Below are 230,686 nucleotides of genomic sequence, written 5' to 3' on the forward strand. Positions count from 1 at the left end.
AGAAAGCCGCCCTCGCCGCCAACGCCGCGCGGATTCCCCTGGCGAAAATGGCTGCTAGCGAAACCGGGATGGGCATCATTGAAGACAAAGTGATTAAAAACCATTTTGCCTCCGAAATCATTTACAACAAATACAAAGACGAGAAAACTGCCGGAATCGTCGAAGAAGACCCCTCCTTCGGCTATCAAAAAATCGCCGAACCCGTCGGAATTCTCGCCGGGATCGTCCCGACCACCAACCCGACCTCGACGGCCATTTTCAAAGCCCTACTCGCCTTAAAAACCCGCAACGGGATTATCTTTTCGCCGCACCCGCGCGCCAAAAAATGCACCTGCGAGGCGGCGAAAGTCGTGCGCGATGCCGCCGTCGCCGCCGGGGCGCCTGCGGACCTGATCGGCTGGATCGACGAACCGACAGTTCCCTTGTCCCAGCAATTAATGCAACACCCGCAGATCAACTTAATTCTGGCCACAGGCGGACCGGGAATGGTGAAAGCGGCGTATTCCTCCGGACACCCGTCCCTGGGAGTCGGCGCCGGAAACACCCCGGCGACCATCGACGAAACCGCTCATATTAAAATGGCCGTTTCCTCGATCTTGCTCAGTAAAACCTTCGATAACGGCATGATCTGCGCCAGCGAACAGTCGGCGGTGGTGGTCGATGCAGTTTACGAACAAGTCAAGCAAGAATTTATCGATCGCGGCGCCTATTTCCTCAATCCAGAAGAACGAGAAAAAGTCGGCAACATCATCATTGTCAACGGACGCTTAAATGCGGCGATCGTCGGACAGTCGGTGGAGAAACTCGCCGAACTCGCCGGAATCTCGGTTCCGCCGAATACGCGGGTCTTGATTGGCGAAGTCGAGGCGATCGACGAAAGCGAACCGTTCGCCTACGAAAAACTCTCCCCGATTTTGGCGATGTACCGCGCCAAGGACTTTTACGACGCCGTAGACAAAGCCGAAGCCCTGATTAAATTCGGCGGTCGCGGACATACCTCGGTTCTCTACACCTCGCCGTCGAACCTCGAACACCGCCATTACTTCGAGGCGCGCATGGAAACCGGACGGGTGTTGATCAATACCCCTTCTTCCCAAGGGGCGATCGGCGATTTGTACAACTTCCGCCTCGACCCGTCCCTGACCCTCGGATGCGGGACGTGGGGAGGAAACACGGTCAGCGAAAACGTCGGACCCCAGCACTTGCTCAACTTCAAAACTGTCTCGGAACGGCGCGAAAATATGCTCTGGTTCCGGATTCCGCCGAAAGTGTATTTCAAATACGGGGCCTTACCGATCGCCTTGCGGGAGTTAGCGGGGAAACAACGGGCGTTTATCATTACCGACAAGCCGCTTTACGAACTCGGGATTACCCGCAGCGTCCAAGAAACCCTCGATCGCATCGGCATCAAATACGATATCTTCTTCGATGTCGAACCGGATCCGTCCCTGGCGACGGTCAACCGGGGACTGGCCCAGATGAACGTCTTCAATCCGGACGTGATTATCGCCATTGGCGGCGGTTCGCCCATGGATGCGGCGAAAGTCATGTGGTTGATGTACGAGCATCCCGAAACCGACTTTGAAGGGTTGGCGATGCGGTTTATGGATATCCGCAAACGGGTTTACGACTTGCCGCCGTTGGGTAAGAAAGCGATGATGGTGGCGATTCCGACGACGTCGGGAACGGGTTCGGAAGTGACGCCGTTTGCGGTAGTGACCGACGATCGCACTGGAATTAAATATCCCCTGGCGGACTATGCGTTGACGCCGAATATGGCGATCGTCGATCCGGAACTGGTGTTAAATATGCCCAGAACCCTGACGGCGTATAGCGGAATCGACGCCCTGACCCACGCTTTGGAAGCTTACGTCTCGGTGTGCGCGTCGGAGTTTACGAATGGGTTGGCGTTAGAAGCGATTCGCCTGTTGTTTAAATATTTGCCGAGTGCGTATAAAAACGGAAGTAACGACCCGAAAGCGCGGGAAAAAGTTCATTATGCCGCGACGATGGCGGGGATGGCCTTTGCGAATGCGTTTTTGGGGGTGTGTCATTCCCTGGCGCACAAACTCGGGTCTACGTTCCACGTCCCCCACGGGTTGGCGAACGCGCTGATGATTTCTCACGTGATCCGCTACAACGCTACGGACGTTCCGTTCAAGCAAACGATTTTCCCGCAGTACAAGTATCCGAATGCGAAGTGGCGCTACGCGCGCATTGCGGACCACTTGCGCTTGGGTGGGGAGACCGACGAGGAGAAGGTCGAGAATTTGGTCGCGGCGATCGAAAATCTCAAAAGCGAGTTGGATATTCCGCTGACGATTAAGGAAGTGTTACCGGAAGAAGAACAAGGCTTTTACGAGGAGGTCGAGGAAATGGCCGATCGCGCCTTCGACGATCAATGTACGGGGGCGAATCCGCGCTATCCGTTGATTCAAGACCTCAAGGAGTTGTACGTTTTGGCGTTCCGAGGTTGTCGGGTCGGGTCGTCGATGTACCACCAGGCTTCTCAAGAGGAGGTTCTCAAAGGCGATCGCGAATTTGATTCGGAGACGGTAGAGACGGGCGATCGCCCTCTGGCGGAGTCGGCGTCGTAGCTGTTATCGCCGTCAATTGAGTCCCTTTGGGGCGAACAAGGCGATCGTTCCGAACTGGGGCGATCGCCTCTTTTTGTGCTGGCACGATTGACGCCGGATCGATGCTCGCACCTCGGCAATCTCACGGGCGCGATCTCCTCGATTCCCTCGAATTTAAACGAATTCAAACGCACTCTTTTCCCCGATCGCGCTCCTGTAGCTAAAATCACCAAAACTCATCATTTAGTGGTCTGACCCCCTACAGGCTTAACCCCCGATCGATTTCAATCGAGCGATCGCGACGATCGCTTTGCTAGAGAACCGAATAAAAACAGCACGACTATAGACGAAAAGAGGGGTCAGACCCCATTTTTAAAGTTTTCGTAAAGAATCGGGGGTGAACTGGAGAAAACGACCCCCTAGAGTTTAAACTTTTAGTAAAGTTTTGGCGATCGAATTTCGGGAAAAGTACGGTAGCCAAACCCAATTTAAAAAACATAAAATATAAAAATAGAGTATCAACTCGGAATCCATATGGCTGCCATAACAACGGGGTGTATCAAGCTAGAGAAGAAACTGATCGCGCTCGGCCAACAGAAGGCGACGGGAAGGCTCGTGCTGGCTCAAGGCGATCGCCAGTGGACCTTTTACTTCTTTCTCGGTCACTTGCTCTACGCTACCGGGGGGCCGCATCGAGTGCGACGGTGGGAAAGAGCGCTCAAACTCTACTGTCCCAACTTCTCCGTAGACGCGAATAAAGTCTCGAACACCAACCTGTGGGAATATCAGGTTTTACAAGAAGCGGTCTTGCAAGAACAACTGACCCTCAACCAAGCTAAAGCTCTGTTACGCAGCATCCTCAAAGAAGTTTTATTTAGCTTACGCAACGATCCGGACTTCAGCATTCGCTGGATCGCCTCGACGCGACCGCCGTCGATGCAAATTTCCTTAGAATTGCCGCTTTCGACGGGAGAAGTCCACCAAATCCTGCAAAAAGTGCGCGGGATGTGGCAACAATGGCAAGGGATGGGATTGGAAGACATTTGTCCCGATCGCGCTCCAGTATTCGCCGACATCAACCCCTATTCCAGCGCCAGCGAGTCCGATACCCTCTTAAAAATGACCCAACTGTTCAACGGTCACAACACCTGTTGGGACGTTGCGATCAAACGCAAGCAGCCGATCGCCGTCGTGGCGCGCAGTCTGAACCATTTCATCGAGCAAGGCAAAATGGAGCTGCGCGACGTACCGGATTTACTCTCTCCCGCCGAACAGTTGCGCCTGGTGTGTGCGGCGGTGAATCCTCCCGGGCCGCTTGTCGCCTGCATCGATCCGAGTCCGACGATGAAGCGCACCTTAGAAAGCATTCTCGTCCCCGCAGGTTATCGATTCGTCGCCATTCAAAGTCCCTTGAGAGAATTGAGCAATCTCGTCAAGCAAAGACCTGCATTTGTCTTTATGGAAACCGCACTTCCGGAAACCGACGGGTATTCCCTGTGCCGTTTTTTGCGGAAAACCGGGATCTTTCAAAAGACGCCGATCGTCATGATCGGCGATCGCGAAGGATTCAAAGAGCGAATTCGGGCGAAATTAAGCGGTGCTTGCGCATTCCAAGGAAAATCAGCAGATCGCAAGCAATGGCTGGAGGTGGTGCGGCGATACGTTCCCCTCAAACCACACCCCGCCGTCCAGGCGCCCAGTGAGGGCAAGATCTTATATCAGTATTAAAATAGGGGGCGATCGCCCCTTTCCCCCTATGCGATCGTCAAACAATGGTTAGAATGAGAACAGCATAGAGACATCGAAGCAATCGCAGCAAATCGAGGGTGCCCGTTGCGAAACGCTCGGGAGGGATCGGAACCACGCCGACGGGTTGCTCGACGCTGGTTTTTAGTTCGATCCCTTTGCACTTGGGGTGTTGGCGGACGATCGCGATCGCGCGGGCCGTTCGTTTTCTTGTAAGAGCCGCATGTAGGCATCGGAGCGGACGGCTTGGGGGTGAGCCTCGTCACGATCGACGCTTAAATCGCGACCGACCGCAACGATTGAGGCGATCTCACTCCTTGGTGGCAACGAACGAACTTACCCGAACAAGAGGCGATCGCCTATTTTGCTCTGAGACACGCTCTGGCTGGTAAAGGTTTTAAAGAATGACTGTAGATTTCATCGAACGGTTCGTGCGGTTGATTGCAGACTACACGGGTTTGCAAATTCGCCCCTCCGAATATCCACACTTATCTAAAAAACTGGAAACTCGCATTAACGCTTGCAAACAACCCTCGACTCAAGATTACTATCAGCTCCTAGAAGCCGCTACCAAAACGGGACGAAGCGACGGAGATCGCTATCCCTTCGAGCTGCACTCCCCCATAAGGACGGGCGATCGCCCGATCGATCTGTCCCGACAAGAGTGGAAAGAACTGATCGAGTTACTCACCACCGGAGAAACTTATTTTTTTCGAGATAAAGGCCAATTTTGGTTGCTCGAAAATATTATTTTTCCCGAATTAATTCAAAAACGCAAACAGGCTTATTTAAACGGTCAGAGCTACCGTCCTTCCCTGCGGGTATGGAGTGCGGGGTCGTCGAGTGGAGAAGAAGCCTATTCGATCGCGATCGTCCTCAAAGAACTCATCGATGATTTAAACGATTGGGACCTATTCATCTTAGGGACCGATCTCAACGCCGAAGCGATCGCCAAAGCCCGAAAAGGGGTGTACAGTCCCTGGTCCTTTCGCAGCATGGATCCGCGTTACCTGTCCACCTACTTTCACAAACGCGGCGATCGCTGGACGATCGATCCGTCCGTGCGCCAATTAGTCACCTTTCGCGAAGGCAACTTACTCGCCGACCCCTTCCCCAATCCCGGCAGCGACTTATACGATTTCGACTTAATTATCTGTCGTAACGTCTTCGTCTACTTCGAGCCGAGCGCGATCGCCACAACCGTCAAAAAATTCTCCCAAACCCTGAGAATCGGCGGCTATTTGATCGTCGCCCACGCCGAACTGCACGGTCAACCCCTACCCGGGTTGAACGCGAGAATTTTCCCCCAATCCGTCGTTTACCAACGCGGCGATCGCCCCACCAGTACCTTTCCCACGCCCCAACCCTTCAAACGTTCTGCCAGCCAACGATCCGCGCAGTTTACCCGACCTCCCGCGCCCCCGTTAACTGGAGTGCGAGCCAACGCGAACCCTCGTACACCCAACGAACTGAGTCAGAACCGCGCCCCCGATCCCGCATCGGATCCCTCCCCTAGCTCCCTGCCGATCGCCGTTCCCAACGCCTTTTCCTCCCCTTCCCCCAAAGCGCAGTGGGTCGCGACCCAACCCCCCGCCGATTTGACCGTCAAACCCGAGGCGATCGACCTGTTATTTGCCGAAGCGCAAACCTTGTTCGAGCGAAAAGCCTACGGCGACGCCCTCAAGCAAGCCGAACGCATCTTAAAACTCAACCCCCGTTATTTTGAAGCCCACTGCCTGATTGCTAGAATTGCCGCCAACTTAGGCCATTATTCCCGGGCCGAAGCCTCCGCGCAAAAAGCCAGCGATCTCAATCCCCTTTCCGTCGAACCCTACTATCTCCTCGCCCATATCGCCGAAGAAAAAGGGGATTTAGAACGGGCAAAATATTGGTTCGATCGCATTATCTACCTGGATAGTTCGTGCATTTACGCCTATTTAGAATTAGCGTCTATTTACGAAATGCAAAAAAATTTCGCTCGGGCGAAAAAGCTGCGTTTGATTGCCCTCAATATCGTTAAAAAACTTCACCCCGACACCCCAGTCAAACGCCGCGACCCGCTAACCGCACGAGATTTATTGCTGTATTTAGAAAATTTAGTCGGTCGAGAAGTCAACTAGAGTGCAGCATCTCACGGCATCGGGGTGTACTTTGGGTGCAGGCTCTGCGGCGATTCTCCTTTGGAGACGCTTTCGCCTTCGCCGCGCGACGGTCAACCTCGGTTTACAGCTATGAGCGACATTCAATCGTATCTGATTTTCACCTTAAACAATGCCCGTTACGGCGTCGAGACCCAATCCGTACAAGAGATTTTTTTCTTACCCGCCTTAAGCGCCATTCAAGAAGCGCCCCCGGATATCGTCGGCTTGATCGACTTACGCGGCGAAATTCTGCCCGTGATGGCCCTGGAACTGCGCTTGGGATATGGCCTCGGGGAATACGGGATCGCCGATAGTATTATCGTTTTGGAAAGCGAGGGAGATAAAGTCGGCTTAATCGTCAATCAAGTCCACGAAGTCCAGGCGATCGCCGCCGCCGAAATCGTCACCGAATTATCTTACGGACGACAAGCGACCCCCCAGTCCCATCGCCTCGTGCGCGGCGTCGCCAAAACCGGGGGCGAATTGGTCGCGATCCTCGATTGCCAGCGCTTGATTCATTCCGGGGAATCGGTGCAACCGCTTATCGACGAGGTTCTCGACGACAACGGGCAACTCCCCGAAAGTAGTTTAATTCTCGAAGAAGCGCCCCGAGGCCGTAAAAATCGCTGCCTTTATCCCCATGCCTCCGAGGAAGAATTGGCGATCTTGCGCGATCGCGCGGAAAACCTCAAAACCCGCACCGAAGGGGAAGACCTCGCCGGATTGATGCCGATCGCCGTCGTGGGACTCAATGGAGAATACTTTGGCTTGGACTTGAATTTAGTGCGCGAGTTTACCGATATTGACAAAATCGTGCCGATTCCCTGCTGTCCTTCGTATATTTTGGGGAATCTCAACCTGCGCGGCGAGATCGTCACCTTAGTCGATCTTCGCCATTTGCTCAATTTACCCCTCACCGATTTGGGGTCTAATTTGAAAGCGATGGTGGTTCACCTCGAAGATCTCGTCGTCGGCGTGGCGATCGAACAAGTCTGTGACGTGACTTACGTGCATTCCTCCCAAGTGATGCCCGTTCCGGCGGCGATCCATTCGAGTAAAGACGAATATTTGCGCGGTACGGTCGCCTATCGCGATCGGATGATGAGCCTGCTCGATTTGGCCAAAATCCTCACGGACGGATGTTTGGTCGTCGATGAAGAACCTTGACAGACTCCCCGGGGCGATCGCCCTGCGAGGGATCCTCCCGCAACCGATCGCCGCCTGTCGATCGCCCGAACCCCAATAACATTGTCGCCGATCGATTCTGGATTGCCTTGTCGGGGGGATGAATGGTGACAAGAGGTTTCGTATGCTTGATGCTGACTGAGGAATGTTAAACCCATTAAAAATAAGACAGCGTATTCTATGGGGCTACGGGGTTCCCGTCTTACTCTCGATCTCGATCGCCGCCATTGCATTCGGGCAAATGCAATCGGTATCGCGCCAAGTGAATCGAAGTGCAAAACAAGGCGATCTACTCGTCGTCTCCGAACGGATGAGCTTTGCGGTCGCACAAATGCACCAATCTGCAGCGAGTTTCATGCTCGATCCGGAAAGCCAATGGCTGGAGTCTTACGAGGAGGGAGTGAAATTATTCGAGAACTCGTCCCAGGTGGCGATCGCCGAACTGCAAGGGTCTCCCCATGCCGAAGCGGTGCGAGAGATCGTCGATTTGGGGACGCAAATCGATACCCTCAATCGCTACGCGATCGCCTTAATCCAGGGAAACGAGCAGGATCGCGCCATCCGCACGTTGACCGCCGCCGAAAGCCAAAAATTGATGCGCCAGTTAAATCAGCAAATCGCCGCTCTCGTGCGCACTCAGCATCAATTACTTTCGCAACAGAACCGACAGAGTGAAATGACGATCGCCAGTTTGTTGCGCTGGCAGTGGATCGCCACGTCGGTGTGGGTGGCGGTGGCGGTGGCGATCGCCGCCCAGGTGTCGCGCTACGTCACCCGTCGCCTGCGCGAAGCCCTTCGGGGTGTGGCCAAGTTTTCCGGGGAAGTCAAAACCATGCTCGACCTCCAGCAAGCGGCGATCGAGCGCCAGTCTAGGGGAGTCAGCGATACCCAAGCGCTGTTGGGACAGTTAAACGTTGCTTCTCATCAAATTAGCTCGCAAATTAAGGGAAGCCGCGATCGTCTCGAAGTGCTCGATCGCCACGTCGCCTTTTTGTGGGAACAAGTGAGCGAAATTCACCAAATTGCCAGCGTCGTTCAAGAGTTGGCCCACCAAACCAATTTACTCGCCCTCAACGCGGGAGTGGAAGCCTTACGCACGGGTTCGCCAACCGGGGGATTCGACCTGGTCGCCCTCAAAATGCGTGCTTTGGCGTATGAAAGCCAACAGTCCGCCAATCAGATTTCCCCCTTAGTGCGCGGGATGGAAACCGCCAATGGGGAAGTGTCTCCTGTCGATCGCGACGGCCAAGATTTTGACAGTCTCAAACAAGCGTTTGAACAGATCGATGGGGCGATCGCCCAAGTGGAAATTCACAGCCAGCAAGAAGCGATGACGGTGCAACAATTACTCGTCAGCGTCGAGCAGTTGGAAAGTGAGATCGCACAGATCGCCAGCATTAGCCAAGAAAGCCATCTCTCGCTGAAAGAACTCGACGAAGCCAGCGACGATCTCAAGAAGTTATTTTAAATGTCGCTTCCTCTCTTTCTCCATCTGGCGGGCAACAACGAACGCGCTCATCGTCTCCAAAAGAAAATCGCTTGTCCGCCAAAATTTTTTGTAAAAAGACAAATTTTATCGACGGGTAATTATTAAAAATTCTCTAAATTTTGTCATTCTTTTTGCTTCCTGTCCGGCGTTGGCGTAGCGTCTCTAAAGGAGAATTGCCACCCCGTAAAATTCGATAGAAATTGCCGCGATCGCGATGTTTCAAATACGATCGATCGTCGGATCTTTCCCTCGATCGATGCGTTCGCGCCCGACCGCTAGACCCGATCTCCGATTTTGTCTATGGGATTCGCCGTTCGATCCCGCGATCTCCCTTGTCGCTGCTTCCGAGGACGATGCGGCGGCAACCCCTGCCGGACGGGTCGATCTCGATCGTCGCCCGCGATCGACTCGGCAACATTTTTGTTGTTTTTTGTAATAAAAATATAGCCTTTTTTAGAAGTATCTAGGGCAAGATAGAGAAAGAGAGCATTCGGGTCTAGATAGAGTTAAAATTGTAGCCAACAAAAAATTACAAGTACGGCAAAATTGTTAACTTGCCATCTTCAAAACAGAAGCTCTCATATTTTTAATCGGGGTTCTCCATCTACAAGAAAGATTGAATTTTTATTTTTTGACAGAAAAGAGGAGTCAAAAATGTTCGATGTCAAACACTATCGGATCCGATCTTGGATTATTGCAGGATATGCTCTTCCGGTATTTTTATTTTTATTGACTTCAACGGCAGTTTTTGTGAACGTTCACACGGTCAGAGAAGAAGCAACGCTTTGGAAAGAATCCGATCGCATCGCCGATCTGATTTATAAACTCGGATTTAACGTCCAGCAATTATCGAGAGCCGCCCGGGGATACCTGCTGGAAAAAAGTGAGACTTCCCGTCAGACTTACGAAGAAGCGGATCGCAACTACGAGAATTACGCTGCCGAACTCGAAACCGTCATTTCTGACGAACAGCAACGACAAAACTATCAAAAAATGACCGAATTAGTCGAAAGTCTCGACCAGTTCGACCGCCAATTAATCGCCTTAGTCGATGCGGGCAAAACCCAAGAAGCGATTGCCTTGTGGAAAGCCGAAAAAGGTAGCGAACTCAGCGAAGAGATTACTGACGTTCTCGAAGCAATGCAACAACGGGAAAACAAAATCGTCCAAGAGCGACAAGCGGAACAAGAGAATGCCTTAGATTCCCTCTTATCCGTGACCTTGGGTGCGAGTGTCATGTCCTTGCTCGTCGCGATCGCCGTCGGCAGTTGGATTATCTCGCGCATCAACCAGCGCATGAACGAAGCCGCCAGCACCGTCGCTTCTTCCTCCCGACAAATTGCCACGGCGATCGAAGAACAAGAACGCACCGCCGTCCATCAAGCCTCCTCGGTCAATCAAACCACGACCACGATGGACGAACTGTCTGCCTCCTCGCGACAGTCGGCACAACAGGCACAAGATGCATCCAACAGTGCCAACGAAGCCTTAGATCTGGCGGATAAAGGTTCGCAAGCCGTCGTCACCACTCAAGATGGCATCGAAACCCTCAAAAGTAAAGTCGGCGAGATCGCCGAACAGATCGCCCAACTGAGCAACCAAACCAGCGAAATTCGCGATATTTCTCAATTAGTCGGCGATTTAGCCAATCAAACCAACATGCTCGCTCTCAATGCGGCAGTGGAAGCGGTACGGGCCGGAGAACACGGCAAAGGTTTTGCGGTAGTGGCGGCAGAAATCCGCAAATTAGCCGATCGCTCGCGCCAATCCGCCCAAAAAATTCATAGTATCGTCAGCGAGATTCAAAACTCGATTCACGCTACGGTGATGGTCACCGAGGAAGGGATCAAAACCGCCGACGAAGGGGTTCGCATTGCCGGAGAGACGGCTCTAGCGTTCAACGGCGTTCAGGAAGCGGTCAACAATATGGCCGTCAACAACCAGCAAATTTACTTAAATTTACAACAGCAAGCCAGCGCGATCGCCTTAGTCGTCGATGCGATGAATAATCTCAACACCGCCGCTCATGAAAGTGCCGAAGGGATTTCTCAAGTTAAACTCGGCACGCAACAATTAAATCAAGCTGCCGAACAGCTCAAAACGATCATTTAATCGGGATCGGCGATCGCACTTTCGCCGAGAGCCTTGCGCTCCAACGGGTGCAACGGATGGGGTGCCGAGCGATCGCTTCCCGGTTTGCCGGATTGAGGGAGTGGCTTGGCGATCGCCATCAGGCGATCGAAACGACAATCGATCGACTATCGAGGACAATCGACGATGAAACTCGGCCACATGCTTTATATCGGTTTCGCAATTCCCACAATTGCGTTAACGGGATTGGGAATTTATTCGCTCTATTCGTTCGCGAATATCGACCACCAAGTTGCTACCATTTACGACGATCGCGTCGTTCCCTTGCAGCAGCTCAAAAGTATTTCTGACGATTACGGACTGGCGATTATCGATGCGGTCAACAAAGCTCACGCCGGACTGTGGACGAGCGGTCGGGCTTTGGAGTCCGTCGATCGCGCGATCGCTCGAATTGAGAAGAATTGGCAAGCCTATCGACAGACGAACTTAACCCCCCGAGAAGCCCAAGTCGCGCGCGAAGTCGAGCAGTTATTTCAACAAGCCGAACCCGCGATCGCCAATTTGCGCGCCACCCTGCAAAGCGGAGATCCCAATCGCTTGAGTGCATTTGACGGGTCGCTCTATAATGTCATCGACCCGTTGACTTTCAAAATTCAAGAACTGAGCGATTTACAGTTAGAAATTGCCAAAGACGAACGGGAGAAAGCGGCACAGATTTATCGCCAAACTCTGATGGTGTTTATTCCGCTTTTGGCGATCGCCTTAATTATTGGTTCGCCTGTCGGTTTTGTCACCATTCGTCGGGCGATCGTCGCGACTTTACAGGATATTGTCAATGCGATCGCCACGTCTTCTAATGAAATTGCCAGCACTACCAACCAACACGAGCGCATTACCCAACAGCAAGCCTCTGCAGTCAATCAAACGACCTCTTCCGTGGACGAATTAAATGCGTCTTCTCGTCAAGCCGCCAACCAAGCCGATTTATCGGCGCAGGGCGCTCAAAAAGCCCTCAATCTGGCTGGAAAAGGCACGGATGCGGTCGAGAAAACCTTAGAGGAAATGACCTTACTCAAGGGAAAAGTTGAAGGAATGCGCCTGCAAATCGAAGAATTGAGCAATCGCGCCAATCAAATCGGCAACATTGCCACAATGGTGAGTGATTTTGCATCTCAAACGAACGTCCTCGCGCTCAATGCTGCGGTGGAAGCGGTGCGAGCGGGAGAAGAGGGCAAAGGTTTCGGGGTGGTCGCCAGTGAAATTCGCAAACTGGCCGATCGCAGTCATCATTCTGCCGAACAAATTAATACTCTAGTTAAGGAGTTGGAAGAGTCGTTGACGGCGACGGTGAGGGCTTCTAACGAAAGCAATAAGAGTGTGGAAATTGGCATGGAAATTACCCGAGATACTGCCACGGTTTTTGAAGGGGTTCGCGAGGCGATCGAAGAAGTTGTCGTCAGTGTCAAACAAATTTCTAGAAGTACCCGCGAACAATCGGCGGCGATCGAACAAATCCTCGACGCGATGCAGCATGTCAATATTTCGGCCAACGAAACCGCTCAAGGGATTAAAGTTACGAAACTGGGGATGGAAAACTTAAATATCAAGGCTAAAGAGCTTCAAGAACTCATTTAAAACCCATTTAGAACTCATTGAGTTAATTCGCGTCCAGCGCAGAAGATTATTTTTTTGAGGGCGATCGTACCCTAACTTACTTTCGCAAACACAATATTTTATAAGCTATTTCTCTTTTGAAATGCATCGGAGTAAAACCGTGGGTATCTTGCTCTCACTATCGAAAATCTTATCGATCCTCATGCTTTTAGAAACGATTCTCCTCCGGAGACGCTACGCGAAGATACTCTTTGAATCATGCAGTTTAAACGTCTAACAGCTTGCCATTTCTAGTACCCACCTATTCGATCTTGGAAAGACTCTTTACCTCTTTCCATTTTTTAGGGATTTAACCGGATTCAATGAAACAAAAATAATTGATTTTTAGCCTTCCTATCCATCGGTCAAGACCCCGAGTCAAGCGATCGCAATATTGAAAAAATAATCACTACGGGTTCGATAGTGTTCAAAAAAGTTCACAACTCAAATATAGCTATCCTCGATCGCTTGGAATTATAAGGAGATAAAATTTTAACCCAATTTGACCGTGGGTAAAGTTTGATTTGAGTGAATGAATTATTTTCACAGGAATGATAGCTTAGATCGATGAATCGAGATCGTAAATTTTATAGGAAATACGCATTGTCAATAAGTTTTACAAGTCAGATAAAATTGCTACAGATAGCATGTTTAATTCACAATGAAGTAGGCTCAAACAAGCTGTCATTCCGGTGACCACGGAAATCGAGGGAGATCTCCGTAGCTGAGTGAAGCCAGAATATAGAGATAATTTTGATCGCCCTATCAAAATTCATCTATTTGTTGAAGATAATCGAGGTAATACCCATGTTCGATCGCTTAAATCTTCGTACTCGTATTCTTTTGGGATACTCCATTCCCGTACTCCTATCGACGATCTCGGCTGGAGCTATGTTTTTTAGCGTCCAAAATGTCAAGGTTTCTTTAGATGAGTCCGAATTGGGTCAAGTCATTGTTAAAAATTCTGACTTGATAGCTTTAAATATCACCAGAATGCAGCGTGCATCCAGAGGATACTTGATTCAAAAAAATCCGGAAGTTATTGATGATTTTGAAACGAGTTTGTCTAAATTAAATGAATCTAAAGAAGTCTTGAAAAGTATTGATACGATGATTCCGGAACAACGAGCGAGGTTAGAGGGAATTCTTAAAATTTCCCAAGAAGTGATCGACTTTAATCAAGAATTGATCGACTTGGCTCAAAATGGACAAGAAAAAGAAGCTCTAGACCTGTATCGATCGCAATTTCGGCAAAGCTTGAATACTCAAATTGAAAACGCTCTCAATGAGTTTAATCGTGAAGAAGATAAACTTCAGAATCTTAAAAATGAGAACACTGTATCGAATTTAGAAGGGTTAAGTATTTTAGTGTTAGCCAGTACGGCAATTGTGTTGGGGTTGGCGTTTGTTTCAGCTTGGGCGATCGCCAATCGAATTACAGAAACGATTAAAACCACCGCCACGACGATCGCTAGTTCTTCTCAAGAAATTGCCAGTACGATCGAACAGCAAGAACGGGTCTTGCAAGAACAAGCAACCGCCGTTAGCGAAACGACGACGACGATGGACGAACTCAATGCATCTTCCCATCAATCTGCGGAGCGTTCGGAGACGATGCGCGATCGCGTCGAACAAATTTCCGATCGCATCGTCCATTTAACCGAACAGGTCAATCAAATCGAAAAAATTGCGACCTTAGTCAGCGATTTAGCGAATCAAACTAACATGCTCTCTCTTAATGCTGCTGTCGAAGCCGTTCGTGCGGGAGAACACGGAAAAGGCTTTTCTGTTGTCGCCACTGAAATTCGCAAACTCGCCGATCGCAGCAAGCAATCGGCAGAAAAAATTAGTGAATTGGTGGTCGATATTCGCAATGCAACGAATTCGGCGGTTGTCGTTAACGAAGATGGCGGACGCAGTGTAGAAAGTGTTGTTTCCGCCGTTAACTATATTGCGGTCAACGCCCAACAAATTTCTTTAAGTTCCCAACAACAAGCCCTGGCTACTCAACAAGTAGTTTCTGCAATGAATAAACTCAATCAATCGGCGCAAGAAACGGCTTCGGGAATTGCCCAAACCAAAATAGGTATTCAACAACTCAATCAAGCAGCCATACGCCTCAAAGAAGAAGTATAGCTGTAAGACCGGATCGACGATCGCCGATCGATTTGGTTAAGCTTCGATGGGTGCAACTAATGACAATCGAAAATGCGATCGCTTCCCGAGTCGATCCGCACGATTTTCCTCCGGAGGCGCTACCCGAACGCCCTCAATATGGATGTGCCAGCGCGGGATTTTCCTCTGAACATACTACGGGAACAGATCGAGAATACCGGACAAAAAGGGGGAATCTAGGCGTTAGAAATTCTCCCGATTCGATTGGCTTTTTCTTTATACGCAGTCAAATCCTTCCGAGTCAAGTATGTTAAACTCCATTCATTTAAGATCTTTTCAGACCGGATCGAAAATCGAAGAGATGAAGAAAAACATACATTAGTTTTAAGTCATTCAATGTGTACGGGAGATTGAAAATTGCTCGTTCTCCGATCGCGCGATCGAGTATATATGTATTCTAACTGAGTTCAACAGGGTTTAATCGTCAAATTCACATAACAACGAGTACGGATTGATGCTCAATTTAAAATTGAAAGGGCAAATTTTATCGGGATATGCAATTCCCATTTTGTTATTGAGCGCGATCGCGCCTCTAGTATTTGTCAATACCCGCAATGTCAATCAACTGACCGACGCGATCGAGATCTCTCATGGGGTATCGGACTCGATGTCGGAAGCCACCCTCAATGCAATCCGAATGGAGCGATCGTTACGGGGTTATTTGGTCAATCAGAAGCCGCGCCATCGAGAAGGATTTGAAATCGGACTCAACAGTTACAATCAAACGGTAAGAAACCTCGAAAATCAGATCGAAGCGCTTCGAGATCCCGAACAGAAACAGCGTTTTCAACGGTTCGTGCAACTCGGCGAACAACTCGCAGCGAGTCAGCGCCAAATGCTCGCTTTGGTTCAAAATGACAATTTAAACGCCGCTTTACAAGCATTTGCGACGGACGAGAGTAGCGAAATTATTCGCGAGATGCAGCAGGTTTACGACGAGTTTCTCGAACGGGAGCGCATTCGGCTCGCCGAGGGAAAAGAGCGCACCCACGACGCACTAGATTTTCTCAGTCTGCTGGCGATTTGGGGAACGCCGATCGCGATCGCGCTGTGTTTGTGGAGTGCGATTTATATTGCCGCTCGCGTGCGCGATCGCATCGAAGAGGCGGTGCGATCGATTTCCACTTCTTCTCACGAAATTGCAGCTACGGCACAACAGCAAGAACGCAATGCCTCCCAACAATCGAGTTTCGTGCGCGAAACGACCACGTCGATGAATGAGTTGGATGCGTCCTCTAAAACCACTGCCGAACGGGCCGAAGAAGCGGCGCAAGGGGTGTTTCACATTCTCAAATTAGTCAGTGGTAAAACCCTCGACGGCTTTCGCGAAGGGTCTTCGCAGGAGTATCGCGCCGGACTGGGAAATGAGGACTCGTTCGATCGCAACGGCAGCAATTTGGAAATGAAAGTCAGCCAAATTGCGCTACAAATGGAGATTTTGAGCGAACAGCTCGGTCAGATCGATAAAATTGCCAATTTAGTTAGTAATTTAGCGGAACAAACTAATATGCTCGCGCTCAATGCGGCAGTGGAAGCCGTGCGCGCGGGAGAGGGAGGCAAAGGATTTGGAATTGTGGCCAGTGAAATTCGCAAACTGGCCGATCGCTCCCGTAAATCGGCGGAGCAAATTAATACGTTAGTGCAGGATATTCAAAAAGCGACTCAAGCCACGGTGACGGCGACGAAAGAAGGGAATCAAACGGTAGAAGTTGTGGTCGGTGCGATCGATGAAATTGTCGGCAGTATTCAAGCGATTTCCGGTAACGCTCGCGAGCAGGCGATCGCTATTTCTCAAGTAGTGGAAGCCATGCACCGTTTGAATTTAGCTTCGGGAGAAACTGCGACTGGCATCGCTCAAGTGCGAACGGGGACGCAACAGCTCAACACGGCTATTCTTGAGTTAAGAAAGCTCGTTTAGTCTTACTTGATTTGCGATGTAATTAATTGTTTTGAACGATCGTATCGGCAACAATTCTAGTTATTTATTATTTTGAAATCCTCATGGCATCCAATACTAAAAAATTACGGACAAAACTTTACTTCGGTTTTTTTGTAATTCCGGCGACCATTTTAGTTGGAATTAGTATTTATTCACTTTTATCTTTTTTCCGGATCGATCGCGAAGTCGGTCTCATTTATGACGATCGTATCGTTCCTTTACTACTGCTCAAATCTGTCGAGCAAAGTTATGCGGTCGAGATTATCGATGCAGCCAATAAGGTGAATGAAGGAATCATGGGTCAGACCGAAGCTTTAGCGATTGTAGAAACTGCTCAAAATAATATTTCCCAAAAGTGGAGCGACTATACAGAGATCGAAGTAGAGGAGCGAGAACGGCAATTAATTAAAGAAGCCCGCGATCGCTTTGCGGTAGCCGACGTTCAAATCGAACAACTGAAAGAGAGTTTGAGACGGGGCGATCGCGATCGAATTGCCCAGTTAGATGGGGAACTATACCGGACGATCGATCCGGTCTCGCAAACCTTGAGAGAACTCAGTCAAATACAGTTAGAAATGGCGGCGATCGAGCGGGAAAAAGCAGGTAAAATCGTTAATGAAACGGTTTGGATTTACACGATTTTACTGGCGATCGCCGTCGTCGGCGCCTCTCCGTTCGGCTATGTTTTCAGTCAGTCGATCCTGTCCAAATTGCGAGAAACAGTCAATCGGGTCAGTCGCAGTTCTAGCGAGATCGCCGCCGCCGCCGAAGAACAGGAAAAAGTGGCCACCCAGCAAGCGAGTGCGGTCAATCAAACCACCAGCACGATTGAAGAGTTGAACGCTTCGTCACAACAATCGGCCCGTCAAGCTCAAGTCGCCCTCGATCGCGCCAAACAGGTACTCACCCTGGTCGATAGTGCCAGCGTACACTACGAGGGGGTTCGCGATCGCGGCGAAGGACTGCGCCAGAAAGTCGATCGGATCGCCGAACAAACCGTCACCTTGATGGACCAGGTTCAAACGATCGATAAAATTGCCGATATGGTCAGCACTCTGGCCAATCAAACGAACGTCCTGGCCCTCAATGCCTCCGTAGAAGCGGTGCGCGCCGGAGGGCAGGGAAAAGGGTTTGGCGTGGTCGCCAGCGAAATCCGCAAACTTGCCGACGAAAGCCGCAAAGCTGCGGAACGGATCAATCAACTGGTCTGCGAGATCGAAAGTGCCACCGATCGAACCGTTCGCATGAGTGTGGAAGGAAAACAAACCGTCGGTATTATTGTCGAAGCTATCAATGAGATTGTGGTCAATTCCCAGCAAATTTCCCTGACTTCCAAACAACAGGCGATCGCCCTCGATCAAGTGGTCACGGCGATGAGCAGTATCAATGCAGGGTCGAAGGAAACGGCAAGCGGGATCGCACAAACGAAAGAAAGCACGCACAAGCTCAACGAAGCGGCGCGGACGTTAAGTTCGATGGTTTGAAAACGCTTCCCCTGTAGCGATTCCCCGCACCCGCTTTCCGACTCTCCCCTGGGCTATTGAGAATTTGCACCGAATTGGGCATAGTAGAGGCACTGAGCGATTGACGACTCATCACCGGAAAGGCTCAGCGCCTCAAGTATCACGGAAGATTCATCAGCGTGAAGTTTATTCGTCCCCAGGGTCTCGTTCCCGACAAAAAAGCCAACCCCGAGCGATCGCAACCGACCGAGATCGAAACGAAAGGCTCGATCTGGCGCCGGGGTGCTGCCAGCGTGCTAGAAATTACCTTGCTCGTGGCGAGTACCCTCGGACCGTGGGGTGCGGGGGAATATCTGCGAACTCACGATGCGGGGGGCGATCGCGTGCCGCTCCATCCGGTATTGGCTCGAGCTCAAGATGCGATCGCGCCAATTTTGGCGTTGCCGCGTCCTTGCGACGATCGCACGGGACGGTCTTGCGTGGAGCGCGTTCCCCCGGCAACGAATTTACTGTGGATGGCGGCGATCGTCGCTCCGGTGACCCTGGGAGCGTGGCAACTGTACGCTTTGGGCAAAACGGGTCAAACTTTGCCGAAACGCTGGTTTCGGGTGAAGGTGCTGGCGGTGGACGGGCAAACGCCGGGTTGGTTCCGGGCATTGCTGCGCGAACTGGTGGGGCGTTGGGGGCTTGGTGTAGGTTTGGCCTATTGCCTTTGGCGTTACGGCGGTGCGGTGCCGGATTTGACGTTACTGGGGGTGTTGGCGGCGGGCAGTTTGGCGTTAGATAGTTTAAATGCCTGTTTCGATCGCGATCGCCGGGCCTTACACGATCGGGTAGCGGGAACGTTGGCGATCGATGCGGCGTTGGAGAGTTTCTACACCAGTCCCTTACAAAACTGCACGGGAACCCAGGGCGATCGCTTGGATAGGGTAAAAACTTCTCAAGCGCACCGATCGACCTTCATGGATAGTAAAACTAAGATTTCCCCGGTTCTCGCCCCTGCCGAACAGGTGCCCGCCGGGATGGACTGGATGCGGCGCCCGCTCGGTTGGGGCCTGGCTCTCGGGATCGGGCTGAGTACTTTTCTCGTCACTTGGATGGGCACTCAGATTTACATCGAGGGACAGCAAACGTTACGCGATCGCGCCGAACGCGAACGGGAAACGTTTCTCGCGCTCGTGGAAAAATTCGCCCCGGACGAACGCCAGGGCGCCATCCTCGCCCTCGGCAATCTCGACGCCCCCGATGCGGGGATTCAATTGCTCGCGGACTTACTCGGACTCGAAAATGATGGCGATCGCCTCGAAGCCATCCAACAAGCTCTCGTCAGTAGCGGTCCGCGCGCCCTTCCCTATCTCAAAACCGCCAACCAAGCGGTGAGAACCGATCTCGACGCTTTGCGCTACAGCGCCGATACCGCCCAACGGCAAATCGTCGAGCGGCGCCTGCAAGCGACCCAACGGGCGATCGCCAAACTGTTAAAAATTCATAGTGGCGATTTAGAGGAAATCGACCTCAATCGCACCCATCTCGGACGCCTCGATACCGATGCCGCGTTTGCTCTGGTTCTCGAAAAAACCGATTTATCGGGGATTCAACTGCGCGGCGCCCGACTCGACGGCGCCAGTTTTCGCGGCAGTCTCTTTTACGGGGCCGGGAGCGATCGCCGTTTCGGTACCTTCGACGATCGCAAGGCGGATTTGACCGCCAGCACCCTCACCGATGCGGACTTGCGCGGCGCTTTCCTCTCTCAGGCGATCTTAGAAAATACCGACTTGCAACGCGCCAATCTCAGCAGCGCCAACTTATCTCAAGCGAAGCTCAAACGCGCCAATCTCAGCAGCGTGCGGGCGATCGATACGGACTTCCAACAAGCGACCCTCGCCGAAGCGACTTTTACCGGAGCCAATCTCGGCGAGGCCAATTTTGCGGGAGCCCAACTCGACGGCGCCCGCCTGACGCGCGCCGAAGCCGTGGGATCGAACTGGCGCGCCGCCTCTGTGGTGCGAACGAATTGGCAAGACGCCGATTTAACCACTGCCGATTTTACCCAAGCGAACTTACAACAAGCCAATTTCAGCAGCGCCCAACTCAACGGCGCCGACTTCACCGGGGCGAATTTGCAACAGGTGAATTTTCAACGCGCCGATTTGAGTGCGGCAGTTTTGCGCGGGGCGACTCTCGACGGCGCCGATTTTCAAGGGGTCAATTTCACTGTTTCCTCGCCGTCCGAAGAACCGGATTTTATTAAACCTTCTTCGGAGTCCGAGGGGGTCGATTTGCTGACGGGGGTCAATTTTAATGGGGTTCGCAATTTGGACGATCGCCAGATCGAGTATATTTGTGCGCGAGGGGGGATTCACGATCGCTGTTCCCCCGGCGCCGAGTCGTGGTAGAGATGGCGGCGATCGCTTAAGCTAAAATCGAGCGGATCGGTTCGATATCGATGGCGTCTATTTAGGTGTATGGAGGAGTAAGGAGATGACCCGTTTTATCAGTTTCGGTTCGGCTTTGGCGGCGATCGCCCTGGGCACCTTCGCCAGTTTGGGGGCGATCGTCCCGCGCGCTAATGCTCAAGCGGCTTACGGCAGTTACATCGGCGTCGGCGGTTCGGTTTCGACCACTGAAAATCCGGACGGCGATCGTGAAGCCGCCGGGATTGTCGCCGCCCGTTATAAATTCTTGACTTTACCGATTTCTTTACGCGCTCAAGCCTTCTTCAATGGCGACGGCGCCGCCGTCGTTCCTACCCTCTCTTACGATATCCCGATCACCTGGCAAGCCGATGTCTACGTCGGTGCGGGTCCTTCTGTCGTCTTTTCGGGGGATACTCCCGTTGGCGATCGAACCAGTATTGCCATTCAACCGGGGATCGATTTTGCGATTCCCAATACCCGCATGGTCGTCTTCGGTAACGCGATTTTTGCTTTCGACGCTTACGAAGATGAGGACGATACCGCGATCTCCGTCCAAGGCGGTCTCGGTTTGAGATTTTAGAGTTTTTTAGATTGTCTGTTAGCGCGCGGGCCGGGAAAAGTAGGAAAAGGGCTTGCGCGACTGGTTTTTTCTTGGTATTATTTTTAATATAATCGAGGTGTTTGCATTTTTAAAAATCCTGTCAACACCCCCATTATAATATAAAAGTTTACCAGGAAACCTGCCTCGAAAGCAAGCCCTTTTTAGGGTTTTTCGCGTATCTTTTTGTAAAAAAAAATAATAAAGTCGAGAGAAAAGCTTTACAAAACGAGCGGCGTTCGCGCTCATCGTCTCCAAAGGAGAATCGCCCCTTACCAAATGCCGGGAATCAGTTTTTTACTAGACTGTGCGTATTGGGGATATTCCGGGTATTTTTCGAGGCGGGACTTCTCCGTTTTACTCATCAAAGAAAGATAGAGTGCGGCAATAAAAACAGTTAATCCATAAGCCCAAGGGGAACCTGCAAGGACGCTAAAACTGAGATAGCGCAATAAGTCGGCAAAATAATTGATATGCCGAGAAAAACGCCAAACGCCATCGGTCACTAACCCCGCGCCGTACTGTTTCGCCGTTAATTTCTGCACGTCTGCACTCGTATTAATTAACGAACCGAACGTGTAAAGAATTAAGGCGATCGCCCCCGTTAAATAGGCCAGAGGTTCGGGATTCGTAAACGCGAAATAACCCGGCATGGCATAAAAAACGCCGACAATTAACAAACAGAGAATCACCCCGATCGCCGAAATCGGTTCGGAAAAGATCGCCTTGCGGCGTTCGGGATACAGCCACTGTTCGAGTAACCACCAGACGCAATAACCGCCATGCAAACATAAATACAGGACCTGTCGCCAGTCCTGAATCCTGAAAATCAAAGCACAAGCGATTAACAAAACGAGGGTCAAGGTTTTGGCGAGATTAATCGCCGTCAATTCCGTCATTCGAGAGGATTGTACTGCACTATCTTGCATGGGCGACCTCTTGAAATATTGAGTATTGTCCAGTTTACCGATGTCGGTGAACGAGAGTGGCATTGGCTTGATCCACGGGAACCACCAACACTTCAGAAATGTTGACGTGAGGGGGACGAGTGGCGCAGTAGAGAACCACGTCGGCGATATCGTCCGGGGTCAAGGGGGTTAAATCTTGATAAACTGTGGTCGCGCGATCGCGATCGCCGTGGAAGCGAACGATACTAAATTCCGTTTCCACTAATCCCGGTTCCACCTCCGTAACGCGGACGGGAGTTCCGATTAAATCTTGCTTGAGACCGTCAGAAATGGCGCGGACGGCGGCTTTCGAGGCGCAGTAAACGTTCCCCCCCGGATAGGCGGCGCGTCCGGCGATCGAGCCGATATTGATGACGTGACCGCAGGCGCGATCGACCATTCCCGGAACGATCGCCCGAGTAACGTAGAGTAATCCCTTCACGTTAGCGTCGATCATCTCTTCCCAATCGTCGATATTGCCTTCGTGAAGCTTGTTCAACCCGCGACTCAATCCGGCATTATTAACGAGAATATCGATCGCCGCCCAAGAATCGGGCAGATTGGATAAAGTAGAAGCCACCGCAACGCGATCGCGCACGTCTAAGGCGAGTAAATGGGTTGAAGTGCCGAATTTTTCCTGTAATTGCGCGCCAAGCTGTTCGAGGCGATCGAAGCGTCGCGCGGCTAAAATGAGCTTGGCCCCCGCTTCGGCGAAAAAATGAGCGCAAGACGCCCCAATTCCACTGCTGGCGCCAGTAATGAAAACGATTTTATCTTTAACCGAAACCATAAGTGCTGTGATTCAACAACTGCGATCGACTGCCAGCTTAAACTTATCAGAGAAGCCGTGAGGTGGTACACCCACCATCAACGCCGACTCGCCACGCAAACGTACTTCGACATCGCGACGGCGAGAGTCGAACCACTGTTTTTCTGGTAGATGGCGGGAGGTCAAAAAATGCACCTGTTGGTTAGAAGACCCGCGTAAACCGCGATTGTCGTCGTATTCGGCGAGATATTGCCCGTCAATTAAAACATCGATCGCCGCGAGAAGGCTAGAAATCTGGGGATCTTGGCGCGATTTGAGCTGTTTTAAGGTAAAACCTGTAAAACAAATAATCGATAAATCCCGTCGTTGTCGCAAATAGAGACATAATTCGTTTAATGCGGCGACTTGCAACATCGGTTCCCCGCCAGAAACCGTCAGTCCGTCGAGATTGGGGGTATTTAAAATCAGGTCACCCAGTGTTTGAACTTCGACGAGATGGGCAGTTTTTTGGTCGATCCAATCGGGAGAGACGCATCCGGGACAGTTGAAGCAGCATCCTTGTACCCAAATCACAAACCGCCGTCCCGGACCGAGGGTACGAGTGGCGGGACAGAGTTCGGCGAGATTGAGTAAGGACATTGGAGATTGTATAGATTTTAGAGATTAGATGTTGGATTTTAGATGTTAGATTGTACAGTTGGAATTGTATAGAAATCTGATATCAGCTCAAATTTTCAAGCTGCCCAATCTTGGCAGAGGGTTTGAGCTTGGGCGATCGCAGTCTCAATCGCTTTCGGTTGTTTGTCCGGGGGATACCCGTGCTTTCGCAGCAACCGTTTGACAGTGGCTCGCATTTTGGCGCGAACCGTTTCCCGTTCCGTCCAGTCAATCGTTACGTTTTTGCGAATCGCTTCCACGAGGTCGCGAGCGATCGCCTTGAGGGTGGTATCTCCCAGTATTTTAACCGCACTATCATTCACCTCCAGCGCGTCATAAAAAGCGAGTTCGTCTTCAGTCAAACCCAGTTTTTCTCCCCGTTGGCTGGCTTCTCGGATTTCCCGGGCAAGGTCGATTAGTTCTTGGATGACTTGCGCCGATTCTATCGATCGGTTTTGGTAGCGTTTGATGGTATTCTCCAGCATCTCCGAAAACTGCCGAGACTGCACCACATTACGGCGCGATCGCGAGCGAATCTCATCCCTAAGCAGTTTTCTCAACAGTTCCAGCGCTAAGTTTCTCTGGGGGAGTCCGCGCACTTCTTCTAAAAAGCCATCGGACAGGATGGAAATTTCGGGTTTGTTGAGTCCGGCACTGGCAAAAATATCGATCACCTGGTCAGAGGCGATCGCCCGGGTGACAATTTGCCGCACTGCGGCATCGAGTTCGGCTTTCGTTTTGCCTCCTTCCACGGTGTTTTTGGCGAGGGTGGCTTTAATCGCCTGGAAAAAGCCCAGGTCTTCGCGAATGGCGATCGCCTCGTCTTCGGTAGCGCATAACGCGAAGGCTTTGGACAGTTCGGTAACGGCTTGGATGTAGCGTTGAATGCCGTTTTCTGCGACAAACTCTGGGCGTAAAATCCAGTCGGTGGCGTTGTTCAAAAGGGCGAGCCGTTGGGGTGGAGTAACCGTCTGGAAGCCAGAGTAATCAAAGCCGTGAAACATTGCCGCCACGATTTCGTATTTTTCCAGCATTACGGTAACTGCTTGTTCGATGGGGATGCCGGTTTCTATGCGATCGCCTTCGGTGTAATCTTTGAGCGCGTTTTTGAGGTCTTCGGCAATTCCCAGATAATCTACCACCAGCCCCCCGGGTTTGGAACCAAACACCCGATTAACCCGGGCGATCGCCTGCATCAAGTTATGACCGCGCATGGGCTTATCGATATACATGGTATGGAGGCAAGGCGCATCAAATCCCGTCAGCCACATATCCCGGACGATCACAAGTTTGAGCGGGTCGCTGGGGTCGCGCAACCGTTTAGCGATCGCATCTCGCGCTTTCTTAGACCGAATGTGGGGTTGGAAGTTCTGCGGGTCGGAGGCGCTGCCCGTCATAATTACCTTAATTGCCCCCGTCTTATCGTCCTCATCGTGCCAGTGGGGACGTATTGCAATCAATTGGTTGTAGAGGTCAACGCAGATGCGGCGGCTCATGCAGACAATCAACCCTTTGCCCTCCATCGCTGCGAGACGGTTCTCGAAGTGCCCGACGATATCCTGGGCAACTTGGGCGAGTCGTTTTTCCGCGCCCACCATCGCTTCCAACTGCGCCCACTTCCGCTTGAGTTGCTGTTTGGTGGATTGCTCCTCCCCTTCGGTGAGTTCTTCAAAGTCAGGGTCGATGGTGGGTCTCTCGCTCTCGTCTAAGTTGATTTTGGCGAGTCGGGCTTCATAGTAAAGTTTAACGGTGGCTTTGTCTTCGACGGCGCGGTGAATGTCGTAGATGTCGATATAGTCGCCGAAAATCTGTTTAGTGTTTTTGTCGGTGGCTTCGATGGGAGTCCCGGTAAACCCGATAAATGAAGCGTTGGGCAGGGCATCTCGTAAGTATTTCGCAAACCCGTAGGCGGTATAGGCTCCTGGTTCGCCGGTTTCTTTATCGGTGGTTTTGACGACTCGGGCGCTGAGGCCATACTGGGAGCGGTGGGCTTCGTCAGCGATGAATACGATATTTTGCCGATCGCTCAATCGTTCGTATTCTCCCCCCGGCGTGTCTGGGGCAAACTTCTGAATGGTGGTGAAGATGACCCCGCCAGAAGCCACCTGGAGTTTAGCTTTGAGGTCTTGGCGGTTGTCCGCTTGGGTGGGAGTTTGCCGGAGTAGTTTGCTGCATTTGGAGAAGGTGCCGAACAGTTGGTCGTCTAGGTCGTTGCGATCGGTGAGGACAACCAAGGTGGGGTTTGCCATTGCCGGATGCTGGATGATTTTTCCCCCGTAGAAAGCCATTGAGAGGCTTTTGCCGGAGCCTTGGGTGTGCCAGATAACCCCGACTTTGCGTTCGCCTTCGGGAGAGGTTGCCTTAATGGTTTCAGCAACGGCTTTATTGACAGCATGATATTGGTGGTAGGCGGCCATCTTTTTGATGAGGGTTTCGCCGTCTGTCTCGAAGACGATAAAGTAACGGATTAAATCCAGAAACCGGAATTTCTCAAACACTCCTTTAATAGTGATTTCTAGTTCCGGGATGCCTTTGGGTGCGAGGTTCTCTCCATCGATGGTACGCCAGGGCATGAAGCGATCGCGGTCTGCTGTCAAAGACCCAATCCGGGCGGTTCTGCCATCGGAGATAATCAGGGCTTCGTTATAGGTAAAGAGGCTGGGGATATCTTTTTTATAGGTTTGAAGCTGGTTAAAGGCTTTCTCGATATCGGCGTTTTCGTCGGCGGCATTTTTCAGTTCAAGGACGGCGAGGGGGAGTCCGTTGATGAAAACTACCACATCGGGGCGGCGGTTTTGGTGTTCGATGACGGTAAATTGATTGACGACTAACCAGTCGTTATTTTCCAGATTATCCCAGTCAATTAACCGGGCTTGGTCATTAACGGTGCGATCGCCTCGTTGGTAAGCGACGGGGACGCCTTCGATAATGAGTTCGTGAAAACGGCGGTTGTTTTCGATGAGGTTCTGGGTTTCACCGCGCAATACTTGGCGGATGACTTCATCTACAGCGTCATCGGGTAGCTGGGGGTTAATTTGGGCCACACCACCACGGAGGCGCTGGGTTAGGATAACTTCGCGAACGGTTTCGCGTTCGGCGTTCGGTTCCCCTGGGGCGATGTCAGGGCCATACAGGATACTGTAGCCCAGTTCCTCAAAGTAGTAGAGGGCGGCTTCCTCAACGTCAGATTCGGTAAACTTACTCATGGCTAGGGTTTTTAGAGTCTTTTATCTAGTTTGCCATTGGCGCATGGCGATCGTTTAGATAGTTTGAGGTAAAGGTTGATAATGAAGTTGGATTAACTGAGTGATGTTGAGCGTCTCCACCCCATAGGTTTTACCCTCAAGGTCCACAAATTCCACCTCAAAGACATTCGGTTCGTAAACTTCGACAATTGTCCCCACTTGGCCTTTGTAGAGGTTTTGTTCGGGTAAATCAGTATTTAAGGCGACTACATCTAAAATTTTCATAATTTTTTTCTCGCTTAGATCAGGTAGCAGGTAATGAGTCTGGGAAAATCTCGGATGATTTCACAGTCAAGCTGGTATTTTTGCCCGTAAGGATTGCGGTTTGTGGGAATCACTGCTTACTCTGGGTTGTTTAGTTTCACGTCACCTCCTCAACGACTTTTTCGGCATCTTTGACGCGGATTTCGCCGGATAGGAGTTTTGGCAGAAGGGTGTCACGAATAGAGATAATCGTCCGGGATTCAAGATGGGTAAGAATAAGATTTTCTAAAAGTGGTATCATTTTCTGGTTTGCCGCTTCTATAACGTTAGAAGGGGGTACAACTACTAAAGCTGCTGTTAGATGGTGACGTTGGATGTGTCCCATTGTAGTAGCTTTACTTGCTGCAATAGATCGAAACTCCGGCAAGTGAAATTTAACCCATTCATAATAAAAATATTTTGGGTATTTTTTAGAAGTAATTTTAAACAAATGTTGGTTTAATGCTCCTTTGCCACCACACCATATAACCGCTTCAAGGCTTCCCGACCATGAGAAAAGTACATCTCCATCTTGAATGATGTATTTTTCATCAATATTAGGGCTGGCCTTACCACTAGATTTTGTTATTCCTTTTCTCAGTTCAGCAATTTTGATTACTGGTAAATAATCGTCTTGATCTGGAGGATATTTTTGGAGAGCTAAACCATTTAAAAAATCAGCTATCTGATCTAAGGATGTTACTCTCCACCCCTTCGGAATCTTACCCAGGGGCGAATCCTCAAACTCATCTGGAAACAGCGCCGCCGTTTCCGCATCCATGCCTGCGGGTTGTCGTCCTTCCATCTTGGCGCGAACGGGGTCGAAGTCGATAAACCAGGATTTGAAGATGGTACGGGCGATCGCCTCTAGGGTCTGGTTCATCTGCTGGTTCAGTTCGATTTTGTCGTCTAGGGTGCCGAGAATATGCGCGATCGCTTTTTGCTCATCTAGTGGAGGAAGAGGTATTTTTACTGTTTCGGCAAAATTTGTATATTGAAACCTAGCAACTCCTGTATGTTGAATTTGATGCTTTTCCATTTCCCCTGTTTCATAGAGGTATTGAAGATACCAAAAAACATACTCAGGCTCTGCTAATTGTGAATCAACTCTTAAAAAACGACTAAAACTAGCACAAATTAAAGATAAGTTACTTTTTTTAAACAACCGTGACTTCAAAAATACAGTTCTGCCTGTAGGTTGATTTTTTGTTCCTCCTGCTGTTTCAATTAAAATATCATTTTCTTGAAGCTGTTTACGTGCAGCTAAACGACTTGGAATAAATCGAATAGGAACTTGAGATAAATCGCCATATCTTACTGAGGAAAAGTCGGTTCCTCGAATAACAGCCATTTTTACACTATCTTCTATAGGTTCACCTTTTCCCCATTCACCATCTCTAGTAAAAACCAATAAATCTTTTAATAAAGCAAAATTAATCACAGTACCCCAACCCCCACAAATTCTCCCGAATCACCTTCTCTAACCGCACCGACTCTTTAAACTGTGCGTACAACTTTTTACTCAACCTTTCCATTTTTTATTCCACCTCCCCCAACTCCTGCAATATCTTTTGTACCGTAACCTTCAACGGCGGTAAATTATTCTGCACGATCGCCCAAACCAAATTTAGGGACACCCGGAAATACTCATGCACTAATATCTTGCAGTCGTTCCGCCTCACGCCTCATAGCGCTATAGCCTCCCGCAGAATGCGCTCCCGAATGCCTTCTTTCAACATATCCACTGTGGCAATATCAACCTGGCGATCGAGTAGGCGTTCTAAATCCAACAACAGCTCACCGGGAAACCAGGGCGTGATTTTCTCTAAATCGTAATCAACCAAAAAATCAATATCACTATCTGCCCTCGCTTCTCCCCGCGCCACTGAACCAAACACCCGCACATTATAGGCGCCGTGCTTTTCGGCAATGGCTAGGATCTCCCCTCGGCGATCGTGTAATAATTCCTTGATACCTAAGCCAGTTCTAGCGGCGATCGTCATAACCTCAACCTCCTCAAATTCTCGCGAATCGTCGCCTCTAACCGTCCCAACGGCTTAAACTCTCCCTTCAACTTCTGCATCAATTCTCGTTTCAAAATACTTTGCTCTCCCTGCATCATTTCCTCAATCTTTGATCGCCACTCTTTTTAACTCAGCCAGCAACCCAGCTTTATTCAACTGCCCTTTAACCACCCGAAGCACCAATTCATACGCCTGCTCATCCGTCAGCGTGAGGCTATAACCATTGACCCGTAAAAACGTATCCATCACCGCAAATGCTGTTCGTTTATTGCCATCAATAAACGGATGATTCATTGCCAAATGATAAAGATAAGCGGCTGCTTGTTCGGGTATAGTAGAATGTAAAAACTCTCCGGCAAATGTAGCTTGAGGTTGTGCTAAAGCCGAGTCGAGTAACCCTTCATCGCGCAAACCTGGTGTGCCGCCAAAACTCTCGATTTGGTCGGCATGAAGTAGCAGAGCATCTGCACGAGTTAAAAAATTAGGAATTGGCAAGGCGACGGTACACCTCCTCTCGCTCTCGCTTTGATTCCAGATAGGCTTGCCATACAGGGTCAGACTCAGTGGAGCTAGATTTAAGCGATCGCACAAACTCCAGCACCTTACCTAACTCGGTTTCAGATATCTGCTCTAATGCTTGAATCAATTCTCCCTTAACTGTCATAAATCCAACCTCCCGTTTATCCCACTCAGAGCGTAACTGATTGACCCACTCCTGAGCATCCTGCCCCTTTAACAAATTGGGAGCAATGCCACGCAGTTCTTGCCAGCTTCGTTTAGGTTGGTGTTGGGTTAACGTCCGCCGCTTCACTTGTTCTGTAGCGTGGCTAATCACCTCTAACTGTTCTTCGATTGTAAGCTGCTCAATTTCCTGCAACACCTGCTTTAACAATGGACTCATAGCCCCAACCTCCTCAAATTTTCCCGAATCGCTGCTTCTAGTTTCCTACTTTGCTCAAACGGTGCATCCAACTGCTTTATCAATTATTGCCTTTTTGTATCATTGATGAATAATGAGAGTATTTCGGCTAATTTCAATATAACTGTGCCGTTCCAAAAGCTCTATAATTTGACCTAAGTTTTGTTGAAATAAATTTTCTAGGTCATCATTTTTAATATTTCCCGTAGAAACCAGCAAAAGTTTATAAGGCTCCGTTTTGAGCAAAAAAGATTCTACAAAATCAGCATCTTTCGTAATCAAAACCCTCTTTTCTTGCATTGATAAAGCATTCAGATCTGAGTCAGGGGTAGCATTCTCTTGGGGTAAATCTCTCGTGTGAATCGCATCATAACCCGCATTTTGGAGGAACCGAGCCAGCCGCAGGGGAAGTTGAGCATCGACTAGAAATTTCATGAGGCCAGGGTATAAACCCGCTTAACCTGACTTAAACGAGCTGCAAACAGCAACGCCGATAAAATATCCGCTTCCTCCAGGTCTTCATAATCCGCCAAAATCTCCCCATGAGTCATACCGGAACTGAGCAGTTCTAGCAAAAACTCTACTGGATAGCGCAACCCTCGGATGCAGGGTTTGCCATGACAGATTTCTGGATCGATCGTGATTCGTTCTAACAGAGAATTATCCATGATGACTCGCTTCTATACACTTTTCCAGTATATCGACACCGCTACATCCCCAATGCTTTGAGGTTTTCCCGAATCGCTGCTTCTAGTTTGGCGCTTTCCTCAAACTGTGCGTACAACTTTTTACTCAACCGTTCCATCTTCTCCTCAAACGGCTCGTCATCCTCCTCTAGTTCCTCCGCCCCCACATAGCGCCCTGGAGTCAGCACATAACCATGAGAGACGATTTCCTCCAGGGTCGCACTCTTGCAAAATCCCGGCACGTCCTCATACTTATCCGCCCCCGGTTCCCCGCGCCATGCCTGATAAGTTCCAGCAATCCGGGCTAATTCCTCATCGGTTAGTTCCCGGTGCGTCCGGTCAATCAACGTCCCCAACTTCCGGGCATCAATAAACAGAGTCTCGCCCTTGCGGTTGCGACAGGGTTTATGTCCGGCAGTGGGTTTGCCCGACTTATCCCGCGCCACAAACCACAGACACGCCGGAATCTGGGTGGTATAGAACAACTGCCCCGGTAAGGCAACCATACAATCCACCAAATCCGAAGTGATTAAGACTTTGCGGATATCCCCTTCCCCGGACTGGTTGGAACTCATGGAACCATTCGCCAACACAAACCCCGCCATCCCATTCGGTGCGAGATGGTGAATAATATGCTGAATCCAAGCATAGTTAGCGTTGCCCTTCGGTGGCGTCCCGTACCGCCAGCGCACGTCTTCTGCCAGCGTCTCATTCCACCAATCGCTGATATTAAACGGGGGATTCGCCAATATGTAATCTGCTTTTAAATCTTTGTGCAAATCGTTGGTGAAACTATCCGCTTGTCTATCGCCGATATTGCCATCTATCCCGCGAATGGCTAGATTCATCAAACACAGCCGCCGCGTCGTCGGGTTGGACTCCTGACCGTAAATGGAAATATCACCTTTCCGTCCGCCGTGTGCTTCCACGAATTTCTCAGACTGGACAAACATCCCACCCGAACCGCAGCAAGGGTCATATACCCGCCCCTTGTAAGGTTGAATCATCTCGACCAACAGTTTAACTACTGATTGTGGCGTGTAAAATTCACCGCCCCCCTTACCTTCTTTCTCGGCAAACTGTCCCAGAAAATACTCGTAAACTCGCCCCAAAATATCCTTGGCGCGGTTCTCAGCATCGCCCAATCCGATCGTACTAATCAGGTCGATCAGATCCCCCAGACGTTGCTTATCCAAATCAGGGCGATTGTAATTACTGGGTAAAACCCCCTTAAGTCGAGAGTTTTCCTTCTCGATCTCCTCCATCGCGACATCAATCCGCTTGCCGATATCCGGTTGCTTGGCGTTGGCTTGAATTTTTGACCACCGCGCATCTTTTGGCACCCAGAATATATTTTCCCCCAGATACTCATCGCGGTCTTCCGGGTCGGTGTAGTCTGTTTCTTGCCTTGCCGCCAGGTCATCGTAGAGTTCCTGGAAGGCATCAGAAATATACTTGAGGAAAATCAGCCCCAAGACGACGTGCTTGTATTCGGCAGCATCCATGTGGCCGCGCATCTTATCCGCAGCCGCCCACAAGGTTTGCTCGAAACCGAGATTGGCTCCATTGCCATTTTGCTTGTCGGTGGATTTAGTTTTAGCTTTCTTAGACCGGGGCATTCAATAACCTAATGACAAATAACCTAATAACCGAATGACAAATTGAACGATCTGGAATCTGTTTAGCTAATGAGAGGCTCGGGGACGCTCTCACAGTATTATCTCGTTCCCTACCCTAACTTTCAACTGGGTTGAGTGATGCGGTAGGGGAATCACGGGGTTGATGGATTCGGAGTTTCGATCGGCCAAGATTGAGGAACGCAGCGATCGCGCCACAGCTTACAATAAAGGCGAGTTGATTGCTATTGTGACTTTGACTTCCCCACAGTTTGCCCTTTCCCTTCATACCAGCAGCCCCGAACTCGGTCTGGCGATCGCCGACGCTTCCGGACAGACGCGCTGTCAAACCTGGGATCTCGGTCGGGATCTCTCGGTTCGGCTTCATTCCCAGTTAGTCGAATTTATCCGACCGCAAACTTGGCAAGATTTACAATATCTCGTCGTCGCTAAAGGTCCGGGAAGCTTTACCGGAACGCGCATCGGTGTAGTGACGGCGCGAACCTTAGCCCAACAACTCGACATCCCCTTATTTGCCGTATCGACCCTGGAGGCGATCGCCTGGGATCTCCTGACGCCGAAATCCGGTCTGGACTCCTCGGAAAGCGAACACGGCGCGATCGCGACCCATCCCCCCAAGAGAATCGCAGTTCAAATGCGCGCCCAACGGGGTCAACTCTACGTCGCCCTCTTTCTCCCCCCGGCGTCGCCCGATCTCGGTTTGAGCGCCGAACTGCCCGATACGGTGATGTCTCCGCAAGAGTGGGACCGTTACCTCGATCGCCTTCCCCATCCGTACCGACGGGCGATCGCCCCGGACGCCCTCGGATCCACGGCTAGCGCCATGTTGGGGATCGCCCGCCAACAATGGCTAGCAGGCAAGCGCCCCCACTGGTCGGCAGCTTTACCCTTTTACGGACAGCATCCGGTGGACTGATACGAAATCGAGTTCCCCCTGTGGTGGGGGCATCGGGTCGCTTTTCTCTTGCCTTACCACATTAATTGACTATTGTCAACCCTCGTTCCACATTCAAAGCTACAGTTAGGACTCGGAACTCCCTTCATCGCTGCTGCTGGGGGGAGTGGCGACCGCATCCTTTTGCTTTTGTTGTTGGGCGCGTTGTTCGCGTTTTTTGCGATCGGCGGCGATGATATCTTCCATGACGCTACGCGCCTGGGTCATTTTTTCGAGGTTACTTTGATAAAGTTCGACGTCTTTCTTAATTTTTTCTTCGGGTAAACTTAAAGCAGCCGCGATCGCGCTAAACAATTCTTCCCGTTGTTTGGCATCTTTGAGAGCATTGGCTTGGGTTTGTTCGAGTAAAGTAAACAAACCGATGCCGAACAGGCGGCTGTATTTAAACTTGGGATTGCTAGAAATTTCTGAGAGCAACTGTTGGAGTTCCTGGGTGCGATCGTTGCCCTCAGACCGCTTTAAAACGCCGAGGATTTCCGTATCGGACAGTTCCCGGGTCGAGTCGAGAATCCGTTGGGCGTCGCTGCGATACTGCTGGGGGTCGGCTTCGATCGAGTGACAGAGGGCGTTAAAAATCCCCTCGCGATCGCGTTCGGGACGGTAGCCTTGCATGAAGCGATCGAAGGACGTCACTACTCCCAGAGCATAGATCGGATCGTAGTGAAAATCTGTATTCACCGACAGCAGGTGCATTTCGACCATTAGCTCCTCCACCACTCGCCGATAAATCGAGTTAATGGGACGAGTGTGAGTCGAGTAGAAAGCTCGTTTGGTATCTGAGACGGTGCGGACGTTATTCACGGGCGGAATATTCAAAGGAGACGTAAAACCCATTGTCCCGCTTAAGCGGAAGTTTGCCAAGAGAGAATCTTGGGATCGCCCACTTGCGCTAGTTTTGAACAGCGATGCGCGATCGCGCATCGCTTTTAGGGATAACGGACACGAACAGCGATGAGCATTTCCCCAACACTGAGAACCCTCGCTACTTACCTGGCGGGAGAATTTGACAATCGAGAGCAGGCGATCGCCGATCCGGCGTGGTACGTCCACTTACGATTGTGGCAACGACCCGTACCGCAACCTCTTTTCGGCGAAAACAGTTTAGTGTTGTTTGCCGAACAAGCGAGCGTCGTCAACCTCGAACAGGCGTACCGACCGCGCCTGATGGAACTGAAAGCGATGACCGACCCGGGGGAGGCGGGCGATCGCCCACCCGAATTCGTCGTGCAGTATTACATGCTCGAAGACCCCGGAGCCTACCGAGGCGCCGGACGCCATCCGAAATTACTCGAAACACTCACCCCGACTGCCTTAGAACGGCTACCGGGGTGCAAGCTAACCGTCACCCGGCGATCGCGAGCGGATGGCAGCGATGAGTTTTCGGCAGTGTTGCCGGAGTCGTCGCGCTGTTGCTTCAGCTACGAAGGACAAACCCGCCAAGTCCATCTCGGATTTGACGTTTCTGCCGATCGATTGCTCAGTCACGACAAAGGCATAGACCCAGAGACAGGCAAACCCTTATGGGGTGCCTTGCTCGGTCCATTTGAGTTTCGCAAGCTCCAAGACTTTGCCAGAGAACTGACCCCTTGAAGCCGATGGCGGTGGAGAATTGAGATTTCCGATGCCGAGGTCAACGCAAACGCATTATCATTCGGCGATCGTCCATCTCGGTTCTCCATCAAGCACTCGGAATGCGCGGCACGCCTTCGAGTGCTTCTTCTTCCGTTTCAAAAATTTCAAAAACGGAATCCATCATCGTCACCTCAAACACCAATTTGGCTTCGGGGTGAACGTTACAAATGCGAAAACTGCCTTTCACTTTGTCGGCATCTCTCATGCCTGCCACTAGCGACGTCAGACCGGAGCTGTCGATAAAGTTAACTTGACCCAGGTTGACGACAATGTGACGGCTCAGTTTAGAGATGCACTCCTGCAATTTGAGGCGAAATTGCCATGCCGTCGTGATGTCGAGGCGTCCAGTTGGCGCCAAGACAATCACGGTCGTCCCGTCTTGGGTCGTGTGGGTTTTCTGCTCGATATGGATCACGGACCCTCCCTGTTACGCTAGTTAGCCTACCTCGCTTACGTAGTTTAGCTTAGACTTTCGAGGTACTAGCAGTCCACTCGGACCAATTTTGCGGTTTCAGGAAAGTTTCGTAAAGTTCGGCTTCCGGAGTATTCGCTTCGGGTTGATAGCCGTATTCCCAGCGTACCAGGGGAGGCAGGGACATCAGGATCGATTCCGTGCGTCCGTTGGTTTGCAATCCGAAAATGGTACCGCGATCGTAAACGAGATTAAATTCTACATAGCGACCCCGGCGGTAGAGTTGGAAATTGCGCTCGCGATCGCCGTACTCCACCGAGCGGCGGCGTTCGACAATGGGGCGGTAAGCGGGGAGGAAGGCGTCGCCGCAGTCGCGAACGAAGGCGAACAAGCTTTCCCAGTCGCGCGGCTCGATTTCGCCTAATTTCTGGCTGTATTGTGCCGCCAGACCGTCCGCGTCCGGACCGCGATAGAGTTGTCCGCGACCGTCTTGGTAGTCGAAGAAAATGCCGCCGATCCCGCGCCCTTCGTCTCGGTGTTTGAGATAGAAATATTCGTCGCACCAGCGCTTGAACACGGGATAATATTCGCGATCGTGTCCGTCGCAGGCGGCTTTGAGGGTTTGGTGAAAATGGGCCGCATCCTCGGCAAATGGATAGTAGGGGGTCAAGTCGGCGCCGCCGCCAAACCACCAGACCGGGCCGGCTTCAAAATAGCGATAGTTCAGGTGAACGGTGGGAATGTAGGGATTGCGCGGGTGCAGGACCATCGAGGTTCCGGTAGCGTAGAACCCGTGTCCTTCGGCTTCGGGCCGTTGTTTTAAGATCGAGGGGGGAAGCTGTTTGCCCCAGACTTCGGAGAAGTTGACGCCACCTTGCTCGAAGATGCCACCGTCGCGAATGACCCGAGAGCGACCGCCGCCGCCTTCGGGACGCTCCCAAGAATCTTCCTTGAAGGTGCTGACCCCGTCGAGTTGTTCTAAACCGTGACAAATTGAATCTTGCAGCGATCGCATGAATTGACTGATTCGTTCTCGCGAATCGGCAGGCGGTAAAAACTGGGTATCGATCGCTTCAGAAGTGGAAGAAACTGTCATAATCTCAACTAAATTCTCGTGAACGCGCGATAAAACAACTCATTGCGAGCGGATGAGACGAACACCGAGGCCGATCGCACGGCGATCGTCGCCTCCGCGCACGAGAGACTCCCTTGACACCGCGAGATCGCGTCAGCTTTAGGGAACCTCGAAAATCATATCTACCTTAAAGAATTCCGGGTCAACTATTTTCCGATTTACATATTACTATAAGAAAAGATACATTAATCAATAATTGTGAATCGGTGCAACAACGATGATAAAATAAATGCCTTTTTCCGAAAACTTTTGCTGTCAAAATCTCAAGAATTGAGAATAGTTCGCTATAAGAGAAGGTTTGATTTTTCAGTGTAGCGCAAAAGCGAAAACAAAGAACTGCCGGGGAAACTCGCAAGGAAAGACCCGCGCGGCGATCGCGCGAGTGTATCACCAAAATTTATCGTTTGCCCAGACCGTCGAGCTGTTGCCCAAAATCATCAAAAATGAAGGTATTCTAGGAAACCGAGCGAGGAAAGCCCCCCTGGATTTCCCGCTTTTCTACTACAAAATAATTCTTAAACCCCTTGCAGTCGATCTTGGAGAACACCGATGTCCGACCCGCTCGATTCCAAAGCCGTCCTCGACGTTTTACGACCCGTACAAGACCCGGAACTGCAAAAGAGTTTGGTGGAATTGAACATGATTCGTAACGTGGCGATCGACGGCGATCGCGTCAGTTTCACCCTCGTGCTGACCACCCCGGCGTGTCCCTTACGCGAATTCATCGTCGAAGACTGCGAAAAAGCCGTGCGTACCCTCCCGGGGGTCGAAACGGTCAACATCGAAGTCACCGCCGAAACCCCGCAACAGAAAGCCTTACCCGATCGCCAAGGCATCGACGGCGTTAAAAATATCCTCGCCATTTCTAGCGGCAAAGGGGGCGTGGGTAAAAGCACCGTCGCCGTCAACGTCGCCGTCGCCCTCGCCCAAACGGGGGCCAAAGTCGGCTTACTCGACGCGGACATTTACGGACCGAACGACCCGGCAATGTTAGGATTGGCCGATGCGGAAGTCATGGTCCGCCAAGGACAAAATGGAGATGTCCTCGAACCCGCCTTTAACTACGGCGTCAAACTGGTTTCGATGGCCTTTTTAATCGATAAAGACCAACCCGTGATTTGGCGCGGTCCGATGTTAAATGGAGTGATTCGTCAGTTTCTTTATCAAGTACAGTGGGGAGAGTTAGATTATCTGATCGTAGATATGCCCCCGGGAACGGGTGACGCGCAACTCACCGTCGCTCAAGCGGTACCGATGGCGGGAGCGGCGATCGTCACCACCCCCCAAACCGTCGCCCTTTTAGACGCGCGCAAAGGCTTGAGGATGTTCCAACAATTAAACGTCCCCGTCTTGGGAATCGTCGAAAATATGAGCTATTTCATCCCCCCGGACCTGCCGGACAAGCAATATGACATTTTTGGTTCGGGAGGCGGCGAAAAGACTGCAGAAGAATTGGGCGTCTCCTTACTCGGATGCATTCCCTTAGAAATCCACTTGCGAGAAGGCGGCGATTCGGGGGTTCCCATTGTCATCAGTCATCCGGAATCGGCTTCCGCTAAAGCCTTACAAAAAATTGCCCGCCAAATTGCAGGTAAAGTTTCTGTTGCCGCACTGGCTCAGAAGTAAACAGTGAAATCGGAAAAGGAGGTCGAAAACATCCGTCTTGTCCTTCGATTTCCTTTTCCTTTTGCCTTTTATTTAAACGGCTCGAAGATGTTTCAAAGGTCGCTCTGGAATCGCTGGAGATCCCTGTTCCACCCCTGGCAGGAAATGGATTGGGTGCTGTTTTTAACCACCGTCGTCCTGACTGTAGGGGCGGCAGTGGTCATTTACAGTACCGAAGTCAATCAAGACACTAATTTCGGTTGGCAACACGGCACGATCGGTGCGTTGGGGATCGCGATCGCCCTGGGGCTAGCCCGGTGGCGTTATGAAATCCTCATTCAATGGAAATGGTGGATTTACGGGATCACCAACCTGTCGCTGATTGCGGTGATGGCGATCGGAACGGTAGGAGGGGGGGCGCAACGCTGGATCTCCGTGGGAGGGTTTCACATTCAACCCTCAGAATTTGCCAAATTAGGCGTCATTATCACCCTAGCGGCCTTACTGCACGATAAAACGGCTTCGAGCATTCAAGCGGTCAGTAAAACCCTCGCGGTGGTTGCGGTTCCTTGGGCGTTAGTCTTTCTGCAACCGGATTTGGGAACCTCGTTGGTGTTTGGGGCGATTACCTTGGGAATGCTCTATTGGGGAAATGCCAATCCGGGATGGTTGATCTTGTTGGCGTCGCCGATCGTGTCGGGGGTTTTATTCGGGATTTACATGCCCGGATGGTTTTTGTGGGTGGCGCTGATGGGGGTTGTTGCTTGGCTGACGATTCCGACAACGCGCTACGCTTCTTTGGCGGCAGTCAGCGTTAACTTTTTGTCCGGAAAGCTGGGACAGTTTTTGTGGGAATCGGTCTTGCAAGACTATCAAAAAGACCGCTTGATCCTGTTCCTCAATCCGGAGAAAGATCCCCTCGGTGGCGGCTATCACTTGATTCAGTCGCGGATTGCGATCGGTGCGGGGGGGGTTTACGGCAAGGGATTGTTTAACGGAACCCAAACCCAACTTAATTTTATTCCGGAACAACATACGGACTTTATTTTTTCGGCGATCGGCGAAGAGTTGGGGTTTGTGGGTGCGATTTTCTTGTTGCTCGCGTTTTGGTTGATTTGCTTGCGTTTGGTGGCGATCGCGCAAACGGCGAAAGATAATTTTGGCTCGTTACTGGCGATCGGGGTATTGTCGATGCTGGTGTTCCAGGCGATCGTCAATATCGGGATGACCATCGGTTTAGCCCCGGTCACCGGGATTCCGCTTCCCTGGATCAGTTACGGGCGATCGGCACTCCTAACGAATTTTATGGCGATCGGCGTCGTCGAATCGGTCGCCAATCACCGACAGCGAAGGAAGTTTTAACCCCGGGCGGGCAAGTGCTTGTAAGCTGGAAAAGGAAAATCGCGAGAGTTGAATTTAGGAAGAAACTATGATTTTACCCGGCTCCGCAGTGCGAGTGATTAATCCTGGCGATACTTACTACCGATTTCAAGGACAAGTTCAGCGAGTGACCGACGGCAAAGCGGCGGTACTGTTTGAAGGGGGAAACTGGGATAAGTTGATCTCTTTCCACCTCTCGGAACTCGAACTCGTCGATGCGACGGCAGGTCGCAGCAAAGGAAAATAACGGGTCGAGGGTTGGGGACGACTGGCGAGACGCTCTGGCCGCCCGTGCTTCCCCAACCCTTTCTCCGTCGCGCTTTCAGCCGTTCGTACCTACGCGCCTACTGTCCTACCATGCGTTTATCTCTCCCGCAATTAGAGCGAGACTCGCGCCATCCCCACCACATCGCCGAGGTGATCGAAACGGCGACGACGGAATTTTTAGCCCAATGTCTCGAACCGGACGATCTGAGTTTTCCGATGATGCCCCCGTTTGGCAGTTGGGTGACGTCGTGGGATGAAGAATCCGGCAATCAAATTTATGCGGTGGTCTATTACGCGACGACGACGCCGATTGACTCGGTACATCGGGCTCGGGCGTTGGGATTGTCGATTGACGAGTTGCGCGAACAACAACCGCAAATTTTCGCGATGCTCAAAACTGAATTTCGGGCGGCGATCGCCGGATTTGCACCCCCGGACGACGGGGATAACGGAACGGGCCAAAAGTTCGCCACTGCCCCTCGCCAACCCTCTCGCATTTATCAATACATTCCCCCCCGTCCGCCGCAAATTCATCAAGGGGTTTATCGCTGCATCCCCGAACAAATCGTCCACTTTACCGAACGCTTCGACTTTTTAAGAACCTTACTGCAAGTCCCGGGCGCCCCGGTCGATGCCCTGACGGCGGCCACTATTCGCGAAATCTATCAATTGCGCCAGTACGATCGCGCCTGGTTAGTCGAAGCGGGACGCACGTTAAGTATTTTACTCAGAGACGATTACGATCGCCTCCGGCTGATTTTGAATCAAATTCACCCATAAGGGGATTTTAGATTGTAGATCTAAGATCGGGGATAGTGGCTCGTCCTCAACCTCCCTCGCGCAACGGTGAATTATACCGTTTTTCAACAATCATGAGAGAGATCGAGGGTTGAGAAAAATGGTATTACATTAAATCTCTCAGTCGTTTGGCCGATTGATTCAGTTGTTGGATGCTGACTTTGGTTTGACCCATCCCACTCGCCGTTTGACTCGTCCCTTGGTTGATGGAGTTCATTGCTTCAACAATTTGGCCGATCGCCAGATCTTGTTGCTTAATATTGGCTGTAATTTCCTGAAGGTTGACAATCATCGTATTATTTGAATCTGCTACTTTCTGGAAAGTCACGGCGGTTTTCCCTGCAAGTTCTACCGCTTGCTCTACAGTTTGAGAACCCTCTTCCGTGGAGATCGAGGTGGCACCGATCGAATTTTTAATATTATCGACGAGCTTGCCGATCTGGTTCGCTGATGTTTGACTGCGATCGGCTAGTTTGCGGATCTCCATCGCGACAACATTAAATCCTTTTCCATGTTCCCCCGCACGAACGGCTTCTACGGCTGCATTTAACGCCAGTATATTCGTTTGTGCGGCAAAGTTACTCAGTAAACCTGAAATATTACCAATTTCAACGGTGTGCTGATTCAATAAACGAGTCTGCTGAGTAATTTTGTCAACTTTAGCTTCCAGGATCGACATTGCATTTGCACTCTCTCGTGCCACCTCAGTTCCTTCTTCAATAAAAGAAAGCACTTCATTACCTTTCGTAACGGCGGCTTCCGTTTGCATTGTCATTTGTTTCGACGAAGCACCTAATTCATCGATTGAAGTGGTTGTTTGGTGAACCGAAGCCGCTTGTTCGTTGGCAATTCGTTCTTGTTCCACAATGGTCGTGGCGATCTGTTCCGAGGAAACGCTCAAATCAGAGGCAATTTGTTCGATCGGGTTGACAACCCCTTGACGAACGAACCAAACGATCGCGGCCACGATCGCCAAAATTCCACCCGTTCCGAAGAGACTCACGAACTGAGCGAGTTGCTGCGATCGTCGTACATCTTCTGTCCGACTGGTTAGCAGATCGTTTTCTTCGTTCTCCATAACAGCCAGTATTCGTCTAATTTCATCCATGATCTGCTGGCCTCGATCGCTGAGGACGATCGCCCTAGCCTCTTGTTCCCGATCCGCTTTTTTTAATTCTATAGTTTGTGATAATTCCCTGAATTTCTCTTGTATTTTATTTTCTAGTTCTGTCAATCTTTGTAGTTGAGAGGGATTATCTTGAATCTTTTGTCGTAATTCTACTAAAATTATTTTATGCTCCCGATCGGCTTGATAATAAGGATCTAAATAGCTTTCTTTCCCGGTAAAAAGAAAACCTCTTTGTCCCGTTTCAGCATCAACTATTTTCTTCTCTAATAACCGAAGGTCGGCTTTAACTTCATTAGTATGATTGACCCATTGGGTAGAATTTACTATACCTTCAGTGCTTATATAATAAATCGCCGCAATGACGAGATTGACAAACGTGATGATGCCCAAGGAAATCGGAACGACCTTGCCCAGTCTCCATTGGCGATCGATCCCTTGCTGGTGACCCGTTCTTATTTTTTGCATGATAAAATTTTCAACCAATTGCTCTCGATCGATTTTAAGAATATTGCTTCAATCCATAAATTGCACCCTTGCTCTATTATTGCGGCCTAACTACTTCTCGAACGACCACTTTCTGCTGGAGTCCATCGCTCCTTCTGTGGAAAACACGAGAATGTTGATGCGATCGCCGCTCTGCGTCACACAAGACTATAAATAAAAAATCCTCGAATTTCCAGAGTAGAATTACGAAGATCGAAGCAAAATACTTGTAATCTATTTTACATTTAAACGACCGGGAGATCGATGGTTTTTGGGCTTAAAACCTAGTTGTATTGAAGATCTCCTATGAAATGTTTACTATTATTTCATTCAGTCTCAACGATCGCACGATGGCTTATCCGCAATACGCTCCCCCTGCCTTGCTCAAAAATGGCCTATTCATGACCCTCTATGCGGCATTGTGGGCGAGCCGTTCTTGGCAAAAAACGATCGCCGACCCCCAACCGCCCTATCGCGAAACCGTATTTTCCGGAGCGGGTAACGTTCCTATTTTCGGCTGGGTCGCGATTCCCGAACGCCCTCGGGGAACCCTCGTCGCCACTTACGGAATTACCGGAGATTTACAACAACAGTGGTTCCTTCACTTGCTCGGACGCAAAGCCTTTGCGCGCGGCTATGCGGTGGTGTTGTTCGACTGGCGGGCCCACGGGAAAACCGGGGAATTGTCCCCGACCCTGACGTCGGACGGGTTGTACGAAGGGGAAGATTTCGTACGGATTGCGGCCCAAGCGAAGGCGATAGGTTGTCCCGGGCCATTTTGGTTTTCCGGCTTTTCCCTCGGCGGACAGTTGGCCCTGTGGGGGGTGAAAGCGGCGCAAACGATCGCCCATTGGGGCGACGATTTGGACTTGGAACCGGAAGAACTCGGCGGCGCTGCGGTGATTTGTCCGAATCTCGATTCCAATCGATCGCTGTCTTATTTAATCCAACATCCTTGGGGAAAATATTTAGAAAAAGCGATCGCCAAAGAATTAAAAAAATTGGCGTGGCACTTGCACGAAGTTCACGGAGAGGAGATCGACCCCGAGGCAATTTCGAGAGCGAACAGTATTGAAGGATTCGATCGCGAATTGGTGATTGCGCCCCTCGGTTTTCCCAGCGTCGAAGCCTACTATAGCGCCAGTAGTCCTTTACCTCTACTGCCGCATCTCGACAAACCGACGTTAATTTTATATGCCGCAGACGATCCGATGTTTCACCCGGCAATTGTCGGCGAGTTGGAACAGATTTGTTCTCAAAATCCGGCCCTGGAATTACTGATGACGAAATATGGCGGTCACGTCGGCTATATCAGCGATCGCCCCAGTCAAGAATTAGCGGGAGATCCGGATTGTTGGTGGGGGTGGAATCGAGTGTTGGACTGGTGCGATCGCGCTTGTTCCGTGGGGGTTTAACTAAATGGGGAAAGTCCCCATTTAGTTAAAACTGGGTTAGCGAACCGCTTGCATTCGGTCGAGCGCTCGCTGGCCGCCCCATTTCTCGACAATTTTATCGTCATATTCGTCCGCTACTTCTAAGACTGCATTCACCGAAGCTTGCAGTTCTTTTTTGTCGCAAGTCGAGCCGACGATTGTATGCTCGAAGACAATATCGCCATTGCCATCAATGCCAAAAGCTCCGAACAGCATTTTCGTGTTTTCTTCGAGTAAAAAACGCAGGAGTTCCGGCGACAGTTCGATTCCGGTAACGACGTAAGAGCGGGTGTTGATAATGGCATCGTCCCGCCAGGGGAACACCAAAACTTCGACTAAGGCGGATCCCATAAACAGACCCAATCCGGGAATGTCCTGTCGGGCGCAGGGGAATTTTCCGAATAATTCTTTTATCCACAATGCGATTTTGTCATAGCACGCTTCCTGAGCGGGGGTCTGAAATTGCATTTCGTTCGTTCTCCTTACTGATTTAAGCCCTAGAGTACAGTGCTTTTTCTCTTTTCTCTCGGAGGATAAACACGCCGATCGGATTTGGCAAGATCGGTCCGGCGGTGGGGGCGATCGCCCTCCTCCGAGGTATTTAATTTACTAATGCAATGTATTTAGTTTTGTTAAGCTCTATGGTTGGGAAACTTTCAGAAATTTTTTATACTATTTAAAAGGCATTATTTTTGTAATTCCTCTCTCGCCTTTAGCGATCGCCATAACGATCGAGTGCCATCGAAAGTGACTCTGCATTAATGAGGAATTTAGGCAGCGATCGCGATCGCAACCAGAGTTCAGTAAAATCACCGATTTCAACCCACTTCAAACACGATCGAAGGGGCTGAAATATTGGATTTTATTTAAGAAGCCAGCTTTTGATAAAAGAGTCGATTATCCTATGCTTTTACATCTGCCGCGCGAGCGCGAGGTTTATCCGATGAATGTCTTCACACCGACCCACAAACTCCGTGCGCCTGCAGGAGAAGAAATACCCGTGATGTTAGTCTCGCAACCGGGTCAGTTAAGATATCTAGTTGTCAGCGCCGTAGAACACGCAGAAGGCAGTGTACCCACTTACACTTGGCACCCTTCGGAAGGGGTCACCTACCAGGGATATCCCTTGGAAGGATTGGAAATGCTGCCCTTATCGGGACGCCAGGAACATGAATTGTCGCCGCGATTCCCCTCTGGGGAGGCTTCGCGATCGCACAGACAAGAGATCGGGTGCGATCGCTATCAAGAACCCATTTTATGGGCGTTATAGTCCCAATTATCTTAAGTTTCCCCACCGCTTCACCCATTGAATTCACGACTTCACGAATTCACTGTAGGGGTCGGCAATTATACTTAATTGAGAGTCAAACGAACTGGGAAATAAGAATCGGAAACCCAATTGCTTTGACCGTAGGATAGAAAAAACGACAGCAAAGCGCGATCGCCTCGAACGGTAAGTTATCTGGCGATCGCGAAGCGTCCCCAGAGGGGAATCGCGGCGTCACCGATGAGACTCGGCAATTATTGCGTCGGTGGCGAACTCATCGTGGGAATTGGGGGATCGGTACTGTCCGATCGATCCGATTTCGATTCATTTCCAGATTCATTTCCAGTTGACGACCCCTCGGGATTCGCACTAGAAGAATTCGATCCTTCCGTTGGAACTGGAGAACGATCGCCTTGAGAATTAGAAGCATTGGGGGAAGTGGTAGTCGATTGAGAATTACTCGCCTCATTCGGAGTAGAATTCGACGAATTACTAGCCCCATCTCTACGGGATTCCCCCGTATTCTCCGGCGTCGGTTGCGCCGAATCTGAAGGAGAACTCGATTCAGACGGCGCGGAATTACGGTCAGAATTCGACGATCCGGGAATGATAATATCTTGGTCGATCGTCGTGTTGCGATCGCCATTAGAATTCGGTGCAGGGGTCGGTTGAGATTCCGACTGATTTTGAGAAGAATTTTGTGATTCGGGCTGATTTTCCGAGGAATTAGAATCAGAACCCGGAACGGTAATATTAATCTCTGGATCCGGTGAAGGGCTGCTATTTTGAGGGGAGTTCTCTTCAGAGGAAGAATCTTGTGGAATCGGAATGAACCGTTCAATAATAGTCGTTTCTTCTTCTCGGGTTGTTGTAGAGGGAGTAGAATTCACCGAGGGTTCGGGAGATTGAGATCGCGCGTTGAGATAGTAAATTGTTCCTCCCACTAATGCAGCTAAAGCTGCAACTGAAAAGCCGAGAAATAAACCAGAAACGAGATTATTTTCTCGATCTTCCTGGCGATCGCCCCTGTCGTAATTCTGAGAATTGCGATTTCTTTTGTTCGCCGTTCCTTGAGTGTAGCCCCGATGGTAACTGGTGGCATGAGAATCATGATTCACCCGATTTTCCACGGGTTCGCTCGCTTGTATTTTAGTTTCCGTTTCCTTTTCTTTAACCTGTGGATGAGTTGAACCTTCCCGATGAATTTCGTGGGTATATTGTTTTTTATTTTCTTGAGCCATTATCAAACCTCCGATCGCAAAATTAACCACAATAACTTTAAAACATTGGGCTGAATTGTCCGGCGATCTGACATCGATCGCTCGAAAAGACGCCCGTTTTAAGCTATTCTCATTCTCTGCTACAGGCGATCGTCATTCACTCCATCTCAGGACAGATCCAGCCATCCACCTTGAGAATGATGTTTTAATCTTTTGACAGGTCGAGTGAAGTGACGGATTGAAAAATGGATTAAAAATTAATCCGATATTTCACTTCAAACTGCTCGAAGGTGTAATCGTAAGAAATTCCCACTGTTTCATTATCGCCCACTTCATAAAGGGCTTCGACCACCGGATAAACTTGTAAATCTTTTAACCCCATTTTTTGACCCACCCCACTCACGAACTCTTCCACCGTAAATAAAACATCGCGTATCACGGGTTGAATCACGTAACGATTAAACGCAAATTCCACTAACTCGCGCGGCGATTGTCCTTCCAAGTCCTCAATCGTAGCGAGGAATTGACCGCCGAGGAGGGCTAAAATTTGACTTTCCGTGCGCGAGGGAATACTGCTTAATTCCACCACGTCAATTAAATCCGAATCATTCTCCATTTCTGCGATAATTTCGCTCGATCGCCCGCGAACGGCGAGGGTAATTTTAATTTGATCCGGTCGGGGAGAAACGACAATATCCTCGCGAATTTCTGAATTCTCTCTTTGTAATTCGCGAATGCGGGGGGTTTCAAACGCAAGGGTACCAAATTGAATATCTAAAAACGGATCTAATCCCCAATTCGGATCGAACGTTACCCGATGGTCGTAGGCGCGGGTCAGGAAAAATTGACTGCTAAACACGTCAATTTCACCGCGTTTGAGGTAAATCGTTCCTTGGGGGCGCAGGTCATCTAATAACCCATTAATCAATAAATCCCCAGTAATTCTAAACTGGTAAAGCGGGGAACCGTCGATATTAAAATCATCACCGATCGCCACCCGAAAATCATCAAATCTCGGCACCACGGGCGGACTTTCAACTGCCGGACCGTCTTCGATCGCCCAAGTTTCCGCAACTGTGGTGGGTTCGGTCTGAGTTGCTTCGGCTTTAGGAACTAAAACTTTAGCATTAGCTAACTCAATATTACCGCCAATCACCGGAGCAAGTGCGGCACCAGAAATCACCACTTTTCCGCCGATTTCCCCTTCATATAATCCTTCTAATTTTAATTCGCCGCGATCGAGGGCGATCGTGAGGGGATTTTCGACGGGAAACGGCTGTAATAACGGTAAAACACCGGAGGCGGACAAGTGACTTTCGGCAAATTCGGCGGCGACTTGTTCTACTTGAATCCGGTCTTGAGTTAAGGCAATTTTGCCGTTAATTTTAACTTCTCCTTCCGGTAAAGCCGCCATATTGACGATCGCCTCATCCAGTAAAACATTGCCCGTCGCCACTAAATCATCGACCGTTCCCGCCTCTAAATTCAAATTTCCCCGCGCCTTCAATTCGACTTGTCCTTCCCCCGCCACCCATTCCAATTGACCGCCGCTAAAGGCACTAATTAAGGCGATCGCCTCCGTTCCCAAATTCGCATCGATCGCGATTTCCTCATTTTCTCCCGCCACGGGGGGAACCGGAAGACTCGCCTGCACGCTCATAAAAGAAGGTTCCACCGTCGCCAAGCGCGCCCGCTTGTCCGATAAACTAAAACTAGCCAACAATCGCTCCAACACTTCCCCATTTAACGTCCCTTCGCTAAACGAAACTTCCCCGCGAACTTGGGGATTTTCTACGGTTCCACTCAACTGCGCCGACGCATTCAAATTCCCGTGAACGTCGAGGGGAATTTCCGCAAAATTGCGAATTGTATCTAAGGCTAAATTCTCCAAACGAAACTGTCCCGAAAGAGTTTGCGGTTGCAACTGTCCGACAAACGAAACCACGGTCCCGGAAAACTCCAGGCGCATCGGTTGCACCGTGACCGTGCCATTATTAAAACCGCCTCGAATCACGACCAAATCGATCGGAATTACCCGATTTTCTTCGATCGCCAATCCCAGAGGTTCCGTAATCGTTGCAAACGCCCGTTTCGGTCGCCATTTCCAATCCGTCGCCTTTAATTCAAAATTCACCTGGGGATTTTCCAACGTTCCTCCCACCGTCACCGCCCCGGTATATTCTCCCTGTAGGTCTAATTCCGTAGGCGCACCCGGGGCGCGGCGAATTTGGGCAATTTGTTCGATAAACGCACTCATTTCCGAAAAACGGCGCAACTGCGCCATTAACGTTGCCTCAGATTCCCCGACGGCGGCGGTTTCGAGGGCGATCGCCGACCGATTCGGCGTCTGAATTCCCCGCGCCAGGTCGCTCAAACTCGACCATTTGAACGTGGCGAGTAAATCTTGGATATACCCGCGTTCGACGATCGCCTCCCCTTGCAATTCCCCGGTGTTGAGATCGACGCCGCCTTGAAAGCGATATCGAGTGTCGCCGAGGGCGACCGTCGCTTCCGAGACCCGCGCCACCCCATCGCGATAACTAAAATCGACTTGAAATAGTTCCCCTTGCAAATATCCGAGGGTGGGGCGATCGATCGCCAGATTTCCGGCGGTTTCAAAGGTAAATAAATTTGCCGAAATCTCGCCACTCACGGTTCCGGCGAGGTCTCCCGAAATGCCGAAATCCTCGCCGGGAGAGAGTTGTAGCAGTGCGAGGGGGAAATTTTCGATGGCTAAGTTGAAGCGATCGCCCCGTCGCCGTCCCGTCGCGATAACTGGGTTTTCCGTTCCTTCCCCCTGTCGCAGTTCCACAAAGGCGGGAAGATACGGCGCCGGACAGTCGGAACGAGTACACGGATCGAGTCGCGCCGCGATCGCATCGCGCGGTCCGCGTAAGGCGATCGCGACTTCCCGTCCCGGTTCTAGGGTCAGCGAACCCGACAGCGACGGGTCGAACACGATCTCATTTAAAGCAAAATTGTCTAAGTTGAGATCGCCGACGAGCTGGAAATTTCCCGGCGCTAGGGGATTCGAGAGCAAGTTCGTCCCACTTAAGCGTCCGTCAAAGGCGAGTTGTCCGCGAATGCGCACGTCCGGGGGCAGAACTACGGGTAAACGCCCTAAATTCGAGTGCGCCCTCACGTCGAGATCGACCCGCGCCAGTTCCGGCGTGGTTGTCAAATTGCTTAACATGAGGGTTCCGTCGGCGGCGATCGCCTGTTCTCCAAAGCGCAAGTCGATCGCCTCCGCGCGCAGGTTTAAGGTCGCACCGTCGAGGTCGAAGGGAGAGGGAAGGGCGCCACTGAGTTCGAGGCGTCCGTCGAGAGTATCGTCGGGGGCGATCGCCAGTCGATCGGTCGGAATGGCTAAATTAGCCACCACTTGGGCGAGTTCGATCCCGGACAGGGCGATCGTACTGTTCCAATTGCGATCGGCGATCGCGGCGCGGGCGTCGATCCGTCCGTCGGCGACCCCTAAATCCGCTTCGGCGCGGGCGCGAATCCCTTCTAAATTCCGGGTTTGCGCCGCATCGAGCCAGGTGGCGATCGCGGCGGACAGTTCCACCCGACCCCGATTTAAGCGGACGGGAACGGGTAAGGTCGAAACGAGGGTTGTGAGGTCAATACCGGATGCATCACTCGTGAGATTTAAGTTTCCCCGAGTTAAGGCGAACTGCGCCCGGGCGCTGCCGTCGGCGATGCCGAGATCGACGCTGCCATCGGCGCGAATTCCCGTAAAATCCTGGGTTTCTGCCAGTTGCAATAACTCGTTAACGGAGGTGTCTAGATTGAGGCGGCTACCGCGCACGGCGATCGCGCCCTCGGTCTCGGGAATAAGGTTAGTGAGATCGATCGCCGAACTGCGGGCGGAGGCTGTCACATTGTTCCCCTGCAAGCGGGCGATCGCCCGCGCCGTACCGTCGGCGATCGCGAAATTGCCCTCAACTTGAGCTTCAATTCCGCTCAAATCGCGGGTTTCGGCGGCGGCGAGCAGGTCGGCGATCGCCCCGGAAAACTGCACGGACGCGGTGGACAGACTCGCCTCGACGGGTAAATCGGGAACGAAAGGAGAGAGGGCGATCGCCGTCGCGTCGGCGTCGAGGCGCAATCTCCCGGCGTCCAGACGGGCGATCGCGTTCGCGGTCCCTCCCGCGACCCCCAAGCGCAGATTAGCCGTTGCCTCAATCCCTCTCAAGTCCTGGGTTTCGGCGGCGGCGAGCAGGTCGGCGATCGCGGCGGAAACGGTCGCTTGAGAGGCGAGTAAGGAAACGGGAACGGGTAAATCGGGGATCCATTCGGCGAGTTCCAACGGCGTACTGTTCGCGGACAGGCTCACGATTCCGCGATCGAGTCGTCCTCGCGCGCTGACGATCGCCTCGGCGACCCCCAAACGCAGATCGGTTTCGACGGCGATCGCCGTGGGGTCGAGATTCTGGATATTCCCCGAAATTCGAGCATTTCCGCCGAGGAGGGCGATCGCGATCGGGGCGCCGACTTGCTGCAACTGTAGGGACGACGCCGTCACCCAACCCGTTATTTCTCCCTCGTCCAAACGTCCGCGCAGGTCTACCCTTCCTCCCGCCACGGCGACCTCAAGATCGGCGGAAGCGGCGATCGCCCCCGGCGCCGGGTTTTTCAAAGAACCGGACGCCTCCACCCGACCGGAGGAAAGCTGCACCGGAAAGGGAACGAACGGATCGAGGGGAAATTGTTCGATTTGGGCAAAAGCCTGCCACTGACTGGTTTTGAGGTTGGCGTTGGCGCGCGCGACGATCGCCCCGTCCCCAATTTGAAGGCGCGTATCGCCCACAGTGAGGGTGTCTCCCTTCAAGACCACTTCGCCGCCACCGGACAGGGGAAAACGAGCGGCGGCGATCGCCGCTTCCGCGTTCGGTAACTCCCAAATGAGCCGCGCTTCTGGCGTTTCCGGCGTTCCGCGCACCGTGGCGGACGCGCGTAACGTCCCGACGGACAGATTCGGCGGTACGCCGTAGGCCCTGGCGATCTCATCTACAGGTAAATTCGCTTGCAGATCGAACGCCCATTGCATCGGCGCGCTTTCCCCGCCGTTTTCCGAGGGCAATTGCACCTGACCCGTCCCGGTCAGCACCCCTCCGCTACGGGGACGCAGGAGTAATTCATTGAGAATCAGTTGACGGCGATCGATCGCCACTCCCACGCGAATTTCGGCTAAACTGACGCGATCGATCGTCGTCGTTCCTTGGGTGCGAATTTGTCCGTTCATCTCGGGATTTTCTAACGCTCCCGCAATCTCGAAATTGCCCGTTAACATGGCTTGCGCCGCGACGGGTAATTCTATCTTGAATAGATCGAGAACTTCGGCAATTTGAAAGGGATTGACGCGGACGCCGACATCGAACCCCCGGTTTAAATCGATGCTTCCTCCCACTTCGACGGATACCGGACCGTAACTCGCCCGAACCTCCTCCAGGCGCACGATTTGCCCTTGAAAGCGGAGCAATCCACTGGCTTCGGCGACTTCGGTGAGGGAGTCGCTGGCAATTTGGGCGCGATCGAGGCGAAAGGTGCCGGAAAGTGACGGTAATTCTTTAAAAGAAGCCAGATCGATCGCCAGATTGGCGTTAATGTTTCCCCCGACTACATTAACAGGCGTTCCCGTCGGAACGACCGGATCGAGACGGGTGAGGGCTAAGTTTTGAATGCGAACATTGGCTTTGGTGCGTCCGCTTTCGATCGCCGTTTCGCCCATCAGATGAACTTGCCCTTGTTTAAACTCGACCTCGAAATCGTAAGTGGCAAATTTAAACTGTTGGGATAAGGTGGCAGTTCCGTTAACGGTCAGTTGAAGGGGAATTGTTTTTTGATAACTCAGTAGAATAATTTCGGCATTTTCTACGGCGATCGTCGTCGGCAATTCGATCGGTAAGGGTTCGCTTTCTTCTTGGGTTTCGAGTTCTAGATTTATCCATTCCCCGAGTTCGTTTTCTTCGAGGTAAATATTGGGACGAACCAGGGTGATTTGTAGGGGTAAAGAGCGGTTCCAAACTAAAGGAGATAAATCGAAACCGACATCGATCGCCTCAATAGAAATCCTATCGGGATCGGTGGCGGTGGCGGGAACGAGCGATCGCCCGAAGCGAATCCCATTGAAACTCAAGCCTTCCAGGTCGCCCACCCGTACCGGACGGTTGAGGATGTCGCTCAATTGTCGGCCAATTAAGGGCGCCAGTTGGCGATCGAGCCAAAAATAGCCCCAAATCCCGCCCGCCGTGGTTAGAACTAATACCCCACCGCCAATCATTAGGGTTGAAGGACGTTTCAGCCACCGTACAAACCGCTTCAAGGGATTGCGGGGGCGATCGGGTTCTGGGGTGGGGGGATGAGTCATTGTGGATTTGAGAGGGTAGGATTTGAGAGTTGAGAATTTTGTCGGGGGGCGATCGCCGACAACTTCAAATCGCGCTAGAAGTCACGGTAGGCGAACTTTCTCCTACTTCGGGAAGGTCATCTTTCCATTCCAAAATAACGGCAATCCCATCCAAGGGTCTGAAGGCTATCGACCGGATGAGTGTAGATGCTGAGGAGTTAAAAACAATGCGGGACAAACTGGCGGATGGGGATCGATCCCGAGGCTCGATGTAGATGCGTCGATCCCGACTCCATACTTTAGCACTGGTTTTTCCTTGCCCATTAGAGGAGGCGATCGCTTCTAAGGTTCCCCAATGGGACGGACGCCCCACGGTCCGCAACCCGGTTTTTTTTTAAAAGTGGGTTTCTTTTCCCTACCCACTCCCCTGTCTCGATTCCCGAGTTACCCTCCCACCGTGACAAGTTTCAAAAATTAAGTACGATCTAGATAGTGATAACCTATTGTCTGTGTCATGTTTGTCGGGACTTGAAGCAATGACCTCTTTTACGACGACGAAAGCGGATATGAACGAACTCCGGCGGTTAAAAGGGTTGCTCCCCCCGGAGTTGCAAAGCTGGGTAATGGTGGAAAAGTCGATCGATGTCAATCCACCGTTGATCCGCACTGAAGAAATTGGCGCCGATCAGGTGGAGATTCAAATCGACCTGGTGAAGTGGGAGCAGTTTGCCCTCGACCAGCGCAATTTGCTGTTTTGGCATGAAGTCGCCCGGATTCAAAACGATACGATTCCCAAGGAAGGTTGGGAAATGGCGGCGCTGGCGATCGGTTTAGGCGGCGCGGTGGGCGAACTGTGGGTGCAAGATGGTTTGTTGTTGATGTTGGCGTTAGCCTTGTGCGGCGTGGCGGGATACCGTTTATATCAAAAAAATAACGGCGAACGCACGATGAAAGAGGCGATCGAAGCGGACGAGAAGGCGATCGCGATCGCCACGCGCTTCGGGTATTCTCTCCCCAACGCTTACAAGAGTTTGGGAAGCGCGCTCAAAACGTCGATCGAAATTACGCCGAAAAAACGCCAGCGAGCTAAATACGAAACTCGCTTGCAAGCGCTCAAACGCAGCGCCTCGAAGGCGAAAGCGAAAATGAAAGCGGCCCGCGAAGCTTCTGGGAATGCGGAGACGATTTACTAAGTTCTCGATCGAGCGATCGACTGAATGAAAACCCCAGCAGGCGATCGCATCTCTGGAATCGACGAGAACGACCGGGACGTTCGATCTCCGTGCATCTCCCTTCCCATCGTCCCGATCGCGCCCTAAAGTTGTCCGAGCATTTTGTGGGTCTGGGGAACAACCCGAACCCGCTTGAGCGTTCGCTTCATCAGTCCCTGCCATGCGAGGACGCGATCGGGGGAAGGCGGCGACACGATCGCCCGTAACGGTTGCTTGGCAATCGCCCACTCCGTTTCCAGGCGTGCCCGTTCTTCTTTCCCCAGCAAGGTGACAGGTTGCAAAAACACCTCGATTTCCGGGTCGATCTCGGCGACGAGTTGCGCGGTTCGTTCCAGTTCCCGCGCGTCGGTTCTCTCGGAAATAATCACCTTGACAAAAACGGGTAACCGTGCATCTCGGCACAGTTGCAACGATCGCCCGTGTTCTTCCCAATGGGTTTCGCCACTGACACTCGGGAGTTTGATATCCATCCCGACTAAATCGAGATCGGAGGCGATCGCCGCCAACTGCGCCGGACGGTGACCCCCGGTTTCCAGATAGATCGGCAAACCCGTCAGCCGCTTAATCTCCGGGAGAATCCCAGCTAAAAAGGGCGAGTGCAACAACGGTTCGCCCCCGGTGAGGCTGATGCTGTCGTGCAACCCGGGGACATTTTGCCGTTCGATCCAGGCGAGCAAATCGTCGCCACCGACCGGATTGGGATGGCTTTCAAAATCGCGTCCTCCCGGGGTTTTCTCGATCTGACAAGTTGCGGGCGATCGCCACGTCCGGGCGCTGTCGCAGAACCAACAGCGTAAATCGCACGTCGCGAACCGGATAAATAACTGCCGGGTACCGACATTGAGCCCTTCCCCTTGAATGGCGGAGAACAGCTCGATCAAGCGGGCGTGACGGGGAGACGAAGAAGCTGGAGTCATTGATTTTCCGAAGGGGGCAGGCGATCGAGAGACTGTTTGAGCGCCACGATCACGGCGCTGAGGCTGTCGATTTGTTCCAATTCCGGGCGCGTTCTGAACTGTTCGGTCAGCGAGTCGAGTTGCGCTTGCATCGCATCCACGCAGCGATTTTGCAATTGCAATTGCGATCGCAGTTGTTTGAGCGCCGCCATCAGAGTGACCACATCTTGGGACGATTCTCCCGACTCCATCCCTTGCAATCGTCCTAAAGCATATTCGACTTTGAGCGCCAAATCATTCTCGACACTGTGAATGCTGGCGACTTGTTCTTGAAGCTGGTTCATCGTCCGTCGGTTCGCCCGTTTGCTGGCGGAACGATTGAGCAGATTGAGCGCCAAACATAAAGAAATCGGCGCGATCGCGTAAAGGGCCTGACCGTAAATCAAAGCCAACATCGACCCGACCACTGCCAACGCAACGGCAATATATTCAGCGCGTTCTAGCCAGACCCGATCCATGATAACTTCCTGCGGCGATCGCTCTACGGATTCGATTCTAAGCGCTTTTGCCGACAGGCGATCGCCCCGAACTCAATTGAGACCCCTTCACGAGGGCGATCCGGCAGATTCCGATGCTTTCACCGATAAGGCGATCGTCACCTGGGTTCCTCGTCCGACTTGCGAACTGATCTGAACCGTACCCCCGTGTTGTTCGATAATTCGATAACTCACCGCCAGTCCCAACCCCGTCCCGCGACCCACGGGTTTCGTCGTAAAAAAGGGGTCGAAAATTTTATCTTGAATCTCCACCGGAATTCCCGTCCCATTATCCTCGATTCTGACTTGCACGCGATCGCGATTTAACTGCCGAGTCGTAATCCCAATTTGCCTCTGATTTTCCGGGAGGTCGTCGCGATCGAGCACCGCATCGATCGCATTTTGAATGACATTGAGAAACACCTGATTCAATTGAGCCGGATAACACTCGATCTCGGGTAAATCGCCATAATCTTTCACGACTTCGATGCGATCGTCCAATTTACTATTAACCATCACTAAGGTACTTTCCAATCCCTCGTGAAGATCCACCATTTTGAGTTCCGACTCGTCCAGTCGCGAGAAATTTCGCAACGACTGCACGATTTTTTCGATCCGTTCCGTTCCGCGATGCATCGATCTCAACATATTCGGCAAATCTTCCCTCATAAAATCCAAGTCGAGATCTTGCTCTAACGCTTCGATTTCTTCGTTCGCACCTACCGATTGTGCTTGGTAGAGCGTCATGAGTTTGAATAAGTCCTGCAAACTTTCATCGAGGTAATTAATATTCCCCTGAATAAAAGTAATCGGGTTATTAATTTCGTGAGCCACTCCCGCCACCAATTGACCCAAACTCGACATTTTTTCCGTCTGAATCAGTTGGGCTTGGGCTTGTTGTAACTCTTGGGTATAGCGATCGACCCACTGAATTAATTGATTGAGAGATGTAGTTAAAATTCCCACTTCATCTTGAGTCGTCACCGGAGCTTGTAATTTAAAATTCCCTTCTTCCGTGACTTGACGAGCCACCTTGGTCGTCACTTCTAAAGGATGGGCGATCGCGTGACTGGTATAAATCGCCAAGACGGCTGCAATAGCAGCAGCTATCAGCAAACTCAAAAAAGAAATCGTCGTTCCGAGAGCTTCCGCTTCTTGATAATCTTGGAATTCTTCTTGTTCTTCATCTTGTAAAGCCGTGACCAAATTCGAGAGTTCGTGGGAGAGTTCCAAAAATTGAAGTGCCGTATCCGTTTTAACAAAGCTGGCGATCGTTTGTTGGGCGCGATTGGCTTCGGTGGGATTTAAAAGGCTAGAATGAATCGTATCGATAGTTTGATTGAACTGAGTCAAATAATTTTCAACAATTGGACGATACTTTCTCAATAAATCTCGCAGTTGATTGTAGTTTTGCTGGTGGTACGAATTATCGAGCTTGAGATGATTGTTTTCAACTACAATAATAGAAGAGTTGATAAATCCTTGGAGACGGAAAAGCTCTTGCTTGATGCGATGGAATTCATAGTCGGTGAGACGATTGGCATTGAGATCGATAATTAAGCGTTGTTGATAGGTCCGCACGAGCTGAATTGAATTTTGCAATTCACCAATCGTTGTGGCAGCTTCGTGAGCGAGATGAAGTTGTTCGCGGGCGCTCGTTTTGTGCAGTTCTTCAATCTGGTGTCCGGCGATCGCCCCACCAATTGCAATCGTCGCCGCCAGAGCATAACCGTAGCCAATTTTTTGACGAATTCCCAAACGCCCAAAGAAGCGTTTGAACCGAGAAGGGCGATCGCCTTTTTGTGCTTCAATCGTCGGGCGATCGCCCGTTAACGGTTGCGAAACGGGCAAAACCATTAAATCTTGAGATTTTAAATTTTGGGGTTGCATAGCCTCAATTTCCGGGTAAGTTTTCGCTCGCTCCTCAGTTTGACCCCCTCACCCCAAACTCAAATTCATTCTTAGGATTCGCAAACGACTGTGAGAAAATTGGAGTTTAAAAGAACAGTACGGGATCCCTCGGCTCGACCTCATCGAGACCTCGAATCGAGACGCGACCCGCTAACGACCTCACTTTCCCTCAGCTCAAGTGCAAAATACTACCGTGACCCTTCCATCTACTGAAATCAACTGGTCCGAACTGCTCCAACAACTGCTCGACCGAGAATCCCTGACAGGCGAGCAATCCAGTCAACTGATGCTCGGTTGGCTTCAAGAGCAAATCCCCCCAGTATTATCCGGTGCCATCCTCGCTGCCTTGCAAGCCAAAGGCGTTTGCGCCGACGAGTTGGCCGGGATGGCGCGGGTGCTACAAGCCCAGGCAACCCCCCTGTCCCATCCTAATGCGTCCGGCAGCATTCCGGCGATCGACACCTGCGGCACTGGGGGCGATGGCGCCTCGACCTTTAATATTTCCACGGCGGTCGCCTTCGTCGCTGCGGCGGCTGGGGTTCCCGTCGCCAAACACGGCAACCGTTCCGCGTCGAGCAAAGTGGGTTCCGCCGACGTTCTCGAAGGCTTGGGAGTTCCCTTAAATAGCCCCCCGGAGAAAGTGCGGGCCGCTCTCGATGAAGTCGGCGTTACCTTTTTATTCGCCCCCGGCTGGCATCCGGCGATGAAGAGCGTGGCGCCCCTGCGAAAAACCTTGAAGGTTCGCACGGTATTTAATCTGCTCGGGCCGTTAGTGAATCCCTTGCGCCCGAACGGTCAAGTGATTGGCGTTTTTGATAGTGGATTGCTCACAGAAATTGCCCGGGCGGCGGGTCTGTTAGGGCTCGATCGCGCGATCGTCCTTCACGGACGCGAAAAGCTCGACGAAGCCGGGTTAGCCGATTTAACCGACTTGGCCATCTGGGCCGACGGCGAAGTGCATAGCGCGACCCTCGATCCGAGGGCATTGGGCTTGCAGGGCGCCCCGACCGAGGCTTTACGCGGTGGCGATTTGAATGAAAATATGGAGATCCTGCGATCGCTCCTCCAAGGGAAGGGAACCCAGGCGCAGCAGGACGTGGTAGCGCTCAATGCCGCTCTCGCCTTGGAGGTGGCCGGAAAAATTTCTACCGAAGACCACCCGCGCGGGATCGAACTCGCTCGCGACATTCTCGCCAGTGGTGCCGCTTGGTCGAAGTTGGAACAATTGGCGGCGTTTTTGCAAAAATAACGGTTTTTACGGTTTTTATTGTTTTTGGGAATAACGTTGGCAAGTGGAAAAAGAGAGAATGGCAAGGGCGATCGCGGTTCTCTCTTTTTCCTTCAGTTCTCTCTTTTTTCTTTAACCTACGGACTTCCCGTTGAGGCGCTCTCCCGCATCCGAAATTCAATAATTTCTTCCTTAATCGTTACGTCGTACCCTCCGAAAAAGTCTTGTCCGAGCAATCCAATATCGAGAGTTGGAGAAATACCAACGGATAAATTGTCGGCGCGAATACCATTAATTTCAATGGAATTTAGTTGAGTGACCGATACTTCCAAATCATTTTGACTGGCGGTATTGACGCGAGCCGTTCCCGTTTCTTCTAAACCCAATTGCTCCGCCATGGCTTGGGTGATGACCGTGCCACTCGCTCCGGTATCGAACATCATTTCAAAGCTTTTATTGCCGTTGATTAAGACATCGACCACCGGAATGCCTGCATCTCGGCGTTTGATCGGAATTTCAATAAATCCGGGATTGGCGGCTCGCCCTTCGACGCTTGGCGGTGGCGGACAAACTTCGTCTAGCTGAATGACGTTTTCATCGTCGAAGATCAGGAAACAGCCCGGATATTCTTGGGCTAGGAGCGGCACCGACCAGAAACTCCCCCCCGCTAAAATCAGTAGGATGCCGAGTATTTTTTTCATGATTGTTGACTCCTAAAGTTGAATAGGGGCGCTGGCTCGATCCTGAGCGAGGCGATCGCCGTTGTTATCTAGGATGCCCAAATTGGGGTAATTTTCGAGCGATCGCCGCTCCCGGCCATAGCACGAGGGCGCGATCCCACCCCGGAAAAAGCGATCGCCTCTTTACATAAATCCACGTCGAATCCTCCCAGACCCGAACCCCTCGTGGGATAATGGCGAAGCTCGCCGAGGGGAAAGTCTTTGCACTCCCGATCGCGCGAGAATCCCCGTACCTTTAGGCCGGGGAGTGTTAAGAATCGATAACTCCGGGCGACTGGCTCGGAGCCGGAGGGCTTCAAATTTCGGTAGAGTCATTACGGGAACGAGAGGGTTCACTCGCACGCCGAAACCAGCCTCTCGATTTCGCTCAAGCCGGAGCACAAGCCCAGACAATTTATCGCTCGTACCCGATCGCTTATCGAGGTTCCTATGCCATTTTCCGATACTCAACCTGCTTTGCTCGTCCTCGCCGATGGAACGTCTTATCGGGGTTGGTCTTTTGGCGCCAGTGGCACGTCTATTGGTGAAGTGGTCTTCAATACAGGCATGACGGGCTATCAGGAGGTGCTGACCGATCCGAGTTACTGCGGCCAGATCGTCACGTTTACTTACCCCGAGTTGGGCAATACGGGCGTCAATGCAGAAGATGAAGAATCGGACCGTCCTCAAGTTAAAGGGGCGATCGCTCGCAACATCTGCCAGCGTCCGAGTAACTGGAGATCGAGTCAATCTTTACCGGACTATTTGAAAAAACATAACATTCCCGGCATCTACGGGATCGATACCCGCGCCCTGACCCGCAAAATTCGCATTGTCGGCGCCATGAATGGCGGCATTTCTACGGAAATTCTCGATCCGGCTGAATTACTCTCGATGGTTCAGTCCGCCCCTAATATGAAGGGCTTGAACTTGGTTCCGCAAGTGAGCACCCCCACCGCTTACGAGTGGTCCGAGATCACGGACGGTCACTGGGAATTCCGCGCCGAACCGGGGGCGACCCATGGCGATCGCCTCACCGTGGTCGCCCTCGATTTGGGGGTCAAACGCAATATCCTGCGCCGTTTGGCCAGTTACGGCTGTCGGGTCGTCGTGGTTCCCGCCAATACGCCGCCGGAAGACATTCTCAAGTACGATCCCGACGGGATTTTTCTCTCGAACGGTCCGGGAGACCCCGCCGCCGTCACGGAGGCGATCGCCACGACGAAAGCCCTCCTCGAAAGCCAAAAACCGATTTTCGGGATTTGTCTCGGTCACCAAATCCTCGGACTCTCCCTCGGCGGCGAAACCTTCAAACTCAAATTCGGCCATCGCGGTTTGAACCAACCCGCCGGATTGCAGCGTCAGGTCGAAATTACCAGCCAAAACCACAGTTTTGCTCTCGATCCCGACTCCTTGGGCCCGGAGATCGAAGTGACCCACCTCAATCTCAACGATCGCACCGTCGCCGGATTGCGTCATAAAACTTTACCGATCTTCTCGGTTCAATATCACCCGGAAGCGAGCCCGGGTCCCCACGATTCGGACTACATTTTCGAGCGTTTCGTGCAGACCATGCGCGAATCGCGGGCAGCCGTGAATTAGCTGAATCGGCGGGAAGCCCCGCACTCTACGCGAAGCTGTCGGGATGAAAGCCGAGGCGATGGAGTGGAACGGAGTCGCCAATCTGGTAAACTTGAACTGGCACGGCAGCAATGCCCTTGATGGCCAAGACTAGCGGCGGCTTTCTGTCCCGACACCAACGTACAGCCATGCAATTCGGCTGGTGAACAGTGCGGCGGATAGGAAATGCACCCTCAAAACGAAATCCTCCCAATCTGCGGCTGGACGGGTCGTGGATGTCAAACAAAATGCCTGTGGACGGGTTCGGTCGGGGGCGTTGCCTAGACCAGACCGGATGAAACAGGAACTTCCCAAGACGCCGGGGCAGATGGACTTCTGTCCGTGAGGTGGGAAGCCCGCGCTGTACCCTTGGCGAAGCCTGCGCGAAGCGCATAGGTCAGCGTCGGGAGAACGTCACGGAAGATCCCACGGTGTGGTGCGGGCATCTCGCCCGCTTCCCCCACAGCGCAGATCTGCTAAAATCCGGTCGAGAGTGGTGAAAAGCTTAAATTTTTATTGAGTTTTTTTCTCAAAAAACGGGGCGATCGCGCGAAGGTCAAAACTGGCGGATTTTCGGCGTTTTAGTCCAGTTCGATTCCCTAAAGCCCACGGAGAGTTCTCAAATTTCCGCTCGGGAGAGTGGACAAGATCTCAGAAAGCTTTTATACTTAAGCGTCGATTTGAGGAGTATTCAGCTAGGAGGGCGTTATTCCTGAGCCATTAACCCTGACCGTCAGCCTCAGAGGCACACGCGAAGTCGGGGATAACTACCAATTATTCCGCCTCACGGGGTTACTCGATGCTTTTTCAGAAGCAACTTTCCGCAAGGCGATCGGCAAGTGCATTGACGAAGGTCCGAAGAACGTGATTTTAGACCTGTCTACCATTGATTTTGTAGACAGTTCTGGCTTGGGTGCTCTAGTTCAGCTTGTTAAAAAAGCCCAAAGTTCTGAAGGGTCTTTACAAATCGTCACTAATGCGCGCGTCACTCAAACCGTCAAGCTGGTTCGTCTGGAGAAATTTTTATCTTTGCAACCTTCGGTTGACCAAGCTCTAGAGAATGTCAGCAAGGCTTGAGTGTCAAGTCTGAACGAGGGCTATCCAGGATTGGATCTGGATAGCTTGTTCTTTTTTCGACCAATTTCGACCGACGCCCGCGATCGCGAAGGCGTTGTCATGGGGGAAAGCGACTATCCGCGCTCTCGAAGGGAGGGCGCGACGATGCCGAGTCGGCGATCTGAGGTAGGCTCACCGCGAGCGATCGCCGCTTTCGGCATTGATGACGATCCCGATCGCCCGCTAGGGAATACGATCCCACCACTCCTACTGACCCGTTGGCGGTCGATTTCCACAGTGAAGATGAATTTTCTTTTTAACCCTCAACCTCAACCTGCTGTATGCTGTAACTCGACGGCAGGCGATCGCCCCCGGTACGAGCGGCCACAATTGGCGCCCCCGGGATGCAGTCCGCCGATCGCTCGTCCCGTGGGGACGTTCCAGCGCCGGGGAGGCAGCCGATGACGGGGAATCGAGATCGAGATCGAATGGTTTCCCCCAGCGACGGAGAATCGTCGTTCGATCGCCTCGGGACGGCAGCACGTTCGATCTCCGACCTCAACCAGCTTTCTCCGGCAGCTTTAGCCTATTTGGGCGATGCGGTTTACGAGTTGTATATTCGCAGCCATTACCTCTTCCCACCTAAACGCCAAAAGATTTATCATCATAAGGTAGTCGAGCAAGTGCGAGCGGAAGCTCAAGCTCGTCACCTGCAATCCCTCGAACCTTATCTGAGTTCGTCAGAACTCGAAATCGTCAGACGAGGACGAAATGCGACCTTTGGCAAGCCCAAACGAATTCACCCGACGATTTACCGACAAGCGACCAGCTTAGAAACCTTGGTGGGGTACTTGTACTTAAGCGATCCCCTCCGGTTGACAGAACTTTTAGGCAAATTAGATCTAGAACCTCTCGGGAGCGAAGCAGACGCCAAATCCCAAGATTGACGCGATCGCCCTGGAGTAAGCCGCGATCGCGCCCGTGATGACGATCGCGCCGTCCTCCAGAGGCCAAGCGAGCGACGAGCAAATGTTATGAAGGAATGACATGACCCCCAAAAAACCTTTTCCCAAATCCCCTCGGGGAAGCAAACGTACCGATCGCCCCATTTTTAAAGGTAAAAGCCGCAAACCCGCGAGAGGGGATCGCGATCGCCCCGATTCCGACGGCGACTCGGGGGATTTGATCTACGGTCGTCACAGCGTCTTGAGCGCCCTAGAAAATCAACATACCTTCCATCGCATTTGGATTACGCCGCAACTGCGCTACGATCCCCGCTTCCACTCGGCGATCGAACAAGCCAAAGCCAATGGCGCCACCGTCGATGAAGTCGATTTTCGACGGCTCGACCAAATGACCCAAGGACGCACCCATCAAGGCGTTGCCGCCCAATTATCCCCTTATCGCTATATTGAATTAGCCGAACTGATCGAGCGCGCCTTAGCGGCGAGTGAAAATCCAGTGATCGTCATCGGCGACGGGATTAACGATCCCCACAACTTAGGCGCCGTCGTCCGCACCGCAGAGGCGATCGGCGCTCAAGGCTTGGTCATCCCCCAACGGCGCGCCGTCGGGATCACCTCCACGGTGATGAAAGTCGCCGCCGGAGCCTTGGAAACCTTTCCCGTGGCTCGCGTCGTCAATTTGAGTCGCGCCCTAGAAGCCTTGAAAGAAGCCGGATTTTGGATTTACGGCACCGCAGCCAATGGCAAAGATTCCGTCCACCGCCTCGACTTTTCCGGTCCGATCGCCTTAGTAGTCGGTTCCGAAGGTGAAGGTCTGAGTTTGCTGACACAACGCCATTGCGATTTTCTGATTTCGATCCCCCTGCAAGGCAAAACCCCCAGCCTCAACGTCTCCGTGGCTACGGGAATGGTGCTTTACGAGATCTTCCGCCAGCGATGGGGACAGACCCTCCACCTCGATCGCGTCAAAAAAGCGGATTGAAAAAAATAATCCAAGCGAGTATAAAGAAATGTAAATAATTTCTCAAGCTCCTTTTGTTCACCTCAGACAACCTTCAGTAAATCGGCAAAGACAATGAATGAGATTAAAGAACTCTTAATTTCCTTGCTCAATTTCTTCGGTTTGGCGTGTTGGGCTGAAATCGTAACCGAAAAACCCGGGTGTACCTACTACTTCGGTCCGTTTTTAAGCAAGCAGGACGCCGAAACAGCCACCAAAGGCTATCTCGAAGACCTGCAACAAGAAAACGCCCAGGGTATCAACATCAGCATCAAACGCTGCAAACCGGGAGATCTGACCATTTACGACGAACTGGCGGATTTAAACCCTTACCATGGGTCTCCCGTGTTTAGCGGGCAGATGTAGGGGGCGAGGAGGATTCTGGATGGGCTCAAGAACTCGGCACGATCGCGTGCCAGTTTTCCTCAACCCAGCCTTCCACCACCGCGATCGCGCGATCGGGAATTTCCCAAGGGAATAAATGGGCGTTATTGGGGTAGCACTGCCATCGGGCGCCCGGTAAGAGGCTCGCCGTCTCCCAACTGGACTCTGCCGTAATATGACAGTCGGCTGCCCCCGCCATGACTAACGCCGGACAGTCAATCCGCCCTAAATCGGCACTGCGATCGTAGCGCGCCCGCAACGCCCGGTTTAACGCCCGCGTCGCCGCCGAACTGGTTCGCAAGTAAGCGTCCATTCCCTCCGATGCCAAATAGCGATAAGCCTCTGGGGTATGCTCTCCGAGTAAGTAGCGCAACAGCGATCGCTTGCCAAACGTTTCGATATTCCACGACCACGCCGGGACGACCCGGTTAATCAGTCCCGCGACTCCCGTATACAGTAAATCTTGCCAAGACACCGGGGGATGGTTGCCCCGAGGTCGCGCCGCACTCGCCACGAGAATTAAGCCCGTGACGCGCCCCGGATGGCGCAAAGCGAGTTCGATCGCCAAAATTCCCCCTAACGACCATCCTAAGACCGCAAACTGACCGATGCCGTAACGATCGAGGAGGGCGTCCAGGTCGCCGAGATGGTCGCTCATTTCAAAGTCTCCCGACGGGCGCGAGCGACCGTAACCGCGCAAGTCCGGCGACAACGTTTGAAACCGTCGCGACAGGCGGTCGGCAAACACCGACATCGATCGCCCGGAACCGGGATGTCCGTGCAAACACAACAACGGAAAGCCCGACCCGCGCACGCTGACATGGAGATTCATCGGGGAGGTGCGATCGCTTGAATCGACCATAATTTTGAGCATTGTTGATTGAGAATTGAGAAGTATCGATGGAGAATTCAGATCCCCCCCAACCCCCCTTAAGAAGGGGGGAGACTAGCTAAGTCCATTGTCTATTGAGAATTCAGATCCCCCCCAACCCCCCTTAAGAAGGGGGGAGACTAGCTAAGTCCATTGTCTATTGAGAATTCAGATCCCCCCCAACCCCCCTTAAGAAGGGGGGAGACTAGCTAAATCCATTGTCGATGGAGAATTCAGATCCCCCCCAACCCCCCTTAAGAAGGGGGGAGACTAGCCGAGTCCATTGTTTGAACGACGCTATAACTGCCCGCTTTGGAAAATATATTCCGCCACTTCCGAGATAAACTGGCGGATACTCGGCTCGCTGTAAAAACCATCGTCGATCACCGTGATGATATAGGTTTCGCCGAATAAATTCATCGCCAACGTGGTTCCCAACACTTTAGACGTCTGACCTGTTTTTTCTCCCAACCAGTTACCGAAAGCTCCCTTCAATCCTTCAAAACCGAGGGCGAGATCGTACTGCTTTTCTAAGGCATTGAGAATAATTTCATCGCCGAGATGTTCGCGATTGTACAGGCGCATCATCATGTCCGTGAGTTCGTCGCTGGTAATCGTGTTGCGACGGTTGCCGGGATTGCGCGGGTAAATGCGATCGCCGACGAATTTAGAGTGAACGCGCATGACTTCATAACCGCGATCGGCTAAGACTTGATTGATATAATCCCAGCCGAGATAGTCGATCAATTGGTTGGGGGCGATGTTGCTGCTGTGGGCGATCGTTTCCACCAACAGTTTTTGAATCGGATAAGTTTCCCCGGTGCGAATTTCCGAAGCATCTTCGGTAAAATTGCCGGGATCGACATAAATCGGCGTATCGAAGCGAATATTTTCCCGGGTGAGCTTGTCCATCAACGCCACGACGATCGGCACTTTCATCAAACTCGCGGCGGAGGCGGCGGGTTCGTTGCCGCGCAAGCGCCGACAAATGCCGCTATGGAGGTGACAAATCGTGATTTTGACGCGATCCGACAAGCCGCTATTGCGGGCGATCGGGACGAGAAAATCGGACTTGGCGACTTCTAAAGCGTAGACGATCTGCGCTAAATTTTGGCGATATTCCGGTAGTTTTTGACGGGCGCGATCGCGGTACGGCGTTTCCGGGGGAATTTTTTCGAGTAAGGCGATCGCCTCTTCCCAAAGGTCTTTAATTTCGTAAAGGAGATCGACTTCTTTCAAATCGGATTTGGCTAATTCGGTCGCCCGTTTTCCCCGTTCTAAAGCCCGTTCCCAATAGGGCCGACCCGTCAGTTTTCCCTCAAGTTCAAACTGTTTTTCTTGCAGGGTTTCTGACAATTGCTGATAGGTGACGATCGCGCGATCGCCGACGGGGGCAATTGGGGGTAACGGTGGTGTTTCCGGAACATCCGCAGTGCGATACGCCTTTGGCGTCGCTTCGCGATCGCCCGTTGCCGAAATCTCTGGGGGCTTGGGAGGGGCTTGTGCTTGCGGATCGGGCATCGACATCCCGACCGACAACGCCAAGATACTCGTCAAGGCGATACGTCTTTGGCGTCGCTTCGCGAACGCCACTCGTTTTTTAGGTTGTTTGCCTTCTTTTCTTCTATGTTTGTGCCTATGCACGAACCGCTACCTCACACCATCCACCAAATGTAGCACCGCCATTGTAATCAATCTTGGGGATCGACGACGATCGATTTTCAATCGATTACAGTGAAGGAAATTTGTTTTGAGAAAAGAAAATGAAACCGAAAATAGGGAAGTGGCGATCGCCGTTCCCCGATCGCCATTCTCACCTTTTCTATTGAATCGGGATCGAAGCTCGATCGTTCGATCTTTTCAAAACAACGATCTGCAGTTCCTTCAAAATTGACGATCGACGACCCGTCGAGATCGAGGTTTAAATCCGTCATCATCGACCGAAACCACCGATTCCAAATCCGTTCGTGTTCGGGACTGGCGATCGCGCGATTGACGAAAGCTTTCCACTGCGGATCCTCTGGCGGTAACAGCATCCCGTAAGTTTCGCAAGTCAGTGGAATGTTGGGAATCAGTTGATATTCGTTGGCGGACAACCCCCGGCGGGCCATTTCCCCGATCGCCACGATCCCATCGGTAGCGAAAGCGTCCAAACGTCCGGAAATGACCCCTTCAATGCCTCGACGAATCCCGTAGGATCCCTGAAATACCTTGAGATCCGCTAAAGGATATTCGGTTTGGAGATACGTTTGGGCCGTCGTTCCCCGAATCACCCCGATCGCCTTTCCTTCCAGGTCGGAATCCGGATCGATCGCCCCCTCCCCAGTTTTGACAAAAAACTGCACTCCCGTGACGAAAAAGGGAATCGATACCGCAACCGGACGATCGCGGGTCGCGGCGATCGCGTGAGGACCGCAATCGAGCTGAACGATGCGATCGACCGCTAACTCGAATTCCGGCTGAGAATCGGTGGGAAATAAGCGAACGCCGAGAGGGAGACGGCGATTGAGCGGATCGAGCAACTGACGGCGCAGCAAATCGACAAAATCAATGCAATATCCCGTCAGATCGCCGTCGCTATGACGATAGCCAAAGGGAACCAGATCCGATCGCACGCCGAGGTCGATAACTCCGGTTTCGGCGATCGTCTCTAAAACCGAGAGTCCTCGGACCGCCCGAACGCCGAAAACTGCCAACAGACAAGGGACGAGCAGACCCGCGACCGCCCACCTTCGTAGCAGCAGGCGGCTCATTGCGCCTCAACCGCCACCCCGGGGACGGGCGATCGTCTCGCTGGCGTATAGGATGCGCCGTTGACTCTCAAGATACTTGACTTTCTCCTACACTTTGTATGATTTAATGGGAGGATCGCCACTTTATCGAGCCATTGAGTCGGGTAGCCGATGACCTACAGCCTCAGAATAGCCGATTTACCCAAAAACGAGCGACCTCGGGAGCGACTGATCCACCACGGTCCCCAAAGCTTGAGTACCGCCGAGCTGATCGCCATTTTACTAGGGACGGGTCAAGGCCCGGGAAAGCTTTCGGCAGTCGGTTTAGGTCAGCATGTCTTACACAAACTTGGCGAAAACGAGCGCGACCCCTTAGCGGTTTTACGCGAGATCCCCATTCAGGAGTTAATGCAAATTCCCGGGATCGGTCCGGCGAAAGCGACAACCGTACTGGCGGCGATCGAATTAGGAAAACGGGTTTTTTACGCTCAAACGACAGAAAGCAAAGTGATTGACAGCCCCGACGCCGCCGCCGCCATCCTCAGTCACCAGTTAATGTGGCAATCTCAAGAAAAATTTGCCGTGTTGTTCCTCGATGTCAAGAATCGCTTACTCGGCAATAAAGTACTGACCGTGGGAACGGCGACGGAAACCTTAGCCCATCCGCGCGATATTTTTCGGGAAGTGCTGCGTCACGGCGCCACCCGGGCGATCGTTGCCCACAACCACCCCTCCGGCCATCTCGAACCGAGTCCCGAGGACATCGAACTCACCCGCCAGCTACTCAAAGCCGCACAATTGTTACAAGTTCCGTTATTAGATCATCTCATTCTCGGCAATGGTAACGCTCAGAGCCTGCGCCAACTGACCGAATTATGGCAAGACTATCCCCAAGCGGAGTAATATCGGGATTCGAGCCAAAATCTAAAATCTAAAATCCAAATGAACGGCAACCTTCTGGATTTTTCAACCTTCAAATTCCCTCAACTGTTCGGCGTTGCACTGATAGCGGCGTCCTGGATAGGGTCTCCCGCGCAAGCCGTCGATCCCAACCATCTCGATCGCTTATTAAAAGATAATGAATGTCGCGGTTGTGACTTGATTGGAGCCAAATTACAAGGAGCCGATCTCGAACGGGCCGATTTATTAGGGGCCGACTTGCGCGGGGCCGAACTGGCGGGGGCCAATCTCATGCACGCCGATTTGCGCGGCGCTAATTTGCGATGGGCCGATCTGTCCGGCGCCAATCTCTCGGAAGCGCGCATGGTTCAACCCCATCCGGAGGATGTCGGTCGCGATACCCTTGCTGGGGTCGAACCGGGTCAGGTCGTTTCTCATCTCAACGCGGCGGACTTGCGCGATGCGACCCTCAAGGGAACGGTGTTTTATCGTACCAATCTTTCCGGGGCCAATTTAGTGCGCGCCGATTTGTCGGAAGCGAATTTGACTCAGGCGAATTTATCCCTGGCGAATTTAACGGAAACGAATTTACAAAGTGCCAATTTGCGCGGGGCGAATTTAGTCCGCAGCAAGCTCAATCGGGCGATGATGGAGTTTGCGGATTTGAGTTTTACCGATTTGAGTGGGGCATTATTAATTGATGCGAATTTGCGGCGGGCCAATTTACGCGGGGCGGAGTTATTGCAGGTGGATCCTTTTCGCGGACAGTGCGATCGCCCGGGATGCGAAGCGATGCCGACCTATCTCGATGCTGCGGATTTGTCCGGGGCAGATTTACGCGGCGCCCGCTTAAAAGGGGCAGTGTTACGTCAAACCAATTTAAGCGGGGCCAATCTCTACGGGGCCGATTTGACCGATGCGATTTTGACCGAGGCTAATCTTCAAGAGGCGTATTTGAGAAATACAAAACTCGTGGATGCGGATTTAACGGGAACGATTATGCCGGATGGAATTACGAATCGGTAATGCGCTAAGTTTTCGCTGGGAAGCGCGCAAGAGGAGTACGCCACTGGGGGGTAAAACGGTTATTCATTCATATTGCGATAGGTCGCCACGGCGGAAGGTGAAATACGGTTGAGATATCGGAAAATCCAATACTTGAAGACCGTATCTAAAATAACGGGGAAGGTGGCAATAAATAAGAAGATAAATTCTCGACTTTCCGGTAAGCCTAAATGGCGAGAAATTCCTTCTAAAATCACTTCCCAACCGTGGGGGGAGTGAAATCCGACGAAGATATCGGTAAACAGAATAATAATGAAGGCTTTGGCGCTGTCGCTGAGTCCGTAAACCAGATCGTCGATGAAGGATTTGAGAATTTCAATTTCGCGTTTGCTGGTGTAAATCACCATCCCAAAAGCGACGAAGGAAAAAATATCGGCAAAAATGTTTTGAATGGCGTCAGCACTTCTTTTGCTATATTGTTCGGCAATTTCCAAAACTTTATGTTTGACCTTGTCCTCGATTTCCTCTTCCGATAAGGGATGTAAGGTATTTTTGAAGTTTAATTCTTCGTTGGTGTCTTCGGAGAGGTGTTCGAGTTCTTTGGCAATTAGATTTTTAAATTCTAATTTTTCTTTATACCGATGCAGTTCGACGAAGGCTTCCTCTTCCATATCGACGTTAATAAAAATTTCGCCGTTTCCGCCGACGACGCGATCGTAAATGGGGCCGACGATGAAGTTTTTAGAAACTTGTTGGGTGAGGAGGGGAATCAGAATAATGAGCAGAATAAACTTGAGGGAAATAACCGTTTTTGTTTTAGAACTGCGAAATTCTTGGACGACTTCTTCTTCTGCTTTCGGGTCTAATTCCCGTTTGACGCGATCGAGGGTTCTCAAGATCGATCGCGGTAAAAAGCTGGTTTGATTGGAAATAGGCCCTAGATCTTTGGTGGTATCTTCGGCAATTCGCGGGCGTGTTTTGTTGGGGAGATTGGTATTATTATTGGCATTAGTATTGGCCAACGATCGCCCTTCCGGCGAAGTATCGATCGCGTAGGGATTGCTCGTTCTCGCAAGACCCTGAGACGCCGACGGGGCGGACGAATCCGATGGTTTTACCGTCGGCGGTTTCGCGATCTTGGCGCCGGGTTTTTCCGCAGGACGGGCGCCTTCGTAGCGTTGGAGAACGCGATCGATAAAGTTCAGTTTATCTAAAATTAAAACGGCTTCTTCGCCGAGTTCTTCCGAATTGAGATAATAGCCGTCATGAGTTTCGCCAATTTTGGATTGCGGATCGATGGTTTGCTGTAAAATATCCAAAAAAGAACGGCTATTTCTAAATTCTGCGAGCCGAACTTTGATAATTCCTAAATTGCGCTGCAGTTCGGAAGTGAAATAGGAGGAAACACTTTCGCCTGTTTCGTTAACGTCGGGGACAATCGCATTACCGTGGAAATGTTTTTTTTCGATTTCCTCAATTTTGAGGGCGGCGCGATAGGCCAGATCTAGGGAGCGGTTGGGGGTTCCATAAAACCATTGACGGATTGATTTTAAGTATCCGGGCTTTTTACTTGCTTTGTGTTTTTTCATCGATCGAGTGTGTGGGATGAATCTACGAATTTCTACAAGATTCACTCGCGCGATCGCTCGGAAAAAAATAAAATCCGGGAAGATTTCAACGGCGCGATCGCCCCGTCTATCCCTCATCCCGATCGCAGGCTTTTACTTTATTTTCTTCCATTAGGGCGCGAATGGAAGCCCTCGACGATCGCGCCGACCGGGCGATCGTCACCCCCTCTATTTAACTCTAAACTCTAAACTAGATTAGAGAAAAGTCGCTGAAAAATAAACCCAGCATAATTCGTAATATCTTAGCAAAGTCGCTGAAAAATAGATGGTATTTTTAGACTCAGTTTGGATTGAGGGAGCCAGTCGCACGGGCAGAACGACGCGGTTGCTCGATCGCCTCTGCGAACAGATCGACGATCGCGAGGCGACCGACGACGGACGACGCCGCGATCGCCAAAGTGGATCCCCCGGATTGTTGGTCATGTCTGCCACCAGTAGCGATCGCCGCGACCTGCGCGATCGCCTCGGCGCCCGGATGAGAGCGCGCGGGGCCTATCCCGCCTACGCGATCGACACCACCACCCCCCTCGGCTTTTTCCGCCGCGAAGTCCTCTTATTTTGGCCCTTACTCGTCAAAACCCTCCACCTGTCCGCCCACTTCCCCTTACACGTCCGACCGGAAACCGAACAAGAGCTCGCCACGGCCCTGTGGCGCCGGGCCTTAGACGAAGGCAAATTGCGCCAAGAACGCACCAGCGAGTATCGCCTCGTGCGGCGGATCCTCGACTTATTCCAACTCGCCGCCGCCAGTGGTCTTCCCTACGAAGACATCCCCCAATTGCTGCAAGACGGCTTCGGTTTAGATGACGACTTACCCTTCTTGTGGGAATCGATGGGGGACTGTCTGCATCAATGGCGTCAGTGGTGCTTGGAACGGGGTTTGTTAACCTACGCTCTGATGACCGAACTCTACTGGCGGCATTTACTGCCCGATCCGGTGTATCGAGACCGCCTGACCCGGCGCTATCGGGCCGTCTTCGCCGACGATACCGACGAATACCCCGCCATTACCCGAGATTTATTCGAAATCCTGCTCGATGCGGGAGCAGTCGGCACCTTTACTTACAATCCCCAAGGGGGTATCCGCTCCGGGTTGGGCGCCGATCCCGAGGCCCTGCAGCGATTGGGCAGTAAATGCCGCCAGCACGAGCAATTGGATCGCCCCAGTGGCTTGCGCGAAAGCTTTGTCCCGAGTGCGTTGCAACTGCTCGACAATCCCGCCAGCTACGCCCGTCCCCCGGGCATGGAATTTCAAGCCCTGCCCTTTGCGGCGATCCAAACCTCCTCCCGCGCCCAACTGCTGCGCGCGACTGGAGAAGAAATCGCCGCCGCCGTCCGCCAGGGTCAAGTCAAACCCGGGGAGATCGCCATCATCGCCCCCGGTTTGGATGCGATCGCCCGTTACACCCTGATGGATCACCTCAGCAAACACGAGATCCCGGTCGATTCGCTCAACGAACAGCGTCCCCTGGTCAGTTCGCCCACGATCCGCGCCTTGCTGACCCTGCTCGCCTTGGTCTATCCCGGTTTGGGTCATTTTCTCGATCGCGATAGCGTCGCCGAAATGCTCGTGATTCTGTCGCGATCGCCCGAGAACGACATCGAGATCGTCGGCGCCCCCCGGTCCTGGCCGGGTCGCGAAGAATTGCCGATTCCCCCGGCTTCGGCGATCGACCTCGTGCGCGCCGGACTGATCGTAGATCACTGTTACGCCCCCGCCACGGAACGTCCGCGTCTGTTACCCGTCAACGTTTTTCCCCGGTGGGACCGCCTCGGCTATCGAGCCACCCAAGCTTACGAAAGGATCGTGGACTGGATCGAAGGGCAACGAAAGCAGGTTGAGGAGGAGCGAATCGACAGTGCCAGCATCTTGCTCGATCGCGCGATCGCCCAATTTATTTGGCACGGCAGCCAACTGCCCCATCGGGAAATCTCCGCCCTGCGCGAACTCCTCGAAACCGCCCGCCACTACTGGGATGTCGATCGCCGCTTACAGCAGTGCGATCGTCGCCAAGACCCGGAATACGTCACCGTCGGCGAATTGATCAAACTCCTGCGCCAGGGAACCATTTCCGCCAAGCCCTTTCCCGTCGATTCCCCGGATCCCGGGGAAGGAGCCGTCACCGTGGCTACAATTTTCCAATACCGCTCGGCGCGACTGCAGCATCGGTGGCATTTCTGGCTCGATATCGGTTCGCCCCTGTGGCTGCAAGGGGGTGCTGCCACCTTATTCGCCGCCCCCTTGTTTTTGCGCGATCGCCCCCGCCAACCGTGGAGCGAAACCGAGCAACTCGACACCGACGAAGAGCGCTTGCAACGCATTCTCAACGATTTACTCGCCCGAGTCGGCGATCGCCTGATCCTCTGTCACAGCGACCTCGCCACCAACGGTCAAGAACAAAATGGACCGCTTTTATCCTTACTCTCCGGTTGGGTAGAAAGCGATCGCGCCACCTGCAAACCGTATTTTTAAACCGGGCGAGATCACGGCGCGATCGCCCCTGCACCCCCCATTCATGTCGATCTAAGTTGAGGGTAAATTGGGTTCGTTACGCGGCGGTTCCACCGGAGTGCCGTCCCCGGGGATAAACGTCGGGTCGAAATCCCGGATGCGATCGCCCGCATCGATGCAAAACCCCATCGCCTGAGTCGAAACTAAATCCAACTCATTTTTTAACCCGACCACGCACTGCGAAAACTGTTGCGGTAAAAGACTGCGACGGCAAAAATCCAAAATTGCCGGGGCGTCTCCCTCCGGCGAACCGTCGGCAATATCCACCACGCAGGTCGCCAACTCAGCCGGACGACGCACCCGCACGCACGCTTCTAAAGCATCGGTCGCCACCACGTCGGTTTGCGTTTCGATCTCGGTCACGCAAGTTGCCAGATCTTCCGGATGCAGCACCCGCGCGCACGCCGTCGCCACCCGTTCCGGGGGAAGATTGGCATCGAGTAACGCCGTGGCGCAGTCTTGATAATCGTTCGTTTTTTCGCCGAAAGCGGCGGCTGGCGCGACCCAGGAGAGCCAAGAGACGCTCAACGGCAACAACCCAACCAGTAAAAGCGGGCGGTAGCGACGGTCTGCGCCAGTTAATCCTCGGGGAAAAGACCGCAAGAAACGGCGATCGCCCGAGTTGTTCAGATCTTGCATAAGTCCTCGCAAAAATTTCAGCCCATCCAATTTATTTAACCATTTGAAATTCAGTATATTAAAGATCTATACTGGAGAGTCTGGGTTTATTTTAGGAACGTAAACGAGGAAGCTACATGTCACGATATCGAGGCCCACGCCTGAGAATTGTACGACGTCTCGGCGAACTGCCGGGTTTGAGCCGCAAAAACCCCAAGCGCGCTTATCCCCCCGGTCAACACGGTCAAGGTCGTCGCAAGCGTTCGGAATATGCGATCCGCTTGGAAGAAAAACAAAAACTACGGTTTAACTACGGCCTCAACGAACGCCAACTGCTGCGCTACGTCCGCAAAGCTCGCCGGGTGACGGGTTCCACCGGACAAGTTCTGTTGCAGCTTCTCGAAATGCGTCTCGATAACACCGTATTTCGTTTGGGCATGGCGCCGACCATCCCCGCCGCGCGCCAATTGGTCAACCACGGTCACATCACCGTCAACGGTAAAGTGCTCAATATTGCCAGTTATAGCTGCCGTCCCGGGGATGTAATCGCCGCGCGCGATCGCGATGCCTCGCGCAACTTGGTCACCGCCAACCTGCAATCTCCCGGCTTGGCGCACCTCCCCAGCCACTTGGAATTTGATAAAAATACCCTCGTCGGTAAGGTGAACGGGATCGTCGAACGGGAATGGGTCGCCTTACAAATCAACGAACTGCTCGTGGTTGAATACTACTCCCGACAAGCTTAATCGGACGGGCGTTACCCGATGGGGTTTCGCTCTAAACTTGGGGTGGCGTCGAATTCGACGGTATGGATGAGTTCGCATTCGGCGATCGCTCTCCCAATTGAGGTTTACAACAACCGTGCTGCTTCTTACCGCGCAGCGCCAGAGCGCTAAATATCGAGCCTCCTGAATCCGTCAGTCAGGGGGCTTTTGATTTTTGGCTCCTTCACCCGCCAATTTGCGACATGGTACGGCGATAACGGCCCGCGTCGGTTCCGTCATCCCGTTGTTTGAAATTGATCTCCGGTTTGATCGCGAGCAGGTCGCCGACGCGATCGCGCAATTGCGATCCCGCCACCCCCTGACGCAACCCTGTTTTTAAATCGATCTGTCCGGTTTCGTTGAGCAGACAAGGACGCAGCCAACCGTCCGCACTCAATCGCATCCGGTTGCAGCGATCGCAAAAACATTCCGACATTTGCGAAATAAACCCCAGGGTACCCTTGGCCCCGGGAATTTGAAACACGTCCGCCGGACCGTTTCCCCGAACCCGACTCTCGACCAAGCCCCAGCGATCGCGAATTTGCTGGCGCAACTGGGCCGACGGAATCCACTGTCGGGTTTGAAATAAATCCGGATTGCCAATCGGCATAAACTCGATAAAACGGACGTGCCAGGCGCGATCGAGACTTAACGCCGCCAAATCCAAAATTTCGCGATCGTTGACCCCCGCAATCACCACCACGTTCAATTTGAGCGGGTCGAACCCCACCTCGTAGGCCGCTTGAATGCCGTCCCAGACCTGTTGCCAGCGCCCCCGTCCCCGATTTCCGGTTAAAAGATCGAAAGTCTCCGGATCGAGGGAATCCAGGCTGATATTGATGCGCCGCAGCCCCGCAGCGTAAAGGTCGCGGGCTTTGGATGCCAGTAAAAAAGCGTTGGTGGTCATCGAGAGGTCTTGGGTTTGCGGTAAGGCGGCGATCGCCCCCACGATCTCCGTCACGTCCGGACGCAAAAGTGGTTCCCCCCCGGTCAGGCGAAAGCGCGTAAATCCGAGGGGGATAAACACTTCGCGAATCAGGGTTAATAATTCGTCCGCCGTCAGTAAATCTTGTTGGAGAAGATAGTCGAGTTCCGCCCCTTCCGGCATACAGTATTGACAGCGAAAATTGCAGCGATCCACCAAACTGATTCGCAAATAATCGATTCGATTCACGAGATCCCCCGTTCAACCCACAACAGATCGCGGCGTCGATCGCCCGGCGACGGTTTTGCCGGATCGCGAGGCGATCGCGCGCCGAATACTGAACACTGTAGCGAATTCCAACACTCCCGGGGGGCGATCTGCGTTACGGGTTGACTTCCCGGACCGACCAGGTACGTTCCCCACGACACTCGTAAATCCAGCGATTTTGGGGATGACCGCGCAACTGGAGCAGATCCACCCGGATCGGTTCGAGCCATAACAAGCAAAAATGTTCTGCGGGAAGGTAGGGATCGGGAATCGGGCGATCGAACGCTTCCGCCTCGGCGAGATCGCCCCCCGGAAACGGCCACAGAAACTGTATCCTCGCACTATCGGACAGTTCTTGCCACGCCATCCGCCGCGCTTCGACCGACGGCGGATCGGTTTCGGTTCCATCGATGCAGTGCAGGTGACCCCTCAGACGAAATTGCTCCCGGGTGACGGGGAAATACCAGCACGCCTCGGCGCGCGGATCGAGCGCGATTTGGCCGATTTTGGCACTGCGATCGTCCGTGACAATTTTGAGGCGATCGCCCCCATCGACAAAGCCGCGAAACACCACCGTCCGATTCGCCGGAAAACCATCGGAACCCACCGTCGCCAACTGTAAAAACCGGGCGTCGGCGCGGCTGCGATTGCGATGTAAGGCGCGCAAAAGGGGCGATTTCCAAGGTGCGATCGCGTCACTCATGCTGTCGATATTGTTCAAACCCTAAAAACTGCAAACCCACTGTTTTTTCACTAAACAACCCCTTTCAAGCGACCTTTTGTAAGGCTTTCCCCTTGCGTTTGACCGGGGGCTCTTCCGCTTCTTGAAGTTTGAGCCGTTCTTGGCGATCGATTTCCGGTAATTTGAGAATGACACCCGCCAGAAACCAATAATACACCGCGACCGGATCCGTATCGAGGGGATACCAATAAGGGTTGTAGCCAATAAAGGCGACAAATACCCAAAAGGAAGCGGCGTAACCGCGCAGGTGAAAATCTTTCACCGAACGATAGTTTTTAAAACAAATCCAGGACAAGGTACTGGCGAAAAACAGAAACGAGCCCACTCCTAAAGGTCCGAGTTCGTACATTAATTTGGCATAATACGTCTCGATTAAGGTCGTTTTTCCTAACGGGCGTGCCGAGTTCGTCCCGCGTCCGAGTCCGTTGCCTAAAATACCGTCGTGACCTTTAGACGTAAATTCAGCTTGGTGGGCGATGAATTCAGTGGGTGGCGAAGCATTCCAGCGATCGATCAAACTTTGAACCCGTTCGTTAACCACATCGGGAAAGACGAACATCGAGCCGACGGCAAAGACAGCTAAGGCAATGACAATTGGAACAAATCGTTTGAGGTTTCTAAACTGTCCGGTGACAAACATTAAAATAACGAGCATGGCGGGGACGACTAACATCGCCGCCCGTTGACCGCAAATCACCGAATTAATAAAGACTAAAATTAGGGCAACTATGCTGGAAAGCTGCCAAATTAGGGCGGGATCGTTGAATGCGGAAGCAAAGGAAAAGAACGCGCCGGAAATTAAAAACCAAGCCCAATGCCACGGGGAAACAAAGGTGCCGGGTAAGCGAATAAAACCGACTTGAGGACTAAAAGCGAGGGAGCCACCTACGAGACATTTGGCATTGATATCGGCTTTATATAAAAGAACGCCTTCCATCTCGCGGGTGCCGACACATTGACCCGTTTGGAGTCGCCAATATTGGAGCAGTCCTAACGTACAGCAAATGAGGATAATGACGATATGCGATCGCGTGAAAAAGAGGAATTCTTTTTTGTTGCGAATTAAATAATAAGCACAAGGAATTAAGGGAGCGTAGCCCAACAGGATTTTTATTCCCAAAATTCCCATGAAAATCGGTTGTCCTTTGGGGTTGCCGCTAAATTGTTGGCCGCCGTTGACAAAAACAAGAGTTAACAAACATAAAATCCCGACAATACTTAAGGCGGGTAAAAGTTGTCGGGGAATCAGAATCGGTTTTTTCTGTTTTTTACAGGTCTGCCATAAGGCAATAAAAGCGGGGATAAAAAAGGCATCTTTAGCCACTTGAAACGGAGCCGATCCACCACCGAGCCAATAGGTGATCGTGCCGGAAAAGGGCATGTAAATGAGGAAAAACCAGAGGGCTTGACGGTAATATTTATAAGAGAGGGCGAGACTGAGGATGGCTCCAAAAGCACCGATCGCAGCTTTCGGACCGCCGACGGGGAGTAAGGCTAAACTGACGACGAGGGCGGCACCGGAAAGGGAGCTGCTAAACTGAATGAATTCTTTACGCTCGCGAGATTTCTTTTTTTTGAGGGCGGCGAGTTCTTTTTTACTGAGGGTTGGCGTTTGGGAATCGCTTGATTGGGATGATTTTTTTGATTTAGACTTTTTTTTAAACATGACCGGATTGCCAGTGTGCCGTTAACTCAGTCAGTCGAAAGGAAAAGTTGGAAAGCAAGAATTGAAAAGAACTTTTAGAATAAATCGAAGTCAAATCACTCGTGTGGATGAGTGTTGACCGAACAACGATCGCGATCGCCGGAGGTTGTAAGCGATGGATTGGCAAGAAGAACAAATGGAAGAACGGAAAGCCCCTGCGTTTGAGGAGGTCGAAGTTGCACCCTTACCCCCGTCCGAGCTCAAAGGTTCGCTTGAGTTAGACTCCACGGACGATCGCTATTTACCCGTTCCCGTGGGGGAAACGGGGGAAAATCTCGATTCGATCGCCGATTTATCCCTGCGAGAGTTAATCGCATTAGTGCGCTATGCCAATTTTAGCGATCGCGAACGCCAACCGTCGCGCATTTATGTGGGATTGACGTTTGTGGGAATTAGCGCGTTCCTATTAACTTTGCTGCTGTTAAGTATCGTCACCCTGCATCCAGAATGGGGAGGAGTTGGGGGCCTCAAACATTACTGGTATCAATATATTGCCTTTGTCAGCTTCGGGGTATCCGGAATGATGATGTTGGGACGGGAAGCCATGCGCCCCCCCTTCGAGGCGACGGAGTGCAACCCGGAGGAAAATCCCTAATCCCGACAGGCGGCGTGGCGATTCCCCTCTGAGGAGTTCACTCTAAACCCAATTCCCGTTTGAGCAAGTCGATCGAATCGGCGTGAATGTAGTTTTCCGAAGGAATGACGCGGGGGGGACGAATCAACTCTTCTCGGGCCATCGCGATCGCCGTTTTCACCTTTTCCACACTCGGCGGGTCGCAGACGATCGTGTTCGCGGTTCGCACGATCGCGTTAACTTTGTAGTCGTCTTCTCGCTGGGCCGCCATCACCAAAATTTCCTCGCCGCGCAAACTGTGAGAAATCACTTCGGCGACGCGCAAAATGCCCGCACTCAAGCCGACCAATCCCAAACAGCTATTTTGGGGCAAGCTTTTGACCACTTCAATTTCCTTGCCGTAGTCGTAAATGTCAATGGGTAGGACGCGCACCGATTTGGGAGCGGCGATCGCCTCGGCTTGGGCGATAAAATAACGACTGGTGACGATCGTCCCGGAGGGCGCTTTTTCGAGAACCCCCGCCAATTCTTCTAACGGGACTAACTGCACCGGAATCCCGAGGGCTTGTTCCAACTCTTGGGCCATCAACTGACCCGCGCCGATATCTTGAATCGGGGCCGTGACCAAGACCCGGGCGCTACAGCGCAGACGCCAGTCAATTTCCGTCAGAAAGAATTCGCGCGCCTGATTGAGAGAACATCCCTGTTGGAGGAGTTCGTCGAGACTGCGCTGCACGATTTTGTAAGCTTCGGGATATTTCTGAAAAATCGGCGACGAGAGTTTGCGCGAACTGTCCGGCGTTTGCGATCGCACGTAAATCCCCGAACCCGCTTGGGCCTCGACCAGTCCGAGATCTTCGAGTTGGCGGTAGACTTTACCGATCGTGTTGCGGTGTAACCCAGTTTGCATCGCCAAGGCGCGGGTACTCGGTAATTTATGTCCCGGCGGAAATTGCCGCGAGGCGATCGCAAAGCGCAACTGGTTAAATAACTGGGTAGATGCCGGAATTTCGCTATCTGGCTGGATGTGAAATTGAAGCATGACTCGGACTCCTCGATCGCGATCGTGACCTGCGATTGTTATTGTCCTCGATCCGATGTCTTGGCGCGATCGAGGTCGCTCCCCTGGAGGGTTTCGCCCAAACCCTTTTATAGCATTTTAGGGCGATCGCGGCGATCGAGATCCGGCGAGCTGCACGACGAGGCGATCGCCCTTATCTGTCTTATCTGTCGCCTCGATCCCCAGCGACCCCGTACCGCATCCGGCGCGCCCTGCTCTCACTTGCCATGCCACTCAACGCCCCAACACGGCGATCGGGCAAGAAAGCCCCTCCTCACACCGTCGATCTCCTTTGTGGGGTTGGCGTGCCAGAGGAATCTTCCCTAAAGCTGGTACAGTAATCGGACGAGCAGGCGATCGCTTTTCCGGGATTTGGCGCGTGCGTCGAAGGCGATCGAGCGCCGCCAGGGAAGCCAACGCCATGCTCTGGCTTTTGCCGATCGTGCAGAATCAATTGTTATTCCCAACTATCAACTATGCCGGCGAATTCCTGGCCCCAAAAAGATTCTTATCAAGAGTTCGAGCCCCTCGACTCAATTTTATCCGCCTTCGTCGATTCCGAAGAAGAACTATTTTATCGCGGCTATAAAGGTCGTCGCGCCAAAGCCGCACTCTTGCTCGCCGTTGTTTGGGGTGGCACCCTCACCCTCCATTTCTTATCCTGGGGGTCTTGGTTCGTTTTTGCACTGACTGGATTGATGGGGATTCACGCCCTTCGTATTATTTCCAGTCGTCCGTCCGACGCCCCCGAAGCCCTCGCCGAGGGCGATCGCGACCACTGGCCCGAGGTCTCCTTATTAGTCGCGGCGAAAAACGAAGAAGCGGTCATCGGCCACTTGATACACAATTTATGCAATTTAGATTATCCCGCTTCTCAATACGAAGTGTGGGCGATCGACGATTGCAGCAGTGACGGGACGGTGCAAGTTTTAGAGAGACTCCAACAAAAATATCCGAACTTAAAGATTTTAAGGCGATCGGTCGGCGGCAAAGGGGGTAAATCTGGAGCGCTCAACGAAGTTTTCCCCCTCACGCGGGGCGAAATTTTAGCCGTCTTCGACGCCGACGCCCAAGTTGACCGAGATATACTGCGACGGGTGCTTCCCGCCTTCGATCGCCCCCAAGTCGGCGCCGTCCAAGTTCGCAAGCAAATCGCCAACGAACAGGTCAATTTTCTGACGCGATCGCAAGCCGCAGAAATGGCCCTCGACAGCTACTTTCAAATGCAAAGAAAGGCGGTCGGCGGGATCGGCGAACTGCGCGGTAACGGCGAATTCATCCGCCGTCAAGCCTTAGAACGCTGCGGTTTATTTAACGAGCAAACGATCACCGACGACCTCGATTTAACCGTGCGCCTGCACCTCGATCGCTGGGATATCGACTTTCTCAACGATCCGGCAGTGCGCGAAGAAGGGGTCACCCGAACCGTGGCCCTGTGGAACCAACGCAATCGCTGGGGAGAAGGGGGTTATCAGCGCTATCTCGACTACTGGCGGCTGATTTTGAGCAACCGCATGGGGTTTAAAAAAACCTGGGATCTGTTCATGTTCTGGATTACCCAATATCTGTTACCCACCGCAGCCGTTCCCGATTTGTTAGTGGCGATCGCCCGCCATCGCCTACCCATTCTCACCCCCGTCACCACCTTAACCGTCGCCCTATCCCTGATCGGGATGTTTGTCGGCTTGCAGCGCATCCAACGCCAACAGGTCCTCGACGGCGAGCGATCGACGATATCCGTGGGGAGGCTCCTCGTCGAAACCGTACGCGGCACCCTGTACATGTTTCATTGGTTTGTCGTCGTCGCCAGCATCACCGCGCGCATGTCCGTGCGCCGCAAACGGCTCAAATGGGTGAAAACCGTTCACCAAGGAGATCGCGGCGTCGCCGCTTAAGCCGCCGGGTCGTTTAAAAATCGTATTCCCCAAATGGGTTGTCATCGAGTTCCGGATCCGGAATTCCAGGTTTCGGAACCGCATCCTCCTCCGCGACCGGGGGGGATGCTACCTCGGGAACCTCCTCATCCTCGGCGACGAGGGGCGATCGCCCCTCCCCAACCGTCTCGATCTCCCAATCCTCATCGAGATTGACTAATTCCCCCTGAAAGAACTCCGCCAATCGTTTCGCCGCCACGGTCACTTCATCTTCAAAGCCGTTGTGGGCGATCGCCCTCGCCGAAGACGTCGCCGCCGGGGTCGCCGGAGTTGCCGTGGGACGAGGGTTTCGGCGGTCGGACACGGGCGATCGCGTAGCCTCGACCGAGGAGAATCGCGGCGTCTCCATCGGCGGCGCAGGCGCGACGGGAGGCGCACTCGACGGGTTCGGCTGACGGGCGGCGGGAGAGGGGGGTGCGGGCGCCGAACCGCGAGCCTTCTGCTCTTTCGGTTTGCTCGGCTTACAAACTTCCAACTTCACCTTGACCCGTCGGTCGAGGATCTTCGCACAGAACGATTCGAGTAAATCGAGTTTGGTATTGACGATTTGCTGCAACGGGGAAGACGCAATCCCGACCCGGGCGACATTGCCCTCGAATTCCAACAGTTGGGAATGTTGGCGCAAGAGCGCTTGCAGGGACGGATTATCGATGCGATCGAGGATCGAGTGCCAAAACTCAGCCAAATCCCGATCGACGACGTTCGCTTCCGCCGACGCTGCCGGGGCTTCGGGAACCGGGGACGCCTTACCGTTGGGGGGACTGACGGCGGGTGGTGGCGGCGGCGGGGGAGACGGTCGCGCCGAGGGAGGGTTTTCCTCGGGGGGACGGGCCACCGGGGGCGGACTGGCGGGAGGGGCGACGGGAGCCACGTTCGGGGCGTTCGCGAAGGGGCGCCCTTGGAGCATCGCCGACGGTAACAACCCCAGTAAGGCGACTTCCAGCCAGAGGCGCGGTTGGGTCGTGTTTTTAATTTGCGCTTCGCTTTTGGCTAAATGTTGCTGTCCCGCCAAAATGAGGCCGACCTCCGTATGGCGGGCGGCAAACTCGCACAGGCGCTGCCAGGTATCGGCAGTCATGGCGACTAGATCTTGACGGTCGGGGGCCGTTTTGGCAACGAGCAAATCGCGATAAAAACGGGCTAAATTTTGGAGAACCACCAGGGGTTCGCGCCCGCGATCCATCAGTTCGCGCACGCTGTCGAGTACCGCGCGTCCGTCGTCGGCGGCGATCGCCTCTAACAATTGCAGCAAGTCGCGTTCGGGAACGGCGCCGACTAAATTCCAGACCCGTTCGACACTCACCTGTTCGTCGCTGAGGGAGAGTTGGTCGAGCAAGCTTTCCGCATCGCGCAGTCCCCCTTGAGAGAGTTGGGCGACGGTAACCACGGCGTCCTCGTCGATGGAGATGTTTTCCTGGCGGGCAATCTGCTGCAAGTGAGCGACCATTGCTTCGACGGGTATGCGTCGGAAATCGAAACGCTGACAGCGCGAGATAATCGTCGGTAAAACCCGTTGGGGGTCCGTGGTGGCGAGGACGAAAACGACGTGTTCCGGGGGTTCTTCGAGGGTTTTTAACAGGGAATTGAATGCCGCCGTACTCAGCATGTGGCATTCGTCGATGATATAGACTTTGTGGCGACATTGCACCGGGGCGAACTGGGCTCGCTCGATCAGGTCGCGAATGTTATCGACTCCGGTATTGCTCGCCGCGTCGATTTCGATCACGTCGAGGGCCGTACTGCGGGCGATCGTCCGGCACACTTCGCAGGTCCCGCAGGGGCGATCGGTCGGTCGGTCGGAATTGAGGCAGTTGAGAGATTTGGCGAGAATACGGGCGCTCGATGTCTTTCCGGTGCCCCTCGGTCCGGCAAATAAGTAAGCGGGGGCGATTTTTTGTTGGCGGATGGCATGAGTTAAGGTGGCGGCGATCGCCTCCTGACCGACCAGATCGGCAAAGGTCTGGGGGCGATACTTATGATGGAGCGGTTCGTAAGACATCGGTAGGGAGAGACGGTAGGGGGGCAGCGCGAGCGATCGATCCGATGCGATCCCCCGGACGGGCGGACCCTTCCCACTCTGGTTCGGTAGGGAGGACGAGGAGTGGGAATTGTTATTTTACCGAGTTCGAGGGCGGATGCAATGGGGTCGAACCGGATTGCGTTCGCACGGCGTCCGCAAAGCGGAATCGCTCGGAGCGTGGCAACATCGAGCCGGAATCGATCTTTATTGTATGAGTTAGTTCCCGGGTGACATGCTCCCGACACTGACGTTTCGTGTAGAGAAATCCTCAATGATTTGTAACCCCAGTAGGGAGCAAGATGCTCCCACTTCCAAGGGGTTCGGGGGGGTCATCCCGACTTCACTGATTGGGGAGTGCTATAGAATGCGGGGCTTCGCGCCGATCGACTAAAATCTAAAATCTAAAATCTAAAATTTAACTTTTGAGGGGTTCGGGGAGCTATAAGTCCCGCGCTGTATGCGAAGCATCAGTGTCGGGATACATGGACTCCCCTTGAAAAGTCTCATCCCCACCCTACGGGAAGGGCCAAGCCCTACGATGGGGATGAGACCAGCATTTACAGGCAGCTATAGCCTTTGGTAAACTCCGGCCATGCTGACCATGAACTACACCTACCGAATCTATCCAAATGTCGTACAGCAGACTGAACTGCGGTCGTGGCTTGAGACGTGCCCAGGCGTATATAACTACGCTTTGCGCGAACTCAAAGACTGGATTGCTTCGCGTAAGTGTTCGGTAGACCGATGCTCGCTGGAAAAGGAATACATCATTCCTGCCGATGAACCGTTTCCGTCTTACCATCGTCAGCAGAACAATCTGCCCAAAGCGAAGAAGCAATTCCCGCATCTGGGTAAGGTGCATTCTCAGGTGTTGCAGACCACGATTCGCAGACTGCACGATACCTGGGAAGCATTTGTGAAACGGGGATATGGATTCCCTCGTTTCAAAAAGTTCGGTCAATTCAAATCCTTTGTGTTTCCCCAGTTCAAGAACAATCCCATCAATGGCTTCACAATCAATTTGCCAAAAATTGGGGAAGTACCGATCGACCTGCATCGCCCCATCCCTGACGGGTTCAAGGTGAAACAGGTAAGGGTATTGTCGAGGGTGCGAGGAACACAATGGTATGTCGTCGTCACGATTGAATCCGATATATCGGTTCCCGATGTCCCGGTTCACGGTCGGGCGATTGGGATTGACCTGGGATTGGAACGATTCTTGACCACTTCCGAGCGCTCTTTCCAAGAGCGACCCCAGTTTTTCAAGTCGATGCAAAGCCAGCTGAAATTGCTGCAACGCAGAGCAGCACGAAAACAAAAGGGTTCTCAAAACTGGGAGAAGGCACAAATCGAAGTGGCTAGAATGCACCATCGGATTGCGAACCGTCGCAGAGATTTCCATCTGAAGACGGCTCATCAGCTTTGTGACCGGGTGCAAACCATCTTTGCAGAAGACCTCAACGTCAAAGGCTTGACGCGAGGGATGTTGCGAACAGATTGTGTAGATGCTGCTTTCGGGCAGTTCTTGTCTCTGACGGAATGGGTGTGCTGGAAACGGGGAGTGTACTTTGCCAAAGTCAATCCCAACGGCACCAGTCAAACCTGCCCATCCTGCCTTGCTACGGTGAGCAAAGGGTTGGAAGTCAGAGAGCATCATTGTCCTGAGTGTGGGTATCGAACGCATCGTGACCGTGCCGCAGCAGAGATGGTTTTGGATCGTGGACTAGAGAATGTAGTATCCCAGGGACTCTGGGGAACGGAAACCGCCTGTCAAGTCGGTCTGTCGGGGGTCGATGACCTAGATAAGTGGCGCGGGGCAGGAACACCCAATCGTGAGGCTGGGAAGCCCGCGCTGTAATCTTTGATTCAGCGTCGGGAGGATGTCACATATGCAAGGATTTTTCAAAATACTACGGCGGATCTGGCAGCGCTTGCGTCGCTGGCTCGGGTTTCCCTTCTGGGGACGCTTCGCACAGGGGAAGCGGCGCGACTCCGACGAGCCACGGCGAGGGGGTTTTAGCCCGAAACCGCCCTCGGTTCCCCTGGCCGATGCCGAATACGAATTTTTGTTTGCGGAATTATTGCAAGGAGTGCGTCGGGGGTGGAGTCGCGCGCAGGTTTTGCAATTTATCCGCGCGGTCGGCTCCGGCCCGATCGCGGCAGGTTGGGTGGCCTGGTTGCGCGGGTTCGGCGATCGCCTGCTGGCGGCCCCGGGAGGGAATCGAGAATTAGCACAACGGGCGATCGCCTTGGGTCGGATGGACTGTCCGCCCTTGGGAACGGTGGCGGCGGAAATCGGGCAGAAATTGCGCGAGGTCTCGGATCGTGCGCCCCGGACTCCCGAGCTATCGGAGCCCTCGGCGATCGCCGATTGCCTCGATAAGGGCCACTGGCAGTTAAATCGCCGTCAATATGCCTCGGCGCTGCTCAGTTTCCAACGGGCGGCCCAATGGGAACCGGATAACCCGGAGGTGGCTTATGGGTTGGGACTGGCGTCGTTGCGCTTGGGGCTGTTCCGACAGGCGATCGAGCAGTTCGATCGCGCCTTGGCAGTCGCTCCCGAAGACCTGGCGGCGATCGCCCATCGGGGATTGGCGTACGATGCCTTAGAGCGGGGGGCGGAGGCGATCGCCGAGTGCGAGCGGGTTCTCGACCTCGACGCGCGATCGGCTCGGGATTGGTGCGCCCGGGGGCGGGTCTTGCTGTACTTGCGCCGTCCCCACGAGGCGATCGCCGCTTACGACCGCGCCCTCGCCCTCGAACCGACCCACGCCCGAGCCTGGTACGAACGGGGCAACGTGCTTTACGACTTGCAAGATTACCCCGGGGCGATCGTCGCCTACGACGAAGCCCTACAGTACCAGCCGGACTACGCCCCCGCCTGGTTGAACCGAGGGGCGGCTTGCGGCAATCTCGGGCATTACCAAGAGGCGATCGCCGCCTTCGATCGCGTCCTCGACTTGCAACCCTACGACTATCACGGCTGGCTCCGTCGCGGTCAAACCTTGCAGCACTTACACAAGTATGCCGAGGCGATCGCCGCCTTCGATCGCGCCTTGCAAATCCGTCCCGACGATCCCCTGGCCTCGCGCTATCGCAACGAGGCCCAAAACCGAGGGCATTCGCGCTAACCCCCCGAGTCGAACCGCCTCAAGCCTCCCGAGTGCGAGCCAAATACTGGCCGACTTGAAAGCGAATATCCTTGAGTTCCGTAATCACCGACCGGGTGACCAACTTGCCCGCTTCGACGACCACTTCCCCCGTAATCGGGTGCAAAAGCGGCTGTTCCGTGCGCCGACCAATCAGCGCCTCCACATCTTCGATCGCGTCGAGATACATCCCCGCAGGCACTTCGACCACGATCCCTTCCCCGAGCACCCGAGACTGACAGGCGAGACGGGAACTCGGTTTCGCCGTCGTAATCAACTCCAACGTGCGCTGTTCCCGCCTGCCCATCTTAGACAAACTATCCATCCCCTGCTTGATATAAACGTGGCAAGTCGCGCACATGCCCCGACCGCCGCATTCTTTTAAAACATGCAGGTCTTCTGCCAATAATGCCGATAACAGATTGCTGTTCGTTTGAACTTCCGTATCTTGGGCGATCGGTTCTAATCTGACAATTTTAACCATGTCGAATTATTGCAACTGTGAATGAAAGCGCGGACAGACCGAGACGGTTCCCGCCATCCTATTTTGGCATTGGCGAGCGGTTCGTTCGGCCAGCGTCCCTCAAGGAGAAAGAAGGATCGCGCCACAACATCCCCAGCCGTCGCCTGGGGATTTAGCATGGAAGGGGGAACTCGCCGGATCGTTCTCCTCCGCCTATCCCCAATTCCCCTGTTAATGCCCATCCCTTCGATGAACGCCAAAACCCCCGACCGATCGCGCGCCGCCTTACAACCCCTGCAACGCCAACTTCCCAAATACCGCATTTTAGAACGAGTTGGCTCCGGTCAATTCGGTACGGTTTTTTGCGCGATCGAGCGCAAAACCGGGCGACTGGTCGCCCTCAAAGAACTCACCCACCGACGGCTTTCGACCAGCCAATTTTTACGAGAACTCGGGTTCCTCCTCACCCTGCAACACCCGCATATCGTCACCTGTCGCGCTTTAGAAAACACCCCGACCGCCCGCTATTTAGTCATGGACTATTGCGAAGGCGGCACCTTACGCAACCTGCTGCAGCGCGATCGCAGCTTGACCCTCGCCGAAGGACTCGATGCGATCCGCGCCGTACTCGACGGCTTGGATTTAGCCCACCGTCGCGGGATCGTCCACTGCGACCTCAAACCGGAAAATATCCTGCTCTCCCTGTCTCCCCAGGGATGGAAACCGAAACTGTCCGATTTCGGGATTGCCCGCCGCCTGTCGGAACTGAGCCGAGCCAAAAGTGCCAACGACGAAACCGCCGACGCGATCGGCGCCCCCGCCTATACCGCTCCCGAGGGCTTTTTGGGACTGTACGCCCCGGCGGCGGATATTTATTCCGTGGGCATTTTACTGTTTGAATTACTATTTGGCTGCCGTCCCTTCGGCGGTTCGCCGGGTCAGTTGATGTGGGCCCATTTAAACCGACCCCTGGAGATCCCCACCCCCGTGCCGGAACCTCTCGAAACCGTGGTGCGCAAAGCCCTCGCCAAACTGCCCGCCCGCCGCTACAACAGCGCCGCCGAGATGGCCGAGGCGATCGCCCGTTGCCAAGGGGATCCGACCGTGGCCCAGTGGCGCGATCGCCGCTTACCCCTCGCGGAACCGGAGACGGAGCGAGACCCTCGAAGCCCCGAGCCGACGGCATTCGTCGAACGGGTCAGCCGCCAACAGGCGATCGTCGTCCCCAGTTACCTCGTCGGTAGCGAAGGCTTTCTCTACGGCGCGGCGGGCGATCGCTTCTACGTGTGGGACGCCGACGGCGAGATCGACGCCCTCAAAGGGAATCGTCCGATTACGGGCTTATGTCCGCTTCCCGGCGGTTGCGCGATCGCCACCGGAGGGCAATTGAGCTGGTTCGATCGCGATCGCGACCTGCTCGACGTTCTAATCGACGGCGATCGCGATTTTCGGATGGCTGCCGACCCCACGGGCCAGACCCTGGCGATCGCCATTGGCGGAACCCTCAACTTTTATCCCGTCGCCGCTTTAACGGGGACTCGCCGACCCCCGGTCCCCCACCATCAAACCCCACTGCCGACCCAAAAACTGCCGCAGATCCTCGCCCTCGATCGCCGTCACTGGCTCTTGGTCTGGTGCAAATCGACCCCGGAGGCGTGCCAAACAGTTTTCCAGCTCTACAGCCGCAGTGCCAAACTCCTCGGCAGTTTCCGCGTTCCCCTCGCCTTCGAGCGGTTGTGGCCGACGGGGGAACCCGACCGCCAAGACCGAGGGGCCGCCCGTTTTCTGTTCGGCGGCGAACGCACCTTACTCGGGTTGAGTGCCCATCCGGGGGCTGCGTGGCGGTTGCAACTGATGCCCCCCCAACTCGAAATCCTGCCCCTGTGCGAACAGCCCCTCGCGGCGATCGGGGTGTCGGGGGGCTGGGTGGTGGCCCTAGGGGAGCGCGGCGAGATCGGTTGGCTCGACGATCGCGGCCATTTGCACCGACAATGCACCTGGGAACCTGCGACCGCGACCCCGAGCGAACGGTCGCGGGTACGAATGGCGCCTTGGGGCGATCGCGGCTTCGCCCTTTCGACCCCCACCCCTTCCGGCGCCGAGCTTTCTTTTTTCCAAACCCGTTTGAGCAATATCGAATGAGCGAAGTGCAAACTCCCTTGAATTGGACCGATTCTCGTCCCGATCTGGCGGCCATCGGTCAGGCGATTCTCAAGCTCGACCCTCGGGCGATCGAAACGCCGCCAACCGGGGCGAGTTCCGTTCCCGACATCGTTGTCGAACGGATGCACGGTCTGACCGATTGGGTGGCTCAGGTGCGATCGCCCGCACGGGGATGGCCCTCGGACGTACCGCCGACGCCGGAAAATTTAGCCCCTTACGCCCTCGAAGAAGCTTACGACGTTTTAGAAGCCCTCAAAACCGCCCCGTTCGGTCGCCCCGGGCCTTCCCCTAGCGTTGACCGTAGGGGCGGTGCGCGCACCGCCCCTACGATCGCCCCCGGCCCGATTGCCGTCCACGACTTACTTTCGCGCTTGTTGTGGCTCGTCTTGGGCAGTGCGGAACCCCTGGTCGCCTGGTTGGGGGGCGTTCCCGCCCGTCTGGCGGCGGATCCGCGTCGGGAAGCGGTCGGCACCGCCCGGGTGGTGGTGGGCTTGGAAGTGCGCAGCGAGGCGGGGACGTGCTATTGCGACTTGACGGGCGATCGCCCCTTTGCCTCCCAAACTACTCCCTGTACCTTGTCGGATTTGAGCGCGACCTTACACTCCGAGGGAATTGCAGGCGGACAGCGTCCGTTCGCCGTCGGCGACCTGCTCGATCGCCTCCGGCGGGCGATCGTCTCCCACGCGCGCGAACTCGCCCCGTTGTTCGAGCCGACGTCAGTGGAACTGTTCGCACCCGGGGGACGGTGGCACTCCGGACAGGTTCGACTTTACCTACAAGTCGAGTTTATCTCTCACGATCCGGTGGCAGAAAACGACGAGTGTCGGTCTCCCCTGCACGAACTGGCGATCGCCCCTGTATCTCCAGAGCAGATCGACACCGACCGCCCCCTCCGACAAGCGACTTTGCAACGGTTCTCACCGTTACTGCGCGAATTGGGACACAGCGCCACGACGGATCCCAACCCGTTCGATCCGGCCCCGGATTCGCCCCTGTGTCAGGTCGTCGCGATTGCCTCCCAACTGGCAGACTGTAGCGAAAATCAATTGCCCGGCGCCTTTTCGGTGTCGAAGGGGCAGCCGATTCCTCTGGACGATTTCGTGCGGCGCCTGTTTTGGCAGTGTCTCGCCGGAGCGTATGAAATGATGCAATTGCTCACGGGAATTCAAGGGCGGGTTTTGCAACCGGAGCGATCGTGGCAAACGGGTACTTTGCGGTTGGTGGGGCTGCTGCGGATCGAGGCGCCGGGTTCGTCTTGGGAGGTGGATTTGGCGACGGGGGAAGTGGTGGGAAGCGGCGATCGCCCGGCGTCTGGCCAGGACAATCGCGTGGCTCCGAAATCGGCTATTGACGCCGACGAGTGCGACTGGTGCCGTCAGCCGATTTTAACTGAGGTGTTGCTGTCGCGGGCGATCGCCCGGGTGCGCGCGCGATCGCTCCAGATGACCGTTCTCGAACGGGCTTTATTTGCGGGCGATCCTTTTCCCATTCACCTGCACCGACCGGACCGACAGCACGAATCGAGTGCGCTCGAATTGCGTTTCGTTTTGGAATTGTTGCCCTGATTGCCTCGAAGGCGATTCTGTTTGACCTTTACCGACCCCAGTTCAATGTACGTTTACGCTTTTGTCTACCATCGCGGTCTCGATTTAGAGTTTCCCGTAGGAATCGCGCGTCCGGTGCGTTTGGTGGTGGGCGATCGCCTCGCTGCGGTGGTCGAACCCGACGTGGCGATCGACGAATTGCAAGCCGACGACGAACGGCTGATGCACGCGGTTTTAGCTCACGATCGCGTCATTTGCGACATCAACCGCCAAACCGATGCTTTGTTACCCCTGCGGTTTGGTACTTTGTTTCCTTCGGAACGGACCTTGCGCGCTCATTTAAAGGGGCGCGATCGCGAATACGGCGCTAAACTAGACCGACTCGCCGGAAAAGCCGAATATACGCTCAAATTCACTCCCGGCGACCCTCCCGAGGAGTCGGCGACTTCTCGACTCAAGGGCAAAGATTATTTATTGGCGAAAAAGCAGCGCTATCGAGAACGACAATGGTTTCAAAGGGAACAAAAGCGGGAATGGGAGGAGATTCGAGCCACGATCTCGACCCTTTATCCCGAGGCGATCGTCGCCGAAGCGCAAGAGAACACCCAGCGTCTCCACTTGCTCGCCCCCTATCCCAACGAGACCTTGTACCAGATTCACTTCCCCGCATGGCAGCAGGCTTGTCCCCGATGGCAAATCCAGCTTGACGGTCCGTTACCCGTTTATCACTTTGCATAATTCCGCCGGAAACGAGGGAATCGGAGCCGTGCACCAGCCTGTGGGACGGGCAAGATGGCCGCCACTCCATAGACCCGAAGCCGATCGCCGTTCTCAAAAATCATGACGGCGATCGCGGCGAGATCGACGAGAGTCCCCTGTGCTTACAGGCGAAATTTCCCTCGCTTCATCTAAATATTAAAAATTACATCAATAACTTGCTAAGTTCTTAAAAAATCTATGAAAATAAAACTATAAAATTGTCCGTAGCTTTTCCAATCCCGATTCTATGGAAGCAATTAATTCCACACTTGCCGAACTGATTGTTGAAAGTGAAGGTCGCTATTTAACCAGCGCCGAATTGCAGCCGATCGAGCGATATTTGCAAACCTTCACCGAACGCTTTAAAACCTACGAGATTTTACAGGCCAAAGCCGAACCCCTCGTGCGTCATGCGTTGAAAAAATTTGCGACCTTGCACCCGGACGTCATGCAAAAGCACGCCAAGCGTTGTCATTACGACATGAGCCAGGTGCTGCGCTATATCGCCTTGGCGATTTTGCGTGACGATCCTCGATTCTTCAACGATTCGATGGTGTTGTGGGAAACGAATATCCTGACCGCCTACCACCGACAAAATTCGTGTTTGGTGGCTTATCGGTGTTTGAAAGAGACCGTAGAGACCTACTTACCGCCGCAAGCGTTAAAATACATCGAACCCTATTTAGAAATGATGTTCCAGGCGCTCGATTTGCCACCGAAGTTAATGGCGACGGTGCAGAAAAGTGCGGTGGGCTTGTAGAAAGAATTCCCCGTTGAAAGGTTTGATTTGAGTCAAGGGTGCAAATACGGAAATTTTAGAGATGGCCATGCGATCGCCACCGAATTTTTACTAGAGAGGAAACCCGACGATGACTTTACACCAACCCGTAACCATGACTGCGAAGACCTCGACGGAAGAACGCAGCTTAATCCTCAAACAAATTTACGAACAAGTGCTAGAACGGCAACCTTACGCTTCGGAACGCCGAGAACTAGCGGCCCTAGAAAAACCGTTCGTCAAAGGAAAAATGGGGATTCGGCATTTCCTCAAAAATTTGGGAGTGTCCCCAGTCTATTTGGCAGCCTTCTACGAAAAAAGCTCGAACGTCAAATTTATTGAAAACTGCTTCAAACATTTTCTAGGACGGGTTCCCCACAACGAGCGAGAAATTCGGGCGTGCGACGATTTGTTATTGCGTAAAGGGGTTGGCGCGATGGTCTCGGCCCTGATCGATTCCGACGAATACCGGAAAACCTTTGGGTCTTATACGGTTCCGTACTGGCATCCGCGCCATTACGAATCTCCCAACGACTATTTAGAAAATCAATTTGTAGAGAGCGAACGGGCGGGCGATCGCGGTTGGGCCTTACCGACCCTGTACTGGCACGAACTACATCTCGACTGTAGCGGGGGTCGTTGTCGTCCGGCGTGGGTGCCGTCGTCCCGAGTCAGGAATGCGTAGGAGCGATCGCCCTTGACGGTCACCTGGTTTGAGCGATCTGATAGCCCGCCCGTGCGGGCTTTGTTTGTTGGCGGGGGAGAGGGCGCTCCTCCTGTAGAGTCGCCGTGGGAACGCCGATGTTAAAGACATCTGGGGTCGAGAGCGAGGCAATCGAGTAGAGATTGGCTGTTTCTCCTGAAAGAGGCGGGCGAACCCCGGTAAAGTATCCAAAAAGTTCATCTACCCCCTTGAAACCATGCCCGAGCTTGTCCTGACTTCCCTAGCCCGATCCTTCTCCTCAGAGGGGAACGCGAGCGATCGCGCGAGCGGCTGCGGGTCATCTAGCCCGCCTCAACCCCTAGAGATCGAAAACAGGTCGTCTGCTGCGCTACAGCCATCCTCCCAAAGCGTGAAGCACAATAGTAATAGTCGGGCAGGGGGGTTTGACGGTCGAGAGACCCGGATCGCGGGTGCATCCCCTCCGACGGACGCCTCACCGGGGAGCGATCGCCGCCGTGTAGGCTCTGCGAACATAGGAACGGAGGCGATCGATCGGATGCGCCGACAGACGAGACCGCAGCGAACCGAACCGACGACCTGTCGTCATCGTCATTAAAGTCTCGATGTCACCGGGACAGAGCTTCGGCTAACAGAGCGCCGGGGAATGCTGACCGATGCTACCGCGATCGTGGATGATAAAACTATAGACTCTCGTCTTCGCGACCCGTATGGAAACATTCTCCGGGTGCAATACCAAAGATCGCGACCCCAGGACTGACACCGACCACCAATCCGGCGATTCCCATCTACAACAGGGTGTTTTGGCCAAGCTAACCGTAATACTAGCTTGACGTGATGGTCGGTGCGACGGACAGAATCACTCGACCCTCGCAAACAGGTCAACAAGCCAAAGCTTGGGACAAGCTGCGATCTTGAGGCGACGATACAAGCTAAGTTTTTCGACGAACTGGCGCGATGGCGAAAGCGTAGCAGCACGCCGCAATGTTGCGGTCGTTCGCGAAGCGTCTCTTCGGGAGAATCGCGGATATTCGCCCTGACGATTGACTTATTTTAGGAACAGATCAAGCCGATTATGATGACTCTTTCAGGCTATACCCTCATTGAAAAACTGCATGAGGGGGCAAATACAGTCGTCTACCGCGCTCGTCGGGAGCGCGATCGCACGAGCGCGATCTTAAAAATCCTCAAAGTCGAATATCCGAGTGCGAACGAGATCGAGCGGCTCGATCGCGAATTTGAAATTGCCCGTCAGTTAAACATCCCGGGCATCGTATCCACTTACGGCATCGAGCGATTTGAAAACAATAAAGTCGCCTTAGTGCTCGAAGACTTCGGCGGTCAATCCCTGGGAAGTTACCTCGAAACCCATTCCCTCACTTTAGTCGAATTCTTAAGACTCGCCATCCAGTTAGCCGACATTCTCGGAACCATTCACGATCGCCGCATCATTCACCGAGATATCCATCCGTTCAATATTATAATTAACCCCCTCAACTTACAAGTCAAAATCACCGATTTTGGCATTTCCCTGCAACAACCGCGCCACCCCAACAACGCCGTCGAAGGCACCTTACCCTACATGTCCCCGGAACAAACCGGGCGCACGAATCGGGTCATCGACTATCGCACCGACTTTTATTCCCTCGGGGTGACCTTATACCAAATGCTGGCCAAGCAACTACCCTTTCAAGGGAACGACGCCACAGAAATCATTCACGCCCATTTAGCCAAAACCCCGCCCCCTCTGAGTGAAATCGATCCGGAGATCCCGCCGACCCTGAGCAAAATCATCGATAAACTGCTCGCCAAAAATCCCGAAGATCGCTATCAAAGCGCTTACGGCTTAAAAGCGGACTTTCAACGGTGTTTGGAACGGTGGTTGTCCGTCGGACAGATCCCCAACTTTCCCCTGGCGCAAAAAGATCTCTCGAGTCAGTTAGTCATTCCGGACAAACTGTACGGACGCGAAGCCGAACAGAGCCAATTATTAAAAGCCTTCCGACAAATCAACACCAGTCAAGGCGATCGCCCCGAGACCCTTGGGGGACGGCTGATTCTGATTTCCGGCTATTCCGGAATTGGCAAATCGAGCTTAGTCTACACCCTGCGATCCACCGCGATCGAAGAATTCGGACGGTTTATTTCCGGTAAATGCGATCCGGCGAAAGCGCAAATTCCCTATGCCTGTTTTATCGAAGCCTTCCAAGATGCGATCCGGCAAATTCTGACCGAAAGCGACGCCCAAATCGAACAATGGCGCGAGAAAATGCTGGCCGAAATCGGGAGGAACGGTATCGGCGTTCTCGTCGAAGTCCTGCCGGACTTGGAAGTGATCGTCACGGAAGCGGCACCGACGGCGACCCTACCCCCGGCGGAATCGCAAAATCGCTTAAATTTGCTGTTTCAAAAGTTTTTGGGAGTTTTGGCGACGCCCGAACAGCCCCTGGTCTTATTTTTAGACGATTTGCACGCTTGCGATGCGGCTTCGTTAAAACTGCTCCACGCGATCGCCTCGCGACGAGATCCCCAATCCTTGCTCGTCATCGGTGCCTATCGAGAAGGGGAAAGCGACAACCCGCCGGACGGTGCCATTCACACCTTATTAGAACTGGTCGAAGATCTCAGAGGCAGTGGACGCCGGGTAGGCACCATCGCCCTGCAACCGCTCGATCCGACCACCCTCAATCAACTGATTGCCGAAAGCTTGTGCTGTCCGCCGAGGCGATCGCGACCCCTCGCCGATTTAATTTACCAAAAAACCCACGGCAATCCCTTTTTCGTGCGGATGTTGCTCGAAGCCCTCGCCCAAGAAAACCGCCTGGTTTGCAATCTCAGTTCGGGATATTGGGAATGGAATCTCGACGAAATCCGGCAGATGGAAATTGCCGATAACGTGGTCGATTTGGCGATCGCCAAAATCCAACAACTCTCGGAAAACGCCCAAGAGGTTCTCAAATTAGCAGCTTGTATCGGCAATATTTTTTATTTAGATATCCTCGCCATCCTCCACGAAAAATCCCTATCGGCGACGGCTGCCGAACTCAAAGAAGCCCTCGATCGCGGCTTGATCGTCCCCTTAGACAATACCTACAAAATCCCCTTAGTCTTCGGCGAAGTCGAACCCGTCGCCTTACCCGTAGACGACCTGATCGTTTCTTACAAATTCTTGCACGATCGCGTCCAACAAGCGGCCTACTCCTTGATTTCCGGCGATCGCAAACAAGCGATTCATCTCAAAGTCGGCCAACAACTGCTCAAACATACGCGACCGGAAGACCGCGAAGACAAAATCTTTGAAATCGTCAACCATCTCAATATCGGACGCGACCTGCTGCAAGCGCGCGGCGAACAATATAAAATTGCCAAACTCAATTTAATTGCCGCCCAAAAAGCGAAAGCCTCCCTCGCTTACGAAAGCGCCCTCAACTACCTCGAAACCGCCCGTCCGATCTTACTGCCCGACAGTTGGGAAACCCATTACGAATTAACCTTAACAATCTATACCGAACTGGTCGATGTCACCTTTTTAACCGGAGATTACGATCGCAGCCAACGCTTGGCCGCCATTGTCGCCGAACGGGGCACAACGATTTTAGATCGGGTTTCCGTGTACGAAAAACAAATAAAAATTGATATTTACCTCGGGCGTCCGCAACAGGCGATCGCCACCGGAGTCGGCATTTTGAAAAAACTGGGGATTCCCGCGATCGAACAGGCGCATCCGTGGCGGATTCACTGGGAAATTTTACGCACTCAATGGCAACTGCGCGGCAAAACCGCCGACGAACTCGCCGCTTGGCCGACGATGAGCGATCCTTACAAACGGGCCGCCATGCAAATTTTAGCCGCGCTGACCCCCGCCGCCTACATCGCCAACCCGCAACGGCTGAAACTGACCGTCGTGCAGATGGTCAACTTGTGTACTCGCTACGGAAATAACGCGCTTTCCGCATTTGCCTTTGCGTTTTACGGGATTTTACTGCAGAGTTACCGCTTCGATCTCGACGGGGGCGATCGGGCCGGAGACTTGGCGTTGCAGTTGCTCGATCGCTTCGACGCCAACTTACTCAAAGCCAAAGTCACCGATTTAGTCTACGCCCATATCAAACCGTACAAACTGCATTTGCGAGAAACTGTCGAACCGTTACGGGCGGGGATCGAAAGCGGTTTAGAAACCGGGGATCTGGAATGGGCTTGTTATGCGGCCCTACATTATTGCACCCACAAATTCTTTCTCGGGGAAGCCTTAGAAACGGTAGAGCGCGAATATAACAAATACATCGTTTTGATGGAAAACCTCAAACAAGAGGTGCCGATCCCGACGGCGAAAATTTGGCGGCAGGTGGTTTTACAGTTGTTGGGTCAAGGGGGTTCTTCTGCGGGGGAGGGTTGGGAAATGGCGCGGGGGTCGCAAGCGCACGGGAGCCGATCGCAGTTCGCCTTATCGGCGGCTAAAACCTTTTTAGGGTATTTATTCGGCGATTATCAAGGGGCCGTGCGTCAAGGACGACTCGCCGTGAAATTGCAATCGAACGCGATCGCGGCGATCGGCAGCAGCGAACATCAGTTTTACCATTGTTTGGCGAAATTAGCCCTCTATCCGAGGCTGTCGCGATGGGAGCAATGGCGCTTGTGGTTGGAGATCCGCAGCGATCGCCGCAAATTGAAGCGCTGGGCCGAGTTCGGTCCGTCGAATTTCCGACATAAATGGGATCTGGTCGAGGCGGAAATGGCGGCAGTACGCGGGCGGACCGTGCGGGCGATGCAATATTACGATCGCGCGATCTCCGGGGCGAGAACCTTGGGTTACGTCCACGAAGAGGCGATCGCCTGCGAACGGGCCGCCCAATTTTATCTGAGTTTGGGACGGGAAAAAATTGCCACGACCTATCTGAGCGAAGCCTATCGGGCTTATTCGCGCTGGGGGGCCAAGAAAAAACTGAAAATTCTGCAAGAAAACTACGCCCATTTCATCAGCCATTTGAGCGGCGAAGCCCCCAGTCCCGGGCTGACGACGATGACGATTTCGACCACGACGGGAACCCAAACCGGACTGCTCGACTTGACCGCCTTTGTCAAAGCGTCCCAGGCGATCGACAGCGAAATTGTCCTCGACGATTTGCTCGCCAAACTGATCCAAATTGTCATGGAAAATGCGGGGGCGCAAATTAGTTGTTTGCTCTTAGCGCAAGACGAACGCTTTTATATCGAGGCGATCGCCCAAGTCGAACCCCATCGGGTCGAGATCGGACAACATATTCCCTTGGAAACCAGCGATCGCCTGCCGATGGGGATCGTTCACTACGTGATTCGCACCCGGGAGGCGATCGTCCTCGACGATGCGGCCCGTCACGGCTTATTTACCAGCGACGATTATTTGGTCAAACAGCAATCGAAATCGATTTTATGTACGCCGATCGTCCATCAAGGGAAATTGAGCGGCATTCTCTATTTAGAAAATAATTTGACGAGCGGGGCGTTTACGCCGCAACATTTGGAAGTGTTAAAATTGCTCTCTTCCCAGGCGGCGATCGCGATCGAAAATGCTCGCTTGTACACCAACTTGCTGCAATCGTCCCAACAGTTAGAAACCCAAAACGAAGCGTTAGAACGCCTCGATCGCCTCAAAGACGAATTTCTCGCCAATACCTCCGAACAGTTGAGTACCCCGCTTAACGGGGCGATCGGCATTGCCGAATCGATGCTCGACGGCGCCACCGGAGAACTCACCCCCCAACAGCGCGCCAACCTCGCCTTAATCGTCTCCAGTGGTCGCAATTTGGTGCAGCTCGTCAACGACTTGCTCGACTTTGCCAAACTCAAACATAAGAATTTAGAACTCGATCTCAAACCCGTCGGAATGCGAGAAATCGCCGATATCGTGCTGAGTGCGTGTCATTCGCTCCTCGGGAATAAACCCCTGGAATTGGTCAACGCGATCGACCCGAACGCGCCGACGGTGGAGGGAGACGAAAATCGGATCCAGCAGATCTTGCATAACTTAGTCGAAAACGGGATTAAGTTTAGCGATGCGGGACGCTTGGAGATCGGCGCCCGTGCGATCGAAGGGCAATCCGGCGTGCGTCCGCAGTTGGTCATTACCGTCAGCGATACCGGAATTGGCATTCCCGAGGAGCGTTTGGCCCGGGTGTTCGATTCCTTCGAGAAAGTCGATCGCTCCGTCAACGGCGATTACAACGGAACCGGGTTGGGGTTGGCGATTAGCAAACAACTGGTCGAACTGCACGGGGGACGGATTTGGGCCGAGTCCGAAGTCGGGGTGGGGTCGCGTTTTAGCTTCACCTTGCCGATTTCGCCGAGTCAAAACGCGATCGCCTCGGGCCCGTCGGTTCCCTTGGCGACCCGCATCGGCGAGATCTCCGCTTCCGAATTACCCGTGACGATGGCGAACCCGGAGGATATCCCGATGACGCCATTTTGCAACGAGCCGCGATCGCGCAGCAGTACGGACTTCCACATTTTGATCGTAGACGACGAACCGATCGACGTGCAGGTGCTGGTCAACTACCTATCCCTCGAAAATTATTCCCTGACGACGGCCAATAATGGCCTGGAAGCCCTCGAAGCTCTCGAACATGGCTTGCGTCCCGATTTGATCTTGCTCGACGTGATGATGCCACGCATGACGGGCTATGAAGTTTGTCAGAAAATCCGCGAAAATTTTCCGGCAAACGAGTTACCCGTGGTCTTGTTGACGTCGCGCACTCAAGCTTCCGATATGACCGAAGCGTTCGGGTCGGGGGCGAACGATTATCTGACGAAACCGATTTCTAAAAAAGAATTGCTCGCGCGCATTAAAATGCACTTGCAATTGTCAAAAATTAACTTGGCTTACGCCCGGTTCGTCCCTCGCGAGTTTCTGCAATTTCTCGGTTATGAAAGTATTGTAGACGTGCAGCTCGGCGACCAAGTACAGAAGGAAATGACGATTTTATTTTCCGATATTCGTTCGTTTACGACGCTGTCGGAGGGGATGTCGCCGCGCGAGAATTTTAATTTTCTCAATTCTTATTTAAGTCGCGTCGGTCCGGTGATTAGAAATCATAATGGCTTTATCGATAAATATATTGGCGATGCGGTCATGGCCCTGTTTCCGGAGTCGGCGGAAGATGCGATGCAAGCGGCGATCGACATGCAAAAACAGGTGGCAATTTATAACGTTCACCGTCAGAAAAGTGGTTACGTTCCGGTGGCGATCGGGATCGGTTTGCATACGGGTAGCTTGATGTTGGGGACGATTGGCGAGGAACAGCGCATGGAAAGTACGGTGATTTCCGATGCGGTGAATTTGGCCTCTCGGATGGAAGGGTTGACGAAAATTTACGGCGCTTCGGTGGTGATTAGCGGTCAAACTTTGATTCATTTGGAAGATCCGACGAAGTACAATTACCGCTTTTTGGGCAAAGTCCAGGTGAAGGGTAAAAAAGATTCGGTGGCGGTGTTTGAGGTTCTCGATTGTTATTCTCCCAATACGATCGAAATGAAGTTAGAAAGTCGTACGAAGTTCGAACGCGCAATTTTACTGTACCAAGGGGAGAAGTTTGCAGAAGCGAATCAGTTATTCAAGAAGGTGTTAGAAGCAGACGAAACCGATCGCGCTGCCAAGTTTTATGTGGATCGCTGCGAATATTTCTTGAGACATGGTATTTCTCAAGTTTGGGAAGGAATTGAGGCGTGGAATGAAAAGCTCTAGGATTTTAGATTTTAGATTCTAGATTTTAGATTTGAGAGGGAATATAGCACTCCTCAATCGGTTGTAAAATTCATGGGTTTTAGGGACACGGCATTGTCGTGTCCTTACAGGCGATCCATCTCCATCGAGGGTTTAGCAAAATGTTATGACTGAAAAAGTCGGCCTCTAATTTTCATAGAGGATTGTAAAATTTTCAATTTCGGGAGGGAATCGGGGGTGTTTTGTTCTTGGAACAAATACGATCGCCCGACTGGAGGATTGTTATAATAAAGTCATAGAGTTATCGCCAATTCTATTCATTTTCGGGAATATAAAAAAGCGAGAAAGGCGATCGCGAATCTCTCCAATTGAAAGAAAGTCCGGCTTGACGATCGCCTGTGGAGATGGGGGAGTGCGATCGGGAGTGCAATAGCCGGAAAGTGAGTATTTCTTAAAAAGATTTAAATCAATCCGGGTCGAGCGATGGCGCCGAAGAAAACATCGGATCTTGTCTGTTATTCGGTAATGGGGAGTGAATTCGCGGTCATGCATTTTGGAAACTGGCACAGGCGATCGCCCCATTTGAGGAAAGGAAAGAGAAGATGCAAACAGGGATTGTAACTGACGGCTCGAGTTGTCGTTGGCAGCAGAATAAAATTGCATCAATTTTAAGGGAAAAAGTCGCGATCGTCACGAGATCGCTAAAACTTCAAAAAAATGCGAACATCTTTTACGCGATCGATATAAACCGATGCGATAACTCTCCCGAAAGATCGCCAAGGAACTCGAAATAGTAAATACAACGAAGAATGCGGATCGTGAATAGATATTTACCGTTCCCCTACAGCATTCAAGGAGAGTTTTGACTGTGGATAAGATTTGGATTGTTGCATTAGTGACCTTACCGATATTCAGTTGGGGGATTCCCAGCACGCTGGCGAGTTCTTTTGACCCCAATCCTCTAGCGAACGAGTCGATGTCGTCGATCCGGCAAAGATTATCTTCCGTAAAGAAAACACCTGCGTGGAATTTACCCAAACCGACCTTGCAACAAGCGAGGGGAGAAACGGAAGATGAAGAGTGTAAATTATTAGGAATTTGTGACGACGGATTGCAAGGATTGTCTAACTTGCAGGAAAGAAACGATCGCCGCACGAGCGTGGATAATTTCTTTAACCGCTAAAGCAATTGACAAGCGGGGTGGTGGAGTGCGTTGGGTGCAACCGTCAATCCCTGCTCCCGTGAAGGATTGCCGAATCATCGACCGTCCGAAGGCGGACTCGCGACCGTCCGACCGGACGGTCAATTTGCCGATGGCGGATCGGGTTGAAATTAGTCCGGATGAAGTTATTTTTCTACGGAATGATTTGAAACCAGCCCGGAGTTCGTCCGGAGACAACGGCGATGAAATTCGATTTACAGCGCTTTTACCAAGCGTGCAATCCGAGTAAAACGTTAGTATTCGGTAATGCTGAAGATGCCCAGTATTACATCGATTTTGCGTCGGTACGCGGCGGTAAAACGATCGCCGAACTGGGGCGGACGATCGCGCGACTGTCGCCGGACGAACCGACCTGTCAACTGTTTACGGGACATATCGGTTGCGGGAAATCGACGGAATTATTGCGCCTGAAAGCGGACTTAGAAGCGCAAGGGTTTGAGGCGATTTATTTCGAGTCGTCGCAAGACTTAGAGATGGCGGATGTAGACATTTGCGATATCTTGTTGGCGATCGCCCGTCAGGTCAGCGAGACATTAGAAGAGCAGGGGATCGAGCTCCCGGCCCCTTACTGCCGCAAACTGCTGGTAGAAGCGGGAATGACGCTGCATTTGGGCATGAATTGGGGGGAGATCGCGGGGTTGGGGGAGGCGATCGCGCGGCTGACGACTCACGCGAAAGAAAGCCCGAAGGTGCGCGCTCAGTTACGACAATATCTCGAACCGCGTACCAGCAGTATTTTAGACGCGATCGATAACGAAATTCTCTTGCCCGGGATCGCCCAATTAAAAGCGCGGGGAAAACGAGGGCTGGTGGCGATCGTGGACAATCTCGATCGCGTGGACAATCGCACTTTACCGTCCGGGCGATCGCAACCGGAATATTTATTTGTGGATCGCGGCGAACAGTTGCGAAAACTCAAGTGCCACCTGGTTTACACCATTCCGTTGTCTTTAATGTTCTCCCACGATTGCGAAGCGCTCAAAAGTCGCTTGGGTGCGGGAGTCGCTCCTAAAGTGCTGCCGATGGTTCCGGTGCGCTTGAAAACGGGGGAAGACTGTGGGGAAGGAATGGACTTGTTGCGCGAGGCGATCGTGGTGCGCGCCTTTCCCGAAGTCCCTCCCTCGGAGCGGTTGGAGCTCGTCGGCGAGTTGTTCGAGCGACCGGAAAGCCTCGATCGCCTCTGTCGGATCAGTGGCGGACACATTCGCAACTTACTCGGGTTGGTGTATCGTTGCTTGCAACAAGAAGATCCGCCCTTTACTCCGGAAGCGGTGGAAACGGCGATTCAAGAACGGCGCGACGATCTGATTTTGGCGTTGAGCGCCGCCGATTGGAAACGATTGCGAGAAGTGGCTAAAACTAAAAATATCCGAGGGGAAGCTCGCGACCAATTGCTGTTACGCAGTATGTTTGTATTTGAGTATCGAGATGCCCGCGCCGGACGCTGGTTCGATATCAATCCGATGCTGGCGGAAACTAAAGCTTTGCTCGACGATCCGAACACGATTGCTACTGTGTAAATGCCTTTTTGAACCCGTCACCTCGATAGGGGGTGCTGACTGATGAGCCAAACTGAAGATGCCGCCGTCCACAACGAGGAAGTCCTGCGGCGGATGTTGCGGGCGATCGCCTTATCTCAAGGGCAATTTTCCCTGATGTTGGTTCGTTGTAATTTTAAGCGGTTGCGGGAACGAACTTTAGCTCAATTGCGCGATCGCGTCGAGGGGACGATTCAAGAATTAAGTTTATCCTCGTCGGTTCCCTCGGTGTTCGCGACGATCGCGGAGGCGATCGGCGATCGCCCTCCTGCAGCGTTGATGATTTGCGGTTGGGAACGGATCGAGGGTTTGGATCTGCTCTTCTCGGTGATGAATAACATGCGCGAGGAGTTCAGACAGCATTTCCACTTTCCGATTTTCGTCTGGGGTGACGAGACGGTTTTGCGCGGCTTCTTGCGCGGGGCGCCGGATTTTGCCAGTTGGGCGACGAGTACCCACTTACAGCTTGCGACGGCGGAGGCGATCGCCGAATTGAGGGCGGCGAGTGAGGAGGTCTTGAGGGCGGCGATCGATCCGCATACGGCCCAATTCGTTACGAATTGCGAGATTTTAGGCTGTCGTCGGGCGATGGAGTTGGAATGGCTCAAAAAAGAACTCGACAAGCGGGGGATCGCACTCGATCGCGATTTGGAGGCGAACTTGCATTTCGTCCTCGGTCGTGACGAGTACGGGCGCGATCGCGTGGCGGAGGCGATCGCCCATTACCGCGAAAGTTTGCAACTCTGGGAGCAATACGAACCCCCAAAGGATGCAGAAGGCTCTTCTCTCTGGAATTTGGAACAGCCGCCGATCGCCGCCGATCCGTCCGCCGTCGCCTGGGAAACACTCAACCCCTCGCCGACTCTCGTGACTCAGGCGATCGTTCACTTGCACCTCGGCTTATGTTATCGCCGCCAAGCCGATCTCGACCGCCCTCACGAACGGGAACACTTGCAGCGCGCCCGCCAAGCGGTCGAAGCTTGCATGGAATTGCTCGAATTGGCGCGGCGTCCGGACTTGATGGCGGAGTTTATTGCCCAAGAGGGGGAAATTTTGCGGCGGTTGCAAGATTGGCCCGCGTTAGCCAGGTTAGCCAAACAGGCGATCCGCCTCGATCGCAATTGGGGAAAAGCCCATCAGCTCGCCCAGGATTACGGCTTTTTGGCGGAAGTGGCTTTACAAAAGCAAAAATGGTCCGACGCGCGCAAATATGCCCAAAAAGCCCTCGCTCTGTTGACTCAAACCCCCCTGTCGATCCCCCAACACGAAAGCTTGTACCTGTTGCTGCTGGCGAAAGCTGAGGCGCAGTTAAAACAGATACGACGGGCGATCGAACGTTTGGCTCGGGCGCGGCGCAAAAGCGATCCGCAATATGATTTACACTTGCATCTCGAAATTTTGCAAACGTTGCGATCGCTCCACTTCGATCGCGGCGACTACTTGCGCGCCTTCGAGATCAAACAAGAATATCGGGCGGTGAGCGCTCAATTTGGAGTACGGGCGTTCATCGGCGCCGGACGCTTGCGCCTGCAGCGCCATTCCCTCAATCCCTCGGTCGCCGCCGCTCGCCAACAGGAGGCGATCGCCCCGGAAATCATCGCCTCCGGTCGCGAACGGGATGTCAACTCCCTGATCGATCGCCTCGGACGCAACGACTACAATCTCACGGTGATTCACGGCGATTCCGGTGTCGGTAAAAGTTCCCTGGTGCAAGCGGGGTTAGTTCCGGCGCTCAAACAGCGATCGATCGCCTCGCGCGACGTTCTCCCGGTGCTGGTAAGGGTGTACACCGATTGGGCGTGGAGTTTGAGTAAGCAGTTGAGGTACGCCCTCGGCGAGTTGAGGTTGGAGCCGCAAGAGACTCGCTTGCAGGAGATCGAAGACGATATTAGCGGGGATTTGAGCGCGCCGGGCAATACCCCGTGCGATGCCGCTGAGGTGGGCGAACAATTGCACGCCTTGCGTCGCGAATTGCAGCACAATGGCGATCGCAATTTGCTGACGGTTTTGATTTTCGACCAATTTGAGGAGTTTTTCTTTACCTGCGATCGCGGCGAACGGCGTACCCTTTTTTACGAATTTCTGCGCGATTGTTTGAATATCGGTTTTGTGAAAATTATCGTCCTGCTACGCGAAGATTACATTTACTATTTATTGGATTGGAATCGGCGCGTTGGCGGCCTCGAAACGGTCAACGGCGATATCTTAAAAAAAGAAGTTCGCTATTATTTGGGCAATTTTTCTCCAGAAGATGCCCGTCGCTTACTCAATAGCTTGAACGAGCGATCGTCCTTTTATCTCGAACCGGATTTAATCGATGCCCTCGTCGCCGACCTCGCCGAAGACTCCGGCGAAGTTCGTCCGATCGAACTGCAAGTGGTCGGCGCCCAACTACAAACGGAAAACATTACGACGTTAGCTAAATATCGCGAAGTCGGTACGAAAGAACGACTCGTCCAACGCTTTCTAGAAGAAGTCATTCGCGACTGCGGCCCGCGAAACGAACGGATCGCCCGTTTGGTTCTCTATTTCCTGACGGAAGAAAACGGCATCCGCCCCCTCAAAACTCGCGCGGAACTGATGGCGGACTTGTCTCCGGAATTTCTACAGGCGGAAGCACAAAATCATGCGGTTCCCCTCGATGCAGAAGTGGAGAACCATCCGGAGAAACTCGACCTCGTTTTAGAAATTTTTGAACGGGCGGGATTGATCTTTTTATTGCGCGATTTCCCGACTAACCGTTATCAATTAGTTCACGATTATTTAGTTTCTTTCATCCGCCAGCAAGAAGAAATTCAAGAAAATTTAAAATCCCTCCGCGAAAAATATAAAAAACTCAACACCGCCTATGAAGTCCTCGCCGAACTCAAACGAGTGCAGGGACGGTTTAATTCATTTCTGAAAGGAGCCTTGGCGGCGGCTGGGGTCGGCGTGCTGGTGTTGATCGGTTTTGTGGGACAGGCACAATGGCAACGACAACAGGGGGCGATCGCCGAAGTCGAAGCTCGCAGTTCGCTCTCGAAAGCGTTGTTACTGACGAACAACGAACTCGGCGCCTTACTCGAGAGTCTCAAAGGGGCCGTGAAGTTAAAGCAGACCAAAGCACCACCCCTGACTATCGAAACGGAAAGCCTCTATCGCCTGCAACAGGCGGTTTATACCGTCACCGAACGCAATCGTCTCCAAGGTCATCGCGGCAGTGTGGTCAATGTGGCGTTTTCACCGGACGGCGATCGCATCGCTACGGCGAGTACGGATAACAGCGTGCGAATTTGGTCGCAAACGGGCGAATTACTTCACCAACTCGACAGTCATACCGATTGGGTGCGCGCTGTCGCCTGGTCGCCGGACGGTCGCCTACTCGTCAGCGCCAGTACGGACAAAACCCTCAAACTCTGGACTCGCGACGGTACCCTGCTCAATACGATTCCCGGACATGGGGAAACGATTACCAGCCTCGCCGTCGCACCGGACGGACGGGCGATCGCCACGGCCAGCTTAGATAAAACCGTCAAACTCTGGAATCTCGACGGTCAACTAATTACCATGCTTTCCGGTCACGACAAGGGGATTTCTAGCGTCACCTTCTCTCCCGACGGTCAAACGGTGGCGACGGCCAGTTTGGACTCGACGGTCAAACTGTGGACTCGCGACGGCCAACTCCGCCGAACTATCCCCGCACACAACCAGTCGATCGCGCGGGTCAGCTTTTCCCCCGACGGTCAAACGATCGCCACCGCCAGCACCGATCGCACGATCAAACTGTGGAAAATCGACGGCACTTTTATTAAAACCTTAATCGGACATACGGACTCCGTACTCGACGTGACTTTCTCCCCCGACGGCGAAACGATCGCCTCGGCGAGTAAAGATAGCACCGTGATTCTCTGGCGCGCCGACGGAACCCGTATCCGCATCCTCAAAGGACACCGCCAAGATGTCTGGAGTGTCGCCTTTTCTCCCGACGGTCAAACCCTCGCTTCCGCCAGCAGCGACAATACGGTCAAACTCTGGCATCGCTACAGTCGCGCGCTTCCCGCATTTCGCGGTCACGACAACGAAGTGCTGATCGTCGCCTTCTCCCCGAACGGCAAAGTCCTCGCCTCCGCTAGCAAGGATCGAACCGTTCGCCTCTGGACTCCGGACGCCAAAGAGTTCGCGTTGTTACAAGATCACCAAGATGCAGTCTGGAATCTCAGTTTCAGTCCCGATGGCAACCTGTTCGCCACCGCCAGCGAGGATACGACCGTTAAAATTTGGCGTCGCTACGAACCGAAAGCGATCGCTACTTTAAAGGGACACCAGCAACCTGTTTTAGCAGTCAGTTTCGATCGCGACGGCAACACGATCGCCTCGGCAGGTAAAGACGGTCTGCTCAAGTTGTGGACCGATCGCGGTCGCGAAATTCTTTCGATTGAAGCCCACGGCCAACCCATTAATAGTGTTACCTTTTTAGACAAAGATGACAAAATTGCTACGGCGAGCGAAGATGGTACGGTCAAAATTTGGAATCGCCAAGGTCAACTCTTAAAGGTATTAAAAGACCATCAAGACACGGTTTACAGCGTTGCTTATTCCGCCAAAGATCGACTGATCGCTACTGCCAGTAAAGATAACACGGCCAAACTGTGGAATTTGAATGGGGAATTGTTGCAAACCTTTGAAGGCCATAGCGACTCAGTATATTGGGTCAGTTTCAATCCCCAAAAACCCTATCTGGCTACGGCGAGTGAAGACAGCACGATTAAACTGTGGGATTTCGATGGCAAGTTATTGGCGACTTTGGAAGGACACGAACAAGGAGTTTTAAGTTTAAGTTTTCGCCCCGATGGTAAGTTCCTCGCTTCTGCGAGTAAAGATAATCGCGTAATTTTATGGAATTTAGATTTAGACGATCTCATCGATCGCAGTTGTCATTGGTTGGGAGATTATTTAAACTTCAATAAGGAGTTTACTGAGAATACTAAAGCATCTAATACTCATTTATGCGATGAATAAGTAAGCCAAGGAACGGGGAAATGGTATAATTTTAATCGTTCAATCTAAAATCTAAAATAACCTTTATTCTAATTGCTTGCGAAACCGACTAATACTAACCGCTAATAATACTATTGCAAATGCCAAAAGCGCGATCGCTCTCGGCCATAATACCTCAAAACCGACACCTTTAAGAATTAAGCCACGGGCGATCGCCACGTAATGACGTAAGGGGTCAAAAGCTGATAAAGTTCGGAAAAATGGTGGCATACTTTCAATGGGCGCGATCGCTCCAGAAAGCTGAATTAAGGGAACGTTAAAGAAAAAAGAGGTTAAAATAACTTGTTGCTGGTTGCGCGCGATCGTTGCCAATAAAATTCCCAAACCAATACAAACCCATAAATAAATCGCCGACAAACCTAAAAATAATAAAAAATTGCCCCGAAATGGGAGATTAAATACAAATTTACCCAAACTCGACGCTAATAATAAATCGGCCATCAATAAAATAAACAGGGGTAAAATTTTTGCGAGCAAAATTTCCCATCCGGCGGCAGGAGTCATTAATAATTGCTCTAAAGTTCCCACGTCTTTTTCGCGAATCACCGTTAGGGAAGACAGTAAAGATCCGGTGAGGGTCAAGACGACTCCAATCACGCCAGGAACGAAAAACCAACTACTCATTAAACCGGGATTGTACAAAAAACGCACTTGCGATCGCACGGGAAGATCGAGGGTAGTTTCTTGCAACTCTCGGGCGTAGTTGTTAATGATTTGTTTGGCATATCCCGCCGCAATTCCCGCCGTGTTCGCATCGACACCATCGATAATAATTTGAAGGTCGGCGGGTTTTCCCTCGCTCAACTCTTCGGCAAAGTCTGGGGGAATGACCAAGCCGATGGTAATTTCTCCCCTACGAACTTTTTGGCCGAGTTCTGCTTGGCTACTGCTGAAAAATTGTGGGATAAATAAATTATTTTTGCTTAAGGTCGAGACTAATTCTCGACTGCGATCGCTCTGAGAATAATCGACCACACCCAAGGCGAGGCGATCGACATCGGGACTGAGGGCTAGTCCGAAGATCAGCAGTTGAACGGTGGGCGGAAAAATGAGTAAAAAGATCAGTTGTTTATTTCTAAAAATCTGCCGAACTTCTTTGACAATTAAAGCCCAAAGTTTGCTATTGAAGAATGGAAATAAAAAAGCCATGAGCGTTCGTTACATAAGCGATTGTAGAGGGTTAAAATTAAATCTGTATCCATATCGAGATTGTTTTACTGTTTTTAAAAATACAATCAAAATAAAAATGCTTTTCGTTCGAGGGAAAGGGGCGATCGCTAAAACATTTGAGCCGAACGGCTGAGGAGAACTCTCAGACAAAATATCATGGCTGGATTTGCTTATTTTAGTCATAAAATGAAGATTTAGAAACTCTCTATCGGAAGCATATTCGTACCCCGTCCTGGTAGACTATTTTGAAACCCGATCGCCCATCGCTTCCCCTGCGTCTGAGACGGCGCGATCGCCCAGCCCAACTCAGCCCAATTTAAGTGAGGATTACACTATGAGCTATCGAATGGATCGGGGCGCTTACGCCCAAACTTACGGCCCGACTGTGGGCGATCGCGTGCGGTTGGCAGATACGGAACTATTTGTGGAAGTCGAACGGGATTGGACGACCTACGGCGACGAGGTGAAGTTCGGCGGCGGTAAAGTCATTCGCGACGGGATGGGACAGTCCCCCATTTCCAACGCCGCCGGGGCCGTCGATTTAGTGATTACCAATGCCTTAATTCTCGATTGGTGGGGGGTGGTCAAGGCCGATGTCGGCATTAAAGACGGCAAAATTCACAAGATCGGCAAGGCGGGAAACCCTTACATTCAGGACGATGTAGACATTATCATCGGACCGGGAACCGAGGCGATCGCCGGAGAAGGACGCATTCTCACGGCGGGGGGGATCGACGCTCACATCCACTTTATCTGTCCGCAACAAATTGAAGTGGCGATCGCCTCGGGCATTACTACAATGTTAGGTGGCGGTACGGGTCCGGCCACGGGAACGAACGCCACGACCTGCACCCCGGGGCCGTGGAATATTTATCGCATGTTACAAGCGGCGGAGGCGTTCCCGGTCAACCTCGGCTTTCTCGGCAAAGGCAACAGCAGCCAAAGTGAGGGGTTGGTCGAGCAAGTTCTCGCCGGGGCGATCGGCTTGAAGCTCCACGAGGACTGGGGAACGACTCCGGCGGCGATCGATACTTGTTTGGGCGTGGCGGACGACTACGACGTGCAAGTGGCGATCCATACCGATACCCTCAACGAGGCCGGGTTTGTCGAACAAACGATCGCCGCGTTTAAAAATCGCACGATTCATACCTATCACACCGAAGGGGCAGGCGGCGGTCACGCTCCAGATATCATTAAAGTCTGCGGCCAAAGTAACGTTTTACCCTCTTCTACCAATCCGACGCGCCCCTATACCGTCAATACTTTAGAAGAACACCTCGATATGTTGATGGTGTGCCACCACCTCGATCGCGCCATTCCCGAAGATGTCGCCTTCGCCGAATCGCGCATTCGCCGCGAAACGATCGCCGCCGAGGATATCCTGCACGATTTGGGCGCCTTCAGCATCATTTCCTCGGACTCCCAGGCGATGGGACGAGTGGGAGAAACGATTATCCGTACCTGGCAGAGTGCCCATAAAATGAAAGTCCAACGCGGTCGCCTCTCCGGCGAAACCGGGGAAAACGATAACTTGCGCGCCCGTCGCTACGTGGCAAAATATACAATAAACCCGGCAATTACTCACGGAATTTCTCATGTGGTGGGATCGATCGAAGTCGGGAAACTCGCCGACTTGTGCTTGTGGGATCCCGCCTTTTTCGGCGTCAAACCGGAATTGGTTCTCAAAAGTGGGGCGATCGCCTACGCCCAAATGGGGGACGCCAACGCCAGTATCCCCACCCCGCAACCGATTCACATGCAACCGATGTTCGCCAACTTCGGCGCTTCTCGGATCGCGACCTCGGTGACTTTCATGTCCCAGGCGGCGATTGATAACGAAATTCCGGCGCAATTGGGTTTGCAGAAACAGGCGATCGCCGTCTGCGAAACCCGTAAGATCGGCAAAAAAGATATGAAATTAAACGACGCCCTCCCGGAGATCGAAGTCGATCCGGAAACCTACGAAGTGCGCGCCGATGGTGAATTACTGACCTGCGAACCTGCAGAAGTTTTACCCTTGGCCCAGCGCTATTTCTTGTTTTAAAAAGCTTCTCGAAACAGAGCAAAAACCCGAAATGTTTTTGAAGTTCAATCATTTCGGGTTTTCTCAATGGGCGATCGCAAAAGAGCCAACAATACTCCAATGTCTCTCAAACAGCTAACGGCATTTCGTTGGATTCTTCCTCGCCCCGTAAGAGTCCCATAATGCGATATTTGTATTGTTGAAATGCTGGCGATCGTCGCATCCCTTGGGTACGTTCTCCCGGTAACTCGATTTTGATTTCTTCGCGGACGCGACCGGGACGGGCACTTAAAACATAGATCCGTTGGGATAAAAAGACTGCTTCTTCTACGTCGTGGGTGATCGTTAAAATTGTGGTTCCGGTTTGTTCCCAAATTTGTAAGAGAAACTGCTGCATCATTTCTTTGGTTTGTACGTCTAACGCCCCAAAAGGTTCGTCCATTAACAGGATTTTCGGACGGGATGCTAACGCCCGGGCGATCGCCACCCGTTGTTTCATTCCGCCGGATAATTCATTCGGTAAAGCATGGGCAAATTGGGATAAACCAACTATTTCTAAATAATAGGCGACGCGATCGCGCCGTTCCGATGTCGAGATTCCTTGTAATTTTAATCCGAAACCGACATTTTTAGCGACCGTCATCCAAGGATAAAGGGTATAATTTTGGAACACCATCCCGCGATCGCTCCCCGGTCCGCACACGGGTTCGCGATCGACTAAAATTTCCCCCGAACTCGGCATTTCCAACCCGGCAATTAAACGCAATAACGTCGATTTTCCCGAACCAGAAGCGCCGACCGCACAGACAAATTCTCCCTCTTCAATATGAAGGTTAATATTGTCTAAAGCGAGTAAAGAACCGCGCCGCGTTGGAAAACGCTTGTAAAGATTATTGACTTCTAAATGCATGAGTAAATTTCCTCTAAATCGATCGAAATTAGCAATCAAACACCAAATTAATTGGTCGCCCAACGACAAGACAATCTCAAAGCCAAACGAAATAATAAATCGATCGTCAATCCAATCAGTCCGATAACAATTAAACCCGCAAAAATTTCATCAGTTCTGAGAAAGCGTTGCGCGACGCTAATCCGCCGTCCCAAACCTTCCGTCGCCGCCACCAACTCGGCGACAATTACTAAATTCCAAGACGCCGCCATATTGACCCGCGCCGCATCAATAATACTCGGGGTAATGTAGGGGAAAATGACTTGCCAAAACACTTGTTTTCGTTCCCCACCCAGGGTGTAAGAGGTTTCGATTAACTCTTTAGGAACGAATTTCACCGCATCCATGACCATTAAAGTGTTGAAGAATAAAGTACCGATAAAAATTAATAAGATTTTTGGCGCTTCTCCCAAACCGAAATATAAAATAAGTAAGGGAATAAATGCTGGGGCTGGCATGTAGCGAACGATCCCGATAATCGGTTCGAGTAACGCCCGTAAACTGGCAAAAGTTCCCATTAAGGTTCCGAGAGGAATGGAAACGATCGCCGCCAAACTAAATCCGCTTAAGACTCGAAATAAACTCGCAGCAATATCTTTAGCTAAATCCCCACTCACCCACAATCTTTGAATCGCTTGCAAGACTTGTCCGGGACTGGGTAAAAATAGCGGTTTGACTAAACCAGAAATCGAAATCGTCCACCACAGAATAACGGGAATGGCGATCGACAAAACCATTAATTTCCACCGCAACTGTTCGGGGATGTCTTCACCGATTCTCCAAAATACACTCGGTTGGATCGTTTTAGGAGAATTGGGCGATTGTTCTTCGATAGGTTCCGCGCTTTTATTCATTACGATTAAATTGAACTTTTTTGAATCGGTCATTTAATTTTATTAAGTTCAAAAAATATTAGTTTATAATTTATTTTTGATAACTTGCGGGCAAGATGCCCGCAAATCTTCTTGTTACTTGTTTCTTCAACTCCTGATTCTAGAGATTCATTTAGTTTTCGATTCTGCATAAGCTTTGACGAAGCGATCGTCAAAAATTTTGCTCAAATCCGGCTGATTTTGTACGAAACCCGTTTCCATCAGAAAATCGGAGATTTGTTCGGCAGCGTAGGGTAAAGCGGTCATGTTTTCCCCCGGTTGAAAAGCTTTTAAGTTGTCTTCAATGGTGAAAATTTTTGTCCCCGCTTCGTATTGTTTATATTCTTCAACGCTGACCCCCGCTCGTTCCGACATGATTTGATAAGAGCGATCGGGATTGGTTTTAATAAATTCCAATGTATCAAACCACGTGTTCACTAATGCTTGAACGGCTTCGGGTCGTTCGTTAATTAAACGGCGTGTAACGACTAAATGATCGGGAATGGCACCCGGAAAGTCTTTTGAACTGAATAATTCTTTACTGCCGGGACGTTCTAAAGCTTTAGTGGTGAAGGGCGCGAAGACACCGACCGCATCGATTTGTCCGGCAACAAAAGCGGCGGCGGCGGCTCCCGTTTCTAAGGGTTGAAAGTCGATATCTTCAGCGCTCAATCCTGCTTCTTTCAAGCCTAAAAGCAGAAGAAAATGATCGACGGTTCCTTCTTCAGCAGCTACTTTTTTACCTTTCAAATCGGCAACGGTATTGATGCCTTCTCGAACGATAATTTTGTCATTTCCCGTGGAGTTATCGTTGACTAAAACAATCACTTGGTCGGATCCGGCAGCGACGGAACTAATGGTGTCGTTCAGGGTTTGAGTGTTGGCGTCGAGTTGTCCGGAAACGAGGGCATTGATTGAGTCGAGATAGCCGTCAAACCAGGTTAAATTAACGTCAATTTGATGGGCTGAAAATAATTGTTCGCTTTCGGCAATTCGCCAGGGAAACCAGCCGGGCCAGGCACTATATCCCATGCGAATGGGGGTTGCACTTTGTCCGGTCGGGTTGGATGGCGTACAACTGACGGTTACGATTAAACTCAGACAGAAGACGGCCAGATATGAAAATAAGGTGCGACGTTTCACGATCTTTCCTCGATCTGTTCTCGATCTTGACTCGATCTGTTCTCGATTTCTTGTCGATGCAAGTAATAGAAAAATAGAAAATATTAAGAGCTGAATTAAGAGCTGACGATCGCCTTCGTCCAATTCGCTCGCGGATGAATTCTTTTAGGCTTATCACGAGGGGCGATCGCGGATTTGTAACTAAAGATACCGATCGCGGCTTGTGGAGATGGAGGCGATCTAAACATTGCGAAAAGTTGGGCAGATTCCAGGGAATTTGAAGAAGAAAGGCAATCGCTCTGAGGCGTTAACTTGCTCTTTCGCCAAAGGGCGATCGCCTGGCACCCCCAATCATGCAGAAACTGAATCAAAAAATTTATGTTTTACGCGAAATTGTGGCAATCCCAGCAGTTGCAGGCGAACCCAATTGAACCAAACATCTAAACCTTCTCCGGTTTTTGCGGATACGGGAATAATCGTGACATCTGGGTTCATTTGACGTACATTTGCAGCGATGCGATCGAGATCGACCTCTAAATATGGTGCTAAATCTGTTTTGGTAATTAACAGACAATCCGCTTCTTGAAACATGATCGGATATTTAAGCGGTTTGTCTTCCCCTTCGGTCACGCTTAATAATGCAACTTTTGCGTGTTCGCCGATTTCAAATTCTGCCGGACACACCAAGTTACCGACATTTTCAACTAAGACTAAATCGAATTCGGTCGGGTCGTAGTCCGCAACCAATTGATGCAGCCCTCCTGCGACCATTTTCGAGTCTAAATGACACGATCGCCCGGTGTTAATTGCAATCACGGGAACGCCGTACTGTTCTAACCGTTCCGCATCTAAGCGGGTGGTCATATCCCCTTCAATGACCGCAATTTTTAACTCGTCAGTGAGGGCGGCTAATGTTTTTTCTAATAACGCCGTTTTCCCCGCACCGGGACTGCTCATGACATTGAGACAAATTATTCCCCATTCGTCAAAATGTTTGCGATTGTGGTCGGCACCATCTTGGTTGGCGTGCAGCAAATTTATGCCGAGGGCGGCGTCAAAGGTTTGATGCATAACTAACTGTTTCCTGGGGAGTTTCCTGAGTTAAAAAGCTATATTCTATTCGGTCAATTTTGAGTTCCCGTCCCGAACGAATATCCTCCATTGGCGAACCGCATTTGGGACAGCTATATTGCAACCCGATTTCCGGTCGATATTCGCACTGGCAAGGATGGCAAAAAGCGATTAAGGGAATTTCTTCGATCTGCAATTTCACCCCGTCTAAAAAGGTGTCGCGCGTTTGCACTTCAAAGGCAAATTGTAAACCGATCGGTTCGACACAGGTAAAGTGACCGATCGCTAAATGCAAAGCTTCTATTTTGGGTTTTTGGGGTTGCGCTTCCCACCAGTCTCTTACGGTTAAAATTAAGGCTTTGGTCAGATCGGTTTCATGCACGACTCACCTCCAGTCCGAGAGAAATTCTGGTTGGGCTTCGGGATGGATATAAGTGGGTTTCTCTTGGCGAGGTAATTGTCCGGATAAGACTAAGTGTGCCATTGCGTCGCAAATCACCCGGGTAGCCATCAATGAGGTCATGTCACTAATATCGTAAGGGGGCGAAACTTCGACGACTTCTAAGCCGCAAATGGGCGCTTTCTGCACGATTTTCCCGAGTAAATAAAGGGCTTCTCGGGGGAGTAAACCGCCGGGTTCCGGCCAGCCCGTCCCGGGGACGAATCCAGCATCGATGCAGTCGATATCGAAGCTGATGTAAACGCAATCGGTTCCGTCTAATGCCCGTTCTAAAGCGAAGTCTACCGTCGCATCCAAACCAATTTCAGTAATATCTGTAACGGTGAGAATATTGGTTTGTCTTTCGCGACAAACTTTAACCCCTTGACGGGGAACTTGCCAGCCGCCGATCCCGAGTTGAACTAAGTTTTTGGCGGGGGCATTTTTAATATTATTGGCGTGAAACCACGGGCAGGTGTGCATCCGTTCGTCGAGGTCAGTTTCTTGGGTATCGACGTGGCGATCGAAGTGAATTATTCCGACTTTGCGATCGCCTAAATGACGGCAAACTCCGCGCACGGTAGGATAGCCGATCGAGTGATCTCCCCCTAAGATAATGGGGAAGGCACCGGAACTAAAAATGTGAGCAATTCCTTTAGAAATTTGATCGAAAGATTTTTCGTTATTGCCGGGAATGGTGAAGATATCGCCGACATCGCACAGGGTAATTTGTTCGCGTAAATCTACGCCTAATTCAAAGTTGTAGGGGGTATAAAGGGCGGAAATTCTGCGAATTCCTTGGGGTCCGAATCGGGTTCCGGGACGATAGGTGGTTCCGGAATCGTGGGGAACGCCAACGATCGCGATGTCGTAGTTGCCAACTTGACGAACGTCTTCGAGATATGGGGCTTTTAAAAAGGTGTTAATTCCGGCGTAGTGGGGCAGTTCTCCACGGGAAAATGTGGGGATCGTGCGATCGCGGATACTCGCTGCTCCTTCGAGTCCGAATTCTAACCCTTGGGAAACTTCTTGTTGCCATCCAGTCAGGGGCAGGTGCTGTTCTTTTTCTAAAGCCCGACTGGCTTCGCTCGACTCGTTCGGATGACGAAAGGTAGGCTGTTCTTCTGTCATGATTGCACCTGAAATAACCTGCTTTTATGCGGTGGGTTTATTGGGTCATTACGCCCTCTCCAAATTTCCAAAAACCTGAAAAAATAAGAACCCGGGAGAGCGATAACGACCCTTTGCCGTTATGGTCCTCCCGGGCTTTTATCCCGCCGTGTAACCAACCCGTTTCTCCGCCTATGGAAACCGTATGCTTGAAGGTTGGTTTGCTTCTCTCGGACCAGCCATTCAAATCTACTGACTTAAATCGGAACCCTAGAAGCTTGTTTGATTGTCGAGACTTAAAGTTCGATTGAATTGAGAATCGACCTTTAAATTTCTCTATTACAAATAGCAATAGATTTTCTAGGGGAGTGTATCGAATGCTACCATTTGCAGTTTAATTTTTGAGAGACCTTAAGAAATCGAAGGGGCTATTCGGCAGATTTCCAATACAGTAGCCGCGTTTGGACTCAAAAATGCTTGTAACACTTCCCTACTCCGATCGCCCGTCCGCCAGCATTCGATTATCCCTGTTCGATCTCAGTAAGGGGAGATCTTGTTGGAAACAACTCTCGAACGTCTTGCGGAACTCGATCTGAGGATATTTTATGAGCCAAAAGTCTACAAATTACATAATTCCAGTCAAAATACTCTAAAATTTGCTACTTGATAAAAGAGGAATACAATATTGGTTTCCCTCAAGATTTACTGAGAAAAGGTAAATCCTTAATTTCTGAAGCTGTTGAAATTTTAACCCCTAATTGGAGTTTTCCTTGCGAATACGGTTCGAGCTGAAATGTCCAATGACACAAGCCATTTTCATCTGGCTGCACGTTATCCGTAGTTGCATTTTCCATCACCTCAACTTTAATTTCTTCAAGTTCAGAAACGGGGACTCGTTCGGTAATTTTAATCGTTTTCGCTTCGGCGCCAATATTAGAAATAAATAACTCCGTTTTCAGAAGAAAAATATTCCATTTCGTCAGATGCTCTTGATGGCTGTTGTGTCTTTGTTTGCGTTGCAAACGAAGATTTACATCCGGTCCCCACCCCAACTCAAATCGTTCTCCCGGTGCAATAAAACCGATCGCCGTTTTACCGACAAACTCCGTCGATCTCACTAAATCTACAGGACCCGCCAACAAGGGGAAAGCCGAACAGTTCGTCTGAACTGTTTTTAAAAACACCTGACACGCCAGTTCCGGCATCGCTACGTATTCGACAATACCCGGCGTATCAAACGTAAATAATGAGACGCGGTAAGGTCGTCCGTCGGAAGGAATTGTCGCCTTTTGAGGCGATCGCAACGTCCTGACTTCCCCGCCATCTTCTACCCCCGGTAAGGTCACGGTTCCCGATACCATTCCCGAACCCAATCCCGGTTTCTGCACCACTTGTTCGCGAGTTTCAATTTCGAGTTTTTCCTGTTTTGCGCGAACGGTTAAAATATCCTCTTCCAATAACGGGGGTTCGGTTCCCAAGGACGATCGCGCCGTAGAAAACACTAAATCTACATCGATCCAATCTTCTCCCGTGCGTTGCCAAATGCACGCATCCGTGCGCATCGAAACTGAGGGATTTTCTCCTAATAAAAGGTGCGCTTGGTGATACGGTCTCCATAACGCATTGGGAACGACGTAATCGAGAGCAAGTTGGTAGTCTCCGGCTTCACTAATGCTCAAATCGGCTTCGAGGATCGCCGTATAAACTAAATCCGGACGAGATAAAGCTTCGAGACGATCGTAGAGTCTCTCAATTTCTTCTTTGAGTTCGATTTGTCCTTCAAAACTCTTTAAGATTTCCGATCGCAAATCTCGCATATTCTTAAATAAAGTTTGAAATTGCGATCGCCATGTCGTCGGTTCCAACTGTCCCCAAACCGCATCGATGGGAATTTCTTGCACCGCTTTTTCGAGCATCTTCCGCGCCCGATCGTAGGTCAATTCCTGATGCTGGCGATCTTCGGTTAACCACTCGAAGCGATCGATTGCCGATTGTAATTGTGTTTCTAAATGAGCCACGACTTCGGTCGCTTCAGTTTCGAGGCGATCGCGATCGCGAATCAACATTTTGCGCCGGACGCGCACGTCATCGATGCGAGCTTCACCGAGAGCATTTTCGGGGCCTTGCAACCATTCCCCCCGTAACGACTTATCCGCCAGTACGGGGGCGACATTTTCCACCCGCACCCGCCACAAACCGGGGGTTAAGGCGAGTTGGGTGACTCGACGAATAGAAGCCCGGTCTTCCAAAACCGTTACGGTGGTGACGGGAGCCTCGGGAGTTAATTCGCCGACGATTTGGTTAGGGGATTGCATAGTGGACATGGCTTAAATTGGCGCTGCGATCGCGATCGTAACTGTTCTAACTCCTGTTGTAACTCGCCCGGCGATCGGGGCATCCAATTTTCACCGCGCCAACGGCGCAACATTTCGATCGCCTCTTCCCGCGACTGACCCGTATTCGCTTCGTAGCGCCGCCAGAACGCATCCCACCAATAGGGCGGTTCTTGCTTGTCCCCCTGGTATTCTGTCGGGCGCCCGGTGTCTCCGTCCACCACCAAACTGCCCACGTAGTCCGCCTCCTCGTAAACCCGCGCGATTTGGTCGTGAATCGCTTCGATATCCTGCGCCGAAACCACCCCGTTACTCGTCGCCTTGTAAAACTGCACCGTCACCCGAATCGGAAAATCCGGGTGCCGTTCGATGTCCAACCCGTCAATCTCGGTAAATGGTCCTTCGACCGCTCCATGACCGATAACCGCCGCTTCCACATCGCCGCGCACGGCACTTTCTAGCATGATTCCGGCACTGGGAACCGCATCGTTATAGACCTCCATCTCCATCGGATTTTTCTGCTTTAACGGTACTTGAATTAATAGCACCATGTTTAAACCGCTCTCCCCTGCTGCTGCCGCGCTCTCAGAGGGTTCGACGTCGCCATTTTCAGCCTCGAAATCGCTCGACCGTTGCCCCGTCAAGCTGGCGCGTTCGCCGTTTTTATTGAAAAAGAGGCGCTGACCCCAGGTTGCGCCCGCTTCAAACCCATCTCTCACATTATCGATAATCGTGACGCTCGTTCCTTCTCGGGTGGCGAGAATGGTCAGCACGGCGGGATCGCCTTGATAGGATTGATAATTAAATAAAACCGGATTAAATTGGGCAATTTCTCCTTGTGGAATCGGTAAAAAACAGGCTTGAGCGCTGACCAGAACGTGGGTATCGCGATCGGCGAGTAACGATATTTCTCGACCGCCCCAAGAATCGCCATCGCTGAGATATTTTCTAATATTTCCCAAAAATTCTCGCAGGGAAACGCGCTGGAGCGATCGCCCTTTTTCGTTACCGACTAATAAGAAAAAATCATCGAGAGAAAGATCCGCCGATCGATCTTCAAAATTAGGATAGCGAATGACAGGCATCAAACTCAATTCGTAATCTTCTGTTATCGGATTGCGCTGTTGTACCTGAATGGTCATATCGCTAATATTCGGACCGACCGCCGAATTGTGGTAGCGTCCCGTATCTTCCCAAGTTACGTTAACGATATCGAGTCCGTACTGTTGCGCTAACTGCCGCGCTTCCCGGTCGTACACCATCGACATTGTTTCTTGAATAACCTGTCTGTAGTCTTCATAAGCCGTTTCTAGTTCCCGTTGTTCTATCGTTTCCACCTTATCTTTGCTGGTGGGGGAATTCTGCTCGTTTTTGGCCGATGCGCGATCGCCTGTCAGCAACCCGAACAAGGCCAACGGTAATACAATTAACCCAGTTAAGCATAATTTATGCACGGTCTTTCCCCTTTCCTAAAGTCGAATGAGTTGGGCAATAGATGCTGAATACATGCTGAAATCTTTTCACTCCTAGGCTAATCTAATCCCGATGATTTGTCTGCTAAGTTTCAATTTTGGTAACAATGGCCAGTTTCTAAGGGGTTACGATCGCGGTATTCTCAATCAAATTAGGTATAAATAGCGGCCTAAAGCCGAGTGAAAGTCAGGATGCACCGCTACAATCTCATTGAAGTCTACAAAAACGGCAATTTTAGGGCAAAGAATCGGCGATCGCCTGTAAATAGCCCACAATTAAGGAGTGGAATCGTTTCGAGTAAGAAGTTAATGGCATCAACTCGATTGTAAAACTAAAGTAATTAAACGCTCCACTAAGCGATCGCCGTCCATCGGCATCACCGCTTCCCCCTCCAAAACATTTTGCATTAATACAAACGATACTAGAGATCCCAAGAAAATCCGTGTCGTCGCTTCCGGATCGGGACAATTGAGTTCGCGATGATTCTCAAAGTATTTAGAAAGGGTGGCGATCGCCCGTTTTGGAATCGTCCCCACAAACTGGCGCGCCAATTCGGGAAAGCGCCCCGATTCGCCGATAACCAGGCGGATAAATGCAATATACTCCGTATCTTCCGCGATCGAGTGCAGTAAAGTATCGGCAATTTTGCGTAACACCCGTTCCGGTTCTCCAGTGAGTGGTAAAGCGCCAAACACGATCTGAAAGCGATCGCGGGTGACGCGATCGATTAAAGCGGTAAATAAACCCTGTTTGTCTTGAAAATGGCTATAAATCGTCTGTTTTGAGACCCCCGCCGTTGCCGCCACCCGATCCATACTGGTTCCCGCATAGCCGTGAGTGAGAAAAACTTGCATGGCGCCGTTTAAAATTTGCTCGCGCTTGTCCGTGGGGACACTGATTTTTGGTCGTTCGGTCGGCATGGTTCTGTCCTCGATCCCGTGGTGTATTCGATCGATGTAGTTTTGCGAAGTTAACTTGACCCATCGAACTAGACCGCTTACGATGAAAGTCATCCGGACTAGACTAGACGGTCTAGTTCGATTGTACCCTCTCTCCAGCGATCGCCGTTCAATTTTTTATAGCCCCCACCTCTGCGCTCCCCTATCGAACTCGTACATCAATCTAAAATCCTAGGAGGTGCTAGCGTGAGTGATACTATTTCGCACTTCAAGACGACGGACGAGGCGAGCGATCGCTCGCACAAGCGCCGTCCGCCAAAAATATTATTTTTTATTCCTCTCCTGGCGATCGCCGGAGGGGTCGGCTGGTATGCCAAAACCGAATATTTTTCCACCCCCGCCATCGAAAATCTCACATTAAGCGGTCGGATCGAAGGCTACGAAACCGATATCGGCGCTAAAATCGGCGGTCGCGTCGAATGGGTGGCGGTTCGAGAAGGCGATCGCGTCGAAGCCGGGATGACCGTCGCCCGCCTCGACGACGACGAAATCCGGGCGCAAATGGAAGGGGCCAGCGCCCGCATCGCCAGCGCCGAACAACGGGAACGACAAGCGCGCTTGCAAGTGGAGGCGATCGCCACCCAAATCGAAGAAGCGGAACTCAACTGGCAACAAGCTCGGGACGACGCGATCGGGCGGATTGACCAAGCCGAAGCCAACCTCGCCACCGCCGAAGCGCAACTCGCCCAAGCCCGAGCCCAACTCAACCAAGCCGAATCCGAGTTGAAATTGGCGCGCGGCGATCGCGATCGCTTCGCGCCGTTACTCGCCGAAGGGGCGATCTCACAACAACAATTCGACCAAACCCAAGCCCGTTACGAAACCAGCCTCGCTACGGTAGACGCCCGACAGGCCGCCGTTGCCGCCGCCGAACGGCAAGTGAGAGCGATCCGAGGGGCGTTAGTGCAAGCTGAAACGGCCAGCCTCAATCCCGAGATCCGCCTCACTCAAATCGAACGCTTACAAACCCAACTGGAACAGGCGCGATCGCAAGTCGAAGCGGCGCGATCGGAGATTGCCAACGCTCAAGCCGCGCGCCAAGAAATCGCCGCTCGTTTGAACGATTTAGCCGTAGAAAGCCCGATTGCGGGGATCGTCACCGTTCGCAGTATAGAACCGGGTGAGGTCATTGCCCCGGGCAAAATGTTATTGACGGTCGTCGATTTGAACGATGTTTATTTACGCGGTTATCTTCCCGAAGGTCGCATCGGTGAAGTGCGCGTCGGACAAACTGCCAACGTCTTTTTAGATTCGGCTCCCGATCGCCCGTTAGCGGCAACGGTTACCGCGATCGATACGGAGGCTTCTTTCACCCCGGAAAACATCTATTTTAAAGACGATCGCGTCAAGCAAGTCTTCGGTTTAAAATTAGGAATTGACAATCCAGAGGGTTTTGCCAAGCCGGGAATGCCTGCCGATGCCGAAATCATTCGAGAGGGAGATTGAGAAAACCACTGTGGAAACCTTAAAAAATCGAAAGTTAATGAGATTTCATCGATCGCTGGCCGATTGTTTCATAATTTTAAAAACTTCAATCTCGATGAGTTTCAAATTTTTATGGACGAACAAAACTACGCAATCGCTGTTAAAGGATTGCGGAAATATTATGGTAACTTAGCCGCCGTTCGTGGCATCGATTTCGCGATCGCCCCCGGCGAAGTTTTTGGGTTAATCGGACCGGACGGAGCGGGAAAAACCACTACGTTTCAAATTTTGGCGGGTGTCATGGAACCCAGCGCGGGAGAGGTGCGAATTTTAGGAAAATTCCCCCGAGAAGCGCGGTTAAATATCGGCTATTTGACCCAAAAATTTTCCCTTTATGCGGATTTAAGTATAGAAGAAAATTTACGCTACAGCGCCCGCCTGCGACGAGTGAGCGATCGCACTTTCGCCGAGCGATCGCCGGAACTATTGCATTTAGTCGGCTTGGAAGCATTTACGGGACGCTTGGCGGGTCAATTGTCCGGAGGGATGAAACAAAAATTAGCCCTATGTTGTGCTTTAATAGCACAGCCCGACATTCTCCTGTTAGACGAGCCGACCACCGGGGTCGATCCCGTGTCCCGTCGGGAGTTTTGGGATTTGCTCGCGACCGTCGCCGATCGCGGCGTGACGGCGATCGCGGCGACGCCGTACCTCGACGAAGCCGAACGCTGTCACCGGATCGCTTTGATGTACGACGGTGTTATCCAGCAAATGGGGAGTTTGGCGCAATTGCGGCAAAGTCTCGGCCTTACTCGCGTCGAACTACGTGTGAATTTGTTGATAAAAAGTGAGCAAATATTGCAAGGGGGGAACGCCGACGGCGCGATCGTGGACGTGCAATCCTTTGGCGATCGCCTCGATGTTTTAGTGACGGACGGGGACACGGGAGAACGAGAAATCCGACAGCAGTGCGATCGCCACGGAATCGCCATTGACAGTTTGTATCGCGACGAACCAACCTTAGAAAACGTGTTCGTCACCCGATTGCGCCAACAGGGATCGGATCCGCCCTTTGTCGCTTTTCCGCGCGATCGCCCGCCGCGTAACGGCGAAACTCGTCGCAGCGCGATCGCCGCCCGCCATTTGCAAAAACGGTTTGGGGAGTTCGTCGCCGTTCGAGGGATCGACTTGGATATCGCTTACGGCGAGATTTACGGCTTGCTGGGGGCGAACGGTGCGGGAAAAACGACCACGATTAAAATGTTGTGCGGTTTGTTGCCTGCGACCTCCGGTGAGATGAGTCTGGCGGGGGAACAAAGTAACCTCAATAGCCCCCAAGTGCGATCGCGCCTCGGCTACATGAGTCAAAAATTTACCCTCTATGACGACTTGACGATCGCCCAAAATCTCGAATTTTATTGCGGCGTTTACGGCGTCCCGCGAAAACTGCGCCGCCAAAAAATCGAGTGGGTTCTCGAAACCTGCGGCTTGTTGGGGCGGGAACATACAATAACCGGAAGCCTTCCCGGAGGCTGGAAACAGCGCGTCGCCTTCGGTGCGTCGGTCATGCACGAACCGGAAATCCTGTTTCTCGACGAACCGACTTCCGGGGTCGATCCCGTGGCGCGACGGCAGTTTTGGCGATCGATCCGCGAATTCGCGCGCCAGGGAACGGCGGTACTGGTGACGACCCACTACCTCGAAGAAGCGCAAAATTGCAACCGTATGGGGTTTATGGTGGCCGGGGAATTAGTCGCACAAGGTTCGCCGAGCGAGATCGTCGCACAACAGCCGGGACGGGCGATCGAATTGCGCGTCAGCCAGACTCAAGCCGCGTCGAACTTGCTCAAACAAAAGCTGGAACCTTGGCGGGTTTCGATTTTTGGCGATCGCCTCCACGTCGTTCTCGACGATCCCGAGCGCGATTTTCCCGAAGTGCGATCGCACTTAAAAGCCGCCACCATTGCCGTGCGATCGCACCGTCCGATACCTTTTTCCTTGGAAGATGCGTTTATCGGTATCGTCCAACGCAACAGCAAGAGCGTTTCAAACGGATCGGTTGAATGAAGATCAATTTTTCTACTCTGATTTCAATCTAAAATCTAAAATCTAAAATTTAAAATCTATGCGACGAATTTTAGCTCAAGCTCAAAAAGAACTCGCCCAATTTTCCCGCGATCGCCTGACCGTTGCCTTGGCATTTTTGCTGCCTTTAGGGATGTTGTTAATTTATGGGTATGCGATTCGCCTGGAAACTAAAAATATTCCCTTAGTTTTTAAAGATTTTGACAATAGTTTTCTCAGTCGAACCTATATCGAGCGCATTTTTGCAACTCAACAATTTATTCCGGTTTCGGCTCCCGATCTCGGCGATCCGGTAGCGGCGATCGATCGAGACTTGGCCAAAGTAGCGATTATTATTCCTCCTGATTTCTCCCAAAAGATTAAAACAGGTAAAACTACAGAAGTTCAAGTTTTAGTGGATGGAACCGATGTGAATAATGCCCGAGTAATTCAGAATAGTATCCGCGCGACTACCAACTTTTTTTTACAAAGCACGGGGTTAATTCCCGAACTCAATTTAATTCAAACTCATACACGCTTATGGTTCAATCCGGGACGTAAAGAATCCCTGTATATCGTTCCTGGAATTTATGGGGTAATTCTTTGGGTATTTCCTTCGATGTTGGCGTCGATTGCAATGGTTCGTGAAAAAGAACAGGGGACAATTTTACAAGTTTATGCCTCAGATTTAACTTCTTTAGAATGGTTATTGGGAAAAGAAATTGCTTACGTTCTTGTCGGGATTGGCGAAGCGGCGATCGTGATGGGCGTGAGTGTTATTTTATTTGATTTAAAATTGGCGGGAAACTCTTTGACTTTGCTGGTAGGAACGGCCATATTTTTAATGGCGAGTGTTGCCTTTGGCTTGTTGGTTGGCGTGCGAGCGAGTAACCAGAATGCGGCGGTGCAGGGAACGGCGATCGGAGGATTTTTAACGTCGTTTTTATTATCGGGTTTTATTTATCCGATCGCCAATATTCCTTTTCCGTTATCTTTGCTTTCTAAGGTTATTCCAGCTCGCTACTATATTATTTTGACCCGGGATGCCTTTTTACGGGGGACGGGTTGGGAGGGCGTCTGGTACGTTCCGATGGTTATTGGTACCATTGGCTTGCTGTTATTTTTAATCGCGAATAAGGCGATTAAACGAATGCAATTACCCGATTAAAGGTTTGCTGATTTGACGATCGCCCGCGCATTTAAACTGAGAACCTTTTTAAGATTGAATTATTTTTATTTGAGAGAGCGATCGCCGTCCAGCCGATCGGCATTATAAAAACAGACGATTTTTCGGCATTGAATCGATCGCGTGGATAATCAAATCAAAGCGGAAATTACTGACCCAATTCATTAAGATAGTTTTGAGTTCGTGATTGGATTCTGGAATATCTTTTATTAATTCCTTAATCGAATCATCGCAGCATTTTAAGGCGGCTAAATTGAGGCGATCGATCCAGGACTCGGGCATTTTAGATAACAGTTCGGTAGCATTGACTTCCATCGGATTTAAGACTTCTATCGACTCGGAAACAGATTTCGAGTCTTCTCCTGCATAAAGGTAGACCACGCCTAAATGTTTTGCCATTTTCTGAAACAAAACATATTCCTGAAAAGGTTTACTCAAAAAATCATCGCATCCACTCGATAAAACCAGATCTCGCTGTTCTTCAAAGCTACTGGCCGTTAAGGCAATAATCACCGTCGATCGACCACCTTCGTCGCTTTTAATGCGTCGAGTAGCTTCGTAACCATCGACTACGGGCATTCGCATATCCATCCAAATTAGATGAGGTTGCCAATCTTGCCAAATGGCGATCGCCTCTTTCCCATTTTTAGCTTCGCGAACTTGGAACCCGATAGAGGTTAAAAGTTTGACGAGAAGCAAGCGATTTTCAAAGCGATCCTCGGCAACTAAAATGCGATAATCCGGTTGATCGGGAGCGAGACCGATAATTTTAGGAGGGGTCACTTCTTCGATCGCCGAATTCGTTGCGACAGGCTTGACCCGAATATCAAAACTAAACGTCGTCCCACGATTGAGGGTCGAAGCAACTGACAGTTGACCGCCCATAAGTTCGACAAACTTTTTACTAATCGGTAACCCCAAACCCGTTCCTTCTTGGGATTTTTTACCTGTTTGAGTTTGCACGAAGGGTTCAAATAAGCGTTCGAGTTCTTCCGGGGAAATTCCCGGTCCGGTATCTGCAATTTCAAAAGTCAGCAAAATCCCGCCATCGTTGACGGAACCATCGGAATTCGTGCGATCGCGATCGCCGTTAACTCCCACCTTCAAGCTGACTTGTCCTTCTTCGGTAAACTTGAGAGCATTTCCCAACAAATTAATTAAAACTTGGCGTAATTTACTTTCATCGCTTTCAATATAGTGTGGAACTTCGGGAGATCGCTCGCAAACGAGATCTAATTGTTTCGATTGAGCTTTTAAGCCAAACATTTCTGCCAAACCATCGAGCAGATCGAATAAATCGAATTGACTTTCATTTAAAGTGATGCGACCCGACTCAATTTTTGACATTTCCAAAATGCTGTTAATGAGTTGAAGCAAATGCTCTCCTGCTCGATTAACAATGGCGAGATCTTCGACACTTTGCTGCGAAAGTGAGGGGTCGTGACTGATGAGCTGACTAAACCCGAGAATAGCATTGAGTGGGGTTCGCAGTTCGTGGCTCATATTCGCTAAAAAGTCACTTTTGGCGCGGTTCGCCGCATCTGCACTTTCTTTTGCCGTTTTCAATTCTTGAGCTTGTTGTTGCGTTTGCGCGAATAATTCGGCTTGTTGGATAGCCACTCCCAACTGTTCGGCAATTTGAACTACCATGCGAATTTCTACGTTTTTCCATTCCCGAGGTTTGGAGTTTTGATAGACCGCTAATAAACCCCAGAGTTGCCGACCGCAAAAAATGGGCGCGATCGTATAAGAGCGAGCTTGTAATTCTTCTAATAGCTCTAAATAACAGGGGTTAAACCCTGCCTGATAAATATCGGAAACCGAGCAGTAACTATGTTTATTTTGATAAATTGAGGCGGATGTTTTTTGCAGGTAAGTATCGCGAATCAAAGGAGAATCACTATTTAATTTTTTGACAGCACAATTCTTTTGATTGACGCTAACTTTCGTCAAATTGGGATGTTCGTAGGCGTGGGGAACTAAAATATCCCAGCCGGGGGCAACGGACTCGGAAACCAACTCGCCACTCCAATCGGAATTGAAACGATAAACGAGGATGCGATCGCATTCCAAGACTTGCCGTAATTCGTTGGTAGTCGCTGCAAAAATGTTCTGTAAATCCAAACTTTGACGCATTCGTTGAATGACTTTGGCGATCGCCGCTTCCCGTTTTGCCGTTTCTTGTAAAGCAATTTGTGCTTGATATCGGGCTTGACCGATCGCGATAAATTCATTGACTAACGTCAACCATTGGATCTCTTCATGACTCCATACTTTAGGGTTAAAAATTGCATCGACTCCAATCGAACCGACGACCTGACCGGATTGCAAAAGGGGAACGACTAAACGGGATTGAATGCTCCCGAGGGTGGCCGATTCCCGTTCGGCAATTTCCGCCGGAAACTCTAGGGGAACTTGAATACTCTTTCCTTGCAATAACTGTTCGTCAATCCAACGATTTTTGCCAACCTCATACTTTTGAAAGCGATCGATCGCTGGTTGAATGCCGCGATCGCACCACTCGTGACTCATATTGACAAAACAATAATTACGGTCATAAGATAATAAATAGACGCGATCGCCGTCCAAAATTTCTCCAATTTTGGCGAGGGTAAATTCAATCGAGTTTTCGATATTACCTTCATCGATAAATTTGCGAGAAACTTGGCCGATCGCCCGTTCCATTTTCGCTCGACTGCGGATCGACTGTTCGGCGAGGGTACGTTCGAGTTCTGTCCCGGCTTTCGCTCCAAAAATCCTAAAAATTCTCTCTTTATTCGCATTTTTAACAAGTGGATGAGTGTCTACAACAGCCAAATTGCCGATGGTTTTACCATTAGAATCGACCAGAGGCATTCCCCAGTAACTTTCCGCTTGCCAACTCGCTAAATGGAGAGCGTCGGGAAACTGTTGACAAACCTGTTCTGGATAAAAACAATCCGTCCCTAGACTAATGGTTTCACAAGGAGTTCCGAACAAGTCGTATTCAAAATTTTCCCCAATTTCTTCTCCATTCCAAACGGCTAAAGTTCGGGCTTTACCGGGAAAGCGATCGCTGAATTGAGAAACGAAAGCGTAACGAACTTGCAAAACTTGCGCTAAGTAACGAACGCAGGCATTAAAAAACTCGTCTCGGGTCGCACAAGCGGTTCCCTCAACCATTAACTTCAATGCTACTTCGGCTTCTTTTGGTTGAGTAATATCGCTGAGGGTACAAACCACGCCCTCGACGCTTTCATCGGCAGTAATTTGTGGGTCGGCATTGAGCAACAACCAACGGTGATGGTTACGGGTGGAATCTTCGACGCGGACGATAATGTTATCGATCGATTGACGGCGAGCGATCGCCTGTTGTACGGGTAAATCGGATAACTCAAACGGCGTTCCATCTTCTTGTAAAAGGTGCCATCCTTCGCCGAAAACTCTATTTTCAATGGCGGCTGAGTTGAGGTTAAAAAAATTAAGCGCCGCGTGATTGGCGAGGTTGACTTTTCCATCTCCATCGATCAGAAAAACGCCGACTTGCATTTCCCGAATCAACATTTGAAACCGCTTGCGACTTTCTTCTAAAGCAGTTTCTCGCAATAATTGAGCGCTAAAACGCTTGTTAAATAAGGAGGTTAATAAAGCAATTGATAAAATAAATAAAGTGGCGATCGCGATGCCGACGGCGAGCCAAAAGCGATTGAGAACTGCCGTTGCTTCCAGTGGTAAATTGTCGCGGGGGATCCAATGGGTTGCCGCCATTCCGGTATAGTGCATTCCGGCAATGGCGATCGCCATTAACAAGGCACTACCAATTTTTTGCCAGATCGGGTCTCGGTCGTGACTGTCGGGGAGGCGAAACCCGAGCCACAAGGCGCCAAAAGACGCCCCGATCGCGATCGCTATGGAGAGCGCCAGCAACGAAGTATTATATTTCATATACGCCGGAATTTGCATGGCGGCCATGCCGATATAGTGCATTCCGGCGATCGACAGACCCATGAATAGCCCCCCAATACCGAGGAGAAAGCGACCGACCGAACGACTGAACAAGTAAAGGGCGATACCAGAGGCGCCGATCGCGCTCAGCAAGGAGTACAAAGTAAGATAGGCGTCGTAGCTCACGCTAACCGGGAATTCTAAAGCGAGCATGGCGATGAAGTGCATCGACCAAATCCCGGTTCCCATTGCCGTAGCGCCCCCAAGCACCCACCAACCGCGATCGCGGTCGAGGTTAGATTTCACCCGTCCGACAAAGTCGAAAGCGCAATAAGAGGCGATCGCGGCGATCGCGAAGGAAAGCAGAACTAAGCTGAAATTATAATGTCCGGTGAGTTCGGCGTGCATATCTTCTAGTCGAAACGATGGACTCTTTTAATATTCCCAACGATCGCCACTAACCGCGTAGCAAAAATATTTTTTGACAACAAAGTATCGAGAGGCGATCGGCAGATGATCATACGGATGCCACCTAGTCATTTCCCTACCCGAAAAAGTGACAAAATGGAACGATTGAGGCAACTTTTGGGTTCAACTCCCAATCTTCTGTCTACACTTTTGAACGTCCCGCTAACAAGAGACGACAAAATCGAGGATCGCGCTTCCTCAACTCCTTATACCATTTTTGTCAAACCTCGATCGAGATAGAGTGCCTAGAGGGTACGGAGGTTTGCCATTGCAAAATTGAAATGACCCTACTTTTTTCGACTCGATCCCTACAAAAATGTGCCAAAGTAAGCTCCTCGCGACGGAACGATCGCCCTGAATTCCAATTGCTTGTTTAAACCGGGGCGATCGCCCCCTTCCGGATCGATCGCCCCGCCTGCCGAAAAAGCGATCGCGTGTAAACTTTTGCGATCGCCATGTTTGCTTTATTTTCTCGAAAAACCGCCTACTGTCTGCTTGCAAGCTGCGTTTTTCTCGGCATCGTTCTTTTTTCCAGTTCCGTCGGCGCGATCGCGCCCCAAGTGCAACAATTTATCGACACCCTCACCCCGCAGATGGAACGCCATCTCCAGCAAAGCTTGCAGCGTCGCGAGGTATTTTTCGACGTGACGCCGCAACCGAACGGGAATCGAATCGAGTTACAACCTTACGCGCGCCTCGATCGCGATACGGTGTTTGACGTCGCCCTCACTTACGATCGCGACTTTCCCGTACTGACAGGTAAAGTCTTCACCGCCGCCGAACGCAACACGATCGAACGAGTCGCCCACGAAAGCTTCCCTACCGGGGTGCGATCGCAACTCGCCATTTTTCCCTACGACGACATCGATCGCGATTACGCCATCACCACCGCCCCTTACAGCAATCTCTACACCCGTCCCGACCCCAAGATCGAAAATTTAGCAACCCAAGTGCGCCTCGGAACGGCGGTCAAACTGCTCGAATACAGCCGCGATCGCCGTTTTGCGCGGGTTCGCATCGAAGATGACGGCTATCTCGCCTGGATCGATCGCGCCGAACTGCGAGAGTGCGATCGCGCTGAATTCGATCGCTGGGTTGGCGCCCCCAAAGCCTTCGTCGCCCGAGACCTCGATTCCCTCTATTTCGGGACGCGCCTCCCTTACCAAAACGGCGATCGCGGCGCCGTCACCTTAACCACTCCCGACGGTCAACCCTTGCGGGTCGCCTACGCCGATCTCGTCCTCGACGATACCCCGATCGCCCCAGCCCATCTCCTCGAACTCGCCAAACAATTTCTACCGGATCGTCCCTACGGTGGCGGTTCCTACCTTTGGGGGGGAACCGTCGGCAAACGCCTCGACTGTAGCGGCTTCGTACAGACGGTATTGCGCGCCGGAAATCTCTACATCCCCCGCGACGCTTACCAACAACAGCTTTACAGCACCCCCGTCGCCCCGACCCTCGATCGCCTCGACGAACTCCAAGCGGGGGATTTAGTCTTTTTCAGCAATAACGGGCGTTTGGCGACCCACGTGGGCATTTATTTAGGTAATGGCGAATTCATCCACTCCACCCATCGCGGCCCTTACAGTGGGGTCAAAATCAACTCGTTACGGGGTTCGACGGCTTACGATCGCAGCTTTCAATCCATCTATTTCGGCGGCGGTCGCGTTCCCCGGGTGGCGATCGGTAACAGAACGTGACATCCTCCCGACGCTGAATCAAAGATTACAGCGCGGGCTTCCCAGTCTCACGATTGGGTATTCCTGCCCCGCGCCACTTATCTAGGTCATAGACCCCCGACAGACCGACTTGACAGGCGGTTTCCGTTCCCCAGAGTCCCTGGGATACTACGTTTTCTTGTCCACGATGTAAAACCATCTCTGCTGCGGCATGGTCACGATGAGTTCGATATCCACATTCAGGACAATGATGCTCTCTGACTTCCAACCCCTTGCTCACCGTAGCAAAGCAGGATGGACAAGTTTGACTGGTGCCGTGGGGGTTGACTTTAGCAAAGTAGACTCCCCGCTTCCAGCACACCCATTCCGTCAGAGACAAGAACTGCCCGAAAGCAGCATCTACACAATCTTTTCGCAACATCCCTCGCGTCAAACCTTTGACGTTGAGGTCTTCTGCAAAGATGGTTTGCACCCGGTCACAAAGCTGATGAGCCGTCTTCAGATGGAAATCTCTGCGACGGTTCGCAATCCGATGGTGCATTCTAGCCACTTCGATTTGTGCCTTCTCCCAGTTTTGAGAACCCTTTTGTTTTCGTGCTGCTCTGCGTTGCAGCAATTTCAGCTGGCGTTGCATCGACTTGAAAAACTTAGGGCGCTCTTGGAAAAAGCGATCGGAAGCGGTCAAGAATCGCTCCAATCCCAGGTCAATCCCAATCGCCCGACCGTGAACCGGGACATCGGGAACCGATATATCGGATTCAATCGTGACGACGACATACCATTGCGTCCCCCGTATCCTGGACAGTACCCTTACCTGTTTCACCTTGAACCCGTTAGGTATCGGTCGATGCAGGTTGATGGGTACTTCCCCAATCTTTGGCAACTTGATTGTGAAGCCATTGATGGGATTGTTCTTGAACTGGGGAAACACAAAGGATTTGAATTGACCGAACTTTTTGAAACGCGGGAATCCATGTCCCCGTTTCTGAAATGCTTCCCAGGTATCGTGCAGTCTGCGAATCGTAGTCTGCAACACCTGAGAATGCACCTGACCCAGATGCGGGAATTGCTTCTTCGCTTTGGGCAGATTGTTCTGCTGACGATGGTAAGACGGAAACGGTTCATCGGCAGGAATGATGTATTCCTTTTCCAGCGAGCATCGGTCTACCGAACACTTACGCGAAGCAATCCAGTCTTTGAGTTCGCGCAAAGCGTAGTTATATACGCCTGGGCACGTCTCAAGCCACGACCGCAGTTCAGTCTGCTGTACGACATTTGGATAGATTCGGTAAGTGTAGTTCATGGTCAGCATGACTGTAATTTATCACAGGCTATAGCTGCTGGTAAATGCTGGTCTCATCCCCATCGTAGGGCTTGGCCCTTCCCGTAGGGTGGGGATGAGACTTTTCAAGGGGAGTCCATGTATCGCGACGCTGATGCTTCGCATACAGCGCGGGACTTATAGCTCCCCGAACCCCTCAAAAGTTAAAAAAAATAAAAATAAAGTATTCTTGCTCGAACCTTTTTTAAAAAACCGTCATTTTTTATACTTTCTCGGCGAGGACATATCGAAAAATTTTATCTCTGTCAACGATCGCGATCGCTGACAATCGGCGATCGATATCGGTAAGAAATAGGGGTTTCGATCGCTTCATCCTTTCTAGAAAGAATAGAGAATAGAGTAGGAGGCTTAGATTAGGACGAGATTGACGTAATGACTACTTTTGCACCGACAACCCCCACCGCCAAAACCACCGGAACGGTCGAACAGATTGTCGATCGTATTTGCAGACATCGCAAAATTAGCCGTTACGACCAACAACTATTGATGTCTGCCCTACTTTCCAAAGATGCAATTAGCGAAAACGAGCGATCGCAAATCAATCGCGTTTTCGATAACTTGCAACGGGGTTGTTTGCGCGTCGTCGATTGACGCCTTGCTGCGGATTCGAGGTCAATCCAGCCAAGTTTAATCTAATTTACCTTCAATTTTGCCATTAAAGCCATAAATTTCCCGACTGCCGACGTAGGGGACCAACTCCACATCCCGTTCGTCGCCCGGTTCGAAGCGAATCGCGGTTCCGGCGGGAATATTTAAGTGCATACCTTTAGCGCGATCGCGATCGAATTGCAGTGCTTCATTCACTTCGTAAAAATGAAAGTGCGACCCGACTTGAATCGGGCGATCGCCCGTATTCGCTACGGTTAAAGTCAGAGTCGGACGACCTGCATTAATTTCGATCGTCCCTTCGCGGGCGATAATTTCTCCGGGAATCATCTTGATTGCTCCAATGGATTGCTGCAACTTATGGTTTGACGAGTCAATCGGCGGCGATCGCCCGGATTTAGCGGATCGGATCGTGAACGGTCACCAACTTCGTTCCGTCGGGAAAAGTCGCCTCGACTTGAACCTCGCGAATCATTTCGGGAACACCTTCCATGACTTGATCGCGATTTAATAAAGTCGTCCCGTAACTCATCAATTCCGAGACCGTTTTGCCTTCGCGGGCGCCTTCGAGAATTGCCGCGCTCAAATAGGCTACTGCCTCGGGGTGATTGAGTTTCAAGCCTTTTTCCTTGCGGCGTTCCGCCAGTAGAGCCGCCGTAAAAATGAGTAATTTGTCTTTTTCTTGGGGCGAAAGTTGCATAGCACTCCCTGTTTTTAACGAGTGGCGATCGCGGTTGGCGTCCTCAATTCGTCCTCAATTCCCACCCTTTCTAACTTCTTAATTTATATCAAGATTTGCATCAGTTTTAACGAATGTAGGGCGAACTTGAGGCGATCGCGTAGGGTTCGCTAAGGAGAATCGCCCCGTCCTAGCCACTCGAAAGCGGCCAGACCCGAGGCACCGAACTCGGGCGCCCCAGAAAAGACAGACGCAAACTATCCCAAACTTGAGCGAACCAGTGCCTCACTTGGGGGGTAGAAGAGCCGCAATAGCGACATAGAACCCCTTGGGGGAGGCGCGTCACGCCGATTTCCCCCGTTCCCATTTGGGGAACCCCATCCCACAGACGGCGGATCTGTTCGACGCGATCGCGAGAGACGGGTTCGCCAATCCACGCCAAAGTCCCCGCGATCGCCCGGCCCCCCAGACCGTGAGGACCGTCCACCATCGCCGTTCCCCCCTCCAACATTTGGCGGTCGATCCACAACGGGCGCCCCTCCTGCCAGACTTCGGCGTGCGATCGCCACTGTCCCTGCAAGAACTTTTCCCCGCGCGCGCTCCGACCGAAACGGTTAATTTCCCACAACAGGATCCGAGAACCCGGCGCCAGCTCGACGCGCAAATCTTGGCGATAAACCGCCCCGTTAAAAATAATGCTTTCCTGGGGCAACCATTCCAAACAGGCCCCGGCATCCACCTGGATCTTAATCGTTTGTTGCGCTTCGCGACCGTTCGTTCGATAAACTTTCGCCGCCGCCGCCGTCGTCACCAAAGCGTGAGTATTGGCTTCGAGATGGAAGGATTGGGAGAGGCGATCGCCCCCCACAATGCCCCCCGCCGTATGCAAAATCACGCTATGACAAATTTGAGGACCTTCCGGATAAAAAGGGCGCTGCACCTTCAGAGGCGCTTTCGCATGAGTGCAGTGTACCTGGGTTTGCCCTTCTCGGGCGCGATAGATCAACTCCAGGCGACCTTTCCAACTCGAATCCGTTTGAGCAATAGCAGAATTCACGACAATAACTCGCTCGTTTTCTCCCATTAAACTGCAAGAAAACGTTGGATCACCTCATTACTCAATTCTTGTGTCAATCCCGACGCCACGATCCCGCCTTTTTGCATCGCGTAATACCAATCCGCTTGGCGCACGAAATGCAAGTGTTGTTCGACCAACAACACCGAGATCCCCGTCGTTTCGATAATGCGACGGACCGCCGCTTCAATTTCGAGAACGATCGACGGTTGAATCCCTTCCGTCGGTTCGTCGAGTAATAATAATTGGGGCTGACCCATCAGAGCCCGGGCGATCGCCAACTGTTGCTGTTGTCCGCCACTGAGATCGCCGCCCCGGCGATCGAGCATCGTTTTTAAAACGGGGAATAACTCGAAAATATCCTCGGGAATTTGCATTTTTTTCGGACGATTTCGCCGAGCTTCCAATCCTAAGAATAGATTTTCCTTCACCGTCAGTCGCGGAATAATTTCGCGACCTTGAGCGACATAACCGATTCCCGAACGGGCGCGGCGATCGGGCGAAAGCGGCGCAATTTCCACCCCATCAAACCAAATTTTACCGCGACGGGGTGGCAGCAATCCCATTATCGTTTTTAACAACGTCGTTTTACCGACCCCATTGCGCCCGATCAAACAAACCATTTGACCCCGATAGACGCTTAAATCGACCTCTCTTAAAATATGACTCTCCCCGTAATACACATCGAGTCCCGAAATTTGCAAAATTTTCTCCGGGGAAACTTCTTGATAGGCGGATTCTAAAACATTGCTAGCATTGGGATAATTCATATTGGCAGACTGATGACAAACGTATTACAAACTTAAAGGAAAAGTAACATTTGATGAGCGGCGATCGATGCTTATAACTTATAGAGTCAAGCCCTCAACTGAAAGCATCTCAATGACCGCCCTAGGGATGTTCCTCCTCTTCAGTTCCTAAATAAACCTCCACAACACGGGGATCGTTCTGCACCTCTTCGATACTGCCTTCACACAATACCGATCCTTCATGTAAAACAGTCACCTTGCGCGCAATTTGGCGCACGAACTCCATATCGTGTTCGATAACAATAATCGAATGACTTTCTGCAAGAGATAACAATAACTCTCCCGTCAACAGCGTTTCTTCATCCGTCAATCCCGCCACAGGTTCGTCAACGAGCAGTAAATCTGGCGACTGCGCCAACAACATGCCAATTTCTAGCCATTGTTTTTCCCCATGAGAAAGTAAACCCGCCGGAGTATCGGCTTTCGCCACCAAACCAATCGTTTCTAACAAGGTACTAACCGTTTTTCGCTCTGCTGACGGCTGAGGTTTGAGCAAAGTAGAAAAGACATGTTTCTGGCGATTGCACGACAATTCTAAATTTTCGCGCGGGGTTAAATTTAGGTAAACCCGGGGCGTTTGAAACTTGCGACCGATCCCAAATCGCGCGATTTGGTGTTCGCGGAACCGTCGCAAGTTTTTCCCTTTAAATAAAACTTGTCCGACCGTAGGTTGAACCTTCCCGGTAATTACATCTAAAAACGTTGTTTTTCCCGCCCCATTCGGTCCGATAATCACGCGTAGTTCGCCGCGTTCCATACTGAAGTTCAAGTTATTGAGGGCATTAAACCCATCAAAACTGACCGTTAAATTATCAATTTCCAAGATTTTCTCGTTCACGCCGAACCTCCGGATCTTCTTCTAAACTGGGATAAGTAGTTACGTAGCGAGGACGCTTAACTAACCGTCTGAGTAGGTTGATTCCTTCTGTTTTCAACCAACCGATTAATCCATTGGGAAGGACGAGAACGACGAGGAGAAATAAACCCCCTTGGAAAAACAGCCAAATATCGGGAAATTGACTGATCAACCAGCTTTTACTGTAGTTGACCAGCAATGCGCCGACGATCGCCCCGATTAAAGTCGCGCGTCCGCCAACCGCCACCCAAATCACCATTTCAATAGAGAAAGCAATATCCATGGCTTTCGGGGAAATAATACCCGATCGCAGGGTAAATAATGCCCCGGCAATTCCGGCTAAAGCGCCGGAAATGGCAAAGACTAAAACTTTATATCCCGTCGGATCGTAGCCAGAAAAACGCAAGCGCGTTTCGTCGTCGCGGATCGCCACTAACACCTTCCCAAACCGTCCTCCGGTCAGCCAGCGACAGAGATAATAAGCGCCGACCAGCAATAAAACAGTGAGGGTGTAGATGACGAATTGAGTGTTAGAGTTGCTAACTTCCGCTCCCAAAATTGTTTTAAAATCGGTCAAGCCGTTGGTGCCGTTAATTAATTTTTGTTGTCCGTTAAATAAGTTAAAAAATACGATCGTTGCGGCTTGAGTGAGGATGGAAAAGTAAACCCCTCGAATTCGGTTGCGAAAGACGAGGTAACCGAGGAAAGTTGCCAGTAAGGCGGGAATTAAGAAAACCGCAATTAAGGTCAAGGGAAACGAATAAAACGGTTTCCAAAAAGCGGGTAATTCGGTGACGCCATAGAGACTCATAAATGAGGGAAGTTGACTGCTGGCGTCGGCAGGAATTTGTAGTTTGAGGTGCATGGCGATCGCGTAACCGCCGAGGGCGAAAAAGATGCCGTGACCCAAACTCAACATCCCCGTATATCCCCAAATTAAATCGATACCGAGGGCGAGAATTGCTAAAGCGAGATAGCGGTTGAGTAAGTCGAGATTGAAGGGGGAGAGAAAGAAGGGAACGATCGCGATCGCGAACAGGGCGATCGCCCCGACCATGAAGGCTTCTGTTAGACGAGGATGTTGCCGCAATTGACGATATAACTTGCGGATAACCGTCGCCTTTTCTTGATGTTCGGAACTGATGTCTTCGTTCATTTTTATTCTCGATCGCGTTGCCAATTTCCAAGAGATTAATTAGGCGTCTACAGTCCGTCCTTTTTGAGGGAACAGTCCGGCAGGACGAACCTGTAAAAAGGCAATAATCAAGGCAAAAACCATCACCCTAGCCATACTGGTATTGGCAAAAAATGAAAAGAAATCCGACAAGAAAGTAACATCGGAAACTAGGGCGGCGATCGTTCCCGAACCGAGTAAATAACTCACCGTTCCGATCGCGATCGCGGCGACAATCGTCCCGAACAGTTGACCGACACCACCGACGACGACGACCATAAACGCATCGACAATGTAATTTTGTCCCGTATTCGGACCGACGGAACCGAGGAAACTAATGGCACATCCGGCAATTCCCGCCAAGCCGGAACCAATGGCAAAAGTCAACGCATCGACTTTCTGGGTAGGAATGCCCAAACAGGCACTCATGGTGCGATTTTGGGTCACCGCACGAATTCTTAAACCCCAGGGCGATCGCTGTAAAAATAAATAAATTCCGGCGACACAAACAACCGTTAATCCAATAATAAATAAACGGACGTAAGGTAAATACAACGAACCTAATTCTAACCCTTGACGCAACCAACCCGGTGCCGTTACATCGACCCCTTGAGCGCCAAACCAAGGTTTAGTAAAGGCGAGTTTAAACAGATTGCCCGATAAAACACTGGCGGCGATCGCAATTCCCACCGAAAGCGGCAGTAACACCGCGATCGCCGGACGGCGGAGGCGATCGAAATCCAGCCGTTTTTTCAGCACCCAAATGCCGCCAAAAAACAGCAAACTAAACAGCACTATTCCCACAAACATCGACCAACTGATGCTGCGAACAAACTGCTGTAAAATTAAACTGACCCCCCACGTTGCCAGCAAAGTTTCTAACGGTCTGCCGTACAAATAGCGAATCACCCAACGCTCTAGCATCAAGCCCACGGCTGCCGCCACTAAAAAAGCAATGGGAATCGCAAAAATAATATAAAATTCAAACCAATTATCGCCCAATAATTTGAAGCAATTTTGTACCACGTAGGTCGTATAAGCTCCGATCATCATTAACTCGCCGTGAGCTAAATTGATCACGCCCATAATCCCGAAAACGATCGCCAAACCCAGGGCAGCAATTAATAAAACCGCTCCAATACTAACCCCATTGAATAAACTGTCTAGAAATAACACTAAAACTCCCCTCTTCTCATTTCCTCATCTTCGTGGCGCGATTTGAAATAGACCAGTTTAAGGACACGGCAATGCCGTGTCCCTACCGCAAACCGATCGCTTTTAAAACGACGCGATCGCCGTTATGCGCCCTCCATTTTGTATTTCCCACCTTTACTCGGATCGGACCAGTCGCAGGCGTAACCTTTGGTATCGGCAACGTATTGATTCCAGGGAACGGGAACGACCGGGGAATCCGTTGCATAAACAATTTCAAACATTCCGTCGTCGCGCACTTCACCGATGCGAACGGTTTTGGAAATATGGTGGTTCTTTTCTAACGTGACCAAGCCTTCAGGAGCCTGAAATGTCTGCCCTAGCGCTGCTTTTCTGACCGCTTCTAAATCATCTGCCGTTCCCGCAGCTTCCACGGCTTGTTTCCACAAATGCACCATGATATAAGCCGCTTCCATCGGGTCGTTAGTAACGCGATCTGCACCGTATTTCCCTTTAAACGCTTCGACAAATTTTTTATTTTCTGGCGTATCTACCGTTTGAAAATAATTCCAGGCGGCATATTGTCCTTGGAGATATTCCGGACCGATCGCCTTAACTTCTTCCTCCGCAATACTCACGGACATCGTAGGATAGAGATCGGGGGTCAATCCCGCCCCTTGCATTTGTTTGAAAAAGGCAACGTTGCTATCGCCGTTGAGGGTATTAAAAATTACCCCACCCTCCGGTAAAGCCGCTTTGATTTTCGTGATAATTGGCGTCACTTCCGTCCCGCCGAGGGGGATGTAATCTTCGCCTAAAATCTGACCGCCTTTTGCTTCGACTTGGGCTTTAATAATCGTGTTAGCAGTACGGGGGAAAACATAGTCCGAACCAATTAAGAAAAATTGATTGCCTTTATTTTCTAAAAGCCAATCGACGGCAGGTTCGATCTGTTGGTTGGGAGCCGCTCCGGTGTAGAAAATATTTTGAGAACATTCCTGTCCTTCATATTGAACCGGATACCACAACATGTGTTTTTTCTCTTCAAACACGGGCAGTACGGCTTTACGGGATGCGGAAGTCCAACAACCGAAGATGGTAACGACTTTATCTTGGTCGATTAATTTTCTCGCTTTTTCAGCAAAGGTCGGCCAGTCGGACGCGCCATCTTCGACAACAGCCTGAATTTTTTTGCCGAGTACACCCCCGGCATTATTGATTTCTTCGATCGCCAATTGTTCGGCATCGACGACACTTTTTTCACTAATTGCCATCGTGCCACTCAATGAGTGTAAAATCCCGACTTTAATGACATCTCCATCACTTTGGGCCATGGGCGATCCGGTTTCTCCTGGAGAGTCCCCCGTGGTTCCGGTTCCTTCTCCTTGGGGGTTACTACAAGCTTTGAGGAACAAACTCGCCCCTAAAGAGGCCGACCCGTATAATAAAAACTTGCGCCGTCCAAATCCATTGCTCATCTGAATTCCTTTCCTCCTCGCGCCATCACAATTCAATAAGTACGTACAGTTAACCGAGAGTTAGATGTCGATATTAAGACGAGCTAATCTATCAAATTGTGTTTTAAGTTACAGAAAACAACGATAAATTTGTGCAATCTCTAATCCACTGCGATCGCCGTTTAATTATTGTTTTGACTTGAATTTCTTGCGAGTAAAGCTTTTCGATCGCTGCGGAAGGGCGATCGCGCGATCGCGGTCGTCGAAATTATTCAAAAAGATTTATATTTATTCATATCTCCTATAGCATTTTCCTCGGCTATCCAAGACATTTAGATCCCCCTAAATCCCCCTCGCCAGGTAGGGGTTTGGTTACCAAACCCCTACTTTCCTCGTTCCCCCCGAAATCCCCCCAACCCCCCTTTGAAAGGGGGGCGAAGGGGGGATAGGGGGATCGGCACTGTACCTCATCAGATGCCCGAGTATTGTAAAGAAGCTACTCTAGCAAATGCGATCGCCAACAAACTCAATAATTGCCGCTAAGCCTTCCCCTGTCTTTAAATTGCTAAAAACGAACGGTTTCTCTCCTCGCATTTTCTTGGCATCGCGTTCCATGACGCCTAAATCTGCACCGACGAGAGGGGCCAGGTCGATTTTATTAATGACCAATAAATCCGATTTGGTAATTCCCGGTCCTCCTTTTCTGGGGATTTTATCCCCCGCCGCGACATCGATAACGTAAACGGTAAGATCGACTAACTCCGGGCTAAAAGTTGCTGCTAAATTATCGCCGCCACTCTCGACGAAAACTAATTCTAAATCGTTAAATCGAGCTTCTAATTCATCGATTGCCGCTAAATTAATCGAGGCATCTTCTCGAATCGCCGTATGAGGACAACCGCCCGTTTCGACGCCAAGAATGCGATCGCTGGCTAACGCCTGCGATCGTACCAAAAATTGGGCGTCTTCTTGAGTATAAATATCATTAGTAACGACGGCCAATCGATAGCGATCGCGCAATTTCTTACATAATAAATCGACTAAAGCTGTTTTTCCCGAACCGACGGGTCCGGCGATTCCGACTCGAAAAGCATTCATAGCGATTGTGGATGTTAGATGTTGAATTTTAGATTTTAGATTGGCTAATTTTGCCTATTTTAAATCCTGACGTCTGACTTTTCTTTCTTCCCTCCCTCAACTGCGAAATAAACGGCTGTACTGACACTCATGTTGCATACTGGCTAAGGCTAACCCCCAGCTACAACTATTTAAGTTGTCGTCGCCGAGATCGAGAATAATTTCACTCGCTTCAATTAAAGAATTTTGTAAATTAAAAAGTAATTCCTGTCCGGCGGTTTGTCCGAGAGGAATGAGTTTAATTCCCGCAGCGACAATATTGGTTGTCCAACTATGTAAGTAACCTAAAATGGCTTCAGTTTCGGGAACCTGTAAACAAGCGGCAGCTAGACCGAAAGCGATCGCGAAGTGACAGGGATTTTTTGGTAAATTATTTTTTAATCCATCAAACTTTTGAATATATTCTGGACGTAAAGTTAAAAATAATTTGAGTAAACTACTGCCCATTTGTTCGCTTTGAATTCGCAATTCTTCCGTTTCCCGGCTGGCAGATAGCCAAGCATTCCAGGCTTCTAATTGACTGAAATTTTCGGCGATCGTACAGCGATGCGATCGCGCGACGATCGCGGCATCGATGCGAATACTACCGAATTCTAGCTCGTTTTCAATCCAAGTTTGCAAGCTTTTGGCATCATTGACGATCGCGCGATCGACTAAGCTTTCTAAGCCTTCTGAATAACTATAACTCCCGACAGGTAAGGCGGGACTGGCTAATTGCAATAAACTCAACAATGCGGGGCGATCGAGCATCAATTCGGTCTCGTTATTATTAATAGGGATAACTTTACAGTATGTCTTGACGAACTACATTGGTCATCGCTCTCAAGCTCCCTTAAAAAGGGGGAATATCGATAAAATAACTCTTTTCAAGGAAGGTTTAGAAGGAGGATTTAACGAGATCGGGTTTGTACTTGATTTATTTTGAAACATGTTATTAGTTAACCGAGCCTTAGTGATGATGAACGTAGGCTCCCGGTTCGGGTTGAAAGGGGGCCAGTTCTTCGATCGCCGTTAAGCCTAATTGTTCGAGCATGGATTTTAAAATCGGATCGGGATTTAATCGCAAGTAGTTGTCGCCAATTTCTAAAGAAACGTGACGGTTTCCCAAGTGATAGGCGGCGCGCAAGAGGGTTAAAGAATCCGTGGCGGTGACGGAGAGTAAAAGTTCGGGTTTGGCGGCAATTTGTACGACGGTTTGACCGTCATCGGTGGCGAGGAGGTCGCGATCGCGCAGAACGGTTCCACGAGGTAAGTTTAAAATAATTTCTTGTCCGCTTTCCGTTGTTATTTTGCGGCGAACTCGGATGCGTTCTTCTGCCGTTAAGGGCAAAGTTAAATCGACTTTAACTCCGCTAGAATGAGATAAAAATTGGGTCAAGATCATTTTAGAGATTAGATTTTAGAGGTTAGATTTTAGATTCGTTGTTTGATTGAAGGGTTAACTTGTCCAGTTGAATTCCCCTCTCCGACGGGGAGAGGGGTTGGGGATGAGGGTCAGGAAATCTCGGGTTTACTCTCGGTTAAATTAGCTAAATCGTCCGCACGACGGCTGAAGAGTTTAAAGTACAAGCCAACTAAGAATTCTTTAATCGGAAAGGCGATAAAGGTGAGGGGATTGACGGTTACGATGATATTGCGGGCGTCCGATCGCGCTTGTTTGACAATTTGTTCGGCGACCCAATCCGCCGACATGACACCGATGGGATTGAGGTTACTTTTAAACGGACCGAGGATTAATTTACGCACGACACAAGGAGCATCTAAACGGCGCAAGGTGACTAAATCGCCGAGGGTGCGTTTACTCAATTCGTAGAGGGGACTAAAGGCGGGATTGACTTCGGCTTCTGAGGTGTTGACCCAGATTTCTTTACAGGCAATATCGCGATTGGTGCGGACGGTGGTTAAGAATAATTCCATCAAGCGCCAAGTGGAAAAAGTATTGATTTCGTAAGAGCGCGAAATGGCATCTGCACTGCGATCGCCGTGAACGTTAATGCCGTGATTGAGTATAAGAATATCGACGGTTTCAAATAAGGCTTGTAAGTTCGATTCTTCTCCAACTTTCCAAGTTTGGGTATTAATTTCTTGGGGTTCGCCGTCGCGGTCGATAACGACGGGACGATCGCCCGATGTCAGGGCGATAACTTTAGCGCCGGATTGTTGTAATTGTGTTAATAGCGATCGCCCTAACGTCCCGGAAGCTCCGGTAACGGCGATCGTTTTACCTTTAAGAGAAAGGGCCGTTCCCATGAGTTTGTCTACCAGGGTAAAAGTGCCACAAAAATAAGCATTTTGATTGTCGAAATGGTGCCGCCAGTGATAGGTTCGATTCACCGACCACCGGGAAGGCGGAGCCTCAAAGGGGCCGGGACGGTGGGTGAGGTCGGTTAAGGTGTCGGCGCCGGGAATCCCTGCACCTCGGGCGATCGCGGAACCGAGAAACCCCAAGGTGTAGAGGCTGCCGAAGGCGGCGAAACCGTGAACGGAGGGGGTCGCCACGAAGGCGATCGCCCACAGTAATAAGGTAAAAACTAACATGACCGAGGCTTCGGGAACGTCGTTATACCAATGAGCCTCGCGATAAATGGTTTCGTTGACGGGAGTGAGAGTCGGACGAAAAACGCGATGGTGCCAATTGTGCAGCCGCGAGAGCGGTTGCCACACATGGGCCGAGACGTGGTACAAATCCCGAACCAATTCGGCGTACAAGATCGAGCCGAACGTCCACGCTGCCGCCGTTAACCAGAAAGTTAGCATAGGAAAAGATCGAATACCTGTCGGTTTCAAGTCATCAAAGATGGGATTTACACAAATTTACTAGAAATTTCGCAGGCTTGTGGGATCGGCGCGGCAAAATCGGCGCCTCCCACCGGGGACGATTCCCCCAGAGGGAAAAGGAGATCGAGGCGATCGATAAAAAGGACTCGTTCCTTTCAATAGGCAATCCGATAGGGTCGAGAGGTACTGTCGGGCGCCAAACGGGGGAACAATACGGTAGGATGACGGCACGACCCACAGGGGCGTGTATTTTGTCAAACATTGTCGTCAGAGCGAATGGCGCGATCGCCGTGCGGCGTGCATCTTAGGGATTTTCCCCATCGATCGCGCCCGAGAACATTTTTCCCCGCGACTTGCGATCGTCCAGCGCTTTTTTTGAGATCGAGTCTCATGGCTAATGAAACCCCGTCCGCAGTTTTTCCGATCGCCGTTACCGAGGAAACGGCGCAGATCGAGATCGGCTCGCGTTTGAGTATTTTAGAAGCAGTCGAGTTTAAAGACACCTGTCACAACTTGTGTCAAAGCCATCCCGAACTCGCCAAGCTGATTTTAGACTTTAGCGACACCACCTTTATCGACAGTAGCGGCATCGGCGCCTTGGTCAGTACGATCAAACTGACCGACGCCCGTAAGATCGCTTTAGTGGCGCGCGACGTCCAAGCTTCGGTCTTCGCCGCGATCGCCTTGCAGGGATTGGATACTCGGTTGACTCTGGAGACCCACTCTAACGCCGTCGCAACCGAGGAAAAGACTGCGAGCTTACCGCCGACTCATCCATCGGTGCGATCGCCGTTCAAGCGCCTCCTAGATCTGCTCGGGGCGATCGTCGGTTTGGGCATTTCCGCCCTGGTCTTCATTCCGATCGCGATCGCCATCAAACTCGACAGTCCCGGCCCGGTCTTGTTCTCCCAAACCCGTTGCGGCTGGATGGGTCGGCCCTTCCGGATCTGGAAATTCCGTTCCATGTGCGACAATGCCGAAGCCCTCAAAGCTCGAGTCGAAAACCAGATCGACGGCCCGTTATTTAAAAACCACAACGACCCGCGCATCACCCGGGTCGGTCGTTTCCTGCGGCGCACCAGCCTCGACGAACTGCCGCAATTTTGGAACGTCCTGCGCGGCGAAATGAGCCTGGTGGGGACTCGTCCCGTATTGCCCGACGAATTAGAACGCTACGAAATTCCCGCATGGCAGCGCTTGGACGTCAAACCGGGCATGACCGGAGAATGGCAAGTCAACGGTCGCTCGACAATTGCTCGGTTTGAAGACGTTATTCGTTTGGATTTAAAATACCAAGAAAATTGGAGTTTAATATATGATATCCAGTTGATTTTTAAAACCTTCGCCGTTTTGTTTCACAAAAACAGTGGTGCAGTTTAAAGGAGGGTGGGCCAACGGCAAAGAAGACTCCAAAACTCGAAGGTGAGTGTTTTTGCCAGTCGTCAAGCTGCTAACACCTCGATCGTCCTCCGACCTCGCGGCTGGAAAACGATTTTCGGGCAACTGGCGGGTTCAAGTCATTGGCAACAATCTCAACGGGAACTCCTATAGGGGAATACCCTTCACGAATTAGACGATGGTGCTACCAAAAATCACTAGCTGGTGGAAAGATATCTCTTCCCAGCTTTCTAAAGAACAACCCCAAGTCGCGCAACCCTTGAAGCAATCGCACTTACAGGTCAAAACCGACCTGCACGATTTAGCTGAAGTCCTGCAATGGTTGGAGGCAGAAGTCTTTTCCTTACTGCCGCGCGATCGCTGGTGGGAATGTCAGACGGCCCTCGCCGAAGGATTTACCAATGCCGTTCGCCATGCGCATCGGAATTTGCCGCCGACCACCCCCATCGAGATCGATCTGACGATTTTTCCCCACTACTTGGAAATGCAAGTATGGGATATCGGTCCGCCGTTTGATTTAAAAGCCAAATTAAAAGCCGTTTGTGAAGAAACCTTCGATCCCCTCGACAAAGAGGACGGACGGGGACTTTTATTTATGCATCAATTAACAGACGAACTGTTTTACATTCGCAGTGACGATCGCAAAAACTGCCTGGTGATGAGAAAAAAACTACTTGATGAGTAAACTGCTTCCCGATTCCTACGTCTTTTTGGCTTGGCTGAAAACAGGCGCCCGCTTCGTGCGGGGGTTTAATATCCGTCTGGAGAACCGCGAGGTTCCCTATCCGGAAGACGAAGCCGAGCGACTCGCACAACTGCGACAATATGGCGCCGTGGAAATTAAAGGGAACGAAGCGTTCGATACTTTAACTCGTTTGGCTGCCAATTGCTGTCAGACGCCGATCGCGGCGATCGTCCTGGTCGATGAAGACCGATGCTGGATCGAGTCTAAAGTGGGCTGGGAGGCGGTACAAACCGATCGCCAAAACGCCTTTTGCGCTTATACTATCCTCGCCAAGGAATTGTTTGTCGTTCCCGACGCCCTCGCCGACCCTCGTTTTGCCGAAACCCCCCTCGTTCGCGGGAGCGACGGGATTCGCTTTTATGCGGGGATACCGTTGATCGCCGAGGGGGGGCAGGCATTGGGCAGCCTGTGCGTGATGGACCGCCAACCGAGACAACTCGACCCTACCCAGCAAGATCTATTACGGAGTCTGGCAGGTCAAGTGATGGCCCTGCTGGAGTTGCACCGAACTGTGAGCGAACGCGAGCGAAATTCCGAATTACAAAACTTTTTAGACCACACCCACGACTTGGTGCAGATGGTGGGCGCCAGCGATCGCCGCCTGTTGTGGGTCAATCGCGCTTGGCAGCAAACGTTGGGCTACAGCGCCACCGAAGCCCGTCAGTTGAGTTGGAACGATCTGTTAGACCCGGTTTCCCTCGACGCCGTGGAAGCGGCGATCGCCGAGTTGGAACCGGGGGAAACCAGCGCCACGCTGGAAGTGACTTTATCGGGGCGATCGGGCCAGTGCGTGCTGGCGGAAGGGGTTTTGAGGCGCGATCGCGACCCGAGCAGTGAAACCGAGCAAATTTGGGCGATTTGGCGCGACGTGACCGCCGAGAAGCAAGCCCGCAGCGATTACCAGCAACTGTTTGAAAATGCGGCGATCGGCCTGTTTCAACTCGACCGCGACGGACAGTTCGTGCGCGTCAACCAAGCCCTCGCCGAACTGTACGGTTACGACTCCCCCCAAGGATTTCTCAAACAGATCGGCCATATCGAACAAATTTACTACGACGCCGGACAGTGGGAGCGCGATCGCGAGTTCCTCGACAGCCAAGGGCACGTTTCCCGCGAACTGGAAGTTTGGAAATCCAACGATTCGACCCTCTGGATCGCCCAAGACCTGCGTCCCCTGTTCGACCTGCGCGGCGAACGAGTCGGTTATGAAGGCTTCGTCCAGGATTTGACCACGCGCAAACAAGCCGAAGCGACCTTGCAAATGGCCAAAGACCAATTGCAGGCGGTTCTCGATGCAGTTCCCGGAACCGTTTCCCTGATTAGTTCCAACTTTCACTATTTGGGCGTCAACCGCCACCTCGCCGAAAGTTACAACCTGCAACCGGATCATTTCGTCGGGCGCCAAGTCGGGTTTCGTCAGAGCGTATTCGGACAGTTCGTGCGCGAGTTTTTCTCCAACCCCAAAACCGAAGCCTCGATCGAAATCGACTCGGACGTTAACGGTAACTTTCGCAGCGATTTAGTGATCGCTAAAAAATGGCTCGACGACGAGGCGGCGGTGTTCGTCGGGATTGACATTACCGAACGCAAGCGCGCCGAAGCCGCCTTGCAAGCCGAATTAGCCGAGGCGGCTGAATACGTGCGATCGCTGCTGCCTTTGCCGACGGAAATGAGCCTGAACATCGACTGGCGTTTTATTCCCTCCCAACAGTTAGGAGGGGATTGTTTCGATTATTACTGGCTCGACGACGACCACCTCGTATTGTACTTGCTCGACGTTTCCGGTCACGGGTCGCGCGCCGCCCTGCTGTCGGTGTCGGTGCTCAACTTGTTGCGATCGCATTTCCTGCCGAATACGAACTTTTACCAGCCTCGGGAAGTGTTGGCAGCCCTCAATCAAGCCATTCAGATGGAGCGCCAACGCAACATGTATTTTACGATTTGGTACGGCGTTTACAACCGCCAGAAACGCGAATTAGTCTATTCGAGTGCGGGTCATCCCCCGGCGATCCTGATTTCCGGCGACGGCAGCCACCCGAGTCACGTCCAACCGTTACGGACTCCCAGTTGTCTGCCAATCGGGATGTTTCCCAATGCCGAATATAGTAATGCTTCCTGTCAAGTCGATCGCGGCAGCAGCCTGTATATTTTCAGCGATGGCATTTACGAAATTCATTGCGCCGACGAGAGTATGTGGTCTTTAGAAGCCTTTATCGACCTGCTGGCAACATCGAGAAAGCAGAATGCGGCCAGTGTGGAAGGGGTGTTAAATGCGGTGCGTCAACTCAGTGCCAAAGAGACATTCGACGACGATGTTTCTCTATTGCAAGTTAACTTTTAATGCAAACATTGGATAACCGCACCCTGGAGTTCGACTCCCCGGAGGCGATCGCCCCTCGTGCCGATCTCGGCGACCATCGAGACAAATCCCGGGTTAACAGCGAGCAACCTGCAGCCAGTTTCGATCGTGTAAATCGTTAAAACTGACTGCTCCCCTCCTAATGACCGCGCCGATTTAAGCGTCTTCATTCAGGATTTCACGATTGAATTCCTCGCGATTTGCAAAAATTTTCATGACCTTATCCAATCCGGCCAATTCTAATAACATTTTCACTTGATTATTGATCGAGCAAACAAATAAAGTCGCTCCCGCCGCCTGTACGGTTCTAATGGCCGAAACAATCGCACCCAACCCCGAACTATCCATAAAACTGACATCTTGAAAGTCGATCAACACGATGTCAGGCTCTTCGGAAATACAACTTTCGATTTCTTCGTCAAACTTACTGACTTTCGTTCGATCTAAAAGACCGAAAGGTCGAACAATTTTAACAACTGGACTCATAATGTGTAACCCAACCTCGCTGTTACGATCGTCGAAGGTAGCGATAGCAATCCTCTCGAAAGAAATTATTGAGAGACACTTGAGAGACGATTGCTCGCGAAATCGATATCGCTCATTATCTTACCCTGCCCGGGAACGACTCGACGCCGAGCGTCATAGATCGTAGCCCGAGTCCGTCGGTGACGGGAACGACCTCCCTAGACCCCCCGTGGCCGATCGCCCCGGATCCCTTCTAAAATCTAAAATCAAAACCCCAATCCCGCCATGACCGTTCACATTCTCGCGATCGAAGATGAAGCCAAACTCGCGGCGTTCATCGAACTCGAACTGAAATATGAAGGGTACCACGTCACCGTTGCCAGCGATGGCTTGAGCGGGTTGAAAGCTGCCCGCGAACATCACCCCGATTTAGTGATTCTCGATTGGATGTTGCCGGGGATGTCGGGATTGGAAGTCTGCCGACGGTTGCGCGCGACGGGCGATCGCGTCCCCGTTATTTTACTCACAGCTAAAGATGATATCAGCGATCGCGTCGCCGGATTGGATGCGGGGGCGGACGATTACGTGGTCAAACCGTTCAGTATCGAAGAACTGCTCGCCCGGGTGCGCGCTCAAGTGCGCCGCCACAACGAACCGGACCCGGATCGGCTCCAATTTAGCGACCTGAGTTTAAATCGGCGCACTCGGGAAGTCTTTCGCGGCGATCGCGCGATCGAACTGACCGCCAAAGAATTCGATTTGCTCGAATACCTGATCGCCCACCCCCGTCAAGTCCTCAGCCGCGATCGCATTCTCGAAAATGTCTGGGGCTACGACTTTATGGGCGACTCCAATATTATTGAAGTGTACGTGCGCTACTTGCGGCTCAAACTCGAAGCCCAAGCCGAAAAACGGCTCATTCAAACCGTCCGGGGGGTGGGATACGTCTTGCGCGAATAAGGGACGATCCTGACATGATGAGAATGCTCGTGCCCTATCGAGCCGACGCGCTCCCCCACGCCGCCTGTTTTCTTTACCCCTTTCGTCGCTTTCTTGACTTCGACTCGCCCTATCGATCGTGATTTATTCTCCCTATCAAGTGGGGGGCAGCCTTGCCAGTAATGCCCCGACCTACGTGGAACGCGATGCCGACACTCACCTGTACGAGGCTATTAAAGCCGGAGAACTCTGTTACGTCCTCAATTCCCGACAAATGGGGAAATCTTCTCTGCTCGTGCGAACCCGGCACCGTTTGGAAGGCGAAGGCTTTCGATGTACCTGCATCGATTTGAGCCGGATCGGCAGTAACGATATTACCCCACCCCAATGGTACAAAGGCATTGTCAGCGAATTATGGATGGGTTTCAACCTGCCGGGTAAAGTCAACCTCAAGCAATGGTGGCAAGATAATCGGGACCTCTCTTACATCCAGCGCCTGAGCTGGTTTATTTCCGAAATCGCGATCGCCCATTTTCCGGAACAAAAACTGGCGATTTTTTTTGACGAAATCGACAGCACGATCGCCCTCAATTTTAAAGTCGATGATTTCTTTGCCCTGATTCGCTCGTTCTACAACCAAGGCAGTCAAAATCCCGAATACAAGCGCATTACCTTTGCCCTGTTCGGCGTCGGGACTCCCTCAGCTCTGATTCAAGACAAACAACGCACCCCCTTTAACATCGGACGGGCGATCGACCTGCACGGCTTTACCTTTGAGGAAGCCCAACCCCTCCTTCCGGGCTTGGAACCGCGCGGGAACGCTCCCGCACTGCTGCGCGCCATTCTCGACTGGACCGCAGGACAACCGTTTTTAACCCAAAAACTCTGTCACTTGGTTCGCGAGGGAGAGGGAGCCACGTTCTGGGAGGTCAACGGGGACGATCGCCCGGGAAGGACGATCGCCCCGGGACGCGAAGCTGAATATGTGGAACGGATCGTGCGATCGTGCATTCTCGATCGCTGGCAAACGAACGACGATCCCGAACATCTCAAAACGATTCGCGATCGCCTCTTGCGCGACGACCGCCAAACGGGAAAAATCCTCTCTCTCTACCAACAGATCCTCGATGGCGAGGTCGTTTTCGTCAATGACAGTTGGGAACAGGTCGAATTGCGCCTCTCCGGTTTGGTCGAAAATCACGGCGGCCAACTCGCGGTCAAAAACCTCATTTATCGCCATATTTTTAATGGGGATTGGGTGCGAACCCAACTCGATCGCTTGCGACCCTATGCGGTGGAACTGCACGCTTGGCTCGCCTCTAACGGCGAGGATACGTCCCACCTGCTAAGCGGTCGGGCGTTACAAGAGTCACTGGCTTGGGCGACCACCAAGGCCCTCGGCGAGTTGGACTACCGCTTCCTCGGCGCCAGTCAAGCCCTGGCGAAACAAGAGGTGGAACGGGATTTGGTCGCCGAAAAACAAGCCCGACAGCTCGATGTCGAAAAAGCTCAATTCGCTCTGGAGTCGGCCCGCGAAGCCCACCAAATTTTAGAACGCGCTCGGGCGATCGCCCGCTACGAAACCCAAAATTGGCGCTTGGGAAAAGGTTGGATGACCAGTGTCGCCGGAGGGGTCGCCAGTGTCTTGTTATTGCTGCGATCGCTCGGCGTGTTTCAAGGGATGGAATTAGCCACCTTCGATCGCTTCGTCCAAGCTCGTCCGGCCCAACCCGTGGACCCGCGTATCGCGATCGTCACGGTCAACGAGGCGGATTTGCAAAAAATCGGCCAATTTCCCATCCCCGACGATGTCTTGGCCCGTACTCTCAAAATTATCACCCGCGCCGAACCTCGCGCGATCGGACTCGACCTCTATCGCGATTTACCCGTCGAACCGGGTTACCGCGAACTCCTCGATGTGTTCGAGAACCATCCCCATATCTACGGGATCGATAAGGTCGTCGGCGGTAAAGTCGCCCCACCGCCCGCTTTAGCCACTAAAGGTCAAGTGGGCTTTGCCGATCAAGTTTTAGATGCAGACGGCACCGTTCGGCGCGCCTTGCTCTCGATTCGTCCCCGAGACGGTCAACTTAAGCTCAATCTCGGTTTACATTTAGCCCTGCACTATCTCAAGGAAGAAGGGATCGTCCCCTACGCCGTCGCCAACCGTCCCGACCGAATGCAGATCGGTAAATCGTTATTGTTACCGTTCGATCGCAATGGCGGCGGTTATGTCAATGCGGACAGTGGCGGCTATCAAATTTTGCTCAATTTTCGCGGTACCGAAGAACAGTTTCAACTGATTTCAATTTCGGATATTTTAAGCGAACGGGTGCCGCCGGAAGCCCTGCGCGATCGCGTGATTTTGATCGGCATGACGGCGGAAAGTGTCAACGATTTGTTTCAAACCCCCTACACGCGCAAGTTCGTCGGTCAGCCGAATTTGATGGCGGGGGTGACCCTCCACGCGAATATCGTCAGCCAAGTGTTAACGGCGGCGTTGGAGGGGGATGCGCTGCTGTATGTATGGTCCGATCCGGTTGAATGGATCTGGACCCTCTTGTGGGCGTGGATTGGGGCCGCCCTGAGTTGGCAAATCCGATCGCCGCGATGGCGCTTGGGTGTGGTGGCGATCGCCACGAGTTTTCCGATCGCGATTGCCTATGTTTCGTTCTTATTCGGTTGGTGGATTCCCGTAGTTCCGCCACTGTTCGCTTTGGTGGGGGCGGCGATCGGACTTCCGGCGATCGCCAGTCGCGAGTTGGAGAAAATGCAACTGCACGAAACGGTCAAATTAATCCTGACGATGATTCCCGTCAAACCCGCCGCCGGACAAATTGCTTTGGAATATCTCAAACAAGCCGAAAATCGAGAAAACCAAGCGGAAATCGAGCGGGTCGTTCGTAATTTGAGCGACAATCCCGCCGTCAGCAAGTTATTTGATTGAGGAGATTTGAGGAGATTTGAGATCTTGGATTGACAGGCTGAGTCGGGTGTGGCGATCTTTTGGAGGCGGGCGAGATGCCCGCACTACAGATTGATTTATTGATTGTGAATTAGCAGTTGTTACTCATTAAGTATCAATTCTCCCCTAACCGTTCTGTGGCGATCGCCCCTAACCCGACTGAATTGAGAAACTGCTGCCAGATCGGATCGAATTCTCCCGGTTCGAGTTCGCTCTTCGCTTGGGCTAAGGTGGCGATCGTATCGTACCAGTATCCTTGTTGGGCGTACCATTGGGCGCGCTCCAGGGTCGATTTTCCGGCTAACTGGCGCGCGATCGTCTCGGTGCGTTCCACGCGCTGCACCCAACCGGAAAAGACCGGATCGTCCGGTTGCAACGTCTCGCCGCAGACCACCGCTAACGACCATTGATAGTTTTTCCCCACACTCAGCGATCCCCGGTCGGCGGGTAACTGAAACCCAACGACTTGCGATCGCGCGGCGATCGGCAAAAAGACCCGATGATATTCTTGTTGTGCTTCATCTCGGAACAACAACACCACCTCGCGGGCCGTCGTTTCCGGGACGTATACAAAAACTTGAGGACGGTCGCTTAACGTCAGTCCGTAATTGCGCGCGCTCATCACCGGACGAAACGCGGCGCTATCCCCTTCGCAGCGCGACCCGTCCCGAGATCCGGCCCCGAAGGTGTCTTTCGGTTCTCCATCTCCAGGTGGATCGAAATTCTCCATAAACACGATCGATGAAGAGTTAGTCTCTGCCACCTTAGAAACGGTTTCAGCCTGTCCCAAATTAGGTAAACTCGCTAATATTGTCAGTTCTAGCCCTAAACTTAAAGCAAATAACCGACTCAACCCCGATCGTCTTAAATCATTAAACATAGTCTTAGCTTCCACGCGAATCTTACGAGGAGCCAGCAATCGCCGATGTAATCGAGCAGTTGCACGCAACCCGTTCGATCCCCCAAATCGTAACGATTGTTGTTCATAATTTCCCCATTCCTAGCTTAACGCCAATGTCCGACTAAAACAAAAGGCGCCCAGTAGTAGGGATGGCGGTAATTTTCTGAGTACAACAGGGATTGTTGAGCTTGGCGCAACGCTCGGGCTTTAGTCATGCCCGGTTGCAGCAACAGGCGGTAAAATTCTTCCATCAAATTAGCGGTCGAGCGGTCTTGGACAGACCAGAGGGTGGCGACGGTGCTGCGGGCGCCCGATCGCACTGCGACCCCTGCCAATCCTAACGCCGCGCGATCGTCCCCTTTGGCAGTCTGACAGGCACTCAAAACTAATAATTCAATCCCAACTCGATCTTGCCTTACGTTTAAAAGTCGATCTAAATCTTTAACATTAATTTTGCCATTCCAAGTCAGTAAAAAAGTCTCCTCGGCTTTAGAACTGAACTGACCGTGAGTGGCTAAATGAACGATCGCAAATGGCGACTTTTTGAGGTTCTGTTCCAAACGATCGCGCTCGAATTCTTGATTTAATAAAACCCTAGCACCGACGGTGGCGCGGATGTCATCAATTTCTTCCGTAACTTCGGGGAGTGCCGAAAATCCCTGACGCGCTTCGCTCAATCCCGCCGCTAAGGTCTGGGTTTCCGTAAGCTGGAGGGGGTCGGATTCTACAAGGTGTAAGCCCGGGGCGAGGGCGATATTATACTTTTCGATGATATACTGTTCGCCGTCGTGGAGGACGGCCATCGGCAGACTGCGTAAAAAGCCGTCGAGGACGAACACCAAGGTGTCCACGGACGATCGCTCTAACTCGTCGGCGATCGGGCGAATTAACCAATCGTAGACCTTTTGAGCGCCGGGTAAGACTTCTTCGGGTAAAAAGACCGGATTGAGGGATTGACGCAATTGCTTGAAAGTGGCGGACATTTCCGCCTCGGACAGGTCCGTGCGGTAATGTTGCAAGGGCTTTCCGGGAAGGGAAACGATGACGGAAAGGGAGCGATCGAGGACGATCGGGTAGATCGCGGCAGCTTGGGGATCGATCGCGTCGATCGCCCGGGGTTCGACATCGAGACAAACTTCGCGGAAAAAATTATCTAATTCTGCCAGTTGCAAGGCTTCTACCAGTTGGCGCGATCGCTCCAAACGGGCTTGACGCTGCGGCGGGTCGAGGCGATCGACATCTTGCAATAATAAAGCGACCAACTGCCGATAAACGGGTTCGACGCGATCGCGGAACGAAAACTGCACCTCGGGATCGATCGCCAACAAATCCCGGCGCAACGATGTCAAGGTCTTCACCGCCTCCTCGTAAGCGACGATCGCGCGTTCGCCTTCTCCCCGAGCTTTGAGCAGGCGTCCCTGCTGCCATTCCCAAATCGCCGCAATCTCACGGGTGCCGATCGCCTCGGCTCGCATCAATGCCCGACGGGTCAGGGCTTCCGCCTCTTCCCACTGTCCCGTTTGCTCGTATAAATAGCCTAATTCTCCCAAGGCATAAGATTCGGCGCGCGGATCGGCGATCGATCTCGCCCAGTCCGCCGCCGTCGCCAACCCGACGGCAATCTCTTTGAGATCCACACGTTCGGGGGCTTTGCGCCAGAAAGAAATCGCAGTTTCGCCGAAATTGACCCACGCATAAACCGCAAACCGACTCGGGGCTAAACGTTGCAGGCGATCGCGGATCCCTTCGAGGTCGGCTTTCGCTTCCGCGAGGCGATCGCCTTCTACCCACAGACTCCAACGGTTGAGGCGCGCTTGCAAGGCAGTTTGCGATTCCGGTCCCTCGTCGATTGCCTGAGTGTAGTAGTCCGCCGCCGTTTCGAGATCGCCGCGAGATCGGGTCGTATTGCCCAATTGGAATAAGATCGCCGCCGTCGAGCTGCGATCGCCGATCGATCGCGCGATCGCCAGAGCTTCCGTTAAGAGCGCTTGGGATCGATCGCGATCGCCGACGACGTTCGCACTCGTAGCCAAACTTTGCAACCCGCGTACTTTTAAAGCCGAATTCGGTAAGGGTTCCAACTGACGCGCCACTTGTTCTAAAAGATCGCGCGCTTGACGATAAAGCCCTAAAGTTTGCAAGGCTTGAGCGCGATCGATCCGGGTTAAAATCACCCCGGTGAGGTCGTCAGCCTCGCGATACGCCGCTTCTGCCGCTTCCCAGGTTTTGACGGCTTCTTCAGTGGATCCGGTTTTGAGATAATAACTCCCACGGGTATTGAGAACTTGCGCCATCACAAAGCGATCGCCCGATCGTCGGGCCAAGAGTTCGGCGCGCGCGATCGCCGTTTGCGCGCGTTCAAATTGTCCTAATTCTTGATAGCCGAGTCCTAAAAAGTTATGAACTAAGGCGCGTTGGCGATCCGGAACCGCCTCGGGGGTTTCCAGATCCGCCCGCGCCGCCAATGCCGCCCAAATTGATACCGCATCGGTGAATTTTCCCGCGTTATAAAATTGTTTGCCCCGTTCTAATTCAGCCAGAAAAGGGTTGGTTTTGGCGTTGGCGATCGCGGGGGGAGCGGTTGGTAGGGAGGCGATCGTCGGTACGACGGCGATCGCGCACCAAAAGCCGAAACAGCCCCAAATTAAACTTAAATAAAGGGATGATGTGAGTTTAATGATTTTTGCGATGCTTGTTCGTAGACCCATGAGGGGAATTTAGAGTTTAGAGTTTGGATCTTAGATAAATTGTTACTTGAGTGAGTCTCCGACTGAGTGGGTCGATTCCCGTTTCTGCGGGAATGACAGGTGGGGAATCTTGGTTCGGGCTTCGTCGGAACGGCTCGTGTTGCAAGGGCTACGGACTTCCGACCTCCCTGCATCCGACCAATTTCACTTGGCCGCGATCGCCGACGATCCAGCCCGTAGCTTCCACCGGATCCGTGGCCGAAATTCGCAAATCTGGGACGATCGCCTCCCCGCGTAAGGGTTGGCGGGGGTCGGCGGGCAAACCGCCACGTCCGGTAAGTGAGAAACGGTTGCCCTCGTCCGCCGGACAGCCCGAAATAATGCGATCGCTCGGATCGCTGACTTGGTTGGGAAGGGGCACTAAACCGCGCGCCGGGTCGATATCGGGGGTGTTGACTTCGACGACGCCGCTAAACTCGGCGCCGAGGTCGGAACTGGCGGTGATATCGCTGCGATCGCTCAATTGCGGGCGAAATTGGATCCCGAAAATCCCCTGGGCCGTCACCCGAACTTGTCCGCCTTGACTGTTAACGGCGTTGGCGCTGATATCGCTATTGTCGATGGCGGCTAAATTTTGGGTGGCGATCGCGATATTGCCGCCGGGTTCCGACCCGCGCGCGTTCGTCGAAATTCGGCTATTACCGCGCACTCGCACGTCGGCGGCCATAATATCGATATTCCCCAACCCCCCACTATTGTCGGCGCGCAGTTTCGCTTGGGTATCGAGATCGAGTTGCGAGGTCACGACCGTCAAGGTTCCGGCGCGACCTTCCCCCCGACTGCTCACCGTGATTTCGGCGCGATCGACGACCGTCAATTTCGGGGTTTCCACTTGCAGCGCCCCCGCATTTCCGGTTCCTTCCGACGCCGTAAATAAACCACTGGGAAACAAGGTTCCGGTCTCGTCGCGAAAGATGGGAATGTCCTCGACCGCCGTTAGGGCGCCGCGCAACTGCACCGATTCCGAGGCGCGCACCGTCAAACTGCCGCCATCGCCAGCACCAAAGCTTCCCGCACTAATTTGTCCGCCTTCAAACACCCTCAATCGCCCGGTTTCGAGCAAGAAATTGCCGCCGTCGCCGTCGCCGAGGCTGTCGGTAAACAGGGTGGCGGGCCATCCGTCGGGGCTGGTTCCGCCGACCTCGACCGATTCCGAGGCGCGAATGGTCAACTGTCCGCCATTGCCCAAACCCCGGGTAGAAGCGGCGATGAAGGCGCGATCGCCCACGTCCAAGCGGCGGGTGGTGACGGTTAAGTTGCCTCCGTCTCCGGTGGCGTCGTCCCAAACATCGACTAAAATCCGACTGGGGACGAAACCGTTGGCATTGGTGCCGACGACGGAGACCGAATCGGTCGCATTCACTCTTAAGGTTCCCGCATTGCCCGCCCCAAAAGTCACCGTGGAGACGGCGGCCCCGTCGCGAACCTCCAAGCGTCGGGCGGCGATCGCCACGTTGCCACCGTTTCCCGTCGCCGAGGCTTCTACTTCACTGCGCAGACTGCTGGGACTTCCGCGCGCGTCTTCACCGCTTAACTCGACGCTTTCGCGGGTGGCGATCGCGATATTCCCCGCATTGCCGGATCCGAGTGTATTGACATTGAGTTCGCCGCCCTCGGATAAGTGCAAATCCTGGGTGTCTACGGTTACGTTGCCCGCATTCCCGGCCCCTCGGGTGATACTCGACACGATCGCCGAACGAATTTCGATCCCGTCGCGGGCCTCGAGAACAATGTCGCCCCCCCGTCCCGCGATCGTCGTATCCGTGGAAATTTGGCCGCGATTTTCGACGATCAGTCGTCCGGTATTGACGGTTACCCTGCCCGCATTTCCCCTCCCCGTCGTTTGGGAAACGATACCGCTATTGGCGTTAATATTGGCATTAAAATTATTCGGATTTAACGGATCTTCGGGCAGGGAAACCCCTTGGGTGCCTTGATTTTCTAAAGAGACTTGCAATCGGTAAGTATCGCCGCGATCGATCGCGTTGCCTTCGATCGGTTCGCCATCGGCAGCAAAGGACTCGAACTCGCCGACGCCGATGACATAAATCCCCGGTTCGTCTAAGGTCGTTTCGAGATAAGAATCGCGCGGGGTGTCGCTTCCCAACCCGCCAGATTCGGGATCGGAATCGTCGTTGGCGTCGATCGGTTCTCCCGTAGCTAAGTTAAAGAGAAAAATTTGAGTATCTACGGCTCCAGTATCGTTTTCGTCAAAAGTAAAGCCGTTGTCAATATCGAAAATCGCCCGACTGTTGCTTTGTTGAATCGAAAATGAATAGTAATCGAAGGCATTTTCAGCCGTTCCTAAAACGGCGGTGCCGTTGATAATTTGTTCGGGGGTTCTTTCTAGGGAAATGTAGGGAATCCCCCCGGTTCCGGAGGCGGCTACATCTGGATTGGCTGCGGTCGTGAAGGGCAGGTTGTCGAGGTTAAACAGGGTTAAGTCTAAAAAGGGATTGGGGACGAAATCGGGACTCGTTCCGGCGACGCGCACGCTTTCGGTGGCCTCGATCGCGATGTTTCCTGCATTTCCCGAGGCGGTGGTGGCGCTGACAATTTGACCGCCGTTTTCGAGGAGGAGTCGATTGACGGCGATCGCGATCGCCCCGCCATCGTTGGGACTGTCGGTGAGGGCGGCGACGAAGCCGCGATCGCTTAAGGTGAGATCGCCGGAAGGGACGGCGATCGCGATCGCCCCTCCCGGGCCGCCCGTCTCGCCGATCGATCGCGTTAAAATTCCGGAAAATAGCCCGTCTGGGGTAAATCCCGCAATCACGATCCGATCGCGGGCGATCGCGCGAATGTCGCCCCCCCTTCCCGGAGATCGGGCGATCGTTTGCACCCGCGATCCCCCGGTCAGGGACAGCGATCGCGCCGCGATCTGTATATCTCCGCCTCGGGCGATCGTCTCTGCGGCTAATTCGTTGGCGATCGTGCTGTTTTCGCTTAAATTAAAATCTTCTGTAGCATTAATGTGGATATCTGGGGCGATCGGGAGCGATCGTTCGCTTCCCGGCTCGAATCCCGCCAAAACTTGGCTGTTGACAATTTCGATATTTCGTGCATTTATCTCGATCCGTCCCCCGGAGGCGACATTTAAACGGCTGTTCCCCGTCAGACTCACATCGGCGCGTCCGGTTTCGGGAAATTCGGGAACTGGGGTGAGGGCGATCGTCCCCGGCGCCGCCAAACCGCCGAGGGTGAGGCGCCCCCCCGGCGCGTTTAAGGTGGCGCCGTCGAGTTGCACGGTTCCGCCGAGTAAGCTTAAGTCTCGACCGGGCGACACCTCTAGGCTGGCTCCCTCGGCGCCAATGCTGCCGGGATTGCCGCCATACTGCACGCCGAGGGGAACGTTAATGCTCAGGAGTGGGGGCGCCTCGGGAGTGCGGGTATTAAATGCATAATTCTCGAAGATCGCCGCTTCTGCAGTGGTCGCGACGAAAGCACCGCTCAGGTCTAACCGGGCATTATTTCCGAAAAATATGCCGTTAGGATTGATTAAATAGAGGTTTGCCGAGCCTTCGACGCCTAATGTGCCGAGAATTTGCGAAATATTTGAGCCAGTGACCCGGGTTAAGATCTCGCGAATTTGAGGAGGGTTGGCGAAATAAACTGCTTGTCCTTCGCCGACGTTGAACTCGCGAAAACTGTGGAAAAGAACGGTATCGCGCACGGCGCCGCCCTCGATACGATCGCCCCCCGGTTGCGGCGCGACCGTACTGGTTTCGCCCCCCAAGGAGCGATCGGGAATCAGTTGAGCGTTGGCCAATGCGGGAGAGAGGAAAGCCAGGGCGATCGCTGGCCAAGCGAGCCAAATCTTCACGTCAATGACCTGTACGATATTCTCAAAAATATCACGATCGTCGGTGAATTTCGTTACCGGACCAACATGCGATCGCCTTCAAAGCGATAAGCTATTAGACATTTAAACTGCATGAGTTAAGGAGCGCGAACGCGTAGCCTCGACCGAAGAGAATCGTTCCTAAAAGTACTGTCGGATCGGTAGGGGCGCTGCCCGTTCGCCCCTACCCCGCCCACTTGTTTACTTCTATCGCCCTCCTCAATCGGTTGTAAAATGAATCGGTCGTACGGATACGGCAATGCCGTGTCCCGACTGAAATCCGTGGTAGCATCTTGCTCCGGACTTGGAGGACAAACGTTGAGGAAGGCTATATGCATTTTAAAAGAAAAACAGCTTATTACGAGAAGGCGCGATTCTCCTTGTGACAACAAAAGAGTTTTAATCTAGAAAAGGTTTAAACCGCTCTTTTTTTGACCAGTAACGCTCGATATTGACGAAATTTATGAACGTTGAAGTTTGGCCCGGCGAACCCTATTCCCTTGGAGCCACTTGGGATGGCAAAGGAACGAACTTTGCGATCTATAGTGAAAATGCAACACAAGTTGAACTGTGTTTATTCGATCGCCACGATCGCGAAACCCGGGTGCCTCTGAGTGAAGTTGAAAGTTATGTTTGGCACGGCTATTTACCGGGAATCGGTCCGGGTCAGCGTTACGGTTTCCGCGTACACGGTCCGTTTGACCCAGAAAACGGCTATCGCTTCAATGCCAATAAATTACTCATCGATCCCTATGCGAAAGCCTTAGACGGGGAAATTATCTACGATGAGACGATTTTTGGTTATCCCCTGGGTGGAGAGGACGAAGATCTCGGATTTTGCGATCGCGACGATGCCGAATTCATTCCCAAGGCGATCGTCATCGATGAATCGTTCGACTGGGAAGGCGATCGCCTCCTCAATATTCCCGAACACGACACGATTATCTACGAGATGCACGTCAAGGGCTTCACCCGCCAGCATCCGGAGATTCCCCCCGACTTGCGCGGAACCTACGCCGGATTGGGCCATCCGGCGGCGATCGCCTATTTACAATCATTAGGCATCACCGCCGTCGAACTCCAGCCCGTCCATCACTTTGTCTCTCAACCCCCCCATCTCGTCGATCTCAAACTGCGCAACTACTGGGGTTACGACTCGATCGCCTATCTCGCCCCCCACGCCGGATACAGCGCCACGGGCGACCCACAACGCCAAGTGCGCGAATTCAAACAAATGGTTAAAGCCCTCCACGCCGGAGGGATCGAAGTCATCCTCGACGTCGTCTACAACCACACCGGAGAAGGCAATCATCTCGGTCCGACTCTCTCCCTACGCGGGATCGACAACACCACTTACTATCGCCTCGAGGAAGACGACCCCCGCTATTACACGGACTTTACCGGATGCGGCAACTCCCTCAACGTCAGTCATCCCCAAGTTCTCAAGCTGATTATGGACAGCTTGCGCTACTGGGTCACTCAAATGCACGTGGATGGTTTTCGCTTCGACCTCGCCTCGGCGTTAGCCCGCGAACTGTACGAAGTCGATAGTCTCGCCGCCTTTTTCGACATCATCCACCAAGACCCGGTGTTATCTAAAGTGAAGTTAATCGCCGAACCGTGGGATATTGCCGACGGCGGCTATCAAGTGGGGAAATTTCCGATCCTCTGGTCCGAGTGGAACGGGCGTTATCGCGATACGGTACGCGATTTTTGGCGCGGCGAAGATGGGAAATTGGCGGAATTTGCTTACCGTTTTACTGGCAGTTCGGATTTATACGAGTTCAACGGGCGGCGTCCTAGTGCCAGTATTAACTTTATCACCGCTCACGATGGTTTTACGCTCAACGATCTGGTCAGTTATAACGAAAAACATAACGCAGCCAACGGCGAAGACAATCGTGATGGGGAAAGTCACAATCGGTCGTGGAATTGCGGGGTGGAAGGGCCGACGGACGACCCGGAAGTGCTCGCGTTACGCAATCGTCAACGGCGCAACTTTTTAGTGACCCTGATTTTGTCTCAGGGGGTGCCGATGTTACTGTCTGGCGACGAGTTGGGTCGGACGCAGAATGGGAATAATAATGCCTATTGCCAAGATAACGAACTGTCTTGGATTGACTGGGATTTGCAGGCAGAAAATGCGAATTTGCTCGAGTTTACCCGGCAGTTGATTGCATTTCGTGCCGAACATCCGGTGTTTCGCCGCCGCAAGTGGTTCCAAGGTCGGCCAATTTACGGGTCTGAGGTGACGGATTTGGGCTGGTTTAACCCCGGTGGGGAGGAAGTTACTGAGGAACAGTGGCACGATGGCTTTGCGAAGGCGATCGCGGTGTTTCTTAATGGGGAGGCGATTCCGGCCCGTGGACCGCGTGGGGAACGGGTGGTGGACGATCGTTTTTTGTTGTTCTTTAATGCCCATTACGAGGGGTTGGAGTTTACGATTCCGGAAGGGTTGCAACAGCATCGCTGGTGTGTGGTGTTGGATACGACGAAAGCTTATTTCGCGAAGGAAGATACTTGTCATACCGGGGCGGCATCGATCGCCGTCGCCGCGCGATCGATCGTGTTTTTGCAACGACAGTAAAGGGGGTCTGGACGGGCGATCTCGATCGCTCGTAGGGGCGAACGGCTGTTCGCCCCGATGTTTTGTAGTGGAATTACTGTAGGGGGAAGCTCAAGGCTTCGACTTCGGTGGTTCGGGCTTCGAGTTCGGGTCCGTAGCCGAGTTGGCGGGCGATCTCGGTGAGGTCTTCTCCCGCTTGGATCGGGCGATCGTGGCAAAATTGCCAGTAGAGGGCATCGACGTCGCGCACTCCGCCGAAAATATAAGTTTGTGGATTGCTCGGATCGATAGCATTCATCAAATATGTTCCCTCGCGGGTGATGTCGATGGTCATCGGGCGATCGCTGGAACATAAGACCATCGTCTCTCCCCATCCAAAAGACCATTCCCCGGGGGGTAAGCCACTGGGGTTCGGATCCGGGTCGCTCATCTGGAACAGGCGAGTCATGGTTTCGGTGCTATACAATCGTTCGTCCCCGGCTTCGGCAGACAAAACCCGCCGCAGGTAGTAACTTTCGGTACATTCTCCCGAATTTCGGCAGTAACCCGTCCCGGGGAGTGAGGCGGTCTCTCCGTTGAAAACGGCTGCTTCTAATGCTTCCTGGCGCATCTGTTTGACTTCTTCGTCGGCGATCGCGCTGTAGTCTGCCAGGGCTTCGTCAATGGCGTTCGGTGGGCTGCTGGGGTTGTTAAAGCGGGCTAGGGCGCCTTCGGAGGTGGCTCCGAGATAGCCGAGACTGGCTCCGAACAGCAGGGCTAGGGCGATTCCGAGCTTGGTTTTGGCGCGATCGCGCGATCGGTTACTGTGACTGCTTTGACGGTTAAAACCCATGTTTGATTCTCAATATCGTTAGGTCGGTCTCGGGTAGATCCCCCGATTCTGTCCGATGAAAACCCTTTCAACCCTGACAAACGGCGAACCGGGACAGTGGCGATCGCCGGACAGTTGCTTAACTGATACAGTGATAGCCAGTGATGGCAATCCCGAGTTCCCTTGCTAGCATGGAATCGTCGCATCTCCCTTTTCAAGAGGATCGACAGCTCACGTTTTCCAGAGGCGATCGCCCATGTCTGACTCTCTATCGCCGTCCCCTTCCAAAATCGGCTTAATTTGGCTCGTCATTGCCGCCGCCGCTACGGTTTTGCTGTGGCAATTTCCTTGGGGGACTTATATTTTATATCCTTTCTCGATTTTAGCCACTTGGTTTCACGAAATGGGCCATGGCTTAACGGCTGCTTTACTCGGCGGCAATTTCCATCAATTAGCGCTCTATAGCGACGGTTCCGGCGTCGCGATGACCTCGGTTTCTTTTTGGGGTCGTTTGGGTCAAGGGCTCGTGGCGATGGGCGGTCCACTCGGTCCGGCGGTGGCGGGCGGCTTTTTTATTATATCGAGCCGTCGTTTTAAAACTGCTCGTTGGTGTTTGATGGGTTTGGGTTGCTTGATGTTGATTTCGGTGTTGCTGTGGATTCGCACTCTGTTTGGAGTGGTGGCGATCGCCTTATGGGGCTTATTTATTTTAGGAATAAGTCTTAAAACACCGAAAAGTATTCAAGCTTTTTTCGTCCAGTTTATGGGGATGCAAGCTCTGGTGAGTACCTACCATCAAAAAGAGTATTTATTCGGCTCTCCGTCGGTGAATGTTAATGGCACTAATTTAGTTTCAGATACGGGCATTATCGCCCACTATTTGTTTCTGCCCCACTGGTTTTGGGCGGCATTCATTTTACTGATTTCGGCGTTAATTTTCGGATGGAGTTTGCAAATCGCTTACGGATCGACCGACGAGAGCGATCGCCATCGGTAAAGTCATCTGCTAAAGTCATCTGGGATTTGGCGATTGCCCGCCCCTCAGTCTTCAATCACCGTCAACCCCGTCGCATCCGCCACCTGCTGCGCCAAACTGCGATAGCGTCGGGGGGGCGACCCGGTTCTCTGATTGAGTTCGAACCCTTCGACCACCGCTTCGAGCAGTTTAGCGCGCCACGGCGCCTCGATTTCGTAGTCCGAGGCCAAACTTCCTTCGGAAAGCGCCGCCATCAGCTTGTCTAAAACTTGGTACTGTCCGACCAAATTCGCCGCTTTCGCCACCTCTCCCGAGTCCGGATCGAGTTTTTCCAGCTCCCCTAACACTCGGTACCACTCCGTTTCGACGATCCGCCGCACGATCGCCCCCATGTTGGCTTGGCGTTGTTGCTTCAGGGCTTGGAATTCGTCGTTAGTCATGGTGTTGCGTGTTTCAACTGGGGTAGACGGGCTACTCGATCGCGATTCACGACGATCGTAGCAGCCCGATCGCGATCGTGGTATTTCTCGGATCGCTTAGCGATAGCGGGTCAGTTGTATGCGATAGCGTCCTTTTTTGGTGACTTGCACTTCGCCGACTTCGAGGCGACCTTTCCCGCGAATCGCGATTAAATCTTCCGGTTTGACGGTGTAACTGCTTTGAGTGACTTCTTTCCAGTTCACCCGTACATCTCCGGCGCCGATCGCGTCTGCCATTTTACTGCGCGACATCCCGAATCCGGCGGAGGCGATCGCGTCGAGACGCATGGACGCTTCCACGGTGGTCATGTCTTTCTTTTTCGGTTCGCGAACCTTGAGTTCGTCGAGGGCGATCGCCTGGGTCTTCACCGGAACCGATCGCACTTGCGTTAAGTTCATTTCCAGAAACTCGACCATCTCGGGAACGACGATCGCCTGGGCCCCGCGTTCTCCCTGAACGAGAATATCCCCGGTTTTATCCCGGACGATTCCGGTCCCGAGGATCGACCCCAAAAAGTCGCGGTGGGTGGCGGTGTCGAACAGGAAGTTTCCGGCAATTTCGAGTACCGCGATCGGGACTTGGGCGGACTCTAAGGGCAGTTCGGCGCGGGCGATCGCCAATCGTTGCCGTTCCGCCTGGGGATAGCCCCCCCACGCCACGCTATGCACTTCGGTGAGGCGTTTGAGAACCTGTTGGCTTTCGATCGCCTCCAACGGCGAGAGAAAGTCCGTAACCACGACCTCCCAGGTTTTCAACGCCCGTTCGCAATCGTCCACCACCCGGGCGATCGTTTCGCGACTTTCAATTCCTTTTAACAGGTCTTCTTTCGGCAGCATCCTAGCGACGTTTTCCCTCAAATACTGCTGTTATTCTATCGTTTTTATCCCGATTTCTTCGGGGCGTTACAGGTGAGGCGCGCATCCAGCAACCCCGTTCGCCTCGGAGTCCATCCATCCTATCTCCCGAACCTCTCGCGACCTTTCCCCCACAACCGTTCCCGGAGGAGACGGCGCGATCGGCGAACCCGCTCACGCTTTTCCCTAAAAATAGGCTACATTTTAGAATTATTTCTTTTCGCCTCAAAAGGAGAGGATATCCCCTCATTTATGGACGCGCAAATTATCCAAGATATTGTAGCGTTATACCGCGAAATTGACGAAAAAACCGCATCCCTTGCGGGACAAACGGGTTTAGAATGTCCTTCGGGATGCGGTCGTTGTTGTGAAAATCCCGAGGTAGAAACCACGGTTTTAGAAGTGATTCCCCTCGCTTTGGAACTCTGGAAACGGGGAGAAGCCAGCCAATGGCTCGCTAAAATCGAGGCGGTCGAAGCAGGGGGTGCTTGTGTCTTTTACGCCCCCGATCCTTTCATCCCCGAAAACGGGCGCTGTTCGGTCTATCAATGGCGACCGAGTTTGTGCCGTTTGTTCGCCTTTGCAACGGTGAAAAACAAGCACGGCGAACCGGAACTCGCCGCCTGCGTCCGCCACAAACAGACGAACCCGGAAGCGGTAAACCGCGCCCGAATGGCGATCGCTAATGGCTTGAGTGCGGCCAATTTTGGCGAAATTTCCGCTCGCATTGCCGATCTCGACCCCGGACTGGGAACCCGGTTATTACCGATTAACCAAGCGATGAAAGAAGCATTGCACCGGGTCGGTTTAATTGCCCAACTGCTCGACGATTTCGGCGACGGCGATCGGGCGGCGTAATTCGGTTGAAATTCCGGTAGGGCGGGCATCTTGCCCGCGCCTCTCTCGCGAATTTCTAACATCAATCCCCAAATTAATTCGGCAGAGGTTCCGCAGTTTTCGAGTTGGGATTGGCTTTCGATTCCTGCAAAGCTTGGGCTAAAATTTCTTCGATGCGATCGCACGCCACTAACTCGATCGCCTCGCGCACGTCTTCGGGAATGTCCACCGCATCTTTTTGATTGCGACGGGGAATTAAAACCCGGGTCACTCCGGCGCGATGGGCGGCCAAGACTTTCTCACGTAACCCGCCAATCGGTAGCACTTCCCCACTCAAGTTAATCTCTCCCGTCATCGCCGTATCGGTACGGGTGGGCTGCTGCATCAGCAACGAGGCGATCGCCGCGACCATGGTCACCCCGGCGGACGGCCCGTCTTTGGGAATCGCCCCCGCCGGGACGTGCAGGTGCAAGCCGTTTTCTTTGAAGGTCTTGGAGTCGATGCCCAAAGTAGCCGCATTCGACCACACGTAAGCTCGCGCTAGGTGTGCCGACTCTTGCATCACTTTACCTAATTGCCCGGTAATTGTGAGGTCTTTACCTTCGGGTAACAAAGCCGCCTCGACGAATAAGATTTCGCCCCCTTGCAAGGTCCAGGCCAATCCGGTAGCGATTCCGGGTTTGCGCCGATCGCGGATTTCTTCCCCCAGGAATTGCGCCGGACCGAGCAAGGTTTCCAGTCGGTCGGCGGTGACGGTCATCGGTTCGCTGTCGCCGTTGGCGTAACGCACCGCCACTTTGCGACAGAGGGCGCCGATCTGCTGTTCCAGTTTGCGCACTCCCGCCTCGCGGGTGTAGTGGGCGATCGTCTCGCTGAGGGTTTCTTCGGGCAGAATCAGGGCGTCTGGGGGCAGTCCGGCTTTTTCGATCTGGCGCGGTAACAAGTATTCCCGGGCGATCGCCCGTTTCTCCCGTTCGGAATAGCCGGATAACTCGATAATTTCGAGGCGATCGAGTAACGGTGGCGGCACTTTCGATAGATCGTTCGCCGTCCCAATAAAAAAGACTTGAGATAAATCAAAATCCAAATCTAAATATAAATCTCGAAAACTATAATTCTGTTGCGGGTCGAGAATTTCTAACAGCACCGACGCCGGATCGCCGCGATAATCCATGCCGACTTTATCGAGTTCGTCGAGCATAATCACCGGATTGTTCACCCCGGCCCGATGCAGGGCTTGTACGATGCGTCCGGGCATGGCGCCGATGTAGGTGCGGCGGTGGCCGCGCAATTCGGCTTCGTCGCGCAAGCCGCCCAAACTCAAGCGCTCGAAGGGGCGCCCCAGGGCGCGGGCGATCGACCGCCCGAGGCTGGTTTTGCCGACTCCTGGCGGTCCGGTAAAACACAGGGCCGTTCCGACGCTGTAGCGTTCTCTCTGGTGGCTGCTATCCCTGTCCTCGGTGGAAGGATCTTCCGTGGCGCGCGCCACTTGCTTGAGTTTGAAGGTCGCCAGGTGTTCGACGATCCGATCTTTAATGGGGGTTAAATCGTGGTGGTCCGCATCCAGGACGGCGCGGGCGTTGTCTAAATCTAAGTTATCTTCGACGGTGCGGTTCCAGGGCATTTCCAGCAGCCAGTCGAGATAGGTGCGGATGACCCCACCTTCGGCGGAGGCGCTGCCGATGCGCTCCAGGCGCGCCAGTTCTCGTTTGGCTTGTTTGGCGGCGCTTTCGGGGAGTTTGCTCTCTTTGAGGCGCGATCGCAACTCCTCGACTTCCTGACGGTCCGGGTCGCCGTCGCCGAGTTCTTCTTGAATCTTTTTGAGTTGTTCGCGCAGGATATATTCTCGTTGTTTTTGGTCGATTTCTTTTTTGGTTTCCCCGAGGATTTCCCGCCGCAGGCGCATGACTTCCATTTCGCTTTGTAAGTTCGCCAAGACTCGCCGCATCAGGGTTTCTAAGTCGTTTTCTTCTAAAACGGCTTGCATCTGCTCGATTTCTTGCTGTAGCAAAATGCAACTTTGATAGGCCAGTTGGATCGGGTCGTCGGCGTTGAGCAGGATCGAGAGGACTTCATCGGGAAAGTTGGGATTGAGTGAAGCGGCTTCTCGCCACAGGGATTGCAATGCTCCAGTCAAGGCGTCGAGGGTGGCCCGTTCCATGCCGCGATCGATCGCCCCTTCTACACTCAAGGCGGGTAGGGCCTGAAAACGCACTTCGTAAGTCGGATCGCGCTGTAGCAGTTCTTCGAGGCAGACTCGTTCCTGCCCTTCGACGATCAACTGCAACGGTCCGAGGGGGAGGCGGATCGTCCGTTGGACGACGGCTAAGGTGGCGATCGGATAGAGACTGTCGAGGTTTTCGATTTCTCGATGTGGGTCTTCGTCCAACAGCCGCGCGATTTCCGGGCGCACGGAGGCGACGACCAGTTCTCGGGTTGGGGTCAATAGAGTGGCTTCGGCAACCGCAACCGAACGGGGTCGCCCCGCGACGATGGGTAGGGTAATCCCCGGTAGTAAGACGATGTTGCGTAAGGGAAAGAGCAATCCGGTTTTTACCGATCGCTCGATTTGCGAAGAAATGGGTACCACGTCAATCGATCCCTCCCCCGAACCGGACTGTTTTAACTCGAAACGTTTTTGCGTGCGGGCAGTAGGGCTTTACTGGCTAAATACTCGTGCAGGTCTAAGGGTTTGAGTTTGGATAAGTCTTTGGCCAGTTCGTCAATTTGCACGCCGTTGACTGACTGGGCATTTAAGGCGTCGCGCACGAAACCGAGGATTTGCGGTTCGGCGACCAAGACCAGCCGACTCGCTTGATGTCCGTTTTTTAATTGGGCGATTTCTTCGGCGATCGCTCCGGCAAATCGCCGCCCGAATTCCCCGAGGTGACTGTCGCGGCGATCGTCGTAACCGTGCGCTTGATTGCCCGCGCCTCGGTTGCGTCCGGTTTTGACATTCGCCCACAACTCTTTCCCGGCCAATTCTTTCGCCGGGTTGACCATATCTCCGCGCTCGATTAAGTTCGGCCCGGATTCGTATTCGGGGACTTCCGCTTGTTCTAAGGTGAAAAATCGCGCTCTGGTTCCGTCAATTACAGCAACGAGAAATTGACTCATGAGCTTTCTCAACCCTCCCTTGTTGTTCGCTTCCAAATTTGATTTTGTCTTGCCCGAACTCCGGCTTTTTCAGTCTCGCGATTCTCCTGCGCAGATGCGACCCGATCGCCGGGTTTTTTCTTAAAAAGGTCGTCTTTACTCTGAGGGCGATCGTCGGGAAAACGAATCGGACAACAAAAGCCGTCCCCATCTCCAACCGAGCAGGGTTCTAGATAACAAAAAGCACCCCCCATTTGGGCTGCTTCCGATCTCGATAGAGGGAAAATAGCGATCGCGATCGCCAATCAATTAAAACAGGAGTTTGGGTCTTTTTGATGAAAAAATTACAAGAATAGAGGAACTTGTTCTGTTATTGTCGTGATTTCATTATAATCCCTTCTTGGAGGCGGGGATCGTCGAGGCTTAATTTGTTCATAATATTTAACCTTTCTAATAATTAAACGTCGCACCTCTCGACGTTCGCCGATCAACCCTAACTCCAATAAATCCCCCTCCCTGCCTCCATTTCCAAAATCTAAAATCTAAAATCCAAACTCTAAAATCCAAACTCTAAACTCTAAAAATGCCTCGACTTCAAGTTCCCGACTGTCCCAACGTCAGCCTCGTGGCGTTCTACGGTGATAAACCCCCCGAATTGAGTGCCACGATCGCCCAACTGCACGAGCGCTTGAGTGCATCCCTGGCGGGAAACTTTCACTCCTACCGCCTCGCTCAAATCCACGCCACGGCGATCGGCTGTGAAGGGGTCAAGACCGACGGGGCGATCGTCGGGAAATGGTTTTTAGAACGGCGGGGAGAAGTGCGATCGCTAGAGTTAGAAAAGTTTATACTATATGCCCGCCGCTTTCCCCGGGTTCGGGTGCGCTTCGGCGGTTACGATCGCGCCACGGACTACGGCTTTCTCAGCCGCCAGCGCCATCCCGCCGAGCGATCGTTCCAATTCCAAGGGAACCTCGCCGTTTTAGTGGGTTGGATCGAGGAAAATGGCACGTTTCCCGCGATCGTCGATCGATTTCGGCGCGGGGCGCAAGCATACAATCTCTTACACAAATTTCACGATCGCCCGGAAGCGTTCGACAACGATATTTACTTACGTTTGGGTGCCGTACGACAGCCCCTCGCCGAGGACGAGAGCGAACGTGTCGAACGAGAGATCCGGGAATTTTTGAGCGCGCGATCGCCCGTAGAGGTTCCCCTCACCCCAGAACAGCTCGCTTTCGTCGGCTATCGGGACCTCTGTCTGACCCCGGAAACCACCACGGCGATCGCGCTCTCGCAAGCGCGGGCGATCGATCTCGAAGCCCTTTATCCGGAAATTTGACCAGTTCGGGATCCAAACCGAAAACAACATCAAACCCGATCGATCGACAGCGATCGATCGCCCCCGTTCTTGTGCGGTAGGGGCGATCGATCGCTCGGGGGTGACTGGCAAAAATCGCGCCCAAAAATCGCGCCTAGAGGAGACCCTCTTTCTTCGCCATCGAGAGCATCAAATCAATGACGCGGCAAGAATAACCCCACTCGTTGTCATACCAAGAAACAACCTTAAAGAAATTCGAGTTCAATTCCATCCCCGCCCCCGCATCGAAAATACTCGAATGGGGATCGCCGACAAAATCCGTGGAAACCACCGGATCTTCCGTATACCCGAGAACTCCTTTCAACTCGCCCTCGGACGCCGCCTTCATCGCCGCACAAATATCGTCATAGGTCGTCGCTTTTTCCGTGCGGAAGGTCAAATCGACCACCGACACGTCCGGGGTCGGCACCCGCATCGCCATCCCCGTCAGTTTTCCTTTCAGTTCCGGCAGCACCAAGGTGACCGCTTTCGCCGCCCCCGTAGACGCGGGAATAATATTTTGAGCCGCACCGCGACCGCCGCGCAAGTCTTTCTTACTCGGTCCGTCTACGGTCGGTTGGGTGGCGGTCATGGCGTGAATCGTGGTCATCAGCCCTTCGACTAAGCCGAAATTGTCGTTAATGACTTTGGCGATCGGGGCGAGGCAGTTGGTGGTACAACTGGCGTTAGAAACCACGGTGTGACCTTTGGGATCGAACTGGTCTTCGTTGACCCCCATTAAGAAGGTCGGTACTTTGTCCGGATCTTTGGTCGGCGCGGAAATGACGACCCGTTTCGCTCCGCCTTTAACGTGTTTGGAGGCTCCCTCGAAAGTGGTAAACAGTCCGGTGGACTCGACGATGTAATCGGCACCGTATTTACCCCAGGGCAGTTCGGCGGGATCTTTGATCGCGCTACAGGGGATGACTTTACCATCGACGACGATCGCGTCGTCTTTGACTTCGACGGAACCGTTAAATTTTCCTTGGGTCGAGTCGTATTTGAGCAAATACGCCAAGTTTTCCGCAGGAACGAGGTCGTTAATGCCGACGAACTCGATATTGGGGTTGTTTAACCCGGCTCGAAAGACGAGGCGTCCGATTCGCCCGAATCCGTTAATCCCGACTTTGATAGTGGCCACAATAAAAGCTCCTCAACGCAAACTTCTTTGACAATACAATCATCACTTCTAGGGATTCGTCTATCCCCCAAGTGAGGGAAACCCTTATCTGTCGGACTCTAACGAATGGTAGAGGGGGTCTAAAAGGCTTTAGGAAACTTTTAGACCCCAACGGTTCCAAGGGCGCTCAATCGATGCTCGGTCCGGCTTCGACGATTTCGGGACGGGCGCTGGTAAAGCGCTTGAAGTTTTCGACGAACAAACGGGCTAACTCTCGGGCTTGACGGTCGTAGGCGTCGGGATCGCTCCAGGTTTGGCGGGGGTTGAGGACTTCGGACGGCACTCCGGGAACGGTTTCGGGAACGAGGATTTTGAAAATGGGGTGCGGGTGGAAGCTGACGGTGTTTAAGTCGCCGTTGAGGGCGGCAGTGACCATGGCGCGGGTATGTTTGATCGAGATGCGTTGGCCGACGCCGTAAGGACCGCCGGACCATCCGGTGTTGATCAGGTAGACGCTGGCATGGTCGTTGTATTTACGCAGCCGTTCCCCGAGCATTTCGGCGTAGACGGTGGCGGACAGGGGTAAGAAGGGTTTGCCGAAGCAGGCGGAGAAGGTAGCTTGCGGTTCGACGATGCCGCGTTCGGTTCCGGCGAGTTTGCTGGTGTAGCCGGACATGAAGTAGTACATCGCCTGACGGTTTGTGAGTTTGGCGATCGGGGGCAGCACGCCGAAGGCATCGGCGGAGAGGAAGATGACGGTGTTGGGATGGCTGCCGACGCTGGGGATCGCGGCGTTGGGGATGTAGTGAATGGGGTAGCCGACGCGGGTGTTTTCGGTGAGGCTGCCGTCGTCGTAGTCCGGATGGCGGCTGTCGCGGGTGAGGACGACGTTTTCCATCATCGACCCGAAGCGAATTGCTTCCCAGATTTGGGGTTCGTTTTCGTAGGAAAGGCGGATGGTTTTGGCGTAACAGCCGCCTTCAAAGTTGAAGATGCCTTTTGGCGACCAGCCGTGTTCGTCGTCGCCGATCAGGCGGCGGGTCGGATCGGCGGATAGGGTGGTTTTTCCAGTGCCGGACAGGCCAAAAAAGAGGGCTGTATTGCCCTGTTCGTCCATATTGGCGCTGCAGTGCATCGGCAGGACGTCTCGCTTGGTCATGAAGTAGTTCATGAGGGAGAAGACGGATTTTTTGATTTCTCCGGCGTATTTGGACCCGCCGATGATCACGAGTTTTTTGCCGAAGTGAATGACGATGAAGGCTTCGGAGTTGATGCCGTCGTCGATGTCCGGGTCGCCTTGCAGTCCGGGAACGGCGATGACGGTGAAGTCGGCTTGGTGGTCGTCGAGTTCTTCGGGGGTGGGCCGGATGAAGAGTTGATGGGCGAATAGGCTTTGGGAGGGGCGTTCGGTGACGATGCGAACGCCGACGCGGTAGTCGGGATCGGCGCCGACGAAGCCGTCGAACAGGTAGAGGTCTCGTCCTTGGACGTAGGATTGGATGCGTCGGTAGAGTAAGTCGAAGTTGTCTTCGGAGATGGCGACGTTGGTTTTACTCCAGTGGACTTCGTCGTGGCTGGTTGCTTCGTCCACGATAAATTTATCGTTGGGAGAGCGCCCGGTATATTTGCCTGTCTTGACACATAGAGCGCCGTTGTCGGCGAGGATGCCTTCGGCCCGAGCGATCGCGTGTTCGATCAGTTTGGGAACGGTAAGGTTGCGATAGACTTGTCCGAGGTTTTTCAAGCCGAGGGCTTCGAGTCCGTAACTGGGACTGCCGTCCAGTCTGATTTTGGATTTCATGTTGGGGTGGGGCAGTTCTACCCCATCTTTGTGGGCTAGGGTGTTTTCGATCAGTTGGGCGATCGATACATCCTGATATATATTCCGGTAAAGGTCGGGTTTGTTGTCCGTACCTTGAGACTCTATTGATGGTTTCATATTACCGCTCATTGACTTGACCTCACGCGATGACTGGGGTTGATGCTGCGAGCGAAAGGGTCGGCTTTTGGCTCGGTTGCCGATCGTCAAGGGCCATTCGGGTTTTGGATCGATCGATTTCTTCTGAGAGGCTTCAATCGATCGCCGCTCGAAGTTGCTGGCGATCTCGACAGACTTTGACAACGCTAAAGTTGTAAATCTCGATCGCTGGAAATGATTTAGTTTTTTGAAGAATTGACGACAAAATGCGATCGAGTTTTCTCCCGATTTCGAGCAAACTGCGATCTCGTAACTCACAAATTGACGGCGATCGCGTTGCCTTTTCCGAGTCGGGCTGCGAAGTTGGCTGTCACCCCGCTTCGCTCACTTTTCCGATGGGGTTCGGTTGAGACCTATCGTACTATGAACTTTCGGAAATCAAAAATAAAAAAAACCTTACAAAATCTCCCAGATCGCTCAGTTCGTGCAGGGTAGAGCGCCTTGCTCGATCGCGCGCAAACCATTGACGGGATTGAGATCTAAACCCTTTTCTAAGAAATCTTGCAAGCCTTGTCAGACAAGGGTTAAAGCGCCGCGATCGCCTCGAATTATTCTAAGGAATCGTGACATTCGTTACACAAGTTTATGAAACCACCCAGTTTTTGAATATTTGCAACAAAACATGACTCTGTCTCGATTTCCCTCGGAAGCGAACTCGTCGATCGCCGGGGCGACCTTGCCATTTTCAAGGGATTGTTAAGCGATTCCAAAAAAACGCTAGAATCAGCAGTAATTCCAGTAGGATTTTTAACAAGAGAAAAGTAACCCGACGCTCGAAAAAAACAAGAGGTGATTTCAGCCCCCTTTAACTTTTGTCAAGCTCTTAACTCATCCTTAACTGAAGTCGAGCGAATTGAGTGTAATTTGAGAGGGATTTACCGGGGGAAAGACGGGAAGTTCGCACGGGGGGAAACCCCTAATTGAGAAACCTAAATGTTGCTTTTATTAGCCGAGCGATCGCCCCGACGAGGACGAACCGGAAATCACCTCGGGCGATCGCGTGGAAACCTTTCGGACACATTGAGACCCCATTGAGGATTGATTAAATATGCCTTCTGCTCAGGTAAACAACCGCGATCGCGCGCCGTCGGCGGGATCTAAAGCGGGATCTAAGGCGGGATCGAACGCACACCCGAGTGGTGACAAGCGCTTCAAAGTGCTAGACATCACCATGAAGCGCAACCAACACCGTCAAGACGCCTTGATCGAAGTTCTCCACAAAGCCCAAGAAATCTTCGGCTATCTCGAAGAAGACGTCTTACTCTACGTCGCCCGCCAACTCAAACTCCCCTTGAGTAAAGTCTACGGCGTCGCCACCTTTTACCACCTCTTCTCACTCAAACCCAGTGGCGCTCACACGTGCGTGGTTTGTCTGGGAACTGCCTGTTACGTCAAAGGGGCGAGCAGTTTGCTCGAAGCCCTCAAAAATCGGGTGGGGATCGAGCCGGGAGAAACCACCGATAACGGCCAGATGTCCGTGATGACCGCACGTTGTATCGGTGCCTGCGGGCTGGCTCCCGCCGCCGTGTACGACGGTAAAGTCATGGGAAATCAAACCGCCGAATCCGTTCTCGACAATATCAAAGGTTGGCTCGACTGACGGGGGATCCCGTTTGGCGATCCCGTTTTCCGATTTTCTTGCCAACGTGCACGTGAGGTCCGACCGCAATGGATTTAAACGAATTACTCGAAATTGCCGAAAAAGAACGCCAGCGAGCCGCCAGCGTCCGCATTCGCTGCTGTACCGCAGCCGGATGTGCTTCCTCTGGGGCCGAAGAAATCAAAGACCGCCTCGAACAAAGCATCAAAGACGCCGGATTAGATAACACCGTCGAAGTCTGTAGCGTCGGTTGCATGAAATTTTGCGGGCGCGGTCCCCTCGTCGAGATCGACATTCCCGGGGTTTTGTACCAACAAGTGAGCGGGGATCAAGTCGAGGCGATCGTCGATGCCCTCAAACAAAACAAAGCCGCCGAATCCGGGGCCACTCCCCTCGATCGCGAACACCCCTTTTTCACCCTGCAACAACCGATCGTCCTCGAAAACTCCGGCAAAATCGACCCGGAACGCATCGAAGAATATATCGCCGTCGGCGGCTACCAAAACCTCTATCACGTCATCCACGACATGACCCCGGACGAAGTGGTAGACGAAGTGACCCGCAGTGGCTTGCGCGGTCGCGGGGGCGGCGGCTATCCCACGGGCTTGAAATGGGCCACCGTCGCCAAAATGCCCGAAGGGCAAAAATACGTCATCTGTAACGCCGACGAAGGCGATCCCGGCGCCTTTATGGACCGGTCCGTCCTCGAAAGCGATCCCCACCGGATTATCGAAGGGATGGCGATCGCCGCTTACGCGATCGGCGCCAACCACGGCTACATCTACGTCCGCGCCGAATATCCCCTCGCGATCAAACGGCTCGAAACCGCGATCAAACAAGCCAAACGCCTCGGCTTGATGGGGTCGCAAATCTTCGACTCCCCCTTCGACTTCAAAATCGATATCCGCGTCGGTGCGGGGGCCTTCGTCTGCGGCGAAGAAACCGCCCTGATGCAATCGATCGAAGGCGGACGGGGCAACCCGCGCCCGCGCCCGCCCTACCCCGCCCAATCCGGTTTGTGGCATTCGCCGACCTTAATTAACAACGTCGAAACCTTCGCCAACATTCCCGCGATCGTCCGCGAAGGCGCCGACTGGTTCGCCAGCATCGGCACCGAAAAGAGCAAAGGTACCAAAGTCTTCGCCCTCACCGGGAAAGTCCGCAATACCGGACTGATCGAAGTCCCGATGGGCATTCCCCTGCGCGAAATTGTCGAAAAAATGGGCGGCGGCGTCCCCCGAGGCGAAGTCAAAGCGGTACAAACGGGCGGCCCGTCCGGCGGTTGTATTCCCGCCCACTTATTCGATACCCCGGTCGAGTACGACTCCTTAATCCAACTCGGCACGATGATGGGCTCCGGCGGCATGATCGTGATGGACACGGAAACGAGCATGGTAGACGTGGCCCAGTTCTATATGGAATTCTGCCGGGGGGAATCGTGCGGTAAATGTATCCCCTGCCGTGCGGGAACGGTGCAGATGTATCAAATGCTGACCAAAATCCTGCGCGGAGAGGCGACCCTTATCGATCTCGAACAACTCGAACGAGTCTGCGGGATGGTCAAGGCGACCAGCTTGTGCGGCTTGGGACAAACGGCGCCGAATCCGGTGTTGAGTACGTTGCGCTATTTCCGCGAGGAATATCTCGAACTGCTCAAAGACAGTCCCAAAGCTCAAGGGGTTGCCAGCCGTTAAGCCGACGATCGCGCCACTATCGATTCAGGAGAAGCTATGTCAGTTACAACATTAACCATCGATGGCGTTCCCATGGCTATCGAAGAAGGAACCACCGTTCTCGAAGCCGCCCGCCAAAATGGGGTCCATATTCCCACCCTGTGCCATCTCGAAGGGGTTTCCGATGTCGGCGCTTGTCGCCTTTGTTTGGTCGAGATTAACGGCAGCCCGAAATTGCAGCCCGCTTGCGTCACCGAAGTGGCGGAGGGGATGAATATCCGCACGAATACGGAAACCCTGCAAGACTATCGGCGCACGATTGTCGAGCTGTTATTTGCGGAAGGAAACCACGTCTGTGCGGTGTGCGTGGCGAACGGACATTGCGAACTGCAAGATTTGGCGATCGAGGTCGGGATGGATCACTCCCGGCTTCCCTATCGCTTTCCGGAACGAGAAATCGACGTGTCTCACGATCGCTTCGGCATCGACCACAACCGTTGCGTGCTGTGTACGCGCTGCGTGCGCGTCTGCGACGAAATCGAAGGAGCCCACGTTTGGGATGTCGCCTATCGCGGGGCGGCGTTGAAGGTGGTGACCGGGTTGAATCAGCCCTGGGGCGCCGTCGATGCCTGTACCTCGTGCGGTAAGTGCGTCGATGCTTGCCCGACCGGGGCGATTTTCCGCAAAGGTTCGACGGTGGCGGAAATGGAGCGCGATCGCGATCGCCTCGAATTCATCGTCAACGCCCGCAAAGACCACCAGTGGACCCGCTAACGAAGGTACGATTATGGCTAAAATTAGATTGGCAACAATTTGGTTGGGCGGCTGTTCCGGCTGTCACATGTCTTTTCTCGATTTAGACGAATGGCTGTTCGATTTCGCCGAGAAAGTCGATGTGGTCTTCTCTCCGGTCGGCTCGGACATTAAAGATTATCCCGAAAACGTCGATGTGTGCTTGGTCGAAGGCGCCGTCGCCAACGAGGAAAACTTGGAGTTACTGCGCGAAGCGCGCCAACGCACGAAATTTTTAATTTCCTTCGGCGATTGTGCGGTGACGGCGAACGTTCCGGCGATGCGCAACATGCTCGGGGGTAGCGAACCCGTTCTCAAACGCTGTTATTTGGAATTAGGGGACGAACACCCGCAATTGCCGAATTTTCCGGGGATCGTGCCGGAATTGCTCGATCGCGTGCGCCCGGTTCACGAAATGGTCGAGGTGGATATGTACATTCCCGGCTGTCCGCCGGACGCCAACCGGATTCGCAAGGCGATCGCCCCCCTGTTAGAAGGCCAAACCCCCGACATGACAGGACGGGACATGATCAAATTCGGCTAAGTCGGCGCGAACCGCGAACGCCCAGATCCGGGATGCCTTGGAGGGATAACGTCATGAAAGCTGCAGAAATTCTCACTCAAAATATCACCACGATCGGCACTTCGGCGACGGTGGTCGAAGCAGTGAGCGCGATGAAAGCGACCGGAGTCGGTGCCTTGATTGTCGATCGCCGTCACCCAGGGGACGCTTACGGGATCGTCACCCGCAGCGATATCGTCTCGAAAGTGGTGGCCTTCGGTAGAGATCCGCACCGGGTGCGCGTTTACCAAATCATGACCAAGCCTTGCATCGTGGTCAATCCCGATCTGAGCGTCGAATACGTCGCCCGCTTGTTCGTCCACACGGGGATTCAAGTCGCCCCGGTGATTCAAGGCGAATTACTCGGTACGATTTCCATGCGCGACATCCTCGAAAAAAGCGATTTTATCGAAACGCCTTCGGAACTCGAACTCGACCGCCAAATCCAAGAGGCGATCGCCCATGCCCGCACGATCTGCGCCGAAGTCGGTCACCCCCCCCGGGAATGCGCGGCAGCGTGGCAGGTCGTCGAAGAACTGCAAGCGGACGCCGCCCACCAACAGGCGACGATTTTAGAAAAGACTGCCTTTGAAGAATATTGTGAGGAATATCCGGAAGCGGCAGAACTCGCCAATTTGTATAAAAACTGGTGTAGCGGCTGAAGGGGCGACGCCCGGACCACTCACGACCGTCATTATTTACAGAATTTACAGAGGATTGCTCGATATGTCTAAAACAGTTGTCATCGATCCGGTCACGCGCATCGAAGGACACGCGAAAATCTCCATCTACCTCGACGACGCCGGAGAAGTTGAAGACGCCCGTTTCCACGTGGTCGAATTTCGCGGCTTCGAGAAATTCTGCGAAGGACGTCCCATGTGGGAAATGGCCGGGATTACCGCCCGCATTTGCGGGATCTGCCCGGTGTCTCACTTACTGGCCTCGGCGAAAACTGGAGATAAAATCCAAGCGGTGACCATTCCCCCCGCCGGGGAAAAACTGCGCCGGATGATGAATTTGGGACAAATTACCCAATCTCACGCCCTCTCTTTCTTCCACTTGAGCAGTCCGGACTTTCTCCTCGGTTGGGATAGCGACCCCGCCACCCGCAACGTCTTCGGCTTGATGGCTGCGGATCCGGATTTAGCCCGCAGTGGCATCCGCCTGCGCCAATTCGGCCAAAAAGTCATCGAACTGCTCGGCGCCAAGAAAATTCACCCGGCGTGGGCCGTTCCCGGTGGGGTGCGATCGCCCCTGAGTGAAGAGGGACGCGCCTGGATCCGCAATCGCCTCCCGGAATCTCGCCAAACCCTCAACACCGCCTTAGACCTGTTTAAATCCCTCCTGGATCAATTAGACACGGAAGTTAAAACCTTCGGCGAATTTCCCTCCCTGTTCATGGGATTGGTCGCCAAAGATGGCACCTGGGAACATTACGGCGGTCATATCCGCTTTAAAGATAGCCAAGGCAACATCGTCGCCGACGGACTGAGTGAAGACAACTATCGCGACTACCTCGGCGAAGCGGTCGAACCCTGGTCTTATCTTAAATTCCCCTATTACAAACCGATGGGTTATCCCGACGGCATTTATCGGGTCGGTCCACTGGCGCGCTTGAATATCTGCGATCGCATGGGGACCGAAGCGGCGGATCGCGAATTGCAAGAATTCCGCGATCGCGCCGGAGGGGTGGCGACCTCTTCGTTCTTCTACCACTACGCCCGCCTGGTGGAAATTTTAGCCGCCCTCGAACGCATCGAACGCTTGGTGGAAGACCCGGATATCGTCTCCAAACGCACCCGCGCCAGTGCGGGGGTTAACAGTCTCGAAGGGATCGGCGTCAGCGAAGCCCCTCGAGGAACCCTATTCCACCACTATCAGGTGGACGAAAACGGTTTGATTAAGAAGGTCAACCTGATTATTGCCACGGGTCAAAATAACTTGGCGATGAATAAAACGGTCGCCCAAATTGCCAAGCATTACATCCACGGTAACGAAATTCCCGAAGGCTTGCTCAACCGCGTCGAAGCCGGAATCCGCGCCTTCGACCCCTGTTTGAGCTGTTCGACCCACGCCGCCGGACAAATGCCGATCCACCTGCAGTTAGTGGCCCGCGACGGCGCGATCGTCGATGAGGTCTGGCGCGATCCCGTGTAAGGGAAAAAAGTTGGCAAAGGTTGACAAAGACTAGGTAAAAGGGAGCAGCAAAGAGGGAATAGGGAGTCGGGAGTAGGTAAGAAGTAAGAGTCACAAGCTTGTCGATTCTCGACTCCCAACTCCCCACTCCCTAAATTTCCGCGATCGCACGTTTGTTCCCGAGAATCTCCAAAACCTACAATTTAAGGGACGAGCATTGCGAGATTCGATATGGTTCAATTTGAAAAAGGCGGACAAATCGCATGGTTTCACGATGAAGGTCACGCCGCAGGCTTTTTTCACACTTACGATCGCCTCCAGGTCGGAGGGGATGGCGACGCCCCCCGCAAGATCCATGTATTTCTCCCTCGGGAATACGAAACCGTTGTCGATGAATATCCCGTCATTTATATGAACGATGGCGATACGGCCTTTTTCCGGGGTGGGGCGATCGGTCAGTCTTGGTGGACCGGGGAAACCCTCGGCGAACTCTATAAGCGCAATGCGATCGCCCGCGTCATTGTCGTCGCCATCTACGCCCTCAACCGCGATCGCGAATATACCCACGAACCCGCCGTCCCGCGCTGGATCCGACAGGTAGACTGTTGCGGCGTCGAAGAATATACCCAATATCTTGCCGATTCTCTCAAACCCTTTATCGATCGCAGCTATAGGACGATCCCCGATCCGCGCCAAACGACGATTATGGGATCGTCTCACGGCGGTTTGGCTGCGTTTTACAGCGCCTGTCGCCGTCCCGATGCTTTTGGCAATGCGGCGGCCCTTTCCCCGTCGTTTTGGGTCGGACTCGACACGGGAACCGATACCTTTTTACCCTTGCATAAATCGAGTTTACTCGAACTGACGGCACCGACATTGCGCGATCGCGACCGCCGCCCTCGCTTGTGGCTGGATTGGGGATTGCGCAAAGACGAAGGCTTTCACAATTGGTTTATCGAGAACAACACCGTCAAACGCGGGCGCGAAATGGCCGAATTATTGCGCGAACAGTTCGGTTACGTCCTCGGTCGCGATTTGTGGACTTACGAAGATCCCGACGGGGAACATTCGGAGGAATCGTGGGCCCGTCGTCTGCCGTTAGTTCTGCAAACCCTTTACGGCAATAGCGATCGCCCGTAACCTTTTTCTCCTTGGAAAACGTCTCTTTATTGATAGCATTTTACCAACGATTTAGTCAGTTATTCTAACACTTTCATATTTTTTTGACAACCCCTCGTTTGTCATCGATCGACGCCACGATCGCCACCTTGAGTGTTAGAATAACAGCAGTAGCATCCGAGCTTAACTCTCAAACGATCGCTCGATCGTTGAGGTTATCCGGCGATCGCGTGCAGATTTTATCGAGTTTGTCTGTAGCCCTCGCTTCCCCCGATCGAAAAATATTTCCTCTCTACATTCCCGGGGCGCGGTTCCTACTATTTCCCTGGCGATCGACGCCTTTAGAAATCGCGATCGAGCGAGCTTATTTAGATTAAACTCCCTCTCGAACAGCCCTAAAATTTACCCACCGATCCCCTCTTTTTCATTGCTGTTGGTTCGCGTTCCTCCCTCGGGAACCTTCCCCAGTTTCACGGTTTAGATCGCGTCCCTTCCACCGAGAACGAGACCATGAAAGACAAAGAAAATCTATATTTATGTATGGGTTCCGCCTGCCACCAAATGGGTGTTTATGAAGTTTTACCCAAATTGCAAGCCTTGATCGCCCAATACGAATTAGACAATCGAATCGAACTGAAAGGTTCCTTTTGTCTGGAAACCTGTAGTGAAGGAATTGTCATGAAATTCAAAGATAAAATTTTCATTAAAATCAATGCAGACAATATCGAAGCAAAATTCAAAGATGAAATTTTGCCCAACATTCAACAAGCGATTGACTAGAGGACGCGATCGATGAACGTCAACGATAAAAATTTGTGGGAAATTCTGTGGCAGTACGACCCTAATGCTTTAGTCGTAGTGGATACGGAGTTTAAAATAGCAGTGGTCAATCCGGCTTTTTGCAAAATGTTTGCAGTAGAAACACCGGAGGCAATCGGACGAGAGGCGATCGAAATTTTAGGCGATATTCAAGACTTCAAAACCGTTTGGAAAACCCAAGACGTGATTCGCGGTAAAGAACGAGAATACAGCGATCGCGGTTTGTACGTCAAGCAAGTCATTTTCCCGATTCAAGACCGGGAATTAATCGCCTGCATCATGGTCGATATCACCGAAGAACTGCAACGCAAAAAAGAAATGATTCGTTTCAAAACCGAAACCGTCGCCAAAGTGAACGAAGTGGTCGATAATCAGATGAAAGTCGCCCAAGAAATTGCCGGACTCCTCGGCGAAACCACCGCCGAAACGAAGGTCAGCTTGTTAAAAATCATCAAAATGATCGAACAGGAAAATGTTTGACCTGCGTTCCGGTTTTTAAAACGATCGCACCCCATAGAAACATCTTTAATCAAAAAAATGGATAACTTTTTTGATATCGCCCAATTCAGTTTAAACAAAAAAGGAGAAGAACTCTGCGGCGATCGCATTCAATATCGGAAAACCGCAGAGAAAACAACGATCGTCCTTTCCGACGGATTGGGGAGTGGCGTTAAAGCAAACATTCTCGCCAGTTTGACAACCGAAATTTTAATTAACATGCTGAACGCCGACGTTCCGTTAGAAGAAGTCATCAAAACCGTCATCGGAACCTTACCGATCTGTCAAGTCAGAAAAATTGCTTACGCTACCTTCACGATTATTCAAATCGAGCATAACACTGATAATTTTAAAGTCATTAACTTTGACAATCCCCCAGTTTTTTACTTCAAAAAAGGCAAATTAATTCAACTCGAAAGTAAAACCGAGAAAATCTTAGATAAAAAGATCGCGATCGCCGAAGGAACCGTCGAACGCGGTGACTTTCTCGGGGCGATTAGCGACGGCGTCCTCTACGCCGGATTGGGGGTCGCTCTCAATTTTGGGTGGGGATGGGATAACATCGCTAAATACCTACAAAACTTATTTTTCAACCAAACCCATACGGCGCGCAATATCGTGCAGAAAGTTATTGGCGAAACCAACCGTCTCTATGGTGGAAAAATTGGCGACGATGCGAGTTTTGTAGGCTTGTACGTCCGCCAACGCAATCCCTTGATTATTTTTACCGGACCGCCCTTAGAGAAAAGTAAAGATCGCGACTACGTCGAGCAGTTTCTGAACTTTGAAGGTCGCAAAGTGGTCTGTGGGGGAACCACGGGAAACATCGTGGCTAAATATTTGGGAGAAACGGTAGAAATGGATATTTCGACGATGAGAAAAGATCTGCCGCCCATCGGTAAATTAACTCCACTAAATTTAGTGACGGAAGGAATTTTAACGATTTCGACCGCATCGCAAATTTTAAAGAAATGTCAGTGCGATCTCGATCGCCTTCCCGGGGACAATAATGGGGCGGTGATGTTAGCCCGCGAAATTTTGGAAGCAGACTCGATCTTCTTTTTAGTCGGGCAGAAAATCAATGAATTTTATCAAAATCCCTTACTTCCTAAAAATATTTCGATTCGTAAGAACTTAATTGAAGAGTTAGTACAGTATTTACGCGAAAAGCAGAAAGAAGTGAGTATTGAATACTGTTAACAGGCGATCGCCCCTTCCCCCTTCCTAGATTTTCGCCACCCCGGCGCCTGTGGAGGAGCGAAACAAAAGTCATCGGTCATTTTCCCTGTTTTGCCGATCTGAAGGGCTTTTGGCTAGTCCCACTCGCCGATAAGGGTCGCGGCAAAATCGCGATCGCCGCCGTGGACGCGACCCGCTTAAACGCGATCGGTGTCCATTAAATTTTGATTAAATTTTAATATCTTTTCTTAAACAAAATGAAAGAAAATGAACGTCAATCAACGAGCGATCGATCTAAAATTTTAGATGGCCTCTCAGGTCGCGAACTCGACGGCGATAGCCCGACAATTTTTTTATTTTTTGTTAATTTTTCAGATTGGAAAAATGAGATTTATTTATATGAACTTTTGTATCTCGCCTCAATCTCCATAAGTATTTCTGCTATAGTAAAGGGGAAAATTTGAAAGGGGTTTACAGTTAACGGAAACGAACCGCCTTTCACGATCGAAAGTAACACCTATCACGCCATAAACAATGGATACGACTAAATATTTTGAAGAGTACCAAAACCAGTTGCGCGACTGGCAAAAAAAATTCTTTGACGCCTGGATGGAGTCCCTGCCGACGGGAACCGATGGCTTCAAATTACCGGAAAACATGGATCGCACGATCGAAACTCAGGAACAACTCGTCAACAACTACCTGAAAGCTCAAGAAACTGCTACCAAAATCGCCCTAGAATCCCAAAAACAGTTTTGGGATGGGTATTTCAAATTAATGCGTAAAGTTCCGACGTTTTCCGAATAAAAACCCGGTGAGTCCTCCGAGCAACATAGATGATATGAACCTATCGAAATCAACCCTCAACGCGATCGCCGTTGAGGGTTTCCTTTTGAATGACGAGTTAAATGGGTTGGCTCGACTATTCGCTACGAGCGGTTAACCAATCCACAATCGTAGGGGGTAAATCCCGTTGGACCTTCCCACTGACATACATGCCGATATGTCCCACGGGGAAAGAATGAACGGTATAATCGTCCGTGCCGACATACTTTTCGAGCGCCAAAGACGACTCCGGCGGAACTAAATGATCCTTCTCGGCATATAGGTTCAAAATCGGCATTTTTAGGTTATTTAAGTTCACCTTGCCCTCGCCGATCTCGATCTCCCCTTTAATCAGTTTGTTTTGCTGGTAGAACTCTTTAAGAAACTGTCGGTAAGCTTCTCCCGCTTGGTCCGGACTGTCGAAAATCCACTTCTCCATCCGCAAGAAGTTGAGAACCTTATCTTCGCTGCCCGCAATTTCGGGGAAATCGAGGTATTTTTGAATCCCGAGTTGCCGGGGTTTGAGCATTAAAAACTCTAAATTGAGAAAATCCCCCGGGATGTTGCCCAACGCTTCCACCATCAAATCGATATCGAGCGCCTCGGAGCCCAGGCTACATCCTCCCCGCATGTTGAGCAAGGCTTTGGGCATGTAAAAGTCAACCGGAGCGACCATCACGATCAGATTTTTGACTTTCTCCGGATACAGGGAACTGTAACAGAGACTGAAAGTGCCTCCCTGACAGATCCCCAACAGGTTAATTTTGTCCAACTCGTGTTTCTGGCGAATGGCATCGACGCAGTTATTGATATAACCGTTAATATAATCGTCGAGGGTCAACCAGCGATCGGCACGGGTGGGATAGCCCCAGTCGATCAAATAAACATCCAAGCCTAACTTGAGTAAATTGGCGACTAAAGAACGATTTTCCTGCAAATCGACCATAAAAGGGCGATTGACTAGAGCGTAGACAATCAGGACTGGGATACCCAGGGGTTTTTCGACCGCAGGCTGAAAGCGGTACAAGACGACCTTGTCTTCTTTGTAGACCACTTCTTTTGGCGTCACGCCAATTTCGATATCTTCTTCGCGCAAGCTACTTAAGTTTTCGATGCCTTTGAGCAATTTTTTCGTGAGTTCGGCATACTCGTGGGTGGCATCTTCCAAGCGCATTTGCGTCAAAAATGGCAGCATAACTCTCGCTACTCCGTGCAGTAATGGCCAACATGGTTTCGGGATACCGCGCTGAGGGAAGGGTGGATGAGGAGCTTTGGGGCGATCGCGCGGTTGGGCGGGGGGCGATCGCACAAAGCTCCCCCTCCGAGTGCGGCTAGGGTTCGGGTTGCTCCCGACTTTCAGATTTCGCCAAGGCTTTTTTGAGCTGCTTGACTTCCTTGCGCAGTTCGTAGATGCTCTTGTGGATTTCATCGACTTCACTGCGCAGTGGCACGTTCATCGTTTTTAAAGACAGTTCCATCAGCTCTTGCTGTTGGATGCGGTAGGTATTGAGGGCGTTGAGGAATTTGCCGCGAATTTTGAGATTGTCCTCGCGACAGAAGGCTTCTTCAAACACGCCATCGGAAACCTGACTCCACAGAAGTTGAAACTGCCGCCAGTCTTCGACCTTTTCGCCTTTTTCGGCTAAAGACACCAATTCCTGCATTAAGACTTCAAAGGAGCGCACTTGGATGTCTGCCAGGACAAACTGGTAGTTGATACTCGCTTTATACAGTTCGGTCCACGCATCGAAACCGGAGACGAGTTTGCCGTTAAATTCGCGGGTCGGGCCGAGAACGGGGCTCTTCATCAAGCTGCCGAAGCTTTCCTCGTAGAGGAGATTCCAGTAGAGGTTGTTGAGTTCGATCGAGGCGGAGGGGTTCCCCGTGACCGCTTTACCCATCGTATTGAGGGATAAGCCCAACGGATCGAACCAAAGTTGGCTGAACTTTTGCATCTCGCGGATGTAAAGCTGCCACAATTCGGCGACATCTTTGTTGGCGTTGAGGCTGCCCTCGGTAAAACTGGCCAACTGGTCGCGCATTTGTTCGGCATACTGGTTTAAGGTTTTCTGCCAGTTGCCCCCGGATTCGACTTGGGGAAAAATATCTTTCCAGGCATCGACGGAGAGTTTGAGAAAACGCACGTACACGTCCTGATTTTCTGCCACTCTCTCGGTGAATTTGTTCAAGTCTGCTTTGGAGTCGGACAGGGGTTGTCCGGAAGGGATCGAACCGACTAACTCGAACCAACTTTGCCACATCTTCGTCCCGGTCTCGGACCAGGTGTTGACGAACTCGGTGGCCACGTCACTCCAATGAGTTTTTTCTTTATCCATCTTAATTGCCTCAATTCTGTTTGGCGCATTGCGAATTACGAATCGAGTCTAGGTATGATGGGCTCCGTTGACGCGCAGGACTTCTCCAGAAACGTAGCTGCTGGCGACTGGAGAGAGGAGGTAGGCCACGGCCCAGGCGATATCTTCCGGTTCGCCGAAGCGACGGAAGGGGATTTCGGCGGTGATTTTGTCTTTGACTTTGTCGGGGAGAAATTTGGTCATTTCGGTGTTGATGAAGCCGGGGGCGATCGCGTTGGCCCGAACGCCATAACGGGCGGCTTCGCGGGCGAGGGATTTGATTAAACCGATAACGGCGGCTTTGGTGGCGGCGTAGTTGGTTTGTCCGGCGTTGCCGCGATCGCCCGAAATCGAACTGATGCCGACGATCGCCCCGGCGCCGCGATCGTACATCCCTTGAACGAATGGTTTGATCGTATGGTTGACCCCTTTGAGGTTGACGTTAATCACCGCATCCCAGTCGGCGTCAGTCAGTTTATTGAAGAAGTTATCGCGAGTAATCCCCGCATTGGCGACCACCCCGTAAACCGGGCCTAATTTCTCTTCAATTTCTTGAGCGGCGGCTTCCATCGACCCTAAATCGGTCACGTCCGCTTTGACAGCTAAAGCGCCACTGTCGGAATCGTCAATTTCGATATCCGTATAAGCGACTTTGGCGCCTAACTCGGTTAACAAGGTGACGATCGCTTTCCCGATGCCGCGATTGCCACCCGTGACCACAATGACTTTATCTTCTAATCCTAGAGAGACCATAGTTGTTACTGTCCTTAAATTTCTGGATCGAACCGGGGGCATCGCGTCGCGACGCTCCCGGTCGGTTGTCGGGCTACACTCGTTCTAAGGCGATCGCCGTTCCTCCCCCGGTACCGTGGCACAAGGCGGCCAGTCCTCGGCTGCGATCCCGTTCTTGCAAGGCATTGAGCAAAGTGACGACAACCCGCGCCCCAGACGCCCCGATCGGGTGTCCGAGGGCGATCGCCCCACCGTGAACGTTGAGTCGATCGTGAGACACGCCGAGCATCTTGTTAAACAGCAAGTTACTCACGGCAAACGCCTCGTTATTCTCAAACAAGTCGAAATCGGAAACCTCCATCTCCAGTTTCGCCAGCAGCTTCTTGCTCGCGTGGATGGGAACTTCCGGGAAGCGCCAACTCTCCCCTCCCGCAAAACTGCCCCCCAACACTTTCGCCAGGGGCTTGAGTCCGTGGCGTTTCACCGCCGCCGCACTGGCGACCACCAACGCCGCCGCCCCATCGCTGATCTGACTGCAATTGCCCGCCGTCAAGACTCCATCGGATTTAAACGCCGGACGCAATTTACTCAAACTCTCGACGGTCGTCCCGGCGCGAATGCCTTCGTCGGTATCGATCTGCTGGGTTTCCTTTTTGACCCGTACCGCGATCGGCACAATTTCCTTTTTGAAAATGCCGCTTTCGGTCGCTTCGGCAGCCCGTTGTTGGGAATAGGCGGCCACTTCGTCTAAGGCTTGGCGGCTAAAACCGTGCTCGGCAGCGAGTCGCTCGGTTTGCTCGCCCATCCCCTCACCTGTGGTCGAATCCGTGAGACCGTCGTGGATGAGTAAATCCGTGAGCGGTTCTGGCGCGCCCAACAGGGTTTTATAGCCCCAGCGCGCTCGCGCCGAGAGGAAAAAGCCCGCTTGAGACATCGATTCCATGCCCCCCGCCAGAACTAAATCTGCTTCTCCAGCACGGATCGCCGTCACGGCGTTGGTCAGGGCGATCATCCCCGAGGAGCAAACCATATCGACTGCATACCCGTCCACTGTTGGGGGAATGCCCGCTTTTAACGCCGCCTGACGGGGTAATAACTGTCCGTGTCCTCCTCGCAAGACATTCCCTAAAATATAAAGATCGAGGGCATCTCCGGAAATTCCAGCTCGCTCTAGGGCGGCGGCGATCGCGTGAGCTCCGAGTTCGACGGGAGATAGAGCGGATAGAACGCCTCCAAAACGACCGAGGGGGGTTCGTACTGCCGAAACAATATAGGCTTCCTGCATAAATAATCCTGATTGAAAAACGATACAAACTTAGAACAATACGAAGTTGGCAACGAGGAAAAATAAGAGGGGATCTGCGAACAAAGACCCTCTTCGGGAAACGAACTCATCGGAGATCGAGGCCACTATCGAAATACAAATCCTCGATCCAGTGTATGAGTTCAGCGATCGCAGCTCGACTGGAAAAAACATCGTTTTCGTTTCCCGTCATCGCCCACTTCCAGCAGCAAAATTCGCCGCCTTTTCCCTTAGAAAAATTGAGTAAAATTGGCTTCATTCGCTCTAGCTCTATCCCAGTCTGATGGGATGCACTGACTATCTGAACCGGGTGGAAGTCCCTGACGACTTTTTCCTGTATTTTTCCCCTTGACTCTTAACGAGACTTGCACTAGCTACATATTTATGATTTTTCTTGTTTTTCTACGTCCAGACACTCGGTAGGTCGTAGATCTTCAGGCAGGTTACCCGCCTGTAATACAATAAAGAAATCTCCTTGTTAGGGTTTACCGAGGAATCGCTCGTGAAGCGGTTAGTTGCGAACTCACCCATACAGCTTTCTTTTTATCCGGGATATGGCTTTGACATTTCTGCTGCTCCGTTACATAAGACTTACCCAAAGTCACCCACAAGTGGACATCTTTGGAACCTATTTCCTGCTTCATCCTGGTAGTGTCGGCACTCACCAGTCCACAGGCTAACACCACCTAACTGGCGGCGATCTCCAAATTAATGGAGGCATTGAAATCCCGCTCAATTTCCAGACCACAGTTTTCACACCGGAAAACTCTTTCTGACAAGGGCATTGAGTCTTTTTTGGCGTGACATCTAGAGCAGGTCTTGGTTGAGGGAGTCCATCGGTCAACCACAATTAAGGTGGCTCCATACAACTGGCATTTGTACTCCAACTGCCGTCTGAACTCATAGAAGCCCATATCGGCGATCGCTTTAGCCAACTTGTGGTTGGCCAACATACCAGAGACATTTAAATCCTCAATCCCTATTCGGCTGTGGTTTTTGGCTAAATAGGTCGTGAGCTTATGTAATGTGTCTTTACGGATGTTGGCTATTTTTCGGTGCAAGCGGGCTATCTTGATTTGGGCTTTTTTCCAATTAGCCGAACCATACTCTTTATGACGATTCAGCCATTGCAATCGCGAGAGTTTTTTCTCATATTGGCGATAACTCTTAGCCCCTTCAAATCCCTCGCCAGTTGATAGGGTGGCTAGGGTTTTAACCCCAAGGTCAACGCCAACAACAGCATGGGTTTTAGGCTCATTGGTTGGCTCGACTTCAATTTTCCAGCTAATAAACCATCTGTCGGCTTTACGACTAATTGTGAAGGACTTCGGTTGATATTCTGTAGGCAAGCGCTCGAATGTTTTAAGCCAACCCATCACAGGAACTTTAACTCGAAAATGGTCAACTGAGAGCGAACCATCAACAGTGAAACTGTCAGCACGTCCTTTTTTCTTAAACCTTGGTGGTTTCTTGACTTTCTTGAATGCTTGTTTCCAAGCGTCGGACAAATGCCTGAGAGCGTATTGAGGAGCGCATTTACTAACTTCGTAGTACCAGGGACATTCGGGCTTGACCATGGTCACCAGCCACTTATGCAGGTCAATCGCTGTGGGAAACTTAATTTTATCCTCTGGATTATCCCGGTTGTGGTCTAGTATTTGTTTGGTTAAGTTTAGTCCCCAGTTCCAAGCATGACGGGCGACTCCTGCGTGTTTGGCTAATCCTGTTCGCTCGGAATTGTTTAATTTCAGTTCAGTTTTAAAACCTAAGAGCATACATCCTCCACCGCTTTGGCCATGCTATCAATAAGCTTCTTGTTCTTATGGGAACGAGAACCATAAAGACATGCAGAGAACACGGTAATTAGTTCAAGCATGTCTGTTACCAACTCTTGCTCGAAACTCACCCGGGAGGGGGGATTTGTGGATAATTACCACTTCAGTTTCAAACTCTTCACACATAGCGAATACAATTCCATATCATTCTCCCGATCTAGACTACCCCACAATTACTACCCAATCCAGCAATAATGTCCAGAGGTATCCAATTATTTAGTTACAGCTTCTTCCCCCGATTGACGACTTAGGTAGCTTCCCCTCCTCAGACTGGAGTGGGAAGAGGAAGTCGCCGAGGGGAAAGACCGCCATTGCACCCTCAGATCCGATCGCCGGGATAAGGCTTGAGTCTCTTCCTTCCGACTTCACTGGGATAATTGTCCCTCCGTTTGCTCTTTAAGAGGGGTGTTCTTTATCTTTTTTTTAGAGATACCGTTTCTGAAAAGATGACGCAATCCCTGGAAAGATCTTCATATCTTTCCGCCTTCTGTCCCCAGCTCGGATTCGGCAGATTGTTTATATACAGGAAATCTTGAAATGCGGACAAAACCCAGTGCTGATGGAGAAATCGAACCCTTTCAACTCCTCTACTACAAAAATCTAAATTTTTTACGCTCCTTAACAAAAAATTTAAAATTAATGGAGGCGATCGCCCCCGGTCAACCCCTATCGCAGCCTGGGGGGAATACCCCTGTAAGGAAAGTTTCAAAAATGAGAACAATAAATTTTAAGTCTAAAAATCTTATAAAAATGTAAAATAATCACCCTAAAAAGATGGAGAGTTTGATAAATTGAAACTGAAATCGACCATAACTTTCAAATAGGTAGACGACCTAGAAACAGGTCGATCTTAAAAATGTGAAAATTCGATCGCTCCGTTCTCAAGTTTCCGTTCTCAAGTTAAAGTATCCCCCATGCAAATTTCGATCGTCGGTTACGGTAATACTTTGCGCGGTGATGACGGCGTAGGACAAAAAATCGCACAAATCATCGAATCGTGGAACTTGCCCGACGTGCGATCGCTGGCTCTACACCAATTAACCCCCGAACTCGCCGAAGAATTAGCCCGGGTAGACTTAGCTGTGTTTGTCGATGCCTATCCGGCACAAAACGACACGGATCGTGTCAAGGTCGCGGCGATCGCCCCCGGGAGCAATCGAGCCGACTCCGCGAGTTTAGGGCATACCGGGGATCCGCGTTGGATCTTGGGACTCGCCCAAACCCTTTACGGATCCTGTCCCGAAGCCTGGTGGATTCTCGTCCCGGGATGGGACTTCAACTTTGGCGATCGCCTCTGTGAGAACTGCGATCGCGCCGCCACCGAAGCCATCCACATCATCGAAACCCTGCTCCGAGATCGGGAGGACAACTCATGCACGAAGTCAGTTTGATGGAACAAACCCTCCACATTGCCATCGAAAACGCCCGCCAACACGGATCGAATAAAATCGATCGCCTCAAAATGCGTCTCGGTGAAATGTCAGGAGTCGTTCCCGAAGCCCTCCAATTCGCCTTCGACGCCCTCAAACAAGGGACGATCGCCGCCGAAGCCATTCTCGAGATCGAAACCGTTCCCGTTATTTGCTACTGTCACCGTTGTCAAACATCATTTCATCCCGCCCATCTCTTTTACGAATGTCCCGATTGTGGGGAACTCAGTCGCGACCCGCAATCGGGACGGGAAATCGAGCTAACCTCCTTGGAACTGTCGGAGCAATAATCAAAACCTAATGAAAATTTAACCCAATCTCGCGTCTAGACCTTTTAAGATCGAGGAAGCTAGGCGATCGCTGGTTTCTATGCAATCCGTTGCAATATTGCAGCGATAACTGCTCTCATCTTTCATTCAATTGACGACACCATCGATCGCTTTTTAACGGCTTTCCATTTCCATTCAAGGGGATTAATTATGTGTAACAACTGCGGATGCAATGTCGTGGGCGACGTCAAAATTCACGCCCACCCCCACGAACACGCCCACCCTCACGAACACGTTCACCCCCACGAACACGCCCACCCTCACGAACACGTTCACCCCCACGATCGCACCCACTCTCACCCTTCCTCCCCACAGGAAGGGCGAACTGTAGAAATCGCCCGATCGATCCTCGATCGCAACGATCGCCTCGCCCAGCGCAATCGGGAGCATTTCTCCGAAAAAGGTCTGCTCGTCCTCAACGTAATGTCCTCCCCCGGTTCCGGTAAAACCGCGTTCCTCCAACGCACGATCGCCGATCTCGCCGATCGCCTGTCCGTGGGAGCGATCGTCGGCGATCTCGAAACCGACAACGACGCCCGACGCCTGGGACAAAACGGCGCGCCCGTCATTCAAATTACCACCGGAACCGTCTGTCACCTCGAAGCCAAAATGGTGTTTGACGCCGCCCAAAAACTCGATCTCGACGCCCTCGATCTCCTGGCGATCGAAAACGTCGGAAACCTCGTTTGTCCGACCGCCTACGACCTCGGCGAAGACCTGCGCGTCATCCTCTTATCGGTGACCGAGGGTGAAGACAAACCCCTCAAATATCCCTCGGCATTCAAAGCGGCCCACGTGGCGATCGTCAATAAAATTGACATTGCCGAAGCGGTAGGGTTCGATCGCGAAATTGCTTTAAACAATATTCGTAAAATTGCCCCCCAAGCCACCATTTTTGAAACCTCAGCCCGCACGGGAACCGGAATGGAAGCTTGGTACGAATATCTGGACAAATTTTACCAGCAAAAAACTCAGGATCTCAAGCAGGTAACCGTGTAAAAGATAAACGATCGCCTTTGGTAAACTTATCCCGTCAATTTCCAACTCACCCTTCTCTTTGTAGCGGAGCCATACCTCAGAGAGAAATCAAAAACAAAGGCGATCTAAAGCTTCGATCCGAGTCAAGAGAAAACTATTATTTTCAATCTCGACAACGCGATCGATGGGCATCAGTATGACGCTTTTAAAGGCCAAAAAATAAGCCAAATTTCCCCTTTTCGACCCGAACGACCCTCTAGTTTTTCTAGTAGGGCACTCCGAGGAAGGGGGAACGCGATCGCGCTCTTTGCCCGAGCGACAATCCGAGCCTCAGCTCAATGGTTTTATACCGAGGAAGAAGCAATTATGATTAAGACGCTACAATTTACGACCGATCCGGCCTATGACATTTTAAGGTCGGAACGAGAATCGCTCAGGACGATCTTTGCCCCGCAAAGCGTCGCCTTAATCGGCGCGACTGAAAAAGAAGGAAGCGTCGGTCGGATCCTCTTGTGGAACCTGATCCGTCATCCTTTTGGGGGCATCATCTACCCGATCAACCCCAAACGTCACAGCGTTCTCGGCATTCCAGCCCATCCCAATATCGCCGCCGTTCCCGAAACCGTCGATCTGGCGATCGTCGCCACTCCCGCGCGCACCGTTCCCGGCATCATCAAAGAATGTGTGGAGGCGGGGGTTAAAAGTGCGATTATTGTTTCTGCCGGATTTAAAGAAATTGGCAAAGAAGGCGTCGAACTCGAACGGCAAATTATGGCAACGGCCCAAGGCAAAATGCGGATTATCGGGCCGAACTGCCTCGGCGTGATGAGTCCGAATAGCGGCCTCAATGCCACCTTTGCCAGTACGATGGCGCGACCGGGAAACGTCGGCTTTATCAGTCAAAGCGGCGCCTTTTGTACCGCCGTCCTCGACTGGAGTTTTTCGGAAAACGTCGGTTTTAGCGCCTTCGTTTCCGTCGGCTCGATGATCGATGTCGATTGGGGCGACCTGATTTATTATCTCGGCGACGACCCGCGCACGGAAAGTATCGTCATCTATATGGAATCGGTCGGCAACGCGCGATCGTTCCTGTCGGCGGCGCGCGAAGTCGCCCTGACCAAACCGATCGTCGTCATTAAAGCGGGAGAAAGTGAAGAAGCCGCCCAAGCCTGCGCCTCTCATACGGGATCGCTTACCGGGAGCGACGAAGTGCTAGACGCGGCCTTCCGGCGTTGCGGGGTCTTACGGGTCAAGCATATTTCCGAACTGTTCGACATGGCGGAAATGCTGGCGAAACAGCCCCGACTGCCTAAAGAACCGCACCTGTGCATTATCACGAACGCCGGGGGACCGGGAGTCTTAGCCACGGATGCCTTAATCGCGACCGGAGGCGAACTGGCGCATCTGTCCCAAGAAACCACGGACAAACTCAATGCCTTTCTGCCGAAGCACTGGAGTCACGGCAACCCGATCGATATTTTAGGAGATGCCAATCCCGAACGCTACAGTAAAACCTTGCAACTGGCGATCGACGATCCCAATAGCGAGGGCTTGTTGGTCATTTTAACCCCGCAAGCGATGACCAATCCGACCCAAACCGCAGAAGAGTTAAAACATTACGGCAACAACACCAACAAAACGCTGTTAGCCAGTTGGATGGGAGGTCCGGAAATTGCTACTGGGGAAGCGATCCTCAACCGTGCCAATATCCCCACCTACCGCTATCCCGACGCGGCAGCACGGGTGTTTAACTTAATGTGGCGCTACAGTTACAACTTGCGCGGTATCTACGAAACGCCGACCCTCACCTTTGATTGGGAAGATGGAAAACCCGATCGCGACGTGGCGCGCAAGATTATTAATAGTGTTCGCGAATCGGGACGGACGATGCTCTCGGAAATGGAATCGAAGCAAATTCTCGCCGCTTACGGTATTCCCATCGTTCAGACCTGCATCGCCGAAAGTGAAGACCACGCCGTCGCCTGCGCCGATTCTATCGGCTATCCCGTCGTCGTCAAACTCCTGTCGAAAACGATTACCCACAAAACCGATGTTGGCGGGGTTCAGTTGAATCTCACCGATGCGGAAGCGGTGCGCTGGGCTTACCGTCATATTTTCGAGTCGGTTCGCGACAAAGTAGGCGAGGAACATTTTCTCGGGGTCACGGTCCAACCGATGATCGACCTCAATGGGGGTTACGAGTTAATTATTGGCAGTAGCATCGACCCTCAGTTCGGTCCGACGATTTTGTTTGGATCGGGGGGACAGTTGGTGGAGGTGTTTAAGGATCGCTCGATCGCCTTACCGCCGCTCAATTCTACCCTTAGCCGTCGGTTGATGGAACAAACTTTGATTTACAAAGCCCTCAAAGGGGTGCGAGGACGTAAAGCGGTCGATCTCGAAGCCCTAGAGCAGATCTTGGTGCGTTTCAGCCTGTTGGCGATCGAACAACCCTGGATTAAGGAAATGGATATCAATCCCTTACTCGCTTCGAGCGATCGCCTCCTGGCGTTAGACGCCCGCGTCGTGCTCCATCCTCCGGAAACTCCCGAAGATCGACTGCCGAAAACGGCGATCCGTCCTTATCCGCAGGAATACGTCAGTTCTTGGATGATGGGAGGCTCTACTAACATTACCGTGCGCCCGATTCGTCCGGAAGACGAACCTGCAGTGGTTCAGTTTCATAAAACCTTGTCCGAACAAAGCGTGTACCTGCGCTATTTCAGCATTATGAAACTGAGTCGGCGCATCGCTCACGAACGGCTCACTCGCATCTGTTTTATCGATTACGATCGCGAAATCGCCCTGGTCGCCGACTACAAAAACCCGGAAACCCAAAAACGCGAAATCATCGCCCTCGCCCGGTTGACGAAACTGCACGGGCTTCCCGAAGCGGAATTTGCCATGCTCGTCAGCGATCCTTACCAGCGTCGGGGACTCGGAACCGAACTGCTCCAACGTTTGATTCAATGGGGTCGCGAGGAAAAATTGCAGCGTATCAACGCCGAAATTCTCTCGGAAAACCGAGCCATGCAACGGGTTTGCGAAAAAGTTGGCTTCACGCTCAAACGCGCTCCGGATCTGGTTAAAGCCTATATCGAATTGTAGATTTCGTGGGCGAGGTTTGGGGATGCTTTGGCCTTTCCAAACCTGCTGGAAAATTTCCTCTCTCTTGCTCAAAAATCTCGGCGATCGACTCGATGAGGTGTTGATTTTGACTGGGTTGTTTCCTGACCCGAACGGTCTAAATTAAGGGTATCGAGCAGTTGCAATAACTCGCGATTGAGTCGGGCGTATCCGCGATCGTTGACGTGTAATTCATCTTTACGATAGTCGGCAAAGATCAACCCGCGATCGTCGGCAAAAACGGTAAAGGTATCGAAAACAACCACGTTTTCCCCCGCTAATGTTTTAATGTAGCGGTTGACTTCGATCGCAGCTTTCTCGATCTCGTCGGACCAAAAGGGTTGGCGTTGCAGGGGAACCGGACCGACGGGGAAAATGGTCGTCACGATCGCCACGGCTCCTAACTCCCGGGAAGCGTCCACCAAAGCTTTAAGATGCTCCCGCAAATTGGCGACGATCGACTCGCGGCGATCGGGAAATAAGGCGATCGTTTTGAGGTCGTTAATTCCGACTTGAATAATGACGATCTCCGGTTCGAGCGATCGCACGTGTTGCTCGAATCGTCCGAGGGTTTGAATCGAGGTTTGCGACCCAATGCCACGATTGATAAATTGGTAGCGATTGTTGTCGGGAGCGACCCAATCGGCGGCTCGGGAATCTCCGAAAAAGACGACTCGAATTTTTTCGGAATTTTCAGTTTTTTGGCGATCGTCTCGATATCGATCGAGACCATAAGGATCTAATCGGGTTTGATTGAGTTCTAAATAATATTTGCTGGCTCGATTGTAAAGGAGAATATTGAGACCGATCGATGCGGCTAAGAGGAGGGAGAGAAGGGCGATCGCACCGAGCCAGAATTTATTCAATGCCATGTGATTCTCTGGGTTATTCCCAACCATAAAACACTGTCGATTCGGGAGAAATTTATCCCATCAAATCCCCTCGTGACCTGTCATTGGCGTTTGAGTGGGGTATCGACCAATCCCTTTATAACCAACCCAATCGCGAACAGCAATAGATTCGCGGTGATTCAGGATCGCCCCATGCTTTTGGATCGCTCTGGAGATCGGGGCTTCAATCCCGGCAAGGTTTAACGGTAAAGCCGGAATTATCCCTAATTTCGACATGACAGGAGGCTTCGATTTCGGCGCGATCGCCCCCGCGATTGTTGGCGATCGTATTATTACTGCCTCCCGCACTGGCTTGCACGAAAATATTGCCGTTGATGCGATTATTTTCAACGCGCACGTCGTGCATTTGGTGCGGGGCATTATTCGTATCTGCGTTGACGTAAATTAACGCAGTGTTGGTGACATTAGAAAGTAATTCATTACCGGAAACAACGACATTTTTAATGTCGGGGACTTTATAAAATCCAATATAAGAATTTCCCCGATTGTTGGCAATTTTTGCGCCGTTTACTTGGCTGCCGCCACAGCATTCTTGAATGAGGATTCCTTCGCCATCTACACTTAAATAGTCGGAATCCATAATCCGATGTCGGTAAACTTGGTAATCGTTTCCTTCCACGGTCACCTCCCATCCAGACCAATCGATCGCCCGATTTTCTAAAGTGACCGCTCCCGTAGGTTGTTTGAGTCCGGTGGGATGAGTCCACCATTGTTTGTTTGGGCGATCGCGAATAATATTATTGCTAATTTTCAATTCTTTTCCCGAGGCGTGAATGGCGACGCGCATGGTGTGGTAAACCCAGTTATCGCGAATTTCAATGCCTTCGCGAAACAGTCCCGGTTCGCTGTTGGGATCGGCATTGAGTTGGAAGCCGCCGGGTTTGGAGCGATTGACGGCAATTCCATAATGATTGGCATAGTCGAAGGGAACGCGATCGCCTTCGGAATAGGTAATAATTTCGTCGCCTTTGGCAGATTTGAGACGGTAGCCCGGTTGTTCGTAAGTATCGGTAATGGCATCGTTGAGCCGATTGTTCGCGATTAAAACATTTTCAAAGGCGTTAATTTTAATATTGGTGGCAAACCGATCGCTGTAGCGCATCCAGGGGGCTTGAAAGGATAAATCCGGGACGTTGGGATCCGGACGCGCGACGTTATTGCTGCGAACACCAAAAATGACGATATTTTTATTTTGAGCGCGACTGACATCGGTTCCGAGCAAAATGGCGGCTCGATTGATATCTAAATGGACTAAACCGAGATTGGAATCGCGATCGCCGTTTTCGGTCGTAATTGTTTTAAAAGCGGTTTCGTTCGGGGTTCCGTTCCCGGAAAGTTGCGGTTTGTATTCGGGAAAAACTAATTTTGATGGTGGCGCGTAGCGATCGGATCCGGCGTCGGTTGTCCCTGGGGTCGCCCCGCGCAAAACAACCCCATCTTTCAACTCTAAATTGTCAGAAAACTCGTAAATTCCCGGGGGAAAATAGACGACGCCGCCCCCCCGACGGGCGGCGGCATCCCGGGCTGCATTGAAGCGGGCGATCGCACTATTGCCCTCGAAATCTTGCACGTTATAAACGCAGTTCCAGGGAATTTGTGCCGTCCAGGGATACGCCCGTTCGCCGTAGGCGCCCGCGATGGGATTGTCCGTCGGTCCGCCACTGGGGGTAGCACAATTGGAAACGGGAACGACGGCGGTCGAAGGCGATTTGACCGGGGACGGGCGATCGCTGGCGGGTTGAATCGCCAACGTGGTAAAAATATACACTGCCGCGATCGTGCTGAGGAAAAAACCGAATAACGATAGCACCTGTAACGGTTTTCTCCACTGCCGCAACCAGGCTTTAAATCGGGCGTTCATGGTAGAGGAAGGAAAGACTCGACCTCTATTGTACGATCGCCGATCCGAGCGCCGACCGAACCCCTCCGGCAACCCAGAGGCTCCCTAACTCTTGAAAATCCCGACAATCCCGACAATCCTAAACATACTGATGTAGAGACGCACCACGGCACGCCTCTACAAGAGCCTCCACATCCGAGTAGATGGGGTTTTATCGAGGGAGAATACAAGGGATCGGCGCCCCCTCAACCCATTCCGTGATTGGTTCGCAATGTGGTGGCTTTCGTATTCGAGGAAAGGGGGTGCTGACCGTTGACATACTGCTGCCACAATTTGGCTAAATCTCTAGCTTTGGCTTGCCAATCTGGGTTAACTTGGTACATTCGCCTCGGTCTTCCCCGCCCTTCTACCTTTTTCCAGTATCCCCTGATGGTATTTTCCGTTTCGAGGAATTTGAGCGCGCTATAGAGAACGGTATCGGAAAGCCGATAGTTGGAATAGTCGCGCTCCAACCGTTGAATTAGTTCGGTTCCGTAAGAATCTTCCTCTAATAAGACCCACAAGACATAACAAACGGTTAGTTCCTTGTTCAAGTAAATGGGTGGGGGATTTTGAAAAAACTGATAGATATCTTCAAATTTCATCTGATTTACCCGCTAAATACCCCATCAAATCCCGATCGCGATCGGCGTGGTCGTGGTCGTAACCGAATGATTTCGGTCGGTCGAAACTCCATCATTGGGAATGGCTCTTTGGGAATTCGTCCTCAATTGATTGCTAGAATGACGCGAATTTTTTTCCATTTTGGCCTTGGCAGAATAAAAGGTGAACCGTGCTGAATCAAAGACTGAAGTGCTGGCAAAATCAAGACTGTTCCCCACCGATTCCTGCTCGTCAGCAGGAGGTTAGCCGTTTTCCCCGACGGTCAAAGGAGCATGGCGATCGGGCCGAACGCGATCGCGTTCTGACCCTAGCTAAAACTCAAAAAAATACACGGGAGAATCGTCTCCATCGAGACGATGTTTAAATTTAATCGGCTTGGGGTCATCATTCGCATGAAATTACTGCGATTCAGCTTTGCCGATGCACCCCCCTCAACCGGACTGACTGGCGAAAAAGAACCGATTCAAAGACTCGGTGTCAGCCCACTGATAGAAAACCCTAATCTAAGTAGATCGCGGCGATCGAAATCGTTCATTGAAGATCCCTCGGACAGGCAATTCCAACTTCTAAGTCGCTTCAATGAAACTAAGAATCGATACTCAAGCATACCGTTTTAAGGCTTAAAAATACAATTGAGCTTTACCGGAATCCCCATCAAAACTCAACGCATTGGTTGACCCAGACATCGAACACAATTGAAAGGGCGGGCATTGCTGCCACAGACAAGACCTTTTCGGCTGGCTAAAATCGCCGTTGCCAACGTCGGCAGCTCGGTTGGTTTGGCACAATCATTCACGTGGATCCCTCTCAATTGATGATGGGAGCTTCATTACTCACACCCATACTGTCCATAAAAAACAGTGGCTGTGGGGTAAATGTGTTCTTGGGACGGCGATCGCCGTAGCAAAAGCACGAAGCCTTTGCCGAGAAACGATACCCGATCCTCTTGTCCGATCCCTGAGATGGCAATCAGAACGAAGAATGACAAGAGAACGGGAGGCACACCCCGAGATGGTCAGCTCCTTACCCCTAGTACCAGAAGTGCAAGGCAATATCAGGATGGAAGCCATTCTTGGGTCTTTCTAACCCGATACCAATCAACGGGCGATCGCCGCGAAACTCCCCGTGTCAACCGAGCGAATCCCTAGTAGATGCTTCTCGGAAAAGCGACGGTACAATACGGTTAAAGGTTCTCAATTGTCCGAGGTTTGAGATAAGCGATCTCCTCCAGCTCGTAACGAAAACCTGACGATCGCATGGCGATCGCGACCTCCCCTTCGAGGCGATCGAGGACAGTTATCGTCTAGCATAGAAACAGTGCGATTTGGCGCACGCCTTGCCCTTAAGTCCACCGAGCATATGCCCGATAACTCCGACCTCCCCGCACTGCCACCCACCGTTCGACGAGTCATTCCGGCCCTGCGTCGTGTCGGCTGGATTAGCTTTTGGGTGCAACTCGTTCTAGCTGTCGTCGCCGGACTGATTTTCTTATTTTCGATTCCCCTCGCCATTCCCCGGGACAGTCCAACCACCGTGACGCGCAATCCCGGCGCCGGACCGGGAACCTTTTTCGCCGTGTTGGGATTAGTCGCCCTCGGAATTAGCATTTATTGGGCCTTCCGCTATACCCGCCTCGCCAAACAACTCGAAGCGACCAATCCCAACTTACGCCCCAAAAAAGCCGATACGGTCAAACTGATCCGACGGGGTTTGATGGTTAATTTAGTCGGTATGCTCTTAGCTCTCTTAGGCGCCGAAGCTATTAACGGCACCCTATTAGCTAAATCCCTCAGTTCTCAAGGGATTGTCTTCTCGGACCCGTCCGCTCTCAGCCGCTTCATCCAACCCCTAGATATCTTTTTGGTCTTGGGTAATACTCATACGATCGTCGCCCATTTCGCCGGATTGACAACGGCTTTATGGTTACTCAATTGGATCGACCGTCAAACGCAAGCTTAATCCCAAACTAGCAAATCTGTGGCGCGGGCATCGAGCCCGCGACGACCCAAGGATCTCAACGGTTAATACAATTCATATTTAAGCAGGGTACAAGGTAAAGAACCGTTGTAAAACGGAATCCGGCGCGAGGTTCTCAGACCGATGCGCTTGGTCAGCTCTTTATTTCCGGATAAAATATACGCCGTCCATCCCGTAAAACGCTGCTTTAAAATATCTCCAATTAATTGATAAAAATCTCCTAACTCTTCTGCGTTACCGAGGCGTTCGCCGTAAGGAGGGTTGCAAATCAGCAACCCGCGATCGCCCGGCGCTTCAATTTGGGCAAACTCTTGTTGTCGAAACTCGATTTGATGTCCCAAACCGCAATTCAAAGCGTTGACTCGGGCTTCGGCGAGTACGGAACCATCGCCGTCGGTGCCATAAATAGGGGCAGGTAATTCGCTGTTTTCCGCAGCTTCTGCTTCAGTTAACAACTGTTGCCACAATTCGTCATCGAAATCGGGGAAGTTCATCAAGGTAAAGCGATCGCGAAATAACCCCGGAGCGATCTTTTTAGCTTTTAAAGCTGCTTCGATGGGCAACGTTCCCGACCCGCATAAAGGATCGAAAAAAGGCAAGTCTGGCGAATATTCCGCCATCTCTAAAATCGCCGCAGCCAGGCTTTCTTTTAATGGAGCTTTTCCCATGGCCGGATGATAGCCGCGACGGTGTAAACTGTTTCCCGTGGTATCTAAACTGAGAACGGCCCGATCGCGGTTGACGTGAAGGTTGACGAGTAAATCGGGATTTTCGGTATCGACATTCGATCGCGAGCCGAAGTGGTCCCGTTGGCGATCGACGATCGCGTTTTTCACTTGCAAGGCGGTAAAGTGGGTGTGGTTGAGTTGTCGATTTTTTCCCGTCGCCTTCACGGCTAAAGTTTGCTCGGGAGTTAAATATTTTTCCCACTCGATTTGAGCGATTTCTCGGTAAAGCATCCGTGCATCTTTACAGCGAAAATCGGCGATCGGCATCAGTACGCGAAAAATGGTTCTCGCCCATAAATTAACGCGATATAATAGAGCGCGATCGCCCGTAAAACGAACCCCTGTAAATTCGGGATTGACTGATTTTGCTCCTAACTTTTCTAACTCGGTCGCGGCGATCGTTTCTAACCCTCGGGCAACTGTTGCAAAATATTCTGGCATTTTAGATTTTAGAGTCTGGATTTTAGTAGATTGATAAGTCCAGCAACCTGCATCGTTGTAAGGATATTTTAAACGACTTTTACCTGGAAATTTCAAAAATGACTATTTCGGTTTACAATAAGTCAGTCCTTTAGCAATAAAAACATGATGAAAATTCCTCAAACAATCATGTTACTCGGTTCCGGGGAACTCGGCAAAGAATTTATAATTGCCGCCCAACGTTTGGGAAATAGAACGATCGCCGTCGATCGCTACCCCGATGCTCCCGCGATGCAAGTTGCCGATGAATCGGAAGTGATTTCTATGCTCGATGGCGACGCTTTAGAGGCGATCGTTCAGAAGCACCAACCGGATATTATCGTACCAGAAATTGAAGCGATTAGAACGGAAAAACTCGCCGAATTTGAACGCCGAGGAATCAAAGTCATTCCTACGGCAAAAGCCACGAACTATACCATGAATCGCGATCGCATTCGCGAACTGGCAGCGACCCAATTGGGGCTGAGAACCGCTCGATATGGCTATGCAACGACCTTAGAAGAAACGATCGCCGTCTGCCGAAAGATTGGCTTTCCAAATGTGATTAAACCCGTGATGTCTTCTTCTGGAAAAGGCCAATCGATCGTCACCGATCCCACGGAGATCGAACGAGCTTGGGATGAGGCGATCGCCGGATCGAGAGGCGATACTCAAAAAGTAATTATCGAAGAATTCATTAACTTTGAAATTGAAATTACTTTACTCACCATTAAACAGTGGGAAGGGCCGACATTGTTCTGCGATCCGATCGGTCACCGCCAAGAACGCGGCGACTATCAAGAATCTTGGCAACCTGCTGCACTTTCTAAAAGTCAAATCGAACAAGCTCAAATGATTGCGACTAAACTGACCGACGCTTTAGGCGGGGCGGGGATTTTTGGAGTCGAGTTTTTTGTAACTTCCGACGAAGTCATTTTCTCCGAACTTTCGCCGCGACCTCACGATACGGGAATGGTAACCTTAATCTCGCAAAACTTGAATGAATTCGAGTTACATTTAAGAGCGATTCTCGATTTACCCATTCCCAAGATCGAACAGTTCGGTCCGTCGGCGAGTGCCGTCATTTTAGCGCGGGAACATTCCAATTCTATTATCTTTGACGGAGTGGATGACGCTTTAGTGGATACCGATGTCGATCTACGCTTATTTGGCAAACCGGATTCTCGTCCCTACCGTCGTATGGGAGTTGCTTTAGCGAAAGGCGATAGTATTCAAGAAGCCCGCTTAAAAGCAACAAAAGCGGCCAATTTGGTTAAAATTGTCAGACATTGAAATAAATTCAAACGTTTCGATCGGGGGACGATCGCTATCAACTTTTGTCAACAATCTGTTGCTAACAATATTAAATTTAAAGGAACGCAATGAATTCTTCAAATCGAAAACTATTCGGCGCGATCGCCTTAACTTTTGCTTTAAGTTTGGCGAGTTGTCAGCCTCCATCCACACCGGATACCCCGGAAGATATTCCGGAACCTCAAGTTTCGCCTAATCCTGCTAGCAATGGATTGTCAACGATGCCCGACGGTAACTATTTTTACGGCGAAACTGACAATCCGCAAGCCCCCGGACAACAATATCTCATTTTTGAAAAAAGCGGTTCCCAAATTGTCGGACAACTTTACAGATTTGGTACGGATAGCAGTAGCTGCTTCCAAGGAAAAGCGGGCAGCGATCGCATTGATGACGTCACCAATGCTTATTTTAACAGCGAACTTATGGGAAATTTAGAAGAAGGTCAAAACCCCTGGATTGTCGAAAAAGGAGAACCGATCGCCCTCGATCCTTTTGTAGAAATCGGCATCAGTGAAGCCCCGGATTTTGCCGTACAACAAATTGACGAATGCCGCAAAATCTTACAAGAAAATCAAATCGGTCAATCATCATAAAAATAAGTGATTTTAAGGACAATTCTGAGTTATTTTCGTTCAAACTCCATCATCTAAACTCTAAAACTCAACATGACCGTGCATCCCCTCCAACGCTTGCTCGCTTACGGACGCGATTATCGCGTGCGAATTGGGCAAGCGATCGCCTGTTCTATTCTTAACAAACTTTTCGATCTCGCTCCTCCTGCGTTAATTGGTGCGGCGGTCGATGTCGTCGTCCGTCAGGAAGACTCGTTAATCGCACAGCTAGGCGTGAGAGATATTTTTTCGCAATTAGTCGTTTTGGCGATTCTTACTTTTGTGACTTGGGGATTGGAATCGCTGTTTCAGTATGCCTACGATCGCCTCTGGCGCAACCTCGCCCAAACCTTCGAGCATGACTTGCGCCTCGACGCCTACAACCACCTGCAAAACCTGGAAATGGCGTACTTCGAGGAACGTTCTACCGGGGGATTGATGTCGATTCTCAGCGACGATATCAACCAACTCGAACGGTTTCTCGATGTCGGTGCCAACGATATTTTACAAGTGTCTACGACCGTGTTGGTCGTCGGGGCAACTTTTATCGTTCTCGCACCGAGTGTATCTTGGGCGGCGATCGTTCCCATCCCGATTATCGTGGCCGGATCGATCTCCTTTCAACGCACCCTCGCGCCGCGCTATGCTGAAGTGCGAGAGAAAGTAAGTCTTCTCAACGGCCAACTGGCGAACAATTTAAGCGGCATCGCGACGATCAAAAGCTTTACGGCGGAAGCTTACGAAGCCAAGCGGATCGAACGCTACAGCAATGACTACCGACAAAGTAACGGTCGGGCGATCGCCCTGTCTGCGGCTTTCGTGCCCTTGATTCGCTTTGTGATTATCGTCGGTTTTACCGGGATTCTCCTTTTTGGCGGCATGGCAGCCGTAGAAGGGACGCTGGCGGTGGGAACCTATAGCCTGCTGGTGTTTCTCACTCAACGCTTGTTGTGGCCGCTCACGCGCTTGGGTCAAACCTTAGATTTGTATCAACGGGCGATGGCGTCGGTGACGCGGGTGATGAATTTATTGGATACGGAGATTGCCATCCATCCGGGCGATCGCCCCTTACCCGTCGAGTCGATTAAAGGTGAGATCGAATTTAAAGAGGTCACCTTCGCCTACCACGATCGCGCCCCGGTCGTCGAAAACCTGTCCTTCCAGGTTCGTGCAGGTCAAACGATCGCCATTGTCGGGGCCACCGGGTCGGGGAAAAGTACGTTAGTCAAGCTCTTACTGCGGCTTTACGAAGTGCGATCGGGACGAATTACCCTCGACGGGATCGACATCCAGCAGTTGCAATTGCAGGATTTGCGCCGCGCGATCGCCCTCGTCAGTCAGGACGTGTTTTTATTTCACGGAACTGTCGCCGAAAATATCGCTTACGGCAACTTCGACGCCAATCGCGAGCAAATCGTAGCGGCGGCGACGATCGCGGAAGCCCACGAGTTTGTCTCCCAACTGCCCCAGGGGTACGATACGATCGTCGGCGAACGGGGCCAAAAGCTCTCCGGAGGACAGCGCCAACGGATCGCGATCGCCCGCGCCATTTTGAAAGATCCGCCGATTTTGATTCTCGACGAGGCGACCTCGGCGGTAGACAACGAAACCGAAGCGGCGATCGCGCGATCGCTCGATCGCATCATCCAAAATCGCACCACGATCGCGATCGCCCACCGTCTCTCGACCATTCGCCACGCCGATCGCATCTACGTCATGGAACGCGGGCGGTTGGTGGAATGGGGAACCCACGACGAACTACTCGATCGCCCCGGTATTTACGCAAACTTGTGGCGAGTGCAAACCGGAGTTAAAGTTTGACATCCTCACCGTCCTTCCAGAGCGGTGAGGATGTCAATGACCCGTTTGAAAGCAATTGGGAGGGCGATCGGCCAACAGGCGGAATTTGCAGAGAAATATGAGCCGAACACGACTCAATTGTTGGGTATTGGCTCCGAACGGATCGATCGACGAACCGGAGTTAGGTTTCTCGATTGCGCGCTAGAAGAGGCGCGCCAAACTGGTTTACAATTCGGGTTGCGACGGTGTAACTGCTGACTGGTTCGTCCGGTCGGGTATGGAATCGCACCCTCGATTTGTCATTCATAGAGGAGAGATTGGCTGATGGCTGGTGAAATTTTTAATGCAGCGTTTTTATCTTTTTCCCTGATTCTCGTGGGATTGGCTCTCGGCTTCTTGTTGCTCAAAGTGCAAGGCGCCGAGGAGTAGACCGCTCCCGATTGGCGCCCGGATGGCTGGCATCGGGGCGCAAAAAAACAGCGCTGCACCTCGCGATCGCAAGGGGTTGCAGCGCTGTTGTCGTTGGAGGGGCGATCGCCCGATCGAATTTATATATACTATATAAAACACAAAGTTTGCTTAAATTCTCAGCAAAACTGGGCAAAACGAGGGGAAAAAGGAACGATTTCTGATAAAATTTCATAAAAGTTAAAATTTCGTCATTAATCCTGAATGAGTTTATTGGTTGTCGGTGCTACGGGTACGCTCGGCAGACAAGTCGTGCGGCGCGCCCTAGATGAGGGCTACTCGGTGCGCTGTTTAGTCAGAAGTTATAAGAGAGCGGCCTTTTTGAAAGAATGGGGCGCCGAATTAGTACGCGGAAACTTGTGCGAACCGGAAACCCTACCTCCAGCGCTCGAAGGGGTCACGGCGATTATCGACGCAGCGACCGCCCGAGCGACGGATTCCTTGAGCATTCGCGATGTGGACTGGGAAGGTAAGGTCGCCCTCATCCAAGCGGCGAAAGCGGCGAATGTCGATCGCTATGTCTTCTTCTCGATCCTGGATGCGGACCGCTATCCCCAAGTCCCGCTCATGGAAATCAAGCGATGTACGGAACTGTTTCTCGCCGAATCGGGGCTCAACTATACGATTTTGAAACTGGCGGGATTCATGCAAGGGTTGATCGGTCAGTACGCGATCCCGATTTTAGAAAATCAATCGGTCTGGATTACCGGACAGAGCGCGCCGATCGCCTATATGAACACCCAAGATATCGCCAAATTTGCGGTGCAGGCTCTAAAAGTACCGGAAACGGAGGACAAAACCTTCCCCGTCGTCGGCGATCGCCCCTGGTCGTCCGAAGAAATCATCAAACTCTGCGAGCGCCTGTCCGGTCAACGGGCAAAAATCACCCGTATTCCCCTCGGACTGTTGCGGGCGGTTCGCCGCCTGACGCGCTTTTTCCAATGGGGCTGGAATGTGTCCGATCGCCTCGCCTTTGCCGAAGTCCTGGCGACGGGCAAACCCCTAACCAGCTCGATGGAAGGAGTGTACGAAGCCTTCGGTCTCGACCCCAACGACACCACCACCCTCGAAAGCTACCTGCAAGAATATTTCAGTCGCATCCTCAAAAAACTCAAAGAGCTCGATTACGACAGCGATCGCGCCAAGAAACAGCCGAAACGCCGCAATCCCTTTTGAGGTCAGCCTCAGATCGCCACGCCAGAGCTTTCTGGTACAATTAAACCCGGTCGGCGCTTGCCCGTCCGACCGAGTTTAATTCCAACCTTTTTCATTGGCTTATTGCCAAAGCGCGCGTATCTCATCTAGGTCGCTGGCGCCAATCAGTCAACGCCGCGATCGTGAAAAAATCACTTTAAATTGGACTTGTTCGCTTGTGCCGAAAACAGGCATTATCTACAACGACATTAAACCAATCGCTTGTCGGATCGCCCACGAGTGGAAAGACAAACTGACCGCCCGAGGGTGGGACGTGGAAATGGCGACGGGGATGGGTGGACTGTTAGGCTATTCCGGTCCGGAAAAACCGATCTGTCACACGCCCATCGAACGCCTGACCCCTCGCGGCTTTGACGAAACCATGAGTTTCGCCCTCGTTTTAGGCGGCGACGGTACGGTACTGTCCGCCTTTCGCCAAGTCGCGACCGCAGGTATTCCCCTGCTGACGGTCAACACCGGACACATGGGGTTCCTCACCGAAACTTACGTCAACCAACTCCCCGAGGCGATCGACAAAGTAATCGCGGGCGAATACGAAATCGAAACCCGCTCGATGCTCACCGTCCGGGTTCTCCGAGATGAAGTGAGTACCTGGGAAGCCCTTTGCCTCAACGAAATGGTCTTGCACCGGGAACCGCTTACGAGCATGTGCCATTTTGAAATCGATATCGGTCGCCACGCGCCTATCGATATCGCCGCCGACGGCATTATCATTTCGACGCCGACGGGTTCGACCGCTTACGCCCTCTCTGCAGGCGGTCCGGTGATTACCCCGGAAGTTCCCGTCTTGCAACTCGTCCCCATTTGTCCTCATTCCCTCGCTTCTCGGGCGTTGGTGTTCGCCAATACAGAACCCGCCACGATTTTTTCCGCCAATCCGGATCCGTTGGTGATGGTGGTGGATGGCAATGCAGGCTGTTACGTGCTGCCCGAAGAACGGGTTTATGTAGAGCGATCGCCCTATACGGCCAATTTTATTCGCTTGCAACCCAACGAATTTTTCCAAGTTTTACGGGAAAAACTCGGTTGGGGACTTCCTCATATCGCCAAACCCGCGTCAGTGGAATTGCCGTGAGGGTCTCCGATGGCGCGGCATTCCCATTCCGTCGTGACGCGATCGCTCCCCTCGTGACTCCCGGCGTCGCAACCCCATCATGAATCCACTTACTCCCGAAGCCAGTCCCTGCGTTCTCCTGATGCAAGCTGACACCGTGTTAGCCGAGCAAATGCGTTTGGATCTCCAAGAAGCGGGCTATCAACCCGTCGTCGTCGGCGATGCCAAAAGCGGTCTGGAACGGGCAAAGGAACTGCAACCCGCCCTCGTGGTCATCGACCGGATGCTCTCGGGAGATTCCGGTCTGGAGGCGTGCAACCAGTTACGGCGCACGGGGAACTGCACTCCAGTGGTGATGTTGATGTCTCGCGATAGCGTCGAAGATCGGGTCGCCTGTTTGGAAGCAGGCGCCGACGATTATTTCCTCAAACCCTATCGCAGCGAACCTTTTCTCGAACTGATCCGCCTTTACTTACAACCGGATCGGTCCGGAAGCGAACAGTTGCGCTTTGGCGATTTGGTTCTGGATTTGTCCTCGCGCACTGCATTACGCAACGGGCGCACGATCGAGCTGACGATGAAGGAATTCGACCTGCTTAAATATTTGATGGAACATCCCCGAGAAGTCCTGACGCGCGATCGAATTCTCGAAAATGTTTGGGGTTACGATTTTATGGGCGAGTCGAACGTGATCGAAGTTTATATTCGTTATTTGCGTCTGAAAATGGAAGATGACGGTCAAAAACGGTTGATTCAAACCGTTAGAGGGGTCGGTTACGTGTTGCGAGAACCGTAAGGGAGGAGGTCGGTGGTGGTGTTGAAGTGGCTCAAGTCCCGTTTTTCCGAGGAAGTTGGCGGCGATCGCCCGATCGCCTTGCTGCAAGCTGTAACGATGGTCCTACTCTCTTTGAATTTGTTCGGCTGCACTCCCCCCGCGACCTCGGGAGAACCGACGCCGGAGCCTCCGGCGCCTTCGCCTTCGGGGGTTCGCACTCCCGCTTTGGGTCAACGGCTGCCGATCGAAGCGACATTGAAGGTCGGCGAGGTGGAAATCGAACTCGAAGTGGCGCGATCGCCCGCCCAAAAGGCGATCGGCTTGATGCATCGCGACCGTCTCGACCCCAATCGCGGCATGTTGTTTCCTTTCGACCCTCCCCAACCCGTAACCTTTTGGATGAAAAATGTCTCGATTCCGTTAGATATGCTGTTTTTGCGCGACGGTCGAGTGCAGGCGATCGGCGCCAATATCCCCCCTTGTACTGAAGACCCTTGTCCCACTTACGGTCCGCCCCCGGAAATTCTCATCGATAACGTCATCGAGTTACCCGGCGGTCGCGCCGCCGAACTCGGGATTCGCGAAGGAGATCGCCTCACCGTCGAATGGCTCGATCGCTCCCTCTCCCCCACTGATGATTCACCTTGACAATTCCTTTACAAAACTTATTGAAATTACTTTAAAATAAGAATGTTTACGTCTGTACAAGATCGTAGCGCTTTGTTAAGCTGTCTATCTTAGTGGCCTTTGCTCAGAGAAAATTGTCACGACAATTTAGCTCTCGAAAACCTCATCTTGAGGTCGAAAAAGCGAAGGCCAAACACACGAGCGTCAAAGAATCCAAAACCTCTGGCGAACACCTTTGTAGGGTTAAATCCTCCTCGCGATCGAGGGCTACAAAGCACCTAATTTTTAAAGTGTGTGAGAGAGGGGTTCGGCCCCGCGTCCGACCCTTGAGGTTCGACCTCGTCGAAAGCCAAATAGGCTCTCAACTTCGAGGGATTCCGACGACGGGAGATCGCGCTTCAGTAGAAAAGCTGATTCAGCCGAACCCAAACCAACAGGAAAATCTGTAAATCTGCGGATGCACTTGCTTGAAGAAAGTGCTGCAGTAGTAATGTGTGGTCTCGTTACTTCGCTTCCTCCGGGCGAACTGACGAACCGGACGAAGTCGAGAACGGCACGCTCCACCGCGATCGCGAAGTTGTAAGGCTGAAGGAACGGCAAAGCTAGCCCGAACAGCTCGATAAGGCAAACTTTGCAGGCCGCAAGCGACTTCCATCTCGCTCGGATCCGGCGATCGCCAGGGGTTCACCGCGAAACCAACCTCGTTCTCCCCGCCTCCGGCGTTCCCCAGAACGCTCCCGGGCGAGGAACTGAAACCCCCTCGCCACTCTCGCTACGACCCCGTACCCGATCGAGTGGACGGATCGAACAGTGGCTACACCCCATCCAGTTAACCCAACTGGAAATGACAAAATTTGGAGGTCAACCGAATCGGGAGGCAAATAAAGCTCAATGGCACCGACAACTTATTCTAAATTTATCGAATTTCTACAAGACGATTTGGCGATTTCCGCGTCGGCGATCGCCTTTGCCGAACGCATCTGTCACGATTTTACCCTGCGCTATCGGGAAAAAGATCCGACTCCCTTGCCGATGGTTCTTTGGCAATACGGTTTAGTCACCATCGAACAACTCGATCGCATTTTTGATTGGCTCGAAACCGCTTGAAATTCGATCGCTTGACTCCTCTAAAATCGATTGACCGATCGGCAAAGTTTTAGGAGTATTCATTCGATGGATTTTTCAATGCAGTCATGGTTACCTTGTCTCACCGGAATCACGATCGCCAACGACAAAAGCGGGCCGATTCATTCGCCCGCTTGCTCGTTCTGTTAGGGCGCGAGACCGCTCCGACGTCGCTAAGCGCAAAGCGCGAAGCCATGGCTCAGGCTAGAGCGATGCCGTAGGCTATACGCGAACGCCGCTCGAAAAGACGATTAAGATCGGCGTCGTTGACGCCCTAACCTTTAAAGCTTTGAATTCCCCATCCATATGCCCCATCCGACTCGCTGGCGATCGCCGCAACCGTTATCCTCTTCAACCTCAAAGTCGCGCGATCGATCGCACTGCCCCCGTCGAGATTGCCCCCGCACGCCGGGAACTAGCCAGTGCCGCCGAGGCGTGAAAAACTGAAAGATGGGAATGTAGTCGTGAAATCAGATGGATCGAACAACAGCAATCGAACGGGTCGGCGCGATCGGCGGCGGACAGCTTGCTTGGATGATGGCCAGTGCCACCCGAGGGTTGGGCCTCCAACTGGCCGTTCAAACCCCTAAAGCCACCGACCCGGCAGCCCCAGACGCCGCCGAAGTCATCTTAGCTGCAGTGGATGACGCCGAAGCGACCGCCCGACTGGCCGCATCTTGTCAAGTGATTACCTTCGAGAACGAATTTGTCGATTTGCCTGCCTTATCCCGACTGGAAGCGCGAGGGGTTTGCTTCCGTCCGGCATTATCGGTCCTGGCGCCTCTGCTGGATAAATACCAGCAGCGCTGCCATCTTCAGAAAATGGGGTTGCCCGTTCCCGCCTTTATGGTCTTAGACACGGACCCTAAAGAACCCGGAGCGATCGCCACTCCCGCCGAAAATCCCCTGGGCTGGCCCGCCGTCATCAAAGCCCGCCGTCACGGCTACGACGGACAGGGAACCGCGATCGCCGCCGACGCCGCCGCCTTAGACCGAATATGGCATCAGTGGGGGCGTCCCTCCGTCGTACTCGAACAATTCGTCCCCTTCGAGCGCGAATTAGCCGTCGTCGCCGCCCGCAATCCCTCCGGGGAGATCGCCATTTATCCCGTGGTCGAAACCCAACAAGAACGGCAAGTTTGCCGTCGGGTTCTCATTCCCGGGGATTTGAGCGAAGCCGTCACCCGCCAGTGCGAGGCGATCGCCCGTCAACTGCTCGAAAGCTTAGACGCCGTGGGCGTTTTCGGAATCGAGCTGTTCCTCGAACCCAACGGCCAAGTGTCGGTCAACGAAATTGCACCGCGCACCCACAATTCCGGGCATTTAACCATTGACGCCTGCGAAACCTCCCAATTCGAGCAACACTTGCGAGCCGTGTGCGATCGCCCCTTGGGGTCTACCGCCTTGACCGGAGTCGGCGCGGTCATGGTCAACTTACTCGGCTACGAAGATTCCCAAAGCGACTACGCCGAGAAACGCCGACAACTCGCCGCCGTCGAAGGTGCCCGCGTCTACTGGTATGGCAAAAGTCAATCCCGTCCGGGCCGGAAATTAGGACACGTCACCGTTGTCCTGACAGATACGCCCTCCCCATCCTTACGAGAGCAGAGTTTGGCGATCGCCCGCCAACTCGAATCGATCTGGTACCCGAGTTGAACTCGAGAATATCACCCCTTCGACCCTTGCCTATTGGGGGTTGGGCAAACATTGATCTGTCCCTAAAGCTTGTGTTAAACTCAGGTCGTAACCCAGGAACTCTGGGGAACGGAAACCGCCTGTCAAGTCGGGCTATCGAAGGTCTACGACCTCGATAAGTGGCGTGGGACAGGAAAGCTCGATCGCGAGGTCGGGAAACCCGTGCCGTACCCCTCGGGTCGGCGTCGGGAGGATGTCACGTTCTACTGCAACGTTGGTGACTGCCAATATTGTTTTGCGATCTATAGCTTTATGTAAAAGGGAACCGATAAAGCTCGGACGGCAGTAAACCGAGCCTGGTACTCGGAAACTTCAAGTCCAGAGCATTGGTCCCCACCTGGTTTTCCAGGTCGAAAACTGCGGCAAGACGGCGTTGCGGGGAACCGCATCCGATTCAATGAATCGATTGAATTTCCCTTGGCAATTCGACAAGGGTTAAAAACAGGGTTTAAATTTCTACCTAAAGTTTCCTGAACTTACTCATTTTTTATGCTCAAATAAAAATTTGAGTAAGTTTAGAATCGCCGAAGCCACAAAAATCGCGGATTCACCATCTCCATTGTTTTCTGCTAGTCTTTAACGCAACTCAAGTTAGCTAAAGCCCACCGACGCATCGCGAATATTAGAGCGAACCATTTACACAAGTTAACAACTTACTTAGCCAAAAACCACGGTGAAGTAAAAATCGAAGACTTAAATGTGTCAGGGATGCTCAAAAATCACAAGCTGGCTGGTGCGATTGCGGATGGTGGGTTTGATGAGTTCCGTCGTCAGCTTGAGTATAAATGCGAGTGGTATGGGAGCAAATTAACGCTGATTGACCCGTGGTATCCCAGTGCGCAGATCTGTTCCAACTGCGGACACCAACAAAAAATGCCCCTGGACAAAAGACAGTATGACTGTCCGAACTGTCACGTCTCCATAGATCGTGACTTCAATGCGGCAATTAATGTAGAAAATGCGGAGAGCTCAGCCGTGTAAGCCTAGTGATGGAAAGGTCTCGGAAGATCCAAGCTAGGAACTAAACATCAAATGATTAAGTTTGAGTAAGTTTTAGAGAGCGGAAATTTTCAGTTTCTGGGGAAATCAAGATCGACTGGGCGCGCTGACGCTGCTCGAAGCGTCCGAGGCTCGAACCCCGTCCCCAGACATCATCCCGAAGTTTCACAGAAGGTTCGGTATGATGATGAGGATATTGATGTCAAGTCCCCGGAGTTGCCTATGGCTCGCTACACTGGCTTATTTATTGTTGCCGTCTCTCCCGATCTCCTCCGGCAATCGCTCATCGAGATCTTGCAAGAGTGCCATTTAGATGTCATCTACGATACGGGGGATTACATCATGGCCAGAGAAATCCCCGGCGAAGTCCCGTTTGGCAAGTTAGTGACCGTCGAAGTCTTGATCGATAGACCGATGGACACCCCGGACGAAGTGCGGATGAATTTCGTGATGAAAAACGAAGAATTGCCCTTGCAATTAGACAATCATTGTCGGCAAATGTTTGACAGCTTATCCGAGGCGATCGCCGAATCCAACGAGTGGCAGTTGCTCGAAACGGCTGCCGGATAACCCCCCGACGGCGAACCCCGACCGTGGGTTCGACCCGTTCCCCGGCGGGGATCGACCCAAGCATTCAGGATGTCCCTACAATCTCAACCACCTGAATGCTTTTCGATCGCGATACGCCTAACTCCTAACTCCTTCGGAGTCGCTTCGCTAAGGTCGTCGCTAAGCGCAAGGCGCACGCTTCACGAACGCCAATAACGCAAGAGTAAAGAGTTCGTCACCACACTCACCGAACTGAACGCCATCAACGCCGCCGCCGCCGACGGACCGAGGAGAATCCCGAAACTCGGCAGCAAAACTCCGGCGGCGATCGGAATGCCGATCGCGTTATACCCGAAGGCCCAGACCAAGTTTTGACGAATTTTGGCAAAGGTCGCCCGACTCAGTTGGATCGATTCGATGACATCACCGAGGTCGTCGCGCACTAATACGATCCCCGCCGTTTCGACTGCCACCTCGGTGCCACTGTGCAAGGCGATTCCGACATCGGCGCGCGCTAAAGCGGGGGCGTCGTTAATACCGTCCCCAACCATGGCCACCCGTCGTCCGTTTCCTTGGACTCGGGCGATCGCCTCCGCTTTTTCACCGGGGCGCACCCCGGCAAAAATGCACTCCGGCGGGATCGCCAACTCTGAGGCGATCGCCCGCGCCGTTTCCGGACGATCGCCCGTCAGTAACATCACTTGCAAGCCCAAAGCACGGCAACGGTCTACCGTGGAACGCGCCTCGTCGCGCAGGCGATCGCGCGCCGCCATCAGTCCGAGAAAATCGCGATCGCCCGCGATCGCCACCACCGTTTTGCCCTCATTCGCCAGTTTTGCAGCGCGAGCGCGCCATTCCTCGGGAATCTCGACCCCGTGGCGTTCCAGCCACTCCCCCGTCCCGAGACACACCGTCACCCCGTCATTCGCGAAGCGTCTCCCCAGGAGAATCGTCGCTCTGACGCCGGATCCGGCTTCGGTGTGAAAGTCCGCCGCCGGGAGCAAGCTCAAATCCCGTTCTCGCGCCGCGCAGGCGATCGCTTGCGCCAGGGGATGAGTGGTGCCGCTTTCCACCGTGGCGCCCAATTGCAGCAGGGCGCGATCGTCGTACTCCGGTCTCGCACTCAAACAGTCGGTCACCTGCGGTCGTCCGGTCGTCAGCGTCCCCGTTTTATCGAAAATGACCGTATCGACAGTGGCGACTCGTTCGAGGATATCCCCACCTCGCAACAGCAGACCGCGCTCGGCGCCCACCCCCGTCCCGACGAGAATGGCGGTCGGCGTCGCCAATCCCAAAGAACAGGGACAGGCGATGACCAACACCGCGATCGCTAATTTCAAACTCAGCAATAACGGCGAGGTCGAATGAGCCATTGCATGAACGAGATCGCCTCCCATCGCCAGGGGGTAACTCGCCACCGCACTCGGATCGAGAACGTGCGGCCAAATTTGGGTTCCCGCGACCGACCAGAACAAGAAAGTCAGCAGCGCCACCGAGATCACCCCGTAGGTAAAATATCCGGCCACCGTATCCGCCAGTTGCTGAACCGGAGCTTTACGAGTTTGAGCGTCTTCGACCGCCGCCACAATTCGCGCCAGGGTCGTTTCGGCCCCCGTGCGAGTGACGCGCACGAGGATCGCCCCGGATTGGTTGATAGTTCCTCCCGTCACCGGATCGCCGACTTGTTTGAGTACGGGAACCGATTCCCCGGTCAGCATCGACTCGTCCGCCGTGGTTTTACCGATCGCGATTTCTCCGTCGGCGGGAATGGTTTCTCCCGGTAAGACCTGCAGGTATTCGCCGACGCGAACCCGTGCTGCGGGAATGTCGATCGCCGTCTGTCCGATTTCGAGGCGATCGTCGTTTTCCTCCGGAAAGACCAAGCGCGCCGTTCTCGGTTGTAAGGCGACTAGCGATCGCATAGAACGGGCCGCCCGCCGTCGCGCCAGGCTTTCGAGGGTTCGTCCTAGCAGGATAAAACCGAGTAACATCACGGGTTCGTCAAAAAAGCATTCCCAACCGAGGGAGGGGAACCATAAGGCGATACAACTGGCTCCGTAGGCGCTGACGGCGCCCAAGGTGACCAGGCTGTTCATGTTGGGGCGGTTGCGGCGCAAACTCTGCCAGCCGTCGATCGCGATCTCCCGCGCCGGAAAGGCGATCGCCGCCGTCGCCAAGGCCCAGTGAAACCACATGTTACTCAGGGCCTCGAGAATGCCGAGATGTCCCAGTCCCGAGAGCAGGATCGGCACTCCGGCGAGACAAACTCGGGTTACGCCCGCGCGAATTTCCTGGCGTTGGCGTTCGTCTTGAGCGCGGTAGGCATCTTGCAGGTCGTCCCCCTGTCGGATTTGCGTCGGAAACCCGGCTGCGCTGAGCTTGGCGGCCAGTTCGTCGGGGTTGACGCGATCGGGGTCGTATTCCAACGCGGCGACTTCTGTAGCAAAATTAACGCGCACGGAGTGTACACCCGGTTGTCCGGCGAGTTGCCGTTCGACAGCTTTGACGCATCCGGCGCATTTCATCCCGGTGACGTCGAGGGCGATCGTTTGGCTTGGGGTTGGAGTTGGGGCAATCCGGGTTTCTGAAACAGTTGGCATGAGGCTGGAATAACTTTCAATACTAGGGTTAATCGGGGTTCGAGCTCCGAGGCGATCGACCGAGGCTTGTTAATTAATGGAGCTTTGTTTCAGGTCTGTTGAGGGTGGACGCCGGGCGATCTCCCGAGGGAGTTCGGGAACGGGTTCGATCGAATAAGAAATATTGGAGTTGATTTTAAGGGAAATCTTAACTGAATCTCGGGCGTTTCAAGGGGGTCGATTCTCTAGAAAGTCAAAATTTTTGTTAAAGTTCGATCGCGATCGCCATCCACCATCAAATTTACAGTTTACTTTTAGAAATATCTTCTCTCGGGAATAGGAGAATTAGAAAATGACGATTACCTTTTGCCGAGAGAAGAAACAGAGAAGAAACAGAGAAGAAAGGGAAACTATCGTCAAGCGGAATCGGAACGCTGCGTGTCGCGCTTGAGTTCGACCACTCCATCAAAATAGAGTTTACTTAACTCTTCCACAGAAATATCGTTAGCGATTGTCGGATTGCGGAAATAGTCGGGAATCGTTAACACTTTTTGTGGACGACGGGCGCCGGGACTTTCGACAATCTCTTCGATCGATTTGAGATATTCTTGACCCGTACTGTCCCAAGTGTAATGATTGAGGACGAGAGTTTGAGCGCGCGATCGCAGGTCTTGCCAAAGTTGGCGATCGGTCATCACCTCTTCGAGACCTCGGGCAATATCGAGGGGATCGCTCGGATCGACTAAAATCCCGTATTCGTCCTCTTTTTGCTGTAAAATATCGCCAATACCGCTATTTTTAGTCACGACCACGGGCAATCCGGCGGCGGCGGCTTCCAGAGGAGCTAATCCGAACGGTTCGTGCAGGGACGTGAGGGCGAACACCGAGCCGCGATCGGCTAAAAAGCGATAGCAGGCGGCGAGTGCGGCTTGATCCGGTAGAGAAAAAGCGCTAATTTTACCCCAGAGTTTATGTTTCTTAACCACCTTACGAATAGGGGCTAAAACTCGTTCGATTTCATCGTCGGGAGCTTCTTCTTCTAGAGGATTGTCCAACCCGCCTGTAATTAGCACTAAATTGGCGATTTCTTGGAGTTTTTTACTAGAGGCAAAAGCTTCAACTAAACCTTGCAGATTTTTCTTGGGTGCGAGGCGACTGGAGGCCAAAATTGCGGGTAAATCTTGGCGGTCTTCGGCGAGATCGCGCTCGCAGCGATCGAGGATGAGCTGTTGAACTTCATCCTCGTGGGAGGAGCGGACTTCCGCACTAAAAATCTTGGCATAAACCCCGGGATGGATCACGCAGAAGCGGCGGTCTTCATTCGCATCGATCGCCTCTCGATAAGCGCGGTGACTGTACTGCTCGAACCGTTCTTGTTCCGTACTAGTAATATTGACGGCAGAACGGTTCATGCTCAAGCGTTCCGCGATCAGGCGGCGGGTAAAATGGAAATGCCTGTCCATCGATTCGAGATTGTCGGGACTGACATCGAGTTTGTCCATTTTCTGAGCGCCGAGGGAATGTCCGGTGAACGTAAACGGAATCCCAGTTGCGGCTTCGAGTAAGACCCCAGCAAGTCCGCCATCGCCGTAATGAGCCGTCATGGCGTCGGGAAAGCGCCCTTCGTCGCGGTAGAAGGCGAGGATATTCGGCACCCAATCTTTGACCAAGTAGGGCCAAAGGAGTTCTTTACGCAAGAATTTTTTCGGTCCGGCTTTGAGACGGACGATGCGGACATTTTTAATCCCGGGATAGGAATCAAAGCGTTCGCCAAATTCGGGCCAGTCCGCATCGAGGATGCGACGAGTCAGAATATCGACCTGGTGACCTTGAGCGGCGATCGCGATCGCCACTTGTTTGACGTAGACCAGTTGACCTCCGAAGTCCGGATGTTCGGTCCAATAGCTATCAGCCGGGTCAAAATTCCCCTGGGGGTTGAGAAAAGCAATGTGCATGATGGTTAAAAGTGGAGCGAATGTCTAGATATAGAATACGAGTCGGCGACGGGAGATCGATCGCCTGCAATAATGCAAGTTCGGCGATCGGGGGATGGTGAATGCAGCTCGGACTTCTAGACTATTACAAAGAAAGACCTTTTGCCGCTCGATAGTTCTGTCGTGAACATCCCTCGCGAACGCAAAAGTCGATAGTCTAGAAGTTGAAATTCACGAGAGCAATATGAATCCAAATCTTGAAAACATGACCGCTATTGACGAGGAACTGTCGAAACGTCATATCGATCTCGACCCGGGCGGCTATTTCATCATCTACATCGATCGCGACTCAAACTTGATTTGTGCCAAACATTTTACAAATGTTATTAACGATCGAGGGTTGGCCGTCGATCCGGCAACGGGGAAACCGATTCCCGCACGGGGTAAAGTCGAACGTACTGCCGAAACCCTCTTTACAGGCAGAACGGCTAAAGAACTGTGTGTCAAAATTTTTGAGGAACCTCCCCAATGTCCGGTGACGATGCTCGATCACGCCGCATATTTAGGTCGCGAGTTCGTGCGCGCCGAAATCGCCTTAATCAATGGCGATGAATATGTCCAAGACTGAACCGGGAGATTCTCGTGCAAGTCGGGGGATGCCGCCAGATCGAGGGGCGTGCATCGCCCCTTCCCCGAACGGCGGGTTTAATTGCCAAAAGATTGATACCAGTAATAGGTGGCCATCGGGATGACGGTGGCTAACAGTAACAGGACGACGACGATGACGGTGGCACTGCCTTGGTCGGTATCCTCGGCGGAGGTAAAAGTTCCTTCGAGATTGAGTTCGTTATCGACTTCCGGCGGTCCGGGGTCGGGTTGACCGGAAACGACGGCGCTAATGCGATCGCTGGCATCTAAAAAGGCTTGATTGTATTTATTGTCCTGGCGCAAGGGGACTTGGATCGTTTCCGAGGCAATGCTTTCGGCGATCGCTTCGTTGACGGTCTCTCCAACGCCCTCGCCGACGTGGATCGCCGAGTTATTGGTCACTGTATCGACGACGACTAAAATCTGGTTGGCACCTTGTTCGGGGGTGGGAAACCATTTTTCAAAGAGGGCATCGGTAAAACTTTGGGCGGTTTCGCCGTAGTCCAAACGGTGAATGGTCACGAATCGCATTTCGGTGTCCGTGGCGTCGCGCAATTGCTCGGCGGCGCTGGCGAGTTTACCCTCACTCAAGCGACTGAGGACGTTGCCTTCATCGACCACCCAGGTCGGTTCTCCGGGCGCCAGGTTCGGCATTTCATAAATCCCCGTCGCTCGGGCGGCTTCGGGGGCATTCAATACCAGTACGGCGAAGGCGACGATCGCGATCGCCACCCGCGCCAGCCATGCTTTCGAGCGATACCTAGTTTCTACGAGCAACTGTTTCATAAAACAAATTCCACAACGGATAGTTTTCATCTCACGAGGGGTGCCGTGTTGGCGATCGCTCCCTGGAATGGGAATTGACCGACTCTTTGAGTCGATGCGATCGCCTCCCTCGGATCGAGCGACTCTTTTGCCCCTCGAATCGGCAATATAGGAAAATCTTATCAAAATCATGGCGCGGGAAAACCCGGACTTCAGCACGGAGATGCGCCTCATACTGAGGTTCGTCCTCGGGAACTCCGGGAATCGCGATCGCGGCCAGACCGGGCGATCGCCGATAAAATATAACCCGTCGGCCTTGTTGCTCGCTCTGTCGAAAGCAACCAGTACGAGGCAAGGGCATTGAGAAGCGCGTCAGGAGGAACAGAGATTTTGAAGATTGCGATCGTCGGTTGTGGTTATGTCGGGCAAGCGATCGCCCGTTACTGGCGCCAGTACGGCCATCTCGTCACCGTGACCACCACGACTCCGCAACGGGTCGAAGAACTTCAATCCCTCGCCGACCGGGTACTCGTAGTCAAAGGGAACGACCCGACGGCGATGAGAACTGTCCTCGAAGGACAAGAACTCGTCTTGCTCAGTCTCGGCGCCCGCCAACGGGATGCCTATCGAGAAACTTATTTAGAAACGGCTCGAACATTAAGCCCTCTTTTGTCTGGCGAGACTTCGGTCAAACAGGTTATTTATACTGGAAGTTATGCGGTTTACGGCGATCGCCAAGGTCAGTGGGTGGACGAAGACACCCCGGTGGCTCCCGCGAACGAAAATGGTGAAATTCTCGCGGAAACCGAACGGGTCTTATTGGCGGGCGATCGCCAGGATTTGGCCGTCTGTATCTTACGCTTGGGGGGGATTTACGGCCCCGGTCGCGAAATTGCCAAAATTTTTCGCCCCCTCGCCGGAACCACTCGTCCGGGAACGGGTCGGGAAGTCGCCAACTGGATTCATTTAGACGATATTGTCGCCGCGTTGGAGTTCGCCCGCGCCCACCGCTTACGTGGGGTTTATAATTTAGTCAACGACACGCCTTTGGAACAGAAAGAGTTACTCGATCGCCTCTGCGAACTCCACGATCTCGAACCGATCTCATGGGATCCTACGGCGACGGAACGACGACCGTACAACGCCCGCGTCTCGAACCGAAAACTGATCGAAGCCGGGTTTCGTTGCCGGTACCCGCAAACGCGCCTCGATTTAATTCCCTAGCCGCTCTGCATAACAAAACGCGATCGCCACGAACGGCGATCGCGCCGATTGTCAATGTATTGTCCTTCACGTCCCCTTCATTGCCACTTGAGTCAATACCGCCATCGGGGTTATCCGTCCGCCGATCGCATTGGGATGCCCTTGGAAAGCTAACCTTCTCACGGCATCTTTTCCCTGTTGACTCGATCGATATCAAATAGTTTTTTAAATCAATTGGAATTTAAAGCTGCTCAAACAGCCGACCCACAGGTCGCCCGAATGAAACCGTCAAGCAATTTGCAGGGCTTTTTGGCGAGAAGGAGCGCTCGAAATTTCTACAAAAAGTTCCCGACGTTGCACTTCTAAACGTTGTAAGTGCTGGGGGCGGGTTCGGATCATCGCCGCTAAATCGGGCATTTCTTGCCAACAATGGGGGCAGAACAGGTAAACACCACTGTGTCTGGCATGGCGGAGTAATTGACCGGAGCAACAAGGGCAAACGTTCATAGTATCTTAAACCTGATTGACAATTGACAAATGTGAAATGTAAAACTATCCCCAGGCCGTCCGAGTACAACTCGGGAACGATGTGGTCTGGCCTCGAATCCGCATTCGGAGATCGCGAGCGGGCGATCGTCCCACCGGACTCAATTTCGGCGAAGCCGCGCGCTCGACCAATAGAGTTTTTCCAGCCCGACGAGGGCGCCGACGATCGAGAGTTGTACCAACCAAGGAGCGAGGGCAAATCCCCAGATAAAGCAGATAACCGCCGTCAATGCCGCGAGGACAAAAGGCACATCCGCACTGGTTCTTAAATAAATCCAACCGGAACCTAAAGCGATGGAGAGTAAAGTCAGGTAGGCGGCAGGCATATCCCTCAACTCCTGGTCGTAACGTCTGTAGGGGGTGAAGCTCAACTTGCTTCACTCTTGAAGTTAAGGGAAAAATGTGAAGAACCCGTGAAGACTCCGACGGGGATCGCAGAATTTTTGTGTTTGAAGCTACTTTCTCCTGTGGAATTTTGAGAAGCGCTCGGCAATTTGGCCGATCCCTGGTGAAGATTTTAGGCAGGGGATATTCCTTTGGATTTGCCGATCGATCGCCCTCGAAGAGATAGCGGCGACTCGGCTAGCGTCATAGGACTTGCAGAATGTTACAGCTTGTCCGGTGAAATTGCAATACCCCTACCCGGAGATCGGCTCGTCAAACGCCCAAAGCGGCGAAAAACAGCGACGGAGGAAAGAACCGCCGAGCAAGACCTAGCACCATCTCACCCGGCGGCGTTGGCGCGCTCCTAGTCGGGAGTGCCGACGATTGTCAATTCTTGCGGTTGACAACGACTGACGCACACGGCGATCCCGCAGGCGCCTTCTTCTTCGAGATCGGCAACATAACCCGGTCGAGCTTCTTGCGCTTGCCTTTGGGTCATAAACGGACCGAAGTAGTAGGTACAACGGGGAGACGCGGTCACGATTTCGACCCACCACGCGCAACCTTGTCGTTCCAAATAATCCGTGTATTTTTCTTCTAATACTCGTGCCAAGTTCATGAATTTGTTCTCATCGGTTTTAGAGGAAAAAGTCAAGTGCGAAGGCGGCAAGCTAGGGAGGGAATCCTAAAATCTTTACAAAATTTTAGAAATTCCATCCCAATAGTTCCGCCACCTGTGTGGCGAGATTCATCGGATCGAAAGGTTTGGCGACGATCGCCGTGACTCCGAGTTCCGCAAAGCGCTGGCGGTCGGCAGATAGCACCTTGGCGGTCAGTAAAATCACGGGAATCTTGGCCGTCTCCGGATTGTTTTGCAGTTTTTTGAAGGTTGACGGGCCATCGAGTTCGGGCATCATGACATCGAGCAAGATCGCGTCGGGTTTCTGCTGACTGGCGACTTCGATCCCTTCCGGTCCGGAACTGGCGGTGAGAACTTGCCATCCCCCGACCATTTCCAAACTTAATTGGGCGACTTCGCGGATATCATCTTCATCATCAATTACGAGAATCCGTTTTCCGTTCACGAGGGATCTTTCTCCTTGTCTCTACGGGCGTAGAAACCGATCGTTCGACAATACAAGGCTTGAGAAAATTCTGGGGAGCGATCGCGGCAAGGGGCGTTCCCGAAGGGTCTCCAGAGGAGAATCGCGCCTGCTGGTTTAGGTTGGCCCGAGGGCATCGGTCGGGGAGCAAGCGGAGTCAATCGCCATTCTCAAAGGAAACTTAGCACAGCTCAAGGGTTAGGAGCGATCGGTTTTGACCATGCGTTCGAGTAAGGCGATCGCGCGGCGCTCGAACTCGTCGGGAGAATTGGTACTCTTGGTCAAAAATTCCGTTTCCCCTAACTTGAGTTGTTCGCGTTCGTTGCGATCGAGAGTCCGAGCCGAATAGACAACCAAAGGCATTCGAGCAAATCGATCGTGTTGCCTGAACCAATCGACGACAGCAAAACCATCGTATTCGGGCAGCACTAGATCCAAGACTAACAAATCTGGAATGACATGTTGGCTGATTTGGATGGCTTCGCGACCCGTGCGCGCGTGGAAGGTTTCAATTCCATGACGTTTGAAGGTCGCCACCAACACTTGAGCCAGATCGGGATCGTCTTCGACAATTAAAACCCGCGCTTTGGCGTCGTCTCCCCGTTCTCGGTTCTGCGACTCTGGTTCGGCGATCGCCGCCGTGACCGGACAGAGGCTCTCTTGGAGTGGTTTGCCGATCCATCCCTTCATTTCCGAGAGTCCGGCTGCCTCCCGCACGCAGGAGAGATCGGTGACGAGAGTGACGGGAATGTCCCGGGTTTTAGGATTGTTTTTGAGATGGGCGATCGTCTGCCAGGCGTTCATATCCGACGGGTCGAGATTGAGAAAGATCGACTCGATCGCGAGGGTCGCCGCCAATTCGACTACTTCGAGGCTGCTGTGGGCGGCGATCGCCCGGTATCCCGCCCGTTCGAGCCATGCGACCAATCGATGGCGGCTTTCCTCGTGACGGTCGGCGACCAGAATTAACGGAGGAGAAGGGGGGCTGACCTCCGCAGAGGGCAATGGCGGACTCGGGGGAGCCTCGTTAAGAGTGGGACGATCCAAAGGCAGGGTAAAGGAAAAACAACTACCCCGACCGGGTTCGCTTTCGGCCCAGATCCGACCGCCGTGATGTTCGACAATACTGCGGCAAATGGCCAATCCCAAACCCGTCCCCCCTTTTTTGCGCGAGTCCGACGCATCCACCTGTTGGAAGCGCTCGAAAATGGTTTCTAATTTGTCGGCGGGGATCCCCCGTCCGCGATCGCGCACTTGAAATAAAACTTCCCGTCTCCTGTCCCCCACGGAAGCGGCGGTGCGATCGCCCTCGCCGTCGGCGGTTTCCCGGGGGATGGCATTGCTCACTTGGGCGCTGAGCCATACCGATTCCCCTTCCGGGGAGAATTTAATCGCATTGCTCAGTAAATTAGTCAGGGTTTGGACGACGCGATCGGGATCCGCTTGCATGTGAAGGGAGAGAGGTTCGACGAACAAATGAACCTGGGCTTTTTCGGCGATCGCCCGCATCGCGTCCACCGCTTGCACCATCAACTCCGCCACATTGCAACTCTGATGGAGCATCGAGACCTTACCCGACTGGATGCGCTCTAAATCCAAAATGTCATTGATCAGCCGCACGAGGCGATCCGTATTCGATACGGCAATTTCGAGCATCCGTCTGGCTTTACTCGGCTGACTTTCGAGCAATCCCCCTTGCAGCAAACCCAACGAACCGCGAATCGAGGTCAGGGGAGTGCGCAATTCGTGACTGACCACGGAAATAAACTCATCTTTCATCCGCTCGATCGCCTGTCGTTCGGTAATATCCTTAAACGTCACCACCGCCCCGACAATTTGACTTTGTTCTTGAATCGGCGTACTCATGTATTCCACGGGAAAACTGCTGCCGTCTTTACGCCAAAACACCTCATCGGTCCCGTGGTGAACCGAACCATCTTTGAGAGCCGCATAAATTGGCGAATGAATCGGCGGACTCCCCACTTCCGTCCCGTTCTCCCCAGATAGCGGGGCGATAATTTTCGCGAGAGGGGCGCCGAGCAGTTCCCCCATCGGATAGCCCAACATTCGCGACGCTGCGGGGTTGATAAACGTGGTGCGTCCCTGACGGTCTACACCACAAATCCCTTCCCCGGCGGAATTGAGAATCAA

Annotated in this window: 187 protein-coding genes, 1 other RNA gene, 2 pseudogenes and 1 riboswitch (2 of these 191 cut by a window edge); of the genes and pseudogenes, 98 read left to right on the top strand and 92 right to left on the bottom strand. The window is 52.3% G+C overall.

Going from position 1 to position 230,686, the window contains the following annotated elements; all coding sequences use genetic code 11:
• Positions 1 to 2,597 carry the 3' portion of a bifunctional acetaldehyde-CoA/alcohol dehydrogenase gene (gene adhE / locus JJD41_RS06950; RefSeq protein ID WP_200667126.1) on the top strand. 112 nt of this gene lie to the left of the window's left edge, so only the last 2,597 of its 2,709 coding nucleotides appear in the window; its start codon lies beyond the left edge, outside the window; it ends in the stop codon at positions 2,595 to 2,597.
• Between the two features lie 513 nt (positions 2,598 to 3,110).
• Positions 3,111 to 4,304: a response regulator gene (locus JJD41_RS06955; protein ID WP_200665289.1), complete on the top strand. Its 1,194-nt coding sequence runs from the start codon at positions 3,111 to 3,113 to the stop codon at positions 4,302 to 4,304.
• Positions 4,305 to 4,466: 162 nt separating this feature from the next.
• On the opposite strand, the gene JJD41_RS06960 is transcribed toward JJD41_RS06955, so the two are convergent.
• Positions 4,467 to 4,649 carry a hypothetical protein gene (locus JJD41_RS06960; RefSeq protein WP_200665290.1) on the bottom strand — a complete coding sequence of 61 codons (183 nt, stop codon included), beginning with the start codon at positions 4,647 to 4,649 and terminating at the stop codon, positions 4,467 to 4,469.
• Positions 4,650 to 4,726: 77 nt separating this feature from the next.
• Here JJD41_RS06960 and JJD41_RS06965 point away from each other — a divergent pair, with 77 nt between their 5' ends.
• The 4 genes from JJD41_RS06965 to JJD41_RS06980 all read left to right on the top strand — a co-directional run bounded on the left by JJD41_RS06965 (position 4,727) and on the right by JJD41_RS06980 (position 11,249).
• On the top strand, positions 4,727 to 6,442 hold the full coding sequence (locus tag JJD41_RS06965; RefSeq protein WP_200665291.1) for a CheR family methyltransferase: 1,716 nt from the start codon (positions 4,727 to 4,729) through the stop codon (positions 6,440 to 6,442).
• Between the two features lie 111 nt (positions 6,443 to 6,553).
• A complete protein-coding gene (locus tag JJD41_RS06970) occupies positions 6,554 to 7,630 on the top strand; it encodes a chemotaxis protein CheW (protein ID WP_200665292.1) in 1,077 nt (358 codons plus the stop codon).
• Between the two features lie 163 nt (positions 7,631 to 7,793).
• The gene (locus tag JJD41_RS06975) at positions 7,794 to 9,116 is read left to right on the top strand and encodes a methyl-accepting chemotaxis protein (protein WP_200665293.1); all 1,323 of its coding nucleotides are present in this window, start codon (positions 7,794 to 7,796) and stop codon (positions 9,114 to 9,116) included.
• Positions 9,117 to 9,791: 675 nt separating this feature from the next.
• On the top strand, positions 9,792 to 11,249 hold the full coding sequence (locus JJD41_RS06980; protein ID WP_200665294.1) for a methyl-accepting chemotaxis protein: 1,458 nt from the start codon (positions 9,792 to 9,794) through the stop codon (positions 11,247 to 11,249).
• On the opposite strand, the gene JJD41_RS25225 is transcribed toward JJD41_RS06980, so the two are convergent.
• Positions 11,246 to 11,368, bottom strand: coding sequence for a hypothetical protein (locus JJD41_RS25225; RefSeq protein WP_255547232.1), 123 nt, complete (start codon positions 11,366 to 11,368; stop codon positions 11,246 to 11,248). The genes JJD41_RS06980 and JJD41_RS25225 overlap by 4 nt on opposite strands.
• Before the next feature lie 46 nt (positions 11,369 to 11,414).
• Here JJD41_RS25225 and JJD41_RS06985 point away from each other — a divergent pair, with 46 nt between their 5' ends.
• The 6 genes from JJD41_RS06985 to JJD41_RS07010 all read left to right on the top strand — a co-directional run bounded on the left by JJD41_RS06985 (position 11,415) and on the right by JJD41_RS07010 (position 21,455).
• Positions 11,415 to 12,863 carry a HAMP domain-containing methyl-accepting chemotaxis protein gene (locus tag JJD41_RS06985; protein WP_200665295.1) on the top strand — a complete coding sequence of 483 codons (1,449 nt, stop codon included), beginning with the start codon at positions 11,415 to 11,417 and terminating at the stop codon, positions 12,861 to 12,863.
• A gap of 909 nt (positions 12,864 to 13,772) precedes the next feature.
• Entirely contained in the window at positions 13,773 to 15,017 is a 1,245-nt protein-coding gene (locus JJD41_RS06990) for a HAMP domain-containing methyl-accepting chemotaxis protein (RefSeq protein WP_234488534.1), read from the top strand.
• Positions 15,018 to 15,510: 493 nt separating this feature from the next.
• Positions 15,511 to 16,974, top strand: coding sequence for a methyl-accepting chemotaxis protein (locus tag JJD41_RS06995; protein WP_200665297.1), 1,464 nt, complete (start codon positions 15,511 to 15,513; stop codon positions 16,972 to 16,974).
• A gap of 83 nt (positions 16,975 to 17,057) precedes the next feature.
• Positions 17,058 to 18,479: a HAMP domain-containing methyl-accepting chemotaxis protein gene (locus tag JJD41_RS07000; RefSeq protein WP_200665298.1), complete on the top strand. Its 1,422-nt coding sequence runs from the start codon at positions 17,058 to 17,060 to the stop codon at positions 18,477 to 18,479.
• A gap of 158 nt (positions 18,480 to 18,637) precedes the next feature.
• On the top strand, positions 18,638 to 20,854 hold the full coding sequence (locus JJD41_RS25665; RefSeq protein WP_200665299.1) for a pentapeptide repeat-containing protein: 2,217 nt from the start codon (positions 18,638 to 18,640) through the stop codon (positions 20,852 to 20,854).
• A gap of 85 nt (positions 20,855 to 20,939) precedes the next feature.
• Positions 20,940 to 21,455, top strand: coding sequence for a hypothetical protein (locus tag JJD41_RS07010; protein ID WP_200665300.1), 516 nt, complete (start codon positions 20,940 to 20,942; stop codon positions 21,453 to 21,455).
• A 290-nt stretch (positions 21,456 to 21,745) separates the two neighbouring features.
• Here JJD41_RS07010 and JJD41_RS07015 read toward each other — a convergent pair whose 3' ends face one another.
• The 13 genes from JJD41_RS07015 to JJD41_RS07080 all read right to left on the bottom strand — a co-directional run bounded on the left by JJD41_RS07015 (position 21,746) and on the right by JJD41_RS07080 (position 32,582).
• A complete protein-coding gene (locus JJD41_RS07015; protein ID WP_234488535.1) occupies positions 21,746 to 22,465 on the bottom strand; it encodes a DUF1295 domain-containing protein in 720 nt (239 codons plus the stop codon).
• Entirely contained in the window at positions 22,437 to 23,210 is a 774-nt protein-coding gene (locus JJD41_RS07020; protein ID WP_200665301.1) for an SDR family oxidoreductase, read from the bottom strand. The genes JJD41_RS07015 and JJD41_RS07020 overlap by 29 nt, the downstream gene beginning before the upstream one ends.
• A 12-nt stretch (positions 23,211 to 23,222) precedes the next feature.
• Entirely contained in the window at positions 23,223 to 23,828 is a 606-nt protein-coding gene (locus tag JJD41_RS07025) for a 4Fe-4S single cluster domain-containing protein (RefSeq protein ID WP_200665302.1), read from the bottom strand.
• Positions 23,829 to 23,923: 95 nt separating this feature from the next.
• Complete coding sequence (locus JJD41_RS07030) at positions 23,924 to 27,052, bottom strand: type I restriction endonuclease subunit R (protein WP_200665303.1); 3,129 nt, start codon at positions 27,050 to 27,052, stop codon at positions 23,924 to 23,926.
• 54 nt (positions 27,053 to 27,106) lie between these two features.
• Positions 27,107 to 27,316, bottom strand: coding sequence for a DUF4926 domain-containing protein (locus tag JJD41_RS07035; RefSeq protein WP_200665304.1), 210 nt, complete (start codon positions 27,314 to 27,316; stop codon positions 27,107 to 27,109).
• Between the two features lie 136 nt (positions 27,317 to 27,452).
• Entirely contained in the window at positions 27,453 to 28,775 is a 1,323-nt protein-coding gene (locus JJD41_RS07040) for a restriction endonuclease subunit S (protein ID WP_200665305.1), read from the bottom strand.
• 97 nt (positions 28,776 to 28,872) lie between these two features.
• Positions 28,873 to 29,016, bottom strand: coding sequence for a HepT-like ribonuclease domain-containing protein (locus tag JJD41_RS07045; RefSeq protein ID WP_370583747.1), 144 nt, complete (start codon positions 29,014 to 29,016; stop codon positions 28,873 to 28,875).
• Positions 29,017 to 29,019: 3 nt separating this feature from the next.
• Entirely contained in the window at positions 29,020 to 29,337 is a 318-nt protein-coding gene (locus JJD41_RS07050; protein WP_200665306.1) for a nucleotidyltransferase family protein, read from the bottom strand.
• A gap of 123 nt (positions 29,338 to 29,460) precedes the next feature.
• The gene (locus JJD41_RS07055) at positions 29,461 to 29,853 is read right to left on the bottom strand and encodes a type II toxin-antitoxin system death-on-curing family toxin (RefSeq protein WP_200665307.1); all 393 of its coding nucleotides are present in this window, start codon (positions 29,851 to 29,853) and stop codon (positions 29,461 to 29,463) included.
• Positions 29,840 to 30,259: a hypothetical protein gene (locus tag JJD41_RS24685; RefSeq protein WP_234488536.1), complete on the bottom strand. Its 420-nt coding sequence runs from the start codon at positions 30,257 to 30,259 to the stop codon at positions 29,840 to 29,842. Before JJD41_RS24685 ends, JJD41_RS07055 begins: the two co-directional genes overlap by 14 nt.
• Positions 30,260 to 30,358: 99 nt before the next feature.
• Positions 30,359 to 30,712 (bottom strand): DUF5615 family PIN-like protein, encoded by a 354-nt coding sequence (locus JJD41_RS07070; RefSeq protein WP_200665308.1) that lies wholly within the window; start codon positions 30,710 to 30,712, stop codon positions 30,359 to 30,361.
• Entirely contained in the window at positions 30,709 to 30,945 is a 237-nt protein-coding gene (locus tag JJD41_RS07075) for a DUF433 domain-containing protein (RefSeq protein ID WP_200665309.1), read from the bottom strand. The genes JJD41_RS07070 and JJD41_RS07075 overlap by 4 nt, the downstream gene beginning before the upstream one ends.
• A gap of 41 nt (positions 30,946 to 30,986) precedes the next feature.
• Positions 30,987 to 32,582: a class I SAM-dependent DNA methyltransferase gene (locus JJD41_RS07080; protein ID WP_200665310.1), complete on the bottom strand. Its 1,596-nt coding sequence runs from the start codon at positions 32,580 to 32,582 to the stop codon at positions 30,987 to 30,989.
• Between the two features lie 163 nt (positions 32,583 to 32,745).
• Between JJD41_RS07080 and tsaB the strand changes: the two genes are divergently transcribed.
• Positions 32,746 to 33,516 carry a tRNA (adenosine(37)-N6)-threonylcarbamoyltransferase complex dimerization subunit type 1 TsaB gene (gene tsaB / locus JJD41_RS07085; RefSeq protein WP_200665311.1) on the top strand — a complete coding sequence of 257 codons (771 nt, stop codon included), beginning with the start codon at positions 32,746 to 32,748 and terminating at the stop codon, positions 33,514 to 33,516.
• 105 nt (positions 33,517 to 33,621) lie between these two features.
• On the opposite strand, the gene psb29 is transcribed toward tsaB, so the two are convergent.
• Complete coding sequence (gene psb29, locus JJD41_RS07090) at positions 33,622 to 34,389, bottom strand: photosystem II biogenesis protein Psp29 (RefSeq protein WP_234488537.1); 768 nt, start codon at positions 34,387 to 34,389, stop codon at positions 33,622 to 33,624.
• 117 nt (positions 34,390 to 34,506) lie between these two features.
• On the opposite strand from psb29, the gene JJD41_RS07095 reads away from it, so the two are divergent.
• Positions 34,507 to 35,145: a chromophore lyase CpcT/CpeT gene (locus JJD41_RS07095; protein ID WP_200665312.1), complete on the top strand. Its 639-nt coding sequence runs from the start codon at positions 34,507 to 34,509 to the stop codon at positions 35,143 to 35,145.
• 88 nt (positions 35,146 to 35,233) lie between these two features.
• Here the strand turns inward: JJD41_RS07095 and JJD41_RS07100 are convergent, their stop codons facing one another.
• Together JJD41_RS07100 and hemF are read right to left on the bottom strand one after the other, a co-directional pair.
• Positions 35,234 to 35,602 (bottom strand): STAS domain-containing protein, encoded by a 369-nt coding sequence (locus tag JJD41_RS07100; RefSeq protein WP_168569439.1) that lies wholly within the window; start codon positions 35,600 to 35,602, stop codon positions 35,234 to 35,236.
• 49 nt (positions 35,603 to 35,651) lie between these two features.
• The gene (hemF, locus tag JJD41_RS07105; RefSeq protein ID WP_200665313.1) at positions 35,652 to 36,695 is read right to left on the bottom strand and encodes an oxygen-dependent coproporphyrinogen oxidase; all 1,044 of its coding nucleotides are present in this window, start codon (positions 36,693 to 36,695) and stop codon (positions 35,652 to 35,654) included.
• A 588-nt stretch (positions 36,696 to 37,283) separates the two neighbouring features.
• On the opposite strand from hemF, the gene JJD41_RS07110 reads away from it, so the two are divergent.
• The 4 genes from JJD41_RS07110 to JJD41_RS07125 all read left to right on the top strand — a co-directional run bounded on the left by JJD41_RS07110 (position 37,284) and on the right by JJD41_RS07125 (position 40,766).
• Positions 37,284 to 38,360: an Mrp/NBP35 family ATP-binding protein gene (locus tag JJD41_RS07110; protein ID WP_200665314.1), complete on the top strand. Its 1,077-nt coding sequence runs from the start codon at positions 37,284 to 37,286 to the stop codon at positions 38,358 to 38,360.
• Between the two features lie 87 nt (positions 38,361 to 38,447).
• Positions 38,448 to 39,701: a rod shape-determining protein RodA gene (gene rodA, locus JJD41_RS07115; protein ID WP_200665315.1), complete on the top strand. Its 1,254-nt coding sequence runs from the start codon at positions 38,448 to 38,450 to the stop codon at positions 39,699 to 39,701.
• A 67-nt stretch (positions 39,702 to 39,768) separates the two neighbouring features.
• Positions 39,769 to 39,966, top strand: a complete 198-nt coding sequence (locus tag JJD41_RS07120) for an NAD(P)H dehydrogenase subunit NdhS (protein ID WP_200665316.1) — start codon at positions 39,769 to 39,771, stop codon at positions 39,964 to 39,966.
• A gap of 110 nt (positions 39,967 to 40,076) precedes the next feature.
• The gene (locus JJD41_RS07125) at positions 40,077 to 40,766 is read left to right on the top strand and encodes an HAS-barrel domain-containing protein (RefSeq protein ID WP_200665317.1); all 690 of its coding nucleotides are present in this window, start codon (positions 40,077 to 40,079) and stop codon (positions 40,764 to 40,766) included.
• Between the two features lie 124 nt (positions 40,767 to 40,890).
• Here JJD41_RS07125 and JJD41_RS07130 read toward each other — a convergent pair whose 3' ends face one another.
• The gene (locus tag JJD41_RS07130; protein WP_200665318.1) at positions 40,891 to 42,303 is read right to left on the bottom strand and encodes a CHASE3 domain-containing protein; all 1,413 of its coding nucleotides are present in this window, start codon (positions 42,301 to 42,303) and stop codon (positions 40,891 to 40,893) included.
• Positions 42,304 to 42,746: 443 nt separating this feature from the next.
• On the opposite strand from JJD41_RS07130, the gene JJD41_RS07135 reads away from it, so the two are divergent.
• On the top strand, positions 42,747 to 43,811 hold the full coding sequence (locus JJD41_RS07135) for a YheT family hydrolase (protein WP_200667134.1): 1,065 nt from the start codon (positions 42,747 to 42,749) through the stop codon (positions 43,809 to 43,811).
• Positions 43,812 to 43,847: 36 nt separating this feature from the next.
• Here JJD41_RS07135 and JJD41_RS07140 read toward each other — a convergent pair whose 3' ends face one another.
• Entirely contained in the window at positions 43,848 to 44,297 is a 450-nt protein-coding gene (locus JJD41_RS07140) for a T3SS (YopN, CesT) and YbjN peptide-binding chaperone 1 (protein WP_200665319.1), read from the bottom strand.
• 436 nt (positions 44,298 to 44,733) lie between these two features.
• On the opposite strand from JJD41_RS07140, the gene JJD41_RS07145 reads away from it, so the two are divergent.
• Positions 44,734 to 45,099: a hypothetical protein gene (locus tag JJD41_RS07145; protein WP_234488538.1), complete on the top strand. Its 366-nt coding sequence runs from the start codon at positions 44,734 to 44,736 to the stop codon at positions 45,097 to 45,099.
• A gap of 251 nt (positions 45,100 to 45,350) precedes the next feature.
• Here the strand turns inward: JJD41_RS07145 and JJD41_RS07150 are convergent, their stop codons facing one another.
• Complete coding sequence (locus JJD41_RS07150) at positions 45,351 to 46,337, bottom strand: hypothetical protein (protein WP_200665321.1); 987 nt, start codon at positions 46,335 to 46,337, stop codon at positions 45,351 to 45,353.
• Positions 46,338 to 46,566: 229 nt separating this feature from the next.
• Entirely contained in the window at positions 46,567 to 52,686 is a 6,120-nt protein-coding gene (locus tag JJD41_RS07155) for a translocation/assembly module TamB domain-containing protein (protein ID WP_200665322.1), read from the bottom strand.
• A 515-nt stretch (positions 52,687 to 53,201) separates the two neighbouring features.
• Between JJD41_RS07155 and JJD41_RS07160 the strand changes: the two genes are divergently transcribed.
• A complete protein-coding gene (locus JJD41_RS07160) occupies positions 53,202 to 53,858 on the top strand; it encodes a DUF3318 domain-containing protein (protein ID WP_200665323.1) in 657 nt (218 codons plus the stop codon).
• A 122-nt stretch (positions 53,859 to 53,980) separates the two neighbouring features.
• Here the strand turns inward: JJD41_RS07160 and JJD41_RS07165 are convergent, their stop codons facing one another.
• The 3 genes from JJD41_RS07165 to JJD41_RS07175 all read right to left on the bottom strand — a co-directional run bounded on the left by JJD41_RS07165 (position 53,981) and on the right by JJD41_RS07175 (position 57,219).
• Positions 53,981 to 54,814 carry a 7-carboxy-7-deazaguanine synthase QueE gene (locus JJD41_RS07165; protein ID WP_200665324.1) on the bottom strand — a complete coding sequence of 278 codons (834 nt, stop codon included), beginning with the start codon at positions 54,812 to 54,814 and terminating at the stop codon, positions 53,981 to 53,983.
• Positions 54,811 to 55,311: a hypothetical protein gene (locus tag JJD41_RS07170; protein ID WP_200665325.1), complete on the bottom strand. Its 501-nt coding sequence runs from the start codon at positions 55,309 to 55,311 to the stop codon at positions 54,811 to 54,813. The genes JJD41_RS07165 and JJD41_RS07170 overlap by 4 nt, the downstream gene beginning before the upstream one ends.
• Before the next feature lie 87 nt (positions 55,312 to 55,398).
• Positions 55,399 to 57,219 carry a sensor histidine kinase gene (locus JJD41_RS07175; protein WP_200665326.1) on the bottom strand — a complete coding sequence of 607 codons (1,821 nt, stop codon included), beginning with the start codon at positions 57,217 to 57,219 and terminating at the stop codon, positions 55,399 to 55,401.
• A 214-nt stretch (positions 57,220 to 57,433) separates the two neighbouring features.
• Here JJD41_RS07175 and trpD point away from each other — a divergent pair, with 214 nt between their 5' ends.
• Positions 57,434 to 58,489, top strand: coding sequence for an anthranilate phosphoribosyltransferase (gene trpD, locus JJD41_RS07180; protein ID WP_200665327.1), 1,056 nt, complete (start codon positions 57,434 to 57,436; stop codon positions 58,487 to 58,489).
• Between the two features lie 116 nt (positions 58,490 to 58,605).
• Here the strand turns inward: trpD and JJD41_RS07185 are convergent, their stop codons facing one another.
• Positions 58,606 to 59,169 (bottom strand): retropepsin-like aspartic protease family protein, encoded by a 564-nt coding sequence (locus JJD41_RS07185; RefSeq protein ID WP_200665328.1) that lies wholly within the window; start codon positions 59,167 to 59,169, stop codon positions 58,606 to 58,608.
• 468 nt (positions 59,170 to 59,637) lie between these two features.
• On the opposite strand from JJD41_RS07185, the gene carA reads away from it, so the two are divergent.
• From carA to JJD41_RS07215, 6 genes are all read left to right on the top strand, one after another.
• The gene (gene carA / locus JJD41_RS07190) at positions 59,638 to 60,789 is read left to right on the top strand and encodes a glutamine-hydrolyzing carbamoyl-phosphate synthase small subunit (RefSeq protein ID WP_200665329.1); all 1,152 of its coding nucleotides are present in this window, start codon (positions 59,638 to 59,640) and stop codon (positions 60,787 to 60,789) included.
• Positions 60,790 to 61,515: 726 nt separating this feature from the next.
• A complete protein-coding gene (locus tag JJD41_RS07195; RefSeq protein WP_168571860.1) occupies positions 61,516 to 61,884 on the top strand; it encodes an STAS domain-containing protein in 369 nt (122 codons plus the stop codon).
• The gene (locus tag JJD41_RS07200) at positions 61,885 to 62,328 is read left to right on the top strand and encodes a hypothetical protein (RefSeq protein ID WP_200665330.1); all 444 of its coding nucleotides are present in this window, start codon (positions 61,885 to 61,887) and stop codon (positions 62,326 to 62,328) included.
• A 23-nt stretch (positions 62,329 to 62,351) separates the two neighbouring features.
• Positions 62,352 to 62,810, top strand: a complete 459-nt coding sequence (locus tag JJD41_RS07205) for a Mini-ribonuclease 3 (protein ID WP_200665331.1) — start codon at positions 62,352 to 62,354, stop codon at positions 62,808 to 62,810.
• Between the two features lie 100 nt (positions 62,811 to 62,910).
• Complete coding sequence (rlmB, locus tag JJD41_RS07210) at positions 62,911 to 63,810, top strand: 23S rRNA (guanosine(2251)-2'-O)-methyltransferase RlmB (RefSeq protein WP_200665332.1); 900 nt, start codon at positions 62,911 to 62,913, stop codon at positions 63,808 to 63,810.
• A gap of 93 nt (positions 63,811 to 63,903) precedes the next feature.
• Complete coding sequence (locus JJD41_RS07215; protein ID WP_234488539.1) at positions 63,904 to 64,194, top strand: DUF1816 domain-containing protein; 291 nt, start codon at positions 63,904 to 63,906, stop codon at positions 64,192 to 64,194.
• Between the two features lie 25 nt (positions 64,195 to 64,219).
• Here JJD41_RS07215 and JJD41_RS07220 read toward each other — a convergent pair whose 3' ends face one another.
• The 3 genes from JJD41_RS07220 to JJD41_RS07230 all read right to left on the bottom strand — a co-directional run bounded on the left by JJD41_RS07220 (position 64,220) and on the right by JJD41_RS07230 (position 67,836).
• A complete protein-coding gene (locus JJD41_RS07220) occupies positions 64,220 to 65,086 on the bottom strand; it encodes an alpha/beta fold hydrolase (RefSeq protein ID WP_234488540.1) in 867 nt (288 codons plus the stop codon).
• 294 nt (positions 65,087 to 65,380) lie between these two features.
• The gene (locus JJD41_RS07225; protein ID WP_200665333.1) at positions 65,381 to 66,640 is read right to left on the bottom strand and encodes a serine hydrolase; all 1,260 of its coding nucleotides are present in this window, start codon (positions 66,638 to 66,640) and stop codon (positions 65,381 to 65,383) included.
• A gap of 164 nt (positions 66,641 to 66,804) precedes the next feature.
• The gene (locus JJD41_RS07230) at positions 66,805 to 67,836 is read right to left on the bottom strand and encodes an amino acid ABC transporter substrate-binding protein (protein WP_200665334.1); all 1,032 of its coding nucleotides are present in this window, start codon (positions 67,834 to 67,836) and stop codon (positions 66,805 to 66,807) included.
• Between the two features lie 150 nt (positions 67,837 to 67,986).
• On the opposite strand from JJD41_RS07230, the gene radC reads away from it, so the two are divergent.
• The gene (gene radC, locus JJD41_RS07235) at positions 67,987 to 68,718 is read left to right on the top strand and encodes a RadC family protein (protein WP_168569413.1); all 732 of its coding nucleotides are present in this window, start codon (positions 67,987 to 67,989) and stop codon (positions 68,716 to 68,718) included.
• A 39-nt stretch (positions 68,719 to 68,757) separates the two neighbouring features.
• A complete protein-coding gene (locus JJD41_RS07240) occupies positions 68,758 to 69,741 on the top strand; it encodes a pentapeptide repeat-containing protein (protein WP_200665335.1) in 984 nt (327 codons plus the stop codon).
• Between the two features lie 59 nt (positions 69,742 to 69,800).
• On the opposite strand, the gene JJD41_RS07245 is transcribed toward JJD41_RS07240, so the two are convergent.
• A complete protein-coding gene (locus JJD41_RS07245) occupies positions 69,801 to 71,309 on the bottom strand; it encodes a proton extrusion protein PcxA (protein ID WP_200665336.1) in 1,509 nt (502 codons plus the stop codon).
• A gap of 9 nt (positions 71,310 to 71,318) precedes the next feature.
• Here JJD41_RS07245 and JJD41_RS07250 point away from each other — a divergent pair, with 9 nt between their 5' ends.
• Positions 71,319 to 71,537: a hypothetical protein gene (locus JJD41_RS07250; protein ID WP_200665337.1), complete on the top strand. Its 219-nt coding sequence runs from the start codon at positions 71,319 to 71,321 to the stop codon at positions 71,535 to 71,537.
• 76 nt (positions 71,538 to 71,613) lie between these two features.
• Positions 71,614 to 73,821, top strand: a complete 2,208-nt coding sequence (locus JJD41_RS07255) for a recombinase family protein (protein WP_200665338.1) — start codon at positions 71,614 to 71,616, stop codon at positions 73,819 to 73,821.
• Between the two features lie 51 nt (positions 73,822 to 73,872).
• Here the strand turns inward: JJD41_RS07255 and JJD41_RS07260 are convergent, their stop codons facing one another.
• The gene (locus JJD41_RS07260; protein ID WP_200665339.1) at positions 73,873 to 74,499 is read right to left on the bottom strand and encodes a hypothetical protein; all 627 of its coding nucleotides are present in this window, start codon (positions 74,497 to 74,499) and stop codon (positions 73,873 to 73,875) included.
• Between the two features lie 116 nt (positions 74,500 to 74,615).
• On the opposite strand from JJD41_RS07260, the gene rpsD reads away from it, so the two are divergent.
• Entirely contained in the window at positions 74,616 to 75,224 is a 609-nt protein-coding gene (rpsD, locus tag JJD41_RS07265) for a 30S ribosomal protein S4 (RefSeq protein ID WP_200665340.1), read from the top strand.
• Between the two features lie 202 nt (positions 75,225 to 75,426).
• On the opposite strand, the gene moaA is transcribed toward rpsD, so the two are convergent.
• From moaA to hpsL, 3 genes are all read right to left on the bottom strand, one after another.
• Positions 75,427 to 76,416, bottom strand: coding sequence for a GTP 3',8-cyclase MoaA (gene moaA, locus JJD41_RS07270; RefSeq protein WP_200665341.1), 990 nt, complete (start codon positions 76,414 to 76,416; stop codon positions 75,427 to 75,429).
• Between the two features lie 133 nt (positions 76,417 to 76,549).
• Complete coding sequence (locus JJD41_RS07275; protein WP_200667142.1) at positions 76,550 to 77,137, bottom strand: Npun_F5749 family FMN-dependent PPOX-type flavoprotein; 588 nt, start codon at positions 77,135 to 77,137, stop codon at positions 76,550 to 76,552.
• 64 nt (positions 77,138 to 77,201) lie between these two features.
• Complete coding sequence (gene hpsL, locus JJD41_RS07280; protein WP_200665342.1) at positions 77,202 to 78,842, bottom strand: hormogonium polysaccharide biosynthesis protein HpsL; 1,641 nt, start codon at positions 78,840 to 78,842, stop codon at positions 77,202 to 77,204.
• Between the two features lie 154 nt (positions 78,843 to 78,996).
• Between hpsL and JJD41_RS07285 the strand changes: the two genes are divergently transcribed.
• Positions 78,997 to 79,476 carry a hypothetical protein gene (locus JJD41_RS07285; RefSeq protein WP_200665343.1) on the top strand — a complete coding sequence of 160 codons (480 nt, stop codon included), beginning with the start codon at positions 78,997 to 78,999 and terminating at the stop codon, positions 79,474 to 79,476.
• A 37-nt stretch (positions 79,477 to 79,513) separates the two neighbouring features.
• Here JJD41_RS07285 and JJD41_RS07290 read toward each other — a convergent pair whose 3' ends face one another.
• From JJD41_RS07290 to JJD41_RS07295, 3 genes are all read right to left on the bottom strand, one after another.
• Positions 79,514 to 80,497, bottom strand: a complete 984-nt coding sequence (locus tag JJD41_RS07290; protein ID WP_200665344.1) for a GntR family transcriptional regulator — start codon at positions 80,495 to 80,497, stop codon at positions 79,514 to 79,516.
• Between the two features lie 117 nt (positions 80,498 to 80,614).
• Positions 80,615 to 80,749, bottom strand: a complete 135-nt coding sequence (locus tag JJD41_RS25240; protein WP_255547236.1) for a hypothetical protein — start codon at positions 80,747 to 80,749, stop codon at positions 80,615 to 80,617.
• Positions 80,750 to 80,938, bottom strand: a complete 189-nt coding sequence (locus JJD41_RS07295; RefSeq protein WP_200665345.1) for a hypothetical protein — start codon at positions 80,936 to 80,938, stop codon at positions 80,750 to 80,752.
• A gap of 53 nt (positions 80,939 to 80,991) precedes the next feature.
• Here JJD41_RS07295 and JJD41_RS07300 point away from each other — a divergent pair, with 53 nt between their 5' ends.
• On the top strand, positions 80,992 to 82,410 hold the full coding sequence (locus tag JJD41_RS07300; RefSeq protein ID WP_200665346.1) for a glycosyltransferase family 2 protein: 1,419 nt from the start codon (positions 80,992 to 80,994) through the stop codon (positions 82,408 to 82,410).
• A 13-nt stretch (positions 82,411 to 82,423) separates the two neighbouring features.
• On the opposite strand, the gene JJD41_RS07305 is transcribed toward JJD41_RS07300, so the two are convergent.
• The gene (locus JJD41_RS07305) at positions 82,424 to 84,448 is read right to left on the bottom strand and encodes a DNA polymerase III subunit gamma/tau (RefSeq protein ID WP_200665347.1); all 2,025 of its coding nucleotides are present in this window, start codon (positions 84,446 to 84,448) and stop codon (positions 82,424 to 82,426) included.
• A gap of 613 nt (positions 84,449 to 85,061) precedes the next feature.
• Between JJD41_RS07305 and JJD41_RS07310 the strand changes: the two genes are divergently transcribed.
• Entirely contained in the window at positions 85,062 to 86,327 is a 1,266-nt protein-coding gene (locus JJD41_RS07310) for an RNA-guided endonuclease InsQ/TnpB family protein (RefSeq protein ID WP_200665348.1), read from the top strand.
• Positions 86,328 to 86,358: 31 nt separating this feature from the next.
• Positions 86,359 to 87,600 (top strand): tetratricopeptide repeat protein, encoded by a 1,242-nt coding sequence (locus JJD41_RS07315; RefSeq protein ID WP_200665349.1) that lies wholly within the window; start codon positions 86,359 to 86,361, stop codon positions 87,598 to 87,600.
• A 19-nt stretch (positions 87,601 to 87,619) separates the two neighbouring features.
• Here JJD41_RS07315 and JJD41_RS07320 read toward each other — a convergent pair whose 3' ends face one another.
• Complete coding sequence (locus tag JJD41_RS07320) at positions 87,620 to 88,102, bottom strand: 2Fe-2S iron-sulfur cluster-binding protein (RefSeq protein ID WP_200665350.1); 483 nt, start codon at positions 88,100 to 88,102, stop codon at positions 87,620 to 87,622.
• A gap of 21 nt (positions 88,103 to 88,123) precedes the next feature.
• On the opposite strand from JJD41_RS07320, the gene JJD41_RS07325 reads away from it, so the two are divergent.
• From JJD41_RS07325 to JJD41_RS07365, 9 genes are all read left to right on the top strand, one after another.
• Positions 88,124 to 90,223, top strand: coding sequence for a serine/threonine-protein kinase (locus tag JJD41_RS07325; RefSeq protein ID WP_200665351.1), 2,100 nt, complete (start codon positions 88,124 to 88,126; stop codon positions 90,221 to 90,223).
• Complete coding sequence (locus tag JJD41_RS07330; RefSeq protein ID WP_200665352.1) at positions 90,220 to 91,809, top strand: hypothetical protein; 1,590 nt, start codon at positions 90,220 to 90,222, stop codon at positions 91,807 to 91,809. Before JJD41_RS07325 ends, JJD41_RS07330 begins: the two co-directional genes overlap by 4 nt.
• A gap of 21 nt (positions 91,810 to 91,830) precedes the next feature.
• Positions 91,831 to 92,526 (top strand): GvpL/GvpF family gas vesicle protein, encoded by a 696-nt coding sequence (locus JJD41_RS07335; RefSeq protein WP_200665353.1) that lies wholly within the window; start codon positions 91,831 to 91,833, stop codon positions 92,524 to 92,526.
• A gap of 268 nt (positions 92,527 to 92,794) precedes the next feature.
• Positions 92,795 to 93,307 (top strand): globin family protein, encoded by a 513-nt coding sequence (locus JJD41_RS07340; protein ID WP_200665354.1) that lies wholly within the window; start codon positions 92,795 to 92,797, stop codon positions 93,305 to 93,307.
• Positions 93,308 to 93,416: 109 nt separating this feature from the next.
• Positions 93,417 to 94,010: a phycobilisome rod-core linker polypeptide gene (locus tag JJD41_RS07345; protein ID WP_200665355.1), complete on the top strand. Its 594-nt coding sequence runs from the start codon at positions 93,417 to 93,419 to the stop codon at positions 94,008 to 94,010.
• Positions 94,011 to 95,082: 1,072 nt separating this feature from the next.
• Positions 95,083 to 101,724 carry a protein kinase domain-containing protein gene (locus JJD41_RS07350; protein ID WP_200665356.1) on the top strand — a complete coding sequence of 2,214 codons (6,642 nt, stop codon included), beginning with the start codon at positions 95,083 to 95,085 and terminating at the stop codon, positions 101,722 to 101,724.
• Between the two features lie 847 nt (positions 101,725 to 102,571).
• Positions 102,572 to 102,886 carry a hypothetical protein gene (locus JJD41_RS07355; protein WP_200665357.1) on the top strand — a complete coding sequence of 105 codons (315 nt, stop codon included), beginning with the start codon at positions 102,572 to 102,574 and terminating at the stop codon, positions 102,884 to 102,886.
• 221 nt (positions 102,887 to 103,107) lie between these two features.
• The gene (locus JJD41_RS07360) at positions 103,108 to 104,445 is read left to right on the top strand and encodes an AAA family ATPase (RefSeq protein WP_200665358.1); all 1,338 of its coding nucleotides are present in this window, start codon (positions 103,108 to 103,110) and stop codon (positions 104,443 to 104,445) included.
• Between the two features lie 42 nt (positions 104,446 to 104,487).
• The gene (locus JJD41_RS07365) at positions 104,488 to 109,461 is read left to right on the top strand and encodes a WD40 domain-containing protein (protein ID WP_200665359.1); all 4,974 of its coding nucleotides are present in this window, start codon (positions 104,488 to 104,490) and stop codon (positions 109,459 to 109,461) included.
• A gap of 63 nt (positions 109,462 to 109,524) precedes the next feature.
• On the opposite strand, the gene JJD41_RS07370 is transcribed toward JJD41_RS07365, so the two are convergent.
• Positions 109,525 to 110,649 carry an ABC transporter permease gene (locus tag JJD41_RS07370; RefSeq protein ID WP_200665360.1) on the bottom strand — a complete coding sequence of 375 codons (1,125 nt, stop codon included), beginning with the start codon at positions 110,647 to 110,649 and terminating at the stop codon, positions 109,525 to 109,527.
• Between the two features lie 355 nt (positions 110,650 to 111,004).
• Between JJD41_RS07370 and ureC the strand changes: the two genes are divergently transcribed.
• Positions 111,005 to 112,714 (top strand): urease subunit alpha, encoded by a 1,710-nt coding sequence (gene ureC, locus JJD41_RS07375; RefSeq protein ID WP_200665361.1) that lies wholly within the window; start codon positions 111,005 to 111,007, stop codon positions 112,712 to 112,714.
• A 106-nt stretch (positions 112,715 to 112,820) separates the two neighbouring features.
• Here ureC and JJD41_RS07380 read toward each other — a convergent pair whose 3' ends face one another.
• The 9 genes from JJD41_RS07380 to JJD41_RS07420 all read right to left on the bottom strand — a co-directional run bounded on the left by JJD41_RS07380 (position 112,821) and on the right by JJD41_RS07420 (position 122,982).
• Positions 112,821 to 113,603: an ABC transporter ATP-binding protein gene (locus JJD41_RS07380; protein WP_200665362.1), complete on the bottom strand. Its 783-nt coding sequence runs from the start codon at positions 113,601 to 113,603 to the stop codon at positions 112,821 to 112,823.
• 47 nt (positions 113,604 to 113,650) lie between these two features.
• A complete protein-coding gene (locus JJD41_RS07385; protein ID WP_200665363.1) occupies positions 113,651 to 114,496 on the bottom strand; it encodes an ABC transporter permease in 846 nt (281 codons plus the stop codon).
• 147 nt (positions 114,497 to 114,643) lie between these two features.
• Positions 114,644 to 115,657 carry an ABC transporter substrate-binding protein gene (locus JJD41_RS07390; RefSeq protein ID WP_200665364.1) on the bottom strand — a complete coding sequence of 338 codons (1,014 nt, stop codon included), beginning with the start codon at positions 115,655 to 115,657 and terminating at the stop codon, positions 114,644 to 114,646.
• Between the two features lie 330 nt (positions 115,658 to 115,987).
• Positions 115,988 to 116,707, bottom strand: coding sequence for a hydrogenase nickel incorporation protein HypB (gene hypB / locus JJD41_RS07395; protein ID WP_200665365.1), 720 nt, complete (start codon positions 116,705 to 116,707; stop codon positions 115,988 to 115,990).
• Entirely contained in the window at positions 116,691 to 117,089 is a 399-nt protein-coding gene (hypA, locus tag JJD41_RS07400; protein ID WP_200665366.1) for a hydrogenase maturation nickel metallochaperone HypA, read from the bottom strand. Before hypA (JJD41_RS07400) ends, hypB (JJD41_RS07395) begins: the two co-directional genes overlap by 17 nt.
• Positions 117,090 to 117,092: 3 nt before the next feature.
• Positions 117,093 to 118,277 carry an agmatinase family protein gene (locus JJD41_RS07405; RefSeq protein WP_200665367.1) on the bottom strand — a complete coding sequence of 395 codons (1,185 nt, stop codon included), beginning with the start codon at positions 118,275 to 118,277 and terminating at the stop codon, positions 117,093 to 117,095.
• Positions 118,278 to 118,402: 125 nt separating this feature from the next.
• Positions 118,403 to 118,541: riboswitch (guanidine-I (ykkC/yxkD leader) on the bottom strand.
• Positions 118,542 to 118,951: 410 nt separating this feature from the next.
• The gene (locus tag JJD41_RS07410; protein ID WP_200665368.1) at positions 118,952 to 120,580 is read right to left on the bottom strand and encodes a mucoidy inhibitor MuiA family protein; all 1,629 of its coding nucleotides are present in this window, start codon (positions 120,578 to 120,580) and stop codon (positions 118,952 to 118,954) included.
• Positions 120,538 to 122,043: a hypothetical protein gene (locus JJD41_RS07415; protein WP_200665369.1), complete on the bottom strand. Its 1,506-nt coding sequence runs from the start codon at positions 122,041 to 122,043 to the stop codon at positions 120,538 to 120,540. The genes JJD41_RS07410 and JJD41_RS07415 overlap by 43 nt, the downstream gene beginning before the upstream one ends.
• Positions 122,044 to 122,376: 333 nt before the next feature.
• A complete protein-coding gene (locus JJD41_RS07420) occupies positions 122,377 to 122,982 on the bottom strand; it encodes a TetR/AcrR family transcriptional regulator (RefSeq protein WP_200665370.1) in 606 nt (201 codons plus the stop codon).
• 225 nt (positions 122,983 to 123,207) lie between these two features.
• Between JJD41_RS07420 and JJD41_RS07425 the strand changes: the two genes are divergently transcribed.
• From JJD41_RS07425 to JJD41_RS07435, 3 genes are all read left to right on the top strand, one after another.
• A complete protein-coding gene (locus tag JJD41_RS07425) occupies positions 123,208 to 124,467 on the top strand; it encodes an HlyD family secretion protein (RefSeq protein ID WP_200665371.1) in 1,260 nt (419 codons plus the stop codon).
• 111 nt (positions 124,468 to 124,578) lie between these two features.
• Entirely contained in the window at positions 124,579 to 126,513 is a 1,935-nt protein-coding gene (locus JJD41_RS07430; protein ID WP_200667144.1) for an ATP-binding cassette domain-containing protein, read from the top strand.
• A gap of 58 nt (positions 126,514 to 126,571) precedes the next feature.
• Positions 126,572 to 127,678, top strand: a complete 1,107-nt coding sequence (locus tag JJD41_RS07435) for an ABC transporter permease (protein WP_200665372.1) — start codon at positions 126,572 to 126,574, stop codon at positions 127,676 to 127,678.
• A 102-nt stretch (positions 127,679 to 127,780) separates the two neighbouring features.
• Here the strand turns inward: JJD41_RS07435 and JJD41_RS07440 are convergent, their stop codons facing one another.
• Positions 127,781 to 132,028, bottom strand: a complete 4,248-nt coding sequence (locus tag JJD41_RS07440) for an MHYT domain-containing protein (RefSeq protein WP_200665373.1) — start codon at positions 132,026 to 132,028, stop codon at positions 127,781 to 127,783.
• A gap of 515 nt (positions 132,029 to 132,543) precedes the next feature.
• On the opposite strand from JJD41_RS07440, the gene JJD41_RS07445 reads away from it, so the two are divergent.
• Positions 132,544 to 133,791, top strand: coding sequence for a C40 family peptidase (locus JJD41_RS07445; RefSeq protein ID WP_200665374.1), 1,248 nt, complete (start codon positions 132,544 to 132,546; stop codon positions 133,789 to 133,791).
• A 25-nt stretch (positions 133,792 to 133,816) separates the two neighbouring features.
• Here the strand turns inward: JJD41_RS07445 and JJD41_RS07450 are convergent, their stop codons facing one another.
• On the bottom strand, positions 133,817 to 135,082 hold the full coding sequence (locus JJD41_RS07450; protein ID WP_200665375.1) for an RNA-guided endonuclease InsQ/TnpB family protein: 1,266 nt from the start codon (positions 135,080 to 135,082) through the stop codon (positions 133,817 to 133,819).
• Between the two features lie 402 nt (positions 135,083 to 135,484).
• Between JJD41_RS07450 and JJD41_RS07455 the strand changes: the two genes are divergently transcribed.
• Positions 135,485 to 135,703: a hypothetical protein gene (locus JJD41_RS07455; protein ID WP_168569462.1), complete on the top strand. Its 219-nt coding sequence runs from the start codon at positions 135,485 to 135,487 to the stop codon at positions 135,701 to 135,703.
• 36 nt (positions 135,704 to 135,739) lie between these two features.
• On the opposite strand, the gene JJD41_RS07460 is transcribed toward JJD41_RS07455, so the two are convergent.
• From JJD41_RS07460 to JJD41_RS07515, 12 genes are all read right to left on the bottom strand, one after another.
• Positions 135,740 to 136,048, bottom strand: coding sequence for an urease subunit beta (locus JJD41_RS07460; RefSeq protein WP_200665376.1), 309 nt, complete (start codon positions 136,046 to 136,048; stop codon positions 135,740 to 135,742).
• 67 nt (positions 136,049 to 136,115) lie between these two features.
• Entirely contained in the window at positions 136,116 to 136,418 is a 303-nt protein-coding gene (locus JJD41_RS07465) for an urease subunit gamma (RefSeq protein WP_200665377.1), read from the bottom strand.
• 169 nt (positions 136,419 to 136,587) lie between these two features.
• Positions 136,588 to 137,454, bottom strand: coding sequence for an urease accessory protein UreD (locus tag JJD41_RS07470; RefSeq protein WP_459543058.1), 867 nt, complete (start codon positions 137,452 to 137,454; stop codon positions 136,588 to 136,590).
• A 26-nt stretch (positions 137,455 to 137,480) separates the two neighbouring features.
• Positions 137,481 to 138,179 carry an urea ABC transporter ATP-binding subunit UrtE gene (gene urtE / locus JJD41_RS07475; RefSeq protein ID WP_200667146.1) on the bottom strand — a complete coding sequence of 233 codons (699 nt, stop codon included), beginning with the start codon at positions 138,177 to 138,179 and terminating at the stop codon, positions 137,481 to 137,483.
• Between the two features lie 184 nt (positions 138,180 to 138,363).
• On the bottom strand, positions 138,364 to 139,119 hold the full coding sequence (urtD, locus tag JJD41_RS07480; protein WP_200665379.1) for an urea ABC transporter ATP-binding protein UrtD: 756 nt from the start codon (positions 139,117 to 139,119) through the stop codon (positions 138,364 to 138,366).
• On the bottom strand, positions 139,094 to 140,293 hold the full coding sequence (urtC, locus tag JJD41_RS07485; RefSeq protein ID WP_200665380.1) for an urea ABC transporter permease subunit UrtC: 1,200 nt from the start codon (positions 140,291 to 140,293) through the stop codon (positions 139,094 to 139,096). The genes urtD and urtC overlap by 26 nt, the downstream gene beginning before the upstream one ends.
• 39 nt (positions 140,294 to 140,332) lie before the next feature.
• Positions 140,333 to 141,487: an ABC transporter permease gene (locus JJD41_RS07490; RefSeq protein ID WP_200665381.1), complete on the bottom strand. Its 1,155-nt coding sequence runs from the start codon at positions 141,485 to 141,487 to the stop codon at positions 140,333 to 140,335.
• A gap of 122 nt (positions 141,488 to 141,609) precedes the next feature.
• Positions 141,610 to 142,941, bottom strand: coding sequence for an urea ABC transporter substrate-binding protein (urtA, locus tag JJD41_RS07495; protein ID WP_200665382.1), 1,332 nt, complete (start codon positions 142,939 to 142,941; stop codon positions 141,610 to 141,612).
• Between the two features lie 480 nt (positions 142,942 to 143,421).
• Positions 143,422 to 144,018, bottom strand: coding sequence for an urease accessory protein UreG (gene ureG / locus JJD41_RS07500; protein WP_200665383.1), 597 nt, complete (start codon positions 144,016 to 144,018; stop codon positions 143,422 to 143,424).
• Positions 144,019 to 144,114: 96 nt separating this feature from the next.
• A complete protein-coding gene (locus JJD41_RS07505; RefSeq protein WP_200665384.1) occupies positions 144,115 to 144,807 on the bottom strand; it encodes an urease accessory protein UreF in 693 nt (230 codons plus the stop codon).
• Positions 144,808 to 145,006: 199 nt separating this feature from the next.
• Positions 145,007 to 145,441 carry an urease accessory protein UreE gene (gene ureE / locus JJD41_RS07510; protein ID WP_200665385.1) on the bottom strand — a complete coding sequence of 145 codons (435 nt, stop codon included), beginning with the start codon at positions 145,439 to 145,441 and terminating at the stop codon, positions 145,007 to 145,009.
• 110 nt (positions 145,442 to 145,551) lie between these two features.
• On the bottom strand, positions 145,552 to 146,814 hold the full coding sequence (locus JJD41_RS07515) for a bifunctional sterol desaturase/short chain dehydrogenase (RefSeq protein ID WP_200665386.1): 1,263 nt from the start codon (positions 146,812 to 146,814) through the stop codon (positions 145,552 to 145,554).
• Positions 146,815 to 147,079: 265 nt separating this feature from the next.
• Here JJD41_RS07515 and JJD41_RS25245 point away from each other — a divergent pair, with 265 nt between their 5' ends.
• The 5 genes from JJD41_RS25245 (at position 147,080) to JJD41_RS07535 (ending at position 151,459) form a co-directional block, all read left to right on the top strand.
• Positions 147,080 to 147,214, top strand: a complete 135-nt coding sequence (locus tag JJD41_RS25245) for a hypothetical protein (protein WP_255547240.1) — start codon at positions 147,080 to 147,082, stop codon at positions 147,212 to 147,214.
• An 11-nt stretch (positions 147,215 to 147,225) separates the two neighbouring features.
• Entirely contained in the window at positions 147,226 to 148,215 is a 990-nt protein-coding gene (locus tag JJD41_RS07520; RefSeq protein ID WP_200665387.1) for a sugar transferase, read from the top strand.
• Between the two features lie 196 nt (positions 148,216 to 148,411).
• Positions 148,412 to 148,918, top strand: a complete 507-nt coding sequence (locus tag JJD41_RS07525; protein ID WP_200665388.1) for an ATP-binding protein — start codon at positions 148,412 to 148,414, stop codon at positions 148,916 to 148,918.
• Positions 148,911 to 151,319, top strand: a complete 2,409-nt coding sequence (locus JJD41_RS07530) for a SpoIIE family protein phosphatase (RefSeq protein ID WP_200665389.1) — start codon at positions 148,911 to 148,913, stop codon at positions 151,317 to 151,319. The genes JJD41_RS07525 and JJD41_RS07530 overlap by 8 nt, the downstream gene beginning before the upstream one ends.
• A complete protein-coding gene (locus JJD41_RS07535) occupies positions 151,319 to 151,459 on the top strand; it encodes a hypothetical protein (protein WP_200665390.1) in 141 nt (46 codons plus the stop codon). The genes JJD41_RS07530 and JJD41_RS07535 overlap by 1 nt, the downstream gene beginning before the upstream one ends.
• A 34-nt stretch (positions 151,460 to 151,493) precedes the next feature.
• Here the strand turns inward: JJD41_RS07535 and JJD41_RS07540 are convergent, their stop codons facing one another.
• A complete protein-coding gene (locus tag JJD41_RS07540; RefSeq protein ID WP_168569476.1) occupies positions 151,494 to 151,823 on the bottom strand; it encodes an STAS domain-containing protein in 330 nt (109 codons plus the stop codon).
• 264 nt (positions 151,824 to 152,087) lie between these two features.
• On the opposite strand from JJD41_RS07540, the gene JJD41_RS07545 reads away from it, so the two are divergent.
• Together JJD41_RS07545 and JJD41_RS25670 are read left to right on the top strand one after the other, a co-directional pair.
• Entirely contained in the window at positions 152,088 to 152,762 is a 675-nt protein-coding gene (locus JJD41_RS07545; RefSeq protein WP_200665391.1) for a response regulator transcription factor, read from the top strand.
• Positions 152,763 to 152,880: 118 nt separating this feature from the next.
• Positions 152,881 to 155,688: a CHASE2 domain-containing protein gene (locus JJD41_RS25670; protein ID WP_200665392.1), complete on the top strand. Its 2,808-nt coding sequence runs from the start codon at positions 152,881 to 152,883 to the stop codon at positions 155,686 to 155,688.
• Between the two features lie 133 nt (positions 155,689 to 155,821).
• Here the strand turns inward: JJD41_RS25670 and JJD41_RS07555 are convergent, their stop codons facing one another.
• The 3 genes from JJD41_RS07555 to JJD41_RS07565 form a co-directional block, all read right to left on the bottom strand.
• A complete protein-coding gene (locus JJD41_RS07555; RefSeq protein WP_370583754.1) occupies positions 155,822 to 156,601 on the bottom strand; it encodes a DUF928 domain-containing protein in 780 nt (259 codons plus the stop codon).
• A 110-nt stretch (positions 156,602 to 156,711) separates the two neighbouring features.
• Positions 156,712 to 159,315: a CHAT domain-containing protein gene (locus JJD41_RS07560; RefSeq protein ID WP_200665394.1), complete on the bottom strand. Its 2,604-nt coding sequence runs from the start codon at positions 159,313 to 159,315 to the stop codon at positions 156,712 to 156,714.
• A 148-nt stretch (positions 159,316 to 159,463) separates the two neighbouring features.
• Complete coding sequence (locus tag JJD41_RS07565; protein ID WP_200665395.1) at positions 159,464 to 163,177, bottom strand: two-partner secretion domain-containing protein; 3,714 nt, start codon at positions 163,175 to 163,177, stop codon at positions 159,464 to 159,466.
• Positions 163,178 to 163,658: 481 nt separating this feature from the next.
• Here JJD41_RS07565 and glgX point away from each other — a divergent pair, with 481 nt between their 5' ends.
• Positions 163,659 to 165,782 carry a glycogen debranching protein GlgX gene (gene glgX, locus JJD41_RS07570; protein ID WP_200665396.1) on the top strand — a complete coding sequence of 708 codons (2,124 nt, stop codon included), beginning with the start codon at positions 163,659 to 163,661 and terminating at the stop codon, positions 165,780 to 165,782.
• Between the two features lie 73 nt (positions 165,783 to 165,855).
• Here glgX and JJD41_RS07575 read toward each other — a convergent pair whose 3' ends face one another.
• Positions 165,856 to 166,593: a hypothetical protein gene (locus tag JJD41_RS07575; protein ID WP_200665397.1), complete on the bottom strand. Its 738-nt coding sequence runs from the start codon at positions 166,591 to 166,593 to the stop codon at positions 165,856 to 165,858.
• 235 nt (positions 166,594 to 166,828) lie between these two features.
• On the opposite strand from JJD41_RS07575, the gene JJD41_RS07580 reads away from it, so the two are divergent.
• On the top strand, positions 166,829 to 167,569 hold the full coding sequence (locus JJD41_RS07580; protein WP_200665398.1) for a M50 family metallopeptidase: 741 nt from the start codon (positions 166,829 to 166,831) through the stop codon (positions 167,567 to 167,569).
• 44 nt (positions 167,570 to 167,613) lie between these two features.
• On the opposite strand, the gene JJD41_RS07585 is transcribed toward JJD41_RS07580, so the two are convergent.
• Both JJD41_RS07585 and JJD41_RS07590 read right to left on the bottom strand, forming a co-directional pair.
• Positions 167,614 to 167,988 carry a hypothetical protein gene (locus tag JJD41_RS07585; protein ID WP_200665399.1) on the bottom strand — a complete coding sequence of 125 codons (375 nt, stop codon included), beginning with the start codon at positions 167,986 to 167,988 and terminating at the stop codon, positions 167,614 to 167,616.
• Positions 167,989 to 168,084: 96 nt separating this feature from the next.
• Positions 168,085 to 168,864, bottom strand: coding sequence for a photosystem II S4 domain protein (locus JJD41_RS07590; protein WP_200665400.1), 780 nt, complete (start codon positions 168,862 to 168,864; stop codon positions 168,085 to 168,087).
• Positions 168,865 to 169,134: 270 nt separating this feature from the next.
• Between JJD41_RS07590 and JJD41_RS07595 the strand changes: the two genes are divergently transcribed.
• The gene (locus tag JJD41_RS07595) at positions 169,135 to 169,740 is read left to right on the top strand and encodes a YkgJ family cysteine cluster protein (protein ID WP_200665401.1); all 606 of its coding nucleotides are present in this window, start codon (positions 169,135 to 169,137) and stop codon (positions 169,738 to 169,740) included.
• Positions 169,741 to 169,813: 73 nt separating this feature from the next.
• Here JJD41_RS07595 and lon read toward each other — a convergent pair whose 3' ends face one another.
• Positions 169,814 to 172,309 (bottom strand): endopeptidase La, encoded by a 2,496-nt coding sequence (gene lon / locus JJD41_RS07600; RefSeq protein ID WP_370583755.1) that lies wholly within the window; start codon positions 172,307 to 172,309, stop codon positions 169,814 to 169,816.
• 32 nt (positions 172,310 to 172,341) lie between these two features.
• Positions 172,342 to 172,836 carry a host attachment protein gene (locus JJD41_RS07605; RefSeq protein WP_200665402.1) on the bottom strand — a complete coding sequence of 165 codons (495 nt, stop codon included), beginning with the start codon at positions 172,834 to 172,836 and terminating at the stop codon, positions 172,342 to 172,344.
• 562 nt (positions 172,837 to 173,398) lie between these two features.
• On the opposite strand from JJD41_RS07605, the gene JJD41_RS07610 reads away from it, so the two are divergent.
• Entirely contained in the window at positions 173,399 to 174,157 is a 759-nt protein-coding gene (locus tag JJD41_RS07610) for a hypothetical protein (RefSeq protein ID WP_200665403.1), read from the top strand.
• A 133-nt stretch (positions 174,158 to 174,290) separates the two neighbouring features.
• Here the strand turns inward: JJD41_RS07610 and gap are convergent, their stop codons facing one another.
• Together gap and pckA are read right to left on the bottom strand one after the other, a co-directional pair.
• A complete protein-coding gene (gap, locus tag JJD41_RS07615) occupies positions 174,291 to 175,316 on the bottom strand; it encodes a type I glyceraldehyde-3-phosphate dehydrogenase (protein ID WP_200665404.1) in 1,026 nt (341 codons plus the stop codon).
• A 166-nt stretch (positions 175,317 to 175,482) separates the two neighbouring features.
• Positions 175,483 to 177,234, bottom strand: coding sequence for a phosphoenolpyruvate carboxykinase (ATP) (gene pckA / locus JJD41_RS07620; RefSeq protein ID WP_200667150.1), 1,752 nt, complete (start codon positions 177,232 to 177,234; stop codon positions 175,483 to 175,485).
• Positions 177,235 to 178,321: 1,087 nt separating this feature from the next.
• On the opposite strand from pckA, the gene hoxE reads away from it, so the two are divergent.
• The 12 genes from hoxE (at position 178,322) to JJD41_RS07680 (ending at position 188,458) form a co-directional block, all read left to right on the top strand.
• The gene (gene hoxE / locus JJD41_RS07625; RefSeq protein ID WP_200665405.1) at positions 178,322 to 178,873 is read left to right on the top strand and encodes a bidirectional hydrogenase complex protein HoxE; all 552 of its coding nucleotides are present in this window, start codon (positions 178,322 to 178,324) and stop codon (positions 178,871 to 178,873) included.
• A 68-nt stretch (positions 178,874 to 178,941) separates the two neighbouring features.
• Positions 178,942 to 180,567: an NADH-quinone oxidoreductase subunit NuoF gene (nuoF, locus tag JJD41_RS07630; protein WP_200665406.1), complete on the top strand. Its 1,626-nt coding sequence runs from the start codon at positions 178,942 to 178,944 to the stop codon at positions 180,565 to 180,567.
• 36 nt (positions 180,568 to 180,603) lie between these two features.
• Complete coding sequence (gene hoxU, locus JJD41_RS07635) at positions 180,604 to 181,320, top strand: bidirectional hydrogenase complex protein HoxU (RefSeq protein WP_200665407.1); 717 nt, start codon at positions 180,604 to 180,606, stop codon at positions 181,318 to 181,320.
• A 13-nt stretch (positions 181,321 to 181,333) separates the two neighbouring features.
• Positions 181,334 to 181,882 (top strand): NADH-quinone oxidoreductase subunit B family protein, encoded by a 549-nt coding sequence (locus JJD41_RS07640; protein WP_168569496.1) that lies wholly within the window; start codon positions 181,334 to 181,336, stop codon positions 181,880 to 181,882.
• A 53-nt stretch (positions 181,883 to 181,935) separates the two neighbouring features.
• Positions 181,936 to 182,562, top strand: coding sequence for a CP12 domain-containing protein (locus tag JJD41_RS07645; RefSeq protein WP_200665408.1), 627 nt, complete (start codon positions 181,936 to 181,938; stop codon positions 182,560 to 182,562).
• A 64-nt stretch (positions 182,563 to 182,626) separates the two neighbouring features.
• Complete coding sequence (locus JJD41_RS07650) at positions 182,627 to 184,057, top strand: Ni/Fe hydrogenase subunit alpha (protein WP_200665409.1); 1,431 nt, start codon at positions 182,627 to 182,629, stop codon at positions 184,055 to 184,057.
• A gap of 210 nt (positions 184,058 to 184,267) precedes the next feature.
• Entirely contained in the window at positions 184,268 to 185,176 is a 909-nt protein-coding gene (locus JJD41_RS07655; protein WP_200665410.1) for an alpha/beta hydrolase, read from the top strand.
• A gap of 98 nt (positions 185,177 to 185,274) precedes the next feature.
• A complete protein-coding gene (locus JJD41_RS07660) occupies positions 185,275 to 185,532 on the top strand; it encodes a hypothetical protein (protein ID WP_234488542.1) in 258 nt (85 codons plus the stop codon).
• A gap of 133 nt (positions 185,533 to 185,665) precedes the next feature.
• Positions 185,666 to 185,935, top strand: coding sequence for a (2Fe-2S) ferredoxin domain-containing protein (locus JJD41_RS07665; RefSeq protein WP_200665412.1), 270 nt, complete (start codon positions 185,666 to 185,668; stop codon positions 185,933 to 185,935).
• 12 nt (positions 185,936 to 185,947) lie between these two features.
• Complete coding sequence (locus tag JJD41_RS07670) at positions 185,948 to 186,454, top strand: PAS domain-containing protein (RefSeq protein WP_200665413.1); 507 nt, start codon at positions 185,948 to 185,950, stop codon at positions 186,452 to 186,454.
• A gap of 57 nt (positions 186,455 to 186,511) precedes the next feature.
• Positions 186,512 to 187,672: a SpoIIE family protein phosphatase gene (locus JJD41_RS07675; RefSeq protein WP_168569502.1), complete on the top strand. Its 1,161-nt coding sequence runs from the start codon at positions 186,512 to 186,514 to the stop codon at positions 187,670 to 187,672.
• Positions 187,673 to 188,185: 513 nt separating this feature from the next.
• Positions 188,186 to 188,458, top strand: coding sequence for a thylakoid-associated protein (locus tag JJD41_RS07680; protein WP_200665414.1), 273 nt, complete (start codon positions 188,186 to 188,188; stop codon positions 188,456 to 188,458).
• 115 nt (positions 188,459 to 188,573) lie between these two features.
• Here the strand turns inward: JJD41_RS07680 and phaC are convergent, their stop codons facing one another.
• From phaC to JJD41_RS24690, 6 genes and pseudogenes are all read right to left on the bottom strand, one after another.
• On the bottom strand, positions 188,574 to 189,671 hold the full coding sequence (gene phaC, locus JJD41_RS07685; protein ID WP_168569505.1) for a class III poly(R)-hydroxyalkanoic acid synthase subunit PhaC: 1,098 nt from the start codon (positions 189,669 to 189,671) through the stop codon (positions 188,574 to 188,576).
• 136 nt (positions 189,672 to 189,807) lie between these two features.
• Positions 189,808 to 190,812 (bottom strand): class III poly(R)-hydroxyalkanoic acid synthase subunit PhaE, encoded by a 1,005-nt coding sequence (phaE, locus tag JJD41_RS07690; protein WP_200665415.1) that lies wholly within the window; start codon positions 190,810 to 190,812, stop codon positions 189,808 to 189,810.
• Positions 190,813 to 190,860: 48 nt separating this feature from the next.
• The gene (gene phaB, locus JJD41_RS07695; RefSeq protein WP_200665416.1) at positions 190,861 to 191,583 is read right to left on the bottom strand and encodes an acetoacetyl-CoA reductase PhaB; all 723 of its coding nucleotides are present in this window, start codon (positions 191,581 to 191,583) and stop codon (positions 190,861 to 190,863) included.
• Positions 191,584 to 191,656: 73 nt separating this feature from the next.
• Entirely contained in the window at positions 191,657 to 192,847 is a 1,191-nt protein-coding gene (gene phaA, locus JJD41_RS07700; protein ID WP_200665417.1) for an acetyl-CoA acetyltransferase PhaA, read from the bottom strand.
• A 704-nt stretch (positions 192,848 to 193,551) separates the two neighbouring features.
• A complete protein-coding gene (locus JJD41_RS07705) occupies positions 193,552 to 194,640 on the bottom strand; it encodes an RNA-guided endonuclease InsQ/TnpB family protein (protein WP_200665418.1) in 1,089 nt (362 codons plus the stop codon).
• Positions 194,631 to 194,838: pseudogene (locus JJD41_RS24690) on the bottom strand (recombinase family protein); the annotation flags it as partial. The pseudogene JJD41_RS24690 and the gene JJD41_RS07705, both read right to left, overlap by 10 nt.
• Positions 194,839 to 195,614: 776 nt before the next feature.
• On the opposite strand from JJD41_RS24690, the gene JJD41_RS07710 reads away from it, so the two are divergent.
• The 4 genes from JJD41_RS07710 to JJD41_RS07725 all read left to right on the top strand — a co-directional run bounded on the left by JJD41_RS07710 (position 195,615) and on the right by JJD41_RS07725 (position 200,545).
• Positions 195,615 to 196,091, top strand: a complete 477-nt coding sequence (locus JJD41_RS07710; RefSeq protein WP_234488543.1) for a hydrogenase maturation protease — start codon at positions 195,615 to 195,617, stop codon at positions 196,089 to 196,091.
• Positions 196,073 to 196,420: a hydrogenase maturation nickel metallochaperone HypA gene (gene hypA / locus JJD41_RS07715; RefSeq protein ID WP_200665419.1), complete on the top strand. Its 348-nt coding sequence runs from the start codon at positions 196,073 to 196,075 to the stop codon at positions 196,418 to 196,420. The genes JJD41_RS07710 and hypA (JJD41_RS07715) overlap by 19 nt, the downstream gene beginning before the upstream one ends.
• A 189-nt stretch (positions 196,421 to 196,609) precedes the next feature.
• Positions 196,610 to 197,458, top strand: coding sequence for a hydrogenase nickel incorporation protein HypB (gene hypB / locus JJD41_RS07720; RefSeq protein WP_200665420.1), 849 nt, complete (start codon positions 196,610 to 196,612; stop codon positions 197,456 to 197,458).
• A gap of 345 nt (positions 197,459 to 197,803) precedes the next feature.
• Entirely contained in the window at positions 197,804 to 200,545 is a 2,742-nt protein-coding gene (locus JJD41_RS07725) for a bifunctional acetate--CoA ligase family protein/GNAT family N-acetyltransferase (protein WP_200665421.1), read from the top strand.
• A 68-nt stretch (positions 200,546 to 200,613) separates the two neighbouring features.
• Here the strand turns inward: JJD41_RS07725 and JJD41_RS07730 are convergent, their stop codons facing one another.
• From JJD41_RS07730 to JJD41_RS07740, 3 genes are all read right to left on the bottom strand, one after another.
• Complete coding sequence (locus tag JJD41_RS07730; RefSeq protein WP_200665422.1) at positions 200,614 to 201,435, bottom strand: SGNH/GDSL hydrolase family protein; 822 nt, start codon at positions 201,433 to 201,435, stop codon at positions 200,614 to 200,616.
• A gap of 202 nt (positions 201,436 to 201,637) precedes the next feature.
• Positions 201,638 to 203,335 carry a glycosyl hydrolase family 28-related protein gene (locus tag JJD41_RS07735; RefSeq protein ID WP_200665423.1) on the bottom strand — a complete coding sequence of 566 codons (1,698 nt, stop codon included), beginning with the start codon at positions 203,333 to 203,335 and terminating at the stop codon, positions 201,638 to 201,640.
• A 224-nt stretch (positions 203,336 to 203,559) separates the two neighbouring features.
• Entirely contained in the window at positions 203,560 to 203,958 is a 399-nt protein-coding gene (locus tag JJD41_RS07740) for a PadR family transcriptional regulator (protein WP_168569515.1), read from the bottom strand.
• A gap of 1,378 nt (positions 203,959 to 205,336) precedes the next feature.
• On the opposite strand from JJD41_RS07740, the gene JJD41_RS07750 reads away from it, so the two are divergent.
• On the top strand, positions 205,337 to 205,936 hold the full coding sequence (locus JJD41_RS07750; protein WP_200665425.1) for a DUF3611 family protein: 600 nt from the start codon (positions 205,337 to 205,339) through the stop codon (positions 205,934 to 205,936).
• Between the two features lie 62 nt (positions 205,937 to 205,998).
• Here the strand turns inward: JJD41_RS07750 and JJD41_RS07755 are convergent, their stop codons facing one another.
• A complete protein-coding gene (locus tag JJD41_RS07755) occupies positions 205,999 to 207,123 on the bottom strand; it encodes a THUMP domain-containing class I SAM-dependent RNA methyltransferase (protein ID WP_200665426.1) in 1,125 nt (374 codons plus the stop codon).
• Positions 207,124 to 207,267: 144 nt separating this feature from the next.
• Here JJD41_RS07755 and purT point away from each other — a divergent pair, with 144 nt between their 5' ends.
• The 15 genes and pseudogenes from purT to JJD41_RS07830 all read left to right on the top strand — a co-directional run bounded on the left by purT (position 207,268) and on the right by JJD41_RS07830 (position 219,394).
• A complete protein-coding gene (purT, locus tag JJD41_RS07760) occupies positions 207,268 to 208,434 on the top strand; it encodes a formate-dependent phosphoribosylglycinamide formyltransferase (RefSeq protein WP_459543059.1) in 1,167 nt (388 codons plus the stop codon).
• Between the two features lie 89 nt (positions 208,435 to 208,523).
• On the top strand, positions 208,524 to 209,048 hold the full coding sequence (locus JJD41_RS07765) for a hypothetical protein (protein WP_200665428.1): 525 nt from the start codon (positions 208,524 to 208,526) through the stop codon (positions 209,046 to 209,048).
• Positions 209,049 to 209,120: 72 nt separating this feature from the next.
• Positions 209,121 to 210,887 (top strand): ABC transporter ATP-binding protein, encoded by a 1,767-nt coding sequence (locus JJD41_RS07770; RefSeq protein WP_200665429.1) that lies wholly within the window; start codon positions 209,121 to 209,123, stop codon positions 210,885 to 210,887.
• Positions 210,888 to 210,923: 36 nt separating this feature from the next.
• Positions 210,924 to 211,124 (top strand): hypothetical protein, encoded by a 201-nt coding sequence (locus JJD41_RS07775; RefSeq protein WP_200665430.1) that lies wholly within the window; start codon positions 210,924 to 210,926, stop codon positions 211,122 to 211,124.
• 66 nt (positions 211,125 to 211,190) lie between these two features.
• A complete protein-coding gene (gene petM / locus JJD41_RS07780; protein ID WP_168569531.1) occupies positions 211,191 to 211,295 on the top strand; it encodes a cytochrome b6-f complex subunit PetM in 105 nt (34 codons plus the stop codon).
• A gap of 243 nt (positions 211,296 to 211,538) precedes the next feature.
• Positions 211,539 to 212,510, top strand: a complete 972-nt coding sequence (locus JJD41_RS07785) for an SDR family oxidoreductase (protein ID WP_200665431.1) — start codon at positions 211,539 to 211,541, stop codon at positions 212,508 to 212,510.
• Positions 212,511 to 212,706: 196 nt separating this feature from the next.
• The gene (locus JJD41_RS07790; protein ID WP_200665432.1) at positions 212,707 to 213,624 is read left to right on the top strand and encodes an NAD(+) kinase; all 918 of its coding nucleotides are present in this window, start codon (positions 212,707 to 212,709) and stop codon (positions 213,622 to 213,624) included.
• 79 nt (positions 213,625 to 213,703) lie between these two features.
• A complete protein-coding gene (gene nblR, locus JJD41_RS07795; protein ID WP_200665433.1) occupies positions 213,704 to 214,399 on the top strand; it encodes a response regulator transcription factor NblR in 696 nt (231 codons plus the stop codon).
• Between the two features lie 18 nt (positions 214,400 to 214,417).
• Complete coding sequence (locus tag JJD41_RS07800; RefSeq protein ID WP_370583756.1) at positions 214,418 to 215,026, top strand: DUF192 domain-containing protein; 609 nt, start codon at positions 214,418 to 214,420, stop codon at positions 215,024 to 215,026.
• Between the two features lie 870 nt (positions 215,027 to 215,896).
• Entirely contained in the window at positions 215,897 to 216,112 is a 216-nt protein-coding gene (locus tag JJD41_RS07805) for a DUF2949 domain-containing protein (protein ID WP_168569536.1), read from the top strand.
• Positions 216,113 to 216,419: 307 nt separating this feature from the next.
• Positions 216,420 to 216,569 (top strand): hypothetical protein, encoded by a 150-nt coding sequence (locus JJD41_RS07810; RefSeq protein WP_200665434.1) that lies wholly within the window; start codon positions 216,420 to 216,422, stop codon positions 216,567 to 216,569.
• A gap of 35 nt (positions 216,570 to 216,604) precedes the next feature.
• Positions 216,605 to 217,786 carry a 5-(carboxyamino)imidazole ribonucleotide synthase gene (locus JJD41_RS07815; RefSeq protein WP_200665435.1) on the top strand — a complete coding sequence of 394 codons (1,182 nt, stop codon included), beginning with the start codon at positions 216,605 to 216,607 and terminating at the stop codon, positions 217,784 to 217,786.
• Between the two features lie 239 nt (positions 217,787 to 218,025).
• Positions 218,026 to 218,210, top strand: a non-coding RNA gene (gene ssrS, locus JJD41_RS07820) — 6S RNA.
• A gap of 200 nt (positions 218,211 to 218,410) precedes the next feature.
• Positions 218,411 to 218,806 (top strand): annotated as a pseudogene (locus tag JJD41_RS07825) (RNA-guided endonuclease InsQ/TnpB family protein); the annotation flags it as partial.
• Positions 218,807 to 219,046: 240 nt separating this feature from the next.
• Positions 219,047 to 219,394 carry a hypothetical protein gene (locus tag JJD41_RS07830; protein ID WP_168569538.1) on the top strand — a complete coding sequence of 116 codons (348 nt, stop codon included), beginning with the start codon at positions 219,047 to 219,049 and terminating at the stop codon, positions 219,392 to 219,394.
• 179 nt (positions 219,395 to 219,573) lie between these two features.
• Here the strand turns inward: JJD41_RS07830 and JJD41_RS07835 are convergent, their stop codons facing one another.
• Entirely contained in the window at positions 219,574 to 221,973 is a 2,400-nt protein-coding gene (locus JJD41_RS07835; RefSeq protein WP_200665436.1) for a heavy metal translocating P-type ATPase, read from the bottom strand.
• 395 nt (positions 221,974 to 222,368) lie between these two features.
• Entirely contained in the window at positions 222,369 to 223,907 is a 1,539-nt protein-coding gene (locus tag JJD41_RS07840) for a glycosyltransferase (RefSeq protein WP_200665437.1), read from the bottom strand.
• 223 nt (positions 223,908 to 224,130) lie between these two features.
• Here JJD41_RS07840 and JJD41_RS07845 point away from each other — a divergent pair, with 223 nt between their 5' ends.
• A complete protein-coding gene (locus JJD41_RS07845; RefSeq protein ID WP_168569541.1) occupies positions 224,131 to 224,514 on the top strand; it encodes a DUF4346 domain-containing protein in 384 nt (127 codons plus the stop codon).
• Between the two features lie 77 nt (positions 224,515 to 224,591).
• Here the strand turns inward: JJD41_RS07845 and psb32 are convergent, their stop codons facing one another.
• The gene (gene psb32, locus JJD41_RS07850) at positions 224,592 to 225,320 is read right to left on the bottom strand and encodes a photosystem II repair protein Psb32 (RefSeq protein ID WP_200665438.1); all 729 of its coding nucleotides are present in this window, start codon (positions 225,318 to 225,320) and stop codon (positions 224,592 to 224,594) included.
• 169 nt (positions 225,321 to 225,489) lie between these two features.
• On the opposite strand from psb32, the gene JJD41_RS07855 reads away from it, so the two are divergent.
• The gene (locus JJD41_RS07855; protein ID WP_200665439.1) at positions 225,490 to 225,663 is read left to right on the top strand and encodes a hypothetical protein; all 174 of its coding nucleotides are present in this window, start codon (positions 225,490 to 225,492) and stop codon (positions 225,661 to 225,663) included.
• A gap of 26 nt (positions 225,664 to 225,689) precedes the next feature.
• Positions 225,690 to 226,523 (top strand): SDR family oxidoreductase, encoded by an 834-nt coding sequence (locus JJD41_RS07860; RefSeq protein ID WP_200665440.1) that lies wholly within the window; start codon positions 225,690 to 225,692, stop codon positions 226,521 to 226,523.
• Positions 226,524 to 226,790: 267 nt separating this feature from the next.
• Here JJD41_RS07860 and JJD41_RS07865 read toward each other — a convergent pair whose 3' ends face one another.
• The 5 genes from JJD41_RS07865 to JJD41_RS07885 all read right to left on the bottom strand — a co-directional run.
• A complete protein-coding gene (locus tag JJD41_RS07865; RefSeq protein ID WP_168567316.1) occupies positions 226,791 to 227,009 on the bottom strand; it encodes a hypothetical protein in 219 nt (72 codons plus the stop codon).
• A 140-nt stretch (positions 227,010 to 227,149) separates the two neighbouring features.
• Positions 227,150 to 227,374 (bottom strand): hypothetical protein, encoded by a 225-nt coding sequence (locus JJD41_RS07870; RefSeq protein ID WP_168571874.1) that lies wholly within the window; start codon positions 227,372 to 227,374, stop codon positions 227,150 to 227,152.
• Between the two features lie 422 nt (positions 227,375 to 227,796).
• Positions 227,797 to 228,051 (bottom strand): DUF1816 domain-containing protein, encoded by a 255-nt coding sequence (locus tag JJD41_RS07875; RefSeq protein WP_200665441.1) that lies wholly within the window; start codon positions 228,049 to 228,051, stop codon positions 227,797 to 227,799.
• Between the two features lie 85 nt (positions 228,052 to 228,136).
• The gene (locus JJD41_RS07880) at positions 228,137 to 228,517 is read right to left on the bottom strand and encodes a response regulator (RefSeq protein WP_200665442.1); all 381 of its coding nucleotides are present in this window, start codon (positions 228,515 to 228,517) and stop codon (positions 228,137 to 228,139) included.
• A 216-nt stretch (positions 228,518 to 228,733) separates the two neighbouring features.
• A protein-coding gene (locus tag JJD41_RS07885) for a PAS domain S-box protein (RefSeq protein ID WP_200665443.1) crosses the window boundary here: on the bottom strand, positions 228,734 to 230,686 show its 3' portion. It continues 3,996 nt past the right edge of the window; the window shows 1,953 of its 5,949 coding nt (coding positions 3,997–5,949); its start codon lies off the right edge, out of view — the gene reads right to left on this strand; it ends in the stop codon at positions 228,734 to 228,736.

It is taken from the genome of Oxynema mangrovii CENA135 (genome assembly GCF_016632315.1).
GTDB lineage: Bacteria > Cyanobacteriota > Cyanobacteriia > Cyanobacteriales > Laspinemataceae > Oxynema > Oxynema aestuarii.

Excerpts from the sequence above, each read along its gene's own strand:
- JJD41_RS06955 (WP_200665289.1), top strand. The coding sequence starts at position 3,111 with ATGGCTGCCATAACAACGGGGTGTATCAAGCTAGAGAAGAAACTGATC.
- JJD41_RS06965 (WP_200665291.1), top strand. The coding sequence starts at position 4,727 with ATGACTGTAGATTTCATCGAACGGTTCGTGCGGTTGATTGCAGACTAC.
- JJD41_RS06970 (WP_200665292.1), top strand. The coding sequence starts at position 6,554 with ATGAGCGACATTCAATCGTATCTGATTTTCACCTTAAACAATGCCCGT.
- JJD41_RS06975 (WP_200665293.1), top strand. The coding sequence starts at position 7,794 with ATGTTAAACCCATTAAAAATAAGACAGCGTATTCTATGGGGCTACGGG.
- JJD41_RS06980 (WP_200665294.1), top strand. The coding sequence starts at position 9,792 with ATGTTCGATGTCAAACACTATCGGATCCGATCTTGGATTATTGCAGGA.
- JJD41_RS25225 (WP_255547232.1), bottom strand. The coding sequence starts at position 11,368 with ATGGCGATCGCCAAGCCACTCCCTCAATCCGGCAAACCGGGAAGCGAT.
- JJD41_RS06985 (WP_200665295.1), top strand. The coding sequence starts at position 11,415 with ATGAAACTCGGCCACATGCTTTATATCGGTTTCGCAATTCCCACAATT.
- JJD41_RS06990 (WP_234488534.1), top strand. The coding sequence starts at position 13,773 with ATGTTTTTTAGCGTCCAAAATGTCAAGGTTTCTTTAGATGAGTCCGAA.
- JJD41_RS06995 (WP_200665297.1), top strand. The coding sequence starts at position 15,511 with ATGCTCAATTTAAAATTGAAAGGGCAAATTTTATCGGGATATGCAATT.
- JJD41_RS07000 (WP_200665298.1), top strand. The coding sequence starts at position 17,058 with ATGGCATCCAATACTAAAAAATTACGGACAAAACTTTACTTCGGTTTT.
- JJD41_RS07010 (WP_200665300.1), top strand. The coding sequence starts at position 20,940 with ATGACCCGTTTTATCAGTTTCGGTTCGGCTTTGGCGGCGATCGCCCTG.
- JJD41_RS07015 (WP_234488535.1), bottom strand. The coding sequence starts at position 22,465 with ATGCCACTCTCGTTCACCGACATCGGTAAACTGGACAATACTCAATAT.
- JJD41_RS07020 (WP_200665301.1), bottom strand. The coding sequence starts at position 23,210 with ATGGTTTCGGTTAAAGATAAAATCGTTTTCATTACTGGCGCCAGCAGT.
- JJD41_RS07025 (WP_200665302.1), bottom strand. The coding sequence starts at position 23,828 with ATGTCCTTACTCAATCTCGCCGAACTCTGTCCCGCCACTCGTACCCTC.
- JJD41_RS07030 (WP_200665303.1), bottom strand. The coding sequence starts at position 27,052 with ATGAGTAAGTTTACCGAATCTGACGTTGAGGAAGCCGCCCTCTACTAC.
- JJD41_RS07035 (WP_200665304.1), bottom strand. The coding sequence starts at position 27,316 with ATGAAAATTTTAGATGTAGTCGCCTTAAATACTGATTTACCCGAACAA.
- JJD41_RS07050 (WP_200665306.1), bottom strand. The coding sequence starts at position 29,337 with ATGACGATCGCCGCTAGAACTGGCTTAGGTATCAAGGAATTATTACAC.
- JJD41_RS24685 (WP_234488536.1), bottom strand. The coding sequence starts at position 30,259 with ATGAGTCCATTGTTAAAGCAGGTGTTGCAGGAAATTGAGCAGCTTACA.
- JJD41_RS07070 (WP_200665308.1), bottom strand. The coding sequence starts at position 30,712 with ATGAAATTTCTAGTCGATGCTCAACTTCCCCTGCGGCTGGCTCGGTTC.
- JJD41_RS07075 (WP_200665309.1), bottom strand. The coding sequence starts at position 30,945 with ATGGATAATTCTCTGTTAGAACGAATCACGATCGATCCAGAAATCTGT.
- JJD41_RS07080 (WP_200665310.1), bottom strand. The coding sequence starts at position 32,582 with ATGCCCCGGTCTAAGAAAGCTAAAACTAAATCCACCGACAAGCAAAAT.
- tsaB (WP_200665311.1), top strand. The coding sequence starts at position 32,746 with ATGGATTCGGAGTTTCGATCGGCCAAGATTGAGGAACGCAGCGATCGC.
- psb29 (WP_234488537.1), bottom strand. The coding sequence starts at position 34,389 with ATGGGTTTTACGTCTCCTTTGAATATTCCGCCCGTGAATAACGTCCGC.
- JJD41_RS07095 (WP_200665312.1), top strand. The coding sequence starts at position 34,507 with ATGAGCATTTCCCCAACACTGAGAACCCTCGCTACTTACCTGGCGGGA.
- hemF (WP_200665313.1), bottom strand. The coding sequence starts at position 36,695 with ATGACAGTTTCTTCCACTTCTGAAGCGATCGATACCCAGTTTTTACCG.
- JJD41_RS07110 (WP_200665314.1), top strand. The coding sequence starts at position 37,284 with ATGTCCGACCCGCTCGATTCCAAAGCCGTCCTCGACGTTTTACGACCC.
- rodA (WP_200665315.1), top strand. The coding sequence starts at position 38,448 with ATGTTTCAAAGGTCGCTCTGGAATCGCTGGAGATCCCTGTTCCACCCC.
- JJD41_RS07120 (WP_200665316.1), top strand. The coding sequence starts at position 39,769 with ATGATTTTACCCGGCTCCGCAGTGCGAGTGATTAATCCTGGCGATACT.
- JJD41_RS07125 (WP_200665317.1), top strand. The coding sequence starts at position 40,077 with ATGCGTTTATCTCTCCCGCAATTAGAGCGAGACTCGCGCCATCCCCAC.
- JJD41_RS07135 (WP_200667134.1), top strand. The coding sequence starts at position 42,747 with ATGGCTTATCCGCAATACGCTCCCCCTGCCTTGCTCAAAAATGGCCTA.
- JJD41_RS07140 (WP_200665319.1), bottom strand. The coding sequence starts at position 44,297 with ATGCAATTTCAGACCCCCGCTCAGGAAGCGTGCTATGACAAAATCGCA.
- JJD41_RS07145 (WP_234488538.1), top strand. The coding sequence starts at position 44,734 with ATGCTTTTACATCTGCCGCGCGAGCGCGAGGTTTATCCGATGAATGTC.
- JJD41_RS07150 (WP_200665321.1), bottom strand. The coding sequence starts at position 46,337 with ATGGCTCAAGAAAATAAAAAACAATATACCCACGAAATTCATCGGGAA.
- JJD41_RS07155 (WP_200665322.1), bottom strand. The coding sequence starts at position 52,686 with ATGACTCATCCCCCCACCCCAGAACCCGATCGCCCCCGCAATCCCTTG.
- JJD41_RS07160 (WP_200665323.1), top strand. The coding sequence starts at position 53,202 with ATGACCTCTTTTACGACGACGAAAGCGGATATGAACGAACTCCGGCGG.
- JJD41_RS07165 (WP_200665324.1), bottom strand. The coding sequence starts at position 54,814 with ATGACTCCAGCTTCTTCGTCTCCCCGTCACGCCCGCTTGATCGAGCTG.
- JJD41_RS07170 (WP_200665325.1), bottom strand. The coding sequence starts at position 55,311 with ATGGATCGGGTCTGGCTAGAACGCGCTGAATATATTGCCGTTGCGTTG.
- JJD41_RS07175 (WP_200665326.1), bottom strand. The coding sequence starts at position 57,219 with ATGCAACCCCAAAATTTAAAATCTCAAGATTTAATGGTTTTGCCCGTT.
- JJD41_RS07185 (WP_200665328.1), bottom strand. The coding sequence starts at position 59,169 with ATGAAAAAAATACTCGGCATCCTACTGATTTTAGCGGGGGGGAGTTTC.
- carA (WP_200665329.1), top strand. The coding sequence starts at position 59,638 with ATGCCATTTTCCGATACTCAACCTGCTTTGCTCGTCCTCGCCGATGGA.
- JJD41_RS07205 (WP_200665331.1), top strand. The coding sequence starts at position 62,352 with ATGGTTTCCCCCAGCGACGGAGAATCGTCGTTCGATCGCCTCGGGACG.
- rlmB (WP_200665332.1), top strand. The coding sequence starts at position 62,911 with ATGACCCCCAAAAAACCTTTTCCCAAATCCCCTCGGGGAAGCAAACGT.
- JJD41_RS07215 (WP_234488539.1), top strand. The coding sequence starts at position 63,904 with ATGAATGAGATTAAAGAACTCTTAATTTCCTTGCTCAATTTCTTCGGT.
- JJD41_RS07220 (WP_234488540.1), bottom strand. The coding sequence starts at position 65,086 with ATGCTCAAAATTATGGTCGATTCAAGCGATCGCACCTCCCCGATGAAT.
- JJD41_RS07230 (WP_200665334.1), bottom strand. The coding sequence starts at position 67,836 with ATGAGCCGCCTGCTGCTACGAAGGTGGGCGGTCGCGGGTCTGCTCGTC.
- radC (WP_168569413.1), top strand. The coding sequence starts at position 67,987 with ATGACCTACAGCCTCAGAATAGCCGATTTACCCAAAAACGAGCGACCT.
- JJD41_RS07240 (WP_200665335.1), top strand. The coding sequence starts at position 68,758 with ATGAACGGCAACCTTCTGGATTTTTCAACCTTCAAATTCCCTCAACTG.
- JJD41_RS07245 (WP_200665336.1), bottom strand. The coding sequence starts at position 71,309 with ATGAAAAAACACAAAGCAAGTAAAAAGCCCGGATACTTAAAATCAATC.
- JJD41_RS07255 (WP_200665338.1), top strand. The coding sequence starts at position 71,614 with ATGGTATTTTTAGACTCAGTTTGGATTGAGGGAGCCAGTCGCACGGGC.
- JJD41_RS07260 (WP_200665339.1), bottom strand. The coding sequence starts at position 74,499 with ATGCAAGATCTGAACAACTCGGGCGATCGCCGTTTCTTGCGGTCTTTT.
- rpsD (WP_200665340.1), top strand. The coding sequence starts at position 74,616 with ATGTCACGATATCGAGGCCCACGCCTGAGAATTGTACGACGTCTCGGC.
- JJD41_RS07275 (WP_200667142.1), bottom strand. The coding sequence starts at position 77,137 with ATGAGTGACGCGATCGCACCTTGGAAATCGCCCCTTTTGCGCGCCTTA.
- hpsL (WP_200665342.1), bottom strand. The coding sequence starts at position 78,842 with ATGTTTAAAAAAAAGTCTAAATCAAAAAAATCATCCCAATCAAGCGAT.
- JJD41_RS07285 (WP_200665343.1), top strand. The coding sequence starts at position 78,997 with ATGGATTGGCAAGAAGAACAAATGGAAGAACGGAAAGCCCCTGCGTTT.
- JJD41_RS07290 (WP_200665344.1), bottom strand. The coding sequence starts at position 80,497 with ATGCTTCAATTTCACATCCAGCCAGATAGCGAAATTCCGGCATCTACC.
- JJD41_RS07295 (WP_200665345.1), bottom strand. The coding sequence starts at position 80,938 with ATGGCGTTGGCTTCCCTGGCGGCGCTCGATCGCCTTCGACGCACGCGC.
- JJD41_RS07300 (WP_200665346.1), top strand. The coding sequence starts at position 80,992 with ATGCCGGCGAATTCCTGGCCCCAAAAAGATTCTTATCAAGAGTTCGAG.
- JJD41_RS07305 (WP_200665347.1), bottom strand. The coding sequence starts at position 84,448 with ATGTCTTACGAACCGCTCCATCATAAGTATCGCCCCCAGACCTTTGCC.
- JJD41_RS07310 (WP_200665348.1), top strand. The coding sequence starts at position 85,062 with ATGCTGACCATGAACTACACCTACCGAATCTATCCAAATGTCGTACAG.
- JJD41_RS07315 (WP_200665349.1), top strand. The coding sequence starts at position 86,359 with ATGCAAGGATTTTTCAAAATACTACGGCGGATCTGGCAGCGCTTGCGT.
- JJD41_RS07320 (WP_200665350.1), bottom strand. The coding sequence starts at position 88,102 with ATGGTTAAAATTGTCAGATTAGAACCGATCGCCCAAGATACGGAAGTT.
- JJD41_RS07325 (WP_200665351.1), top strand. The coding sequence starts at position 88,124 with ATGAAAGCGCGGACAGACCGAGACGGTTCCCGCCATCCTATTTTGGCA.
- JJD41_RS07330 (WP_200665352.1), top strand. The coding sequence starts at position 90,220 with ATGAGCGAAGTGCAAACTCCCTTGAATTGGACCGATTCTCGTCCCGAT.
- JJD41_RS07340 (WP_200665354.1), top strand. The coding sequence starts at position 92,795 with ATGGAAGCAATTAATTCCACACTTGCCGAACTGATTGTTGAAAGTGAA.
- JJD41_RS07345 (WP_200665355.1), top strand. The coding sequence starts at position 93,417 with ATGACTTTACACCAACCCGTAACCATGACTGCGAAGACCTCGACGGAA.
- JJD41_RS07350 (WP_200665356.1), top strand. The coding sequence starts at position 95,083 with ATGATGACTCTTTCAGGCTATACCCTCATTGAAAAACTGCATGAGGGG.
- JJD41_RS07360 (WP_200665358.1), top strand. The coding sequence starts at position 103,108 with ATGAAATTCGATTTACAGCGCTTTTACCAAGCGTGCAATCCGAGTAAA.
- JJD41_RS07365 (WP_200665359.1), top strand. The coding sequence starts at position 104,488 with ATGAGCCAAACTGAAGATGCCGCCGTCCACAACGAGGAAGTCCTGCGG.
- JJD41_RS07370 (WP_200665360.1), bottom strand. The coding sequence starts at position 110,649 with ATGGCTTTTTTATTTCCATTCTTCAATAGCAAACTTTGGGCTTTAATT.
- ureC (WP_200665361.1), top strand. The coding sequence starts at position 111,005 with ATGAGCTATCGAATGGATCGGGGCGCTTACGCCCAAACTTACGGCCCG.
- JJD41_RS07380 (WP_200665362.1), bottom strand. The coding sequence starts at position 113,603 with ATGCATTTAGAAGTCAATAATCTTTACAAGCGTTTTCCAACGCGGCGC.
- JJD41_RS07385 (WP_200665363.1), bottom strand. The coding sequence starts at position 114,496 with ATGAATAAAAGCGCGGAACCTATCGAAGAACAATCGCCCAATTCTCCT.
- hypB (WP_200665365.1), bottom strand. The coding sequence starts at position 116,707 with ATGCATCAAACCTTTGACGCCGCCCTCGGCATAAATTTGCTGCACGCC.
- JJD41_RS07405 (WP_200665367.1), bottom strand. The coding sequence starts at position 118,277 with ATGACAGAAGAACAGCCTACCTTTCGTCATCCGAACGAGTCGAGCGAA.
- JJD41_RS07410 (WP_200665368.1), bottom strand. The coding sequence starts at position 120,580 with ATGTCCACTATGCAATCCCCTAACCAAATCGTCGGCGAATTAACTCCC.
- JJD41_RS07420 (WP_200665370.1), bottom strand. The coding sequence starts at position 122,982 with ATGCCGACCGAACGACCAAAAATCAGTGTCCCCACGGACAAGCGCGAG.
- JJD41_RS07430 (WP_200667144.1), top strand. The coding sequence starts at position 124,579 with ATGGACGAACAAAACTACGCAATCGCTGTTAAAGGATTGCGGAAATAT.
- JJD41_RS07435 (WP_200665372.1), top strand. The coding sequence starts at position 126,572 with ATGCGACGAATTTTAGCTCAAGCTCAAAAAGAACTCGCCCAATTTTCC.
- JJD41_RS07440 (WP_200665373.1), bottom strand. The coding sequence starts at position 132,028 with ATGCACGCCGAACTCACCGGACATTATAATTTCAGCTTAGTTCTGCTT.
- JJD41_RS07445 (WP_200665374.1), top strand. The coding sequence starts at position 132,544 with ATGTTTGCTTTATTTTCTCGAAAAACCGCCTACTGTCTGCTTGCAAGC.
- JJD41_RS07450 (WP_200665375.1), bottom strand. The coding sequence starts at position 135,082 with ATGCTGACCATGAACTACACTTACCGAATCTATCCAAATGTCGTACAG.
- JJD41_RS07455 (WP_168569462.1), top strand. The coding sequence starts at position 135,485 with ATGACTACTTTTGCACCGACAACCCCCACCGCCAAAACCACCGGAACG.
- JJD41_RS07460 (WP_200665376.1), bottom strand. The coding sequence starts at position 136,048 with ATGATTCCCGGAGAAATTATCGCCCGCGAAGGGACGATCGAAATTAAT.
- JJD41_RS07465 (WP_200665377.1), bottom strand. The coding sequence starts at position 136,418 with ATGCAACTTTCGCCCCAAGAAAAAGACAAATTACTCATTTTTACGGCG.
- urtC (WP_200665380.1), bottom strand. The coding sequence starts at position 140,293 with ATGAACGAAGACATCAGTTCCGAACATCAAGAAAAGGCGACGGTTATC.
- urtA (WP_200665382.1), bottom strand. The coding sequence starts at position 142,941 with ATGAGCAATGGATTTGGACGGCGCAAGTTTTTATTATACGGGTCGGCC.
- ureG (WP_200665383.1), bottom strand. The coding sequence starts at position 144,018 with ATGAATGCTTTTCGAGTCGGAATCGCCGGACCCGTCGGTTCGGGAAAA.
- JJD41_RS07505 (WP_200665384.1), bottom strand. The coding sequence starts at position 144,807 with ATGCTCGATCGCCCCGCATTGTTGAGTTTATTGCAATTAGCCAGTCCC.
- ureE (WP_200665385.1), bottom strand. The coding sequence starts at position 145,441 with ATGATCTTGACCCAATTTTTATCTCATTCTAGCGGAGTTAAAGTCGAT.
- JJD41_RS07515 (WP_200665386.1), bottom strand. The coding sequence starts at position 146,814 with ATGCTAACTTTCTGGTTAACGGCGGCAGCGTGGACGTTCGGCTCGATC.
- JJD41_RS07520 (WP_200665387.1), top strand. The coding sequence starts at position 147,226 with ATGGCTAATGAAACCCCGTCCGCAGTTTTTCCGATCGCCGTTACCGAG.
- JJD41_RS07525 (WP_200665388.1), top strand. The coding sequence starts at position 148,412 with ATGGTGCTACCAAAAATCACTAGCTGGTGGAAAGATATCTCTTCCCAG.
- JJD41_RS07530 (WP_200665389.1), top strand. The coding sequence starts at position 148,911 with ATGAGTAAACTGCTTCCCGATTCCTACGTCTTTTTGGCTTGGCTGAAA.
- JJD41_RS07535 (WP_200665390.1), top strand. The coding sequence starts at position 151,319 with ATGCAAACATTGGATAACCGCACCCTGGAGTTCGACTCCCCGGAGGCG.
- JJD41_RS07540 (WP_168569476.1), bottom strand. The coding sequence starts at position 151,823 with ATGAGTCCAGTTGTTAAAATTGTTCGACCTTTCGGTCTTTTAGATCGA.
- JJD41_RS07545 (WP_200665391.1), top strand. The coding sequence starts at position 152,088 with ATGACCGTTCACATTCTCGCGATCGAAGATGAAGCCAAACTCGCGGCG.
- JJD41_RS07560 (WP_200665394.1), bottom strand. The coding sequence starts at position 159,315 with ATGGGTCTACGAACAAGCATCGCAAAAATCATTAAACTCACATCATCC.
- glgX (WP_200665396.1), top strand. The coding sequence starts at position 163,659 with ATGAACGTTGAAGTTTGGCCCGGCGAACCCTATTCCCTTGGAGCCACT.
- JJD41_RS07575 (WP_200665397.1), bottom strand. The coding sequence starts at position 166,593 with ATGGGTTTTAACCGTCAAAGCAGTCACAGTAACCGATCGCGCGATCGC.
- JJD41_RS07580 (WP_200665398.1), top strand. The coding sequence starts at position 166,829 with ATGTCTGACTCTCTATCGCCGTCCCCTTCCAAAATCGGCTTAATTTGG.
- JJD41_RS07585 (WP_200665399.1), bottom strand. The coding sequence starts at position 167,988 with ATGACTAACGACGAATTCCAAGCCCTGAAGCAACAACGCCAAGCCAAC.
- JJD41_RS07590 (WP_200665400.1), bottom strand. The coding sequence starts at position 168,864 with ATGCTGCCGAAAGAAGACCTGTTAAAAGGAATTGAAAGTCGCGAAACG.
- JJD41_RS07595 (WP_200665401.1), top strand. The coding sequence starts at position 169,135 with ATGGACGCGCAAATTATCCAAGATATTGTAGCGTTATACCGCGAAATT.
- JJD41_RS07605 (WP_200665402.1), bottom strand. The coding sequence starts at position 172,836 with ATGAGTCAATTTCTCGTTGCTGTAATTGACGGAACCAGAGCGCGATTT.
- JJD41_RS07610 (WP_200665403.1), top strand. The coding sequence starts at position 173,399 with ATGCCTCGACTTCAAGTTCCCGACTGTCCCAACGTCAGCCTCGTGGCG.
- pckA (WP_200667150.1), bottom strand. The coding sequence starts at position 177,234 with ATGAAACCATCAATAGAGTCTCAAGGTACGGACAACAAACCCGACCTT.
- hoxE (WP_200665405.1), top strand. The coding sequence starts at position 178,322 with ATGCCTTCTGCTCAGGTAAACAACCGCGATCGCGCGCCGTCGGCGGGA.
- nuoF (WP_200665406.1), top strand. The coding sequence starts at position 178,942 with ATGGATTTAAACGAATTACTCGAAATTGCCGAAAAAGAACGCCAGCGA.
- hoxU (WP_200665407.1), top strand. The coding sequence starts at position 180,604 with ATGTCAGTTACAACATTAACCATCGATGGCGTTCCCATGGCTATCGAA.
- JJD41_RS07640 (WP_168569496.1), top strand. The coding sequence starts at position 181,334 with ATGGCTAAAATTAGATTGGCAACAATTTGGTTGGGCGGCTGTTCCGGC.
- JJD41_RS07645 (WP_200665408.1), top strand. The coding sequence starts at position 181,936 with ATGAAAGCTGCAGAAATTCTCACTCAAAATATCACCACGATCGGCACT.
- JJD41_RS07650 (WP_200665409.1), top strand. The coding sequence starts at position 182,627 with ATGTCTAAAACAGTTGTCATCGATCCGGTCACGCGCATCGAAGGACAC.
- JJD41_RS07655 (WP_200665410.1), top strand. The coding sequence starts at position 184,268 with ATGGTTCAATTTGAAAAAGGCGGACAAATCGCATGGTTTCACGATGAA.
- JJD41_RS07665 (WP_200665412.1), top strand. The coding sequence starts at position 185,666 with ATGAAAGACAAAGAAAATCTATATTTATGTATGGGTTCCGCCTGCCAC.
- JJD41_RS07670 (WP_200665413.1), top strand. The coding sequence starts at position 185,948 with ATGAACGTCAACGATAAAAATTTGTGGGAAATTCTGTGGCAGTACGAC.
- JJD41_RS07675 (WP_168569502.1), top strand. The coding sequence starts at position 186,512 with ATGGATAACTTTTTTGATATCGCCCAATTCAGTTTAAACAAAAAAGGA.
- JJD41_RS07680 (WP_200665414.1), top strand. The coding sequence starts at position 188,186 with ATGGATACGACTAAATATTTTGAAGAGTACCAAAACCAGTTGCGCGAC.
- phaC (WP_168569505.1), bottom strand. The coding sequence starts at position 189,671 with ATGCTGCCATTTTTGACGCAAATGCGCTTGGAAGATGCCACCCACGAG.
- phaE (WP_200665415.1), bottom strand. The coding sequence starts at position 190,812 with ATGGATAAAGAAAAAACTCATTGGAGTGACGTGGCCACCGAGTTCGTC.
- phaB (WP_200665416.1), bottom strand. The coding sequence starts at position 191,583 with ATGGTCTCTCTAGGATTAGAAGATAAAGTCATTGTGGTCACGGGTGGC.
- phaA (WP_200665417.1), bottom strand. The coding sequence starts at position 192,847 with ATGCAGGAAGCCTATATTGTTTCGGCAGTACGAACCCCCCTCGGTCGT.
- JJD41_RS07705 (WP_200665418.1), bottom strand. The coding sequence starts at position 194,640 with ATGCTCTTAGGTTTTAAAACTGAACTGAAATTAAACAATTCCGAGCGA.
- JJD41_RS07710 (WP_234488543.1), top strand. The coding sequence starts at position 195,615 with ATGCAAATTTCGATCGTCGGTTACGGTAATACTTTGCGCGGTGATGAC.
- hypA (WP_200665419.1), top strand. The coding sequence starts at position 196,073 with ATGCACGAAGTCAGTTTGATGGAACAAACCCTCCACATTGCCATCGAA.
- hypB (WP_200665420.1), top strand. The coding sequence starts at position 196,610 with ATGTGTAACAACTGCGGATGCAATGTCGTGGGCGACGTCAAAATTCAC.
- JJD41_RS07725 (WP_200665421.1), top strand. The coding sequence starts at position 197,804 with ATGATTAAGACGCTACAATTTACGACCGATCCGGCCTATGACATTTTA.
- JJD41_RS07730 (WP_200665422.1), bottom strand. The coding sequence starts at position 201,435 with ATGGCATTGAATAAATTCTGGCTCGGTGCGATCGCCCTTCTCTCCCTC.
- JJD41_RS07735 (WP_200665423.1), bottom strand. The coding sequence starts at position 203,335 with ATGAACGCCCGATTTAAAGCCTGGTTGCGGCAGTGGAGAAAACCGTTA.
- JJD41_RS07740 (WP_168569515.1), bottom strand. The coding sequence starts at position 203,958 with ATGAAATTTGAAGATATCTATCAGTTTTTTCAAAATCCCCCACCCATT.
- JJD41_RS07750 (WP_200665425.1), top strand. The coding sequence starts at position 205,337 with ATGCCCGATAACTCCGACCTCCCCGCACTGCCACCCACCGTTCGACGA.
- JJD41_RS07755 (WP_200665426.1), bottom strand. The coding sequence starts at position 207,123 with ATGCCAGAATATTTTGCAACAGTTGCCCGAGGGTTAGAAACGATCGCC.
- purT (WP_459543059.1), top strand. The coding sequence starts at position 207,268 with ATGATGAAAATTCCTCAAACAATCATGTTACTCGGTTCCGGGGAACTC.
- JJD41_RS07765 (WP_200665428.1), top strand. The coding sequence starts at position 208,524 with ATGAATTCTTCAAATCGAAAACTATTCGGCGCGATCGCCTTAACTTTT.
- JJD41_RS07770 (WP_200665429.1), top strand. The coding sequence starts at position 209,121 with ATGACCGTGCATCCCCTCCAACGCTTGCTCGCTTACGGACGCGATTAT.
- JJD41_RS07775 (WP_200665430.1), top strand. The coding sequence starts at position 210,924 with ATGACCCGTTTGAAAGCAATTGGGAGGGCGATCGGCCAACAGGCGGAA.
- petM (WP_168569531.1), top strand. The coding sequence starts at position 211,191 with ATGGCTGGTGAAATTTTTAATGCAGCGTTTTTATCTTTTTCCCTGATT.
- JJD41_RS07785 (WP_200665431.1), top strand. The coding sequence starts at position 211,539 with ATGAGTTTATTGGTTGTCGGTGCTACGGGTACGCTCGGCAGACAAGTC.
- nblR (WP_200665433.1), top strand. The coding sequence starts at position 213,704 with ATGAATCCACTTACTCCCGAAGCCAGTCCCTGCGTTCTCCTGATGCAA.
- JJD41_RS07805 (WP_168569536.1), top strand. The coding sequence starts at position 215,897 with ATGGCACCGACAACTTATTCTAAATTTATCGAATTTCTACAAGACGAT.
- JJD41_RS07815 (WP_200665435.1), top strand. The coding sequence starts at position 216,605 with ATGGATCGAACAACAGCAATCGAACGGGTCGGCGCGATCGGCGGCGGA.
- JJD41_RS07830 (WP_168569538.1), top strand. The coding sequence starts at position 219,047 with ATGGCTCGCTACACTGGCTTATTTATTGTTGCCGTCTCTCCCGATCTC.
- JJD41_RS07835 (WP_200665436.1), bottom strand. The coding sequence starts at position 221,973 with ATGCCAACTGTTTCAGAAACCCGGATTGCCCCAACTCCAACCCCAAGC.
- JJD41_RS07840 (WP_200665437.1), bottom strand. The coding sequence starts at position 223,907 with ATGCACATTGCTTTTCTCAACCCCCAGGGGAATTTTGACCCGGCTGAT.
- JJD41_RS07845 (WP_168569541.1), top strand. The coding sequence starts at position 224,131 with ATGAATCCAAATCTTGAAAACATGACCGCTATTGACGAGGAACTGTCG.
- psb32 (WP_200665438.1), bottom strand. The coding sequence starts at position 225,320 with ATGAAACAGTTGCTCGTAGAAACTAGGTATCGCTCGAAAGCATGGCTG.
- JJD41_RS07855 (WP_200665439.1), top strand. The coding sequence starts at position 225,490 with ATGGCGCGGGAAAACCCGGACTTCAGCACGGAGATGCGCCTCATACTG.
- JJD41_RS07865 (WP_168567316.1), bottom strand. The coding sequence starts at position 227,009 with ATGAACGTTTGCCCTTGTTGCTCCGGTCAATTACTCCGCCATGCCAGA.
- JJD41_RS07870 (WP_168571874.1), bottom strand. The coding sequence starts at position 227,374 with ATGCCTGCCGCCTACCTGACTTTACTCTCCATCGCTTTAGGTTCCGGT.
- JJD41_RS07875 (WP_200665441.1), bottom strand. The coding sequence starts at position 228,051 with ATGAACTTGGCACGAGTATTAGAAGAAAAATACACGGATTATTTGGAA.